At 41.3% G+C, this 230,686-nt stretch carries 202 protein-coding genes, 1 pseudogene and 1 riboswitch (2 of these 204 cut by a window edge); of the genes and pseudogenes, 108 read left to right on the top strand and 95 right to left on the bottom strand.

Translation table 11 applies throughout. The annotated features are described in order from the left end of the window. Positions 1–653, bottom strand: the 5' portion of a protein-coding gene (locus tag F0226_RS03275) for a phytanoyl-CoA dioxygenase family protein (RefSeq protein ID WP_171734275.1). 136 nt of this gene lie to the left of the window's left edge; 653 of the gene's 789 nt are visible here — the first part of the coding sequence; its start codon is at positions 651–653; the stop codon falls past the left edge of the window. A gap of 344 nt (positions 654–997) precedes the next feature. On the opposite strand from F0226_RS03275, the gene F0226_RS03270 reads away from it, so the two are divergent. After that, complete coding sequence (locus F0226_RS03270) at positions 998–2,368, top strand: thrombospondin type 3 repeat-containing protein (protein ID WP_171734274.1); 1,371 nt, start codon at positions 998–1,000, stop codon at positions 2,366–2,368. An 18-nt stretch (positions 2,369–2,386) separates the two neighbouring features. Next, complete coding sequence (locus F0226_RS03265) at positions 2,387–3,778, top strand: hypothetical protein (protein WP_171734273.1); 1,392 nt, start codon at positions 2,387–2,389, stop codon at positions 3,776–3,778. Positions 3,779–3,903: 125 nt separating this feature from the next. Here F0226_RS03265 and F0226_RS03260 read toward each other — a convergent pair whose 3' ends face one another. Continuing rightward, a complete protein-coding gene (locus F0226_RS03260; RefSeq protein ID WP_171734272.1) occupies positions 3,904–4,785 on the bottom strand; it encodes a LysR family transcriptional regulator in 882 nt (293 codons plus the stop codon). A gap of 111 nt (positions 4,786–4,896) precedes the next feature. Here F0226_RS03260 and F0226_RS03255 point away from each other — a divergent pair, with 111 nt between their 5' ends. Together F0226_RS03255 and F0226_RS03250 are read left to right on the top strand one after the other, a co-directional pair. Next, positions 4,897–5,568: a type 1 glutamine amidotransferase domain-containing protein gene (locus F0226_RS03255; RefSeq protein WP_171734271.1), complete on the top strand. Its 672-nt coding sequence runs from the start codon at positions 4,897–4,899 to the stop codon at positions 5,566–5,568. Between the two features lie 251 nt (positions 5,569–5,819). After that, on the top strand, positions 5,820–6,821 hold the full coding sequence (locus F0226_RS03250) for a metal-dependent hydrolase (RefSeq protein ID WP_171734270.1): 1,002 nt from the start codon (positions 5,820–5,822) through the stop codon (positions 6,819–6,821). A 24-nt stretch (positions 6,822–6,845) separates the two neighbouring features. On the opposite strand, the gene F0226_RS03245 is transcribed toward F0226_RS03250, so the two are convergent. Both F0226_RS03245 and F0226_RS03240 read right to left on the bottom strand, forming a co-directional pair. Continuing rightward, positions 6,846–7,451: a CIA30 family protein gene (locus F0226_RS03245; protein ID WP_171734269.1), complete on the bottom strand. Its 606-nt coding sequence runs from the start codon at positions 7,449–7,451 to the stop codon at positions 6,846–6,848. Positions 7,452–7,493: 42 nt separating this feature from the next. Beyond that, positions 7,494–7,760: a DUF3081 domain-containing protein gene (locus F0226_RS03240; protein WP_171734268.1), complete on the bottom strand. Its 267-nt coding sequence runs from the start codon at positions 7,758–7,760 to the stop codon at positions 7,494–7,496. A gap of 428 nt (positions 7,761–8,188) precedes the next feature. On the opposite strand from F0226_RS03240, the gene F0226_RS03235 reads away from it, so the two are divergent. Continuing rightward, on the top strand, positions 8,189–9,187 hold the full coding sequence (locus F0226_RS03235) for a response regulator (RefSeq protein ID WP_171734267.1): 999 nt from the start codon (positions 8,189–8,191) through the stop codon (positions 9,185–9,187). Further along, positions 9,184–10,149 carry a diguanylate cyclase gene (locus F0226_RS03230; protein ID WP_171734266.1) on the top strand — a complete coding sequence of 322 codons (966 nt, stop codon included), beginning with the start codon at positions 9,184–9,186 and terminating at the stop codon, positions 10,147–10,149. The genes F0226_RS03235 and F0226_RS03230 overlap by 4 nt, the downstream gene beginning before the upstream one ends. A 160-nt stretch (positions 10,150–10,309) precedes the next feature. Here the strand turns inward: F0226_RS03230 and F0226_RS03225 are convergent, their stop codons facing one another. After that, positions 10,310–10,990 carry a DUF1826 domain-containing protein gene (locus F0226_RS03225; RefSeq protein ID WP_171734265.1) on the bottom strand — a complete coding sequence of 227 codons (681 nt, stop codon included), beginning with the start codon at positions 10,988–10,990 and terminating at the stop codon, positions 10,310–10,312. A 413-nt stretch (positions 10,991–11,403) separates the two neighbouring features. Between F0226_RS03225 and F0226_RS03220 the strand changes: the two genes are divergently transcribed. After that, the gene (locus F0226_RS03220) at positions 11,404–13,008 is read left to right on the top strand and encodes a BCCT family transporter (RefSeq protein WP_171734264.1); all 1,605 of its coding nucleotides are present in this window, start codon (positions 11,404–11,406) and stop codon (positions 13,006–13,008) included. 277 nt (positions 13,009–13,285) lie between these two features. On the opposite strand, the gene F0226_RS03215 is transcribed toward F0226_RS03220, so the two are convergent. Then, complete coding sequence (locus tag F0226_RS03215) at positions 13,286–13,681, bottom strand: PaaI family thioesterase (RefSeq protein WP_171734263.1); 396 nt, start codon at positions 13,679–13,681, stop codon at positions 13,286–13,288. 28 nt (positions 13,682–13,709) lie between these two features. Between F0226_RS03215 and F0226_RS03210 the strand changes: the two genes are divergently transcribed. Then, positions 13,710–13,988, top strand: coding sequence for a DUF134 domain-containing protein (locus F0226_RS03210; RefSeq protein ID WP_171734262.1), 279 nt, complete (start codon positions 13,710–13,712; stop codon positions 13,986–13,988). On the opposite strand, the gene nqrM is transcribed toward F0226_RS03210, so the two are convergent. The 7 genes from nqrM to F0226_RS03175 form a co-directional block, all read right to left on the bottom strand. Beyond that, complete coding sequence (gene nqrM, locus F0226_RS03205; RefSeq protein WP_171734261.1) at positions 13,976–14,179, bottom strand: (Na+)-NQR maturation NqrM; 204 nt, start codon at positions 14,177–14,179, stop codon at positions 13,976–13,978. The two genes, F0226_RS03210 and nqrM, sit on opposite strands and share 13 nt — an antisense overlap. After that, entirely contained in the window at positions 14,176–14,625 is a 450-nt protein-coding gene (locus F0226_RS03200; protein WP_171734260.1) for a NifB/NifX family molybdenum-iron cluster-binding protein, read from the bottom strand. The genes nqrM and F0226_RS03200 overlap by 4 nt, the downstream gene beginning before the upstream one ends. A 181-nt stretch (positions 14,626–14,806) precedes the next feature. Beyond that, positions 14,807–16,249, bottom strand: coding sequence for an N-acylglucosamine 2-epimerase (locus F0226_RS03195; protein ID WP_171734259.1), 1,443 nt, complete (start codon positions 16,247–16,249; stop codon positions 14,807–14,809). 342 nt (positions 16,250–16,591) lie between these two features. Beyond that, a complete protein-coding gene (locus F0226_RS03190; RefSeq protein WP_171734258.1) occupies positions 16,592–17,515 on the bottom strand; it encodes a M14 family metallocarboxypeptidase in 924 nt (307 codons plus the stop codon). Positions 17,516–17,657: 142 nt separating this feature from the next. Further along, positions 17,658–18,854 (bottom strand): GGDEF domain-containing protein, encoded by a 1,197-nt coding sequence (locus F0226_RS03185; protein WP_171734257.1) that lies wholly within the window; start codon positions 18,852–18,854, stop codon positions 17,658–17,660. A 273-nt stretch (positions 18,855–19,127) separates the two neighbouring features. Then, complete coding sequence (gene pyrC, locus F0226_RS03180; protein WP_171734256.1) at positions 19,128–20,156, bottom strand: dihydroorotase; 1,029 nt, start codon at positions 20,154–20,156, stop codon at positions 19,128–19,130. A 241-nt stretch (positions 20,157–20,397) separates the two neighbouring features. Beyond that, positions 20,398–20,556 carry a YqaE/Pmp3 family membrane protein gene (locus tag F0226_RS03175; protein ID WP_137372038.1) on the bottom strand — a complete coding sequence of 53 codons (159 nt, stop codon included), beginning with the start codon at positions 20,554–20,556 and terminating at the stop codon, positions 20,398–20,400. Between the two features lie 216 nt (positions 20,557–20,772). Between F0226_RS03175 and F0226_RS03170 the strand changes: the two genes are divergently transcribed. Further along, a complete protein-coding gene (locus tag F0226_RS03170; protein ID WP_171734255.1) occupies positions 20,773–22,590 on the top strand; it encodes a hybrid-cluster NAD(P)-dependent oxidoreductase in 1,818 nt (605 codons plus the stop codon). A 125-nt stretch (positions 22,591–22,715) separates the two neighbouring features. Here F0226_RS03170 and nadE read toward each other — a convergent pair whose 3' ends face one another. Beyond that, a complete protein-coding gene (nadE, locus tag F0226_RS03165) occupies positions 22,716–23,546 on the bottom strand; it encodes an ammonia-dependent NAD(+) synthetase (protein WP_171734254.1) in 831 nt (276 codons plus the stop codon). A gap of 108 nt (positions 23,547–23,654) precedes the next feature. Here nadE and F0226_RS03160 point away from each other — a divergent pair, with 108 nt between their 5' ends. Then, positions 23,655–24,185: a nicotinate-nicotinamide nucleotide adenylyltransferase gene (locus F0226_RS03160; RefSeq protein ID WP_171734253.1), complete on the top strand. Its 531-nt coding sequence runs from the start codon at positions 23,655–23,657 to the stop codon at positions 24,183–24,185. A 12-nt stretch (positions 24,186–24,197) separates the two neighbouring features. Beyond that, a complete protein-coding gene (locus tag F0226_RS03155; RefSeq protein WP_171734252.1) occupies positions 24,198–24,686 on the top strand; it encodes a hypothetical protein in 489 nt (162 codons plus the stop codon). Positions 24,687–24,785: 99 nt separating this feature from the next. Here the strand turns inward: F0226_RS03155 and F0226_RS03150 are convergent, their stop codons facing one another. Beyond that, a complete protein-coding gene (locus tag F0226_RS03150) occupies positions 24,786–25,391 on the bottom strand; it encodes an AraC family transcriptional regulator (protein WP_171734251.1) in 606 nt (201 codons plus the stop codon). Between the two features lie 175 nt (positions 25,392–25,566). Here F0226_RS03150 and F0226_RS03145 point away from each other — a divergent pair, with 175 nt between their 5' ends. Continuing rightward, positions 25,567–26,673, top strand: coding sequence for a 1-acyl-sn-glycerol-3-phosphate acyltransferase (locus F0226_RS03145; RefSeq protein WP_171734250.1), 1,107 nt, complete (start codon positions 25,567–25,569; stop codon positions 26,671–26,673). Between the two features lie 81 nt (positions 26,674–26,754). Here the strand turns inward: F0226_RS03145 and F0226_RS03140 are convergent, their stop codons facing one another. After that, positions 26,755–27,357, bottom strand: coding sequence for a hypothetical protein (locus F0226_RS03140; protein WP_171734249.1), 603 nt, complete (start codon positions 27,355–27,357; stop codon positions 26,755–26,757). Positions 27,358–27,437: 80 nt separating this feature from the next. On the opposite strand from F0226_RS03140, the gene F0226_RS03135 reads away from it, so the two are divergent. Beyond that, complete coding sequence (locus F0226_RS03135; RefSeq protein ID WP_171734248.1) at positions 27,438–27,737, top strand: DUF1496 domain-containing protein; 300 nt, start codon at positions 27,438–27,440, stop codon at positions 27,735–27,737. 43 nt (positions 27,738–27,780) lie between these two features. Here F0226_RS03135 and F0226_RS03130 read toward each other — a convergent pair whose 3' ends face one another. After that, positions 27,781–28,083 (bottom strand): YfcZ/YiiS family protein, encoded by a 303-nt coding sequence (locus F0226_RS03130; protein ID WP_171734247.1) that lies wholly within the window; start codon positions 28,081–28,083, stop codon positions 27,781–27,783. A gap of 531 nt (positions 28,084–28,614) precedes the next feature. On the opposite strand from F0226_RS03130, the gene F0226_RS03125 reads away from it, so the two are divergent. Beyond that, positions 28,615–29,076, top strand: a complete 462-nt coding sequence (locus F0226_RS03125; RefSeq protein WP_171734246.1) for a TetR/AcrR family transcriptional regulator — start codon at positions 28,615–28,617, stop codon at positions 29,074–29,076. Positions 29,077–29,307: 231 nt separating this feature from the next. On the opposite strand, the gene F0226_RS03120 is transcribed toward F0226_RS03125, so the two are convergent. From F0226_RS03120 to F0226_RS03095, 6 genes are read right to left on the bottom strand one after another with little or no spacing between them, the layout of a single operon-like run. Next, entirely contained in the window at positions 29,308–30,090 is a 783-nt protein-coding gene (locus F0226_RS03120) for a heme ABC transporter ATP-binding protein (RefSeq protein ID WP_171734323.1), read from the bottom strand. Further along, entirely contained in the window at positions 30,090–31,127 is a 1,038-nt protein-coding gene (locus F0226_RS03115) for an iron ABC transporter permease (protein WP_171734245.1), read from the bottom strand. The genes F0226_RS03120 and F0226_RS03115 overlap by 1 nt, the downstream gene beginning before the upstream one ends. A 9-nt stretch (positions 31,128–31,136) precedes the next feature. Continuing rightward, complete coding sequence (locus F0226_RS03110; RefSeq protein WP_171734244.1) at positions 31,137–32,009, bottom strand: ABC transporter substrate-binding protein; 873 nt, start codon at positions 32,007–32,009, stop codon at positions 31,137–31,139. A 41-nt stretch (positions 32,010–32,050) separates the two neighbouring features. Continuing rightward, positions 32,051–32,464, bottom strand: coding sequence for a biopolymer transporter ExbD (locus F0226_RS03105; protein WP_171734243.1), 414 nt, complete (start codon positions 32,462–32,464; stop codon positions 32,051–32,053). Next, entirely contained in the window at positions 32,461–33,225 is a 765-nt protein-coding gene (locus tag F0226_RS03100; RefSeq protein WP_171734242.1) for a MotA/TolQ/ExbB proton channel family protein, read from the bottom strand. Before F0226_RS03100 ends, F0226_RS03105 begins: the two co-directional genes overlap by 4 nt. Positions 33,226–33,227: 2 nt before the next feature. Further along, complete coding sequence (locus tag F0226_RS03095; RefSeq protein WP_171734241.1) at positions 33,228–34,064, bottom strand: TonB family protein; 837 nt, start codon at positions 34,062–34,064, stop codon at positions 33,228–33,230. 162 nt (positions 34,065–34,226) lie between these two features. On the opposite strand from F0226_RS03095, the gene hutW reads away from it, so the two are divergent. From hutW to F0226_RS03075, 4 genes are all read left to right on the top strand, one after another. Next, positions 34,227–35,612, top strand: coding sequence for a heme anaerobic degradation radical SAM methyltransferase ChuW/HutW (gene hutW / locus F0226_RS03090; protein WP_171734240.1), 1,386 nt, complete (start codon positions 34,227–34,229; stop codon positions 35,610–35,612). 3 nt (positions 35,613–35,615) lie between these two features. Next, positions 35,616–36,173, top strand: coding sequence for a heme utilization cystosolic carrier protein HutX (hutX, locus tag F0226_RS03085; protein WP_171734239.1), 558 nt, complete (start codon positions 35,616–35,618; stop codon positions 36,171–36,173). Positions 36,174–36,250: 77 nt separating this feature from the next. After that, complete coding sequence (hutZ, locus tag F0226_RS03080) at positions 36,251–36,781, top strand: heme utilization protein HutZ (protein WP_171734238.1); 531 nt, start codon at positions 36,251–36,253, stop codon at positions 36,779–36,781. A gap of 200 nt (positions 36,782–36,981) precedes the next feature. After that, positions 36,982–37,518, top strand: a complete 537-nt coding sequence (locus tag F0226_RS03075; protein ID WP_171734237.1) for an ATP:cob(I)alamin adenosyltransferase — start codon at positions 36,982–36,984, stop codon at positions 37,516–37,518. 160 nt (positions 37,519–37,678) lie between these two features. Here the strand turns inward: F0226_RS03075 and F0226_RS03070 are convergent, their stop codons facing one another. Further along, positions 37,679–38,593 (bottom strand): chemotaxis protein, encoded by a 915-nt coding sequence (locus F0226_RS03070; protein WP_171734236.1) that lies wholly within the window; start codon positions 38,591–38,593, stop codon positions 37,679–37,681. 213 nt (positions 38,594–38,806) lie between these two features. On the opposite strand from F0226_RS03070, the gene ppiC reads away from it, so the two are divergent. After that, positions 38,807–39,085, top strand: a complete 279-nt coding sequence (gene ppiC / locus F0226_RS03065; RefSeq protein WP_137372271.1) for a peptidylprolyl isomerase PpiC — start codon at positions 38,807–38,809, stop codon at positions 39,083–39,085. 287 nt (positions 39,086–39,372) lie between these two features. Next, the gene (locus F0226_RS03060; RefSeq protein WP_171734235.1) at positions 39,373–40,749 is read left to right on the top strand and encodes an alpha-amylase family protein; all 1,377 of its coding nucleotides are present in this window, start codon (positions 39,373–39,375) and stop codon (positions 40,747–40,749) included. A gap of 150 nt (positions 40,750–40,899) precedes the next feature. Here the strand turns inward: F0226_RS03060 and F0226_RS03055 are convergent, their stop codons facing one another. The 5 genes from F0226_RS03055 to F0226_RS03035 form a co-directional block, all read right to left on the bottom strand. After that, positions 40,900–42,768 carry a methyl-accepting chemotaxis protein gene (locus tag F0226_RS03055; protein WP_171734234.1) on the bottom strand — a complete coding sequence of 623 codons (1,869 nt, stop codon included), beginning with the start codon at positions 42,766–42,768 and terminating at the stop codon, positions 40,900–40,902. A gap of 212 nt (positions 42,769–42,980) precedes the next feature. After that, entirely contained in the window at positions 42,981–44,852 is a 1,872-nt protein-coding gene (locus F0226_RS03050; protein ID WP_171734233.1) for a methyl-accepting chemotaxis protein, read from the bottom strand. A 396-nt stretch (positions 44,853–45,248) separates the two neighbouring features. After that, positions 45,249–46,619 (bottom strand): YjiH family protein, encoded by a 1,371-nt coding sequence (locus F0226_RS03045; protein ID WP_171734232.1) that lies wholly within the window; start codon positions 46,617–46,619, stop codon positions 45,249–45,251. 319 nt (positions 46,620–46,938) lie between these two features. Then, positions 46,939–47,604, bottom strand: a complete 666-nt coding sequence (locus F0226_RS03040) for a YoaK family protein (protein ID WP_171734231.1) — start codon at positions 47,602–47,604, stop codon at positions 46,939–46,941. Between the two features lie 198 nt (positions 47,605–47,802). Further along, entirely contained in the window at positions 47,803–48,222 is a 420-nt protein-coding gene (locus tag F0226_RS03035) for a GFA family protein (protein WP_171734322.1), read from the bottom strand. A 125-nt stretch (positions 48,223–48,347) separates the two neighbouring features. Here F0226_RS03035 and F0226_RS03030 point away from each other — a divergent pair, with 125 nt between their 5' ends. From F0226_RS03030 to F0226_RS03020, 3 genes are all read left to right on the top strand, one after another. Next, on the top strand, positions 48,348–48,995 hold the full coding sequence (locus F0226_RS03030) for a hypothetical protein (protein ID WP_171734230.1): 648 nt from the start codon (positions 48,348–48,350) through the stop codon (positions 48,993–48,995). 134 nt (positions 48,996–49,129) lie between these two features. After that, positions 49,130–49,426 (top strand): isoamylase early set domain-containing protein, encoded by a 297-nt coding sequence (locus F0226_RS03025; protein WP_171734229.1) that lies wholly within the window; start codon positions 49,130–49,132, stop codon positions 49,424–49,426. A gap of 334 nt (positions 49,427–49,760) precedes the next feature. Continuing rightward, a complete protein-coding gene (locus F0226_RS03020) occupies positions 49,761–51,038 on the top strand; it encodes a peptidoglycan DD-metalloendopeptidase family protein (RefSeq protein WP_171734228.1) in 1,278 nt (425 codons plus the stop codon). Between the two features lie 101 nt (positions 51,039–51,139). On the opposite strand, the gene F0226_RS03015 is transcribed toward F0226_RS03020, so the two are convergent. Both F0226_RS03015 and F0226_RS03010 read right to left on the bottom strand, forming a co-directional pair. Beyond that, entirely contained in the window at positions 51,140–52,975 is a 1,836-nt protein-coding gene (locus tag F0226_RS03015) for a bifunctional diguanylate cyclase/phosphodiesterase (RefSeq protein ID WP_171734227.1), read from the bottom strand. Between the two features lie 160 nt (positions 52,976–53,135). Continuing rightward, complete coding sequence (locus tag F0226_RS03010) at positions 53,136–54,053, bottom strand: LysR family transcriptional regulator (RefSeq protein WP_171734226.1); 918 nt, start codon at positions 54,051–54,053, stop codon at positions 53,136–53,138. Positions 54,054–54,160: 107 nt separating this feature from the next. On the opposite strand from F0226_RS03010, the gene F0226_RS03005 reads away from it, so the two are divergent. The 3 genes from F0226_RS03005 (at position 54,161) to F0226_RS22655 (ending at position 56,250) form a co-directional block, all read left to right on the top strand. Next, a complete protein-coding gene (locus tag F0226_RS03005) occupies positions 54,161–55,369 on the top strand; it encodes a multidrug effflux MFS transporter (protein ID WP_171734225.1) in 1,209 nt (402 codons plus the stop codon). A 178-nt stretch (positions 55,370–55,547) separates the two neighbouring features. Further along, complete coding sequence (locus F0226_RS03000; RefSeq protein WP_171734224.1) at positions 55,548–55,898, top strand: hypothetical protein; 351 nt, start codon at positions 55,548–55,550, stop codon at positions 55,896–55,898. 217 nt (positions 55,899–56,115) lie between these two features. Then, the gene (locus tag F0226_RS22655; protein ID WP_301338142.1) at positions 56,116–56,250 is read left to right on the top strand and encodes a hypothetical protein; all 135 of its coding nucleotides are present in this window, start codon (positions 56,116–56,118) and stop codon (positions 56,248–56,250) included. Positions 56,251–56,466: 216 nt separating this feature from the next. On the opposite strand, the gene F0226_RS02995 is transcribed toward F0226_RS22655, so the two are convergent. Together F0226_RS02995 and F0226_RS02990 are read right to left on the bottom strand one after the other, a co-directional pair. Beyond that, positions 56,467–57,084, bottom strand: coding sequence for a glutaredoxin (locus F0226_RS02995; RefSeq protein WP_171734223.1), 618 nt, complete (start codon positions 57,082–57,084; stop codon positions 56,467–56,469). Positions 57,085–57,146: 62 nt separating this feature from the next. Further along, positions 57,147–58,025 carry a DMT family transporter gene (locus F0226_RS02990; protein ID WP_171734222.1) on the bottom strand — a complete coding sequence of 293 codons (879 nt, stop codon included), beginning with the start codon at positions 58,023–58,025 and terminating at the stop codon, positions 57,147–57,149. Positions 58,026–58,283: 258 nt separating this feature from the next. Between F0226_RS02990 and F0226_RS02985 the strand changes: the two genes are divergently transcribed. After that, positions 58,284–59,300, top strand: a complete 1,017-nt coding sequence (locus tag F0226_RS02985) for a succinylglutamate desuccinylase/aspartoacylase family protein (RefSeq protein ID WP_171734221.1) — start codon at positions 58,284–58,286, stop codon at positions 59,298–59,300. A 170-nt stretch (positions 59,301–59,470) separates the two neighbouring features. Here the strand turns inward: F0226_RS02985 and F0226_RS02980 are convergent, their stop codons facing one another. From F0226_RS02980 to F0226_RS02955, 6 genes are all read right to left on the bottom strand, one after another. Then, positions 59,471–60,397, bottom strand: a complete 927-nt coding sequence (locus tag F0226_RS02980) for a porin (RefSeq protein WP_171734220.1) — start codon at positions 60,395–60,397, stop codon at positions 59,471–59,473. Between the two features lie 297 nt (positions 60,398–60,694). Then, entirely contained in the window at positions 60,695–61,417 is a 723-nt protein-coding gene (locus F0226_RS02975; protein WP_171734219.1) for a thioredoxin domain-containing protein, read from the bottom strand. A 211-nt stretch (positions 61,418–61,628) separates the two neighbouring features. Beyond that, positions 61,629–62,240, bottom strand: coding sequence for a protein disulfide oxidoreductase (locus F0226_RS02970; RefSeq protein ID WP_171734218.1), 612 nt, complete (start codon positions 62,238–62,240; stop codon positions 61,629–61,631). 3 nt (positions 62,241–62,243) lie between these two features. Next, positions 62,244–64,313, bottom strand: a complete 2,070-nt coding sequence (locus F0226_RS02965) for a protein-disulfide reductase DsbD domain-containing protein (protein WP_171734217.1) — start codon at positions 64,311–64,313, stop codon at positions 62,244–62,246. A 108-nt stretch (positions 64,314–64,421) separates the two neighbouring features. After that, positions 64,422–64,814 carry a hypothetical protein gene (locus F0226_RS02960; protein WP_171734216.1) on the bottom strand — a complete coding sequence of 131 codons (393 nt, stop codon included), beginning with the start codon at positions 64,812–64,814 and terminating at the stop codon, positions 64,422–64,424. A 236-nt stretch (positions 64,815–65,050) separates the two neighbouring features. Further along, complete coding sequence (locus tag F0226_RS02955) at positions 65,051–66,850, bottom strand: bifunctional diguanylate cyclase/phosphodiesterase (protein WP_171734215.1); 1,800 nt, start codon at positions 66,848–66,850, stop codon at positions 65,051–65,053. A 598-nt stretch (positions 66,851–67,448) separates the two neighbouring features. Here F0226_RS02955 and F0226_RS02950 point away from each other — a divergent pair. The 5 genes from F0226_RS02950 (at position 67,449) to F0226_RS02930 (ending at position 71,475) form a co-directional block, all read left to right on the top strand. After that, the gene (locus F0226_RS02950) at positions 67,449–68,513 is read left to right on the top strand and encodes a porin (RefSeq protein WP_171734214.1); all 1,065 of its coding nucleotides are present in this window, start codon (positions 67,449–67,451) and stop codon (positions 68,511–68,513) included. A gap of 293 nt (positions 68,514–68,806) precedes the next feature. Then, positions 68,807–69,277 (top strand): MarR family transcriptional regulator, encoded by a 471-nt coding sequence (locus F0226_RS02945; RefSeq protein WP_171734213.1) that lies wholly within the window; start codon positions 68,807–68,809, stop codon positions 69,275–69,277. Between the two features lie 150 nt (positions 69,278–69,427). Next, the gene (locus F0226_RS02940) at positions 69,428–70,060 is read left to right on the top strand and encodes a fumarylacetoacetate hydrolase family protein (protein ID WP_171734212.1); all 633 of its coding nucleotides are present in this window, start codon (positions 69,428–69,430) and stop codon (positions 70,058–70,060) included. 150 nt (positions 70,061–70,210) lie between these two features. Next, the gene (locus F0226_RS02935) at positions 70,211–70,843 is read left to right on the top strand and encodes a LysE family translocator (protein ID WP_171734211.1); all 633 of its coding nucleotides are present in this window, start codon (positions 70,211–70,213) and stop codon (positions 70,841–70,843) included. 215 nt (positions 70,844–71,058) lie between these two features. Beyond that, positions 71,059–71,475: a GNAT family N-acetyltransferase gene (locus F0226_RS02930; protein WP_171734210.1), complete on the top strand. Its 417-nt coding sequence runs from the start codon at positions 71,059–71,061 to the stop codon at positions 71,473–71,475. A gap of 71 nt (positions 71,476–71,546) precedes the next feature. On the opposite strand, the gene F0226_RS02925 is transcribed toward F0226_RS02930, so the two are convergent. After that, positions 71,547–73,289: a phospho-sugar mutase gene (locus tag F0226_RS02925; RefSeq protein WP_171734209.1), complete on the bottom strand. Its 1,743-nt coding sequence runs from the start codon at positions 73,287–73,289 to the stop codon at positions 71,547–71,549. A 701-nt stretch (positions 73,290–73,990) separates the two neighbouring features. Between F0226_RS02925 and coxB the strand changes: the two genes are divergently transcribed. The 4 genes from coxB (at position 73,991) to F0226_RS02905 (ending at position 78,452) form a co-directional block, all read left to right on the top strand. Next, entirely contained in the window at positions 73,991–75,121 is a 1,131-nt protein-coding gene (gene coxB / locus F0226_RS02920; RefSeq protein WP_171734321.1) for a cytochrome c oxidase subunit II, read from the top strand. Further along, positions 75,118–76,779: a cytochrome c oxidase subunit I gene (gene ctaD, locus F0226_RS02915; RefSeq protein WP_171734208.1), complete on the top strand. Its 1,662-nt coding sequence runs from the start codon at positions 75,118–75,120 to the stop codon at positions 76,777–76,779. Before coxB ends, ctaD begins: the two co-directional genes overlap by 4 nt. Positions 76,780–76,786: 7 nt before the next feature. Further along, on the top strand, positions 76,787–77,488 hold the full coding sequence (locus F0226_RS02910; protein WP_171734207.1) for a cytochrome c oxidase assembly protein: 702 nt from the start codon (positions 76,787–76,789) through the stop codon (positions 77,486–77,488). A gap of 79 nt (positions 77,489–77,567) precedes the next feature. After that, positions 77,568–78,452, top strand: coding sequence for a cytochrome c oxidase subunit 3 (locus tag F0226_RS02905; RefSeq protein ID WP_171734206.1), 885 nt, complete (start codon positions 77,568–77,570; stop codon positions 78,450–78,452). Positions 78,453–78,489: 37 nt separating this feature from the next. Here the strand turns inward: F0226_RS02905 and F0226_RS02900 are convergent, their stop codons facing one another. Continuing rightward, positions 78,490–78,711: a DUF2909 domain-containing protein gene (locus tag F0226_RS02900; protein ID WP_171734205.1), complete on the bottom strand. Its 222-nt coding sequence runs from the start codon at positions 78,709–78,711 to the stop codon at positions 78,490–78,492. A 30-nt stretch (positions 78,712–78,741) separates the two neighbouring features. Here F0226_RS02900 and F0226_RS02895 point away from each other — a divergent pair, with 30 nt between their 5' ends. From F0226_RS02895 to cyoE, 4 genes are all read left to right on the top strand, one after another. Next, positions 78,742–79,587 (top strand): SURF1 family protein, encoded by an 846-nt coding sequence (locus F0226_RS02895; RefSeq protein ID WP_253820740.1) that lies wholly within the window; start codon positions 78,742–78,744, stop codon positions 79,585–79,587. 78 nt (positions 79,588–79,665) lie between these two features. After that, positions 79,666–80,214 carry a hypothetical protein gene (locus F0226_RS02890; protein WP_171734203.1) on the top strand — a complete coding sequence of 183 codons (549 nt, stop codon included), beginning with the start codon at positions 79,666–79,668 and terminating at the stop codon, positions 80,212–80,214. Between the two features lie 101 nt (positions 80,215–80,315). Continuing rightward, entirely contained in the window at positions 80,316–81,419 is a 1,104-nt protein-coding gene (locus F0226_RS02885) for a COX15/CtaA family protein (protein WP_171734202.1), read from the top strand. Next, positions 81,409–82,422, top strand: a complete 1,014-nt coding sequence (gene cyoE / locus F0226_RS02880) for a heme o synthase (protein WP_253820739.1) — start codon at positions 81,409–81,411, stop codon at positions 82,420–82,422. The genes F0226_RS02885 and cyoE overlap by 11 nt, the downstream gene beginning before the upstream one ends. A gap of 93 nt (positions 82,423–82,515) precedes the next feature. Here the strand turns inward: cyoE and gbpA are convergent, their stop codons facing one another. Continuing rightward, a complete protein-coding gene (gbpA, locus tag F0226_RS02875; RefSeq protein ID WP_171734201.1) occupies positions 82,516–83,979 on the bottom strand; it encodes an N-acetylglucosamine-binding protein GbpA in 1,464 nt (487 codons plus the stop codon). A 278-nt stretch (positions 83,980–84,257) separates the two neighbouring features. Next, a riboswitch (cyclic di-GMP riboswitch) is annotated at positions 84,258–84,323 on the bottom strand. A gap of 321 nt (positions 84,324–84,644) precedes the next feature. Between gbpA and F0226_RS02870 the strand changes: the two genes are divergently transcribed. The 4 genes from F0226_RS02870 to F0226_RS02855 all read left to right on the top strand — a co-directional run bounded on the left by F0226_RS02870 (position 84,645) and on the right by F0226_RS02855 (position 88,002). Further along, entirely contained in the window at positions 84,645–84,998 is a 354-nt protein-coding gene (locus tag F0226_RS02870) for a helix-turn-helix transcriptional regulator (protein WP_171734200.1), read from the top strand. 196 nt (positions 84,999–85,194) lie between these two features. Continuing rightward, a complete protein-coding gene (aroG, locus tag F0226_RS02865; RefSeq protein WP_171734199.1) occupies positions 85,195–86,250 on the top strand; it encodes a 3-deoxy-7-phosphoheptulonate synthase AroG in 1,056 nt (351 codons plus the stop codon). A gap of 231 nt (positions 86,251–86,481) precedes the next feature. Further along, entirely contained in the window at positions 86,482–87,456 is a 975-nt protein-coding gene (locus F0226_RS02860) for a DHH family phosphoesterase (RefSeq protein ID WP_171734198.1), read from the top strand. A 138-nt stretch (positions 87,457–87,594) separates the two neighbouring features. After that, a complete protein-coding gene (locus F0226_RS02855; RefSeq protein WP_216606535.1) occupies positions 87,595–88,002 on the top strand; it encodes a hypothetical protein in 408 nt (135 codons plus the stop codon). Positions 88,003–88,150: 148 nt separating this feature from the next. Here F0226_RS02855 and F0226_RS02850 read toward each other — a convergent pair whose 3' ends face one another. The 4 genes from F0226_RS02850 to msrB all read right to left on the bottom strand — a co-directional run bounded on the left by F0226_RS02850 (position 88,151) and on the right by msrB (position 93,913). Further along, positions 88,151–89,638, bottom strand: coding sequence for a phosphomannomutase CpsG (locus tag F0226_RS02850; RefSeq protein ID WP_171734197.1), 1,488 nt, complete (start codon positions 89,636–89,638; stop codon positions 88,151–88,153). Continuing rightward, a complete protein-coding gene (locus F0226_RS02845) occupies positions 89,635–91,230 on the bottom strand; it encodes a mannose-1-phosphate guanylyltransferase/mannose-6-phosphate isomerase (protein ID WP_171734196.1) in 1,596 nt (531 codons plus the stop codon). The genes F0226_RS02850 and F0226_RS02845 overlap by 4 nt, the downstream gene beginning before the upstream one ends. A 55-nt stretch (positions 91,231–91,285) precedes the next feature. Then, entirely contained in the window at positions 91,286–92,413 is a 1,128-nt protein-coding gene (locus F0226_RS02840; protein ID WP_171734195.1) for a mechanosensitive ion channel family protein, read from the bottom strand. 357 nt (positions 92,414–92,770) lie between these two features. Beyond that, the gene (gene msrB / locus F0226_RS02835; RefSeq protein ID WP_171734194.1) at positions 92,771–93,913 is read right to left on the bottom strand and encodes a peptide-methionine (R)-S-oxide reductase MsrB; all 1,143 of its coding nucleotides are present in this window, start codon (positions 93,911–93,913) and stop codon (positions 92,771–92,773) included. 196 nt (positions 93,914–94,109) lie between these two features. Here msrB and F0226_RS02830 point away from each other — a divergent pair, with 196 nt between their 5' ends. After that, positions 94,110–94,508 (top strand): OsmC family protein, encoded by a 399-nt coding sequence (locus F0226_RS02830; protein ID WP_171734193.1) that lies wholly within the window; start codon positions 94,110–94,112, stop codon positions 94,506–94,508. Between the two features lie 175 nt (positions 94,509–94,683). On the opposite strand, the gene F0226_RS02825 is transcribed toward F0226_RS02830, so the two are convergent. From F0226_RS02825 to phnW, 4 genes are all read right to left on the bottom strand, one after another. Beyond that, positions 94,684–95,703, bottom strand: a complete 1,020-nt coding sequence (locus F0226_RS02825) for an OmpA family protein (protein WP_171734192.1) — start codon at positions 95,701–95,703, stop codon at positions 94,684–94,686. A 417-nt stretch (positions 95,704–96,120) separates the two neighbouring features. Further along, positions 96,121–96,939 (bottom strand): phosphonoacetaldehyde hydrolase, encoded by an 819-nt coding sequence (gene phnX / locus F0226_RS02820; RefSeq protein ID WP_171734191.1) that lies wholly within the window; start codon positions 96,937–96,939, stop codon positions 96,121–96,123. Positions 96,940–97,070: 131 nt separating this feature from the next. Further along, the gene (locus tag F0226_RS02815) at positions 97,071–98,564 is read right to left on the bottom strand and encodes an aspartate aminotransferase family protein (RefSeq protein ID WP_171734190.1); all 1,494 of its coding nucleotides are present in this window, start codon (positions 98,562–98,564) and stop codon (positions 97,071–97,073) included. After that, positions 98,564–99,667, bottom strand: coding sequence for a 2-aminoethylphosphonate--pyruvate transaminase (phnW, locus tag F0226_RS02810; RefSeq protein WP_171734189.1), 1,104 nt, complete (start codon positions 99,665–99,667; stop codon positions 98,564–98,566). The genes F0226_RS02815 and phnW overlap by 1 nt, the downstream gene beginning before the upstream one ends. A 303-nt stretch (positions 99,668–99,970) precedes the next feature. On the opposite strand from phnW, the gene F0226_RS02805 reads away from it, so the two are divergent. The 13 genes and pseudogenes from F0226_RS02805 (at position 99,971) to gntR (ending at position 114,844) form a co-directional block, all read left to right on the top strand. Then, positions 99,971–100,978 carry a putative 2-aminoethylphosphonate ABC transporter substrate-binding protein gene (locus tag F0226_RS02805; protein WP_171734188.1) on the top strand — a complete coding sequence of 336 codons (1,008 nt, stop codon included), beginning with the start codon at positions 99,971–99,973 and terminating at the stop codon, positions 100,976–100,978. 230 nt (positions 100,979–101,208) lie between these two features. Beyond that, positions 101,209–102,630: an FAD-dependent oxidoreductase gene (locus F0226_RS02800; protein ID WP_171734187.1), complete on the top strand. Its 1,422-nt coding sequence runs from the start codon at positions 101,209–101,211 to the stop codon at positions 102,628–102,630. A 46-nt stretch (positions 102,631–102,676) separates the two neighbouring features. Then, the gene (locus tag F0226_RS02795; protein ID WP_171734186.1) at positions 102,677–103,348 is read left to right on the top strand and encodes an HAD family hydrolase; all 672 of its coding nucleotides are present in this window, start codon (positions 102,677–102,679) and stop codon (positions 103,346–103,348) included. Between the two features lie 285 nt (positions 103,349–103,633). Beyond that, positions 103,634–104,716, top strand: a pseudogene (locus F0226_RS02790) (putative 2-aminoethylphosphonate ABC transporter ATP-binding protein); the annotation flags it as partial. Positions 104,717–104,837: 121 nt separating this feature from the next. After that, positions 104,838–106,535, top strand: a complete 1,698-nt coding sequence (locus F0226_RS02785; RefSeq protein WP_253820738.1) for a putative 2-aminoethylphosphonate ABC transporter permease subunit — start codon at positions 104,838–104,840, stop codon at positions 106,533–106,535. Between the two features lie 159 nt (positions 106,536–106,694). Further along, positions 106,695–107,399 carry a phosphonate utilization transcriptional regulator PhnR gene (gene phnR / locus F0226_RS02780; protein ID WP_171734184.1) on the top strand — a complete coding sequence of 235 codons (705 nt, stop codon included), beginning with the start codon at positions 106,695–106,697 and terminating at the stop codon, positions 107,397–107,399. 115 nt (positions 107,400–107,514) lie between these two features. Further along, positions 107,515–108,417, top strand: a complete 903-nt coding sequence (locus tag F0226_RS02775) for a multidrug transporter (RefSeq protein ID WP_171734317.1) — start codon at positions 107,515–107,517, stop codon at positions 108,415–108,417. 200 nt (positions 108,418–108,617) lie between these two features. Next, positions 108,618–109,634 (top strand): TRAP transporter substrate-binding protein, encoded by a 1,017-nt coding sequence (locus F0226_RS02770; RefSeq protein ID WP_171734183.1) that lies wholly within the window; start codon positions 108,618–108,620, stop codon positions 109,632–109,634. 65 nt (positions 109,635–109,699) lie between these two features. Next, positions 109,700–110,257 carry a TRAP transporter small permease subunit gene (locus tag F0226_RS02765; protein ID WP_171734182.1) on the top strand — a complete coding sequence of 186 codons (558 nt, stop codon included), beginning with the start codon at positions 109,700–109,702 and terminating at the stop codon, positions 110,255–110,257. Beyond that, positions 110,250–111,572, top strand: coding sequence for a TRAP transporter large permease subunit (locus F0226_RS02760; RefSeq protein ID WP_171734181.1), 1,323 nt, complete (start codon positions 110,250–110,252; stop codon positions 111,570–111,572). The genes F0226_RS02765 and F0226_RS02760 overlap by 8 nt, the downstream gene beginning before the upstream one ends. A gap of 118 nt (positions 111,573–111,690) precedes the next feature. Beyond that, complete coding sequence (locus tag F0226_RS02755) at positions 111,691–112,188, top strand: gluconokinase (RefSeq protein ID WP_171734180.1); 498 nt, start codon at positions 111,691–111,693, stop codon at positions 112,186–112,188. A gap of 3 nt (positions 112,189–112,191) precedes the next feature. Further along, complete coding sequence (gndA, locus tag F0226_RS02750; RefSeq protein WP_171734179.1) at positions 112,192–113,700, top strand: NADP-dependent phosphogluconate dehydrogenase; 1,509 nt, start codon at positions 112,192–112,194, stop codon at positions 113,698–113,700. 142 nt (positions 113,701–113,842) lie between these two features. Continuing rightward, complete coding sequence (gene gntR, locus F0226_RS02745) at positions 113,843–114,844, top strand: gluconate operon transcriptional repressor GntR (protein ID WP_171734178.1); 1,002 nt, start codon at positions 113,843–113,845, stop codon at positions 114,842–114,844. Positions 114,845–114,987: 143 nt separating this feature from the next. Here the strand turns inward: gntR and F0226_RS02740 are convergent, their stop codons facing one another. The 3 genes from F0226_RS02740 to F0226_RS02730 form a co-directional block, all read right to left on the bottom strand. Continuing rightward, positions 114,988–115,800 (bottom strand): siderophore-interacting protein, encoded by an 813-nt coding sequence (locus tag F0226_RS02740; protein WP_171734177.1) that lies wholly within the window; start codon positions 115,798–115,800, stop codon positions 114,988–114,990. Between the two features lie 386 nt (positions 115,801–116,186). Then, complete coding sequence (locus F0226_RS02735; protein WP_171734176.1) at positions 116,187–117,665, bottom strand: peptide MFS transporter; 1,479 nt, start codon at positions 117,663–117,665, stop codon at positions 116,187–116,189. A gap of 396 nt (positions 117,666–118,061) precedes the next feature. Then, positions 118,062–119,432 (bottom strand): L-serine ammonia-lyase, encoded by a 1,371-nt coding sequence (locus F0226_RS02730; RefSeq protein ID WP_171734175.1) that lies wholly within the window; start codon positions 119,430–119,432, stop codon positions 118,062–118,064. Between the two features lie 381 nt (positions 119,433–119,813). Here F0226_RS02730 and F0226_RS02725 point away from each other — a divergent pair, with 381 nt between their 5' ends. Further along, entirely contained in the window at positions 119,814–120,743 is a 930-nt protein-coding gene (locus F0226_RS02725; RefSeq protein ID WP_171734174.1) for a YdcF family protein, read from the top strand. 79 nt (positions 120,744–120,822) lie between these two features. Here F0226_RS02725 and F0226_RS02720 read toward each other — a convergent pair whose 3' ends face one another. Then, positions 120,823–121,491, bottom strand: coding sequence for a hypothetical protein (locus F0226_RS02720; protein ID WP_171734173.1), 669 nt, complete (start codon positions 121,489–121,491; stop codon positions 120,823–120,825). Between the two features lie 323 nt (positions 121,492–121,814). On the opposite strand from F0226_RS02720, the gene F0226_RS02715 reads away from it, so the two are divergent. From F0226_RS02715 to F0226_RS02685, 7 genes are all read left to right on the top strand, one after another. After that, complete coding sequence (locus tag F0226_RS02715) at positions 121,815–122,747, top strand: exopolyphosphatase (RefSeq protein ID WP_171734172.1); 933 nt, start codon at positions 121,815–121,817, stop codon at positions 122,745–122,747. Between the two features lie 144 nt (positions 122,748–122,891). Further along, entirely contained in the window at positions 122,892–123,410 is a 519-nt protein-coding gene (locus F0226_RS02710; RefSeq protein ID WP_171734171.1) for an NUDIX hydrolase, read from the top strand. Positions 123,411–123,724: 314 nt separating this feature from the next. Beyond that, on the top strand, positions 123,725–124,966 hold the full coding sequence (locus F0226_RS02705; protein WP_171734170.1) for an HDOD domain-containing protein: 1,242 nt from the start codon (positions 123,725–123,727) through the stop codon (positions 124,964–124,966). A gap of 360 nt (positions 124,967–125,326) precedes the next feature. Beyond that, a complete protein-coding gene (locus tag F0226_RS02700; protein WP_171734169.1) occupies positions 125,327–125,725 on the top strand; it encodes a GFA family protein in 399 nt (132 codons plus the stop codon). 3 nt (positions 125,726–125,728) lie between these two features. Further along, positions 125,729–126,181 carry a GNAT family N-acetyltransferase gene (locus F0226_RS02695; RefSeq protein WP_253820737.1) on the top strand — a complete coding sequence of 151 codons (453 nt, stop codon included), beginning with the start codon at positions 125,729–125,731 and terminating at the stop codon, positions 126,179–126,181. Positions 126,182–126,252: 71 nt separating this feature from the next. After that, a complete protein-coding gene (locus F0226_RS02690; RefSeq protein WP_171734168.1) occupies positions 126,253–126,768 on the top strand; it encodes a GNAT family N-acetyltransferase in 516 nt (171 codons plus the stop codon). 106 nt (positions 126,769–126,874) lie between these two features. Then, entirely contained in the window at positions 126,875–127,627 is a 753-nt protein-coding gene (locus tag F0226_RS02685) for an SDR family oxidoreductase (RefSeq protein ID WP_171734167.1), read from the top strand. 68 nt (positions 127,628–127,695) lie between these two features. Here F0226_RS02685 and F0226_RS02680 read toward each other — a convergent pair whose 3' ends face one another. Further along, on the bottom strand, positions 127,696–130,575 hold the full coding sequence (locus F0226_RS02680; protein ID WP_171734166.1) for an HD domain-containing phosphohydrolase: 2,880 nt from the start codon (positions 130,573–130,575) through the stop codon (positions 127,696–127,698). A gap of 196 nt (positions 130,576–130,771) precedes the next feature. Between F0226_RS02680 and F0226_RS02675 the strand changes: the two genes are divergently transcribed. The 4 genes from F0226_RS02675 (at position 130,772) to F0226_RS02660 (ending at position 134,327) form a co-directional block, all read left to right on the top strand. Continuing rightward, a complete protein-coding gene (locus F0226_RS02675) occupies positions 130,772–131,521 on the top strand; it encodes a phosphatase (RefSeq protein WP_171734315.1) in 750 nt (249 codons plus the stop codon). A gap of 114 nt (positions 131,522–131,635) precedes the next feature. Then, entirely contained in the window at positions 131,636–132,031 is a 396-nt protein-coding gene (locus tag F0226_RS02670; RefSeq protein ID WP_171734165.1) for a cytochrome b562, read from the top strand. Between the two features lie 312 nt (positions 132,032–132,343). Beyond that, positions 132,344–132,694: a hypothetical protein gene (locus F0226_RS02665; protein WP_171734164.1), complete on the top strand. Its 351-nt coding sequence runs from the start codon at positions 132,344–132,346 to the stop codon at positions 132,692–132,694. 214 nt (positions 132,695–132,908) lie between these two features. Then, positions 132,909–134,327 carry a PepSY domain-containing protein gene (locus F0226_RS02660; protein WP_171734163.1) on the top strand — a complete coding sequence of 473 codons (1,419 nt, stop codon included), beginning with the start codon at positions 132,909–132,911 and terminating at the stop codon, positions 134,325–134,327. Positions 134,328–134,462: 135 nt separating this feature from the next. Here F0226_RS02660 and F0226_RS02655 read toward each other — a convergent pair whose 3' ends face one another. Then, positions 134,463–135,392 (bottom strand): LysR family transcriptional regulator, encoded by a 930-nt coding sequence (locus tag F0226_RS02655; protein ID WP_171734162.1) that lies wholly within the window; start codon positions 135,390–135,392, stop codon positions 134,463–134,465. A 179-nt stretch (positions 135,393–135,571) separates the two neighbouring features. After that, on the bottom strand, positions 135,572–135,820 hold the full coding sequence (locus F0226_RS02650) for a hypothetical protein (protein ID WP_137372134.1): 249 nt from the start codon (positions 135,818–135,820) through the stop codon (positions 135,572–135,574). A gap of 376 nt (positions 135,821–136,196) precedes the next feature. On the opposite strand from F0226_RS02650, the gene F0226_RS02645 reads away from it, so the two are divergent. Further along, positions 136,197–136,964, top strand: a complete 768-nt coding sequence (locus F0226_RS02645) for a RecX family transcriptional regulator (RefSeq protein ID WP_171734314.1) — start codon at positions 136,197–136,199, stop codon at positions 136,962–136,964. Between the two features lie 98 nt (positions 136,965–137,062). On the opposite strand, the gene F0226_RS02640 is transcribed toward F0226_RS02645, so the two are convergent. Then, entirely contained in the window at positions 137,063–137,878 is an 816-nt protein-coding gene (locus tag F0226_RS02640) for a LuxR C-terminal-related transcriptional regulator (protein ID WP_171734161.1), read from the bottom strand. Between the two features lie 301 nt (positions 137,879–138,179). Between F0226_RS02640 and F0226_RS02635 the strand changes: the two genes are divergently transcribed. The 3 genes from F0226_RS02635 to F0226_RS02625 all read left to right on the top strand — a co-directional run bounded on the left by F0226_RS02635 (position 138,180) and on the right by F0226_RS02625 (position 140,660). After that, a complete protein-coding gene (locus F0226_RS02635) occupies positions 138,180–139,118 on the top strand; it encodes a DUF3187 family protein (protein ID WP_171734160.1) in 939 nt (312 codons plus the stop codon). A 127-nt stretch (positions 139,119–139,245) separates the two neighbouring features. Then, positions 139,246–140,286, top strand: a complete 1,041-nt coding sequence (locus F0226_RS02630; protein WP_171734159.1) for a porin — start codon at positions 139,246–139,248, stop codon at positions 140,284–140,286. 77 nt (positions 140,287–140,363) lie between these two features. Then, the gene (locus F0226_RS02625; RefSeq protein ID WP_171734158.1) at positions 140,364–140,660 is read left to right on the top strand and encodes a hypothetical protein; all 297 of its coding nucleotides are present in this window, start codon (positions 140,364–140,366) and stop codon (positions 140,658–140,660) included. Between the two features lie 142 nt (positions 140,661–140,802). Here the strand turns inward: F0226_RS02625 and F0226_RS02620 are convergent, their stop codons facing one another. The 3 genes from F0226_RS02620 to F0226_RS02610 all read right to left on the bottom strand — a co-directional run bounded on the left by F0226_RS02620 (position 140,803) and on the right by F0226_RS02610 (position 146,056). After that, positions 140,803–142,971, bottom strand: coding sequence for an EAL domain-containing protein (locus F0226_RS02620; RefSeq protein ID WP_171734157.1), 2,169 nt, complete (start codon positions 142,969–142,971; stop codon positions 140,803–140,805). Between the two features lies 1 nt (position 142,972). After that, entirely contained in the window at positions 142,973–144,052 is a 1,080-nt protein-coding gene (locus F0226_RS02615; protein ID WP_171734156.1) for a phosphate/phosphite/phosphonate ABC transporter substrate-binding protein, read from the bottom strand. 438 nt (positions 144,053–144,490) lie between these two features. Beyond that, positions 144,491–146,056, bottom strand: a complete 1,566-nt coding sequence (locus tag F0226_RS02610) for an arylsulfatase (protein ID WP_171734155.1) — start codon at positions 146,054–146,056, stop codon at positions 144,491–144,493. Positions 146,057–146,412: 356 nt separating this feature from the next. On the opposite strand from F0226_RS02610, the gene F0226_RS02605 reads away from it, so the two are divergent. The 10 genes from F0226_RS02605 to F0226_RS02560 all read left to right on the top strand — a co-directional run bounded on the left by F0226_RS02605 (position 146,413) and on the right by F0226_RS02560 (position 159,244). Beyond that, positions 146,413–147,960, top strand: a complete 1,548-nt coding sequence (locus F0226_RS02605; RefSeq protein WP_171734154.1) for an arylsulfatase — start codon at positions 146,413–146,415, stop codon at positions 147,958–147,960. 307 nt (positions 147,961–148,267) lie between these two features. After that, the gene (locus tag F0226_RS02600) at positions 148,268–150,640 is read left to right on the top strand and encodes a tetratricopeptide repeat protein (protein WP_253820736.1); all 2,373 of its coding nucleotides are present in this window, start codon (positions 148,268–148,270) and stop codon (positions 150,638–150,640) included. Positions 150,641–150,794: 154 nt separating this feature from the next. Continuing rightward, positions 150,795–151,817, top strand: coding sequence for a MoxR family ATPase (locus F0226_RS02595; protein ID WP_171734153.1), 1,023 nt, complete (start codon positions 150,795–150,797; stop codon positions 151,815–151,817). 6 nt (positions 151,818–151,823) lie between these two features. Further along, positions 151,824–152,900 (top strand): DUF58 domain-containing protein, encoded by a 1,077-nt coding sequence (locus F0226_RS02590; RefSeq protein ID WP_171734152.1) that lies wholly within the window; start codon positions 151,824–151,826, stop codon positions 152,898–152,900. Next, positions 152,900–153,442: a DUF4381 domain-containing protein gene (locus tag F0226_RS02585; protein ID WP_171734151.1), complete on the top strand. Its 543-nt coding sequence runs from the start codon at positions 152,900–152,902 to the stop codon at positions 153,440–153,442. Before F0226_RS02590 ends, F0226_RS02585 begins: the two co-directional genes overlap by 1 nt. Then, positions 153,435–154,733 carry a VWA domain-containing protein gene (locus F0226_RS02580; RefSeq protein ID WP_171734150.1) on the top strand — a complete coding sequence of 433 codons (1,299 nt, stop codon included), beginning with the start codon at positions 153,435–153,437 and terminating at the stop codon, positions 154,731–154,733. Before F0226_RS02585 ends, F0226_RS02580 begins: the two co-directional genes overlap by 8 nt. Further along, entirely contained in the window at positions 154,726–156,462 is a 1,737-nt protein-coding gene (locus F0226_RS02575; protein WP_171734149.1) for a VWA domain-containing protein, read from the top strand. Before F0226_RS02580 ends, F0226_RS02575 begins: the two co-directional genes overlap by 8 nt. Further along, positions 156,462–157,865: a BatD family protein gene (locus tag F0226_RS02570; protein WP_171734148.1), complete on the top strand. Its 1,404-nt coding sequence runs from the start codon at positions 156,462–156,464 to the stop codon at positions 157,863–157,865. Before F0226_RS02575 ends, F0226_RS02570 begins: the two co-directional genes overlap by 1 nt. A gap of 84 nt (positions 157,866–157,949) precedes the next feature. Beyond that, complete coding sequence (locus F0226_RS02565; protein ID WP_171734147.1) at positions 157,950–158,864, top strand: LysR family transcriptional regulator; 915 nt, start codon at positions 157,950–157,952, stop codon at positions 158,862–158,864. Between the two features lie 128 nt (positions 158,865–158,992). Next, complete coding sequence (locus F0226_RS02560) at positions 158,993–159,244, top strand: hypothetical protein (RefSeq protein ID WP_171734146.1); 252 nt, start codon at positions 158,993–158,995, stop codon at positions 159,242–159,244. 139 nt (positions 159,245–159,383) lie between these two features. Here F0226_RS02560 and F0226_RS02555 read toward each other — a convergent pair whose 3' ends face one another. After that, positions 159,384–161,177: an alkaline phosphatase family protein gene (locus F0226_RS02555; protein ID WP_171734145.1), complete on the bottom strand. Its 1,794-nt coding sequence runs from the start codon at positions 161,175–161,177 to the stop codon at positions 159,384–159,386. 143 nt (positions 161,178–161,320) lie between these two features. Continuing rightward, the gene (locus F0226_RS02550) at positions 161,321–162,085 is read right to left on the bottom strand and encodes an SUMF1/EgtB/PvdO family nonheme iron enzyme (protein WP_171734312.1); all 765 of its coding nucleotides are present in this window, start codon (positions 162,083–162,085) and stop codon (positions 161,321–161,323) included. Between the two features lie 210 nt (positions 162,086–162,295). On the opposite strand from F0226_RS02550, the gene F0226_RS02545 reads away from it, so the two are divergent. The 3 genes from F0226_RS02545 (at position 162,296) to F0226_RS02535 (ending at position 166,124) form a co-directional block, all read left to right on the top strand. Continuing rightward, entirely contained in the window at positions 162,296–163,678 is a 1,383-nt protein-coding gene (locus F0226_RS02545; RefSeq protein WP_171734144.1) for an anaerobic sulfatase maturase, read from the top strand. A 9-nt stretch (positions 163,679–163,687) separates the two neighbouring features. Further along, positions 163,688–164,761, top strand: coding sequence for a hypothetical protein (locus tag F0226_RS02540; protein ID WP_171734311.1), 1,074 nt, complete (start codon positions 163,688–163,690; stop codon positions 164,759–164,761). 202 nt (positions 164,762–164,963) lie between these two features. Further along, a complete protein-coding gene (locus F0226_RS02535; RefSeq protein WP_171734143.1) occupies positions 164,964–166,124 on the top strand; it encodes an outer membrane protein transport protein in 1,161 nt (386 codons plus the stop codon). Positions 166,125–166,252: 128 nt separating this feature from the next. Here F0226_RS02535 and F0226_RS02530 read toward each other — a convergent pair whose 3' ends face one another. The 5 genes from F0226_RS02530 to F0226_RS02510 form a co-directional block, all read right to left on the bottom strand. Further along, positions 166,253–167,794: a GGDEF domain-containing protein gene (locus F0226_RS02530; protein ID WP_171734142.1), complete on the bottom strand. Its 1,542-nt coding sequence runs from the start codon at positions 167,792–167,794 to the stop codon at positions 166,253–166,255. 17 nt (positions 167,795–167,811) lie between these two features. Next, on the bottom strand, positions 167,812–168,882 hold the full coding sequence (locus F0226_RS02525) for a BMP family ABC transporter substrate-binding protein (RefSeq protein WP_171734141.1): 1,071 nt from the start codon (positions 168,880–168,882) through the stop codon (positions 167,812–167,814). Between the two features lie 241 nt (positions 168,883–169,123). Further along, the gene (locus F0226_RS02520) at positions 169,124–170,332 is read right to left on the bottom strand and encodes an MFS transporter (RefSeq protein ID WP_171734140.1); all 1,209 of its coding nucleotides are present in this window, start codon (positions 170,330–170,332) and stop codon (positions 169,124–169,126) included. Between the two features lie 343 nt (positions 170,333–170,675). Further along, a complete protein-coding gene (locus F0226_RS02515; RefSeq protein ID WP_171734139.1) occupies positions 170,676–172,637 on the bottom strand; it encodes a TonB-dependent receptor in 1,962 nt (653 codons plus the stop codon). 16 nt (positions 172,638–172,653) lie between these two features. Further along, complete coding sequence (locus F0226_RS02510) at positions 172,654–174,342, bottom strand: alpha/beta hydrolase-fold protein (protein ID WP_171734138.1); 1,689 nt, start codon at positions 174,340–174,342, stop codon at positions 172,654–172,656. Positions 174,343–174,459: 117 nt separating this feature from the next. On the opposite strand from F0226_RS02510, the gene F0226_RS02505 reads away from it, so the two are divergent. Next, on the top strand, positions 174,460–175,461 hold the full coding sequence (locus tag F0226_RS02505) for an AraC family transcriptional regulator (protein WP_171734137.1): 1,002 nt from the start codon (positions 174,460–174,462) through the stop codon (positions 175,459–175,461). A 158-nt stretch (positions 175,462–175,619) separates the two neighbouring features. On the opposite strand, the gene F0226_RS02500 is transcribed toward F0226_RS02505, so the two are convergent. The 3 genes from F0226_RS02500 to F0226_RS02490 all read right to left on the bottom strand — a co-directional run bounded on the left by F0226_RS02500 (position 175,620) and on the right by F0226_RS02490 (position 178,867). Next, positions 175,620–177,542, bottom strand: a complete 1,923-nt coding sequence (locus tag F0226_RS02500) for a monovalent cation:proton antiporter-2 (CPA2) family protein (protein ID WP_171734136.1) — start codon at positions 177,540–177,542, stop codon at positions 175,620–175,622. 2 nt (positions 177,543–177,544) lie between these two features. After that, complete coding sequence (locus F0226_RS02495) at positions 177,545–178,159, bottom strand: NAD(P)H-dependent oxidoreductase (protein WP_171734135.1); 615 nt, start codon at positions 178,157–178,159, stop codon at positions 177,545–177,547. Positions 178,160–178,258: 99 nt separating this feature from the next. Further along, a complete protein-coding gene (locus F0226_RS02490) occupies positions 178,259–178,867 on the bottom strand; it encodes an HAD-IA family hydrolase (protein ID WP_171734134.1) in 609 nt (202 codons plus the stop codon). A gap of 100 nt (positions 178,868–178,967) precedes the next feature. Here F0226_RS02490 and F0226_RS02485 point away from each other — a divergent pair, with 100 nt between their 5' ends. After that, positions 178,968–180,047, top strand: a complete 1,080-nt coding sequence (locus F0226_RS02485) for a beta-eliminating lyase-related protein (protein WP_171734133.1) — start codon at positions 178,968–178,970, stop codon at positions 180,045–180,047. A 160-nt stretch (positions 180,048–180,207) separates the two neighbouring features. Here F0226_RS02485 and F0226_RS22650 read toward each other — a convergent pair whose 3' ends face one another. Then, entirely contained in the window at positions 180,208–180,333 is a 126-nt protein-coding gene (locus F0226_RS22650) for a hypothetical protein (protein ID WP_257217071.1), read from the bottom strand. A gap of 229 nt (positions 180,334–180,562) precedes the next feature. Between F0226_RS22650 and F0226_RS02480 the strand changes: the two genes are divergently transcribed. Then, entirely contained in the window at positions 180,563–180,997 is a 435-nt protein-coding gene (locus F0226_RS02480; protein ID WP_171734132.1) for a YccF domain-containing protein, read from the top strand. 73 nt (positions 180,998–181,070) lie between these two features. Here F0226_RS02480 and F0226_RS02475 read toward each other — a convergent pair whose 3' ends face one another. Next, positions 181,071–181,715, bottom strand: coding sequence for a DUF2057 family protein (locus F0226_RS02475; RefSeq protein ID WP_171734131.1), 645 nt, complete (start codon positions 181,713–181,715; stop codon positions 181,071–181,073). Positions 181,716–181,879: 164 nt separating this feature from the next. Here F0226_RS02475 and F0226_RS02470 point away from each other — a divergent pair, with 164 nt between their 5' ends. Together F0226_RS02470 and F0226_RS02465 are read left to right on the top strand one after the other, a co-directional pair. Beyond that, positions 181,880–182,503 carry an HD domain-containing protein gene (locus F0226_RS02470; RefSeq protein ID WP_171734130.1) on the top strand — a complete coding sequence of 208 codons (624 nt, stop codon included), beginning with the start codon at positions 181,880–181,882 and terminating at the stop codon, positions 182,501–182,503. A 154-nt stretch (positions 182,504–182,657) separates the two neighbouring features. Beyond that, complete coding sequence (locus tag F0226_RS02465) at positions 182,658–183,188, top strand: DUF1294 domain-containing protein (protein WP_171734129.1); 531 nt, start codon at positions 182,658–182,660, stop codon at positions 183,186–183,188. Between the two features lie 130 nt (positions 183,189–183,318). On the opposite strand, the gene yiaY is transcribed toward F0226_RS02465, so the two are convergent. Together yiaY and F0226_RS02455 are read right to left on the bottom strand one after the other, a co-directional pair. Continuing rightward, positions 183,319–184,467 carry an L-threonine dehydrogenase gene (gene yiaY, locus F0226_RS02460; RefSeq protein ID WP_171734128.1) on the bottom strand — a complete coding sequence of 383 codons (1,149 nt, stop codon included), beginning with the start codon at positions 184,465–184,467 and terminating at the stop codon, positions 183,319–183,321. A gap of 270 nt (positions 184,468–184,737) precedes the next feature. Further along, positions 184,738–184,881, bottom strand: coding sequence for a hypothetical protein (locus F0226_RS02455; protein WP_171734127.1), 144 nt, complete (start codon positions 184,879–184,881; stop codon positions 184,738–184,740). Between the two features lie 246 nt (positions 184,882–185,127). Here F0226_RS02455 and yjjG point away from each other — a divergent pair, with 246 nt between their 5' ends. Beyond that, positions 185,128–185,805 (top strand): pyrimidine 5'-nucleotidase, encoded by a 678-nt coding sequence (gene yjjG, locus F0226_RS02450; protein WP_171734126.1) that lies wholly within the window; start codon positions 185,128–185,130, stop codon positions 185,803–185,805. Between the two features lie 101 nt (positions 185,806–185,906). Here the strand turns inward: yjjG and F0226_RS02445 are convergent, their stop codons facing one another. After that, positions 185,907–188,069, bottom strand: coding sequence for a diguanylate cyclase (locus tag F0226_RS02445; RefSeq protein WP_171734125.1), 2,163 nt, complete (start codon positions 188,067–188,069; stop codon positions 185,907–185,909). 146 nt (positions 188,070–188,215) lie between these two features. Between F0226_RS02445 and yddG the strand changes: the two genes are divergently transcribed. Further along, positions 188,216–189,151 carry an aromatic amino acid DMT transporter YddG gene (yddG, locus tag F0226_RS02440; protein ID WP_171734124.1) on the top strand — a complete coding sequence of 312 codons (936 nt, stop codon included), beginning with the start codon at positions 188,216–188,218 and terminating at the stop codon, positions 189,149–189,151. Positions 189,152–189,278: 127 nt separating this feature from the next. On the opposite strand, the gene F0226_RS02435 is transcribed toward yddG, so the two are convergent. Continuing rightward, positions 189,279–190,175, bottom strand: a complete 897-nt coding sequence (locus F0226_RS02435) for a cation diffusion facilitator family transporter (protein WP_171734123.1) — start codon at positions 190,173–190,175, stop codon at positions 189,279–189,281. A gap of 178 nt (positions 190,176–190,353) precedes the next feature. Further along, complete coding sequence (locus F0226_RS02430) at positions 190,354–191,232, bottom strand: LysR family transcriptional regulator (protein ID WP_171734122.1); 879 nt, start codon at positions 191,230–191,232, stop codon at positions 190,354–190,356. Positions 191,233–191,393: 161 nt separating this feature from the next. Here F0226_RS02430 and F0226_RS02425 point away from each other — a divergent pair, with 161 nt between their 5' ends. The 3 genes from F0226_RS02425 to F0226_RS02415 all read left to right on the top strand — a co-directional run bounded on the left by F0226_RS02425 (position 191,394) and on the right by F0226_RS02415 (position 194,725). Beyond that, entirely contained in the window at positions 191,394–191,993 is a 600-nt protein-coding gene (locus tag F0226_RS02425; RefSeq protein WP_171734310.1) for a methyltransferase domain-containing protein, read from the top strand. Between the two features lie 223 nt (positions 191,994–192,216). Beyond that, on the top strand, positions 192,217–193,782 hold the full coding sequence (locus F0226_RS02420; RefSeq protein WP_171734121.1) for a YjjI family glycine radical enzyme: 1,566 nt from the start codon (positions 192,217–192,219) through the stop codon (positions 193,780–193,782). A gap of 52 nt (positions 193,783–193,834) precedes the next feature. After that, complete coding sequence (locus F0226_RS02415; protein WP_171734120.1) at positions 193,835–194,725, top strand: YjjW family glycine radical enzyme activase; 891 nt, start codon at positions 193,835–193,837, stop codon at positions 194,723–194,725. Positions 194,726–194,755: 30 nt separating this feature from the next. On the opposite strand, the gene F0226_RS02410 is transcribed toward F0226_RS02415, so the two are convergent. Further along, a complete protein-coding gene (locus F0226_RS02410; RefSeq protein WP_171734119.1) occupies positions 194,756–195,670 on the bottom strand; it encodes a LysR family transcriptional regulator in 915 nt (304 codons plus the stop codon). A gap of 182 nt (positions 195,671–195,852) precedes the next feature. After that, complete coding sequence (locus F0226_RS02405; protein ID WP_171734118.1) at positions 195,853–197,859, bottom strand: acetoacetate--CoA ligase; 2,007 nt, start codon at positions 197,857–197,859, stop codon at positions 195,853–195,855. Positions 197,860–198,101: 242 nt separating this feature from the next. Between F0226_RS02405 and phhA the strand changes: the two genes are divergently transcribed. Next, positions 198,102–198,896 carry a phenylalanine 4-monooxygenase gene (gene phhA / locus F0226_RS02400; RefSeq protein WP_171734117.1) on the top strand — a complete coding sequence of 265 codons (795 nt, stop codon included), beginning with the start codon at positions 198,102–198,104 and terminating at the stop codon, positions 198,894–198,896. Continuing rightward, on the top strand, positions 198,886–199,215 hold the full coding sequence (locus tag F0226_RS02395) for a 4a-hydroxytetrahydrobiopterin dehydratase (protein WP_171734116.1): 330 nt from the start codon (positions 198,886–198,888) through the stop codon (positions 199,213–199,215). The genes phhA and F0226_RS02395 overlap by 11 nt, the downstream gene beginning before the upstream one ends. 99 nt (positions 199,216–199,314) lie before the next feature. Here the strand turns inward: F0226_RS02395 and F0226_RS02390 are convergent, their stop codons facing one another. From F0226_RS02390 to yccS, 5 genes are all read right to left on the bottom strand, one after another. Continuing rightward, positions 199,315–201,732 (bottom strand): bifunctional diguanylate cyclase/phosphodiesterase, encoded by a 2,418-nt coding sequence (locus tag F0226_RS02390; protein ID WP_345776500.1) that lies wholly within the window; start codon positions 201,730–201,732, stop codon positions 199,315–199,317. A 334-nt stretch (positions 201,733–202,066) separates the two neighbouring features. Further along, on the bottom strand, positions 202,067–203,326 hold the full coding sequence (locus F0226_RS02385; RefSeq protein ID WP_171734115.1) for a hydroxymethylglutaryl-CoA reductase: 1,260 nt from the start codon (positions 203,324–203,326) through the stop codon (positions 202,067–202,069). 223 nt (positions 203,327–203,549) lie between these two features. Then, positions 203,550–203,870, bottom strand: coding sequence for a hypothetical protein (locus tag F0226_RS02380; RefSeq protein ID WP_137372183.1), 321 nt, complete (start codon positions 203,868–203,870; stop codon positions 203,550–203,552). Positions 203,871–204,141: 271 nt separating this feature from the next. Next, a complete protein-coding gene (locus F0226_RS02375; protein ID WP_171734022.1) occupies positions 204,142–204,306 on the bottom strand; it encodes a hypothetical protein in 165 nt (54 codons plus the stop codon). A gap of 270 nt (positions 204,307–204,576) precedes the next feature. After that, positions 204,577–206,715 carry a YccS family putative transporter gene (gene yccS / locus F0226_RS02370; RefSeq protein WP_171734308.1) on the bottom strand — a complete coding sequence of 713 codons (2,139 nt, stop codon included), beginning with the start codon at positions 206,713–206,715 and terminating at the stop codon, positions 204,577–204,579. A 207-nt stretch (positions 206,716–206,922) separates the two neighbouring features. Here yccS and helD point away from each other — a divergent pair, with 207 nt between their 5' ends. Together helD and F0226_RS02360 are read left to right on the top strand one after the other, a co-directional pair. Beyond that, on the top strand, positions 206,923–209,013 hold the full coding sequence (gene helD, locus F0226_RS02365; protein WP_171734307.1) for a DNA helicase IV: 2,091 nt from the start codon (positions 206,923–206,925) through the stop codon (positions 209,011–209,013). Between the two features lie 44 nt (positions 209,014–209,057). Then, positions 209,058–209,414: a VOC family protein gene (locus F0226_RS02360; protein ID WP_171734114.1), complete on the top strand. Its 357-nt coding sequence runs from the start codon at positions 209,058–209,060 to the stop codon at positions 209,412–209,414. A 248-nt stretch (positions 209,415–209,662) separates the two neighbouring features. Here the strand turns inward: F0226_RS02360 and F0226_RS02355 are convergent, their stop codons facing one another. Beyond that, positions 209,663–210,901 carry an OFA family MFS transporter gene (locus F0226_RS02355; RefSeq protein ID WP_171734113.1) on the bottom strand — a complete coding sequence of 413 codons (1,239 nt, stop codon included), beginning with the start codon at positions 210,899–210,901 and terminating at the stop codon, positions 209,663–209,665. 594 nt (positions 210,902–211,495) lie between these two features. Between F0226_RS02355 and F0226_RS02350 the strand changes: the two genes are divergently transcribed. Next, entirely contained in the window at positions 211,496–211,861 is a 366-nt protein-coding gene (locus F0226_RS02350; RefSeq protein ID WP_171734112.1) for an NADH:ubiquinone oxidoreductase, read from the top strand. 130 nt (positions 211,862–211,991) lie between these two features. Here F0226_RS02350 and F0226_RS02345 read toward each other — a convergent pair whose 3' ends face one another. Genes F0226_RS02345 through pdhA form a run of 3 tightly spaced genes read right to left on the bottom strand, consistent with a single transcriptional unit; the run spans position 211,992 to position 215,309 of the window. Further along, positions 211,992–213,197: a dihydrolipoamide acetyltransferase family protein gene (locus F0226_RS02345; RefSeq protein WP_171734111.1), complete on the bottom strand. Its 1,206-nt coding sequence runs from the start codon at positions 213,195–213,197 to the stop codon at positions 211,992–211,994. Then, positions 213,194–214,177 (bottom strand): alpha-ketoacid dehydrogenase subunit beta, encoded by a 984-nt coding sequence (locus tag F0226_RS02340; protein WP_171734110.1) that lies wholly within the window; start codon positions 214,175–214,177, stop codon positions 213,194–213,196. Before F0226_RS02340 ends, F0226_RS02345 begins: the two co-directional genes overlap by 4 nt. Next, positions 214,170–215,309 (bottom strand): pyruvate dehydrogenase (acetyl-transferring) E1 component subunit alpha, encoded by a 1,140-nt coding sequence (pdhA, locus tag F0226_RS02335; protein ID WP_171734109.1) that lies wholly within the window; start codon positions 215,307–215,309, stop codon positions 214,170–214,172. Before pdhA ends, F0226_RS02340 begins: the two co-directional genes overlap by 8 nt. A 406-nt stretch (positions 215,310–215,715) precedes the next feature. On the opposite strand from pdhA, the gene F0226_RS02330 reads away from it, so the two are divergent. Together F0226_RS02330 and F0226_RS02325 are read left to right on the top strand one after the other, a co-directional pair. After that, positions 215,716–217,509, top strand: a complete 1,794-nt coding sequence (locus F0226_RS02330) for a diguanylate cyclase (protein ID WP_171734108.1) — start codon at positions 215,716–215,718, stop codon at positions 217,507–217,509. A 76-nt stretch (positions 217,510–217,585) separates the two neighbouring features. Next, complete coding sequence (locus F0226_RS02325) at positions 217,586–217,909, top strand: DOPA 4,5-dioxygenase family protein (protein ID WP_171734107.1); 324 nt, start codon at positions 217,586–217,588, stop codon at positions 217,907–217,909. Between the two features lie 148 nt (positions 217,910–218,057). On the opposite strand, the gene F0226_RS02320 is transcribed toward F0226_RS02325, so the two are convergent. Continuing rightward, positions 218,058–219,002, bottom strand: a complete 945-nt coding sequence (locus tag F0226_RS02320) for a LysR family transcriptional regulator (RefSeq protein ID WP_171734306.1) — start codon at positions 219,000–219,002, stop codon at positions 218,058–218,060. 100 nt (positions 219,003–219,102) lie between these two features. On the opposite strand from F0226_RS02320, the gene F0226_RS02315 reads away from it, so the two are divergent. Both F0226_RS02315 and F0226_RS02310 read left to right on the top strand, forming a co-directional pair. After that, a complete protein-coding gene (locus tag F0226_RS02315) occupies positions 219,103–220,455 on the top strand; it encodes an MATE family efflux transporter (RefSeq protein ID WP_171734106.1) in 1,353 nt (450 codons plus the stop codon). Positions 220,456–220,632: 177 nt separating this feature from the next. Continuing rightward, positions 220,633–222,567 (top strand): tetratricopeptide repeat-containing diguanylate cyclase, encoded by a 1,935-nt coding sequence (locus tag F0226_RS02310; RefSeq protein WP_171734105.1) that lies wholly within the window; start codon positions 220,633–220,635, stop codon positions 222,565–222,567. A gap of 216 nt (positions 222,568–222,783) precedes the next feature. On the opposite strand, the gene F0226_RS02305 is transcribed toward F0226_RS02310, so the two are convergent. The 3 genes from F0226_RS02305 to fruB are packed head-to-tail and all read right to left on the bottom strand — an operon-like array spanning position 222,784 to position 226,720. Beyond that, entirely contained in the window at positions 222,784–224,556 is a 1,773-nt protein-coding gene (locus tag F0226_RS02305; RefSeq protein WP_171734104.1) for a PTS fructose-like transporter subunit IIB, read from the bottom strand. Between the two features lie 16 nt (positions 224,557–224,572). Continuing rightward, the gene (pfkB, locus tag F0226_RS02300) at positions 224,573–225,547 is read right to left on the bottom strand and encodes a 1-phosphofructokinase (protein WP_171734305.1); all 975 of its coding nucleotides are present in this window, start codon (positions 225,545–225,547) and stop codon (positions 224,573–224,575) included. A gap of 36 nt (positions 225,548–225,583) precedes the next feature. Then, entirely contained in the window at positions 225,584–226,720 is a 1,137-nt protein-coding gene (fruB, locus tag F0226_RS02295) for a fused PTS fructose transporter subunit IIA/HPr protein (protein ID WP_171734103.1), read from the bottom strand. A gap of 503 nt (positions 226,721–227,223) precedes the next feature. Between fruB and cra the strand changes: the two genes are divergently transcribed. Then, positions 227,224–228,225 carry a catabolite repressor/activator gene (cra, locus tag F0226_RS02290; RefSeq protein ID WP_171734102.1) on the top strand — a complete coding sequence of 334 codons (1,002 nt, stop codon included), beginning with the start codon at positions 227,224–227,226 and terminating at the stop codon, positions 228,223–228,225. A 33-nt stretch (positions 228,226–228,258) separates the two neighbouring features. Here the strand turns inward: cra and F0226_RS02285 are convergent, their stop codons facing one another. Together F0226_RS02285 and F0226_RS02280 are read right to left on the bottom strand one after the other, a co-directional pair. Beyond that, positions 228,259–228,801 carry an outer membrane beta-barrel protein gene (locus F0226_RS02285; protein ID WP_171734101.1) on the bottom strand — a complete coding sequence of 181 codons (543 nt, stop codon included), beginning with the start codon at positions 228,799–228,801 and terminating at the stop codon, positions 228,259–228,261. 132 nt (positions 228,802–228,933) lie between these two features. Then, positions 228,934–229,488 carry an outer membrane beta-barrel protein gene (locus F0226_RS02280; protein WP_171734100.1) on the bottom strand — a complete coding sequence of 185 codons (555 nt, stop codon included), beginning with the start codon at positions 229,486–229,488 and terminating at the stop codon, positions 228,934–228,936. Between the two features lie 569 nt (positions 229,489–230,057). Here F0226_RS02280 and F0226_RS02275 point away from each other — a divergent pair. Beyond that, positions 230,058–230,686, top strand: the 5' portion of a protein-coding gene (locus F0226_RS02275; protein ID WP_171734099.1) for a GMP reductase. The gene runs 415 nt beyond the window's last position; 629 of the gene's 1,044 nt are visible here — the first part of the coding sequence; it begins with the start codon at positions 230,058–230,060; its stop codon lies off the right edge, out of view.

Raw genomic sequence — 230,686 nt, 5'->3', positions numbered from 1 at the left:
AAAATATCTAGCGCTAAACGATCCAATCCATATCGACCTCGATGGATCATATCTGCTGAAAATACTAATAAGTCGCCTGCTGCTAACGGAATCTGCAGACCTCCAGAAATATCATCGCTGCTTACTTTGCCATTCACTTCTTGGCGAACATCATACTCTTCTTCATTGTCCCAGCGCTTGTGCGTTCCGGGGATGAGCTCCATGCCCGGTTCATCAAAAATAGGCACGCGCAGATGCAATACTTGGGTTTCAAGTATCACTTTCATCTGATCATCAATGTCGTAGTCATATTGGCAATCACGATGCCAAAAATCTTTTTGTTTTGGGTTTACAGGGTTGAAGAACAGCTGGGTATTCATGAATGCAGGGTTGTTTGGTATCACTGCATCAACGACTTCCATCACTTTTTTTGAGCTTATGAAGTCAAAAAGTACGCTTCTATCATCGTCGGGCAAGTATTCGCTTCCCGTAATTAAAGATGAGTTAAATGCTTCTTCTTGATAGAACTCTTCATTGTCAGCTTTCCAAGATTCATGGAATTTAAGTACGACTTTTCTCAGTGATGCAATCTGCGCTTCATCGAAATAATTTCTAATAACAAAGTAACCATGTTCATCGTAACTGTTACTTAATTGTTGGCTGTTTTTTATCACTGATTACCTGCGCTTATGCTAAACCGTTTATTACCTAGTTGCTCTGTTACTGCTTAGGATTTCACGAGTGCATAATGCCAGACAGGCAGTAGTCAACCAAGGCTCGAACTCAATAAATCTATAAATGATGGTTGTCGAATGCTTGCGCAAACAGCTTAAACATCCCCCACAATAATAAGATAGTAACCGTATAGCATTTTATGTGCCTACTTTATAAGCGAATCATTAACAAATTAATAAGTAAGACATTATTTGATTTAAATCAATTAGCATAAAGACCATGCTGGAAGTATGGTTATTGGTTGCATACGCTCAATTGGAATAGTAAGAATGGAGTGCATGTTATGGATAAAAAAGTGCTTGCACTGGTCATATCTACCTTCTTTATGTCGGCTTGTTCTGACAGTGGTGGAACATCAACCATTGCCTCTCAAGGTTCAGTTATGGAAGTGAAGGCTATTGATGGTTACTTGAAAGGTGCTGTTGTGTGGTTGGACACTACTCCAAACTTTATTTGGGATGAAGGTGAGCCAAAAGCGGATAGTGGCGATGGTGGTGTTGCTGAATTGGATGTGTCTGGGATAGATAATTACGAATCTTATTCTGTGGTCGTTAAAGCGGTGAAGGGCGTAACTATTGATCTCGATAACCCCGATAAAACCATAAGCTATGACTTTGTGATGACAGCGCCGGCGGGTGAAACCAATATTACCCCGTTATCAACCCTTGTTAAATTAGATATGGACACTACGGGAGCCTCAAAGGAAGAGGCGCTAAGCGACGTATCTGAAAAGTTGAATATTTCAGAAGAGGATATTTTAAGTGACTACACCGCAAGTGAAATCGTAGCGAATAAGGCAAAAAACCTCGTGGCATGTGGGTTGATGCCGGAGACTACCGAAAAAGCTATGTCTACATTCTCCGAAACAGGGTACTTCGACACCAACAGTGAATTGACTGAAGTATCCAGTGTTGTGAAGGAACTGAAGGCGAATGAAACCGTAATTACTGATGGCAATGACTTTATACCAGTTGAAAATGATGGTGACGGCGACACAGATAATGACGGATTTGACGATGAGAATGATATGTTCCCACTCAATAGCAGTGAGCATATAGATTCTGATGAAGATGGTGTAGGTGATAACGCAGATGCATTTAAAGATGACCCTACTGAGCAGTATGACACCGATAAAGATGGTGTAGGTGATAACGCAGATGCATTTAAAAACGACCCTACTGAGCAGTACGATACCGATGAAGATGGTGTAGGTGATAATGCAGATGCATTTAAAGATGACCCTACTGAGCAGTACGATACCGATGAAGATGGAGTCGGTGATAACACTGATGTATTTAAATACGATCCTACCGAGCAATACGATACCGATGAAGATGGTGTCGGTGATAATGCAGATGCATTTAAAGACGACCCTACAGAGCAGTACGATACCGATGAAGATGGCGTAGGCGATAATACAGATGCATTTATAGACGATCCTACTGAGCAATACGATAACGATGAGGATGGAAACGGAGACAATAAAGATCCTGACGATGACAATGATCTCGTGCTTGATGCTGATGACAACTGTCCGTACCTAAGTAATGAAAACCAGTTGGACAGCAATGGCAATGGGATTGGCGACGCATGTGACAGTGAAAGACTCGCAACCTTTGATAGTGCGATTTTCGACACTGACAAATGGCTATAACTTAAAAGGATGATAGTTATGAAATACAATAATTTATCAGTTGCGATAATACTTTCACTAGCTTGTGGCGTTAGTACGTTTGCAACAGCAAATGACCTAATTCAGTTCAACTCCGGTGGGTTCATAAAAGCATCTGAGATGAATCAAAATTTCAACACCTTATTGAGCAAAATTGAAGCAAACGAGGTTTCACAATACGTAAAAAGTTACGATGTTGACTGTACGACCGATGAAAATGCATTAAGCACGTTCATGAACAACGGGTATACCGACACGTTTATGGTAGTGAACCTATCAGGTGATTGTGAATGGAGTGGTTTCGATATTAATAGAGACTCAATGATGTTTAAAGGAGGAGCTTTAAGCCCACCAGACGGTGGTAATGTTGTCATTAGAATGCACAACATAGGTTTTATGGACACAACAATCAACGGCGGCATTCATTATGATAATGGTGGTGGATGGCTGAATAATGTTGCTGTCAGTGGTGTCGTTGTGGATGGCGGTGCAAATCTTGCCATTGAGAATATGAATGCCGGGCTAGATATGATGGTGCAAAGTAACAGCCGGCTTTGGGTAAGTAACGACACTGTATTTAACGATTTGTATGTGATGAATAATAGCTCTTTAAATTCAGGTGATTCAGTCACTTTAACCGCGCAATATGTGAAGTTATCAAATGGTGGCTTTATCGGTGGGGATAATCTTATTGTACCCGATGAGAAGTTATATGTGAGAAGAGCAAGTAGTGTGTCAGTTACAAACATTGAGGCGGGTAAATTAAAAGTTGGCGAAAATAGTACTGTTCTTGCAGAAAAAATTGATGCTAATTCTGCTTACGTGTTCGCGGGAGGCAACATAACAGCAGATGCGAGCCTAAATGTTCAAGGCGAGCTCTTTGTAAAAAGTAACGGCTCGGTTGAAGGTGGCAGTTTAGAAAGTGTGTCTGGTGAAGAGATTCCTGCAAGTTTACATGTAGGTAATATAAACGCTTCACTTGGTGGGTCTGTCCATTTCGACACCATCACATCCGGTGAGATCTTTGCTTTTGGAAATGGCGCAATTGCTGCCAACTACATTAATTCAAGCGAGGAGGTTTGGGCTGAACGCGGAGGTGTTATTGTGGCCGACATAAAATTGTCAGCTCAAACAATTAGTGCTTATGGCTTAGGATCAATTGAAGCTCAAAGTATTACCAATACTTCAGGAATTGAAAATACATCTCCAGCTGTCAATATATGGGGTTATGGGGCTATAACTGTTGCTAAAAGTACGAACGATGCGCTAAACAATGCTGTTTGTGAAAATTATGATAACGGTGATGTTCCTATATTCTTTGGATTCAATGATGACACTAGTACCTACGACTTCCCGTGGCTTTGCAATTACGACTCACCAGAAGTGCCGTAAGTAACGCAAACTTTTTAAAGCCGCATCTTGCGGCTTTTTTTTCTATTAATTATTCGAAACTGACTTTTACCACTGTCTATCTTAGCTGCCGAATTCATATACTAAGGTTTGTTCTACATTACTAGTTAACTGCGCCAATCAGAAAAGTGAGACACCAAATAGTCTATTGCTAAGCGAGCACGTAATGGCAGGAAACGTTGATTTTGATACACGATCCAACTGCTGTTTCCTTTCCCCCAAAAGTCTTGAAGTACTGGAGTCAGCAGACCTGAATCTAGCCCTTTCCTTAAGCTGCTTTTAGGCATATATGCAATGCCTAACCCTTGCTCACATGCTGCAACCACGGCATTAGAATTATTGCTTTTCCAGCGCCCATGAACTCGTGTACTGATCGTGTTCTTATTACTTTCAAAGATCCAATGATCATTGTTGGCAATAATACAGCTATGTTGTTTTAAGTGGTTAGGGTGAGTCGGTTCGCCGTAACGAGTTAGGTATTCTTGGCTTGCTACGGCAGCCATTGGGCGATCAACAAGTTTTCTCGCAACTAACCCAGAATCTTTTAAGGCGCCGTAACGAATCGCAAAATCGATACCGTCTTCAATAAAATTAACCATGCGAGAGTTGAAATCCATCTCGATGGTAAGTTCAGGGTACGATTTAGCAAACTCCATTAGGGCTGGTGCGACATGCTCTTCTGCAAAGGCACCTGCAGCACTAACGCGTAGAGTGCCACTTAACGTAACTTGCTGTGAGTTTAAGCCTTCGTTCGCTTGTTGTAGCCCTGAGACCAATTCTCTACATTGTTGGTAATACAATTGACCAGCATCGGTTAAATTGACTAACCGAGTTGAGCGAGCCAATAACACCGTTCCAAGCCTTTCTTCTAATCTCGAGACTTGCCGGCTAACGTGGCTTGTACTGCAACCCAGTTGTTTAGCTGCAGCAGAAAACCCATGACTTTCAGCCACTGCCACGAACTCAATAATTCCATCAAAATTGTTCATAGTTTCTATCTTTGCTATATGGCAATAATCTTTTGCTAATTATCGGTATTATCAGTCAAATGGTTTTGAATTAATATCTTTTTCGAACTCAACGTATTCAAGGAAGCCATAATGAAAAAGATCCTAATTCCAGTAACTAACCACGCAACTCTAGGTGACACAGACCAAGCTAACGGTACTTACTCACCAGAGATCACTCACGTTATTCATGAACTCAATGCCGCTGGGTTTGACTATGAAATTGCATCAATTGAAGGCGGAAAAGCCCCACTTTATGGAACTGATGTAGAAAGTGATGAGATAAACAGCGCGGTACTTGCGGATGATGATTTTCAGAATCGAATCAATAACAGCATTCCAGTATCGCAAATCAATATTGATGATTATGACGCAGTTTTCTACCCTGGTGGTTTTGGATTGTTATCTGATCTAGCGACGGATCTGAGCTTTGCTCAACTGTCTGCAAAACATTACGAGAACGGTGGCATTATCGCTGCTGTATGTCATGGTCCTGCCGCGTTACTTCCAATCACATTAAGTAATGGTGAAAGCTTACTTGCTTCAAAGTCGGTTACAGGCTTCACTCGTGAAGAAGAAATCGATTTTGGGACGATCGATGACATCCCATTTCTGCTGGAAGAGTCACTATCACGCAAAGCGGTTCGCTTTAGCAAAGTGCAACCTTGGCATGAGCTAGTCATCGTTGATGAAAGAGTGATTACCGGTCAAAACCCACCGAGTGCTCATGGAGTAGGTAAAGCGTTAGTTGCTTCATTGTCATAGCAATTGAGTATGGTCGTGGTATGTCAGTTTAAGCTTTTCTAGCTTTTCTAGCTTTTCTAGCTTTTCTAGCTTTGTAGCTTTGTAGCTTTGTAGCTTTCTAGTTTCCTAGCGAACTCAGTCATGCTTCAAATATTTATGAAGTATGGTTGAGATAGAATACGAAATAGAAAAATTGAGGGCGTTAATCTCGTTTAGTGGTGAAGCTCAGCTGAGCATCTATTATTAAGTCATATTCAATCAATGAGTTAATTATGGATCCATTAACACAAGGTGTTTTGGGCGCTTCTTTGTCTCTATCGGTGAGCAAAAAACAACACTTAGTCGTCGCTGGCGTTTTCGGGCTACTTGCTGGAATGGCTCCTGATCTGGATGTGTTCATCCGATCTGATCGTGATCCGTTGCTTTTTTTAGAATTTCATCGGCAGTTTACTCATTCACTCTTTTTTATTCCTCTTGGCAGCTTCATCTGTGCTCTGGTTTTGCATCGACTGATCGGAAAATCGCAGGAACTCTCGTTTAAGCAAAGTTGGTTTTATAGCGCGCTAGGTTATAGCACTCATGCGTTGCTGGATTCTTGTACCTCTTACGGTACTCAATTGTTTTGGCCTTTAACTAATGAACGTTATGCCTGGAACAGAGTGTCAGTGATTGACCCTTTGTTCACCCTTCCTATATTGATATTGCTCATCGTCACTCTGCTAAAACGAAACATTAGGTTTGCACGTATGGCTTTTCTTTGGGCTTTGATTTACCCAACACTTGGGATGGTACAAAGAGAGCGTGCTGAAGCGGCGGGGTGGCAATTGGCAAAAACACGACAACATGTACCAATTCAGTTAGAAGTTAAGCCAAGTTTCGCCAATATTTTGGTTTGGAAGGTGATTTACGAAACCGAGGGTCGCTACTATGTTGATGCTGTTAGGGTCGGTTCGTCAGTAAAACAATACCCAGGAGTTTCGATGGAAAAGCTAGATGTGAGCAGGGACTTTCCGTGGCTGGATATGAATTCGCAACAAGCTAAAGATATTGAACGTTTCAGCCAGTTTTCAAAGGGTTTTTTAGCTAAAGAACCTGAGGAAGAGTTGCGTATTATTGATGTACGATATTCCATAGTACCAAACCAAATTGATGCGCTATGGAGCATCAACCTATCACCATCAGCGACTGTTGATGCGCATGTGGAGTATGCGACACATAGAGATAATAGTTCAGAATCCAGACACACTTTCTTTGAAATGCTATTGGATTTTTGAGGAGCTGGACCTAGTTGACCCCGCCTATTTTTTAGGGGCTGATGTTAGAAACTGGATCTGAACTAAGTTCAGAGCAAAGGGAAGTGGCTGCTTATCAGCGATTAGAAAGCCAATTTGTTTAACTTCGTTAATATCCAATTTAGGCGCATCGTTGAGTAGTCGCCCTCTAAACACAGCTTGAAAGTCGCTTAGATGGAATACGAGATTAAGTCGTTCTCCCTGTACGGTGGTGAAATCGTGTTTGTAGTTTACTCGGTAGCCGTTTGTCCATGTCGTGAGCCTTAGCTGGTAAGTACGACCGTCGCCAATGCTTATTAGTTCGACGGTATCTGCCTCACTAGATTGAAGTTCGATTCGCCGGTTTACTGAACTGAATCCACCATTATTGGCAAGCGACAACTCACCCGTGAATTGGCTCAACTGACCATCATAGATGAAGCGACCTGTTGAAATTCCTCCCATCACGTTGTCGTTAGTCGCTGTCCACAGATATTGTTCGTTTGGGTGTGTAAAGTCGATCATATTTGGTCCTGAAGCAATAGCGTCCCTAATGCATAGAAAAGAGCCAGTGAGTAACAAGCATAGTAAGGTTACTTTCTTGAGCGGGTAATGCATGCGGCCTTGATTCATGTAAACACCATTCATGGGCTTGTTTTTAATGTAATGGTTGATTTAATTCAATGGGTTAGTCGTAATCATTGTCGAGCAATGGTTGATGAAATCAGAGTAATTGGCTGGCTTGCCATACTCGATTTTCAGTGAACCATGGAACATTAGCGTCACAGTAACGTCTTTGTAGCTCAGCCAGCATGTGTACCCATCATAATCGTGCCACGCATATACTTCCCCCAATAAGTATTTATTGTCTAACTGTTCTCCGGATGTGCGAATACAGTCGAACACTCTGAGAAACTCTTTGATGGTGAGTCTGGTATCCATGTATTACTCCTGCTGTGAATTTGATGGGAATGACGTATGAGCTATGACCAAAGCCAAAGCGTTAATCTATAATCAAGTATCTAACGGAACCAAGGTGCGATGTTACTCATTTACCCATTAACTTGTTTGCTCATTAACTATACTAGTTACGGTTGAGATCGAGGTTTCGATCAATGAGAGTGTTTCGGATGTTGAAGAATCTAAGCCATTTGAAAAGTGTGTTGTTTTGGTTCACGGTTTTCTTTTAAAATCAGCTGACTAGACATAAAGCGGTGTAAAAAACGTCAGTTACTTAAGGATTATGTAATAGCGGTCGGATTTTTGACGCCAATACTTAGCCTCTGGTCACAAATGAAACAACACATAACTCATTGATCTGAAAGATATGGCATGATGGCTTGTTATCAATAAATACATTTGCTCAGCCAATGAATATCCTAGTATGCGATGATTCAAAAATCGCTAGAAAGTCAATAATTAGGCATCTGGACACATCATCTCATCTTAAGGTCTTCCAAGCTGAGAATGGTCAGCTGGCTCTGGAAATGCTCGCTACTCACCCTATAGATTTACTCTTTCTTGATCTGACCATGCCAGTTTTAGATGGGTTTGGTGTATTGGCTGCATTGCCAGTGAACACTTACCCAACGAAAGTTATCGTGGTTTCTGCTGATATCCAAAGCCAAGCGCAGCGTCGCTGTATAGAGCTGGGAGCAAGCGCATTTTTAGATAAACCCTTCGCCCCAATGGAGCTGGCTGTACTGTTAGATGACTACCTGATTCCGTCATCAAAAGTAGAACCTGTTCAACGTTTACCTCTCTCGCAAGTTGATATCATCGCCAATATTAAAGAAATGAGTAATGTCGCGCTTGGTACAAGTGCTTCTTTGATTTCTGAACAAGTTGGTCAATTTATCGAGATGCCAATCCCAAACGTGGCTTCTTTGCATCAATCTGAATTGAAGATGACAGTACAAGACATTGTTGACCACTCTGAGTATCGCGCAGTTTCACAACGTTTCGTCGGACACGGTATCAATGGAGAAGCACTGGTTTGTTTACATGGTGATGGGCTTAGTCAACTTGCCCAAGTTTATGGTGGTAGTGATCACAATAGCGGCAATGACCAAAACTCGACGAGCGAGATAATTCTAGATTTAGCCAACCTCACGGTTTCATCGTTCCTCGTCTCTTTTAGTAAGCAGCTTGATATTTCCATCTCTTTGCGTCAGCCAATCATTTTGGAAAAAGAGCAACTTCAAGAATCGCTTGGGTGTAACCAATTTCTTTCTGGGTACGACAAAGACATTTTTACCATTGAATTTGTATACAAAAGTGAAGACATCGATCTCGCCTGTGATGTTATTTTTCTAATGCACAATGAATCATTGAACGCGATTGGCGACATTTTAGAGACGGTATTATGAATACGACAGATATAGGTGACTTGCATTGGGCAATGCAGATTATTGGTGGTCTTGATGCTGGACTTATTGTTATCGACCGTGAATATCAAGTGTATGCTTGGAATTCATTTATGCAGTCTTACAGCGGTATCAAAGCGAATGAGATCATAGGTAAATCTTTATTTGAGGTTGTGACGGACCTTCCTGAAGAGTGGGTAAGAAGGAAGGTGGATACCTCGTTTAAGCTCAAAAGCCGCAGTTTTTCATGTTGGGAAGACCGTCCTTATTTGTTCAAATTCAAAAACTTCAGCCCTATCTCTAACGGGCTAGAAGAGATGCATCAAAACGTCACTTTTTCGCCTCTTACCTCTGTAAATGGTGAGGTTTCACACGTTAGCATTGTTGTGAATGATGTGACTGATATTGCTAAGAATAAGATTCACCTTGTTGACTCGAACCAAAAATTGTCTGACCTTAGCCGTACCGATGGTTTAACTAAGTTATTCAATCGTCGCTATTGGGAAAACTGCCTTCAAAAAGAATTCAATAGGTGCCATGTGTCTGGCATTGTGTCATCGATTGTTATCTTTGATATTGACCACTTTAAAAAAGTTAATGATACCTACGGACACACCGTTGGTGACCAAGTTATTCGTCATGTGGCTGATGAGCTTCGTAGGGCATCAAGAGCATCTGATATATGTGGTCGTTATGGCGGAGAAGAATTTACCATCATCTTACCTGGAACTTGCGCGGGGCAAGCTCTTTATTTCACCGAAAGGCTAAGAAAGCGTATTGAAAACGCAATGGTGGAGTACCAAGGCAGTTCTGTTAGGTACACGATAAGTCTAGGTATTTGTGAAGTGTCGAGTAATCAAACAAACTACTTAACTTGGTTAGAGCATGCCGATAAAGCGCTCTACTTTTCCAAAGAGATGGGACGAAACCGTTCGACCGTCTTTGACATTACCTTAATAGAATAGTGAATTTTGTTGTCTACAGACGCAAGTTTCACTCTTATATTTGATGTGCTTTCAAGCGCCACTTCTTTGCGTCAAACTTATTGATAGGCGTTATCCAGTTAAAAGGTGTTACTTAGCTAATAGGCGTTACTTAGTTAATAGGTGTTAATCCGGTAATCGGCTAACCGAAATCGAGTGTGAGTAATAATCTTGTTGCTTCGTTTTGCATTGCTGGTGAGCGATGAACCAACCCCGAATTCTCGTTTCCAATCCAAAGCTCCCCTTTAAGAAGTGCGACATCGCCACAAGAGACTTGTTGAACCTGGGAATCTTTTGCGTACAAGCCAGAAACAGAATCTGGTTGTCCATTACTTCCATGCCCTAATTTTGAACGGTCTACTACATGATTCGGAAGCCATTGTGTTGCTATTCCATGGTAGGTGGAAACTAACCGGCAAGGGACTTTATCAACATGAAATCGAGGGCACATTGCGTTATCTAGAGTGGCTAAACGCAAACCTGCTTGCTTGAGATCGAATAGGTAGCAATACATGTCTACAAGTTCTGCCATGTTTTCTAATAGTACTTTAGGTGCCGTTCCGTCTGTCGTGTACTCAAGTTTCTCGTAGGCATTTTCAGGGGTGAGAGTTAAAGACTTGCTAACACTCTTATTCTGATCGAGAAAGTGTCTGACAGCATGAGTTAATTCTTCATCGTGATCACGTTGCCATATCGCTATATTGAGATGTTCTTGGTAGATATCACTTAAAACCGTTGGGTGATCGCCAGAGCTGAAACATGGCTTAATACTGTTCTTTGGTGAGAAGTCAGTGGGTGGCTGTTCAATTAAAGCGGCATTCATCGAGTCATTTCCTACATAGCAATCAGGTCGTTAAATCTTTTATCACTCTTTCTCTCGAACGAAAAAGATAGTTTATTGGTATGTTATAACATATCACTTGCGTATGTGCGAGGCGTGGAAAGTGATAACGAGTCATCGTTTTAATGATTGGTGTTATGCGTGGCGCGTTAGGAGGCTTTTGTTGTTTTGGTTGATAAGGATGCTTAAATCTTTCTGTCTGGTTGTTGTTAGATCTTAAGCTAGAGTGCTCACATCAAATTTGAACCTTTAATTTGTGTTACAATACGCCGCTTGGGATTGAGCACAAAGTTTTATCATATCGTTTTATATGATGCGGCTAGCCAATCAAGTAGTCACTGGATATGGAGTTGGTCCTTATATTCGTTAAATCGGGTATGTGAACATCATAATTTATGAGTTTTAAATCAAAAAAGTACAGTATTGATTCTACTGACTATCAAGTTGGTCAAGACAACGTCAGTAAATGGGGCATGGATGTCCATAACACAGTTTTCGTAGCCTCAGTTGGCTTATCTATTCTCTTCATCGTCACTCTTCTTGCTTTACCTGCAGCAGATGCAAAAGCCGCGATTGATTCAGTCAAAGGCGCCGTTTTATCAAACTTCGACTTCCTATTCATGTGGGGAGCTAACATCCTGCTAGTGTTTGCAATCATTCTAGCGTTTTCACCATTAGGTAAAATTCGTTTAGGTGGTGAAGATGCAACGGCTGATTATTCTAAAGCGTCATGGATTGCGATGTTATTTGCCGCAGGTATGGGGATTGGACTTATCTTCTGGGGTGTTGCAGAGCCAACGGCTTTCTTCACTAACTGGTTCGGAACGCCACTTAACGCAGAACCTTACACAGAAGCAGGCCGTGAGCTAGCATTAGGCGCAACAGTTTTCCACTGGGGCTTACATGCATGGGCTATTTACGGCATGACGGCACTTTGCCTTGCGTATTTTGTTTATAACAAAGGTTTGCCACTATCAATGCGCTCAGTGTTTTATCCATTATTGGGTGATCGCGTTTGGGGTAAAACCGGCGATGTTATCGATGTACTGACAGTATTAGTGACTTTATTTGGTCTTGCGACATCACTGGGTTTAGGTGGTACACAGGCAGCAAGTGGTATTAGCCATGTTTTCGGTTTAGAAAATAACATTTACCTTCAGCAAGCTATCATCGTCTTGATTATGGGCTTAGCGATTGTTTCTGTTCTGCGTGGTATGGACGGAGGCGTTAAGTTCCTTAGTAACTTAAATATGGTTATTGCGTTTGTATTCCTTGGTCTTATTGCTGTATTGAATTTCACTACAGTGCTGGATTCTTTGGTTACGGCAGTGACAGGTTACGTGAAAAACATTGTTGCATTAAGCCAAACCTCAGGACGTGAAGATACCACATGGCTGCATGGTTGGACTGTGTTCTACTGGGCTTGGTGGGTAGCGTATGCACCATTCTTCGGTATGTTTGTAGCGCGTATTTCTAAAGGTCGTACTGTCCGTGAATTCTTGCTTTGTGTCATGATTATTCCAACATTAGTAACAACCGCTTGGATGTCTATTTTCGGTGGTGTGGCTATCGAACAAGTGATGGATAAAGTGGGGCAGCTTGGTGTGGATCAAGGTATTGCGGATGTGTCACTAAGCTTGTTCTACATGTTAGATGCTTACCAATTCGGCAGTATTTTATCTGTTATCGCCGTTGCATTGATCATCGTGTTCTTTGTAACAACGCTTGATTCGGGCTCTATCGTAATTGATGGCATGACAGCAGGTGGTAAGTTAGAAGTACCAGTGAAACAAAAAGTAGTTTGGGCTGTTATTTCAGGTGCTATTGCAATGGTTATGTTGTGGATTGGTGGTACTCAATCTATCCAAGCTCTGCAGTCCATCACAATAATTGCAGCGATGCCATTTACGATTATCCTGCTGTTAGGCAGTGTGAGCTTATTGAAAGGCTTAATGACGGAAATGGATAAAACTCAAGTGTCTGCTAACGAATCACGCTAGTTACCTAAATAGGTAATCTACGCTTTACAATAAAACTCTCTGGTACATTGTACTAGGGAGTTTTTTATTAAAGAAAAAGCACTCGAAAATACATCTCAGTATCTGATCACTAGTCGATGTCTTTAGTGGGCTCGTTAAAAATGGCATATCAATCAGTTCACTGTGTAATTACAGCATGAAGGTAATGGCTAATACCACGCCAAGAATTGCATGGCAGTGCATAAAGCAGTAAAGGTTAGTACCTAAGTGATGCTTAGCTTTCTGGCTTAAATCGGCTTCATGACATGAATTGGCTTTGTGCCGATGAACACATTTTGCCTTGTTGGACTATCTGGCTTTGTAAGAAATGAATATTACGTTTGCTTTTTACCCACGTCGCTCGGATCTCGAGTGGCTCGCCAATGTATATTGGGTGATGAAATCTAGAGGCTAAGCTAACCGTCATCGCGTGGATATCATGATTGAATAAGCAGTGCAGCATTGCACAGTCGTGTAACGTGGTCACAATACCTCCCTGCATAATCCCATCGTAGCCCTCCACTTTATCTGTTGGTACAATCTTCGCGAGGATCTCTCGCTCACCTATAACGTCAAAGCTGATAGGGCTGTGAGTAAAAAAATTGTGGCAGCATACTTGGCACTGTTGATGGTTGTGGGGAGTAGGGATATTCATATTTGCCTTTACATAGTAGGAAATTGATATGGCTCGACCAAAAAAACATCGAGTGTTATGTACACGTGCTGCTTATTCTTGTTTCAAGCCAAATGGCGTCCCTCGAGATGAACTCCATCATGAAGACCTTCATTTAGATGAGTTAGAAGCGTTACGCTTAGCTGATGTCGAAGGGTTGAGTCAACTCGAAGCCGCAACGCAAATGCAGGTGTCCCGTCAAACGTTTGGTAACATCATTAAACGTGCTCGAGCTAAAGTGGCAACCTGCATTGTTCATGGTCATGCACTAGTGATTCAAGAATCCTGATAGGGCTCTTTGATTTGGTAGAGTACTCGGCCGTGTTCTGCACACATGTCTACGCAATTGCATTCTTTCTTGATATCTAATTGGGCTAACCCGCCACAACTCCCTTTGATGGGGCGTCGTGAAAAGATTATTCCTATCGACATCAACGTTATTACGCCGATAAAACTCAGGAGAGTGAATAGGAATGTCATCGGCAAACCCTTCTGATTATCCCTAGCTTATGCGGCTCCGCACTGAAAAGAGTGGAGCTGGTGGAATGAGCCGAAGTCTGTCCACTTTTACTGCCACAACGGTGTTTATTACGTGACTCTCGACCGTACTCTGTGTCTCGAACCTCTGGAAGGTTCTTTAAATCTAGTTCAGTAATTAACGCTTTTGCTGGTGAGCCAAAGACTTTGATTTCCTTATGGAACAGATGCTCTAGCATCTTTTTACCAATATTGCGGACAACAACAGCCTTTACATTATAAGTACCAATGATCGCCATCCATTGCTTCTTTTTATTACAAGGGCTCTTCGATTCGTTCCAAGGAATAATATGTCTGACTTGTTGCCGATCATCCATGATGACGATTTGTGGGGATCGAGAAAAATGATTGCCAACGTGAAGGTTCTGAGAAGGGATCGCGTACATCATGATAGCTCCTAGCAAATGCGAATTAGGTAGCTAGTGTATGATTTGTTATTGGCATATGCCAATAACAAATGTGCAACTAAAGTTTTCACTGACTAGGAAATATCGATACTTGCCTATTGCTAACTTTATGTTTAGAACAATAGGCAAGTCATCGTTTAAGCGTTAGTCGACGTTCAAGTTACTAAGGTTGAATGTTTTCAAAATGAACTTTTTGTGTTCCATCTTCTTGCACATCAATAGCAATCACGTCACCTTGAAAATAATAAGGGGCAACTGGCATTTTGCTGTGTTTCGGTCTGGCGTAGTGCAAGGTTGCCGATTTGTTTTCAACTTGTTGTGAGTACAAGTAACCAATTAAGGCATGCTCAAATTGATGGTACCCATTTCCCCAGTGGAAAGCTTTAGTTCGTTTTGGTTCAAGCCCAACTCCGCCGTATTTGTGGTCCACCCATACATCATGGAAAGTTGGCAAAGTGTATTGCAGTACTTCTTTCATCGAACCGTCCACGAGTGATACTGTCATGGCGGCTTGATCAAGCTCTGCCCATTCCCATGATGAACTCCACTGGCTGTACGGTCGGCTTTGCCAACCTGTAATATCCTGATCTTGCCATTTTTTCTGAAGTTGTTCGTTAAAGTAGCCGGAGACACTGGCAAAGCTTTTCTGATATTGTGCTTGCTCAAGAGTATGCTTCATCCCCTTGAGACCGAAAGTCGACCATTCAGAATTATTTAAGGTTTTCCCTGTTAAATACGTCATCCAGTACGCTTTGATGGTGTGCCCAAAATCATTGTGATTAGCGTTTTGCATCATGGCAGCTTTGTGGTGAATGGCTCCGTAAAAACGTTGTTCGCCAATAGAGTGGTAATGTTCAACCATGGTTTGTGTCAGCCAGTTGAGGTCATTAAACCACTTTGACTTGATTGGATCTTCTAATAACGGTGCGATCAATAGCATGTAGCCGTTAATCTGGTCTAATTGAGCGACCAGTTCTCGCTGTTTTGAACTGCCATCATCGCCGTCCGCCAGCACCCAAGCGAGACCAAGACCATCTTCCAGTCGATACTTTTCAAAGATGAAAGCTTGCTGATCGATCAGTGCTTGCTCAACTTTTTTGTCTTGTGTTAGGTAGTAATACATAGCTAAGCCAACTAGGGCATAAGCTTGATCTTGAGAAGTGCGCTGTTGCCAATCAAGCCCTGCTTTCCCTTCTTGGGTATAGCTAATAAAGCCACCATTTTTCTTGTCTTGCAGCTCATCAATTAAGTAATAGGCGCCTTGCTTTGCTAGGTTTAAGGCTTCAGTGTCTCCAGTAAGGTGATATAGCACACCATAAGCAAAGGTTTGGCGTGATTTCATTCGAGTGAAATCTTTTCCAAAATGTGGGGTTATCCAATCTCTTTTTAATTCAGGGCAGACATCTGAAACATCGAGTAATGTGCCGTCATCACAGCGGAAAGTCGGGAAGTTACCGACTGGCTCACCTTGAGCACTAGGCATTACCCAATAAGGAGCGAGCCCTTTGGTTGTGTGATCTAACCAGTCTTCACCTGAAGGAAGGGTGACACTTGCGGATACGGTTAAGCTGACCGTACTTAGAATAGCAATTGTTTGTCGTAACATGATGTGCACTTAAGTAATTGAATTTATTTGAATATAAACAATCATACTTACACATTATGGTGGGGGGATCACAGTCGTTTAAATGTCGAATCGTAAAGCTGGCTTGTTTGAAGTGAAATTGTGCAACCACTGGCAACTTCTTACCGTTGCGCAAGTTTTCAGATACCTAAGTTTGCACTTGCAAAAAGTAAGCATAAGTGAGCAATGTGGGGATATGATTCGTTTGAAATGAAACAAACTCAGGAAGAGTGGCACACTTACCAATTAACCAATTAACCAATTAACCAATTAGACCAATTAAGCCGGTGTACCACCAATGTTCTTGCGACTGAATAGATGCAGTTAAACGGTCTTAGTTAGCACATAGTCAAGCGCGCCTAGAATAGCCGCCACTTGAGCGTCGTTACATTCTTCGTCTGTGACTTTTTCGCTGTCAGGGTAAACTTCAGTGGTGGTTCCATATTTACAGTTTGTCACACCACCACATAGCCCGAGCTTTTTCATTGGGTAGTTGATTACGCCATGCTGTGTTACGTCCGATCCGATGATCTTGCCTTCTTCATCCGCAGGAGCAATGTGCGTTACCTTTGCTACTGACTCAATGATAGCGGCTTGGAATTCCGGTTGCGGGTTCTCAGTATCGCCTACAGTGTAGAAACCATCTGGAATCATACCTTCAATATATTCAATACCATCACGTGCCGCGAGAGCTGGTCTAAACTCGGTTTCATCAGAATCCGTTGTTTCGTGAAGATCGATGTGCACTAAAACTTCTTGTGGTAATGAAGCAACTAGAGCGCGTAGGTTAGCAGATTCCTCTGCGGGTGTTCCTTCATAGAAAGAACGGTTTGGATCTACCGCATTTGGGTTCCAGCGGTTAATCACTTCGTAACCCCATGGGCTCACACAAGGTGCGATGACAATATTGAAATACGGCGTGTATTTGTTCGCTTGAGTTTCAGCAAACTTAATTGCACCGTGAACACCACTGGTTTCATAACCATGAACGCCACCCGTTACCAGAACGGTTGGTTTGGTGTTGTCCCAGTTTTTACTTTTAATGGAGAATAGCGGAAAACGCTCGGTGTCATAGCTCAGGGCGCCATACTGTTCGATATCAAATTGATCGGAGAGTGCTGAGATTTTTGGCACTACTTCTTTTTGATATTCACGTTTAATGGTGGTTTGTTCGTACCACTCTTTACGTTCTCGTTCTTGCCATTTTTCACCAGGCTTACCGATTGGGTAGGTGTAGGAATTTTGCATTGCCTTGCCTCTGTAGGATCACGTTCGTAGGCAAGAGCATAATCAGCTGTTGATTGTTAAGCAACTGTTATTGATGTCGTCGATTTATGAGTGAATAAAACAGCCGTTCAACGTATCGATTTGTCGCTGAACTTACTGAGATTTATTGCATTACTTTTAAGTTAGGGCTCAATTCAGAAGGCGTTTCAGCAGTATGAACAGCATTTCGACCGTTACTTTTCGCCGAGTACAAAGCTTCATCAGCTCTTTGTATTAACGTTGCCCATTGTTCATTTTTGTTTAATTGTGAAATCCCAAAGCTGGCTGTCCATGGTTCAGTTTGATTGGGTGTAAATGTGCAGTTGGCTATGGATTTTCGTATTTTATTCGCCACAATCATCGCGTTTTCTGTATTGGTATCAGGCAATATGATCAAAAATTCATCGCCACCATAACGAAACCCAAGATCTTGTTTTCGTAGTTTGGTTCTTAGTATTTCACCAATTTTTGTTAATACGATATCACCGACTTGATGACCTAAAGAGTCGTTAATATCTTTAAAGTGGTCAATGTCTACAATGATAATGGAAAGCTCAGATTGATTTCGCTGCGCTCTGGAAAATTCTCTTGGGATAATGTCTTCCAACGCCCTGCGGTTATAAAGTTGAGTTAGACTATCTTTAATGGAAGAGGTATACACCGCAGAAACTAACCTAGCGTTGATGAGCCACGTGAATGTAAAGCCAACCACTATGATCAACACAACCATCATGAAAAAGGCCAGTTGGTGAATGTTTCCTGCATGAAGGAAATTGTTGATGTCTGCCCCTGAGACGGTAATAGCAATTCTTAAAGCCATAAAAAAAGCATTGAAGAAGAAAATGCCAGCAAGAAGCCATATCGCTAATGATAGATCTTCAGCTTTTCCTTTAAGAGTAATGTAAGCACTCATACTCGTACAAATGGCAACATGAAGGCTGATGATGATAATTCGGGTAGTCGTGGATATTTCAAATAATGAATAATAGATGAAGGAAAGAGCAACCAAAGGCAGAAGAATAAAAGCGATTTTCGAGTATATAAAAGATGTGATCCTGAACTGACATAAACTATGGACGATCAAAGTAAAACCGAAAGCGATAAGGGTATTGGCCGCAATTTTTGACAGCCAAATAGATGTAGTGCTACCAAAACTCAGTAAAGAAAACCCAATAGCGAGCATCAAAATTGCCATCGCTAGTGTGAATAAGCCTGATATGGGGGCTTGGTTTTTTTGTAGAAGGCTTAGCCCGATAAAGTAAACGATAGATAACATTGCGGTGATAACGCATAACGTCCGAATGTCTAAATTTAGTTCCATGTACACCCTCTCGATTACATCGAATGAGCGCTCAGCTCTTTATAATTCAAGCTTAGACCACAACATGCAACAAATCGAATGGCGACCGTAATCTTTTTAGTTTCATATTATTGATTGAAATACTAAGTGAATTTCATATTTAAATTAATGATTGATATCGATAAAAATATAGGTGCGGATAATAAAAAAGCTCCCCATATTAAGATGGAGAGCTTTCTATATTGCAGGCTGTAAGTGCTTAAACTAAGCCGATGTTGTGAATAATCAAAATGACTATTTCACGGTCCAAGTGATAGATTCACCAGAACGAATTGGCACAACAATGTCAGAACCAAAAGGCATTGTTTCCGCTACTTTCCATTCCTCTTTTGCTAATGTCACGGTATCCGTGTTGCGAGGGATTCCGTAGAAATCTGGTCCGTTATGGCTAGCAAATGCTTCTAGGTTTTCTAGTTTTCCTTCCTGCTCAAACACTTCTGCATAAAGCTCAACTGCCGCATGTGCAGTATAAGATCCAGCACAACCACAAGCCGCTTCTTTCATGCCTTTCGCGTGAGGCGCAGAATCTGTACCAAGGAAGAATTTCTTACTACCACTTGTTGCTACTGCGATTAGTGCTTGCTGGTGGGTATTACGCTTCAGAATAGGCAAGCAGTAAAAGTGAGGCTTAATGCCGCCTACTAGCATGTGGTTACGGTTATACAGTAAGTGGTGCGCCGTAATCGTTGCTGCAACGTTTTCATTTGCTTTTTGAACGAAGAAAGCAGCGTCTGCTGTTGTGATGTGTTCTAGAACAATCTTCAGGTTAGGGAAGTCGTTAACAATAGGCGCTAACACTGTGTCTAGAAACTCTTTCTCACGGTCAAAGATGTCGACTTCATGTGATGTTACTTCACCGTGCACAAGCAGCAACATACCAACTTCTTGCATGGTTTCTAGAACGTGGTAGATGTTCTTAGCCGACGTAACGCCAGAATCAGAATTCGTCGTAGCACCTGCTGGGTAAAGCTTAGCGGCTACAACAGCACCAGATTCTTTTGCTTTACGGATTTCATCAGAGGTTGTGTTGTCAGTTAGATAAAGTGCCATTAAAGGCTCAAACTGCTCACTTGGCTTCTCTGCCATGATGCGTTCACGGTAAGCTAAAGCCATTTCGGTATCGGTTACCGGTGGGATAGTGTTTGGCATGATTAACGCTCGACCATTATAACGGCTGATATCGCGAACGGTATCTTTCAGTACATCGCCATCGCGTAGATGAACGTGCCAGTCGTCAGGACGAGTAATCGTAATTTGTGTCATTGAAATGCTCCCACCAATTGAAGTGTTATGTAGTTGGAGCCTAAACGAAGCGAAAATTGTGAAAGCAATCGCTTCCGTTTAGGCGACAGGATGATAGAGGAAAAGAGGTTTCATTTCACCCTATTTTTATTTCAATGTGGTTTGAGACTTTATTCAATGAGGGCTTCACAAGATTAAAGGAGTGAGATTGATACAATCCCCTTACCGATTTCCATTATTCTTGTTGTTTCGGCTAGCCAGGTTATCGTGTTGCAACCCATAACGCATGGATCATACCTGGAACCCAGAAAAACAGCGTCAGTACAATATTGATCAATAAATCTTTACCTACGCCTTTGGCGAAGAATACACCTAGTGGCGGAAGAATGACGCAGAGAATGATAAGTACAAGTTTATTCATAATAATTCCTTTTTCATGATTGCTCATCGTGAGCATAAACAGCCGAAGTCGTATCTACAAGATTGCAGTCAACTGACTTGATGTAAAGTGATTTGTGAATATTCTCAATAGACAGATTCACAAAGTTCTCACATTTTCCGCATCAAAATATCGCCGAGTTTAACTATTAGTAACCTTTTGTTAGCATACATATAAATAATAAACATTGGATTCGTTATGTCGCAGTCATCACTTTCTCAAATTAACATTTTCCCGGTTAAATCTGTCGGTGGAATCTCTCTTTCAACATCGTGGGTAGAAAAGCAAGGTTTGAGCTTTGACCGTCGTTTTATGTTGGCTTTGGCTGATGGGGCGATGGTAACGGCAAGAAAATATCCAGTGATGGTTAAAGTGCAGTCGAGCTTATTGCCTGATGGCATCATTTTCACTTTTCCTGGCTTAGAGCCATTAAGAGTGAAATATCAAGAATTCAAAATGCAAGAAACACCGGCAACTGTTTGGAAAGATAACTTTACGGCCTACACCACAACTGACGATGCTGATGATTGGTTCAGCCAAGTGTTAGGGCAAAGGGTTGAGTTACTTTTCTCTGGTGAGCAATCTAATCGAGTGCGCGAAAAAATTGGTCATAATGTCAGTTTTGCAGACGGTTACCCATTATTGGTGATTAGCCAAGCTTCTTTGGATGAGCTTAATCGTCGTAGCCCTGAAGAGCACTCAATGGATCAGTTTCGTACTAATTTAGTTGTATCTGGTGATGAGCCATTTATTGAAGACAGCTGGAAGCGGATTCGTATTGGTGATGTTGAGTTTGAAGCTGTGAAGGCATGTGAACGCTGTATTTTGACCACTGTTGATGTTGAAACGGCAGAGTTTAGACCAAGTAAAGAGCCTTTGAATACCATGTCGAGCTTTAGAGCGAACGAGCGTGGTGGCGTATTTTTTGGGCAGAACTTAGTGGCTAAAAATGAGGGTATGATCCGTGTTGGTGATCAAATAGAAGTAATTGAAACTAAAGAGAAAGAGTTCTACGAAGATACATGGAAAGCCTCTTTGACTCTTACTTGTGTTGAGCGTGAAGAAGTGGCGAGAGATTTTACAACTTTTTGGCTTGAACCGGTAAAGGGTGAAGTACCAAATTATCAACCTGGCCAGCACCTACCAATTGAAATGAATGTAAATGGTAGCGTTGTTTCGCGTCGCTATACTTTATCTTCTAGCCCTTCTCGTGCTGGTAGACTGGCTATTTCAGTTAAGCGTGTTGATGATGGTCAGGTATCCAATTGGTTAAATGATCATTTTCAAGTGGGTGACTCATTGGTTGCCCAGAATCCTGATGGTGCATTCTTTCTAGAAGACAACCCAACAAGACCCTTATTACTACTGTCTGCAGGCAGTGGTATTACACCTATGTTATCAATGCTGCGTTACTTATCTGATCATAACCAGGTGAATGATGTGGTCTTCTACCATCAGTGTACTGAAGAACAAGATATTCCCTATAAGGAAGAGTTAGACCAACTTTCCGCAAAACATAGCGGCTTAAAAGTAATGTTCTCATTAAGTCAGCCTTCTCGTCAGTGGTCTGGTTTATCAGGGCGCCTAAGCGTGTCGCATGTGGCGAAGATAGAGGCTTTACATACTAGACAAGCATTTGTATGTGGGCCTGAAGGGTTCATGAAGGATGCTAAAAAATTACTGATTCAATTTGGATTAAACCCGCAGCACTATCATCAAGAAGCGTTTGGGGTAAATCAAGTTTCAGAAGAGCAAGTGAAACAGCTGCAATTAAGCGTGAATGGCTATTTGTTTGATGGTGATAATCAATCGACACTACTAGAACAAGCTGAAGCGGCTGGTGTTGCCATTGCTTCAAGTTGTCGTGCGGGCTTTTGTGGAGCATGCAAAGTGACTTTAGAGTCAGGACAGGTGCATCAACCAGATGTGCCAGCACTTCAAGAGCATGAACGTAATATGGGGCAAGTATTGGCATGCTGCTGCATTCCACAAACCGATATTGAAGTTGTCGATTAAAGCGAATGATGAGCCGATGATTGCTCTAGTCAGTCATCGATAAAATGTATCGTCAAAAAAGGGCAGGTATCTTTGGGATACCTGCCCTTTTTGACTCTATTCACTTAGAAAAGTGTCAGAATGAATTAATCGTAAATCGTCGGAATAGGCTGGCGCTTGTGCTGAGTCGCTTTGTAAATAGCAACAAGTCGCTCAGTCACGTATTCAGGCACTTCTTTGCCTTCCAAGAAGTCATCAATTTGGTCGTAAGTAAGATCTAATGCGTCTTCGTCCGCTTTTTGCGGGTCAAGTTCTTCTAAATCAGCCGTTGGTACTTTATGAACGAGTAGTTCAGGGGCACCTAGAGTTGCGGATAGCTCACGAACTTGGCGTTTATTCAAACCAAACAAAGGCGCTAAATCACAGGCACCGTCACCATGTTTTGTATAAAAGCCAGTGATGTTTTCTGCTGAGTGGTCAGTACCGATAACTAAGCCACCTACGTAGCCAGCAATTTCATACTGAGCAATCATACGCGCACGAGCTTTCACATTGCCTTTAACAAAATCAAGCTTTGCTGTATCGGTTGGTAGTAAGCCAGTACCTTCAAGGGCAACATGAGAAGCAGCATGTAAACCATCTACACCTGCTTTAATATTGACTGATACAGAATGAGATGGCTGGATAAAAGATAGGGCCAATTGCGCTTCATCTTCATCTTTCTGCTCACCGTAAGGCAAGCGAACGGCAATGAACTGATAGTCACTTGTTGAAGAGGTTTCATTTAAGCTATCAACCGCCAATTGAGCAAGTCGACCACATGTTGTGGAATCGACGCCACCACTGATACCAAGGATTAAAGACTTACAACCTGACTGCTGTAATTTCGTTTTGATGAATTCAACTCGGCGGTTGATTTCGAAGTGTGGGTCGATAGACGGAAGCACACGCATTTCATCACGGATCAACTGTTCCATTCGTTTTCCTTTCCTGCAAGCAATTTAAAATTCTAGTGTTATCATACCTAAATCACTCGATTAAAAAACCTATTTGCTAAGGCATTTATAGAGAGGAATAGGATCAACATGCTGAAAATCGCGGTATTCGGAAGTGCATTTAATCCGCCAAGTTTAGGGCATAAAAGTGTTATTGAATCACTTGCCCATTTTGACAAAATTCTACTTGTGCCAAGTATTGCCCATGCTTGGGGTAAGGAAATGTTGGACTTTGATACTCGGTGTCAATTAGTCGAAGCTTTCATTCAAGACATAGAGTTAAGTAATGTCGAATTATCGGATCTCGAAAAAAGCCTGCATACACCCGGTGAAAGTGTCACGACTTATGCGGTACTTAACAAAATTAAAGAAAAATATTCAAATGCCGATATAACATTTGTAATTGGCCCGGATAACTTTTTTAAATTTTCGTCTTTTTATAAAGCTGAAGAAATAACAAAGACTTGGGCTGTGATGGCTTGCCCTGAGAAAGTGAATATTCGAAGTACAGATATCCGAAATGCTATTTCTAATGGGACAGATATCAAAGATCTGACTACTTCATCAGTTACAAAGATGTTGCAAGACGGTAAGCTGTATAAGATAATGCAATCCCAATAACCTAGAGGTCTGATGACTATGCTAAAAAGAACAACCTCAGCGTTGCTTTTAATCGCGAGCTGTATGCACGCGAATGCAAGCTGTATGCTTTTTAGTGATCAGTCTGTGATGCTTGCTCAAGACGAGGGGCTAGGTTGTCAAGAATTCTCAGACAGTTGGGATTACATTGAACAGCAAGTCACAAGCTTAGGTGGCTTGTTGGATGAAGATTCTGAGCCGACTGAAGACTACTGGAGTGACTGGGCTCTTAAAACAAAAGATGCTCCAATCCTTACGCAAAACATCTCAACAAACTATTTTGGTTTGGGGATGTGGTTACCTGAAGATCTTGAAGAAACCAAAAATGATATGACCACTCAAGAGTGGCTATTAAACCATGGCTTACAATTAAGTGTAGGTTTTGGAGACAAGGTTAATGGTCAACCTAGGTTACGTTTTGACTATCGCTGGCATGATGAACGTGATGCTAACATGATGATGCAAGTTGAATTGCCGTTCTAAAGAACTGCCCATCAAATACGAATACTAAAAAGCCGTTTGAATTGATTTCAAACGGCTTTTTTAATGATTTTCGTTTACTTAAATCATCTCTAAGTAAGCTTATAGCTCGTGTCCGAAGACTAATGCTGAAAGCAATTCGAATTCTTCAGATTTACCAGCAAAAAGATCATCGATCACCTTTGGTTTTTTCTGACCGGATTGCATGCGTTTTTTAGCTTCACGCATCATCATTACTAAAGTTTGTTCTTGATTTAATGTCGGCTCTTCTGTGCTCCACATATTCACTTGTTCAGTCAGTGAACTTGATGCTAGCTTCGGTTTAAAATCAATCACTTCTTGCTTAAATACTGACAAAAGGTCTTTTTGGTATTCTTCAGTGATCTTGCTAGCCGATAGCTTATTAAGTACAGCCTTAGACAATGCTGAATGTTCAACATAACCTGCTTGTTGTGGGAAAGCATCACTCAAACGAACAGAGAAATCGACTTGCTCAATTTTAGTATTTGGGAAATACGTTAAAGAAGTTAAACAATCAAAAGGAATCCAGATACTTTGGTTTTTTTCGACGGCGTATTCTTGCTTACCCAATTTCACTAAAACCAATCCACTATGAACAGATACTAGGCTGTGTTTAAGTACTTTTTTTCTAGGTGTAATGACCAAGTGAGAAAAGTGAGCCGAGATATGCTCGATAGCGAAGTTCATAGATATTACCTTAGTTTTTGGGCGCTAAGATTACCGTTATTCATCAAAAATGCCAACACTGACCGATTATTTTCTTTATTTCTGGTCTGACCTTGTTCAAAGTATGGCTTATGTAGCTGCGAGAAGTGCCAACAATGCGTAGAATGAGCCAGCTTTTTATTATATGTAGTGAAAAATGACCAACACAACTGATCCATATTTCGATATTCGTCCTTACAATGATGACGAGATCCCAGCGGCAATTGACCGTTTAATTAATGACGAAGAATTTATCAACGCAATTCTGCACTATCGTTTTTCAAATCACGCAAATTGGTTTAAGGCTTTAATGAGTCCAATGCTGCGTGTGTACTTGAAAATGAAATGGAGCAAGTTCAAAAGTGTTGAAGCTATTCAAGTTGAAGTAAAGAAGTACCTACGTGATACATTGGCAAATACCACTGATGGCGTATCTTATTCTGGTCTAGAGTCTTTGGATTCAAGCCAAGCGTACTTATTTGTGTCTAACCACCGTGATATCGCGATGGATCCTGCCTTGGTTAACTATGCATTGCATCAGCAAGGCCATGACACATGTCGCATCGCTATTGGTGACAACCTGCTTAAAAAGCCTTGTGCGACAGAATTAATGAGGCTGAATAAAAGCTTCATTGTTAAGCGTTCATTGAAAGGTCCAAGAGAAATGATGAAAGCTTTGGGTCAGCTGTCGTCATACATCAAATATTCCCTTGAAACGGGCAATTCGATTTGGATTGCACAAAAAGAAGGGCGAGCTAAGGACGGCAATGACTTTACTGAACCAGCTATCCTAAAGATGTTCCATGTAGAAGGCCGTAAACAAAAAATCCCATTTTCAGAATATGCGAAATCTTTAAATATAGTGCCTGTTTCTATCTCATACGAGAACGACCCTTGTGATACAGCTAAGGCGTTAGAGCTATATGAAAAAGATATCCATGGCACTTATGAAAAAGGTGAATTTGAAGATATTGAAAGTATCATTCAGGGCATTATTGGCAAGAAAGGGCGTGTACACGTTAGCTTTGGTGATGTGGTTTCTCAAGACTTTGAAACGCCAGATGCTTTAGCTGAAGAAATCGATCGTCAGATACATAATAACTATAAGTTGTTCCCGATAAACTTGTTAGCGGCGAAAAAGGGTGATGACTCAATCACCGAGAAAGTGCAAAGTGATTTCGAAGCTAAGTTATCAGCGATTCCGCTTGGTGCTCATCAATACTTAATCGACAGTTACGCGAACCCAGTTAAAAATATTGGTTAATTGGTTAAAACATATCTAAAAAGGAGCTCATTGAGCTCTTTTTTTAATGCGAATAAACATGTGAAAAGGTGCGACCATTACTTATCGGGCAACCGCTCCACCTAAGTCTAAATTCGTCGGCCATTTGGAGATAATATTCCCACCTAAATAGATGTTTCCTTTTACTGTCATTGTGTCAGGAAATTCTTTAATCGCAGAGCCACCAAGATAAAGGTCACCATCAATGATAATGCCTTCAGGCAAATTGGTTAACGGCGTGCGAATAACACTTAAATCGCCTTTCACTCTTAATCGATTTGGTAATTTTTGAAGAGGAGTATCAGTAAGGTTTAAGTAACCACCGACTTTTACACCTTTTGGCCAACTTTGAATTTGAGTTCCGAGTAAATTGGCATAGCCTTTAATTGATGTCCCTGCGTAAACCTTATTTAACAGGCTGTTAGATGCATCCAAACTCCCCTTAACTTCTAAACCTTTTGGTAACCGCTTAATCGAAGTTTTCTCTATATTAAGGTTACCTTTCACCACTAAGTCTGCTGGGAGCTCGGTATAGGGTTTATTGCGTAGGTGCAAATTCCCGTAATTATCTAGGTGATTCAGTATCTGATAATTATCCAAAGGCTCAGCTTGAGCAGAAAATGTGATGAAGCAGTAGCTCAATAGGATTGTTAAAAGTGGGCGCATAGCATGTTTATTTTGTTGGGTGACAATTACACTATAACGATAAAAACACGAATCAGTTAAGTATAAATTTAAGGAAGTCTATGAGGTTTAATTTTCATCAAGTACGCAGAGTGACCATCGCTTTCGCTACTTTAGTCATATTCAATGGCTTTGCTTCCGAAGAGGCATTCGCTAATCGAGTAATAGCAACGCCAGGTAAAGCAGCTGTTGTTGTATCGCAGCCTAATACGAATCAGCGTTTGTGTTACTACGATGATAAGTCTTATAGCCTTGGCGCTGTTCTAGAAGTGTCTGGCGTGCTTATTGAGTGTAAAGCTGAAAAAGAATTTGAGTTGAATGGAACATTACAGTGGGTTCAGTTAAAGAAAAAAGACAAGTAGCCAGTACTTGTCTTTATGTTTATTAGAATGTAAACAGGTTCAATTATCGTGCAAGAGAACGTGTTTTTAATTCAAAAATTAATTTCTCAGCGCTCACTTCAAATTGAAATTGAGCCGTTAGTTCTTTGGTTTCTTCTGTTAGTTCAGAAAGCGTGTATTCAACTTTATTTGATACTTGTTTTGCTAGATCGAGATACTTAGCAAATTCGCTTTCAATTAGCGCTTTAGACTCGCCAAAGATAGTAACTGTTGCTACGTCATCACCTTCTTTAATCATAAAGCCGATTTCACCAGCACAACCGCATGCTTCACATACATCGTTGTTGTTTTCAGCATCGTGACTCATAAATAATCCTCTTACAAAAGTTACGGTTATTCTATCTAGCTATTTGAGCTGTATCTACAAAAATTAAATTTCTTTGAACCAAACCGCATTGGTATGCTATGTTGTTTGTTAAGAGATCGAATGAATATGCACGTTTGAAATGACGAAATTTAGTGTGATCTATGTCATGTTTCGTTGAGAATCAATGTCATATGTGTGTCAGGATGTCATTCAGTTAGTTGCGTTACGAATGATTTTATAAGAGTATCTATTGCTTAATAGTTATTTATACAATGAATCTATTGATCAGTATTTCATATTCTAAGAGGTTATTTAAAATTAACCACTGAGAGAGTTATGGTAAGCATTAATGCCAGCTGGGCAAAGTGCACAAAGATGCACTGCTGTAAATTTGGCAGTACATGATGTTTATTAGGTTTTTAGCATCGAATACTTGCGAAAAAGCCCCTGACTTACATAATACTGATAACGATTTTCATTCTGACTTCATTTGATAAGTTAGATGGATTTACAGAGAGAAGAGCCTGAAATATGCCAAAGCGTAGTAAAGAAGATACTGAGATCACTATTCAGAAGATCATGGATGCCGTTGTAGACCAATTGCTAAGACTGGGTTACGACAAAATGTCATACACGACATTAAGTCAACAAACGGGCGTTTCTCGTACAGGTATCAGCCACCACTTCCCAAAGAAAACGGATTTTACGGCAGCCCTAGATGGTCGTATTTTCAAAATGTTCATGGAACATATTGATTTTGAAAATGGTCTTGAAGAGTTTTCAGCAAGTTGGGTTAAAGCACTAGAAGATGCAGAATTCCTTGCAATTTTACGTCTGCTATTCCACCACATTGTAACGGCAGAGAGCGCTCATGAGTTTGCAGCAAACGGTATTGATCGTTTATACAAACTTACTGAAAGCCAGTTTGGTGATACAAGCGGAAAAGAATTAGAGTGGTTGATTGGTAAATCAATTATTCGTATGAGCAAGTAAACTAGTTGCTCAAACAAAAAAGCTCCTATTTAGGAGCTTTTTTTGTAAGTCTTGTTTTTGTATAAGTATCGCATTGTAAGGTTTCTGTTCAAGTTACAATCCGCTTGACCAAAGTCACTGTCATTTGGCTTGGTGTTTTTAAACTCGATAATCGTAAATTGAATATTTTCCTCAAAGCTCAAAGCTCAAACCTCAAATCACAAGCTCAACCTCAAACTTAAAGCTCAAAATTTAATGGGCGGGGTGAACTTGAGGAAAATCCATTGTCGGGTGTTTTTCAACTAAGCTCGAATAACCATATACTTCTTCAATCATCTTCGGTTTAAGCGCTTCCCAGGGGCTCCCATCACACACTAACTCTCCATCCTTAAGCACGACGAGCCTATCTGAATACTGTGCCGCTAAATTGAGGTCATGCAGTACCACAATTACTGCTGCGCCTTTAGTATCAGCCAAGTCTCTCGCAATTTTCAACGTGTTATGTTGATGGGCAAGATCGAGTGCAGAGGTTGGCTCATCTAACATCAATATACATTGATCATCAGCATGATGAAGTTGAGTGAGCACCCTTGCTAAATGAACTCTCTGTTTCTCTCCTCCAGAAAGAGAAGGGTAAAGCCGACTGCTTAAGTGAGATACGTCTGCTGTTCCCATCTTTTGCTTTGAAATTTCGTTGAGCTCTTTGTTTGAAGTGCCTAAAGGAATACCTCCAAGTTCAACGACCTCATGAACAAGAAAAGGGAAAGTCAGCGTACTATTTTGAGGAAGCATAGCGAGGTGCTTGGCTAAACGCTGTGGAGACCATTTCGTCATATTGTGACCAAAATAATCAATATCTGCGTTACTTGATAATTCTCGACATAATGCTTTTAGAAGCGTGCTTTTACCGGCTCCATTAGGGCCTAATAATGTCGTGACTTGACCTGCATGAATATCAATAGAGATATTGTCGAGAATCGTTTTACTGCCAAACTTAATACTCAGTTTTTTTGCGCTTAGAGCGGGTGCCGACATCATAGGATTCTCCCTTTTTGTTGGAATAGAAGATAAAGGAAGAAAGGTGCACCAATGATTGCGGTAACAATGCCAACCGGAAGTTCCGCAGGGGCAAGTACAACACGGGAAAACATATCAGCAATCGTGAGCAGCAAAGCGCCTAATATAGCGGATAAGGGAAGAAGAGTTCGGTGGTCGGGTCCTGCAAGCATACGGCTCAAATGTGGAATAACTAACCCAATAAAACCTATCATGCCAGAAAGGCTTACAGTGATGCCTACGCCAGCTGCGGTGAGTAGAATAAGCTGACGTTTCAATCTTTGAACCGGAATACCCAAATGTTGAGCTTCAGATTCACCAAGAAGAAGGGCATTTAAAGACATAGCATGTCGATAAAATAAGATAAACAATCCAAGCAATGTTATTGCAGCTAAAGCAATGCCTGACCACTTAGCTCCAGCGAGTGATCCCATTGACCATAATGATAGGTCACGTAGCATTTGGTCATCAGCAATGAAATTCAGAAAGCCTATTCCTGCACCCGATAAAGCACTGATTGCGACACCAGCAAGTAACATGATGGTGACCGACGTTCCAAATTTGCTGGTGCCCAATTTATAGACAAGCATAGTGGTAAGGGCTCCGCCAAGAAAAGCAAAAACTGGAACGGCTGCAAAATTCATAAAGCTTGGGTACTGCATTGAGATTTGCGAAAATAGAACGATAGCTAAAGCGGCACCTAAAGCCGCTCCGGCTGAAACGCCAATGATCCCTGGTTCTGCGAGGGGGTTTCTAAATAACCCCTGCATGACCGCACCACATAAAGCCAGAATTGCGCCAATCAGCATACAAAGAATGGTCCTCGGGAGACGAATCTCTTGAATGACTAAGTTGATGTGTGGTGCTAAATCATTACTTGGATTAAACAAGCTTAATGCACTATCAGTAATGGTGATATTCATTGGGCCGACAGTAATCGAAGATAATGCAATAAAACAAAGTGCTGAGATTAAAATTAGCATTGATGTTTTAAGGGGGATCTTTCTCAGTAACATGTTTTAACCTTAAGGATAAATCAGAGCGTTAAGGCGTTTAGCTTCAGAAAGGCTGCGCAATCCTAGGCCTCCAACTAAGGCACTGCCATCCACTGTAATAATCTGTTTGTTCATACCAGCGGGTGTGGCAGCTAGCATAGGTAAAGATTTAAGAATGGCGTCTGCTCCACCCATTTTCTTGTAGCTGCGTCCACTAACTAGAATCACATCGGGTTGCATCTCAACCATAGATTCCATCGATAAGGGTTTGAAAGACGTTAATGTTGAAGCTGGATTGATACCGCCAGCAAGTTCAATAATTGCATTAGGGGTTGTTTCTTTACCTGCTACGTTTGCCGGGCGACCTTCATGCAATAGTAAAAATAGAACCGTTTTTGCATCTTTTTGTGCAACTTGGTTGCTTTCTAATGCGTTAATTTGTTCTGCAACATTATTCTTCACGGCTTCGGCTTTATCACGGCTGCCTGTTAAGTTGGCAATTTGATCAATTCGATCAAGTAAACCGTCGACGCTTGCTTCTGTATTGACAATTTGTACGTCAACATTTGCTGACTTTAATTGAGATACCGCTGAATCGGGTCCCATTTCATCAGAACCAATGATAACGGTTGGCTGTAATGCAATTAAGCCTTCAGCAGACAGTTGGCGGTGATAACCAATCTTTGGGAGTGCATTGGATTCAGGAAAGCGGCTGGTCACATCGACTGCCACTAATTTGTCTGTTGCATCCAGTGCAATCACTAGCTCTGTTACCGCGCTACCCGCGCTTATGATTCTTTGATCCGTTAAATCATTTGCAGATACTGTGTTAACAGCTCCCAAAAGGCTGGCAGTAATAGCCAAAGTTTGAAAGGTAGACTTGAATAGCGTTACTTTTTTCATAGTTAATATCATCAAATTGAGTCACACATTTGTGTGAGGCTTTAGTTATTTTCAGTTAATAGTTGAGTGGCTGCGATACCATTCTCTTGGAGGAAAGACAGCAACTTCACAAGGTTTTGTACATCAGCTGTTTTATCTGCGGCAATGACAACAGGTTGTTTACTGTTTGATGTCGTGATTTCAATAAGCGCAAGTTTGAAGTTTTCCCAATCAATGTATTCTTTTCCATCAATTGCCCAATAAGGTTCTTGATCTAAGATATTGATAGTCAGAGATTTATTATCGACTTCTGACACGCTTGCGGTATCTGTGCTTGGTAAATCGACTTCAAGCGACTCTAATTTCACAGATGCTGTTAGCAGCAGAAACACCATTACGATAAAAATAATGTCTAGCAATGGTGTTAAATCGGGCATCAAGCTTGAAGGGGATTGTGTTTGAGATACCTTGATCATGAGTAGCTCGCACTTGATGCATTGTCTATATCGGAGGAAGCGTTAGGTTTAGTCGTATCTGATGAGTTTTGGCGATGACTTGAGTTATCGTTAGAGCCCTTGTATGAGTTAATTTCTAGAGTTTGTGGTTGTTGAATTGTCATGCCTTCAAGCCAAACGTTCACGTAGTTCAGAGTGTGCTCCAGCTTTGCGACGACCCTATCAGCCCAAAGACCAAGTAATTGCGCTCCAGCAATTGCAGGGAGTGCAATCATTAAGCCTGCTGCTGTTGTTCTCATTGCCAGCCCTAAACCATCTGCAAGATCATTTGGGGTAATGCTACCCGTTGAAGCTGCAACGCCTTTAAACATCTCAATGAGCCCAAGCACTGTACCTAATAAGCCGATCAGTGGGCTTAACACACCAATTAAACCAAGTAACCTTAAGCCCGCGTGCAGTTGATGGCGCTTTTCTTGTAACCAAATACCAGCAGCATCTTCACGCAGGCTTTTAGAAAATGAATGGTGGGCTAGTAACATTGCCACGCCTTTGTAGAGCAGAGGGCGCTTTGGGGAAAGTGCTAGAGCTAATTGTTCAAGATCTTTACTATTTGTTGGCGAAATATTGTTTAATTCTTTACGTATAGCGCTTCTACCAACTCCAATGCTGAGCACAACCTGAAAGATGCGTTCGGCGATGATCATTGCCGTTAATGCAGAGCAGATAAGAAGTGGCCATGTCATCAAGCCGAGCTGATCTTGTAAATAATTAATTTGTTGCATGATTAATCCAATCTAAAACGAACAGGTATTTGTACACGGTGAGCAATGGCCCTTCCGTTTACTGTATGAGGTGAAAATTTCCATTGTTTAACAGCGTCTAATGCTGCCTTGTCGAGCATAAGTGCTCCAGAAGAGCTGACTAATGCCTGCTTAATTTGTTTGCCGTCTTCATCTATCCATATCTCGTAAGTTGCGACACCTTGAACACCACGTCTTCTGGCTTTTCGTGGGTATTTCGGAGGCGTTGGTCGAGAGGAAAATGCTGGTTTTTGTATTAAAGTCGGCTCTTGGGTTGAGACGCCTCTATTGGCAATAACTTCGCTAGCTTCTTGCTGAGGAGTGTCATTGACTGCTTTTTCAGTTTTTTGTTTCGCAACCTTTTTCTCAACATCTTTTGTCTGAGTTACTTTCTTTTCAGCAACCGGTTTCTTGGTTGTCTTTTTAGCCACAGGTTGAGTTTTCTTAGGCTGCTTAGGTTTAGACTGTGATACAGGCTTTTTCTTCACTACTTCTTTACGTGGTGATGCCTTATCTATTTTCTTTTTTGTTATCGGTTCTGGTTTAACTACTGGTTCTAGCTCTGCAACTTCTGTGATTGGCTCAGCAACTTCAGGAATAGGGTCTGGGTAGACTTCTGCTGTTTCTGTCACAGGCTCGGAGATTGGATCTGCTTTAGAGGAAGGCTTCGCAGCAGCAGATGGCACAAAGTTAATAGACACGGTCGTCGAATTGGTACCAGCTGGCATCGCAAATAATTTGCTTTCTTGAGCAACAAATAAAATGGCTACATGGATAGCTAATGAAGCACTACCTGCAATGACATACCTAGGTATATTCACACTGAACCCTTAAAACCTTAACTGAAATCAGCCAAGATTATCACTCACAATGCAAATAAGATCAATTATCAATTGCATTATCATTTGCGTCTATTTATCATTTACTCAGATTTTAGCGAACAGTCTTCCAGACTTTGTTCGATAAGCGTTTAGAGAGATTATATGAGTCTTGATATTTATAAATTTGACGAATCTATCGTTGGTGTTTCTAGTCCAGATCCACTTAGATTTGCCTTTGCGAAAAAGCACTCGGCACACGCAGGCGGGGCAGCTACTCCTGTCATGCCCGACCAGCAGCCTTTGATTTTCAATGATTTGCTCCAGTCAGAAGGGAAAAAAACCGATAAACGCTGTTTGTACGTTCATGTTCCTTTTTGTCGTGTTCGCTGCACATTCTGTAACTTCTTCCAAAATGCAGCTAGCCGAAAGCTAGTCGATGAGTACTTCGAAGCGTTAATGAAAGAGTTAAAGATGAAAGCGCAAACGCCTTGGGCTCAATCTGGAATTTTTCATGCTGTGTATATTGGAGGCGGTACGCCAACGGATTTATCCGCGAAGCAAATTGAGCTTTTAGGCAAGGCTATTCATGACTTATTCCCGTTAGCGACAGACGCTGAAATCACTCTAGAAGGACGTATTAATCGGTTCAGTGATGAAATGTTTGACCGATCTTTAGAAGGTGGATTCAACCGTTTCTCGTTTGGAATCCAAAGCTTCAATACCCAAGTGAGACGAAGTGCAAAACGCTTGGATGACCGAGAAGTTGTGCTTGACCGTATTAGTAGTTTGAGTCAAACACAGCAAGCACCGATCATTTTGGATCTTCTTTATGGTCTTCCGCACCAAACATTGGATGTGTTCAACCAAGACTTAGAAGATTTCATGTCAACGGGCGCGCATGGTATTGACCTTTACCAACTGATTGTTGGTGGAAGTGCACCTATGCTTAATTTAGTTGAAAAAGGCAAAGTGCCGCCTCCTGCTACTACGCCAGAAAAAGCCAGTATGTATCAGGCGGGCGTGGAGTTTATGAATAAACATCACGTAAAACAGCTAAGTGTGAATCACTGGGCAAGAGATAACCGTGAGCGCAGCCTATACAACAGCTTAGCCAAAACTTACGCGGAAGTTATGCCCGTGGGTTGCGGTGCTGGTGGCAATATTGGTGGGTTCAGTTTCATGCAACATCGCTCTCTAGATAAATACATGGAGTTGATGAATAAAGGCGAACATCCTCTTGCCATGATGATGCGTCAAAGTGATTTTGAATCACTGTTTTCATCACTAAAAGCTGGCTTTGATTCCGGAATTATTCGCCGCAGTGCACTTCCTGCATTCGAAGGCAAAGATAGCTTCGATTACTTGAAGCCTCTATTCCAATTATGGGAAGAGAATGGTTTAGTTGAGCTGTCTGATGATTACCTTGTACTGACAGTCGCAGGCAGTTTCTGGTCAGTAAGCTTGGCTCAAGCCGCTATTCATATCTTGAATTCAGAGAGTTCATTACAAGAAACACCACAACATAAACATGCAGTAAACGGACATTAATACATGACAAATTTAACAGAAACTCAAATTGAAGAATCGAACACAGCTACGTCTACTCGTCACGTTACGCTTGCTCAGCGTGTTGCAGAAGTTTTAGAACAAGACCCTAAATTGCTACCTGCCGCGATTGCGACTCAACTTGAAGTAACAGAGGTTGAAGTTGTGTGCGCACTTCCTAAGGAAATGGTCGCTATTCTTGATGGTGAGCAAGCGCAAAGCGTACTTGAGGGGCTTGTTGGCTGGGGACCCGTAACCACAATTATGCACTCATTTGGTTCGATTTTTGAAGTGAAAGCCCCATTCCCTAAAGGAAAAGTGGCGCGCGGTTATTACAACTTGATGGGTAAAGAAGGCGAACTTCATGGTCATCTAAAGTTAGATAACGTAAAAAAAGTTGCTTTGGTGAGTAAGCCATTTATGGGGCGTGAAAGTCACTACTTTGGCTTTTTCAGCGAGTCTGGTGACAACATATTTAAGATCTACTTGGGTCGAAATGAAAAAAGAGAGTTGATCGAAGAGCAAGTTGAACGCTTTAAAGCGATGCAAGCTCAGTATCAATAAATTGGTTCAGCCCCAATTAATAGTTACAACAATAATAATTAAATATCATAAAGTTATATTCAAATAGGGATTAGAAAATGGAACAGCAAGTAAAACAAGAGCGCCTTCAAGGTCGACTCGGTCCAGAAATTAAAGAATTTCGTCAAGAGCGTCGCACTATTCAACTCGCAACCGTTGATGAAGAAGGTCGCCCAAATGTTAGCTATGCGCCATTTGTCCAAAATCAAGAAGGCTACTTCGTACTGATTTCTAAAATTGCTCGCCATGCACGTAATCTTGAAGCTAACCCTCAAGTTTCGTTAATGATGATTGAAGATGAAGAAAGTGCAAAACAGCTGTTTGCTCGTAAACGTTTAACATTTGATGCGGTTGCCAGTGTGGTTGAACGTGACTCTGAACTTTGGCTGCAAGTTGTGGCTCAGTTAGGCGAACGTTTTGGCGAAATTATCGATGGGCTAAGCCAGCTTGAAGATTTTGTTCTCTTCAACCTAAAAGCTGAAAATGGTTTGTTCGTGAAAGGTTTCGGTCAAGCCTACCAAGTGTCAGGTGATGATTTAGTAGACTTTGTTCACCTGCAAGAAGGTCACAAAAAAGTATCGAACGAATAATTAAGAGCTTAATAACGGGCTCGTTATCTTAGCGTTCTAGTAAATAGTTGATGATTAATTATCTATAGGTGAATGAGTTATTGTTTTAGCTATTGGATAATTAACGACAGAGTAAAACTTAAAGCCTTCAGTATTGAGGGCTTTTTGCTATATTACGCCTCAATAATCAAAAGTATTTATTGAGTAATTAAGGCTGTTGTATGAAACCTGTGAGTCGCGATTGGGATGAGTTTTGTTACCCGTTCATTTATGAAGACAGTCCTATCTGTGACTTTGAAATCTTATCTGATGAATTATGTTGCCGAGTCGGGCGAGTGCTAACCATGCTATTGGATGAAAGAGTTCGAGATGTTTTAGAGCGTTTGCAGCCAAATATTTATCATTTGAATGGTTCGGTTAGAGGAAAGCTTGCGATCACTGAACTCGAATTAGATGAGCTGAAAGCTGATTACCATAGTATTAGAGACCAATTAGAAGGCGGGTTTAAAGGCTTTGTGCTGCCTGGCGGGCATGAAGTGTCGAGTGAATTGCATTTAGCTCGTTGCCAAGCTAAAAAGGTGGTTCGTGCATTAGTGAGTATTGAGCATTCAGGTAAAAAGTCACCTGCGCCTATCTTATTCAAATATTCGAATTTAATCGTGAATACCCTTTATGCTTTGGCATCTCTTACTAACCACATACATCAAGTTGAAGAAGTAGAGTTTGTGAGTAAAAGTTACTCTATGCCTAAGAAGTAGGGTAATTATGAACAAAAAACGGTACCTAAATAGGTACCGTATAAAGTCTTTGTATAAAATTTTTAGCGTTTTAGCGTTTTAGCGTTTTAGCGTTTTAGCGTACTTAGTTTATTAGCCATCTAACTTACTTAACGTTTACCATCTTAAAAGCCAGTAATCGCTAGTGTGTAACCGAGGCGTTTTCTAAGCTTTTTGCACCTCTTAGCATCGCTTCAACTAATTCACCTGCATTAAACTTCTCTAACGCTTCATGAGCGCCGACTTGCTGTGCTCTGTCGACACATATTTCGCTTGAAAGAGATGTATGTAAAATACGGTACGACTGATTCAAAGCGGGATCATTTTGAACTTCAAAGGCAAGTTCGTAGCCATCTAATCCTGGCATTTCAATATCGCTCACGAGTAACTCGATTGGAGTGTTGTGAGCCGCTTCTTGTCTCATTAACTCAATTGCATCTAGACCGTTATTACAAATCTTATACGGGATGTTTATGCTATCTAATGCATCGCTTAGCTGTTTACGAGCAATAGAAGAGTCATCGACTAATAAGATATTCAGCGCTTTTAATCGTTCACGCTCAACATCCGTTAACATTGGGATTTGGGCGGCTTCGTATTCGGGATAGATCTTAGAAAGTAAAAGCTCAACATCGAGCATTTGCACAATGTTATCTTTATAGCGAGTGATCCCTGTAACAAAAACATTTGTCCCAACAGTTACTGGAGGCGATTCAATACTTTTCCAGTCACATTCAATGATTTTATCAATCGAACGTACCAAGAATGCAACTACCGTTCTTAAACAGTCAGTGACGATCAAAAAACAGCTGTTGTATTCTTCCGGTGTGATGGCTCTAAAACCAATCGCGGCAGACATGTCGATGACAGGTACAGTTAACTCTCTAATGGTGACGGTACCAATAACATGATGGTGTGAATAAGGGATCTGAGTCGTCTTTTGGTAAGGGACAATCTCTCTTACCTTAAGAGTCCCTATAGCAAAACTTTGTGACAATGAGAGCTTAAACATCAGCATGCCTTGTGCTTGATTAGCTTTGCTTTTCATCTTAGCCATTACCAGGCTCCTGCTTTTATATATACCTACCAATTTAATGGGATTATGGCAGACCAGCAAGAAATAGGCAGTATTTTCCTATCGATTCGTTACTTAATGCGGTGTATAGAGTTAAGATGTCATGATCTTAAGGTAAAATTGAATATATAAGATTAATTTTTATTCCAAACCTCTTAGGCTTCGCTCTGAGATGGGTTAATTTAGAGAACAATGATGGCAAGAACAGCAGCAGCACTTCACATACTCGTAAAGCATAAAGAGCAAGCCGAAGATATTATTCAGCAACTAAAGAAGGGTGCTAAGTTTCAAGCATTAGCAAAAAAGCATTCGACTTGTCCGTCTGGTAAAAAAGGTGGCGACCTTGGTGAGTTCAAGAAAGGTCAAATGGTTCCACAGTTTGATAAAGTCTGCTTTTCTGGTGAAACTTTGGTACCTCATTTGGTGAAAACCAAGTTCGGTTGGCATGTTGTGAAGGTTCTATATAGAACATAATTGGCGTATTTTTGTGCTATAGCATAAATAAGTGTGTACCTAAAGGGGCGGCTATTCGCTCCTTTTTTACATCTATAGGTTTATTTGCTTAAACTATATGGTGATGGAATTGATGAGGCATTCATCCTAAATGACATGCGATAAAGTTGGCTACGCCCTTGGTTATCCCCCTACCTTTTCCTAAAGTAGGAGGATGGCTTAGTGACAGTACTGAATATAATGAATGTTATTCCTGAAGTAGTAAATGCAGGTATGTACCTGTTTATTAAGTTTGGTTGGAGATACACATGGAAAACTCAGTTGCGTTAGATATCCCAAATAGTGATGTCATCTTGCATGCTTTCGATTGGCGCTATTCAGACATCACCAAGAATGCGCCAGTGATCCGTAAACTGGGCTATAAATCAGTATTGGTTTCACCTGCTATGAAGTCATTACGTAGTAGCAAAGGAAAAAAAGAGACGCAGTGGTGGCAACGCTACCAACCTCAAGATTACCGAGTGATAGATAATCAATTGGGCGACACGCATGATTTTATCGAAATGGTTCAGGCTTTAAGAGATCATGGTTTAAGAACTTATGTTGATGTTGTCTTTAATCACATGGCAAACGAATCGGGTATTCGTAGCGATCTTGCCTACCCAGATAAACCAGATCTTGAAGAATATAAGCGTGATGCAGAGTATTACGAGAGCATTCGCTTGTTCGGTGATTTATCTCAGCCCCTATTCAATGAAACAGATTTTGTAGAAGCTTTTGGTATCGAAGATTGGAATGATCGATGGGAAGTTCAGAATGGACGTATCACAGGTAGCCCTCAAGACCCTGGGTTACCGACATTAATTGATAATGATAATGTGGTTGCTCAGCAGAGAGCTTACTTAAAAGCATTGAAGAAAATTGGTGTAAAGGGTTTTAGAATCGATGCTGCGAAACATATGTCGTTGTCTCATTTGCGCAAAGTATGGACGGAAGATATCTGTTCAGATATTCATATTTTTGGTGAAATTATTACTGATGGTGGTGCCACAAAAGCAGAATACGAAACCTTTTTAGAACCTTATCTTAAGTACACTCGATTAGGGGCTTATGATTTCCCACTGTTTAATATTATTTTCGAAGCCTTTGGTGAAGAAGGGAGTTTTTCTTCACTGATTAACCCTTATTGTTTTGGCCAAGCACTGTCGAATACTCGTGCGATTACTTTCACTGTTACTCATGACATTCCTAATAATGATGTATTCAGTAACCTTGTGATGAGTGAGCAAAGTGAAAAACTGGCCTATAGCTATATTTTAGGGCGAGATGGTGGTGTGCCTTTAATCTACAGTGAGCTTAAAACCAGTGGTGTAAAAGACTCTAAAGGAAATCCACGTTGGTTGGACGACTGGCAATCAACAGACATGCACAACATGATTCGTTTCCATAACTACGTTCATGGTGAAAGCATGCGGGTAATTGAAGCTAATGCTGATTTGCTTGTATTTGTGCGTGGTGAGAAAGGGATTGTAGTAATCAATAAATCTAAGCGCAGTAAAACTGTTCAATTGACGTGGACGAAGCCTGTTGTTGATCTGCTTTCTGGAACGGAGTTTTCCTGTAACAAGGGCTATGTGGAAATTACAACTGAGCCGAATAGCAGCATGATGTTGGTTGACTGCTAAGTAATGATTTAACGCGAATAAAAATTTAAAGCCGCATAGAAAGTTCTATGCGGCTTTGTTGTTAATAGCTTTTGTTATTAATAACCTTTGTTATCAAGATTTGCTGTTATTTAAAGGTCTATTCTTTAAAGGTTTAGGTTATGTCGGTAATTAAACGGTGAATTTATTTAAGATCGCATCTTGCTCTCTTACATTCTCAGTTTGTATTTGCATCTCTTTATTTGCGTTGTCAGCTGCGTCGGACACCTGAACCGACAGATCTTTAATCTTAACCGTGTTGTTGTTAATTTCTTCAGCAACTAAGCTTTGTTCTTCTGCTGCAGAAGCGATTTGAATATTCATATCAGAGATTTCTTGGATTGAATCACGGATACGCTCAAGGGCTGCGTTCGCTTGTTGAGCTCTATCTACTGCATCTTTTGCTGTAGCTTTACTCTGATTCATCGCATTGGATACTGAGCTTGCTCCAGCTTGCAGCTGCTCGATCATGTTTCGAATCTCAGTCGTTGATTCTTGAGTTCTTTGTGCAAGTGTTCGTACTTCATCTGCTACAACCGCAAATCCTCGACCAGATTCCCCAGCTCGTGCTGCCTCAATGGCTGCATTTAACGCTAGAAGGTTAGTTTGGTCAGCGATGTCGTTGATTACTTTTAGAATGGTTTCAATGTTATTCGTTGCACTTTCAAGCACCTCTACTTCAGCTACAGCTTCATCAATTCGGCTTGATAAAGTGTCGATAGCATCGGTTGTATCGGTAACCACATGTGTGCCTTCTAAGGTTGCATCATCTGCGGCTTTGGCTGCAGAAGCTGCGCCTTGTGCATTTGAAGCGACATCAGAAGAGGTTGTGGCCATTTCGTGCATCGCTGTCGCTAACTGTTCCAACTCATGGAGTTGGTCACGCATAGCTTCAGAGGATTCTTGTAATCCTACAGAGGTGGACTCAGAACCTCTTAATATCTCTTCACCAATCGCTTTAGATTGAATAATTTGCTGTTGCAGTGTCCCTGTAAAGGTATTAAAGCCAGTAGCCAACTCTGAGAACTCTTTATCAGTATTCGTATCAAGACGTTGAGTTAAGTCACCTTCGCCTGAAGCTACGTTTTGAATTGCTTCATTAAGCACACCTAAAGGGCGCATGAGTGTACGAATGAGCACTAGCAACAAACCAATACTAATAATCAATGAAATTATCGTGTAGAGAATTGAGCTATCACGAAGATCACTAACCGATTGGTAAGCAACTTCTTCATTGAGGATAACCCCAACATACCAATCTTCACCGGGTACTGCTGAGAAGTCTAAGGTGTAATGTATTCCATTCAATACTACTTGCTGCGGCTTATCAGCGATGCTGACATTGGGCATATAGTCAGACAATGGCTTACCATTTTTATTTGTTTCAGGGTGCGCGATGGTCGTACCGTCGGCAGAAACAATGAATACGTAACCCGCGTTAAATAACTTCACCTGATTAACAACATCCGCTAACCCAGCTAGGCTCACATCATAAAATATAGCGCCGATGAATTGACCGTTGTCTTTCACTGGTGTTGCAATAGAAACCAATATTTCATTGGTAGCAGAATCTGCGTAAGGGGCTGTGATAATAAGTTTATTAGCGTTTTTGGCATCTTTATACCAAGGTCTTGCTCTCGGGTCCCAGCTAGCACCAGGATCCCATGAAGGGTCATTACTGATGTTTGTCCCGTCTTTTTCGAAACCTATCCCAGCAAGCAGGAAGTTGTTTTTGACAACCGGACGGGTAATGACATCTTTTATCTTATCGGGGCTGAGGTCTAATTCAAGCATGCTAGTTGAATAGCTAGCAATGGCTTTTCGACCATTTATATCGGCTGCTACTGTATTCCTTACACCATCGACAATTTCAATAACACTCGCTTCTACCTGTTGTCTCATTTCATCTTGCATCGTGAAATATTGTTTTGCTGTGAGCAAGGAAATGGTAACAAGTAACAGTGCCGATGAAGCTGCAACAATTTTATGACTAAATTTCATGGTCATCCTTAACTATTTTACTAACCGTTTATAAATTTATAGTTAGAAATGACCACTTCATCCAGCAATTGTCGCCATATCTATCAATAATTTAATTCTGATCAATTCTGTATAGACTTAGAAAGTAAGTCGCGAGAGCGCTCGCGACTTAGTATGAGTGCCAAATGTTGTACTTGGAGAACACTATTTCCTTATGAGGAACTAGGCCTTGATTACACTGTAAACTTGTTTAAAAGCGCATCTTGCTCTTGTACATTTTCAGTTTGAACTTGCATCGCTGCGTTGGCTTGCTGAGCTGAATTGGACACTTGGGTAGAAAGGTCTTTGATTTTCACTGTGTTATTGTTGATTTCTTCTGCAACCAGACTTTGTTCTTCGGCTGCGGAAGCGATTTGAATATTCATATCTGAGATTTGTTGAATAGAATCACGGATACGATCTAACGATGAATTTGCTTGTTGAGCGCGTTCAACAGCGTCAGTTGCAGTGTCTTTACTTTGATTCATTGCTGCTGATACTGAGCTTGCTCCAGCTTGTAACTGCTCAATCATGCTGCGGATTTCAGTGGTTGATTGCTGAGTACGTTGCGCTAAAGTTCTAACTTCATCAGCTACCACAGCGAAGCCCCTGCCTGACTCACCAGCTCGCGCCGCTTCAATCGCTGCGTTTAATGCTAGTAGGTTAGTTTGGTCTGCAATGTCGTTGATTACTTTTAGAATAGTCTCAATATTTGCTGTCGCCGACTCTAATACTTTGACTTCTTCCACGGCTTGGTCAATACGAGAAGATAGGTTATCAATAGCTTGTGTGGTATCACTCACTACTGTCGTACCATCAATAGTTGCTTCATCAGCATCTTTAGCCGCTGCCGCCGCACCTTGTGCATTATTAGCAACTTCAGTAGCGGTCACCGCCATTTCGTTCATTGCGGTTGCTAGCTGCTCTAACTCTTGAAGCTGCGTGTTCATCGCATTTGCAGATTCTTGAGCACCGATGACGGTCATTTCTGTACCGCGTTTAATTTCTTCACCAATTGCTTTTGATTGAATGATTTGGTTTTGTAGATTTTCAGTGAAGGTATTGAAGCCTTTCGCTAGTTCAGAAAACTCTTCATCAGTATTGGTGTCTAGACGTTTGGTTAGGTCACCTTGACCTGAAGCTACATCGTTAATGGCTTTATTGAGTGTTTCAAGCGGGCGCATTAATACACGGATTAGCATAGTCAGCGCTATTACACTTAAGACAAGAGCAATAAGGGTATAGATAATTGAGCTGTTTTTCAGGTCAGAAATCGTAGCAAAAGCGATAGATTCATCAATGATAGTACCAACATACCAATCTTCGCTTGGGATGTGAGTGAAGTTAACCAAGAAGGTTTTACCATCCATGTCAATTCTTTGCTGCTGATTATTAATGGTTGCTTGAGGTAAGTAACTTGAAAGCTTTTCACCATTATTTTTGGAATTTGGGTGGGCAATAGTGGTTCCATCTGATGTCACAAGGAATAAATAACCGGCATCAAATAGGTTCACTTTATTGACCAGTGTTGCAAGGTTAGTAAGCTCTAAATCGTAGAACATACCCGCAGTGAATTTGCCATTATCTTTAACAGGTGTACCAACGGAGATAATTACTTTGTTACTTGATGCGTCCACATAAGGGGCGGTTACGACAAGGCGGTTTTGGGATTTTGCATCAATGTACCAAGGGCGAACTCTAGGGTCATAATCAGGTCCTGCGACCCATCCATCATCATTTTCAATAACGAAACCGTTTGCTTCATAACCGAAACCTACAGCTAAGAAGCTGCCTTTAAGTTTTGGCTTTTCAAGAATGGTTTGTACGTAGTCGTGATCTTGAGGGTTAATTTCAATCACTTCAGTAGTGGATTGAGCCAGCGCTTTTTTCGCGGACATTTCAGATACAACGGTATTTTTTACCCCGGCTACCATTTCGTTCATGCTAGCGTTTACGTGGTTTTCAACAGCACTTCTTACGGTATACAGTTGCTGTATTGAAAGTAATGAAACGGTTACCAGCAGAAGCGTAGATGATGCTGCAACAACCTTATGACTAAACTTCATAGAACGGTCCTCTCAATAAGCTTAGCGAAATAAGCTTAAGTAATAATTATTGTTTTTATGATATCGGCAAGTACATGACATACTTAATGACATTTTTACACTTGCGGTTACAAAAATACAACAGAGTGGCAAAGAAAAATACAAAAACATTCATTTTTGACTACTAGAGCCTGTTTTTTAATTGAAGTTGAATATTTATAATATTTTAGTGAATAACCGTCTTTAAAATAAATGGACGTGTAATAAATGAAGGTAGGATTCTCAAGGGGTGAGTGGGAATGATAATTATGCCTAATAGATACAGTGCTTGATTGAATATCAACAATTATCTTTGGCTATTAAACGAATAAAGCCTCATATAAATGAGGCCTTGTATGATTTGTGCTCTACTTGGTTTTAGAAAATCAAGTGTGCGACACCTGCAATTACTGGAAGCGTAATCAAAGTGCGTAGAATGAAGATAACGAACAGTTCAAGAATGTTCACTGGTATCTTGCTGCCTAGTAGCAACGCACCAACTTCAGACATGTAAATTAGCTGAGTAACAGACATTGCCGCGATAACAAAGCGTGTCATTTCGTTGTCGATTGAAGCCGCTAAAATGGCAGGAATAAACATGTCAGCAAAACCAACAACAATCGTTTCTGATGCAGCAGCAGCTTCAGGCACACCAAGTAATTCTAAAAATGGAATGAACGGTTGACCTAAAATAGAGAATACTGAAGTGTATTCAGCCGTTACTAGAGCAATTGTACCCATACCCATTACAACGGGTAAGACACCAAATACCATATCTACTGCGTTGTGTACGCCTTCACCAAATACCGATTTTGCTGATTTAACTTGTGATGCTTTGTTGATAGCCAGTTCTAAACCCCAAGAGAATGTAGAGTGACCTTCTGGAGTAGCATCAGCATCTTTCTTTGGAGATGTACCATCAATGAACGTGTCTTTCTTCATGCTAAGTGGTGGTAAGCGAGGAATGATAACCGCCGCGATAATACCGGCTAAACAAATCGCAGCATAGAATGGTAAGAATAGGTGTTCTAATTCTACTTGTGCGATAACCACTAGACTAAAAGTAATAGAGACAGCAGAAAACGTTGTACCTACAACCGCAGCTTCGCGCTGTGTGTAAAATTTGTTTTCGTATTGTTTACTAGTCAGCAGGATGCCCACGCTACCATCACCTAACCATGAAGCCATACAGTCAATAGCACTACGGCCTGGAAGGTTAAAGATAGGACGCATGATCTTACTTAATAGAGTACCGAACAGTTCTAAAAGACCGAAGTTAAGCAGCAGTGGTAGTAATAAACCAGCAAAGATAAATACAGAAAATAGCGTTGGCAATAGACCTTCTAAAACCAGACCGCCGGTATTTTCTTCCCAAATAGCTTCAGGACCAATTTGAAAGAAAGTCATGACTGCAGCTGTGCCACCGATAACACGAACAGCGAGCCAAAGTGGAGAAGGATTGAATAGACCTTCAAGAAACGGATCTGACTTTATGAAAGTAGGCTTGAAAATTTTGTATAAAATGGATGCTACAGCCATAAATGCAACAATTGCGGTAATTACAGAAACTAGGTATTCACCAAATATAGCCTGAATAGATTTCGCTAGAATAGCTACAGGAATGGTTAAGTCACCGTCATAGCTGATAGGAGCCATGAAAAGAAATAGACCAATGAGAGAAGGGATTAAGAAAATCCAGAAGCTGCTTTTTGATTTTGAATTGTTAGCAGCGTTGGTGTTGTTAAGCATTATAGGGTTCTCGTATTACTACTAGTAAAATGTTGCCTTTTCCGTGGCATTCAATCACTAAATATCCGTATTTTCTTATCGACCGCAAGACTACCTATAAATTAAGCCCCTTGCAATACTATTCAATGTATTGGATTAAATATTCACAACTAATATTCTTCAATAATAGTAAATATCAAAATATTGTATCACATATGTTGCAAATGTTTACTTTGTGTTTGGGTGAAAGAATGTGGACAGTTGACTTAAGTATGGCAAAGAATTAAGCATGGGCAGACAACTTTAGTATGACTGAGGAGTGTAAGTCATACCCTAGAGCCTAGGTATGTGCAGTAAAGATAGAAAGGTAAATCCAGTATCCGAAAGCAATGCAAAATGAGAACAGCGCAGGGAAGACAAGAGACATAATATCAAAGGACTGGAACAATAAAGCCCCAACTAAACCACCAGAGAGAAAACCCGCGATAATAAAGATAAGAAGCGTAGCTTTACGGCGATCAAATGGGTTTCCTTTGAGGCTAGACCCAAGCATGATCCCAAGATCGGTAATGATCCCTGTCATGTGTGTGGTTCGGATAATTGCACCGCTGTAGGTTGTGATCATGGCATTTTGTAAGCCACAAGCAGCTGATGCTAAATACTGGCCAGTGGTTAAGCCGTTAAGAAGCGCCCAGAGTGCCAGTAATAAAAGTGCCCCTTCGATACAAAGAGCAACACCATAGCGACGCCCTAATTTTAGCGCCTGATTGTCTATGAAGAATCCACTAAACGCCGATCCGAACATAAAGCTGATAATGATCAGTAATAGATGAAGTGAGGTTTGTGTGGGTGAGGTAAGGCTACTTCCTAGCAGAGTCATTGTGCCTGAGATATGAGAAATTGCTTGATGCTGAAAGCCCATAAGTCCAATAGCATTCACACACCCAGCTAACGCAGCAAGAAGAAGGGCGCCATATTCAATCCAGCGAGGGAGTTTAGATATCATGTCACATAGCTCAATTGAGAAAAGGGCAGAATTATAACGCCAGTGAAATGACACGCTAGCGTTATAGACTTGGAATAGTTGATCTAAAGCAACAGTACAGCGGTTATCTACTATCTACTATCTACTATCTATTAAGAGGTAAATCTATTTTAAGAGGTCAATAAAGTTACGGTTCAAATTTTAAGTTTCAAAATGAACTTAGTTGTAATGCTCCATTTGGCTATCAAACTTCACCCAGCCGTGTTTTCTTTCCTCATAAATAGAAAAGCTTGGAGTGGGGAAGTCTTGCTCTTTAAATAGCCCTAGCGGAATTACAGTAACCTCTGGTGAGGCTGTGATGCCTAATTGCATGGTCGTACCGCAATTAGGGCAGAACTGGTAGGTGACTTCATTACCCGTATCACTTATTCGGGAAAATGAAGTGGTTTCACCTTGCATCACCACCTGAGTAGCTGAAAACCGGACTTGGACGCCAAATACACTACCTGTGCGTTTCTGGCATTCAAAGCAGTGACAAACTGCCGTTCGAATAGGCTCACCTGTACACACAAGGGTTACAGCGCCACACTTACAGTCACAGGTTCTAACTTTCAAGTTTTTCCCTGCATGAGTATCCATTTTAGAAGTAATTTCCATAGGCAACTCTCGTTTTAGACGGATCCGAATAAAGCCTTATTGCTTATTATATCAAAGCGATTTATGGTCTGCACAAATTGGCATGGAACGAATCAATATAAGTCACTATGAAAAATAGAATTTTACCTATCCCACTAATCTTACTTATTCCCATTGTACTGCTGGCTATCGTGATTGTGGCGGGTGTGTATAGATTTAGCCTAACGGATGAAGAAATCTTAGCGAAATTCCCTTCTACGCATGTACAAGTTGATCCTATCGTCTTATCAGTATTTCAGTTAAAAGCGACAAACCCTTGGACAGTAAAAGTACCTGAAACGAATGCTTACGCTTTTATTGACGAAGTTATTGAAGAGAAAGGTATTGCGATTGGGGGGTACGATTCTGGAGTGGAAAGAGGAACAGTAAGTGTCGCGATAGATGAGATTCAAACCTTTAAAGATGTTCAAAACCCTGTGAGTGAGCCTTTATTTGTCGCACCTATGTGGGTATCGAACCAAGGTTCTGGCGTATTTCAATACATAGCGCTTTTTAAGTTTGATAAGCAAAGAAGCCGTATGATCTTAGTTGACCAATTATTCATTGGTGATCGCACGGCCATCACGAGCATCAAGATCTTACAAGAGACGGAAGGGAGCTATTCTGGAGTGGTTGAATTTCTTCAACATTCAGCTTCGCAAGCAAAAGCCGAATCACCAAATGAACAGAATTCCATAACGTTTACATTTAATAAGCAATCAATTGTTCAGCAATAAAGTTTTATGGAATGCGATGTTTTGTTGTTTATGTGAGCTAAATTACATATTATTATTCTTAGGTGTATGTAATTTAGACATTAAACGAGGAAAACACTTGGTGTCTGAAAGGTTTTTTCAAATGGAGCTTGCGAATGATTAATAAACGTTTTTTTAAAACTAAAGATGAAGTAGAAGTAACGTTTGAGCTTGAAGCTCAAGAGGCGACTTCAGTTTCAATTGTGGCAGATTTCCTTGATTGGCAAGAAACGCCAATGAAGAAATTGGCAAAGGGGAAAGTCTATAAATTTAAGGCTCGCCTACCAAGAGATGAACAGTTTCAATTCCGCTACCTTGTTAATGGTCAGCAGTGGGTAAATGATGCGAATGCCGATAGCTATATTCAAAATGGATTCGGCGAAGACAATTGCTTAGTAACCACTGCGCAGTAGTCATATATCAGTAACCTTAATGGTTACGTTGTTTCCACCTAGAGCGTAAATTTCGGGGTGATAGAAGGCAGAAGCTTACTTAGGCTTCTGCTTTTTTTTGTTCTCGATTTAGCATTCTTACTTTTGCTCAGAGACTGATATTTCAAGTGAACATTATTCCTTCAATCAATGACTAGTTATAGCTCTGTCATTAATTTAAACAAAGTGCGCCACTATAACTCAAGCACTTAGGTTCAGTTAGGCTGATGAGCATCATATTATGACATTTCACTGATGATTTATGCGTTCAAAAAGCATATCCTGTTGCTTTACGTTGCAGAAAGATCTCTTTACCGTGTATTCAAAAATATTTTCATCTCCGTTTTCTGAGCTTTCGTCACTAAAAAAATTAGCACTGCTAGGTTTTCCCATTGCAGCCGCTATGAGTGTCGTTATCAATGCTTCTGACTCACAACTGACTAAGACAATAGATTTAAACTTGCCCGATTCAACGGTCATTGAATCTTTGTTATCCCCAATTTCTGAGATTATTGAACCCCCGACGTTTGAGTATCAAATTCGCAGTGGTGATAACCTCAGTGGCATCTTTACTCAACTTGGTTTCTCATATCAATCGATGATGAGTGTGATGGAAACCGATCTTAACTTTCTTGCGTTAGATACATTACAACCGGGTAACCAACTTCGTTTTTGGCGAGATGAAGAGTCGGGTGAGTTAGTTAAAATGGAATTAATGTTCAACCTTGTAGATAAAGTTTTGTATCGCCGTTTAGACGACGGAAGCTATGAATTTGAAGACATCTCATTGCCTGGTGAGTGGGTCCAAACTCCTTTGGTTGGTGATATTCAAGGCAGCTTTTCAATGTCGGCAAATAAACTGGGTTTAAGCAGCATTGAAATTGATCACGTTGTTTCTTTATTAAAAGAGAAGATTAACTTTAGCCGTGACTTACGTGCTGGGGATAAATTCGAAGTTTTGCAGAAAAAGCAATTTATTGATGGTGTCCCTACTGGAAAGCGTGAGATTGAAGCCATTAAGATAATGAACCGTAATCGAGTATTAAGTGCTTATTTGCACACTGACGGTCAATATTACGATGCAAACGGTGACAGCCTACAACGAGCTTTCCAACGTTATCCTGTTGGTCGTAATTGGCGCTTAAGCTCCCATTTTAACCCTAAACGTTTACACCCTGTAACGGGAAGAGTATCCCCACATAACGGAACAGATTTTGCTACACCGATTGGTACTCCGGTGCAGTCAACGGGCGATGGTAAAGTGATTATGACTCGTAGCCACCCTTATGCAGGTAACTATGTGGTTATTCAGCACGGAACAACCTACAAAACTCGTTACCTTCATTTGAGTAAGATACTGGTTCGTAAGGGGCAGCAGGTTTCTCGTGGTCAGAAAATTGGTTTGTCGGGTAAGACAGGTCGAGTGACAGGTGCTCACCTTCATTATGAATTGATCGAGCGTGGTCGCCCAGTTAACGCGATGAAAGCAAATATTCCGATGGCGAATTCAGTGCCTAAAAATGAAAAGGCAAAGTTTGTTGCGATGAGAGATGAAGCTGACGCATTGCTATTAGAAAGAGAGCAAAGCTTATAGCTAGGCTTAATGGGTATCGCTGAAACAAATTCATATTCAATTAAACCCATTACACTAAAGTACTCATACCCGTAATTCACAATCTGTGAATTACGGGTTTTTTATGCAAATTTACTTTGTTCTTGGTGAGTGAGGTGATTAATCATTACAGCGGGCTTCTCGGGTTTTGAATAGTAATAACCTTGAATTTGTAAGCATCCCATAGAGTGTAATTTCTCTAACTCTTCTTGGTGCTCTATTCCTTCCGCAATTAGAGTAATATTCAACTGTTGAGCGAGTTGAATGATTAACCATACCACTCGCTCAGAAATGGCATTGCTCAATAAATTACGAATAAAGGTAGCATCTATCTTCAGGCAATCAATAGGGTAACTTTGAATGTAGTTCAAGCTTGAATATCCAGTCCCAAAATCATCCAGAGCAATCGTAAACCCCATTTCTCGTAATGAAGTCAGCACTCGTGTTACGTCATCTGTTTGGGTTAACAGCACCGTTTCTGTCAATTCAATAACAAATTCACGGGCTTCAAAGTCATATTTATTAATCATCTTGGTTAAATGGCTTAAGTATCGTTCTGCATCATTCAGTTCATGAGCTGAGCAGTTGATACCTAATTTTATTTTGTAACCAAGCCCTTTCTCTAACTGCTTTTTAGCAATGCAGCCGAGTTCCATAATACGCTCACCTAGTTCAACAATAAGCCCAGATTGCTCGGCTACTTTGATGAATTCTACGGGTGATACCATTCCGTACTCTGGGCTTTGCCAACGGCTGAGCAGTTCAAAGTAATCCCACTCATTTTGATTTTTACAAACTATGGGTTGAACAACTACATGCATTTCTTGATTCATTAAAATTGGGCTTGCGATTTCGCGTCTAATGGCTGCCACTAGCTGTGTTTTCCTATGGTAGCTCGCGCTTAAATGCGTATCGTAGCATTGCACCTGAATCTCAGGGTGTTGTTTGCAATCTTTAAGAGCTAAGCTGGTATTAAATAGCAGCTTCTCTATGTTTTTATCAACATCTTGAGTTCTAGCGATACCAATACTGATCTTAAATTTTAATTGATGCGTATTGTCGTAGTAGCCATTTTCTATTTTGTTCAAAATATTATGGCAAATTTTTATTGGGTCTGAGTCATAAGTGATGAATGCAAATTCATCTCCTGCAGTCCGAAAGGTTAAGGCAGAGTCTTGCACGCACGAAGTGATGGTGTCAGCCGTGAATTGAATCACTTTATCACCTATGTAGTTACCGTTTGCATCGTTAATCGATTTGAAGTTGTCGATATCAATAAAAGCTAATGTGAAAGGTTCGCTATATTGTTGAGTTATGGATTCCAAAGTGTCAGATAAACAGCTGCGGTTAAGCAAACCAGTAAGATTATCATGGGAGACTTCATAGCTAAGTTGATTGACCAGTTGCTCCGAGCGATCACTAAACCACAATTCCTGCAGTGTATGGTTAATCATGTTTGCAAACATTTGGTGGTGTCGAATCAGTTTTTGTTTATCTTCATTGCTGATTGGAACCGTAAAGGTGGAGTACAGCACTCCCATAACATCGCTGTTACGTGCTTTGATTGGTATTGCAATGTAGTTCTCGGAAATGAACTCATGATTCAGTGTGTTGTTAGGTAATGATTCTAGTAGCTGTTTGGTAAAGGAACAGTGCTTGCAACCTTTGTGTGATTCTTGGCTACAAAGATTATCGGTAATGGAATGGATGTTTACCTGCTGCACAGCGTCGTCAAGGACAACGACGACGGGTAATGTATGATCTTGAAAGTGGCGCTTTTCAATTATCCCAGTGCACTGGCTACCAAACTCGCGGTGCAGTGTGAGTGCGACAGCTTCGAGTAAGTCCTGCCCATCCAATTTTAGTATATGACTGATTGTGTCTAAGTTGACTGTATCGTTCAGTGAGAGTTTAGCCATAGAATGTTGCCTATCATTCATTAGTCAAATTTAAAAGCATCAAGTTGCACACTTCTAGTTATTACTATTGACGATAAGTAACCAATATTCAATCTTAATAATGAAATTGTGTCGGTTTTTTAAAGGTAATTTTCTTGCTTATTTTACTTTCGGTATATGCTCAGCTTAGCTCTATTGGGTGAGAGTACGTTTCTAGATCTCGTTCTTTATGTAAACGTAATTTAAGATAATCTAAGAACAACTTTGTACGGGTATGTTCATAATCAAGCTTTGGATAATAGGCGTATACCATGGCTTCGTCAGCTTTAATACCAGGCAATATTGGCACCAAAGTTCCCAGTTTCAATTCTTCTTTTATCATCGTTTTATTGGTGAGAAGGATCCCCATGCCGTTTTTAGCTGCGTGAAATAATGCTTCAGGGTTGGTTGTGGCAAAATTGCCACTTAAGGTGATCCTTTTCCCTTTTGATATTGTGACTTCCCTTGTGGTTCTTTCTCCCCAAATTAATGAGTTATGAGCTTCGAGATCTTGTTCATCAGAAGGGTGACCATATTTTTCAAGGTAACTAGGCGCTGCGTAAAAGGTCGCTTTATGTTCAAACAATGGCGTTTTTTTAAAGCTTAGCGAATTGAGTTGCTCTAATTCTCTGCTGAGCACGAGATCTAGGCTCATTTCTGGCAGTTGCCCTGGAACTGTGGTGATCAGCTGAATCTTGATATCCGGATACTGTTCAAGAAAATCGTTTAGATATTGGACTAAAAACTTAGAGCCGACAGCAATGGTCGCTCCAATTTTTAACAAGCCCGCTGGTGTTTGGTTTACTGAACGCGTTTCATCGACAATCGACTGCCAACTATCTAATTGCGCTTTTGCCCGTTGATAAAAAAGAGCACCAGCTTCTGTTTGGCTTATTGAGCGAGTCGTTCTTTTGAGTAATTGGGTGCCAATGCGTTCTTCTAACCAATTGACTCGCTTGCTAACTGCTGAGCTGGTGGTGTTCAGGCTTCTTGCTGCACCATTAAAACTGCCTTCATCTACAACTCTGACATAGCTTTTTACACTGAGAATCCAATCCATATTATTTCCTATTAGGACTTAATAAAATTCCAATTTGCTTGATTATCAATTATCAGCTTTGAATGTAAACTTAATTATGAATAAAAAGTACGCAATTAAGGAATTTAATGACTTCAGCTGCATTTAAAAAAGCACCTTTACTTCTCGCTATGATGATCATTGCTACTGGGCAGGTAGGGGTGAGTATTTATCTTCCTTCTTTACCCTTGATTGCGGCTGATCTACAGATAGCACAAACCAATGTTCAATTGTTAGTTACCCTTTTTCTCGTTGGGTTTGGTGTTTCTCAGCTGTTTTATGGTCCTATGTCTGACGCTATTGGTCGTCGCCCCATTTTTATACTCGGACAGGGGATTTATTTAGTCGGTACTATCGTGTGCTTAATGTTTTCTGATAACGCAACCGCTCTTGAATTAGGACGTTTGTTGCAAGGCTTAGGAGCGGGCAGTGCTTCTGTGCTCGGGCGAAGTGTATTAAGAGATAGTTATGATGGTTTACAGCTTACAAAGGCGTTGTCTTATATCTCGATGACAGCGTCTATTATCCCCATTGCAGCACCAGTATTTGGCGGTTGGGTGGCTTTTCATTTAGGCTGGCAAGCGGTATTCGGGTTTGTATTGGCGTACCTCTTTGCGATTTTCACTTTAGGCTTCTTTATTCTTCCTGAAACCTTGCCGTATGGGAAAAGCCGCTTTAATGTTTCGAAAGTCATTAAAAATTACGGTTCATTATTGGTGAACCGACAGGTAATAAGCAGTGCTAGCTATAACTGGATGAGCTATTTAACCAGTATTGTGACGTTATCTTTATTTCCATTTCTCATGCAAGATCAACTAGGGTTAACAACGGCTGAGTATGGGTCATTAATGATTATTCCATCTACTGGTTTACTCATTGGTAGCGTAACGCTTAATGTATTGAATCGTTATCTCAGTACTCAAACCTTAATGAGTATTGCGATTACAATTATGCTCTTGTCTGGCGCGTGGTTACTGGCGTCTGAGTTCAGTATCTTCAATTTGGTGTGGGCGTTTACTTGGCTTGTTATTGCTCAGGGTATGTCTTTCCCTTTATCAATCAGTATGTTGTTAGAACCCCATAAAAAGCAGGCTGGTGCAGTATCGGCATTGTCAGGCTCAATTCAAATGTGTGTTGCCGGTTTACTTGGTGGTTACTTGGTTGAGTCTTGGGTCGTCGACCATACTAGTTTAGGCGTTTTTTATATGATGGTTGGGCTGGGTATGGGCTCAGTGCTCTTCTCATCGTGGTTACATTCAAGAAAAATTGCCTTGGCTTCTACCGAAGCGGTTCTCTAGATAAACTTTGTACTTTGTACTTTGTACTTTGTACTTTGAAGATTGAAGATTGAAGATTGAAGATTGAAGATTGAAGATTGAAGATTGTTAGGTAAGCTTATTTATTCAGTTGGTAATTGCGTTGTAATTGGAGTGATGGTTTTCTACAATGCGTTCGTTAATTTAATAGGTAGGTATCATGCAGCACAATGAATTTGAAGTACTGGTTAAAGAGATTTGCAGTAAGCAAAACCTTCCAGAAGCGTTAGAGTTATTAAAATCAAATGAAGATACTGAAGTATCAGAAGCCGCTCTATCTTTGGTCGGTCAATTTGCATTAGCTGATGTTGAAAATGAAAAACGCATTTACCATGTAACAGTACAAGACAACGATGAAGGCGAAGAGCAAGAATTCGTTGAGCATGTAATGAATGAAGGTGACGATCTGATTAAGTTCGCTGCGTGGTTCTTTGAATCTATGTTTGAAGTAAAACCAAAAGATACTTACCAAACCGCAGGTAAGACTTATAAGCAGCCGAAACGAAGCTAGTAAGCCATCTTTTGGATAAGATAGTTATTGGAAAACATAGCTATTAGGAAAGATAAAAATCAGCCATGGTGCTGATTTTTTTATGCCTGAAATTCTCCCATTTTAAGTAATCTATAAATTAATTTGCATAAAAGTGTGATTTAAGTCTTGTTTTTGTCCGTTTTGAGAGTAAGATCACTTTATAGAAAACATACATTTATATTTTGTGGAGATAATCATGGGTTACGAACTAGGCAATGCATACATTGGTCAAATTGTGGCAAAGAACATGATGCACGAAGCTCTATACGGTAAATCAAAGCCGAAAAAAGTATCGTTCATCAAGCGAATGATGAAGAAGATGGCTAAATAAATGACCATCTACATAGTGGCTATTAAGCAGAGGATAACAACCTAGCCTTTATTTGTTATCTAAGAAGTAGTGACTATCTATGAATTCAACAAAGCCCTTAACCTCAGGTTTGAGATTAAGGGCTTTGTGTTTTTGTGCAATATGAATTTAAGAAAGCTTCTTAAATTCTAAGAAGCCACTTCATTTGCTTTATTAGATATGCACTGCGAATATTTGCTAGCTGGCGTTTTGGTTAGATAGGTCAACAACATTGTTAGGGATGCGATCTAATCCGTTATCTTTCATCCATGCTGCTAAGTTATCGGCTCCACCAACGTATTTACCTTCTAACCAAATTTGAGGTACGGTCACAGGTGTTTTTTCGCCTATGATTGCTTTGACTTCAGGGATCATTCTGTATAGTGCAGCACTGTCTTTAACGACATCATAGTATTTGTATTCGACACCGGCTTCATCCAGCATGTTTTTTGCTTTTACGCAGAAAGGGCAGGTTGCTTTACCGTAAACAATATTGCCTTTAAGAGTGTCCCTTTTGGTCCATTCTTTGATAACTGATTGAACGAGTACACCTCGGTTTAATGCTTCCCCTTGGCTTACAACCTTACCTTCGACAACAAGAATCGGAGCGTGCCACGCGCCAAGTTTTAATGGTTCCCACCAATGAGACAACCAATCTTTCACTTCAAGTTCTACTTCTACGTCAGCCAGTTCATTTTCAAATGTATCTTTTAAAATATCTTTGGTGAGTGTGCACTCGCCACATGGGATATTTACTTTAAATGGACCCCAACTTCCGCCCCAGCGGTACAAAGTAATTTTGATTGGTGTTGTCATTGTCGTTACCTCAGTTCAATTCGCTTAATAATAAAGAACGGGAGAGTTCCATATTAATTTCACTATTTCGTTTTTTTTGTTTCCCAACGAGTAATAAACGCAACGGATAAAATAATAATAGCAGCCCCTAGCCACAAACGACCAGGTGGTACCCAACTGAATACCAGCCACCCCGCTAATACATTTAGAGGCAATTTTGCATGATCAAAAGGTTGAACGAACGAAGCATCAGCCACGGAGTAAGCTTTCACTATTGCCCATTGTGCTAAAGCCGTCATTGCACCGGCTGCAACCAGGATGAGCCAAATGGAATAGCCTGTCGGCAGTTGCCATTCTGGTGCGGCTAACAAAATGTTGAATGGCGTAATCAGCAGCAGTAAATACATCACCATTGTCGAAGGCCCATCTTCAGAAGATAATTTCTTCACCATTAATGAGTAACATGCCCAAAAGAATGCCGCTCCAACAGGCAGTAAGGTTGCCCAGTTAAAACTGTCTGCCCATGGTTCGAGAATGATCATCGCACCAACAAAGCCCGCTAATGTTGCTCCCCAGCGTGCAGCGCCTACTTTTTCTTTTAGAAATAACCCAGAACCAACGGTAGCAAAGAGTGGAGATGTCATTAATAACGCAATGCCTTGCCAAATAGGGACAGGGTAAGCGAGTGCCCATAACCAAAGCTGAATACCAATCACCGATAAAAACACACGCAGAATATGCATCTTCAAGTGGTTAGTTCTTAATGAGCGCATGATGCCAAGAGTGCGTAAATAAGGGAGGATGACAACGAGCGCGATTGAATATTGGATGACGGCAACGGTTGTTGATGGAAGTCCAAAATTGATGCTGGCAACTTGAGCTAGGCTATTGACGATAGCAAAAGCAAGACCTGCGGTGAGCATCCAGCTTGCGCCTTGTAAGGGGTGGTGGGGTTGACTCATAATTTACTGAACCATGCATATGGTGCGATTAATAATAGAATCCCAGAATCATACGACTAATCATGCAGTAATCCAATGTTTAAACTTTGGCTAAGTTGTTCGAATTGTTGGAACAATTGGGTTTTGTCTAGAGGTGGTGATAAATGAATCAGTACTTGTTCCGTCAATAATATCCTCTATGATGAGATGCTCAAGTGACCCTCATTATCTTGTAAAACCCTTTTCATCAGCTGCAAATCAGAAATCACGGAGTGATAAATGAGTACCGAATTTTTAGACGATGTTTTACAAGGTAGGCGCGTTATTACCTCTTTGAACGTAGACGATTTACCTTCCGGTGAGCATCAATTTTGGTTTCAAGTGACTAGTGACGGTTTAGGTCAGCCCAAAAATATGCCGGTTACTGTGTTTAAAGGGACGAAGGATGGTCCTAAACTTATGGTGACCGCTGGTATTCATGGTGATGAATTGAATGGTGTTCTTGCTGCTCAACAAATTGTTCGTGAACTTGTAGGTAAGGAGTTGTGCGGGACTGTCACAATTGTGCCAACGGTAAATCTTTCTGGTTTGCTGAATCATAGCCGAGATTTTATCTCTTCTGACCCAGGTTCGTGCCCAGCAAACCTTAATCGCCTTTTTCCGGGAAATGCAGATGGACTAGCCGCTGAGCGATTTGTTGCTTCACTTTGGGAACGCTTACTGAAACCTAATGCTACTTTTGCCGTTGATTTACATACCCAAACACGCGGTGCAGTATATCCACTCTATGTTTTTGCTGATTATCGAGTTGCTCAATGCAGTGAGATGGCAAGGTTGATGAAACCTGACTGTGTGTTAAATGATCCGGGTGACCCTGGTATTTTAGAAACGGTTTGGAACCGAAGTGGTATTCCAAGTATTACCATTGAAGTCGGGATGGGGAAATTTACCCAGCCGAAAATGATTCAACGTGCCGTTGAGGGTATTTTTAATATCTTAGCTTATTATAAGATGTTGGAATCCAACCATACTGCTCAATCCGTGACTGAAGTACCGCAAATTAATTGGGTGGAAGGTAATAAAATCGTATCAGTCAGGGCGGATGTAGGCGGTTTTATTTTGCCTCAAGTCGAACTTTTGCAGAGTGTTGAAGTTGGAGACCTACTAGCCATTCAATATGATGCTTTTGGTGACGAAAGTAAACGTTACTTAGCGCCATCTTCTGGCAAGGTGCTTAGCTATAATGTAGATGCACTCAGAGAGCCAGGTGCGCTTGTGGCTCGCTTGATTAGTTAATGGTTTTGTAAGTATTGAAAGGGATCGATTATCTGAGTTTGTATTTCGGATAACGTTTGGGAAATAAGCTTTAGATTCTAAAGAAAAAAGGCCAAGCAAGAGCTTGACCAAAGGACTGTGTTACGAGGGCAGTGTTACTAGAGTATGTATCCAGAGACTCTATTTACGAATTAGAAATCGTAACGAATACCAGCTTGAAGTTGGTCGTCTTTATTGTCTAACTGCTCAAATTTGTAGCCAGCGTAAGTACGGATGTGACCGTTGAACTTGTAAACGGCTTCGATTGCGAAGTTATTTGCTAGTTCAGTGCTCGTATCGTCATTTTCTGAGAAGTTATAAACACCAACTAGAGCGAGCTTCTTATTTGCTTTGAATTTTGCCGATAATTCGTAGCCTGTGATGTCTTCATCTGCAACAGAACCCATTGTGTACAGACCACCAACCGAGAATGCATCCATAGAGTATTGTGCAACTAGGTTGATTTGGTCGTCACTGTATTGACCGTTGTCTTGTGAAACATAACCCAAACCAAGGTCTAGCCCAATGTCTAGAGAGAACATACCTGCAATACCGTAGCTATCTGAATCTTTTTCATTAGCAGCGATGTAGTTTGCTTTCACTTTAAATTGGTCAAACTTGCCAGAGTAAAGGAAGTTGTTTTCACGCTTATCTTTGTTTCCAGAAACAATATCAGCCGCGTCAGCGCCGAAAGTTGCCATTGTATCCGTCACGTCAGTTAGCATAACTTGAGCAGAATCTTGCTTACCGTAAGAGAACTCACCAATATCAGTTCCAATACCTGCGAAGAAGTAACGGTTACTAAGGTCAGATGCGCCGTCGAACTCAGCTTCATACTTACCGAAACCGTAAAGACCGTCTGTTACTTGGGTTTTACCTTTTAGGTTAACACGTGCACGGGACTTATCTTTGAAAGAGCTATTATCAACGGTTTCATTGTTATCTGAAATGTTGAAACGAGCTTCAGCACGACCACCGATAGAAAGCGTAGTACCCTCTTTATCGTAAACTGTTGCTGCAAGAGATGAACCTGATACCAATGCTGATACGATTGCAGTTGCGATAGCTGCTTTTTTCATTTTACTTATCCTATTTAAATATCAATGAGGCTTCATGCCCGATTTGTTTTGATAGGAGTAAGATAATGTTTATAAATGAAAGATTGATTTCTAATTAGTGACGGTTAAGTGTCGGTTTGATTTCACTTTTATGAATGCAGTGAGAGTGATTTGTACTGTGAATAAAGGCGTAGGTTGTAGTGATAATTGAGTCAGCAGTGGGGAAAGCTAAGTGCTATTGGCTGCTTTGGCAGAGCGATTGAAGCTTGAATCTGAGTCGATAAAAAAGGGAGAGTAAGACTCTCCCATAGATTAAGTTTATTTAGAAAAGGCTTCTTTCACCATCTCTTTGAGTTTTTCGTAAGGCACATAACCTGGCGTTACTTGATCATTCATGATCATAGCAGGCGTTCCACCTAGACCCATCGCGGTGAAGGTTTGATAGTTTCTCGCAACAATCAATTCTTGCTCTTCAGTTGTGTTCAGTAGTGCTTCAGTTTTTGTCTTCTTCGCAATCGCATTTAGTGAACGTTTGTCGTGGCGACCATTCTTTGCAACCAATAGGTTGTGTACGTCGGCAAAACTTTCTGGTTGTTGCTTCCAAACATTAAGCGCATACAGTGCCGAATTAGTATCAGTTCCTGGGGCTTGTTGTTGCTGTAGAGGCACGTAGATATTAATGACTTTCAAGTCACTATTTTCTTGGCTTAGTTTCTCTAATGCTGATTCCAGTTTTTTGCAATACGGACAGTTATAGTCGGTGAAGTTGATGATGACAGAGCTGCCATTCGGGTTACCTGTAATGGAATGGGCTTTATTGTCGTACAACCAGTCGTGGCTTTGTGCTTTCACTTTTTCTAATTGAGCTTGTCCTTCCACATATTGTCCAAGGCTTTCATGCAAATTGCTGATCACGCTTGGATTGCTTCTTAGTAGCTCATTAATTTCTAAAAGCTGCACTTCTTGTGATCCTGTCAAAGCAGCAGATGCTGATACAGAAAATACGGCTGTGATAAGTGTACTAATAATAAGTTTTTTCACGGTAAATCCTTTAACTTTCATTGTTCTAATTCTTATTTAGAGCGCTTTATTTTTTATGAAGAACATCGATATAAAACAGTTCTAGTTAAGCGTCTCTAAATAGAGTCTGAAATTAAAAATGCGATTGTGGCACTAGACAAAGATGCTCTACGTAAGTAATGCTCTTTACAAACAGTGCCCTATATAAACAGTGTTCTATATGGATAGTTTGCTATAAAAATAACGTTCTAAACCAAAGCCCCCAAGGAGTGGTTACCCCACTAGAGGTGTGCTTTATTTCACCATCTTTAATGATCACGATGGTTGGAGTGACACTGATTTTCCAGTCTCGGTTGAAGTTCCCTTCGGTGTCATTGAGGACAGGGAAGTCATAATCTTTTGCCGAAATAAACCGGCGAACCCGTTCATCCTCTCCTGAGGAAAGTGCCACAGTAACGACTTGATGATCATTGGCAAACCAGTTGATAGTCGGACTGACAAATTTGCATGCACCACACCACGTTGCCCAGAAATAGACAATCACAGGTTCACCTGATTTGCTTTGTTCAATAACATCAATGAACTCACCTTGAACAGTCATCCCTGATATTGGTGGAGCTTTACCTGTTGGCATTTTCGCACTGTGATAAAAATCCATAGCGTAAGAAACGATGCCAACGATCAAGATCATATAGACGAGCTCTTTCGCCCATTTTTTTGCACGGCTCGGTTTCTTATTTTTGTTAGAAACCTTAGAGTGCTCGCCTTTTACATGAGTATCGTTTGACAGATCATCGTTTGATTGCGTTCCTTTAGGCAAAGAGTCTTTCGAGTGTTTATCCATCAGTTATCTCGCTGCATTTAAAGCTTGAGTTACGGTATCACTATTCAAGATGACGGGGAGAGGAATGCCACTTTCATAACTTGGTCCGTATATGATGTTAAATGGCACGCCGAATCGACCGTTACTCTGAAGGTAATCGGTGACACTTTTATTCGGTGTGGTCCAATCGCCTTTCATAAGAACAATGTCCTCCGCTTTTAAGTGGCTATACACTGGATCTTGTAAAATCACGCCAATCTTGTTGGCTTTACACGTAATACACCAATCAGCTGTGACATCGACAAAGACGGTTTTTCCCTGATTAACTAGCGCTGGAATTTGAGTCGCGTCTAATGGTTGCCAATTAAGGTCATCCACTATCGGCGTTGCCCAGTCATCAGCGGTTAAACTGCCTGCGATTAACCCCCCACCAAAAACAAGGGTGGATACCGCTATAATCGGAACTAAAACCTTACGTCCCAGTTTTACTCCAATCCAAATTAATACGCTGATCAGTAATCCAGCAGTTAAGACGATAGTCGGGAATAGCCCAATAAATGGAGCCAGTAAGCTGCTTAGCCATAAGCTGGTGGCAAGCATCATCATTCCGAACGTTAGCTTCACTTTGAACATCCAGTTACCTGGCTTAGGTAAGAACTGAACCATTTTTGGGAATGCAGCAAAGAGTAACCATGGAAAGCTCATGCCCACGCCGAGCGCAACAAATATAGCCCACAGCTCTTGGTAGCTTGCTCCTAAGGCATAAGCGACAGCAGTACCTAGAAACGGAGCACTACAAGGCGTAGCAAGCAATGTTGCGAACATACCTTGAATAAAATGACCTGAGTGCGAGTTATTTCCTTTCAAAGCCATCCAAGTATTTAGGCTTGATGGGAGTTTGAACTCAAATAAACCAAGTAGGTTGGTCGCAAAAATCGTGGTCACAAATAGCATAAACGCAATGAACCATCCGCTTTGGAATTGAATACCCCAACCAATCGCATTGCCGCCCATTTTCAGAATTGAGATGCCAAAAGCTAAGATAGCAAATGAGGTAATAATACCTGCTGCTGAAGCGATGAATGATCCACGAATATGACGAGAGGATGCCCCTTGATTGCCGATCATACTATTGAGCTTCATGCCAAGAACAGGAAGCACACATGGCATAATATTGAGTATTAATCCGCCAATGAGAGCAAAACCTAGCATCGCAAGGAAGCTGTTATTCGTTTCTTGATAAATGATAGGCTGAGAGCCGACTTTACCGGTTAATTCACTGGCAAAAGTTTCATCGGAAATAGTGATCGAAATGTTACGATCGACAAGGTTGGTTTCACCTAGCCAATTGCTTACATCAAATACTGCCGTGAGTGTATTTCCTGAAATATGCAGGGTAGGTTGTGCAAAGAACTCATCCAATACCTCATTGCCATCGATTAAAATCTGAGGGTTTTCCCAGGCTTTAGTATTGGTAAATTGAGCGACAAGTTGCTGCTTTGCTTCATTCCAATACAGACCTTCGGTTGAAACATTTTGCTCACTAGCATTTGAATCTACTTTTACAGGGGTCTTGCTCATGCCTTGGTTAAATATGAACATGGCTTCTTCATCCAACTGCAATGATGAAGGGTTGATAGGCAAGGAAATATTGTAATCAGTAAGGACACAAATATTTGTGCAAGATGGCAATCTTAATTTGGCATTAAAAGTGGCACCTTGAGTGATGTCATCTAACGTGAGAGTGATTGGAAAACTAACGTGAGATTTGTAGCCTAACGTCATTACACCAAGTTGCTCGTAATATTTAGGAACCGGCCAGTGCCAATCTACGGCTTTAATATTGGTTGACTCAGACCAATCCCATTCAGGTGCAATCCCACCTTCTCCGGGGCTACGCCAGTATGTTTTCCAATCGCCATCTAAAGCAATATCTAGAACGGCACTGACTGTATTGAGTTCAGGGTTTTGTTGACCTGTAGACATCATTCGAAGTTTCACAGGTGGATGCTCAGGTGCTGATATCCAACCTGTACTTTGTGCGAATGATATTGAAGAAAAGCTGATGAATACAGCGAATACATAAAGCTTCATACAAGCATGAAACTTAGCTTGCACGTATCGCACAAGCCTAAAAAATAAGTGATTTAGCACTAAAATTGTCTCCGAAAATAAAATAAAAGAGTGATTGGACCCGGTTATTTATTCTCGAAATATACAATAAGTAAGATGTAGGCGGTGTTTTGAAAGCTGGAAACCTCTTTGCTCTTCACGAAAACGTCGCAAAGTATCAGGAATAACACTGAATATGACTATGGTGAGCAAAAGGAAACTGGCGAGCCAGTGCAGCTTAGGCGCGGAAGAAGTCAGCATTTTCTCGCTAAGGCTACAAGGTTCTTTTGTAGGAAGCTTTTTTATTTGCTGGGAAGAAGACCCGCTAAAAACGGCTGAATAGAGCTGTGCGATCTCATGACTGTTTGCCGATGATTGATCATCACGAGTTAATGCCGCATCTGCATAAGCAGTGCTTGGTGTGATAAGTGATATTGTGGGTGGTGATTGGCTAGACAGCAGACTTGCCAGACAAGTCAGCATGACTAATCCGGTTAAAAAAATCGACCAAAGCGCATGCTTTTGTAAGCGATTTTGATTTGTTGGTAATAGGGCTATCTTGCTGAGCAAAGAGATCACAATAAATAGAAAGACCGAGCAAGAGTAGTGAATTTATTCAACTTGGGCAAGATGAAGTTTGTCAGTGAACTGTCATGTTCGCTGAACTCTGCCTGAATTGAGCGCTAGGTGTATGAAGCTCACTGTGATTTATCATGTAATCAGTTGATTATTAGCTCTGTTTTTAAATTCCTTGCTTCCAAAAGCCCTGATAAATCATCAACTTCTAAAGGTCGGGCGAAGTGATAACCTTGGTAATGTGTACAAGATTCATCGGCAAGCAAGTCTAGTTGGGCTTTATCTTCCACACCTTCTGCTATCACTATCTTTCCTAAGTTATGCCCGAGTTGAATGATCGTTCTAACTATCATGTGATCTTCATGCCTTTGCACACATTCATCAATGAATGACTTGTCAATTTTCAATACATCAATTGGGAGTTTCTTTAGATAATTTAATGAAGAGTACGCAACGCCAAAATCATCGATTGCAACGGTTACCCCTAGCTCTCTTAATTGGTTACAAGCGCTGATGATGTTTTCTGGTTGCTGCATTAATGTGGTTTCAGTAATTTCTAATTGCAATAAATGCGCAGGAAGATCGGCTAAATTGAGTGATGAAGTAACCAAAGTGTAAATATCATCATGGGCGAATTGCACTGTTGAAACATTCACAGAAACACACAGTTCATGCCCTGCATTTTGCCAAGCTTTAGCTTGTTTGGTGGCTTGTTCTATAACCCAGCGACCAATCGGAATAATCAACTTACTTCTTTCAGCTATTCCTATAAATTCAAAAGGAGAAACAACGCCTAGTTGAGGGTGGTGCCAACGAATCAAAGCTTCCGCTCCGCAGATTTCGCCTGACTTGATATCCACTTTAGGTTGGTACAGTAATTTAAACTGATCATTTTCGATGGCAGCAGCAAGTTCGGTTTCGATCTGATGTTGTCGGATGGTTTCATCTATCAATTCATGATCGTACCAACGAATCATGTCTTTACCTTGTGATTTGGCTTTCTTAACTGCGATGTCGGCATTTTTACTTAGAATTTCAGTATTGCCCATTGCGTCTTCAAGCTTTGCGATTCCCGCACAAAATTTTAATTTATAGGTGTAAGGATAGATTTGATATGTGTTTGCTGCTATCTCGCTCAATTGGTTCTCTAAGTTTTGTAGCTCCAAAACTAAATTATCTTTTTGATGATAAATGATAATAAATTCATCACCGCTTAAACGATAGGATGAAAGGTTGTCAGAAGATAGTTTGAGCAGTTGATTTGCAAAAAGTGACAGCAATTTATCACCTTTGTCATGCCCAACACTTTCATTTACTTCTTTAAAGTTATCGAGATCAATTTGGATTATCGCGGACTGCTGTGAAGCACAATTTTCCATTGCTTTTAATGCATCAAAGTATGCTTTTCTATTTCCTAATGAGGTAAGGAAATCGGTTAAGCTTTCTTTACGGAATACCAACATTTGTTCGCGAAATTTTTGCTGGTAGTAAGTCATGATTGTGGCAAACACCGTAATGACCACCACCTCTATGGCATCTTCAATAAATTCCTCAAACTCAGAAGGCGGCAGTTCATATAAATAGCTACAAATAAGCACGCCACCTGCAGCTATTGGCCACATAGAGCCAGGGAATATAATGATATAAAATAGAGGAATAAGGATAAAAGCTTCTTCAATAGCATCGAGTTCGAGTGGCTCAAAGTAACCACCAATTAGAATGATGGCCATAGAGGTGATTGCGGCTATTGCTTTTATTCGAGGGTGGGTGTGGAAAAATGCAAGTAACATACAAGCGGGGTAACTTAGGTATACCCAATTAACGAGTTGATGTTCAGAAATAAGAGTGTGCGAGACAACAGCAATCGCGGCAATAAAGCCAAGGGTGATAAGGGATTTAATTCTATCAGAGCTAATAGGGTGTGAGCCTAAAAATTGGGTCATAGGGTATCCTTATAATGTACCTTGATAACTATATTAATTTGGCTCTACTCTCAATACCTGCAAGTCAAACTTAGGAAGTACTTCAAGGATATAGTGAGAAGTTTTGTGCGCCTCTCACAAAATCCTTAGGTGTAGTATCTAAAGTTGTACTTACTAAACAGTCACTTTTTACTTCTCTGCCTAATTATACGGCATAACAAACCGTTATATGTTCTGTATCCTCATTTTTAATCGAATTTAACCCTATATTTAAGTCATTTATGAGTATTCTTGATTGTAAGAAAATATGTCATTTATTAAGTGGTGATGTTACTTACTTGTTTTATATCGCTAATGCATTTTATTTTTAGAGTCTTTTATAGATGTAATTAAGTATTACCAAGAATAATCACAACATTTATAAAAACAAAACTATAAGTCATTGTTATTAAATATTTTTTATTTTTAAATTTGTTTTTTTTATCTTTTATATCATTTAATGAAACTATCTGAGTTATCTCGATTAGGGTTATGTCACTTGTTAAGAACAGGTAACAACTTCCGTTAGGGTGAAGTTGTGAGTGATTAAATAACCTTTAAGTTACAGATGGATATGACGATGAATAAGAAACTTTTAGCGGTAGCAATTTCTAGCGCTGCTTTTGCTTCACAAGCTGTTGCGATTGAACTTTATAACGAAGACGGTACGACCTTTTCTGTAGGTGGTCACGTTTCAGTTGCTGTGGGTGATGTTAATAGCAGTGATCGTCAAGGTGACGACGATATTGGTATTGAATCAGTTTCTCCACGTATTAACTTCAATGTAACTCATGAGCTAGGCAATGGCTTTACTGCTGATGCAAAAGGTGAGTGGGCATTGAACTACTTAGATGGCGGCGAAAATGCATTCACTACTCGTCTTGGCTACCTTGGTTTAACGCATGACGATTTCGGTCGTGCTGTTGCTGGTACACAGTGGGCTCCTTATTACAGCGTTTCTGGCGTTGCAGATATGCCAATCGCTTTTGCTAATGACTTTATTTATGACGATCACGGTAACTTAGGTACTGGTCGTGGTGAAGAAATGCTGAGCTACGGCAACAGTGTAGATTTTGGTGAAGCAGGTACTCTAAACTTAGGGGTTGCTTGGCAAGGTCGTAAAGTGGATGAAGTTGATTACACAAGTACTGTAAGCTTCAAAAATGAATACGGAAACCGTGCTCAAATTGCATTGAACTACGCAATTGCTGATGTTACTGCAAACTATGCATTCAATACCGGTGATGTAAACTTTGGCAGCGTTGGTTCTAAAACAGCTGAATCTCATGTACTAAGTGCAACATACGGCTCTTACGGTAAAGAAGGTATTTACCTAGCGGGTGTTTACGCAATGAATGAGTACATGAACTCAAGCTCAGGCATCGCTCTTGAAGAAACAACAGCCGTTGAACTGCTAGCTTCTTACGCTTTCTCAAACAGCATTAATGTAAGTGTTAACTATGAAGCGGTTGAAGATGACAAAGAAAGCGCTACGGTTTACAGCACTTCAGCTCTACAAGCTGAATACAACTTTACTTCTAACTTCGTAGGTTTTGCTGGTTATGAGTTTGACCTCCAAGGTTCAGGCACATACAAAGATAAAGCAGACGATAAGTGGTTGATTGGTGCTCGTTACTACCTATAAGTAGTACGCATATAATTGATTAATTTGGTTATTATGTCTGGCTGCGATTATTGGTTTTATCGCGGACTAGAATGAATGTTACACGCCTTATTCAAAGCTCACTTAATTTAAGTGAGCTTTTTTGTTTGGTTGAATAGGGCAATCAGGCAAATGGTAATATTCATCCAATCCAATCCAATCCAATCCAATCCAATCCAATCCAATCTCTATAGCATGGTGCTTTGACATTAATGACTTGGAGCATGAGATATAATTGAGTATATTGTGCGCAACTTAATTTAAGGGACGTATTCATGACATCTTGCCATACCAATAATTTATCCTCCCTAAGCGGCAATGAACAAGATCTGATTAAGCTTGAGAATCAAGTTTGCTTTCCTTTATACAGCGCTGCTAATGCTGTTATCCGCGCCTATCGCCCGCTGTTAGATGCGTTAGACCTGACTTACTCGCAGTATTTAGTCATGATGGTGCTTTGGCAAAATAATGGTATCAATGTAAAAGAATTAGGCGCAAAACTTAATCTAGATTCTGGCACTCTCACCCCGCTGTTAAAACGATTGGAAACAAAAGGCATTGTTTTGCGTAAAAGAGGCGAACATGACGAACGAGTCCGAGAGCTTTTTTTAACAGAGCAAGGTGAAGCGCTTAAACTGCAAGCCGTCAATGTACCGAAAGCGATGCGCTGCAAGATTCAATTGGATGTTGAAGAACTTGTGGAACTCAAGCGTTTATGTGAAAAGCTAATGAAGACAATCGACTAGCTTTTGAATTTGAAGCCAAATTCCAAAGGTTTTGTTACCGCAAGATTGAGCTAAGGATCAGGTTTTTGATAATTGACTCGATTAACTCGAAGATCAGTGGAATATGATCAGTTAAAATATCTGCTCTCAAATTTAGGTCAAGGAAAGGTAATGAGCTCAGTTAACAAGGATAGTGACATGATGATTTCTAAAGTAACCGCCGCGCCCAGTAAAATATTATGCGTGGGTAGAAATTATGCAGATCATATTCAAGAGCTCAACAATGCCACACCTGAGCATATGGTGGTTTTCCATAAGCCGAGTACTAGCACAACGACGACATTGTCTTCTTTTCATGAAGAGACGTTACATTATGAAGCGGAGATTTGCTTCATAGTGGAAAATGGTACTTTCACTTCAGTAGGCTTAGGGCTAGATCTCACCAAGAGAGAGCAGCAATCTTATCTTAAAAGCAAAGGGCTTCCATGGGAGCGAGCAAAGTCATTTGATGGCTCTGCGGTGTTTAGTCGCTTTGTTCCGTTAACTGATGTTGATATTAATGATCTTAACTTAGAGTTATTCATTAATTGTGTTCGAGTCCAGAAGGGTCACGTGAACCAGATGCTCTACTCACCTCAAACCATCTTAGATGAATTAAAATCTTACCTTACTCTGTTAGATGGTGATGTGGTTATGACCGGCACGCCAAAAGGTGTAGGTGAAGTACATTATGGTGATGTGTTTTTAGGGCGACTTATGTGCGGTGACAAAACACTAATTGAAATTGAGTGGCTTGCTCGTTGATGCATATCGTTTGATTTGTTTTTATGCTGATAAATCGTTATAACCTAGTTGTATTAACGTTAAAATTTAAATTATTTGTATTATATACCTAGTTAGTTGTTATTCGTTGATATAAAATCCGCCACCGGATTTTTATAAAAACAATAACGAATGATCGATTTAACTATTTTACCCGTCTACTTAACGGCTGTTGTAGCGCTTCTTCTTCTTCCTGGCCCTGATATGTTGCTGATTGCGAGCTCAAGTATGAGTTATGGTCGCAAAGTTGGCGTGTTTGCCAGTTTAGGTAATGCTACGTCCGGTATTATTTTAACCGTACTAGCCGCTATGGGCGTGTCGGCCTTAATTGCAATGAGCCCAATAGCATTAAAAGTATTACACCTACTTGGTGGTGCTTACTTACTTAAAATGGGTTGGGATTGCCTAAAAGCAGAGCAAGACGAAGCGCCTGAACTGAACAATAATTCTGCAGTTGCTAAAACCTATTACCAGCGCGCTTTAGTGAGCAACTTACTTAACCCTAAAGCGCTTGTCTTCTTTGTGATGTTTTTACCTCAGTTTGTGTCGACTAACATCACCGCAAGTTCTGGCGAGCAAATGCTTGTACTAGGGCTATTACTGAATATCTTAGGCTTATCATTTAATTTTTTATTAGTGGCGCTTGTAGGCAGTGTCGGCAAGTCTCTACTTGAGAATGCGAAATTTAGAATGTATCAACAGAAAGTGATGGGTGGCGTATTCATTATCTTAGCTGTTTGGATGCTAAAATCATTCGTTGCTTAGATGCTTAGATGCTTAGATGCTTAGATGCTTAGATGCTTAGATGCTTAGATGCTTAGATGCTTAGATGCTTAGATGCTTAGTTGTCTAGCTAATTAGTTTCTTTTGTCAGTATGATCGAAGACAGTAATGAACAGAATTAACCAGCTTCGGCTGGTTTTTTTATCTTTAAAATGTACGATAGAGCTTAACGATAAACTTACTTTTTAGAGAGTTATATGGATATTGAAGTCGTTAGCCATCCATCAAAGCAAGATACTGATAGCGTTCTTGATGGAATAAAAGAATACAATGCCCCGCACTTCCCTGATCAAGATTTGATCCCTCTTTCTGTTTTTGTTCGAGACTCACAGAACAATGTAATCGCAGGGTTAAATGCCGAACTATTCACTACCTCGCTGATGATTAATCACCTTTGGGTATCTTCAGACCTAAGAGGAAATGATGTTGGTACAAAGCTTATCGCTAAAGTGGAGTCAGAGGCGCTTGTGAGAGGGGTTACCGATATTTACTTAGATACTTATAGTTTCCAAGCTCTCGGTTTTTATCAAAAGTTAGGTTTTAAAGTGGTCGGCGAGTTCAGTGATTACCCTATTAAAGGGGTCAACAAACACTTCTTACAAAAATCGCTTTAGTAAAAAAATGGACGTATTTCTACGTCCATTTTTGTTTTTCCGCTAGGTGTTTAACGTTTACTTCTCAGTAGTTACTGGTTTAGCTCTTGCTGATGCTGTTCAATAAGCTGCGCCATTTGTTCCTCTGCTCGTAGTAAAGCTTCAGGGTAATTTTCATTCCCCTCAAATTCAGTGACAAGTTCGTAATAAACTTTGAGCTTAGGTTCGGTACCTGATGGGCGAACAATGATTCGAGAGCCATCTTCCATGTGATAAATCAGCACATCACTGGCAGGTAGGTGGATGGCTTCGGTTTTCCCAATGCTACCTTTTCCACCAATAGTAAAGCGAAGTGAAGATTGAAGATCTTCAATGACAGATATTCTCACGCCAGCAATCTGCTTTGGTGGAGTACTTCTTAACTTCGCACCGATAGATGGTGAATTTGGGTCTAGTTGAATACTGCGTTGAGCATTCACATGTACGCCATGTTCAAAGGATATTTGAGCAAGTACATCCCATACCGTTTTGCCATTTTGTTTCAATTGCTCAACAAGTTGAGAGAACACAACCAGTGTTGAGAGCCCATCTTTGTCCCTTACTTGTGTGCCAATGGTGTAGCCAAGTGCTTCTTCATAGGCAAAAAGGAATTCATTTTCATCGTCTTCTAATTGCATTCCCACATTCGCTAACCATTTAAAGCCAGTGAGTGTTTGGAAGTAGGTTGCACCATGAGATTTTGCCACTTTAGCAAGCAAAGTAGACGATACAATGCTGTTACCGACCAGTTGTTGTTTTGTATGTGATGACTGTTTGGTATGAGGCAACGAAAGCAAGTAGTTGGCAAGCAGTACTCCAATTTGATCGCCAGTCAGCATTTTGTAGGTTGCATCGTGTTGTCTTGCGGCAACCGCAAACCTATCGGCATCAGGATCGTTTGCACAAGCAATCGCAGCATCGACACTTTCTGCTAATTCTAGAACGAGATCCATGGCCCCATCTTCTTCAGGGTTAGGGAAGTTAACCGTTGGGAATAAACCATCGGGTTCACGCTGTTCGGCAACACTGAAGACTTTGTGGAAACCATTGTCATGCAATAAATCTTCCGCCATTTGTGCTCCAACGCCGTGCATGGCGGTGTAAGCAACGGCAATGGATTTCTCTGAAGTATCATCTTCAATGAACGGGCTTTGGTTAACGCTGGTACGGTAGGTTTGATAGTAATCTTCAGTAAGCCAAACGAGTTGTTCTCTTTGCTCAGCATCACTTAATGACATCAGTGGAATTGGTCTTGTTGCGGCGATTGCAATTTCAGCAGCGATACCTGAATCATGAGGCGGGATTATTTGAGCCCCATTTTCCCAGTACACTTTAAAGCCATTATATTCAGGAGGATTATGGCTTGCGGTGACTACTACTGCCGCAGCGGCATTCAGGTGCTTTATACCAAATGCCACAACAGGCGTTGCGGCAACATCATGGGTGAGAAAAACTTTAATGCCTAAAGCAGTAAGTACCGAAGCCGTATCTATGGCAAATTGCTTTGAGTCGGTTCTGCCATCATAGCCAACCACTACTCCGCGAGAAGCAGCCTTGCTGATATTGTCGATCAGATAGTGACCCAATCCAGCGGCGGTTTCTTGAATCACTAAGCGATTCATTCGGTTTGGACCACAACCCACTTTTCCTCTTAACCCAGCCGTTCCAAATTCCAATCTTTGCCCGAAACGATCTTCAAGTTCGCTGTATTCTTTTTCATCAATAAGATATTGAAGCTCTTCACGAGTTCTAGGATCTGGGTCTCGCGCTAACCAGTTCGTCAATTTTCCCATCATAAATAAAACCTTTGCTGTTGATAGAGTAAATATAAATGATATTCATTATCAATTAAGTGAAGGCAATCGTAAAACTTAAGTTGTTAGGAAAATCAATTATCAATGAAGACGGCTATCAATCAATGTGTGTTCATTGAATGCAGTTATTAACAAACGGCATTCTAAGCGCTGCTGATATGTTGAATTTGATGATGCGGCTTCACAGCCAAACTCTGTAAAAAAGAGCTCTAAAGCCGCTAAAGCACCGCAGACCTTATTAATTGATTTTCCAAATAACCCATGCCTCATTTTTTATTTGTTTCCCTTTTTAAAAACTCTGCTCCTGAGGGCGCCAATTTGTTAGAAAGACGACTTTATCACTGAGTATTTGCAAATTAGCATCTTGAATAATTCATGTTCTGTAACTAGCCTTTTACATAAATATAACAAAAAATAGCCAGTTCGCTGATTTAACGTCTATATCCTCATCTTTTCTGTCGTATTGATGAGGCTTAATTTGCATCATTAATATGTTTAACACTTAGCTTAAGATTCTTTAATTGTGAAGAAGCGTTCGAGTGAGTGGTTGAAATAGGCATGACGCATTAGGTGATAGAAAGACAATAGGCACATGTGAACGATGGTTTCAGGGCGTAAATGTCTTGTGGGATGGATAAAGGAGATACCTTTTGAAGAGATCACGAACCACTCTTGTACTGTTAATGGAACTAGCGGTAGTTTTGTTTGGGTCATCAGCCTTGAGGGCTGAATCAGACTACAACATGACTCAGGGTGTTACGGAAATCAGCGGTAAGGTCTATGACCTTCACATGTTGATTTTCTACATTTGCTGTGCAATTGCGCTAATCGTGTTTGGCGTGATGTTTTATTCCATTATTCACCATCGAAAGTCGAAGGGTGCGGTCGCTGCCCATTTCCATGAAAGCACCAAAGTTGAAATTATCTGGACGATTATTCCCATTCTTATTCTTATCGCGATGGCGATACCCGCAACCAAAACATTGATTGCGATGGAAGATACCTCCCAATCCGACTTAACCATTAAAATCACAGGTTCCCAGTGGAAGTGGCATTACAGCTACTTTGGGGAAGATGTTGAATTTTTTAGTTTATTAGCAACGAGTGATAAACAAATTGAAGGTATTGAAGAAAAAGGCGCACATTATTTACTAGAAGTGGATAAGCCCTTAGTCCTTCCTATTAATCGAAAAGTCCGCTTCTTGATGACGTCTGATGACGTAATACATTCATGGTGGGTGCCTGCTTTTGCTGTTAAAAAAGACACTGTCCCGGGGTTTATTAATGAGGCATGGACCAAAATTGATGAGCCTGGTGTATATAGAGGGCAGTGTGCAGAGCTTTGTGGGCGAGCACATGGATTCATGCCGATTGTCGTGCAGGCCATGGAAGAAGACGATTTTGATGCATGGCTTGTTAAGCAAAAAGAAGAGGCTGCGATTGCTAAGCAACAAGCTCAAGAAGCATTAGGCTCGTCACTTTCTATGGAAGAACTATACGCCGAAGGTGAGACCATTTATAACGCGAGATGCGCGGTGTGCCATCAGGTCAATGGTGAAGGTATTACTGGTGCATTCCCTGCAATTAAAGGCAGTGCGATTGCACTAGGGGATTTATCTACACACTTAGACACTATTGTTTATGGTCGAACTGGAACGGCAATGCAGGCATTTGATGCCCAATTAAGCGAGAAAGAAATTGCTGCAGTCGTGACTTATCAAAGAAATGCATGGGGAAATGATACGGGAGATGTCGTTCAAGCTTCTGATGTAAATGCATTTAAGGCACAGAAAAATGCCAAGGAGGAGCAATGAAATCATCAGCAAACAAGCCCGTAAAGTCGGCTCCGATGAATAGCCATGAATTAAGTGGTGCAGGAGGCTTATCTCATGGTGCTGATTCTCATGATGCCGAGCCTCATGATGATCACGCCGCACCTAAAGGGTTAGCTCGCTGGCTCTATTCCACCAACCATAAAGATATAGGCACTCTCTACCTATGGTTTAGCTTCGCTATGTTTTTGACTGGCGGGGCAATGGCTATGGTGATTCGTGCTGAGTTGTTCCAGCCTGGTTTGCAGTTAGTTGAGCCTGACTTCTTTAATCAGATGACCACTGTCCACGGTTTGATCATGGTGTTTGGGGCTGTCATGCCAGCTTTCACTGGGCTTGCCAATTGGATGATTCCAATGATGATTGGCGCACCAGATATGGCGCTGCCACGAATGAATAACCTTAGTTTCTGGATTTTACCTTTTGCGTTTTTGATTCTAATTGGTTCACTGTTTACTGAGGGGGGAGGACCAAATTTCGGTTGGACGTTCTATGCACCACTTTCTACTACCTATGGTCCTGACAGCACTGCATTATTTGTGTTCTCCGTTCATATTATGGGGATCAGTTCGATAATGGGCGCAATCAACGTGATTGTGACTATTGTGAACATGCGAGCGCCTGGAATGACTTGGTTTAAGCTACCAATGTTTGTATGGACATGGTTAATCACGGCTTTCTTACTGATAGCGGTGATGCCTGTTCTCGCCGGCGCGGTGACCATGGTATTGACGGATAAATACTTCGGAACTAGCTTTTTTGATGCGGCTGGTGGGGGAGACCCTGTGATGTTCCAGCATATCTTCTGGTTCTTTGGACACCCTGAAGTGTACATCATGATACTGCCTTCCTTTGGCATTATCTCAGCCATTATTCCGGCATTCAGTGGTAAGCGATTGTTTGGTTATCATTCTATGGTTTACGCAACTTGTAGCATTGCTTTGCTGTCATTCTTAGTATGGGCGCACCATATGTTTACCACGGGAATGCCTGTCTTTGCTGAACTTTTCTTTATGTATTGCACCATGTTGATTGCGGTGCCTACCGGGGTGAAAGTATTCAATTGGGTGGCGACAATGTGGCGAGGTTCTCTGACCTTTGAAACCCCAATGCTGTTTGCGATTGCCTTTATCGTGCTATTCACTATTGGCGGCTTTTCGGGCTTGATGTTGGCGATTGTCCCAGCAGATTTTCAATACCATGACACTTACTTTGTGGTGGCTCATTTCCATTACGTGTTAGTGACAGGCGCGGTATTTTCTATCATGGCTGCGGCTTATTATTGGCTTCCGAAATGGACAGGTCATATGTATGACCAACGTTTGAGCTTGTGGCATTTTTGGACATCAGTGGTGTCGGTGAATGTTCTCTTTTTTCCTATGCACTTCCTTGGGCTAGCGGGTATGCCAAGACGTATTCCTGACTACGCTATTCAGTTTGCAGATGTGAACCAAATCGTATCAATAGGTGGTTTTGCTTTTGGTCTATCTCAACTGATCTTCTTATGGCTTGTGATTAAATGCGTAAAAGGTGGAGAGCCCGCTCCAAGTAAACCATGGGAAAGATCCGAAGGTTTAGAGTGGATAGTACCAAGCCCGGCTCCGCACCATACCTTTACTCACCCACCAAAGATTGACTGAGGTGAGTATGACAAACAACCCACGCGACACATCAGACAGTGATGCCAAGCAAGACAACCAAGGCAAGCAGGACGTTAAGCAAGGTATTAAACAGCCTGACCTGCATGCGAAAAGCATCCCCAATTCATCAAATAAGTTGGTGGGCTATTTAGTGCTGAGCGTCATTGGGATGTTTGGCTTTGGGTTTGCTTTAGTGCCTTTGTATGACGTGATGTGTGACGCCTTAGGTATCAACGGTAAGACAAATTCAGAGTCGGTGATACAGCCTCAAGGTATGCAGCCTGATTACTCGCGAAGTATCCGTGTTGAATTTATGTCTCATATAAATCCGGATATGCCTTGGGATTTTGTGCCAGAAAAAAGAACGTTAGATGTGCACCCAGGAGAAGTGATTCAAACTCAATACCTTGCTTTGAATCGTTCAAGTGAGCCTTTAGTTGGGCAAGCTGTTCCTTCTGTATCTCCAGGTGAAGGGGCTACTTACTTCAATAAAATTGAGTGTTTTTGCTTTAATCAACAAGCGTTAGCTGCATCTGAAAATACAGTGATGCCTCTGATCTTTTATATAGAGCCAGATATACCAGACTCTATCCACACGCTTACGCTTTCATACACTCTTTTTAATATAACCCATTCATTAAATGCTGAACCTGAGGTGGTAGAGGTTGCGAGTAATATGCGGTCTACCGATTCCTTAGTGGCTCATTGATAGCTAAAAAATGAGTAATCAAGTTAAAGAAGAGAACAACTAAATAGATAGAAGAACGATTTCAACAAGGAGTTGAGTGATGAGTTCTAAAAAAGATATTTATTTTGTACCCGCACAAAGTAGCTGGCCTCTGGTTGGTGCGGTTGCTTTATTCCTTGTGGCGGTTGGCGCTGGGCTAACTGTGCAGAATATGGGCGTAGAAGGCTCTGGCGGTGTCGTAGGTAAAATTGTTTTAACCGTAGGATTTTTGGTTCTGCTTTACATGTTAGCTGGGTGGTTTAGCAATGTAATTACAGAGTCATTAACGGGTTTGTATTCAGAACAAATTGCGCGTTCGTTCCGACAAGGCATGAGCTGGTTTATCTTCTCTGAAATTATGTTTTTTGGTGCATTTTTTGGGGCGCTTTTTTATGCAAGGATGTTGTCTGTCCCTTGGTTAGGTGGCGCTGATAACAATGTCATGACTCATGAAGTGTTGTGGCCAATGTTTGAGGCAATGTGGCCACTAACCAGTACTCCTAGTGGCGCTGAAACTCAAGCAATGCCTTGGCAGGGTATCCCACTTAAGAACACAATAATCCTTTTACTTTCCTCTATTACTCTGCACATGGCGCACATCAGCTTAGAAACAAACAAGCGTATGGCGTTAATTGTGTGGCTTGAAATTACCATCGTTCTAGCTGGCTTCTTTTTATTCTTTCAAGTTGAAGAGTATATGCACGCCTACCAAGAGATGGGGCTGACGCTGCAATCTGGTATCTACGGAAACACCTTCTTCTTACTGACTGGTTTTCATGGGCTTCACGTTTGTTTAGGGACGATTTTTCTTATTATTTTGCTGTTTAGGATTGCTAAAGACCACTTCACACCAAAAGATCATTTTGCATTTCAAGCGGGGAGTTGGTATTGGCATTTTGTGGATGTGGTATGGCTGTGTTTATTCGTTTTTGTTTATGTGTTGTAGCTGTTTCACCAAGGTGTTTTTTAATGATTATGTAGCACTAGTAGGGGCGAGGGTTCGGAGTAATCCACCCCATAGAAAGGGCAAGCAATAGCAGTAGAACGACGGCAGCAGACAACATGACTCGTCGCCCAAGGAAGTGACTGAGTGGCTTTTGAGGTTGCTCACCTTTAGCAATAATGAACAAAGCTTTGGCGAGATTGATGATGATAAAGAAAAGGAAAAACACTAAAGCAATTTTGAATATAAAGGAAACCGTCATAGCCACTCCTGATTCTAATAAAGGATGTTGATGAAGATAGAAAATAAGGCATGGAAGAGTAAAAAACTTTGGCTTGCTGCTGCGTTAACTGTGGTGTCTGTTTCTATATTGATCAAGTTAGGTTTTTGGCAACTCGGCAGGGGTGAACAAAAATCAACGTATGAATTAGCCCTTCTGGAACGTGAAAAGGTAAGTGCGATAGCCTTGTCTGATTTTATCGAGATGTCTGAATTAACAGAGAAACCATCTAGCCTGTTGGGTGAAGATGAGCTAACGCAGTCCAAACCATTGAAGCACTTTGAACAACTACAGGCATTGAACGGAACCAGAGTAAAGGTAGAGATTGAGGGTGGTACAGGAGATGTTTTCCTACTGGATAACCAAATACATGAAGGGCGAGTTGGGTACTTGGTTTTTATGATTGGTCAGCTTGGAGAGGTAGGAAGCGGGCAGTCAATTTTGTTGGATTTAGGTTTTGTTGAAGCGAGTCGAAATCGCATTGTGTTGCCTAATCTGAGCGACCTGTCAGTACCTAGCAACTTATCTGGTCGTTTGTATCTTAAATCCACAAACCCATTGAGTCATGAATTATCCGCTGAAAATACACTGCCAATTAGGGTTCAAAATTTAAATATTGCTGAACTAGAAGACTTATTTGAGGTGAACTTATTCCCTATGGTTTTACAACCTATTGGGCTTGAGAATTGGGATTATGAACCTGTTTGGGTACCGTTACCCATGAGCTCTTCGAAACACTTTGGTTATGCTGTGCAGTGGTTTGTAATGGCAGCAGTATTGGCGTCAATTATGTTGATGATCAGCTTTAGATTTTGGATAAAACAGCATCGAATAGACTCTGTAGAAAGTAGAAAGTAGAAAGTAGAAAGCAGGCGCTTCATATCAAATAGTTGCTTGTAGGGTAGCTCATCAAATGAAATATAGGTGGAGACAATCATGGAAAGATCACAGTTAAAAGGACGTGTTTTGTTAGTGAGCTTGATTTTGATATTTGCCTTGCCTGCCATTATCGCCAAGCTTGTTTTGTCTCAACAGTGGTATACCGCGGGCGTAACCAACTTTGGTGAGCTCATCGAGCCTAAAACGACATTAACCAATGTTGGGGTGGATATTTTACCGCTGCAAGAAGGGTGGTTACTTGCCTATGTGGTCCCCCAAAACTGTAACCGTGTTTGTGAGCAACAGGTGCATTTACTCGGGCAAAGTTATTTGGCATTAGGAAAGTATAAAGAAAGAGTTAAGCTAATTTTACTTATAGATAAAGGCAATAACGACACTCTAAAGGACATGGACTTATTCCGAGAAGTTCGCACCGATTTGACCAACAATGACCCCTTGTTGGCATCCTCTGTCGTGATTGTTGATCCATTAGGTCAGTTAGTGATGCGTTACCAAGGAGTATCTAACCAAGCTTTGCTGGTCAAACAGTCAAAAGGGATCTTGCACGATTTAAGAAAATTATTGAAGTTATCAAGAGTCGGTTAGGCTTTTGAATCGCTGAATCGCTGAATCGCTGAATCGCTGAATCGCTGAATCGTAAGAGCTTATGGTAACCGAGATATTGGGTCAAATGATAGGGAGAGGTCATGGTTAATGAGACACCTAAAAATCTAACCTTACTCGTAAAAGTGAGTTTGCTGTTAACGTTAACCGTTATTGTATTAGGCGCTTATACAAGGTTGTCTGATGCTGGGTTAGGTTGCCCCGATTGGCCAGGATGTTATGGCAGTATGATTGTTCCTTCTGACTCATCTTCTTTGTCTAAAGCTGCACAGCTATATCCTGGCAGCGCAATAGAATCGGACAAGGCTTGGTTAGAAATGATCCATAGATACTTCGCCGGCACTTTAGGCATTGTCATTTTCTGCATCACGGTTTGGTGCATGAAGATAAAAACTATTTCGCCGAAGTTACCACTGGCTATTTTATTTGTTGTTGTATTTCAAGCGGCGCTTGGCATGTGGACCGTGACATTGAAACTGATGCCATTGGTGGTTATGGCACATCTCTTAGGGGGTTTCACACTCTTTTCATTGCTCGCCATTCTGTTTTGTAAATTGAAAGGTTTACAACAACATATTGATCCACTTTATGTTGACCCTTCAGTCCGGTTTTGGGCTATCGCGAGCTTGAGTATCGTGATTCTTCAAATATTTTTAGGCGGATGGACCTCATCGAATTATGCGGCGTTAATGTGTACTAGTTTACCCATTTGCGAAGGTGATTGGATGGCGTACTTGGACTTTTCCAAGGCCTTTGACTTACTTCAATCAGGTCACGACAACTATGAATTTGGTGTGCTTGAATATCCAGCACGAATGACCATCCATGTTTCTCACAGAATTGGGGCTATCGCGACGACTTGCGTGGTTTTGGTGCTTGTATGGAAGCTCGCTCAGCAGCCTTGCAATATTCAGAATAGCTTAGCGAAAAGAGTAGGGACGTTATTATTACTTCAGGTAAGTCTAGGAATTGGCAATGTTGTTTTACAGCTTCCTATCTCTATTGCTGTGCTTCATAACCTGGTTGCTGCTTTATTACTCGTTTGCGTAGTAACCACAAACTTTTTACTTTGGCATCGACAAGATTATCAAACCCAAATAACAAACAATGTTGTACCAATTAGCGATGCAGCTCTTCACAAGTCGAGACATGCAGATTATGCAGAAGGAGTCGAGTATGACAAGTAAGACATCAACTATGAGAGCAATAAATGGAGCTTCTGATGCAGGTACTATGTCTGGGGGCGCGATATCTAGGGGGGCTGTAACCCGAAGTGCTATATCTCGAGGCGCAATAACTCGAGAAGAAAGTACCCATCAAACTCAAGAAAGCCATCATTGGAAAGCCTATTTAACGCTCACCAAACCGAAAGTCGTGGCTTTGATGCTGTTAACCGCATTAGTGGGGATGTGTCTTGCTGTACCTTCGGGGTTACCGTTAAAAGAAACCGTATTTGGGCTGATTGGTATTGGTTTGATGGCTGGAGCGGCCGCTGCGTTTAATCATCTTATTGACAGTAAAATTGATGCAAAAATGACTCGAACTCGTCGCAGACCATTACCATCTGGTGAGCTTAGCTCCTATAGCGTATTTGGCTTTGCGACTGTGATTGGTGTGGTTGGCTTTGCGATTTTATTTTTTGTGGTGAATGCACTGACAGCTTGGTTAACCTTTGCCAGTTTATTAGGATATGCGGTTGTTTATACTATGTATTTGAAGCGCGCAACCCCGCAAAATATTGTGATTGCCGGAATCGCAGGAGCTATGCCGCCGCTGCTCGGCTGGACAGCTGTCACTAATGAGCTTCATTCTCATGCATGGCTATTAGTGATGATCATCTTCATTTGGACCCCTCCGCATTTTTGGGCGCTTGCGATTCATCGACGTGATGAATATGCAAAGGTGAATATTCCAATGCTGCCAGTGACGCATGGTATCAGTTATACCAAAACGTCCATTTTCCTTTATACCCTTTTATTGAGTGTGGTGTGTTTACTGCCGGTTTTGGTAGGAATGAGTAGTTGGATTTACTTAACGGCGTCATTGGTTCTGAATGGTGGATTTATCTATCATGCTTGGTTACTTAAGTATCGAAGTGATAAGAGTACCGCGATGAAAACGTTTAAGTTTTCTATATATCATCTAATGTTGCTCTTTATTGCTTTGCTTGCAGATCATTACCTCTTGTAGTTTTCTTCTGTAAATCAATCGCTCAGGTAATAAAAAAGCGGAGACAAATCTCCGCTTTTTATGGGTTGATTATGTTTTTATAGGGTGACTATGTTAGTTCAGCTTATTCCAAGCCGATTGCCAATGTGACCCAACTCCTGGCTCATAATGAGTCGCAGAAGGTGACCATTGAACGCAGTATCCAGAGTATGGGAACTCTTTACATTGATAAACATTGCCATCACTGCTTAGTACTTTAGTACCTGCAGTGTAGGTTTCAATACCTTCTGGGAATACGAAATCATACTCACCTGTTGGTGGCGGGGTTTGTTCTTCGACTAGGTGGAAATCAAGAGTGTTTTGATCAACTAGATTACCTTGTGCATCTTTGGTCACAATAACAAGCATGTGGTGACCGGCTTCTGATTTTGATAACGTCAGCTGAACATCATCAACTTGACCATCTGCCAGTTCAGAAACGTGGGATGCCAGTGCTTCTCTATGGTGATTAAATACGGTTAGCTCAGCTTGAAGATCGCCAGTCGCCGCAAGTGTTAAGTCAATGTTTGTCGGACTATCGTCAATAATGTATTCAGCCTCAAGACCCGTAACAGCAAGATCGTAGTCAGGTTCTGGTGTCTCAATCTTGTATCCCACTTCAACACTATCAAACCCAGATCCTGCCTTTAAGTAAATAGGGTTTGTTCCGTAAACAGGCGTAAAGTCACCAGTATCATTGAGTTGACCGGATTTTATTTGCACTTGCTCTTTATTGATTTTCGTCGCGAGGGCGTGAGACCAGTTATTGGCTTTTCCTTGCTCTGCACTTTCAATCACCACTTCTGTGCTGTAAGAAGGGTTCTCTCCAGATTGATCAAATACACGCGTATAAACGCTGTCACCGATATTTAGATCCATCGTCGGGTTAACTTGACCGCCTTGCTCCCAATCAGGAATTACGGGACCGTCACCATTAAATTGCACGTCGATGACATTATAAAAAGACGCAGCGGTATCACCCACGTCCCATACAGCCAGAATGACTTGGTAGCCTTCGCGTTCAGGTACATTACACAGGTGATTTACGCGTTTAGGTGGTTGAACCATTCCGCCATCTACCACACAAAATGGAGTGAGATCGAATGAGCTACGTGCAAGAGGCAGGTTTGGGTTCCAGTTTGAGTTGGTAATGTAGTATTTCCAATCATGGGTAACGTGGTTAGCAGTGAACGTCCACTCGAAAAACTGAGAACCAGATTGAATTGGTCGTTTAACCCAGCGGTTTGCTGTTTGTTCATCTAAAGCGGCGGCAAGTGAGCTTTGTGCGCTGGCGATTTTTCCATCTTGAGGTCCAGTTTCAGGAAAGCCATCAGGTCCTTCTACACTTTGGGGTTCGTATTGAATGGCACCACAATGCGTATTTTTTTCATTGGTGTCACTGGCTGGGAATTTACACAGCGCCACTCGGCTTTCTGCCACACCTTTTTCATAGGCAGAGACGTATCCGTGTCCAAAACTCGCGCTACTCACACTAAAAAGTGAAAGGGCAATTAGGGTTTTATTTGGGAGTTTATTCATCATTTTTCCTTATAAATAGCTGACAAAAAAGATGACACTCTGGCATGGTTTGCACTTAACTGTGCTTAGAGGACGCAGTGATTTATCTGAGGCATACACCTGAAGATATGCAAACATTATTGGTTAATCATTCGTATGTGTTATGAATGAATCTAGACTGCATATCGTCATTGCTGAATATAGAGTTTAAAAATTCGGCAATGGTATAAGCATATAGTTAAAAAACAGAATGATAGAGAACCATATATACAATTAACCTTGGTATGCCTAACATCTGTAAAAGTAACATCGACAGACCGGTGGTTTTGCGTCCTACCTTTTCAGATAGTTTGCCAAAAGTGCGTTTGAGCAAGCGAAATGTAGCCAACAACATTTATAAATACGAAGTGAATGATTCAAATGTGGAATGTCAGTTCAAGTTTTTAATTTTCGGAGAAAATTAACTTGATAAATGAAAGGTCACGATTTTCATAACGTATTGATATAAATGAGTTAATGATAGAAATAAATATAAAAATGATATGTATGAACGGCGGTGCGATCATAAAACGTCACAATTATTATGCCGATAAAAACAAACCTCTGACTTCCATTAACCAAGCCCTGACATCCATTTGTATTAAAACAACGACAATTCATTCAACTGACTTATATAAGGATGAATCATGGAATTCACAGAACAAGATAGAGAAGCCCTCTACCAAACTTGGATGTCACAAAAATCGAAAATGCGTATTACACAAATGGAATTTTCTAAGCAACTCGGCATGAATCAACTTACTTTTTCTCGAATCCTTAGAGGAGAGAACCCTTTAACCATGCCATTCATTAGCCACTTTTGCCGTTTACTTCATTTAGAACCAAAACACGTTTTACCATCTTTAAAAGAGACAATGGGCCAAGCGCCAAAAATTGTTTATCTACAGAGTCGAATGAGCGTCGATGGGGTAATACAAAATGCTTATATTGAAGGGAATCAGGTGGTCGTTGAATACGCTCATACCGTGCAATCTGCTTAGAAAATAATCAGTGTAAATTAAGCTATACAAGGTGTTGTAAATATAAAACACAAAATAAATTGCCTTTATTTTTAAATAGTGATTGAAGTTAACGTTTTTACTAGATAAGTTACAGGGAACAAGAAGATTAATGCTGATAGAAGTTGTGTTTGAACACGCGAATTTAGCTCAAGGATAGAAAAGGAAGAAGTAAGCAATGTTCCAGACTGATGATGTAAGAATTAATAAAGTAAAAGAGTTATTACCTCCTGTTGCCGTTTTAGAAAAGTTTCCTGCAACAGAAACTGCTGCTTCGACTACATTTGAAAGCCGCAAAGCTATTCATAATATTTTAAAAGATAAAGACGATCGTCTACTTGTGATTGTTGGTCCTTGTTCTATTCATGACACGGAAGCAGCTATCGAATACGGTAAGCGTTTAAAAGTATTACGTGATGAACTGGGTGACCGCCTTGAAATTGTGATGCGTGTGTATTTTGAAAAGCCGCGCACTACCGTTGGTTGGAAGGGTTTGATCAATGACCCGTACATGGACGACACTTTTAAACTTAACGATGGTTTACGTTTTGGTCGTAAATTGTTGCTTGATTTGACTGATATGGGAATGCCGACAGCAAGTGAATTCCTTGATATGATCACTCCACAATATGTGGCGGATCTAATCAGTTGGGGTGCAATTGGTGCGCGTACAACTGAATCACAAGTTCACCGTGAGCTATCTTCAGGTCTTTCATGCCCTGTAGGCTTTAAAAATGGTACTGACGGCAATATTAAAATTGCGACAGATGCTATTCGTTCTGCTAGCGCTTCACACCACTTTTTATCGGTAACGAAATACGGTCACTCGGCGATTATCGAAACGGCAGGTAACCCTGATTGCCACATCATTTTACGTGGTGGTAAAGAGCCAAACTACAGCGCAGAGCACGTCGCTAAGATTAAAGATGAACTTGAAGCTTCAGGTTTACCGCAAAAAGTGATGATCGATTTCAGCCACGCAAACAGCTCTAAACAGTTTAAGCGTCAAATGAATGTATCTGATGACGTTAGTGCTCAAATTGCTGGCGGTGATAAAGCTGTCTTTGGTGTGATGATTGAGTCTCACCTAGTTGAAGGTCGTCAAGATCTGGTAGATGGTAAAGCCGCAACTTACGGTCAATCAATCACCGATGCGTGTATTGGTTGGGACGATACTGAAACGGTACTTCGTCAGCTTGCAGACGCAGTAGTTGAGCGCCGTAATAAAGCTTAACTTGCTATAGCTTATTCTAAGCAAAGTAAAAATTTAATAAAAACCTCATTGGCTTAAGTCAGTGAGGTTTTTTAGTTTTAAATGATATAAACGCGAAGATAACGGTATAGTTCTTTTCTTTGCAGTTATCATTCAATAGGTTAGCGTAAACGAAAGTACAGGTGAGTGAAAGGCTGTAAAGTTTCCTTCTTAACTCAAGCCGGATCGATAACGAAAGGAAAGATCAATCGAATGAATTATGACGTATTCAATGGCGATGCAGATGGCATTATCTCTTTAATTCAACTAAGGCTAGCGCAGCCAAAAGAAGCAAAACTGGTTACAGGGGTTAAGCGTAATGTTGAGCTTTTGACTAATGTCGATGCTTGCGAAGTGAAAACCTCAGCAGGTGATGAAGTGTTAGTCTTGGATGTTTCATTAGATAAGAATAGAGACACGCTGAATACGTTACTCGAATCAGGTGTGAAAGTGACCTACTTTGATCATCATAAATCTGGGGACATTCCTGGTCATCTTAATTTAACTTGTCATATCGATTTAGACCCAAATACTTGTACCGCATTGATAGTTAATAAGCAGCTTAAAGGTCAGTTTGTGTACTGGGCTATTGCGGGTGCGTACGGTGATAACCTTTTGTCTGTTGCTGACGAACTTGCTGAGCAATACCAGTTAAGCAAGACTCAACGAGAGCAATTAAAAGAGTTGGGCACTTTGATCAATTACAATGGATATGGAAGAGAAGTCTCCGATCTACATTTTGATCCTGCTGAACTGTATAAAAAGCTTCTGAAATATCGATCTCCATTTGATGTCATTGATGATCCAACCTCCCCATTTTATGTTTTACAAAAAGCTTACGCTGAAGATTGGTCTTTAGTAGAAAGCCTAATCCCGATAGCCCAAACTGATGTTGTTCGTGTATTTGAGCTACCTGATGTTGCAGCCTCTAGGCGGATAAGTGGGGTTTATGGCAACTATTTAGCCAATCAAAACCCTGATCGAGCCAGTGTGGTATTAACCTTAAATTCAAATCTTAGCTATACCGTTTCTTTGCGTGCTCCCTTAATTAATAAGCAAGGTGCGGTGAAGATCTGTGGTGAATTTAGAACGGGAGGAGGGCGTGAAGCGGCGGCTGGAATCAACCGATTAGAGAAACATGACATCGTCAATCTTATCCAAAAGACGCACGATTATTATTCTGGTTAGTGATTCATCAATTCATAACGGACTCTATTTGATAATTTTATTATAAAGTCTATCATTCCATAAAAACATTGACGGTGTACTGATGCAGTGATTTAATAGAACGGTGTTCAATATTGAATTAAGGTATTATCCATGAAAATGAAGACGACATTGGCAAGCCTAGCATTCGTCGCTGTGAGTGCGTTTACTACTCCTCAAGTAGAAGCGGCTCAGGGCTTTACTGCTGAACAGCTATGTAAAGCTGGTCTTGCGTTAGCCATCGATAAAAAACCACGTGGAATTAAAGTGACACCAGGCGCATCAAACCAAAGAATTCTTTTGGATGTGAAAGATGGCAGTAAAGACTGGGATTACCGTTGCGAAGTTAACCGTGGTAATAAAACCATCAAATTGAATGCGCGTGATATTAAACGCAATGATAAATACCTTGGTCAAGCGATTCGCTACAATGTTGCTGATGGCAAACGCAGCGTAAAAGTTACAATGAAAAAGCGCAAAGGTTCAGGTGTCATTGACGAAACGTTCAATTCGATGCAGCTAAAGTAATTTGAACAACGAATTGAATGATTCCATTTTACTTCGTTGATTTGGAAGCGATTCTTAGAATAAAACAAAGCCGAAGATGATTTCTACGGCTTTGTTGTTTGAGCGTTCAGGTGTTCAGATATTTAGGTCACTCAATCGGTTAATCCATTTATTTTAGTAAAGAAAGGACTTCATCGGTCTTCTTCGCAAGAAGTGCTTTGTCTCCTCTCGTTTCAACATTCAATCGAATAAGAGGCTCAGTGTTCGATTGCCTCAGGTTAAAGCGCCACTCCCCTAAATCAAGGCTTATGCCATCAGTATGGTCAATGCTCACAGATTCATGTCTATATCGTTCTAGAACTTTTTCAATAACCTGTTTAGGGTTATCAACTGTGCAATTTATTTCACCGGAAGACGGGAACGCATTGATACTAGGGGAGGTCAGCTCTGAAAGCGATTTTTGAGTTTTAGAGATAAGCTCGATGATGAGCAGCCATGGGATCATACCGGAATCGCAGTATCCGAAGTCTCTGAAATAGTGATGGGCACTCATTTCACCCCCATAAATTGCATTTTCTTCTCGCATTTTTTCTTTGATTAAAGCGTGACCTGCTTTCACTTGTAGAGACGTTCCACCGAACTTTTTAGCGACTTCGACGGTATTCCAGATGAGCCTAGCATCATGTAAGACGGTTGCATTAACTTCTTTTTTTAAGAAGGCTTCGATGAGTAAACCCACGATGTAATAGCCTTCAATATAGCGACCTTTATCGTCGAAGAAAAAGCAACGGTCAAAATCGCCATCCCAGGCTAGACCTAAGTCAGCAGAGTGTTTTATTACCGCTTGTTGGGTAACGACTTGGTTAGATTTGATGAGCGGGTTTGGTATGCCATTTGGGAAATGACCATCAGGTTCATAGTTGATTTTGATAAAAGTGACGGGTACGTTCAGCTCAACAAACTTTTCTTCTAGTGCGTTGAGCACATGACCCGCCACTCCATTACCCGGATTAACAACAATTCTTAATGGGCGAATGGTAGGAAGTTCTATATACGAAAGTAAGTGGCTAATATAGTCGCTTAAGAAGCTTATCGATTGAGGTTGTTGAGTGGCAGACGCACTATTTGTATCCATGTCCCTTAGATAACTAGGCTCAAGACTCAGGTTATTAACCAGATTTTTAATTGTATCTAACCCACTGTTTTTACTAATCGGAGAAGCGTTTTCAGCGACTAGTTTCATGCCATTATATTGAATTGGGTTATGGCTAGCAGTAACTTGTATCCCACCGAGTGCCTTTACATGACGGGTAGCGAAATACACCTCTTCAGTACCTGTTGTTCCAAGATCAATAACCTTGATACCCACCTCCATCAACCCTGATGTTAGCGCGTTTTGATACACCCAAGAGGTCTCTCTATTATCTCGGCCGATAACAACGACGTTGGATAATATTGAATCATTGACGCTCGTGGTTGCAGAACTATTTGGGTTCGAGACCGTACCTTTTTGAAGGTGTAAAGATGGATTTCTGGTTATGAGCCATTGGGCAAATGCTTTACCTATCAGGTACGCTAGCTCTTCAGATACCTGCTTACCTATGACGCCGCGAATATCATTATTCTTGAAACCGCTTAGATCGAATTTTTGCTTCATGATTGGGGTTTTGGCTTAAGGACGGGGTTAATTTTATACTGAGTATTCTGACGACCATAGTGATCTTGGTAACGGACAATGTCGTCTTCACTTAAATAGTGCCCCGTTTGTACTTCAATCATCTCTAATGGAATGATCCCAGGGTTTTCTAAGCTGTGAATATGACCAAGTGGTATATAAGTCGACTGATCTTCACCTACTAAATATGTCTCATCATTATTTGTGACTTTGGCTGTACCTGCAACAACAACCCAATGCTCGGCTCTGTGGTGATGCATCTGTAGTGAAAGTTTATGCCCCGCTTTCACTGTGATTCGTTTTACTTTGTCTCGTTTACCTAAATCAACCACATCATATTTCCCCCATGGACGGAAAACTTCTCGATGGTGTTTATGCTCTGTCCTATCTGACTGGTTGAGCTGCTCGACAATCGACTTCACACCCTGAACTTTATCTTTATCAGCGACTAAAATGGCATCTTTGGTTTCTACGATAATCAAGTTATTAACACCAACTGTCGCGACTAGTTTGTTCTCTGCATGAATGTAATTTTGCTGAGAGTCGACAGTCAGTACATCACCTTCAATAACATTGTTATTTGTGTCTTTATCGCTGACATCCCAAATGGCTGACCAAGATCCAATATCATTCCATCCTGCATTCATGGGAATCACGGCAGCATGCTGGGTTTTTTCCATCACAGCATAATCAATGGAGACGCTAGGGCTGAGTTCAAAGGCTTCGGAGTCTATACGTACAAAATCTAGATCACTGGTTCGTTTAGAAAAAGCCTGTTCACAAGCGCGAAGGATCTCTGGCTGATGTTTTCTTAACTCTTCTAAATATTGAGAGGCTTTAAACATGAACATGCCGCTGTTCCACAAGTACTCACCGCTGCTTAGGTAATTCTCAGCGGTTTTTTTATCGGGTTTCTCAACAAATTGATCGATTGCGAATGCTTGATTCGCCTGTGTTTCAGATGAGGCGGAGCGTTGGGAATCAGGAGTGCCTTGCAGAGCTTTCCCTTGCTTAATGTAGCCATAACCTGTTTCCGGGGTGCCTGGAGTGATACCAAACGTGACAAGCTTTCCGATATCGGCATAGTCCACACCGCTGCTGATTGCTCGCTGGAATGCCGCGACATCCGATATATGGTGATCTGCAGCAAGCACTAATAAGGTCGGCTCATTGTTGCTCAAATCATTTGGATTTTGGGTGGCTGATTTGGACTCTGCTGCAGTAGTTCCGATTTCTACTTTTGGCTGTGATTGATGGACTGCATAAAACGCTGCGAGCGCGATAGCTGGAGCCGTATTTCTGCCAAAAGGTTCTAATACAATATCAGAATGCTTAGCCCCAGCTGCACGTATTTGTTCCGCAGCAATAAAGCGATGCTCTTCATTACAAATGATTAAAGGGTCGTGGCATTTTAGGTTGAGAAAGTGTTTATCGAGACCGTCTAAACGAGCAATAGTTTGCTGGAGCATAGATTGCTCACCAGCGATCGTTAAAAACTGTTTAGGGTATAGCTCGCGGGATAAAGGCCACAGGCGACTCCCAGAGCCGCCTGCTAAAATGACAGGTAAAATCATAAAGTGGTATTACATGAATGAGATGATTACTTTCATTATGTTAACACGTTATGGCTTACCTCTGTGGATCTGCCTGTAAGTTTGAAAGTGAGCCAGATAGTTCTCCAGCCATGCCGATTTCTTGAGGCTCAAGCTTTAGAGTTTGAGTTGGGAAAGCAATATCCGCTTGGTGTTCATGGATAATAGCCAATACTTGCAAAAGCACATCTTGTTTCACTTCATGGTAGCGAATCCAGTTCACCGTTTTGGTAAAGGTATAGATAAAAAAGTTAAGGGAAGAAGGACCAAATTTATCAAAATTGACGATAAGGGTTTGCTTGGCATCTATGTCTGGATGTGTTTCAAGCATGGCTTTTACATCATTTACGATAAGCTGCATTTTATCTGCATCTTGGTAACGCAAGCCGATTGTTTCGTTGATTCTTCTGTTCAACATGCGTGATGGGTTCTCAACCACAATATTACTGAAAACTGAGTTAGGTACATACAATGGACGTTTATCGAAGGTACGAATGATCGTCATTCTCCAACCAATTCTCTCAACCGTACCTTCAATTTGTCTGTCCGGTGAGCGGATCCAATCGCCGACTTTGAACGGGCGGTCGAAGTAAATCATCATGCCGCCAAAGAAGTTAGATAGTAGATCTTTTGCGGCTAAACCGACAATTAAGCCACCCACACCACCGAAGGTAAGAAGACCAGATAAGCTTAAGCCGAAAGCCTGCATGATGGTTAAAGTACCGATAACCATAAAAAACAATCGGGCGACTTTGGCTATGGCTTGGACTGTCGTTTCATCTCGCTTCTTAGCAGCTAAAACGTACTCTTCGACATTGCTGATTAAACGTAAGGTGATCCATACAAAAATACTGATAACCACAATCAGTTTAACCGTGCTCAACCAATTTATCTTACTACCAAAATGGTCTTGTAATATGAACCCAAGGGAGACGGTTGCTGGCCAGCACCATATCAACGTGCTGACTGGCGTTTTTAGAGCGTCTAGTAGAAGGTCATCCCAATGAAAAGGGGTTTTTTCTGCCAGTGTGGCTAAGCGACCTTGTAAGATGCGCCATGCAATCCAAGCGATGAAACTGGCTACGGTAATAAACAAAACGCTAGTACCCCAATCATTGGGCTGAGCGGTGATGTAAGTTTGAAATTGAGTAATTAAGTCATTCATATAATGATGCCACTGGAGACGTTATTTGAAAGCTAGCAGATATCGAGCGGCTTCTCTAGCTTTATAAATCAATTGATTAGAAGGTTTAAAGATGGTTAGGGGAGAGTGAAGACAAGGTAGGCATAATTAAGTGAAATGAAAGCAACTCATTTCTAGTGAGCGACAAGGTAATAGGTTAATGAAGGTTCAGGTTGCTGTTTATATTAAGGAGGTTTGATTAATTTACACTAGTCTTGCCAATAAAAATGCCAACTGAAATTATAAATCTGGTCAGTTGGCATTTGAGTAATATTTTTTATAAGGTTACTGATGTGTCAGATCTCACCCTCTTTATTGGTGAAGACACAGGAAGGTATATTAGCCTTCGAACATTTCCACATACTCTTGGTAACCTTCTTCTGCTAGCTTATCTGCTGGAATAAAACGCATGGCAGCAGAGTTCATGCAGTATCGTAAACCGGTAGGAGCGGGTCCATCTTTAAATACATGACCAAGATGAGAGTCACCAAATCGGCTACGTACTTCAGTTCGTGGGTACAGCAACTTATAATCCGTTGTAGTCACTACATAGGCATCATTGATAGGCTTAGTGAAACTCGGCCAACCAGTGCCTGATTTATACTTGTCAGCTGATGAGAATAACGGTTCACCAGTCACGATATCAACGTAGATACCTTCTTGCTTGTTATCCCAATATTCATTGCTAAACGAACGTTCTGTCGCATCATTCTGAGTCACTTCATATTGAAGCTTGGTCAGTTTTGCCTTTATTTCAGTTTGTGTTGGCTTAGAGTAGGCTTTTAAATTTGCAGCAACCTTTTTGTCATCGATGATCTGACGAATGGTTTGCGGTTTATCCTCGCGGTCATCACCGAATATCTTATCTAAGTATTGATCGCGACCAGATGCGTAACGGTAGTAGTTATAACGAACTTTACTCTTTTTGTAATAGTCTTGATGGTACCCTTCCGCAGGCCAAAATTTGTCTAGTGCAATGAGCTCAGTTTTTAGTGGCTTCTTAAAGATATTCGCTTCTTCAATCTCTGCCATAAACTGTTCCGCAATCATCTTCTGTTCTTGATTGTGAAAGAAGATAGCAGGGCGGTAATGTGGACCTCTATCTACAAATGAGCCTTTATCATCTGTTGGGTCTATGTGACGGAAAAACTGGTCAAGGACTTGTTCATAGTTGACAGCTTTTGGATCGTAGACAACCTCAATGACTTCAATATGTCCTGACTTACCCGATGAGACCTGTCGATAAGTCGGGTTTTCTAATGAACCACCGGCATAACCTGAAGTGACTTCAATCACACCATCGAGCTTTTCTAAATCTGACTCTGTACACCAAAAGCACCCTCCGGCTAAAGTTGCTACTTCCATCTTCCCTGATGTTGCCATTTTATCCATAGTATCGGCAGTGCCAGCTTGGCTTACAAATAGAGAAATCAGCGGCAGTGCTACCGCGAGTGATACCAATATTTTAGATAACTTCTTCATAGATACCTCATCTTGTGTTCTATCATTCATTTGAATGTACGAATAGAGACAGGGTTAGGGCGTAAAAAATTACAAAAAAAGTGAAAAATTTTATGAGCGAGGAAATATTGCCTCTAATGCTCAGTGGTAGTAACGTACTAAAAATATATTTGGTTTGAATTATAACGATAGCGCATTCAGCGCACATAGGATCAGCATGCAAGCAGAAGTTAAATGGGTAGAAGGTTTTAAATTTCTTGGTCAATCTCAGTCTGGGCATTCAATCGTCATGGACGGAAGTGGTGGAGCAACGGCACCAAGTCCAATGGAGATGGTCTTAATGGCTGCTGGTGGTTGTAGCTCTGTTGATGTGGTTGATGGGCTAAAAGAGGCAGGACAACACGTAACGGCATGTAATGCAAAGCTTGACACAGAGCGTCGTGAAACGGCTCCTCGCATCTTTACTAAGGTGAACATTCACTTTGAAGTTTCAGGCGACAACCTTAACAAAGATATTGTTGCAAAAGTTTGTGCTGACTCTTTGGACAAATATTGCTCAGTATGTCTAATGTTGGGTGCAGGTATTAACATGACACATAGCTGGGAAATTATCTAAAGCGATGTTTTAGGCTATCTGGTTAATGGTTTAGCAATTACCTACAGTTGGTGTATAGGTTCGCTCAGTTTAAGACCCTGATTTAAAGAAAACAGCGCTAGACATTGAATGAACGTTAAACAAAAAAACCAACCTAATTAGGTTGGTTTTTTATTAATAGTGTTAAGAAAAAATCTTATTTCATTACTTCTTCTTTGTACTCAAAGCTTGGAATGTTAGTTTCAACACGACGGTTTTGGCTTCGACCTTCAGCAGTCGCATTTGATGCGATAGGGTTAGATTCACCTTCACCTGAAGCTGAGATACGATCTGTCGCTACGCCATTTTCTTCAAAGTAAGCCGCAACTGCGCTAGCACGTTTCTCAGAAATCATTTGGTTGTATTTTTCACTACCAGTTGAATCTGTGTGACCTACGATTTCGATATTTGACTCTGGGTGAGCAAGTAGAATCGTTAGTAGAGGCTCAAGCGTCTGTTCACCTGCAGCTGATAGCTCAGCACTATTCGTTGCGAATAGCTCTTGCGTGTAAGAACCTTTTTGAGCTTTGGTTACTATCACTGGTTTTGGCGCTTCAACAACCGGTGCTGGCTCTACTACTGGTTCAGCTGGTGCTTGTGTTACCACAGCAGCTGCGGCTGCAGGGGCTGCTGCACCAAAGTAGTAAGATAGACCTACAGACAAGAAGTTCGCATTTAAGTCTTGAACAATTTTATCATCGAAGTCGTTGAAGTATTGGTATTCTACTCGAAATGCAAAATCGTCAGATAATCGTTTTTCAGCACCGAAAGCAAGCGTCGGTACAACGTCAGTCTCGCCTGCATGAGCAATGTATGCTAGACCAGGTTTAAATAGTAGAGAGAAATTGTTCTCTAGTGGGATTGAGAACTTTGGTGCTAGAGAGATAGCAATGATTGGTTCATCGAACTGGTAGTTAACACCTGATTTCGAAAAGTTTGTTTCATAGCCACCTAAGTAATCTGAACTTAGCTCTACACCAACTTGTTCACTGAAATTAAACCCCGTGTAAATGCCAGCGCCGACAGCGTCATCTTCACAATTAGCGCTAGTCGCACATGCGCTATCAAGCCAACCTAACCCGATTTTACCACCAATGTATGTTTCAGCCATTGAAGCGTGCGAAGCGATACCAGAGGCTGCAATTAGAGCAACTGCTACTTTTGATAATTTACTCATAATCCTATCCTTTGATCAATGTAGTAATGTAAAACTATTCACAAGACTATTGATGGAAGTGTCAATAAATTGCCATATCCATTGCTCTGTGAGTTTACGTAAATGTTATATATGTTTTATTATGTTATTTCTGCTGTTTCCATTTGGTATTATAGTCAATAGGTTGGGCATAAAGCATGTCTTTTTTGTACTTTTTTTGAATTTATTTATCAGAAAGAAGTCGAAGGTGAGCATTTACCTTACTTTGAATGGTAAATTCAAAGGGGGGGATAAGCAGTTTTGGTGAGTTAAACCGTCAATTAATTATCAGTTTTAAAATGCCATTTAAGCCTTGTTAATACAAAAACGAAGGCTTAATTAGGGGGGAAGTGTTAGAGAGCGGTTGCAAGAGAGCAAGGTTTAAATGACGTGGTTTTTTTAAGGTCTTTCACCAGCAAGCAGTCGTTTTTCAATATCCGCGACGACACTTGGGAAATCATCAATGGTATCGATTAAGTAGTGCGGTGTTGATTTATTCAGTTTTATTCTCGCTTTTTCACGAGCCGCACTTAATGTTGCTTCATCAGCATTGAGAAATTCTTGATAAGTGAGCCCTGCTTCATTGCCGGAGAGTAATAGCCCCACGGTCCACATTCCCGCATTATGACCTTCGTAAATCCCTGGTGTCGAGTCATCAACTTTAATGCAAGCAGCAACGTCCGTTACTGATAAGTCAATGACATTTTTAAGTGCCATATAAGGAGCCGGGCGACCACCTTGAGGCAAGTCATCAGTAGCCACAACACAGTCTGGCTTATAGCCATAGTCAGTGGCTACAGGAATTAATACGTCCATCACCTCGCGAGGGTAACCAGAGCAAGACCCAATTTTGATGCCATGTGTTTTTAAACTATCTACTACTTCAATAGCGTTTAAAATAGGTTCGGCGTGATCGGCGACTTTCGCTTTTTGTAGAGGCATGAAAGCAGCATAGATCGCATCAATATCGTCGTTGGTCATTGAACGTCCGAATTTTTCGTTCCAACGTTTATCGACAGAGACTATTTTCCCCACGGCTTGAATATGATCCCATTTGCCTAATCCCATCGGCTCTCGAGCTTCTGATAGATCAATATCGAAATCAAAACCTTGCTTGAATGCTTCAACAAAAATACTGGTAGGAGCAAACGAGCCGAAATCGACAATCGTGCCTGCCCAGTCAAAAATCACTGCTTGTACTGGTGATGTCTTATTCATTTTCTAATCCTATCTGGTTTGTTCCGTTGTCATCATGCTCGTTTTAAAATGGAACTGACGACTTGGGTAAAAAAATTGGTGAATGAATCTTGTGTAGTAAATAAGGCGAGAGCGTAAAAGTAGGCTCTCCACTAGATGTAATTGAAATCAATACAGACTTGCTGAATGGCGTTTTCGAATATATTGAGCGCAGCCTGTAAATTCGTGCGACTGATAATGAGTGGTGGACTCAATTGAATGACATTACCTTGGGAGACTTTAAAGCTCAGACCATTGTTTAAGCATTGATATAAAGTGGCTTCCGCTTCATCAAAGGCACGGTTTTTTGTGGTTCTATCAGTGACAAGTTCGACTCCCCATAGAAGGCCTATGCCTCTAACATCTCCGATCACAGGGTACTTCTCTTTCATGCGGAGTAATTGTTCGCGCATGAACTTGCTATCAGATTGGGTTTTGTCTAATAGCTTTTCTTGTTCAATGACTTCGATTGTTGCAAGAGCAGCCGCGCAACCAAGTGGGCTTTTTTCATGAGTGTAATGGCCTAAAGAGACTTGTGCAGCAGTGTTGTATTTGTCTTTTGTAATCATGGCGGCTATTGGAATGAGCCCCCCGCCTAAACCTTTGCCAATGCATAAAATATCAGGCTCAATATCAAAAGCTTGATGCGTGAACCATTCGCCGCTTCGCCCCATACCATTAGGGATGTCATCGATGATCAATAGGACGTTGTGTTTGTCACAAATCTCTCTGATTCGTTTCCAATATGCTTTGCTGGGTACTTGCACATCAGTGTTCCGCACTGCTTCAGCAATAAACGCACCAATGCCGCCTTCTTTTTCTATGACATATTCCAAGTAATCAGCGTAGTGGACGTCACTGGCTTGGTCTTGGTTATTGTCATTGTTAGAAGCATTAGGATTAGGAAAAGCACCACGGTATGAAACGGCAGGAGGGATTCGCTCTACACCTGCCATTAAAGGTCCCATCCCTTCTCGAAAACATGCTTCGCCGCCAACAGAAATAGCATCTAAAGATGCACCATGGAATGAATCCCATAGGGATACTACTTTGAAATTATTGGTGACATGGCGTGCCAGTTTTAATGCCATCCCAATAACAGAAGTGCCCCCTGGAGCAAATAACACTCGGTTTAGATCCCCGCTACAAATTTGAGTCAGTTTTTCAGCGCATTTGACGGCGGTTTCGTTCGTGAATCGACGAGGTGAAAAAGGCAATGAAGCCATTTGTTCAGTCATTTTTTTGATGACATGTGGATGCCCATGACCCAATTGGTGCACGTTGTTTCCATGAAAATCCATATACCTTTTGCCAGACGAGTCTTGTAGATAGATACCGTCTGCTGCCTCTAAAGAGTCAAGGCAAGGCGTAGACATGGCTTGGTGAAGGAACACTTCAGAATCGCGTTTCAACAATTTTTGGGTCGCTTGATGATTTAAAGATTCGTTCCAAGCTTGTCTTGCTGGCGTTGTGTTTACATCACCCTCACTTCGAAAGTGTGTGGCAGGAATTGTTTGTTGAGGCGCTCTCGATTTTTCTTGGTTAGCAGCCACCGTTTCAATATGAATAGTGTCTTCAGCATGAACTCTTTCTAGGGAATCAGTCATTAGCAAACTTCCCAGTACATAGCTTTTTCAATCGCGCCAATCAGACGCTCAATGTCTGCAGGGTACACTTCACCAATATTGCCGATTCGAAAGCATTCAGCGTGAGAGACTTTTCCAGGGTAGATAACAAAGCCCTGGGCTTTTAATCGGTCATAAAATTCTTTGAATTGATAGTCACTATGGGTTGGAGAATAGAATGAAGTAATAATAGGTGAGTGTAATTCATCGTTTAGAAGTGGTTCAAAACCCAATGAGCGCATGCCCGTAACCAATGTGGTTTGATTAGTGTTATAACGTTGGTGCCTCGCGTCTATTCCACCTTCTTTTTCTAATTCAATCAAGGCTTGGTAGAAAGCTCGAACGGTATGAGTTGGAGAAGTAAAACGCCACTTTCCATGATTCACTTCCATGCAGTGCCATTGGTCATAAAGATCCAAACTTAATGAGCGTGCTTGCCCTTTACACTTTTCTAATTCTGATTGTTTTGCGATGACAAACCCAAACCCAGGCACGCCTTGAATGCATTTGTTGGCGGAGCTGATCATGTAGTCAATCCCTAGCTCGGCAATATCCATTGGGATGCCACCAAAGCTCGACATCGCATCTAAAATTACGGTTTTATGATGTTGTTTTGCGAGTGTAGAGATTCGTTCTATTGGGTTTAGCATACCCGTCGTCGTTTCGCAGTGCACAATCGCAACGTGGGTGATACTTGAGTCCTTAGCCAATACCTTTTCCATTTCATTTAAGTCAGGCTGAGAAGTTTCACCAGGGGAAACGACATGGCAAGGAATGCTTAAATAGTCTGCTATCTGAGCAATGCGTGCGCCATAAGCGCCATTATCCACAACAAGTAATTTACCGTTTTTGCCAATCACACTGCCGATAGTGGCTTCAACAGATGCAGTACCACTACCTTGCATTAAAACGCTTGTGTAACCATGCTGCTTGGTCGCCAGCGACACTAATTTCTGGCGAATAACTTCAACCACATCTTTATTGTATTCATCATCCCAAGTGCACCAATCTTTCAGCATGGCTTGACGCACCGTTTCAGAAGTCGACAAAGGACCCGGTGTAAGCAGCAAGTAATCATTCTTCATTTTAATTTCCATTTGGACTATACCATAAAGTGGCTATTACTTTAGCAACCGAAATTAGGTCGGGTAAAGGGTCAGTAAAGTAATTTAATAAAAGCTTCACATTGATACTTAACGGTCAGCTATTCGCTTAGTTTATATCTTGAAATTGCCATTTTTTGTTCATGTAACCGTCACAAACCTGTTTTAGGTTAATACTCAATAACTGGTACATACCAATAAGATTCGCAATCTAGTCAGAATCCGTGTGCTGATTATTTACTAATTCATTGATAGACAAACAACATTGCCTAATTGGAGAAGATAATGAAAAACCGTTTAATGAAAGGATCACTTGCTGCACTTGTATCATTACTTGCGAATAATGCGCTTGCTGCACAGGAAGTGACGGTTTACACGGCTTTTGAAACCGATATTCTTGCGAAGTACAAAACTGCATTCGAAAACGAAAACCCAGATGTGGAAATCAAATGGGTACGCGACTCAACAGGCATTATGACGGCAAAGCTGCTTGCTGAAAAAAACAACCCAAGAGCAGAAGTGGTATGGGGACTTGCTGGTTCTTCAATGGCACTGCTGAAAAACGAAGGTATTCTGACGCCTTATACACCGCAAGGTGTGGAGTCATTAAGAACAAGTTTGAACGACCCTCAATCAAGCCAAGCATGGTTTGGTAACGACGCTTTCTTTAACGCCGTTTGCTTCAATAAAATCGTTGCAAAACAACTTAACCTACCAGAGCCTAAAACTTGGGAAGATTTAACCAACCCTGTCTATAAAGGTCATATTGCTATGCCAAACCCTGCGTCTTCAGGAACGGGGTACATGCAGGTGTCAGCTTGGCTACAAAACATGGGTGAAGACCAAGGTTGGAACTACATGAATAAGCTAGATAAAAACATTGCACACTACACTCACTCTGGCTCTAAGCCTTGTGTGCAAGCTGGCATGGGAGAAGTTGCCATTGGTATTTCCATGGCTAGCCGTGGCGCAAAATTAAAGACACAAGGCGCACCTCTGGCGGTGATTACACCAAAAGGTATTGGCTGGGAATCAGAAGCGGTAGGTTTGGTGAAGCCATCAGATGCTGCAAAGAGAGTCGTAGATTGGTCTATCTCTAAATCAGCAAACGAATTGTACATCGAGATGTACCCAGTAGTAGGGCACCAAGAGGTTACCGCAACGGTGCAAAACTTCCCCAATGTAGAAAAGAACATGGCAAAAATGGACTTTGCACGCATGGGTAATGAACGTGCGCAAGTACTTAAAACATGGTCTGAAAAGTTTGATTCTAAATCTGAGCCTAAATCTTAATTTACTGAGCGGTTTAGTTCATTGGCTGTTTAGTTCATTGACTGTTTAGCTAATTAGCGGTCTAGTTAATTAGCCTTTTAGTTTATTAGCTTACGGGCTTATTAGCTTGCGAGATTACTAGTTGACGAGATTATTAGCTCTGCAGCTCATGAGAAGTTAGGAATCTGTAAAGGAAGGCTTCGGTCTTCCTTTTTTAGTTTACGCCTTTAAGTTTTAGGTAAGGTACAAAAATGACAAAGCACTACTCATATTGGTTTAAGCAAGCATTAGAGCAAGAGTTTGGTAGCATCGATGCGGGGCTAGAATCCGCATCGATGCTTCAAACAGACGTTAGATGTGATGTCGCTATTGTTGGCGGTGGCTACACTGGTTTATGGACGGCGATTTTAATCAAGCAACAGCAGCCTCAAAAACATGTGGTGGTTATCGAAAAGGGCTTGTGTGGCAGCGGTGCATCTGGAGCGAACGGAGGATGCATGCTGACTTGGTCGACTAAGTACCCAACGCTGAAGAAGCTTTATGGGAAAGAACAAGCCAAATGGTTGGTTAAGGAATCTGAAAAGGTCATTTACGAGATTGAAGCTTTCTGTAACGAACACAGAATTGATGCTCACCTTTATCGAAGTGGTACTTACTACACGGCGACCAATGAAGCTCAAAAAGGTGGAATGCAACCCGTTGTGAATGAGTTGGCCAAGCAGGGCATTAATAGCTGGAAAAAGTGTGATGACTCCTTGCCTGAAAAAGCGGGTTCAAATCGTCACATTGAAGGTTATTACTCTGAAGCGGCAGGCAGTGTGCAACCGGCTTTATTAGCGAGAGGCTTACGCCGTGTCGCGCTCGATTTGGGTGTTGAAATTCACGAAAATACAGAGATGACTTCCCTCGATTACGGATCGCCGGCACGTATCCAAACCAAGGGTGGGTCTGTATTGGCAGGTAAAGTGATTTTAGCGCTCAATGCCTGGATGCTCGATCATTTTAAAGAGTTTAAACGCAGCATTGTGGTTGTATCGTCGGATATGGTTGTGACCAAGCCTATTCCTGAAAAGCTCAAACAGTTTGGTCCCGAGAAAGGGGCGGCAGTGGTGGATTCTCGTATTTTTGTTCATTACTACCGTGACACCCAAGATGGACGACTCATGTTGGGTAAAGGTGGCAATAAATTCTCGTTTGCCAATAAAGTCGAAACCATGTTCAACCAAACGACTGATTATTTGCCGATTCTTCATCAATCCTTCCAAAAGCTGTTTCCTAAACTGGAGCAGAGTGAATTCGATTACAACTGGTCTGGCGGTTCAGATCGTTCAGTCACAGGGTTGCCATTTTTCGGTAACTTAAAAGATCAATCTAACCTCTATTATGGGCTTGGATATTCAGGTAACGGTGTCGCGCAAACCCGAATGGGCGGTAAAATTTTATCTTCCATGGTGCTAGGAATGGATAACGAGTGGACGCGTAGTGGCTTAACTAGCGGTCCTCGAGGTTATTTTCCACCAGAGCCGATTCGTTGGGTAGGGGCGATGATGGTTAGAGATGCCGTTCGCCGAAAAGAAAATGCAGAAGATGCGAATCAGCGTCCAATGTGGCTAGATAAGCAATTGGCTAAACTTGCTGGAGCCGCTGGCAAAGCCGATAAAGTAGAGTCTTAGATTCGATCAGGATTAACCTAAACGGACCAAATAAGTGAGAACAGGTATGATAACTCCACTGTATGTATTTGACCTAGATGAAACGCTACTCGATGGCGATAGTACAATGATTTGGAACGAGTTTCTTATTGAAAAAGGTATCGTAAAAGATCCTGATTTTCTTCAAGAAGACAAGCGTTTAATGGATCTCTACTCCCGAGGCTTACTCTCTATGGAGGAGTACCTTGAATTTGCGATGGCACCGCTCAGTAGCAAAAGCAAAGATGAAGTTGCTCGGCTGGTGGAAGAGTGTGTACAAAGCAAAGTGCTAGGACGAATTTTCCCCCAAGCGCTGGAATTGATTCAGACACTCAAGAAGCATGGTCACCCAATCATCATTGTCTCAGCGACGGTTGCATTTATTGTTGATTGTGTTGCTCAGAAACTCGACATACCGAATGCTATTGGCATTGAATTGGTTGAAGAATCGGGAAAGTACACAGCGAAAATTGCAGGTACTCCCAGTTATCAGCAAGGTAAAGTTGTGCGTCTGCAAGAGTGGATGGGTTCTCAGAATCAATCCTTTAATCAACTTCATTTCTATACTGACTCGATCAATGACTTGCCAATGTGTGAATTCGCGGACCGAGCGTACTTGGTTAACCCTTGCGAACGTATTGCGCCATATGCAGAACCAAACCAATGGCAAGTTTTGAATTGGGGGCGATTAGCCTGCTGATAAAATTGTGGGGTGACTGCGGCTTTAAATTACGACATTTAAAACGGCTGGAACTTGGGATAGTAACCCTAAGAGTTTGAATAAAAATAGTAATAAGAGTAAATAATGAAGCTTTCATCCCTATTTCAACAAGTGGGTGGAAGCTTTGTTGTTAATAGCCCAGTCGAGCTTTCTGCTGGGTATTTTGTTTGCAATATAACTGTCACTTACCTTCTATAAATTTGTCACTCAACTGCAATATTCAAAGTTTAAATTTGGTATATACCATTTAAAGAGTGCTGTAGCATGAGCAACCAACCTTACTTAAATATTGAAAACGTTGTAAAACAGTTTGGTCAATTTACTGCGTTAAAGCAGATCTCCTTATCGATAGAAAAAGGAGAGTTTGTGTGTTTCCTTGGTCCCTCAGGCTGTGGCAAAACGACATTACTCCGAGCGATCGCAGGCTTAGATCTTCCTACTTCAGGGGCTATTCATCAAAATGGCTCTGATACGACTTTTCTTCCTCCTGAAAAGCGAGACTTTGGGATCGTATTCCAGTCTTATGCGTTGTTCCCAAACTTAACGGTTCAAGAAAACATTGCAATTGGGCTAAAGAATCAAGGTATGTCCAACCAAGATGCATTAACAAAAGTGGAAGCGTGGTTAGAAACAATAGGGCTACCAACGTCAGCGCATAAATACCCAAACCAATTATCGGGAGGGCAGCAGCAGCGTGTCGCTCTGGCTCGTGCTTTAGCCTTATCTCCTGGCTTGCTACTACTGGATGAACCTTTATCTGCGCTTGATGCAAAAGTGCGTACTCACTTACGAGATGAAATCTGCCAGTTACAGCGTAAGTTGGGGATAACCACTATCATGGTGACTCATGATCAAGATGAAGCGCTAACCATGGCAGATCGTATTGTTGTCATGAACCATGGTGTGATAGAGCAAGTAGGCGATCCACAAGATATTTATCAAAAACCGACGAGTCGTTTTGTCGCGGAATTCGTGGGCACAATGAATTTCATACAAGCCTCGGTGGCGACGTATTCTAAAATACGAATCGCTGAGTCGATGCTGTCTTTACCGGTTTTCGATAATTTGTCTCCAAAGCAAGGGGACAGGTTTGACCTAGCTGTTCGTCCGGAACAGATTCAATTTGTTGATCACTTCAATGACTCATTACCCGTTCGAATTCTATCTTGTGAATTTTTAGGCGCGTTTTATCGGGTGGAGTGTGAATTGCAGCATGACGCACTAGCTAAAGAGATTGTCGTGGATATCTCTGTTAAAGAATTCAATAAGTTGAAACTACGCCGAGGGGATATTCGTTATATCGAGTTTGATAAAGAGGGCTTAAGAGCTTACTCGTCGAACTCCATTGGCTCTCAAACTCGTGATAGTCGAAAAAATGGCTGCAACGGAAATCAATCCATGAATCAATCAGCCTCAAAAGGCTTGAAGAAAACAGAGGCGGCTTGAGATGAGCATGGAAATGGCACCAATGCGTTCCCCCAAACTTAGAGCCAACGCTTTCATGGCGAGAATGAGTAAAGATAACGTCATTCTTTTTGCATTACTGGCTTTATTAACCTTAATGATGTCACTGTTCATTTTGATGCCGCTTTGGGCAATGCTCAAAAAAAGTGTGCAGAACAATGAAGGGGAATTTGTCGGTTTACAAAACTTCGCTACTTACTTTTCTTCACAGAGCTTATGGCAGTCGGTTGGTAATACATTCACTTTAGGTGTGTTGGTCACCGTGATTGTTGGTGTGTTGGCGTTTGGTTACGCGTATGCACTTACTCGATCTTGTATGCCTTTCAAAGGTCTCTTTCAAGTGTTGGGGTCGGCACCGATTCTTGCTCCTTCATTGCTTCCTGCAATCAGCTTGATCTTTCTTTTTGGTAATCAAGGCATCGCCAAAGAAGTATTAGGTGGACATTCGATCTATGGATTAATTGGGATCTCAATTGGATTGATTTTCTGGACCTTTCCACATGCATTGATGATCCTCACTACATCGTTAAGAACATCGGATGCTCGCTTATATGAAGCGGCAAGGTCATTGAATACTTCGCCTTTGAAAACCTTTTTTATGGTGACATTACCTGCGGCAAAATATGGCTTGATAAGCACTTTGATTGTGGTGTTTACCTTAGTGGTATGTGACTTTGGTGTGCCCAAGGTGATTGGTGGTAACTACAATGTGTTATCGACTGACATCTTCAAGCAAGTGGTTGGTCAGCAGAATTTTTCTATGGGTGCGGTGACAAGTATTTTACTACTGGCTCCTGCATTATTGGCGTTTGGTGTTGACCGTTGGGTTCAAAAGAAGCAAAAAAGTCTGTTTGATACTCGTTCCGTGGCTTACCAACCAGAGCCGAATTCCATGCGAGATGGGATCTGTTTTGTCTATTGTCTTATGATCTCAGTAGCGGTTATCACGGTTTTAGGCATGGCGATTTATGGCTCCTTGGTGACATTCTGGCCTTGGAACAAAGCGCTAACGCTGAATAACTATAATTTTTCTGAAATGAGTACCTACGGGTGGACGCCATTTTTTAATTCACTCACGTTGGGAGCTTGGACTGCCATTATTGGTACCGTGGTTATCTTTATTGGTGCTTATTGTATTGAGAAAGGGCGAGCTTTTGCGCCTATCCGTCAAGTTATGCAGATGGTCAGCGTCGTGCCTATGGCGGTTCCAGGAATGGTGTTGGGTCTTGGTTATATCTTCTATTTCAATGATATGAGTAACCCTTTGAATGTGTTGTATGGCACCATGACATTCCTAGTGATTAATACCATCGTGCACTATTACACAGTCGGTCATATGACAGCGTTAACGGCATTAAAGCAAATACCAGCAGAGATTGAAGCCACCGCAGCTTCCGTCAATCTGCCCCAGTATAAGTTGTTCTTTAAGGTCACTGTGCCCGTCTGTTTACCAGCAATTTTAGATATTGCGACTTATCTTTTTATTAATGCACTAACCACCACCTCTGCTGTAGTATTCTTATACTCGACAGATACGATTCCTGCTTCAGTTTCAGTATTAAATATGGATGATGCTGGGCAAACCGGTGCAGCTGCGGCAATGGCAGTGATGATCATGTTATCAGCGGCAACCGCAAAGCTTATGCACATGGCAACGAATAAGTTCTGTGAAAAAAGAACCCAAGCTTGGCGTAAGCGTTAGTGGTTTAGGCTCTGTAAATATCGCTGAAGAAAGCTATTGTTTAAGAAAATTTTTACTAAAGAAACCTATTACTAAAGAAGAATAGAGCTAAAGAAAAATTCAGCTTAGGCAATGCTAGTAAGCGAATGCTTCGTAAAAGAACGATAGAAAGGAAAGTAAGTGCAATACGTTAAAATTAAAGATGTCATCGTTGAACAGATTGAGTCGGGAATGTTGTCATCAAGACAAAAGCTTCCGGCTGAACGTAAGCTTGCCGAATCGTTTGATACTACTCGTGTCACATTGCGCGAAGCTTTGTCACTGCTTGAAGCGGAAGGCAAAATTTATCGAGAAGACCGCCGCGGTTGGTTTATCTCTCCATCGCCTTTGCGTTATGACCCAACACAAACGCTTAATTTCACCAACATGGCTTTGTCGCAAGATCGAAAACCAAAAACTGAACTCGTATCAGCCAAAAGTATGCTCGCGACAAAACAAGCGGTGAATTTGTTGAAACTGCCTCCTTTCTCAGACGTATATAAGGTTGATCGTGTCCGATATTTGGAAGATCGCCCAGTGGTGTTCGTCACAAATTTTATTCGACCAGAACTGTTTCCTAATTTACTCGATCACGATTTATCCAAGTCATTAACGGATATTTACCGTGAACATTTTGGTGTGGTGTATCAGAAAATTCGTTATCGCGTCAGCACTACGTCTTTACTCGGAGATACGGCTCAAGCCCTACGTGCAACGTCTGGTTCGCCAGCAATGGTGGTTGAGCGTGTTAATTACAATCAGAAAGGTGATTTGATAGATTGTGATATCGAATACTGGCGACATGATGCTATCAGTATCGAGTCGATAGCCCAGTTAGAGCGCTAAAGTTAGGAAATAGAAGCTAGTAAAAAGATAGAAAACTAGAGCCATAATTTCTGATTCATCGTTGCAGGCTTCCTTCTGGGAGGCCTTTTTTATGAGCTATTTTCAAGGAATAAAAATGGAAGTCACAGCCATCATCATTGTGGTTTTTTCTGCATTGTTACATGCAGGGTGGAATATTTTAGGAAAATCAAATCAAGGTTCAGGCTCTGCATTTTTCCTCGCTTCTGGCTCTGCCGCCGCTTTATTGTTAACGCCATATTTGTTCTGGTACTCCATGACGCTGGGCATCGAGAAAATCCCCAGTGTTTTTTGGATGTTGGTGTTTTTTAGTGGGATTTTTCAAATCGTCTATTTGATAGGTTTGGGGATGGCTTATAAACAGGCTGATATTGGTGTCATATACCCGATGGCGCGTGCATTACCGGTCCTGATGGTCGGGTTAGGGACGGTTTCGATTGGCTATGAACTTTCTATGAATCAGTGGCTGGGGTTTGTATTGATCACTGTTGGGTGTTTGTTCGTCCCGCTTAAAAGATTTATAGACTTACGACTCAAAGCTTATTTGAACCTTGGCGTGTTGTGGGCATTAATAGCCGCTATTGGTACCACGGGTTACTCGATTATTGATAAAGAAGCCCTTTTGTTATTGGACCCTTTAAGCACATCAATTATTACTAATAAGCACACGGCAATTTTCTACTTAGGCGTTCAGTTTTGGGCCATTGTCATACCGCTGAGCTTGTGGTTGTTGGTGACGAACCAAAAAGCTGAGTTCCAGAGTGCTTGGGTACTGCGTAAGCGTGCAACCGCAGCAGGCATTATGATGGCATCGACTTATGGCTTGGTGTTGTTTGCGATGACCATGACAGACAATGTCAGCTTGGTTGTGGCACTTAGGCAAGTAAGCATCATCTTCGGTGTAGTGATGGGGATCTACTTTTTGAAGGAAAAGTGGCACATGACTCGTGGTGTAGGCGTTGTTTTTATCATTGCTGGTTTAGTTATCTCACTGACTTAAATAGAAATTAATTCATACCTCCAACCAAAAATGTGACTTTATAGTCACATTTTTCTTATTGATAGCAAACGTTTTACTAATGTTAAAGATGTGATCCTTCTCATAGACAATGTCGTAAAGTTACCGGTAACATCCACCTCAACGTTACCGGTAACATATAATAACAAGCCGGACTCTGTGAAACTCATAAGGATACCCAAATGAAAGCTCTGACTAAAACGCTGATTGCTGCTTCCCTCACCAGCCTATTTGCTACTTCAGCAATGGCTGCAGACTTTAAACTTAAGATTCAGTCTTCAGATCCATCTGGTGATTTGAACTTCAAGGTTCAGCAGAAGTGGGCTGAGCGCGTAGAAACGATGTCTAACGGACGCATCGACATCGACCTTCTTCCTGTAGGTGCTGTGGTTAAGCACACAGAAACGCTAGGCGCGATCAAAATGGGCATCCTAGATGGTCATATTACAGCTACGGGTTACTTCTCTGGTAAAGATCCAGCATTTGGTCTTATCGGTAACATGGTTGGCGCATGGTCTGATACAACACAACTGCTTCAATACATGAACTATGGCGGCGGTAACGAGCTAATGACTGAGCTTTACAAGCCTTACGGTGTTCAGTTCGTTGGTGCTTCAACAACCGGCGTTGAGTCATTTATTTCTAAAAAGCCAATCGATGGTGTAGCGGATCTTAAAGGTCTTAAACTGCGTGCGCCAGAAGGTCTAGTACAGCAAGTATTTGCAGCAGCAGGCGCAACTCCAGTAAACCTACCGGGTTCTGAAGTATTTACCGGTCTAAGCAAAGGTGTCATTGATGCCGCTGACTACACCGTATTTTCTACCAACCAAAAAGCGGGCATGAACGACATTGCCACGCATCCAGTTCAACCGGGTTTCCATTCACTACCGCTTATCGATATATCTATTTCTCAGAAGAAATGGGACAAGATGCCTGCTGATCTACAAACAATGCTGCAAACATCAGTGCGTGACTTCTCTTACGACATGACAACTCAGCTGAAAATGGCTGACCAAGCTGCGCTTAAAGAAGCTCAAGCGAACCCTGAAATTACTATCCACGACTGGTCACAAGAAGAACGTAAGAAGTTCCGTGAAATCGCGAAAGGTCAATGGAAAGTATTTGCAGAGCGTTCTGATAACGCAGGAAAAGTTTACACCTCTGTGACCGTGTTCCTAGAAGAAAACGGTTTGCTGTAACTCAAACTTAGCTTATTGACGGGGGAGGGCACTGCTCTCCCGTATTCTCCCAGGAAATTTGGCTCATGACCGATAAAATCCCTCACGCACCAGCTGAAAACGACGAACAACCAAGAAATGCGCTTGATCGCCTTATTATAAAGTTCAGTAATCTCGTTAGCTGGTTGTTTATTTTTACTGTATTGATTTCATTTTATGAAGTTGTGATGCGTTATGCATTTGATGCACCAACCACATGGGTACATGAAACAGCGTCTTTCATCGGCGGTTCATTATTTATTATTGGTGGCATCTACGCTTTCGCGGCTGATAAACATGTACGTGTTGTTCTTATCTACGATTCAGTGTCTAACCAAACACGTAAGTATTTAAATCTTGTTCACCACATTGTTGGTTTAGCCTTTGCGGGCATGCTGGCTTACGCGGCTTACTTTACTGCGGAAGAATCATGGTTTGCACCGTGGGGTGAGTTCCGTCTTGAGACATCAGGCTCAGTGTTAAACGCGCCTTATCCTGCGCTGCTTAAAGGTCTGATCTTTGTCGTTTTATGTGTTCTTGTTGTCCAGTTTGTATTGCACCTAATCCAAGAGTTGATGGGTCTAAGGAAGAATGACGATGTTTGATTTATCTTCTATTGGTATTGCATGGGGCAGTTTGCTCATGCTGGTTATGATGATTGGTTTGCTACTGACTGGTATGCAGCTAGCGTTCGTAACAGGCTTTGTCGCGATTTTCTTCACCCTGTGCTGGTTTGGTCCGGATGCTTTGCCTTTAATTGCGAGCCGAACTTACAGTTTTGCTTCTGGTTATGTATTCCTCGCGGTTCCAATGTTCGTATTAATGGCGGCTTTATTAGACCGTTCAGGTATCGCACGTGACCTGTTTGATGCTATGAAATCGGTAGGACGTAAAGTTCGCGGTGGTGTTGCGGTACAAACCTTATTGGTAGCCGTGTTATTGGCTTCAATGTCGGGCGTTATCGGTGGTGAAACCGTACTGCTTGGTATTCTTGCTCTGCCTCAAATGCTTCGCTTAGGTTATGACCGTAAGCTTGCTATCGGTACAACTTGTGCCGGTGGCGCGCTAGGCACCATGCTTCCACCAAGTATTGTATTGATCATTTATGGTATGACAGCCAGCGTATCAATTGGTGATTTGTTCAAAGCGTCTTTCTTACCAGCGTTTATCCTAGCGGGTTGTTACATCGGCTACGTATTAATTCGCTGTAAGCTGAATCCTTCTTTGGCGCCAATTCCAAGTGATGAGGAAACAGAAGAAGACATCGCTAATCAGCCTAGCTACTTCAAGGCTCTGTTCTTCCCACTGCTTTCAGTAGCCACCGTTCTAGGCAGTATCTACACAGGTATCGCATCAGTAACCGAGGCTTCTGCTTTGGGTGTGGTTGGTATCATGATCAGTGCGCTTATCCGTGGTGAGCTGAACTACAACATGCTGAAAGAGAGTGCTATGGCAACAATGCGCACTTGCGGCATGATCATGTGGATTGGTATCGGTGCAAGTGCTCTGGTTGGTATCTACAACCTAATGGGCGGTATTGATTTTGTTGAAGAAACCATCCTTGCGCTAAGTGGCGGCAACGCGACAGTAACGCTGTTAATCATGATGGCTATCTTGTTGGTACTTGGTATGTTCCTTGACTGGGTAGGTGTGGCACTTTTAACAATGCCAATCTTCGTCCCAATCATCACTGGCCTTGGCTTCGACCCAGTTTGGTTTGGTGTTGTGTTCTGTCTAAACATGCAAGTGTCGTTCTTATCGCCACCGTTTGGTCCTGCGGCTTTCTACTTGAAATCGGTAGCACCAAAAGATATCAGCTTGGGTGAGATATTCACGTCACTACTGCCGTTTATTGCACTTCAAGTATTGGTGCTGGCACTGGTTATTATCTTCCCTCAGCTAGCGCTTTGGTGGCAATAACAGCAAAGGTTCCTGACCGAATTTAACACTCAGGAACCGAACCGCTGCAATACAAGTTTAACTATTAGATTCGATTGTCAGCCCCAGTTTGGATTGGGGCTTAGGGAAGGCTTGCCTTATGAAAAGCAAAAAAATACTCGTGATGGGCGTATCTGGATGCGGAAAAAGCCTGATTGGTAGCCGTATCGCAGAAGCATTAACGCTCCAGTTTTTTGATGGAGATGACTTCCATCCGCAAAGCAATGTAGAAAAGATGCGTCAAGGTATTCCACTGACAGACGACGATCGTCAAGGATGGCTAGAAACGCTTAATAAGCAATATATAGAACAACCAAGTGCGGTGATTGCTTGCTCGGCATTGAAGCCGCAGTACCGCGATACTCTTCGTAAAAATAATGAAGACTTAGTGATTGTGTACCTTCAAGGCAGTTTCGATACTATTTGGAACCGCCATCAAGCTCGTGAGAACCATTATTTCAATGGTCAAGAAATGTTGAAGAGTCAATTCGCAACCTTGGTGGAACCTGAGTCAGACGAGGCACTCATTGTCGACATCTCACAAGATGTTGAGCAAGTCGTCGAAAGTGCGCTAAATCAAATTAAACAGATAGGCTAAATCATGACTCAGGTAAAAAATGACATTGCAATGATTGGTTTGGGAGTGATGGGGAAAAGCCTAGCTCTCAACTTACTGGATAATGGGTTTAACGTCGCTGGTTTTGACCTCAACGCTGATAATATTGTACGTGCTAGTGTGGAAGCGAAACAACTCAATAAATCTTCTGGGGGCAAAGGTCAGTTTACCAATGGAACTAGCCTTGAGCATGTCTTAAAAGGATTAGCGAAACCGCGTGTCATTGCACTGTCGGTTCCTGCAGGTAAGCCCGTTGACATTGTGGTGAACAACTTGCTAGAAGCCGGTTTAGAGAGCGACGATATTGTTATCGATACTGGTAACAGCCTTTGGACCGATACCGAAACTCGCGAATTGAATTATAAAGGCAAACTTCGCTTCTTCAGTACCGCGGTTTCTGGTGGTGAGGAGGGGGCGCGCGTTGGCCCTGCGCTAATGGCGAGTGGTGACCAGTCTGCTTGGCAATATGTGAAGCCAATGTGGGAAGCGATTGCTGCAAAAGTGGATGCGAACGGTTTACCTGTTGCTCAGTTTGAAGCGGGTGAGGCGTGCGCTGCGTATGTTGGACCTTCAGGTTCCGGTCATTACGTGAAGATGGTGCACAATGGCATCGAATACGCTGACATGCAGCTTATTTGCGAAGTGTACCACTTCATGCGTGATGTGCTTGAAATGCCAGCTCAAGAGATTGGGCAGGTCTTTGAGCAATGGAATAACGGTGTTTTAAACAGTTACCTAATGGAGATCAGCGCCGATATTCTTCAACATGAAGATGATGCAACGGGTAAGCCGTTTGTAGAAGTGGTGCTAGATAAAGCTGGGCAGAAAGGTACAGGCTTGTGGACAGCGGTAAACAGCCTTCAAGAAGGTTGCCCAACTCCAACGATTGCACAGGCCGTTTATGCGCGTGCGATGAGTGGTCAAAAACCACAACGTCTGCAAGGCAGTCAGCTTCTTAAAGGTAACATTGCTGATTCAAGCCAGTTAGATAAATCTGAAATCGTCTCTGAACTTCATGATGCTCTGTATTGCGCCAAGTTGTCTGTTTATGCTCAAGGCTTTGATTTATTAAAGACAGCTTCAGACAAAGCAGGTTGGAATTTAGATTTCACGAAAATTGCTAAGATTTGGCGTGCGGGTTGTATTATTCGGGCCGCATTTTTGCAAAGTATCACAGCGGCTTATCAGAAAAATGGTGGGCTAGCGAACCTACTGTTTGATGGGGCTTTCATCAAACAAGTGGAAGAGCGGGAGCTTGCTTGGCGTATTGCAGTCGCTAACTCTGCCTTGTTTGGGGTACCGATGCCTGGGATCAGCTCTGCATTGAATTACTTCGATTCACTACGCTGTGAGGTATTGCCTGCGAATCTACTGCAAGCACAACGGGACTATTTTGGTTCTCACACCTACTCAAGAGTGGATAGTGAAGAATCGGAAAAATTTCATGTTACTTGGAGTCAATCTCCGAGAGTTGAAGTAACAGTTAAAGCATAGCGAATCTGCAAACGCCCTCTAGATGAGGGCGTTTTTAATTATGTTGCTATATCAATTTTTTACTAAATTAGACTTCAAATTCCAAGTCAGTTGGATACACTGTTACCAGTAACATTAGCCATAACAATAATAATTAAATACTATGTCAAATAAGAAAAAACGTCCTACATTACAAGATATTGCCAATTTAGTTGGTGTAACGAAAATGACCGTAAGTCGCTGTCTCCGTGACCCTTCATTAGTGTCTGAAGCCCTTCGCGACAAAATTAATTCTGCGGTAGATGAACTCGGCTACATACCTAATCGCGCGCCAGACATACTTTCGAATGCTAAAAGTAATGCGATTGGAGTGCTAGTTCCCTCTCTGACTAACCAAGTCTTTGCCGAAGTGATCCGAGGTATAGAGCAAATAACTGCCCCAGCAGGTTATCAAACCATGATTGCCCACTATGGCTATAGCCCTGAACTTGAAGAACAAAGTATTGCTTCACTGCTCTCTTATAATGTTGATGCAATCATCCTGTCTGAAAATGTGCATACGGAAAGAGCGCGTAAGATGCTGCAAACGGCTTCCATTCCAGTTGTTGAAATTATGGATTCCGTCTCACCTCGAATTGAACAAGCTATTGGCTTTGATAATTTTGATGCTGCGAGAGCCATGACCAAAACTATGTTGGATAAGGGGCGTACGAATATTGCGTATCTTGCTGCGCGTATGGATGAACGTACTCGCTTAAAAATGGCAGGTTATGAACATGCAATGGAAGAAGCCAGGCAGCAGGCGATCACCCTGCAAACGGAAGATGCATCCTCGTTTACGTTGGGGGCTAAGTTGATCGGTGAATTGTTGGAAACGCACCCTCAAGTGGATGGGATTTTCTGCACCAATGATGACTTGGCGATTGGTGCTTTTTACGAATGTGTAAGACGTGGTATTCAAGTGCCGAAGCAAATGGCGATTGCAGGGTTTCATGGGCACGATATTACAGTTGCAATGACACCACGCTTGGCAACCGTTGTTACGCCAAGAGAACAAATCGGAAAAGTTGCCGCAGAACAAGTGGTTGCTAGGCTGAAAGGTAATAATGAGTGGGTTGCGAAATTAGATTTAGGTTACCGAATCGAGGTAGGAGAGAGTATCTAGCGTGAATGCATGAGCTTTATGATACTTAAGCTTCTCATGATAACGCCTAGCTTTGTTGAGGAAACAGGCTAGGCGTTTGTATCTTTTTGTGAGCGTCTAGCGTCTTGCAAAGCCAAAGCCAAAGCCAAAGCTGGAACTAGGAGTTAGCTTGCTAGCGTTTCTGAGTCTGCACGTTTAATAGCTTTGTGCCCATCTTCAGTGACACCACGTTTCCAATAGCTACTGATATAGATATTCTCTTTTGCCACTTCTTTTTCGTTTCTGAAGTACTGTCTTAGTTCACGCATGCTTTCAAATTCACACGCTGACCATACTGAAACTTGGCCATCGAGCCATTCTTTTTGGCGAACTTTGTCTGCAAGTGATGGGGCTGAAAGAGAAGGAGCTGCAAGTGAAGAGTTAGCTTTACCTTCTATGATCCAGTCAATATTTACGCCTACAGGGGCATCAAGTTTCTGCTTATCATCTTCTGAATTAATAAGAACAACCGCGTGACCAATAGCATTTTCAGGTAATTGTTTTAGTTTTGCAGTTAATGCTGGTAATGCGGTCATATCTGCGACTAAGAAGAACCAATCAGCGTCTTGATTTAAGCCTTGAATAAGCCCAGGACCAGCCACTGAGATAGAATCTCCAGCTTGGGTATTCATCGCCCAACGAGCGGCAAACCCGCACTGTAAATCAACAGTATTGTGACGCACAAAATCCACCTCGATAGTCTTTTCTTCAAGGTTAAATTGACGAATTGTATAGGTGCGCATCGTCGGGCGGTCACCGTCATTTAGCTTAGTTAAGTCTGTGCTACCTGAAGGAGTGAAAAGAAGTTTAATATACCCGCCAGCACACTCTGCAGGAAAGCTACTCAACCCTTCACCATGAAGCGTAATGCGCTGCATGTTAGGGGTGATGGTTGTTGAACTTGTAACGCTTAAAGTGGTTGGTTTAGGTTTGCTCATATACTTATCTCAAGGTAATTTACTGCGAGTATCATAATCCTCATTTTAAATTCAGACAATCTTAATAGTTATCATTTACTCAATTTTACAAAAGTCACGTTTAGATGAAAAAGAGTGTGATTAAGCATGAATCAAGGAGTGATTTAAAAGGCTTATATACATTACAACAATGTAGTTCTACATAGATAATTTAGTGGTGGCTAAATAATATAGCCGACTTAAGGATAGATCATGGAGTTAGGTTTAAGAGAATGTTTATAGAGCTATATTTATAGAACTGTATTTGTAGATCTATATTTGTGGGATGTGCTTATGTCGGTAGATAAAAAATGCCCCAGTGAATTTTCACTAGGGCACAGATTAATGTATCTCGCCTGAAGGGCTAATTAGCTTTTAGCTTCTTCCAAGTCAACAGACTCTTCCGCGTTCTTCGCAGCTTCCAGCATTTTGCTGATAGCTTTAGAACCAGCCATTGCCACACCAACCATTACAACCGCTAGGATAGTTAGCATTTGGAAGTAATCACCGTAAACCGTTTGTACGATTTCTTGAGTGATTTTTTGACCTTTTTCTAACGCAATTGAAGTTGAGAATACCGCGCCCACAATACCTGATAGAGCTATAGCAACAGAGAACAAGCTTACTGAGAAGTTTTCAATGTGTTTAGGCGCTACAGATAGAATGAAGGCTACAACCATTGAACCAACAATGACTTCACCAAATGCTAGGAAGAAGTGAATAGCTAGGAATACTTCTGGACGAATTAGAACATCTTCACCAACAGTCGTTACCGCCATGGTTAAGATACCAAAGGCAATAGCGGTAAGGATGAAAGAGAAACCTACTTTCGTTGCAGTAGAGAAGTTGATGTTTTTCTTTTCTAGTTTAGAGAAGATACCCGCGATAATAGGACCAGCAACCATACACCACAGTGGGTTCATTGCCATTGATGCTTCAGGTGCAACTGGGATGAAACCGAATAGGTCGCCACGCATTGTGTTAATCGCAACCATAGTCATCGAAGTCATCATTTGTCCGTAGTACACGAAGAAACATGTGGTTAGGAAAGTGATGATTAAGATAGTGCCCATTTTTAGCATGTCTGACTTCTTCGATTTCATCATCAAAGAAACAAAGTAGATAATTGCAGCAGCACCAATTGCGTATACGATGTTTTGACCGATATCCATGTTAGAGAACATGAAGAATACCAAGCCAATCATTGCAGCAGAAAGACCAAGGAAAGCCGCCCAGTTTTTAGAACTAACCGATTTTTGGTCAATTTCAGCACTTGCTTCAACAAGACCTTTGCGTACAAAGATCATCATAAGAAGCGCAGCACCTGCTAGAACTGCAGAAAGAAGGAAACCACCGTGGAAACCTACAACTAGTACTAACATTGGGAATAGGTATTGACCTAGTAGAGCACCAATATTGTTTACTGAGTAGTTGATTGGGTAGCAGTTTTCGAAATCTTCCTGAGTTTTGAACGTACGCTTGTAAAGGCTAGGGTAAGAAGGGGACATCAAGCCACGTGCATAACTCGCTAAAGCGATACCGCATAATGCCATTGGTACATTAGTTGCGGCTGCGCCTAATACCAATAATACATAACCACTTGAGAACCCAAGGAACGCGATAGTCAAAGAGCGGTATGCGCCTAAAAACTTATCGGCAATGAAACCACCCGCAATCGCGAATAGAGGTCCAATAGCAGAGAAAGCACCAACAACCATCATGGTGTCAGCTTCATTGTAGTTAAGATCTTCAAGGAAGAAACGGGTTAAAATAACCATTACGCCATAGAATGACAATCCGAACATCATCTGACAGAACATCATTGATTTGTTTAATCTATTCCACATTATTTTATTCTCACATTTATGTTTAGATATAGTGTAATAACCTAATTATAATATCATTTATAGTTCGACATAAAATGAAACATTTCCCGCAATGTAGATTTTTATCACCGTATCTTTTCTTATGAGTGCATTCATTTTTCTCATGAATTAAAAATGGAAAATTAGATTTTGCTGACGGATGGTTTTGTGAAATAGGAAAAGTAATGCCTGGGTAAAACTAAGTGTCGGTGAATAAAGAAGAAATAGGAAGTGATAGAGAAATCGCCACTTAGAGAAGCTTATCTTTAGGCGGAGAACCTAGGCTAGACCGATTAAAAAGCCAGCATGTCTGCTGGCTTTTGAGTGAAAGTGGAAACTAAGTTTACTGTGGTTAATGAACGTAAAAAATACTCAAAATTACTCGCAAGGTGGAGACATATGGATGACAGCAAGCCCGCCTAATGATGTTTCTCGGTACTTACGGTTCATATCTTTACCCGTTTGATACATGGTAGCGATAACTTTATCTAATGAGATAAGGCATTTACTTGTACGCTTAAGAGCCATTCGCGATGCATTGATGGCTTTCATTGCGCCCATCGCATTTCGTTCTATGCACGGTACTTGCACTAACCCGCCAATAGGATCACAGGTCATCCCTAATGAATGTTCCATAGCGATTTCTGCAGCCATACAGATTTGTTCATTACTGCCGCCACGTAGAGCGGTAAGCCCAGCTGCAGCCATTGAAGATGAAACGCCCACTTCCCCTTGGCAACCTACTTCAGCACCTGAAATAGACGCATTGGTTTTGTAAAGGATACCAATCGCGCCAGAAACCGCGATGAAGTCTTTAAGTTGTTTAGTATCCAATTCTTTAATAAAGCGGTGGTAGTACATCAATACCGCTGGGATTACGCCTGCAGCCCCGTTTGTTGGCGATGTTACCACTTGCCCACCTGCGGCGTTTTCTTCACTGACGGCAAAAGCAAAGAGGTTGATCCAATCCATAATTTCCATTGGATCACTTTCAATCGACGCATTGGCTTCTAGTTTTTTTAATAAAGCGGGTGCGCGTCTTGTTACTTCTAACCCACCTTCTAGAATGCCTTCAGTATCAAAGCCACGCTGCATACATAGCGACATTACTTTCCAGATTTTTTCTGTTTTTTGATCAATCGCTTCCATGTCTTGGAAAGACACTTCATTTCTCAACACTAAACTGCCTAGGCTCAGCCCTTGTTTCTCGGCAGACGTTAAAAACTCTTCAGCAGAAGTAAATGGAAATTCCACAGACACTTCAGATTCTTTTTTGCCATTTTCTAGCTCGTCTGCAGTGGCAATGAAACCGCCACCAATAGAATAGTAGGTTTCCATTCCTAGTAACTTTCCTTGTGCGTCAAACGCCGAAATGGTCATGCCATTTTCATGTAAAGGAAGGTTAGAGGTGTGGAAAAGCATATCGGTATCTACATTGAATGGAATATCATTCGTACCGCTAAGCGCTAGGCGTTGATCTTCAACTGCTTTCTTCATTGCTAAATTGGCACTCGAGATTTTGATGGTATCGGGCTTATTGCCTAAAAGACCTAAAATCGTGGCGCGGTCAGTGTGGTGACCTTTACCAGTGAGTGACAGTGAACCATAAAGATCAACTTGCACACGCGTAACCTTATCAAGGTAAGGTTGAATGATCTGAGTAAAGTTAAAACCTGCAATCATTGGACCGTTAGTATGTGAACTAGATGGTCCAACGCCAATTTTGTAGATATCAAAAATAGACAGCATAGTGGTGACTTCCTGTGGAGGGTGGCTCGATGAACGAACTCTGACTGATTATAATTATTGCTTCGTAGGTACTCTCCGTAGTATTTACATTAAATACATACGATGTGTTTACGTGCATTGCTTTTTACTATGAGTTTTTAATGGAATTACATTGTTTTTTTCTATAGTTTCAGCTGCAAAAAATCGGCATAGCAGCATGAAGTGAATGTTCACAGTGAGCCCCTCTTTGTGGGCTGAACCGTAAACGCCTTAGAAGTTAGCATGTCGTAAATTGTGAGCGTAATTGCGACACACCTAAGGGAAATTAAAAATACTTTTGTTAATTATCATTGTATACATAATTCACTCCATCTAATAACAAAAACGAGACTTGAGCATAAAATGAGCACAAATCACCTGCTAATTGTTCTAGGAAAACGCCTAAACAAGAATATTTTGACTGTAGAAGGGCAAAGCCGAGTGCATGCTCTTCATCATTTTTTGCTAAGTCGAACTTCAAATCCAGATGTGTCGCGACAGTGTGTTGAAGGAGTGTTACCTGATGAAAAATGTCAGTTTGGCGAGTCATTGATAGTGGCATTTTGTGGTGGAGTCACTAACGGTCAAACCCTTTCAGAAGCTGAAGTGATGTATCAATACTTTCGTGAAGTCGAATCTCAAAGCACGACAGTCCACAACATACAAAAAGTGTTACTAGAAAAAGAGTCGACGAACACGGTCGAAAATATAAGAAACGTTGTTGCGGAGTTGAAGAAAAGCGGTTTACAGAAAGGGTCAACCCCTCTCAAAGTGACCTTTGTATCCAACGATTATCATTTACAGCGTATTTTTGAAATACAGCAATTGATGGATGAACAAGGCTTATTGAAGGTATTCAGAGATGGATGTTCAGCAATGGGTATTGAACTAGAGATCAGTCACCAACTTGAAGACCACGTGGTTGAGCCTTATCCACACCGTTCGCTGCAAGGGCAGTTGTTTTTATTGATGGATGCTTTAACAACGTATCGAGTGTATTTGGAAGGTGTCGCTGCCGGAGCATTTCATCGAGATTTAAGCATGGTGAGACATCAACCTGCAAAAATTGCATTAGAGGCGCTACAAGTAGCTTCAGCATTAGTCAATGAGAGTAAAGCCTTCCCACTCGTTAATGCTTTACTTCCAGTGATGAGAACGTGTGTGGAGAGTACCGATATCACATCAGAAATAACCAAGGTGAGGGAATATCTAGCGTTATTAGATACAAACCTCACCTTGCTTAACCGTTACCTTGATCCTGAAGTGGACCATGCAGCGCGCTGGTGGCGCTAGGGCTTTCTATTTTAGGAACATTTTCTATTTTGAAAAGTCTTCTAAATTGGTAACTAGAAAGAGGGTTAAATAGTCACAACTACTTCTTGGTTAGGCTAACCACGGTTTTAATTGAACCTAGCGTAATTAATGCGTAGCTAAGAAGTTCTGTTCCTTCCTCCGCAATATTTTTCACATCGCCCACGTAGTTTTCACCCATCACACCTTGCCAAAAACTGCCCATTCCGAATAGGCGAGAAAACACGAGTAATAACATCATACCTGTCACTAAAGTATTCATATGAGGAGAAGCTAGAATTAATCCAAGCTGTTCAATAGTTTGTTTACCATTTTTACAGGCATAATAAATTGCAGAACCCGCAACGAGCACAGCAGGGTAGACCCAAGCACCGTGAAAGATGAAATCAAACCAGTGATCAAGTTCGCGGATAAAAAGCACAGCGAAAAACGCGGCAATAAGAAGTGCTGCATGTTTGACTTCTGCACGTTTCTTAGCCAAATGAATGAAAGATGCAAAACAGCCTAAAATCAGAATTTGCTGAAGCATTTCAGTGATGGAAAGCTCACTCGGAAGGTGGTTGAAATACATGAAATCAATACGCAAAGCCAAGTTAGCAACAATAGAAACGGCTAATATTACAAGCGCGGTTTGTATCCTTTCGTAAATCACCTGCGAGGTTGATTGAGAAAGGTTGAATTCAGGAAGAGCAATGCTAAGAGGTGATGAATGTTCTGATTTGCTTTTCATAATATAGGGACCACTTTGTAAATAACGTAACAGGCGTAAATGTTACTCTTGGCATCCTTCGTTTTGTCATGGAAATGTCAGAATCGAACAGTGTTCAATTGCTATAATCTGAATCAATTGTTTTTAATATGATTCATTGATGGCGATTTTCTTTTGAAAGAAGAACCTTTACTCGTTTTTGAAGCTAAATGGTGTGTATTATGAGTAATACCTCATAGGTTGACTGAACTAAGAGCGATCACGGTCCAAAAACTTGATTCTTGGTATACTATGCGGTTATCTTTAAATGACTTCAGTGACATTAGATGACAAAGGAATGATAAATGTCAGATCAAAAATTTAGATTAGTAACCCGCAGCGACTTTGATGGTCTTGTATGTGCGGTGTTACTTAAGCAGCAAAACCTAATTGATGATATTAAATTTGTGCATCCGAAAGACATGCAAGATGGCATTATCGAGATCACATCGAATGATATTGTTACTAACCTTCCATATGTTGAAGCTTCTCACCTGACTTTCGATCACCATCTATCTGAAACTATCCGTAACACGGGTGAGCGTAAAAAACATATTATTGACCCAGATGCGCCTTCAGCAGCTCGTGTTGTGTGGGATTATTATGGTGGTCTCGACACTTTCCCTGCTGATTGGCTGGAAATGATGGAAGCGGTTGATAAGGGCGACTCTGCTCAATTTAATCAAGACGAAGTATTGGATTCTCAAGGTTGGAACTTACTGAACTTCCTTATGGATGCGAGAACCGGTCTTGGTCGTTTCCGTGAATTCCGTATTTCAAACTACGCTTTAATGATGGATTTGATTGATTATTGTAAAAATCACTCTATTGAGCAGATCCTTGCACTGCCTGATGTCTCTGAGCGTATCGATTTGTATCGAGAACACGAAGGCAAGTTTAAAGAGCAAGTAAAGCGCTGTGCAACGGTACACAACAATTTAGTGCTATTAGATCTTACAGATGAAGACACTATTTATGCTGGTAACCGCTTTATGATTTATGCGCTGTTCCCAGAATGTAATATCTCTATCCACAAAATGTGGGGCTTCCAAAAGCAGAACATTGTCTTTGCTACGGGTAAGTCCATTTTTGATAGAAACTCAAAAACGAATGTGGGTGAGTTAATGCTTAAGTATGGCGGTGGTGGTCATATTGCTGCGGGTACTTGCCAAATCGCAATAGATAAAGCTGATACGATTCAACAAGAGTTAATAGAGACCATTACTGCCGATGGCTAAAGTCTTTTTTAGATTACTATTCATTTGTTAAGTATCCAGTAACTAACCAAGCCTCACTTTGTTGTGGGGCTTTTTGTTGCGCCAAATATTATTTCTAATGTGATACCATTCCGCCAAATTATTTAGCAGCGAATACAGAGCCTCATGAGACATTTAAAAACAACCATTCATCCGGATATTGATCACTTAGACGATAAAACGGTTTATCAGCGCAATGCTGCTCGTGCCATTGTGGTTGATGGTGAAAATATTCTGATGCTTTACACACAACGTTACCACGATTACACAATTCCTGGTGGCGGCTTGGATGAAGGCGAAGATGTGATTGCAGGAATGGTTCGTGAGCTTGAAGAAGAAACAGGCGCTAAAAATATCCACGCTATTAAGCCGTTTGGTATCTTTGAAGAGTTTCGACCTTGGTATAAAAATGATGCCGATATCATGCACATGGTGTCTTACTGCTATTCATGCAAGATTGATCGTGAGTTGGGTGAAACGGCTTACGAAGATTATGAAGTTAAGAATGGTATGAAGCCAGTTTGGATTAACATTCATGAGGCGATTGCTCACAACGAGAAGACCATGGCTGAAAGCCCGAAAAAGGGCATGAGCATTGAACGCGAAACATTTCTACTGCACTTGATTGCCAAAGAGATGTTGTAGGCTAAAAACGTTTTAAAGCCCTTTAAAACGCTAGAACACATCCACTGTTACCACTTTGTCGCCATTTTTGGCGGCAAAGCTCTATCATTTCAAAAACTAACTGATAAGTATCCTTTGCTGAAGAGCGAAGAGTATGGTTAAGGTTAGACTTATCATAAAAGAGTGACCGCATTCTGAATGGCTATTTTTGTCTAAAGCTATTGATATTTTTATGATTCGATCTATCAATTAGATAATCATACAGTTGATCTAATATTTATAAATAGTCAAAGTGTTAATAGGTCATTGTGACAAAATAATGTTGAGGCAGGCTAATGGATATAAATCTTCCTTCTGAAAGTAATAGTAAACCTTTTACCTATATAGCACGCCAGCCCATACTTGATCTCAAGGGTGACCTTATTGCGTTTGAATTACTTTACAGAAATAGCACTAGCAATTTTTATCCATCATCCGTAAGCCCTGAAGAAGCCACTCAAGCCATACTTGTGGAACACTTTCTAACCAGTACAGGAAGCCTCTTAGAAGGTAAGCTTGGCTTTGTGAATTTTGATGAGAACAGTTTAATGAGCGGTTTAGTCTATGACTTCCCTCCAAATGATGTTGTCATCGAGATATTAGAAACATGTGAGCCGACAGACCTCTTATTTGAAAAGTGCCGAGAGTTGAAAGAGCGAGGTTATCTCATTGCTTTAGATGACTATGAACCCGATGAAAGGTGGGAGAGGTTTTATCCTTTCGTTGATTACATCAAGTTGGATATACAAGCTTTATCAATACCGAAATGCTTATTTCTGATCCGGTCTTTGAAGGAATTTGATATTAAATTTCTTGCTGAAAAAGTAGAAACTTACGAAGAGTTTGAAAAAACAAAGAGGTGCGGCTTTGAGTTGTTTCAAGGGTATTTTTTCACTAAACCACAAATAATTAAGAATATTAAATTATCTTCGTCGACTTCTGATTTGATTGAGCTTTCAAAAATAGTATCAGCTTCTGAATTTGAATATACACAGATAGAAAAAATCATCTCACGAAGCGCAGCGATGAGTTTTCAAGTTCTGAAGTATGCCAATAACACAGGGGTAAGAAACCCGATTAAAGATTTAAAACAGGCCCTTGCTTACTTAGGGAATGATAAAATAAAAAAATTCAGCTCTTACGCCATGATGACTCAACTTGGGGCTGATAAACCTTCAATCTTGCACTGTTCGGCATTATACCGAGCTAAGTTTATTGAAAACATAGCCTCTCTTTTTCAGAAAACAGAAGTGACCGACTTAGCTTATCTTTGTGGGTTATTATCACTCGTTGACGCGATGCTCGATATGAAAATGAACGTAATCATGAGCGAAGTTAACCTGGACAAATCACTCGTCACGGCTCTGGTAAGCAAGCAGGGATTGTTGGGGAATATTCTGTTGCTGACGGAGGCTTTAGAAGTATCTGATTGGAGCGCAATTCGAAGTTTGTGTATTACTCTTGGAATTGAGGAACATGAAGTGATCGCTATGGCAATAGAAGCAGACTTATGGGTCAGTGAACTTGAATCGACATAGTGTTGGTATGTTTTACAGTGGCTAAGCTGCTCGCTTGTCCAAGTTAATTATTGAGAATACCGAAGGAGTTAATGCTAGGTTGGGTTTATATATTTAATAGCCATCGATTATGTCAAAATGTTCCTTATATATTTGATTATGAAAGGAACTCTTTAGGCAGTTAAGATAAACAGACAAGTACAAAACATTTATTTAGCCTCATGAATACTGTTCTTTTTTTCAGGCTTCTCACTCTCTATCCCTATTTATTCTATCAATGACTCAATTGAAAGTGCATAACGTTGCTTATATTTGCAATGTGTAAATTAAGTCAGTAGCGTTATTGAATGCTTAGTATGCGCAATGCAATGGGAGGGCTCCATGATCAAACAAGTGGGAAGTACGATTATTCAACCGAAGCACAAAGCCAGTTGTCACTGTGGCTCTGTCGTTCTTGAGTTGTCTTTACCTAATGGAATTGAAAAGCCAAGACGTTGTGATTGTTCTATATGTCGACGAAAAGGTGCCATTGTAGGCTCGGTTAAACTGGATGGAATTCGAATCGTAAATGGGCATGATTTTTTAAAGTTATATCAATTCAATACTAATACTGCGAAACATTACTTTTGTTCGAATTGCGGGATTTATACTCACCACCAAAGACGCTCTAACCCATCTGAATACGGTTTTAATATTGGTTGTTTAGAGGGAGTAGACCCCTACGAAATTGGGGCTATTGATGTGATGGATGGAGTCAATCATCCAGCTGATAGGGAGTAAATTTTGGCTAATGATCTTAATCTAGTTCCACTGCATGAAGCCGAGTTTGATGATGTTTTCATTATGACAAAAGCCACCTTATTTCCTTATATTAATGACACTTTCGGTTGGGATGATAATTTCCAATATCAACGCCTCAAAAATGACTACCCGTTATCTTGGTATCACTGGATAGAATACCAAAACAAGCGAGTCGGTTTATTGTGCTTTAAGCCTACAAATCAGTCATACCATATCCACTTATTGATTGTATTTCCAGAGTGTCAGGAACAAGGGTTAGGCTCTAAAATTATGGCTCAAGTTTATGATATTGCAGAGAGAGAACAATGTAACTCAATAACATTATCAAGCTTTAAGAGTAATAAAAAAGCGATAGAATTTTATAGAAAACTGGGTTACAAAATAACGGATGACTCAGATATGGATTTCGTAACGATGACACTTAATATCGTTTGATTATTACCGGCTGGTTACTTCGGCTATGAATACAAACATTTGGTATTTTAGGAACTTAAAAAGGAAAAGAGATGAAGTTAGTCACTCCAAGCGCTGAATATCAAGACTCTTATATCAACATGGTGCGAGAAGTCTCTGAGCAAGGGGAAGCGTTTGTTCCTTTCGTTTTGAAAGAGCAATATGACGATTTTACTGCCATGGTGAATAGACTGGAATCGTATTCTAATGGTGATTCAGTTCCTGAAAATTTCGTTCCCCATAGCACTTTTTGGCTAGTGGATGAAAATGAATGCGTGGTTGGTTGTTCGAATTTAAGACATCAACTCAATGATGGATTGAGAGTGCTTGGTGGGCATATTGGCTACGGAATAAAACCTTCAGAACGCAGGAAAGGCTATGCACAAACCATACTTAGATTGACGCTAATCGAAGCGAATAAGCATGGCATTGATAAAGCGATGCTGACGGTAAATAAAAGTAATATAGGTTCGGTAAAAGCGATTCAATCCAATAACGGTATTTTAGAAATTGAAAAAGAAGTGCCAGGGCAAAGTGGGCTTGTTCAGTATTACTGGATTTACACTTAGTGACCCTATATTCAATTGACGCTTAAAGCTTGGCACTTATGGTTGATTGATCAATAGATAGACAGAGTAGAGTCTAATTTACAATTCATGTTGAAAGGATGAGTTCATGAGTAAGTCTAAAGTGGTGATAATTACAGGTGGCGGTCGTGGTATTGGCGCTGCAACCGCACAGCTTTTCGCGAGTAAAGGTTACTCCGTATGTATTAATTATAAATCTAATGCACAAGCGGCAAACGCATTAGCCGATAAGATAACCGCTGGTGGTGGAAAGTGCATGGCCGTTCAGGCCGATGTTTCTGCTGAAGAAGATGTGGTGAGAATGTTTGCAACTGTTGATAAGGAACTTGGAGCAGTATCAATACTGGTCAACAATGCTGGAATCTTGAAGAAGCAATCTCGCTTGGATGAGATGACCGCAGATAGAATCAACTCGATACTCATTAATAATGTGACGAGTTACTTTCTATGTTGTCGTGAAGCCGTTAAACGCATGTCTACCCGACATGGTGGGTTAGGTGGTGTGATTGTTAATGTGTCGTCTGGCGCCTCTCGTTCTGGTTCTCCTAATGAATACATTGATTATGCTGCTTCTAAAGGGGCTGTAGATACGCTCACCAAAGGTTTATCACTTGAGGTTGCAGCTGAAGGTATTCGTGTGAACTGTGTACGCCCGGGGTTAATCCATACCGATATGCATGCAGATGGAGGAGAGCCTGAAAGAGTCGAGAGGCTAAAAAGTATCATTCCATTGCAAAGGGGTGGGAAACCTGAAGAAGTCGCAGAGGCGATTTATTGGCTCGCTTCGGAGAAGTCCTCATTTTCTACAGGTAACTACTTAGACTTAGCTGGCGGTTTATAATATTAAGTTAGGGTAATTTACCTTGCCGTTAGGGTAAGCCATCGTGTAGTGCGAGAAAACATAGATAGCTAGAACAGTAAACGAATGTACTCTTTTACCTTCTGTATATGAGCAAACCTATCAACATCACTGTGCTGGCTTTCATCTAAGAAATGTTCAGCGTAGCGTTGGTCAATACCATGCTCTAAAAACAGCACATAGAGTTTTGGATCGATATGACCCGTGGTCGCCATGTTCGTCATAATATTCAGTGACTCATCAAGAGACTTAGCTTTCTTATATGGTCGGTCACTGGAAGTTAACGCTTCAAATACATCGGCAATAGCCATCGCTCTTGCTGGGATAGAGAGCTGCTCTTCATTCAGACCTCTTGGGTAGCCTTTCCCATCTACGCGTTCATGATGACCCCCCGCAATATCTGGAATATTCTTCAAATGCTCAGGGTAGGGCAGTTTGTTCAACATGGTGAGTGTCTGAACAATATGATCATTAATCATAAAGCGTTCTTCGTCGTTTAATGTGCCACGTCTTACTTTAAGGTTATGTAATTCACCTCGGTCGTATTTCACATCGGTAGGCTGTAACACGAAGGACTCCGTCCACACATCCATTGGGCTAAAGCCTTTCTCCCAAGGCACTTTGTGAACAACTTTATCCGCTAGAAGTGGTTCCATTTTTGGTAAATAGGTTTTGGTGTCATGGCGCTGCTTCTCAACCCAAGACACTCCTAATTGATCGTCCAAGGTTCTTTTCCATCTACGTTTGGAAATCTTGTCTAAGCGCTCTATTTTCTCGTCTTCCATAAACTCGCCACCTAAGTTGCATTGGGCGACAAAGGTAAACTCTTCATCCAGTTCTTTATGGGTTTGTTCTAATATCTCTTGTTGTTGCTCTTTATTGTCACCTTTAGCGATAGCTTGCCAATAGTCGGTTTCTGCTTGTTGTTTTAGCAGTTCAAATCGCATCCTTATCTCGTGAATACGGTCATAAATGGTTTCAAGCTTTGTGGCTTTATCCACCACGTATTCAGGCGTGGTGACTTTTCCGCAGTCATGCAACCAAGAGGCTAAGGTCAACTCTTCCCATTGTTTTTTATCTAAAGAAAAGTGAGGGAAATAACGTTTATCTTGCTCGGTGATTTCAGCGATCCATTTCGTGAGCTCAGGTACTCGTTGGCAGTGACCTCCAGTATAAGGAGATTTAGTATCGATGGCGGAAGCAATCAATTCGATAAAGGCATTAAGCATGTCTTTTTGCTGTTGAAGCTGGTCGATATTGTCTTTGGCAATTTCAGCAAAGCTGAGTAATTCTCGTAAAAAGGCGTGTTTATCTAATTGCATTTGGCTGATAGAACGCTCGTACCCAACAGCTACCATACCAACGAGTACACCTTCTCTATTCATTAAAGGAAAAAGATATAAATCAGAATTAAAAATAGAGTTTTGATGGCGTTTTAAAGCGTTGTCATCCCTATTCAAATGGATGGTTTCACCGGCTTTGAGCTTAGAAAGCAGCCAAGGTGTGTCTTTGATGAATTCATTGATGTCTGCTTTGAAAGGGATGATGGCGTGGTTCGCTTCCATTTCAAAGACATCCGCTTCATCAGATTGTACAAACAACACAATGGTTTCGGCTTTGGTGACGAGATAACTTTGATGAGCGATGGTTTTTGCGAGTACATTGAAATCTTGATTACTTGCCGTGTCACGCAGCAGTTGCAATAGGTCATGAAGCGTATGTTCCATCAACTCAATGGATTGAGTGAGGTTAGAGACTTCTTTAATCATGCTCTTTGGGTAGTGGGTTTTCTTGAAGTCGAACCGAGCTATGTTGTCAGTCAATTGCATGAGATTTTGCAGCGGCATCGAAAGGCGATGAGCGACGAACCAAACCAATATGAAGCACACGGCAAGTAAGCCTAACGCCACCGTGACTTGCTTGTCTCTCATTGAGATTAAGTCTGCCAACAGATCGTTTTGAGGTGTTGCTTCAGCCAGCATTAAAGTGACGTTATCGGTTAAAGGGACGGGTGTCATCGTCAGTGCCCATTCGTTCAAATTGTATTCAATGTTTTTTACAATTGTTTGTGTCAGGTCTTGTTCACTGAAAAGGCTGGATAAAACTGATTTTTTTAGCGCTTCTCTTTGTTTTTCTTGATCCCATTCATTGTTAATACCTAGTTGGTGCTGACCTAATAGGTTGAAATTTTGGTCAAATAAGGCGAGGCGAGTCTGTTTTGAATAGGCTAAGTTACCTATTTGGGAAGATAATGAATCTAGGGTGAAATCGGCGCCAATAACGTGACCACCATCAGCGGAACGCCTTGATAAAGTGATCCCTGCCGTTTTAAGAAAATGGAACATGTAAGGTTCTGATAAGCGTATCTTGCCGTCAACTTGAGCACTAATGAACCAAGGGCGCTCTCTAGGATCAAAAGTATTATCGTTTGTTATTTTGTGCCCAACTTGTTTATGCGTGCCATCTAGAAATACGATTTCACTTCTGCCAGTTAGATCGGCGCTGTTGATCATCATGGTTGCTTTGGATGGGGCTTGATTCGCTTCCCTGTGTTTATTGGACGTCAGTGGTCTAAAAATGGTGAATGAACCGTCATTAGCGGTATAAAACAAGGCAACCAGATTCGGGTTTTGCTTGAAGATGATATGAATGGAAGCGAGCCATGGCTTTTGTTCAAGGGATTCGCCTTGATGACGAATAAAAGAGCTAACAGCCATGAAATCAAGAGTGGTTAATACAGGGGCGACCGTTTGCTTGAATACTGATTCCAGTTTGTTGCTATGCTCCTTACTGAGCTCTTGCACGGTACCTGAAAGTAACTCTTGTGAATGACGATAGCTAATAGAAATGAGTACTGCACCAACCAAGGTGGTAAGCACAAGAAATAAGCTCGTGATATGTATACTCAGAGGATAGCGACGTTTTTTCATTCCATGATCCATGTTCGCAAACTTTTATAAGTATTGACTAACTTTGATAGGTTGCAAAAAATTGTTGGAAATTTAGTTACTTGAATATCGCGATAATTGAGCTAGTTGCTGAAAAGGAGATCTTTCCTTTGTTTACTGCAATTTGTCACTTTGGGCTGTTAAACTAGTCAGTAAATAAGAAATGAGGTCATTGATGATGCAGTTGCAAGTAGATACGCATACACATACTTACGCCAGCGGGCATGCTTACAGTACATTGATTGAGAATGCGAAAGCAGCAAGTGAAAAAGGGCTTAAGATGTTCTGTACGACGGATCACTCTGAGTCGATGCCTGGTGCTCCCCATTACTGGTTTTTTAGTAACCAGCGCGTACTGCCTCGCTTTATTCAAGGTGTGGCTATCGTTCGTGGTGTGGAATCTAACATCCTCAATACAGCCGGTGAAATTGATATCCATCCGAGTGTAGATAAAAATCTAGACTGGGTGATTGCTAGCTTTCATGAACCCGTATTTCGCCCTGCAGATCCGGCTTCTCATACACAAGCTTTGCTTAATACGATTAAGAGCGGTCGAGTTGATGCGCTAGGACACCTCGGTAATCCAAATTTTGATTTTGATTTTGATGCAGTGATTCAATGCGCGGCTGAACATAATGTTGCTATTGAAATTAATAATACGACCCTGAAGGGTAATAGTCGTGTGGGCAGTGTGGATCGTTGCCATGAAATAGCTCGAATTGCCCTGAAGCATAATGCTTTTATCACCACTGGCAGTGATGCTCACTTTTGTGATGCGATAGGTGGCTTGGAATTGGTTTCAGACTTACTAGATAAAGTCGGAATAAACCCTTCACAAGTGATCACACATTCAACGCAGCAGTTTATAGATTTCTTAAAACTGCGAGGTCGCAAAGCTATCCCTGAATTTGATATTTTGAACGATTAAATGCCCTCCCAGTGAACATTTCTTAACATTCAATTTTTGTGCTGAACGAAATTTTGTATAAACTAGCAGCCAAAATAATAATGCCTTAGGCAACCCTGTTTTATTGGAGAAGTAATGAAAACTCGCTCAGTCCTTTTATCTGGTTTTTTAGCTGCATCTATTTTGTCAGCTTCTGTATTCGCAAGTGTTGATTTGAAAAAAAACATGCAAGAAATGAAGCTTGCTTTTAAACAAGCGGCAGAAGCGCAAAGCATTGAAGAAATGAAAAAGCCAATCGTTCGTTTAGACAGTTTAGTAGCGGATTTAAAAACGGGTGTTTACCCAGTAGAAAAAGAAGCCAACTACATGGAAGGCTTTAAGAAAATTACGGCTTCATTAGACAGCATTGAACAGAAGCTAGATAACGGCGAATTTGATGAGGCGAAACAAGAATTACGCTCTATTGATGCGTTGCGTGAAGAGTACCATGAGAAGCGTAACCCAAGCATTTGGAGCAAAATCTTTGGTTAGTAGCTAATCTATTCGTTAGGAGTCTATTAGTTGGTAATCTAGTGGATAGTAACTAATAGCTAGTCACCAGTAGCTAGCGACCAATAGTTAGTGACCAATAGCTAATGACGAATGACACAATCAACGCCTGCAATCTTCAGTTTGTGGGCGTTTTTATTGGAAGTGATTTACCTACTTTTATTAACTGTGCGTTAGCTTCAACTTTTCATCTATTACTTCGTCTTTACTTTTCCCCACAGAATAATTTAGCCATAATGTAATCAATCATTTGTAGGATCTATTTTATAAGCCTGTTCATACCTCATGGCGATAATGCGTAATACCTCATTTAACCGTTCAATGTTATTAGCCACAGCGTTAAGCTGGGTGTTAGTGACTTTGATGCCTGTTATCAATGCTCATGGTAACAGCGCAGGTGTGTGGGCTTCATTATGTACGCTTAATGGCTTTGAACTGGTTCAAATAGAGGAAGGAAAACCAGAAACCCACAGCGGAAAACCTTGTCCGTTCAGCCACTTTTCTTCCTTTCATTCAGATGAACTTTTAACGACACTACTTCCTACTCGATTGAGTTTTATTGTCGAACATAACTATGCTTTTTTGGCTCTAAGCACCCGTTATGTTAGGCAAGCCCCAAGAGCCCCTCCTTTTCAAACGACTTAGCCATACCGCTTATTTGTATAGTTTATTCGGATAACTTATCCGTATGAATGTAGCACTCTGATACAGCCATCAGTTTTCAACCAAGTACATGTGTATTTATAACTTTTCGAAAGGCTTAAGCCTTCGGTGTACTTATACATAAGTAAAGTCAACGCGCTCAAATAACCTTCTGTTTATACAGAGGGTTGTTTATGTGTGTAAAAAGGAAAAAACAATGTCGAGAAATGATTCTCAACCTAAGCAAATCAACCGTTCTAAATCCCTCTACTTTCTTACATGGCGCTGGCATTTTTATGCTGGACTATTTGTTATCCCATTCATGTTGATGCTTAGCTTAACCGGGCTTGTCATGCTATTTGATGATGAGATTGAAATGGCGCGTTACCATGAAGTGTTGAACGTTGTTCCCGGTGAAAAAGTAACGCTAGTTTCTGAGCAGATGAATATTGTTCAGGAGAGTTACCCTGGCACAACGATTACTCAATACATTCCACCAAAACAGCCGACAATCGCGAGCCGTTTTTCCATCAAATTTGAAGATGGGCGCTCTCTTTTCATTACGGTGAACCCCTATACAGCCGAAGTGATAGGGGAAATAGACAGAAGCGATAGTTGGTATCAACTTGCTAATGATATTCACGGCACCTTATTGATTGGCGATTGGGGGGATTACTTAATTGAAGTTGCCGCAAGTTTATCTATTTTATTATTGGTGAGTGGTATTTACCTTTGGTTGCCTAGAGATAACGCCTCTAAAGCTGGCTTTCTAAAAATACGAGTAGGGTCTGGACCACGAGTATTGATGCGAGATTTACACGCGAATGTCGGCGGTACTTTATCTTTCGTACTTTTACTGTTTATTTTGTCTGGCTTGGCATGGGCAGGTATTTGGGGTGGAAAGTTTGTTCAAGCATGGAGTACTTTCCCAGCTCAAAAATGGGATGATGTGCCGCTATCTAGCCAAACGCACACCAGCTTGAATCATGGCTCTGAGGAAGAAATGCCATGGAACTTAGAGCAAACGCCTTTGCCTGAATCACACGATCATTCCGCGATGGGAGATGATCATAGCCATCATGTTATGTCATCAAGCTCGGTAAATATTGATTGGCTGGTGGAACAGGCTAGTGATCTAGGCTTCACAAATTTCAAGCTAAACTTCCCACGCTCTGAAACAGGAGTTTATACCTTAACAGCGAATACAATGAGTGGCGATATTACTGATCCGACTCAAGATAGAACCACGCATATTGATCAATATTCTGGTGCAATTTTAGCTGATGTTACATGGAATGATTATAACCTTATGGCGAAAACTATGGCGGCTGGTATCGCACTGCACCAAGGAGATGTAAGTATCTTCAATAAGGTGCTGAATGTTTTATTTTGCTTAGCCTTTATTCTGGTTTCTGTAACGGGAGCATTCATGTGGTGGGTGCGTCGCCCTGTAGGGAAGAGAACGATTGGTGCGCCAGCAAAGTTTGAACAAGATGGCATTTGGAAAGCGGGTTTAGTGAGCTTAATTATCATCTCATTGTTATTCCCATTAGGGGGGCTGACGATAGCATCGGCATTACTGGTCGATTGGTTGCTGATTAAACGCATTGAAAAGCTAAATTTTGTGATGAATTAACTGAGTCGCTTAAGCCCAAAACAGGAATTAATAAGGAATAGTAAAGGCTAAACCGAAAAGAAAGAGTAAATAGAAAAAATAGCAAAAAGGACGATTACTAGTCAGGTTATTGGCTAGTAATCGTCATCGGTAACTTTATTCATCTGTAGCGAGTTTATCGCTTAAATGTTCCATGGCGTAATCAATGAAGACTCGTAAACGAGCGGGCATGTACTTAGTTTGGGCAAACTGCATGGCAATCGCACCATGGTAGTTACTTTTTATTGTCCAATCAGACAGTACCTGCACGACACTGCCTTCTTCTAGCGCATCTTGAATAACAAAATCATGGAAAATACCAATGCCCAATCCATTTTTAACGCCGTTTAAACGCATCTGAGAGTGGTTCACAGCGTAACGCCCTTTGACCGCAACAGTGTGAAATTCATCGTCTTTTAAGAAATCCCAGATATGATCTCGGTCGGTCTCTGCTAGGTAAATGCAGTCATGTTGCGTTAAGTCAGTCGGGTGCGAAGGTATCTCATTACTTTCTAAATAAGCTGGGCTAGCACACAAGACTAAATTGGTTTTGCCTAACTCTTTTAGTACTAAGCTTTCATCCGGTTTATCGGTTAAACGAAAAGCCACATCAATACCTTGCCTAAAAATATCGATATCGCCATCTGCTGCTCTTAGCTTCAGCTGAATTTCTGGGTATTGATTGAGAAACGGAACAACAAAAGGTTGAAGCACTGAATTCAAGAATGCCTCTGGAGCTGCAACAGTTAACGACCCTGAAGGTTCACTGTGATCAGAATTGGATGACTCAATGGCTTGTTGGGCTGCATTCACCATGACCACACTTTGCTCATACACTCGTTGCCCTGCCTGAGTGATGATGAGTTTGCGTGTTGTTCTTTCGAATAGCTTTACAGACAAAGCATGTTCTAAACGTGTGATCAGCTTACTCAAGGCAGAAGGTGTCACACCGAGTTGCTTGGCTGCAGCCGTAAAACTACCTTCATTCACCACAAGGATAAAGGCTGCTAAATCAGGAAGTAATGAGATAAGTTTTGGGTTTATCATAAAAGCCTAATACTGGTGTCTGTGTGCCATTCAATAAAAAAGCACTATCTATTTATTGGGTAGTGCTTTACTTTTGGTGCTTTGATTAATATAGCAAAGTCATCGTTAAGCTAGGGCGAAATACGGTTGCCCAGCATGTCAGAGCCTGTCACTAGCGTTTGGCGCCAGAGCTTGGCAATTTAATGCTTGCGACTAGGACCGTTACGCACTAGGTCTTTGCCATTTTCGAAGACTTCTTTAGAAATCCAACGAGCAAGTAATACTTTATGGCTGCTATTAAAAACGGCCACGAAGTGACGACCATCTGAGTTGTTTGTCGCCATACCTACGCCTTCGACACCTTCTAGCCCTAAACCGCCAGCTTCAACGGCAATAAGGAATTTCTCTAGTTCTTCTAGGTTATCAATTACATCAAGTTCGTCGTTCATATGGGTACTCTTTTTATGTTGTCATGCTCTGAATATGTTTGCGCTTGGAATGTACCAACAGCATTGAAATCAGAACAGTTTGAATAGTGTTTTCTATGAGGCGTACTTTACAGATCATGACGCTTTATTGGAACTGTGTTCTATGATTTATTCCGTTCTTTGGGCTAGCTTATTGACACTGTCGGTTAGTGACTCATCATTAAACTTGAAATGCGACACTTTCTAAAAATGCCATGAAGGGTGGAATTCATCAATTGGACGTAGTGTCGAAACTATCTAGCTTGTAAGATGAAGGTAACGCATGCTGATTAGGATGAGAACAGAAATGAAACAAGAACAAAACCGAGTAAAAAAAGCCACTCGACTTGAAAGTGTTATGAACTCTGCCATGTGGCATTTAACCCAGCGAGACATGACAGAAAGTGAACTGCTAACTAAGTTACGTGTAAAAACTGACAATGAAGAGTGGATAACGGAAACGCTTAATAACCTACGTGGTTTCGGTTATTTAAAAACCGATCAAGATTTTGCTGAGCAGTTTACAGAGCAAGCTTTCTCTGGTGAATTCGGTTCGAAGTACATTATAGAAAAGCTTAAGAAGAAAGGCATACAAGACTCTGTTATCCATGATGCGATTGAAAAGATAAAGCTGGCTAAAAATATCGATGAACAAGCCATGTTGATAGAGAGAGTCAATAATTACTATCAAACCTTTACCATGAGTAAAGAGAAGGTCGTAACAGCACTACAAAAGCGCGGTTTTACTTACCAACAAATTAAAGAAGCTCTCGCCCAGCATGAAAATATAGAAGAGCTAAAATCGAACTTAGAAATCAAAGCAGAAAAAGCCGATATAGAAAAAGAAGTCTTAAAATACGCGCGAAAAGGGAAAGGGCTCACGGTTATTCGACAAGAGTTGATGAAGCGAAAAATTGATATCACCGACTTAAATACAGTTGTAGAGAAAGCCATTAACGAAGACACTATCGATTTTTATTCTTCGTGCTTGGAGCAACTGCAGAAGAAAAACTATGACTTAAATGATCACAAAGAGCGTTCTAAAGCTTATGCGATGCTAACTCGTAAGGGCTTCTCGTCTGAAGAAGTAAAGTTTGCTTTAGAAGAAGCCAAAGAAGAAAGTTAAATAATGGGCTTTTAGGGAATACGTTACCTTTTAATCTAAACTTAAACTTAAACTTAAACTTAAACCTAAAACTTACACCTAAAACTTAGCCTTTAACACTAGCGCCCTTTGGTTTTGCCTGAGGGCTTTGAGTTAGTATCTTCAGACATCCCTAAGCCATTTCGAAGTGCAAATTGCACCAGTTCATTATGATTATCCAGTTCTAGTAAATCGAGCATTCGGTATTTATGAGACTCAATAGTACGTGAGCTTAAATGAAGCTTATCGGCGCACTGTTGGGCTGTTAGTCCCTGTGCTATCAAGGCTAAAACTGTGCTTTGCTTTTTGGTAAGCAGTAGCAATTTATCGGCATCATTAACCAATGAAGTTTCACTTTGTTTGAGAGAGCGAAATAGTGTGGAATGCTGCCAGTAGCAAAGCCACATTTCACAGATAAGTTTTAGACGCTTTAAATTCTCGTCATCTAAACCCTCAGAGTTATCAAAGAAATTCGTAAAAGAAAGCGCTCCCCAGCGTTGACCAAAAAGCTGTAAAGGCACAATGCAATGCCATCGCCCGCCTTCTTTATATAGCTGCTGTAAAACGAAGTTCTGAGTTTTTTCTAGCTCTAGGCTGTTAAAGGTAATGTAAGGTTTAGATGTTTTGAGCAGCTTTAAGTAGTCAGTATGGTTTTTGCCTATGAAATTTTGTTTATTGATTGGTGGGATGTTTTCACGGGCAGCAGAAGCCGTTTTACCATCTTCAAGTAACACCATTGAATTAGGGAAAAGAGTCAACCTGTCGATATTGAACCAATCTAAAACATCAAAGCTAACTTCCGACCATGCAGCGTTGAATTTTTTTGGATCGCAATCTATCAATGTACTCGATTGATTCATTAAAAGTTGCTCAAAGCTTTTTTTAGTGCTGCTCATTTTTTTCTCTTATCTTCCTTTATTACGCGCAATTTCATGGTCATACACCTGTCCTGCTCTGTATATCCTACTATGTTTAACAATCTATGGCTTAAAAAATATAAGATTTGAAAATATATGTGGCATATAAATAAGAATGATTACGAACGTCAAAGCGCTGTATTAACTGGCTCTCGAAAAAATAAACCTATTCACAGTCTTTCATAGGGTAGTTTATAAATACAGTAAATATACTGCATAAAAATCTGTCTAAATTTAAGACAATATATGACTATTTCTTGAGTTTATTAGATGAACAGATATGAAGTATTTTTTAACGTTAATAGGGTTATCGGCTTGCCTGATATCTAGTGTAAATGCGTCTCCTATCTATGCCTACGCCCAATCTCCAATACATTCAAACGTCCTTTCAACCCAGTTGAGAAAGGCAGAGCCGAATAAAGTAGGTTCTGTTGAATTTAAGTCGTCTTATACCATTGCCAGTATTTGGGCTCACACCAGTGAGTACTCCCTCGATTATTATCAGAACCAAGGTCATGTTGCTGTGGAATGGCAAGTTTCGCCTATTTGGAAAACGGAATTGGATTATCGAAAAGTAACAGCAAAAGATAATGGTCTAGACAGTTTTGTTATGGGGTTCCACGATTTATTTGGGATTGGTCAGAATGGACGAGATACCGTTCCAGAAGACCAATTCAGTGTCTCTATTCCAGGAGCGGGGGTGCAGATAGATGACTTCGAAGGAGAGACTTTAACCAGCGCGATCACTTATTACAATGAGGTCTTGATTCTATCGCGCGGTCCTTCTTCTTTGTCTGCTGGAGCTTCATTATTTTGGAACAATGTAAGAGACGGAATGTTCGAAAGGAAAAGTTTTGAGCAAGGAGTGCAGCTTAATTACAGTTATATCAATGCTCAAAACAGTGTTTTTGTGACGCTCGGAGCTGTACATCGAGATTCTGATGAAGACGTTACATTAGAAAACAGAAGCCTAAGCTGGGCTGTCGGTTATGAATATCGTTTTAATAAAATGCATAGCGTAGTGGTGGAGTCACTGAATTATCATGGCTGGGCAAGTAATGATCCTGACTTTTCAGAACCTTCAAATGAGCTTGTCTTAGGCTACCGTTATCGATTTTTAGAGCGAGCAATGCTGGAAGCTTCTATGACAGAAAATATGAGGAACATGGATAACAGTACTGACATCGGCTTCACTTTAGGGCTACGTGTCTCAATTTAAACAAATTTAGTTGTCAAGATGCAGTAAATTTACGGTACTGACACAAATGTAAATGGATAACAATCACTGCCATCCAAAGAGGGATGTATAGCTTCTCTCAATATATGATTAATGAAAGGTAGTGAAAATGAAAAAGACTCTCGTAGCTATTGCAATCGCAAGCATTTCTTCATCTGCATTTGCAGTAAGCACAAGCAGCCAAAATAGCAAAAACGAAGATATGTTCGCATTTGACTCTATGCATAAAGATCAGTTCTCTGTATCTGGTTCTTTCGGTGTTGGTGGCTACTACGATACTGGTTCAAAAGCATTTTACGATGATTGGGCTACTGGTCTTACTCTTGCGGTTAACTACCGTAACAATCGTTTCGTTGGTTACTTCGAAACGGATTTCATGTTGAACTACACAACGGATAATAACGTAACTGGTGCTAATACTGCTGGTTGGGCTAACGGTATTGATTCTGGTCCTGCTACTGATGTTGATAAAGCATGGTTAGGTTTTGATACTGGTGTTGGTATTGCGTCTTTCGGTTTTGAAAACGATACAGCATTAGACAAAGTTGATGGCGCAGGCGATAACACATACGAGTACGGCGCATCTGCAAGTGATGCTTCTGATGCATTTAACGTTGTTAAATTCCAAGGTTCTACTTCTTCAATTGCTTACGGAATTTCATACTTCGAAACAGATGACGACCACACTGACGCTGACAAAGGTGTGAACGGTTATGTTGGTTTTGAGCAAGGTGTAGTGAACATCTACGCAGGTTATGAAACTCGTGACGACGCTGACTACGATATTTACACAGTGACAGGTAACGTAAAAGTAGGCGACATCAAAATCGGTGTGAACACTTGGATTGAAGAAGGTAACACTGTAGTTAAAGGTCACGAAGACTACGTTGAAGATGCAAAAAATACAGGTTACTACGTATCTGCAGGTTACTCACTTAGTGAAGATCTAACACTAGCTGCTGGTTACGCTGCAAACTCTAAAGAAGCTCAAGGCAAATCTGATGAAGATTTCTCTTACATCAACATCGCTGCAATGTACCGCATCGCTGACAATGCCGACATGGGTATTGATATTAAGCAAGAGCTAGATGCTGGCTTTGATTACGATGAAGAAACTCACGTATTCGCAGCGGCTTACTACTACTTCTAAGTTTTTCTCCCATTGCGGATAAATTTATTGCCACTTTGATTATTCGAAGTGGCTTTTTTATTAAAAGAGTTATCACAATGATCAAATCGATTACTGCTGAAGGTGTTATTTACAATAACCCTGTTATTTTTGAATGTTTGCCAAATAAAGATGGGCTATTTGAATTATCCATAAAAAAGAGAAGAGGTCGCAGTGATAGTGCTGAAGATTTTGAGGATAAGCATTATGCTGACTCACTTGAACAGGCCTGGGAGATGATGAAAACAGGTAATTACTACTTAGTACTAAGTGGCAACCTTAGTGGTGTTCATCGAAAATCTCTTCGAGGTATTAATTCATTAGATGTCTGTTTCTTGAATGAACCAGCCTATTAAATTGAAGTGCCAGATCATCATATTCGATTGAAACTAGGCATTAAATAAAATGTTAAATAGGTACCTAGTTTTCTATCTTGCTTTGCCGCTTTAGGTCGGTTTTCTGTGTATTTTAAATAACTGTTTACGATTTAGGCACTATTTAGTGACTGGAAATCTGTAGTGCAGATTTGTCTTGTTCCTCAAAATACTCTCTAGCAAACAGATCAGAAACCATAGGCTTAGCGAAGAAATAACCTTGCCCGTAATCACAGTCTTGATCTTGCAGTAATGTAGCTTGCTCTTGAGTTTCAATCCCTTCAGCAACCACGCGAATCCCTAATTGGTGAGCCATTAAAATGATGGCAGAACAAAGGGTGTGGGTGTTGGTATTTACATCAGCACCAGAAATAAAACTTCTGTCTATCTTTAGCCCATCTACGGCTAGCTGTTGTAAATACATAAGTGAGGAAAAGCCCGTTCCGAAATCATCTAACCAAACCTCTACGCCTAATTGTCTTAGTGAATCAAGTGCTTTTCTCGCACTTACTTTGTTTTCCATTAAAGTGGTTTCAGTCACTTCAATTTGAATGAGTCGAGATGGTAACTGGTACTTTTTAAGTTGTTCATCAATAAAATTAGAGACTTGCTGATCACGTAATTGGCGTGCTGATACATTCAATGCAACGTGGAAGCTCTCTAAGTTGTGTACCTGATTCCAGCGAGAGAGATTACTGATGACTTCCTCGATCACCCACTCACCTAATCGAACAATTAGCCCGTTAGTTTCTGCAATTGGAATGAACTCATCCGGTCCAATAAACCCTTTCTCAGGGTGAATCCACCTTAGTAGGGCTTCAGCGCCAATGACTTTCCCATTTTTAAGATCAATTTTAGGTTGAAACCAAACCTGAAACTGAGAAAAGTCAGACATTGCTAATTGTAAATCTTGCTCAATAATGACTCGGCGAAGTACTTTCTGTTCCATTTCTTTAGTGAAGTGGCGGAATGTATTCTTCCCACTGGCTTTTGCTGCGTACATCGCAATATCAGCTTGCTTAACTAGCTCTTCTGCTGATATTTCGTCTTCAGAAAGAAAGGCAATACCGATACTGGCACCAATAAAAACGGATTCATGAAGCTCATTAATCAGAATGGGGGTTGAGAGTTCATGCAGTAAGGCTTTGGCGATTTCTGAGGTGTCATCAATACCGTTTACATTCGGGATACAAAGCAAAAATTCATCACCACCAATACGAGCGACTTGTTGATTTATGGGCTCTAGAGCATTAAGGGCATTTAAACGTTCAATAACAGATAAAATTCGCTTGGCTACATGTCTTAAAAGGTCATCACCCGCTTGGTGACCTAAGTTATCGTTTACGTTTTTGAAGCCATCAAGGTCAATAAAGAAGATGGCAGATTGAACGTTATCTTTTCTGCTGCTTTCGATTAAGCTTTCAATATAAGTAATGAAGTTAAGTCGATTTGGCAGTTGGGTCAAAGGGTCGTTATAAGCCAAGAATTCGATACTGTCACTTCGTTGTTTCAGCTTTTCATCCATCTCGTTAAATGCAACTGCCAGCTCACCTAGTTCATCATTACGTTTGATGGTGTTATGGTTTTGATATTCACCTAAACTGATGTGTCGTGATTGAGTTACTAGCTTTTTAATTGGGTCTACAAACTTATTAATTAGGAACGTTAATAAAACCAAACTAACGCAACAGATAATCACAAATGTGGCGGTGAGGATCCTAGAATTCAGATCGTTGCTATTTTGCTTTATATCTAGAACAAGGTTTTTGTGCTCCGTAATGTCTCGTCTAACTGTCTCTAAAGATAAGACTAAAGCCACGCCACCCAATAATTTATTGTCAAGGCTTAATGGGTAGGCGAGCGTTAATGATTTTTCATCGATGTGCAGATATTCTTTTTGCTCAGTTAATATTGATTTTTTCATATCTGGGCGATTGATTGGCTTCCCATAGTCGCTATTTAGCCCGCCGGAGTGGAATATATTTCCCTTAGCATCAAAAACAATGACGTCTTCGATCCCTTTGCTGTTCGAAATAGGCTCAATGAGATACTGCACACCATCAAGATCGAAAAAATACATCGGCTCGACAAGAGAATAAGCCAAAGAATCAATAATGATGGTGGCTTGTTCTTGCGCATACAGTACATATTTTTCTGAAATGATTTCAGAGGTGGAATTTAGAATATTATTTGTGTATTTATGCTTGATATAAAGTTGTGACAGAGTAAGACATGTAATCGTTAAGATTATAAATGTCATGCTGCCTAAAATGATTCGACCCTTTAATTTCATTTTATTTACTACTTGGTGTATGACTAACTAAGGGAGTAATAAGTTCGAGTTTAGAACCAAGTTGATCAATGCTATTTCGATCTTGTTGAGTTAATGCATCAAATTTACTTGTACTTTTAAATGCCATCAACGCTTGTTTTCCCGCAATATCGTCATGGGCATTAAACAGTGTGAGCTTGATGGCTTTTTTCAAATCGGGATTCAGAGTAGAGCGGGTGAGCATAATGGCACGAGGCTGTGGCTGACTTTCGTGGAAAATCATTAACTGAGATTTAATATTATTAGGGACTTCGTCTATCCAATCTAAATTACTGAATACTGACGCCGCCACAATATTGTTGTGAACCCATGACATCATATTCGTCTCATCGCCATAGCGTGAAACTTCATCAGAGAAGAAAAAGCCAATAGAACCTTCTGGTACGCTGTCACGCGGTGAAGTGACTTTATGTAAGTCATAGCCATTTTCAAGCAATGTGATTGCCGGAATCAAAAAAGAGCTCGTTGAACGTTGGTCTTCAAATACAATGATCTGACCTAATAAGTCATCAAAATTATTGATGCCACGATCTTTTCGGGTGAAGAAGATGGAATAATACTCTTTACTCCCTCCTTTCCATTGACGAGCAACCATATCCGCCAACTGCGCTTCTTTTAGCTCATAAGCTGAAAAACTGGTTTCAGAAATTAAGTCTACTTGTCCTGTTCTGAACAATTCTTTCATTTGGTCTAAATCTTTCGCCACTTTTACTTCACCAACAGTGACCCCATGATCCTGTAAATGAGCGGCTAAGTAGTCGGCTAGTTGCTGTGAACGTTTGAAAGCTTTTTTTGGCTTCGAGCTAATAACCCCTAATACAATGCTTGATCTCTGAGGTTCAGTAACATTAGTTTTAAGAGCATTAGCTTCATTAGCATTAGTTTTATTAGCACTAGATTCAATAGCATTAACTTCAATAACACTGGCTTCATTACCATTAGGTGCATCAGCGTAAGAAAGTGGAGATATCAATAACAAGGGCATTAAAATTGCGAAAATAACCCCTGTAATACGAGTAATTACTTTAAAAATTAGAGCCATATCTTCATCCTTACAATCAGAGTAGCAAAAACATATTTTATCACGACAACTTACTGTTCGCTATTCTATAAACGATGCTGTTGAAACTAATTAATGACATCTATTCGTGTGGTAATAGGCGTACTTTACAATGTAAATCAGTATTTCATGGAAGAAGGTTGCATGCTGAGTTTCAAATCGGTCACCAGAACTATATCGACTACCAAACTTTATAATTGTAGTTAATTATGATTGATTTGAGAAATGTAATTATGCAGAGAAATGTAAGCATAGTGCAAAATGGGCTATACATAATAAATTTAGCAAAAAGATGAAGATAGACGTAAAAAACCCACCCTATCAATGAATTAATAGGGTGGATTATCTTGTATTGGTTCTTAAGTTAAGGTTCGAATGATAAAAATCTTAACTATTGAATGATATTTCGAGTTTAACTCGTTACTTCATACCATCAACTTGCTGTTGTAACTGTTCTAGTTGTTGAAGCTTCGCTTTCAAACCAAGTGATTGAGAGCTGATTGATGCTGGGTTCAACATAGTGCCTGTTTGCATTGGGTACTCTGGCAATGTCTTGAAGAATTCGCCTAGAACATCTTGAATTGGTACGAATAGCCACATGTTATCTGCCATCCAACGCATGTACATTGCAGATTCGTGCGGTGCTTTTTCGAATGGGTCAGCACGTAGGTGGATGATTTGAGGCCAGTTCGGTGTAAAGCGTACAGCGCTAACGATGTTACCCTCCATCACTGCAAAGTTGAGCTTCCAATCATTCCAGCGTACCGCGTTCAGCTCACCGTTTGCTGTGAAGTACAGCAGCGATTCACGTGGTCCTTTATCTTCTTTACCAGCTAGGTAAGGCATAAAGTTGTAGCCATCAATGTGAACTTTGAACTCTTTACCGTTAGCTTTGTAGCCTTCTGTAAGTTGCTCTTTCACATCAGGAACACCAGCTGCTGCCAATAGAGTTGGTAGCCAGTCTTGGTGGGCCATCATCTCATTCATTTTTGAACCAGGTTCAATTACACCAGGCCAACGAACAAGTTGCGGCACACGCATTCCGCCTTCCCAAGTTGTACCCTTTTCACCGTAGAATGGTGTGCCACCACCATCAGGCCAAGTTGCAGTTTCTGCACCGTTGTCTGTTGAGTAGATTACGATTGTGTTGTCTGCGATACCTAGGTCATCTAGCTTGTCTAGCAAAATACCAACTTGGTCATCATGCTCTAACATGCCATCCGCATAGATACTCACACCAGATTTACCTTGGTACTTCTCTTGTAGACGAGTCCATACGTGCATGCGAGTCGTGTTGTGCCAAATGAAGAATGGCTTGTCAGCTTTAACCGCCTTTTCCATGAAGGCTAAAGATGTTTCTAGGAACTCTTCATCCGCATGTTCCATACGCTTACGCGTCATAGGACCTGTATCTTCAATTTTACCGTCTGCGTAAGATTTGATTACACCACGAGGTCCGTAGTTCTTACGGAATTCAGGATCTTTCGGGTAGTAATACGTTTCAGGCTCTTCTTCTGCATTTAGGTGGTAAAGGTTACCAAAGAATTCATCAAAACCGTGGTTAGTCGGTAAGTGCTGATCTTGGTCACCTAGGTGGTTTTTACCAAATTGTGCGGTCATGTAGCCTTCGTCTTTCAACAAATCAGCAATGGTTGGAGCCCAATCAGGAATACCGTGCTCAGAGCCTGGCATACCAATTGTAAGCAAACCCGTTCTAAACGGTTCTTGCCCTGTGATGAATGCAGAGCGGCCAGCAGTACAAGATTGCTGACCGTAGTGGTCAGTGAAAAGTGCACCTTCATTCGCGATACGATCAATATTTGGTGTTTCGTATCCCATCATGCCTTGGTTGTAAGCACTGATGTTCCAGTAGCCTATATCATCACCAAAAATGGCAAGAATGTTTGGTTTCTCTGCGGCAATGGCAGCGGTTGAAGAGGCAAGTAAGCCAACGCCAACTGCGATCTTGTTTAAATGATTAGCCATAAGAGGACTCCATCGTCATTAAATGCTGTTGAAATAAACGCACATGCGTTCCTTGGCAAATAATGTAATCAGAAGCCCGTCACCTGTCGTCTTATAGCCACTATAACCAAATGTTATAAAGCTCTATTCCAAGAGTATATTCACCGTTAACCCTTATTTTAAAATGGGTAAAGCCGTTTGATCTTATTTCCACTTTCTTACGTAGAAGAACCTGTGTCACAAATTTTGAATTTGATGTCACAAGACACAATCTATGGAATTAAAAATATTATGTGTGTTGTTGATTAGTAATTGTCTGATTTTTGTTCTATAGGTTAACTGCAGGATGCTACATACTTAGACAAACAGGGGCTTATATGATGTCAATGAAAGGTACCAACCATCGCTTAACTCTACTCGCTGCCATTTTACTCGGGGCGTCGGGAAGCAGTATTGCAGAAGAGAAACCCAACATATTGGTAATCTGGGGCGATGATATTGGGCAGTCGAACATTAGTGCGTACACCTTTGGCTTAATGGGGTATCAAACTCCGAATATCGACAGTATTGCCAAAGAAGGGATGATGTTTACGGATTATTACGGTGAACAATCTTGTACCGCAGGGCGTTCTACTTTTATTACGGGGCAGAGCGTTCTTAGAACGGGACTGAGTAAAGTAGGTTTGCCGGGTGCTGATATTGGTTTACAAGCTGAAGATGCCACGATTGCAGAACTGCTTAAACCAATGGGTTACATGACAGGGCAATTTGGTAAAAATCACTTAGGTGATAAAGACGAGTTTCTTCCAACTGCGCACGGGTTTGACGAATTTTTTGGCAACCTTTACCACCTGAACGCTGAAGAAGAGCCTGAGAATATTGACTACCCACAAGATCCTGAGTTTCGTAAGAAATTTGGTCCGCGTGGTGTGATTAAGTCTTTCGCCGATGGAAAAATTGAAGATACGGGGCCATTAACTCGTAAGCGAATGGAAACGGTGGATGATGAAACTGTAACTGCAGCTATCGACTTCATGGAACGTGCCGTAAAAGCAGAGAAGCCATTCTTTGTTTGGTGGAATGCTACCCGAATGCATTTCCGTACTCATGTAAAACCTGAACTCCAAGGTTCAACAGGTATTAGTGAATACGCTGACGGTATGGTTGAACATGATAATCACGTAGGGGCAATTCTTAAGTCGGTTGATGATTTGGGCATCAAAGACAACACCATTGTTTTCTATTCTACCGATAATGGTCCTCATATGAACTCGTGGCCTGATGCCGGTACAACGCCATTCCGAAGTGAGAAAAATACAAACTGGGAAGGGGCGTACCGTGTTCCTGCAATGGTTCGTTGGCCGGGCAATATCAAACCGGGGCAAGTCTCTAACGAAATTATGCACCACATGGATTGGTTACCTACCTTTGTTGCCGCAGCCGGTGACGATAAAGTCAAAGAGAAGCTTTTGAAAGGGCACAGTGCTGCCGGTAAAGATTTCAAAGTTCACCTTGATGGTTATAACTTCTTGCCTTATTTGAAAGGGGAAGAAACAGAAGGTCGCCGTGATGAAATTTTCTACTTTACCGATGACGGTGATTTAGCCGCACTTCGTTACAACAAGTGGAAAGCGGTATTTATGGAGCAACGAGCGAAAGGGACATTACAAATTTGGGCTGAACCGTTTGTGACTTTAAGAGTACCTAAATTGTTTAACTTAAGAATGGACCCGTATGAAGTCGCCGATGTGACGTCTAATACTTATTACGATTGGCTAATTGACCACGCTTATATGTTTGTACCTGCTCAAGCGTATGTCGCGAAATACCTTGCCACCTTTGAAGAGTTTCCACCTCGACAAAAAGCCGCCAGCTTTGGGTTAGATCAGGTAATGGAAAAACTCCAAGAACCGCATAGTAAGTAGCAACTTTAAGGGCTCTTCGGAGCCCTTTTTATTTCCCTAAACGTATTTAAAGCCGAATTTTCCTTTGAGCTTCTCGTCTCCGAAAAGTGACGAGTTGAAAGAAAATGAGTCTGAAAGTTCAAACTAGAACACAGATCTTATAGATAAACGAATTACCACCCTCAATTGTCATCAAATTAGCCTACGCTTTAGTAGTAACTTATTGTTATTTAAATAAGTTAGTTATCAAAAAGGTGAGTGTTTTATAAAAACCACCATTCAGAATAATAAGAGAATTAAATAACAGCACGAAGCAGGTAAGCGAATAATGACAAGGACAAGTCAGAATATATTGGGTATGGATTTACTACGTAGCGTATTTTTTGTATTGCTTGCCATGCTGGCACTTCAGTTGAAAGCAGACACGGAGCCCGCCTCTGTCAATATTGATAGTTCTATAGGAAGAGATAGTTATGTAGAAAATGATAACTATGTAGAAATTGATAGCTATGTAGAAAACGACGGATATGTAGGAAGCGAGCAATGCATTGATTGCCATAAAGAAGCCTATGAACAGTGGAAAGGCTCTGATCATGAAATGGCAATGAAGCATGCGACTAAAGAAAGCGTGTTAGCCGATTTCAACAATGCGGTATTCGAATTTGAAGGAAAAACGAATCGCTTTTTTAAGCAAGGTGATGAATTCTGGGTCAATATTCAGGGGCCCGATGGAAAGTTCCATGACTACCAAATCAATTACACCTTTGGCTACGACCCACTTCAGCAATACATGGTTGAGTTTGAAGATGGACGAGTGCAGCTGATTCCATTTGCTTGGGACTCAAGAAGTACGGAATCTGGTGGGCAGCGTTGGTATCACTTATACCCAAAAATGAAAGTGACGGACGAATTCTATTGGACCAATACTGGGCAAAATTGGAACTTCATGTGCGCCGATTGTCACTCGACAAACTTAAAGAAAAATTATGACCCTGAGACAAATCGTTATAACTCTACTTGGTCTGAAATCAACGTTGGGTGTGAGGCGTGCCATGGCCCTGCAAATGAACATATGGCGTGGGCAAAGGCTCAAAATTCTAACGAGCCTAACACTAATACTCTTGTCCATTATGGTTTTGACCGTGACTTATCAAAAGCGGTGACGGAATGGGTCTATAAAGATGGCTCTTCTACTTTACAGCCAGCTTCTATCAAGAAAACAGACCAAACGACAGTGTGTGCCCAATGTCATAGCCGCCGAACACAACTGAATGAAGATCAAGCTCATGTAAATGGACACCTGTTAGACAGCTATTTACTCAGCCTAATTACTCCAGAGCTTTATCATAATGACGGGCAGATTTTCGATGAGGATTATGTCTATGGCTCATTCATGCAATCCAAAATGGCAGAAAAAGGCGTAACTTGCACCAACTGCCATAATCCCCATACCTCTAAGCTAGAAGTGCCAGAACAAGCCGTATGTAGCCAGTGTCACCTTGCTTCGGAATACACGCCAGAAAAGCACACGTTCCATACTGCAAATACTGAAGCCTCTCAATGTACCACTTGCCATATGCCAGAAACCACTTACATGGAAGTGGACCCAAGACGCGACCACAGTTGGCAAATTCCAAGACCAGATTTAAGCAAAAATATAGGCACGCCTAACGTGTGTACCAATTGCCATGAAGGCGAAACCAATGAGTGGGCAGATGAAAAGTTAGGTGAGTGGTTCCCTAATTCAAAATACCGAAACCAGCAGCATTTTGCTGTGGCTTTCTATGCGGAAGAAATCAATTACCGCGGTGCAGAAGACGCGCTGTCTTATACCGCTCAAGACTCAAAGCAAAGTGACATTATTCGCGCCTCTGCTTTGCAAAGGTTGGGCAGTTTTACTGGTCAAAATACGCTGGTGGCTTTAGGGAGGGCAGTGAAACATGACAATGAACTGATTCGTTTAGGCACCATTCAAGGTTCTGCTGCATTTTCATTCAGCGACCGCTGGCAGATACTACAGCCATTACTGAATGATCCTGTGTTAGCCATACGTGCGGAAACGGCAGGAGCACTTGCGAACAATTGGCGAGAAGCAAACCCAATGCAAAAAGAGAAACTTGCTAAGCCATTAGATGAGTACATCATGATCCAAACGTTCAATGCCGACAGAGGGTTTGGACGAACCAACTTAGGTAATTTATATCGTGCCCAAGGTCATTATGATAAAGCGATAGAAAGCTATCAGAATGCCATGGTCGTAGAACCATATTTCGCCAATAGCTATGTGAATTTAGCTGATTTGTATCGCACGCAAGGGAATGAGAAACTCGCGTTCGACACCATGAAAAAAGGCATTGCGGCTCAGCCTAGCTCCGGTGCACTCCGCTACAGCGCCGGTTTATCATTACTCAGACAGGGTAACAAAAATGGCGCTTCTGACTACTTTAACCAAGCTACCCAAGTTGAGCCTCAGAATGCTCAATACTGGTATGTGTATGGATTATCCATGGAAACGATCAATGTGGATCAAGCGGCAGGTGCGCTATTCAAAGCATTTGAATTGAGTGGTGATCCTCAGCAACTTTTTGCTCAGTGCGACATGCTTTTAAAATATAAAAAGCCAACAGCCAGTCAATGTATTCAGCGGTTAGAAGGTTTCGCTCCACCTAACATTATTCAAAATCTAAAACAGAGGTTATGACCTGAAATCATAATAAAAGCATAGAGAGTATAACCAATAGTTATCAGCCACTTTAGTAGGATTAAGAATATAAAATTGACTACCCAAAGCTCGTATATTGACTCATTCAGTACGGGCTAACTGATCGTTTAACTTAACGTAGTTTGGAGAACATATGAATCAGGCTCAACAGGCAATTACATCCCTTATTACTCAAGTTGAACAGTCAGTGATAGGGCAAAGCCATGTCGTTCGTTCTTTGGTGATTGGGTTATTAACTAATGGTCATGTGTTATTAGAAGGGTTACCGGGTACAGCAAAAACTCGCTCGGTGAAAGCCTTAGCCGACACGTTACATACATCATTTGGTCGAATTCAATTCACACCAGATCTTTTGCCATCGGATGTCACCGGTACTGAAGTTTACCAAGAGCAAACGGATGAGTTTGGTAAGTCGAAACCAAGTTTACATTTCCAGCCCGGTCCAATTTTTAACAGCATTGTATTGGCTGATGAAATTAACCGAGCACCAGCCAAGGTTCAGGCCGCGTTATTAGAAGCGATGGCAGAAGGCACCATAACTGTTGGCGATCAAACTCATCAATTGCCGGATCTGTTTATGGTGTTAGCGACTCAGAACCCCGTTGAACAAGAAGGGACGTATCCATTGCCTGAAGCTCAAATGGATCGTTTCATCATGAAGATCACGGTGGATTACCCTGAAGACGACGCTGAACTCGACATTATTCGTTTAGTGAGAAGTGAAGAAGTAAGCGCGAAACACACAGTTGTTGATTCTAAAGAAACTTCCATTTCACCTATCGATAAGATTCAGATTGAACCTGCACTTGTCCTTCAAGCGCGTAGAGAACTTCCAACCATAGAAGTATCGGAGATTGTTGAGCGTTATATTGTCGGGCTTGTTATGGCAACTCGTAAACCAGAGCGTTACCCAGAATCCAACCTAGCACGCTGGATAGAGGTTGGTTCTAGCCCAAGAGCGTCAATTGCACTTGATAAATGCGCCCGTGCATATGCATGGTTACAAGGTCGTGATTATGTAGAGCCAGATGACGTTAGAGCAATGGCACATTCAGTGTTGGGGCATAGACACACACTCAGTTATGACGCTTTAGCGGATGGTGTGAGTCATCAGCAAGTGATTGATGAATTGTTGGATCACGTTGTTATTGGGTAGGTCGCTATGAACCATTCTACATTTAGTCATTCAAGAGCGCGTCACTCTGCATTGAATCATTCTGCATCCCTTCAAGATGAACGCATTCACTGTGAATACAGAGGGCTAGTTCGGTTGCAGGCTCAAGCAGAGTCTTTTTCCCTATTACCACAATTAAAAGCGGGCTCAGCTTTATCTGGCCGACATTCCTCCGTATTTAGAGGGCGTGGACTCAACTTTGAAGAGCTACGTCATTATCAGCTTGGTGATGACATTCGCAACCTCGACTGGAAAGTTACCATGCGAACGGGTAAGCCCCATGTACGAGCTTACACTGAAGAAAAAGATCGCAATGTGATCGTCTGTGTTGACCAGCGTTCAAGCATGTACTTTTCGTCTGTCGAAGTGATGAAATCCGTTGTGGCTGCTGAACTGGCGTCACTCACGGCATGGCGAGTGCTTAAAGATAGCGACAGAGTGGGCTTTTTAATGGTATCACCGACTCAAAACTATTGGATGAAGCCAAGACGTTCACAAGCGGATCTTCTGCATCGTCTTAAAAAACTCTCAGAGTTAAACCAAAGCCTTAATGTTGATGTCAAAGACAGTGATCCCACCAGTTTTAGTCAGTTTGTGACTTTGCTAGGTCGGCTGAAATTAAAAGAAGCCACCATCATTATTTTGAGTGATTGGAGCGGTGCCACGCAAGACGATTTAATGCACCTTAAACATCTGCAAAAGCATAATGATGTGCTGGGAGTATTGATCTCTGACCAACTTGAAAGTGAATTCCCTAATCAAGCTTCCTCTTCATTTTTTGATGTTTCTCAAAGTGAATCACTATCAGCTTCAAAGAGCGAGCCAGTTAGAAAGCCTCAAGCGAAGGGAGGACCAGGCTGGGTGGTGGGTAACGGTGAATTACAGCTGAATTTAAATGATCGACAAAAGCTGGATCTTGCAAACCAAGGGTTAAGTGAGCACCAAAGGCTTAAGAAAGATAAGTTGATTCAGTTAATGGCAGCTAAGCGATTACCCTTAATTGAAGTGAATACATCTGGTCAGCATGTTGAACAATTCAAACAAGCGGTGGGAGGGCGACGTTAATGGAACATCAACCTCCTGGAACTTACATCTTACGAGAGTTAAATGATGTTGCGTTGCCTGAACATGTTAGTTGGTTTCCTCAAACCTTAGGCTGGCAAGTGCTCGCATGCGCTATCGCAATTTATGCGATTTATCGAATGGTTAAGTGGTTCCAGAGTTGGTGGGGAAATCGCTACCGTAGAGAAGCGTTAAGTTTACTTTTAGAGATAAAGCAGACTCATTTTTTTGATGACATCTCGATTGAAGAACGAGTTCAGATAGGGCAAGACTACTTTCAAATCATGAAAGCGGTATTGGTGTATTTAAAACCAGAACTCGCGAATAAGCATGGTAAAGCTTTCCTTGCGGCTTTGGATTGCTTCATTTTGAAACCGACTTTTGAAGAAGAATTAGGATACAAGTGGACGGTCTCTCTTTTACAAAAATCTAAAGCATTAACTTCAGAAGAGTTATTAGCATTAACCGCTTTATGCGAATCATGGATTAGAGAGCATTCTTTACAAAACGCTTCTATTTCCAGTGAGGTAAAGCAAAATGGCTGATGCTTCTCTTATTCTTGAATCTACATTTTCAGATGGTGGACTCGTTCTCGATACAAGTCGACTCCTTGGATCTGCTATTACCTTGTCACACCCTTTATGGCTGATAATTCTGCCATTACCCATCATCATTTATTGGTTAATTCCAGCTTATAGAACGAAGCAATCTGCGATTAAAGTGCCGTTTTTTGATGTACTAGTTAAGGCTATCGGAGAGGCTCCAACTGAAGGGGCAAGCCAACTTACTGCCAACTACTGGCAACGAATTATTCTTGTACTTTCATGGGGGTTGGTTGTATTTGCACTCACAAAACCCACTATTTTAGGTGATCCGCAAACGAGAGAAAGTCTAGGGCGAGACATCATGGTTGTGGTCGACTTATCTGGCTCGATGGCGGAAAAAGATTTTGCCTCTTTGCAAAAACCTAGTTTAGATAATTCAAACACTGAGTCTGTGAAATCCGAGATGATTTCACGCTTAGATGCCGCCAAAGAAGTATTGGCTGATTTTGCTAAGACTCGAAAAGGAGATCGCTTAGGCTTAATTCTTTTCGGGGATGCGGCATTCGTGCAAACGCCCTTTACGGCTGATCAAGAAGTATGGCTTGAGTTATTAAACCAAACTGATGTTGCCATGGCAGGGCAAAGTACCCACTTAGGTGACGCTATTGGATTGGCAATTAAAGTGTTTGAAGAAAATCGCCAAGGTTCTAGTTCCTTTGGAAATAAAACGCGAGGAAATAGAACACGTGGAGATAGAACAAATGGAAAACAGGCTGAACTTGCTTCTGAAGTTGAGAAAGTCGTTATCGTTTTGACTGATGGAAATGACACAGGCAGCTATGTAGAACCCATTGATGCTGCAAAAGTCGCTGCCGCGAAAGATGTTCGAATTCATATGATAGCAATGGGTGACCCTGCGACTGTGGGTGAACAAGCCTTAGACATGGAGATCATCGAACGAGTAGCGAAAGAGTCTGGAGGCGAGGCTTTCCAAGCAATCGATAGAACGGCGCTTGATGGAGCCTATCAAGCGATTGGTGAGCTAGAGCCACAATTGTATGAAAGTACCACCTATCGCCCTAAACAAAGTATTCATCAATACCCAATAATGCTGGTGGTGTGCCTGTATTTAACCGCTTTCAGTTTGGCGACGTTACGCCGTTACCGAGCTAAAAAAAGATCTAAAACCAATGCTGTAAATCAGACTGTCTCTGAAACACCAGAAACATCAGAAACGGCAGAAACCATTAAAACGTCAGGAACAACTAAGACAGGAGAGTCACATGTTTGATTCTCAGCTATGGCAACAAATCATTTCACAGTTCCATTTTGTTAGACCGTCGTGGCTATTGGCTATCATTCCTTTGGCTATTGTCGCGTATTTACGTTGGAAGCAAGAGTCATCAGCAGCAATGCATTTAGCGATACCAGAGCACTTACGTAAGGCTTTGACCGTAGGCGATCTTGGTTGGAAAAAACAGTTGCCTCTTAAGTTACTCACAGTATCAATGTTTCTGGCAATTATTGTGTGCGCCGGTCCTACATGGACGAAAGAGCCTTCGCCATTTGGGGAAGATAAAGCATTGCTACTTGTGATTCTGGATTCAAGCCAATCGATGCTTCAAAAGGATTTGGCACCAAGTCGATTAGAGCGATCAAAGCAAAAAATCAGAGATTTAGTCACGCTAAGACAAGGTGGAAAAACAGGGCTGGTCGTTTTTTCAGGTAGTGCGCATATTGCTATGCCGCTGACTAAAGATAATTCCGTTTTTGCACCATTCTTAGCTGCAATTCAGCCAGATATTATGCCTGTGGAAGGTAAGCAAGCTGAGACAGCGTTAGCACTCATTGACGACCAGTTAGGGAACGAGCAAGCAGGGACGGTATTGTTGATCACTGATGGAGCGAACCCTGGAACCATTGCTGCCTATGAGCAATATTTTGAAGAGAGCTCTCATCAATTACTGGTATTGGCTGCGGGTAATTCGGCAGCCGTGAGTGATAGCCCTATGGATTTGTCATCGTTGAAAACACTTGCATCGGAAACCAATGGTCGATTAGTGGAAGTGACCATTGATAACCAAGATATCCAATCATTAGATCGCAGCATTGAACGTCATATGCAGCTGAATAATGAGTCAGCGATGCCATGGAAAGACATGGGCTATTTTTTACTGTTTCCTATGGCTGTGCTGATGCTGTTTTGGTTTAGAAAAGGTTGGTTAGTCCAGTGGTGTTTAGTTGGGGCTGTGTCTATTTCAGCACTTCAACCTGCAACAGCACTGGCTGAAACCGTGAGTTTAAAAGCAGAATCAGAACCTGTTGTAGTGGAGTCGACCTTATGGGACAAGATAAGCCAAGGTTGGCTGGATTTATGGCTAACTCCGGATCAACAAGGGCAATGGTATTTTGAACGCTTTGAGTACCTAGAAGCGGCAAAACACTATGAAGATCCAATGCATAAGGGCATTGCTTACTACTATGCCTCTGAATACCAATTAGCGCATAGTGCCTTTCTTCAGGTGAAAACCGATTTAGGTCTGTTTAACACCGCGAATGCGCTTGCTAGGCAGCGTGAATATCTTGCGGCAAGAGACATATACAAAATGATGCTTGAGCAAGATTTAGATGAAAGCTTGATCCCATTAGTTGAAGGGAATTTACTGGTGATGCAAGGCATTATTGATGAAGTGAATCGTTTTAGTGAAAGCCAAGCGAATACGCCCGAAGGACCTGAAGACTCATTCGAGCTAGGTGATAAACCTCAAACCGGTGATGGAGCGGAAGAGCAAGTCGATTCAGCCATGATGAGAGAAGAGAAACTGAATGCAAATGAAATTCTGGGCAGCCAAGAGCTAGCCGACAAATGGCTACAGCGTGTAGAAGCTGACCCTAAATATTTCTTGAGAGCTAAATTTCAGCTTCAACTTCTTAGCCAAAGCCAAAGCCAAAATCAAAATTTAAAAGATACCAATGAAACCAATAAAGAAAATGAAACAAATATAGCGGGAGAGCAATAGTGAACAACTTTATTCGTGTATTTGTTTATTTTGCGCTTTCGTTCGCTTCGGTATCGTCTTACGGGGCTGACATTGGTCAATTGTTGAAAAATGGCGATGTTGAAATTAAAGCTTGGTTAAGTGACTCATCTCTCGTAGATAAAGACAACGAAGCTGATTTAAACAGTGGGAATAAGAAGAAATCGCCAGCAAATTTTGCAGTGAATGAGCAAATTATCTTATACATCGAAGTGGCGACGCCTCGTTGGTTTACTGGAGGTACACGGATTTCTTCGGTTGAAATTCCCAATGTTGTGGTTAAGCAACGTAATCAATTAGCGACTAACTTTACTGAACGCAGAGTCACCAAAGAAAAGGGCGCTCAAACTTGGTCTCATCAACGTTGGGAAATCACATTATACCCGCAAGATATAGGTCAGTACTGGGTGCCTCAAACCGCAGTTCAGGTACAAGTATCTGCGCCTGATGGCTCAAATGTCGCAGGTGGACTTTACACGCAGCCGCTCAACTTTAACGCTGTACGTCCTTCAGGGTTACTCGCAAATGAGGATGTATGGGTTTCAGCGAGTGACTTAAAAATAGAGCAACATTGGGAACAATCTAATCAGAATGAAACCTTAAAAGTGGGTGATGCGATTACACGAACCGTGACCGTTTCAGGTTCTGATACTTTGGCAATGCTAATTCCGACTTTAATCCCTATGGGTTCTGATTCGGGCTACCAACATTACACGCAACCTAATCAGCTATCAGACACTCAAGTGAGAGGTAACTATCGTTCAACTCGCACTGAAGAAAGCGTGTATGTTTTACAAGATGGAGGAGAACTTAATTTTCCAGCAGTGGATATTCTGTGGTGGAATACTGAGTCACAACAATTAGAAACCTTGAGTGTAGAAGGGCGAACTTATCAAGTTCACCACACCATTCAGTCTTTCATTCAAACATACTGGCAATGGTTCGTTGTTGGAGTCTGTGCTTTGGTTGTTCTTTTGGGGAGTCTGGTGCTGATGATTCGGTATTATCAAACGCATCCATTACCAAGCAAAGTCATGTTTTATCGTGCTTTAAAAGCGGGGGATAGCCCTAAAGCGAGAGTCTTGCTATTTCGTCATTTGAGACAGAAAACTGACCTGTTAGAAATTAAGCAATTGAAGGTTAATAATCAGGAAGCCGTTAATGACAATTGGGAAAGTGATGCCCAGGAATTCCAATCTAAATCAGTGAGCTTTGACCTGGGTTGGAGAATATGGAGAAAGATAAAAACACAAGGAAATAGAGTCGTAATATCAGAAAATAGAATGATAGAAAACCTCGCTAGCCTCTTGTTTATGAAACATAAAGCACTGCCTAACCTTGATTCATTGAGGTTGAGACTAGAAAAAGATCGAAATAAAGAGTAAAGATAAAATTCGGATTGTTTTTATTCCGAATATAAGTCTATGCTGCGAGTACATCGCGAGAGTTAAATTGAGAAAAGACAGTTAATGAAGAGTACCGAATTAAATCTAATCCCTATTTTTGTTGCCATCTATGAAGAACAAAACTTATCTCAAGCTGCAGTAAGAATGGAGATAAGCCAACCCGCTGTGAGTAAGGCGCTCAAAAGGCTACGTGAAATCTATGATGATCACCTGTTTCATCGCAATGCCTCTGGCGTCGAACCTACGACATTCTCTCGTGATATCTACCCTGCAATGTCTGCCGCGTTAAAAAATTTCACTTCTACTTTATCTGCTTCTAGAGATTTTGATCCGAAAACATCGAACCGAATTTTTTCTGTAGCAGCGGTGTCTGTTGCTGGGTATTTCTTGATTCCAGAATTGATTAAACAAATGCGAAATGAAGCGCCGAATATAGCATTAGAAGTTCACCCTTTATTTACGGAAGACCATGAAACTGACCTTCGTTTACAGCGCTATGACTTAGTCATAGATATGGCGCCCCGTGGTCGTAATTTACTGAAGTCTGAAGTGATTTATTCAGAGCATTTGAATGTGGTGTGTAGAAAAGATCACCCAAGATTAAAAGATTCAATTACTCAGGAAGAGTTCTTTAATGAAGAGCATGTTGTTGTCTCACGTTGGCATAGCCGACGCAGTTTACTGACTGCTGATGATATTTCAGAATTAGAAAAGCGTAAAATAGTGGTGCGTGCAGCAGGTGCAATAGAGATGCTGCCGATAATCGGTAAAAGTGACATGATTGGTATTTTGCCTAAGTCGACAATTCACTCTTTTGCAGATCTATTTAACGTTAGGTCTATACCTCTGCCATTTGAACAAGGTGAGCTTGATCTTTGCTCTATTTGGCACCCAAGCCGCACCGCAGAAAGTGGTCACAAATGGTTAAGACAGCAGATTCAAAAAGTCTCTAAGAACCAAGTGGTCGCAAGAACGTAATCATGACAAGTCAGTCTATTGAGAGAACTGATATTGTGAGTGCAGCTATTGTGAATACAGCTAGACTAACGGTAAGCACTAAGTAAAGTGCATACTAGGATGAACTTAACATTAAAGTAAATTGAATCATGTACTTAGTCTTATATTGCCATAATGTTGGGATGACGGAATTTTCCTTCTTTGAAACGGAAGATTTTGATGTTGAAGAAGGTTATACCGTGCGTGGTAAATGGCCGAATACTCAAGCCTTTTTAGATTACTTGCCTAAAGAGTTCCCAGACCTTTCAGGTTTCAAAGTGATCGATTTAATGAGTGAAGGACCGAAGGCTGAGTCGTATAGTCAGCAGCAACTTCAAGGTATCGCTAACGAGTTAGCCTAGGTATTTAAGCGCGCTAACTTTGTCTTAATACAATCGTTTATTTTACCTATAAAGAGCAGCGAATATCGCTGCTCTTTTTATTTATCTGAACGTTAGCCAATCAATGAAACTACGTTCATTGCTTTATTGCTTTAACTAGCTAGTCATCCATCACTTCAGAGAGAACCTGACCAATAGCGCCACTAGGCTGAGTAATGCCCAGTTTGTTTGATAGCGTAGGGGCAATATCATACGGCGTGATTTCATGCGTTATCTTATTCGATTCAATATCGAAGCCCGCAAAAATTACCGGTACATGAGTATCGTAGCGCCATGGTGAACCATGAGTAGAAGCAATGGTTAAGCCATCCATATCATTGATATAAGTTCTTGGAGCAAAAACTAAGTAGACATCACCAGAGCGCTGAGGGTGGTAGTTGTTTTTGACCAGTTGCATCACTCGCGTATCGGGCAATTGGTTGTTTTGCACATCGGTACTGGTGACAGCAAACGCAACCCCTTTTACTTTTGATACTTCATCAGCAACCACAGCTTGAACCTTGGCTAACTCGACACCTTTTTTCGAGATAACATCATGGTTAAGGTAAACATAAGGTTGAGCGTATAAACGAATGGCTTCTTTACCTAATCCAAATTCTGATTTTAAACGGCTCATCAACTTACCACTCATTAAGGTTTCTTGGTCGAAGTAATTGGCTTGGTTGTAACCTAAAGCATTCACTGTTGGTGAGGCTTCTGGCACTCCATGGTCTGCGGATAAAACAATGAGCGTATTTTTTAGACCAACTTGTGCGTCCACATCGTTCAGTAACTTAGCAATGGTTCGGTCAAGACGTATTAAATTATCTTCAGTTTCTAAGCTTGATGGACCATACATGTGAATGACATAGTCGTTTGCTGAAAAACTGACAGCAAGATAGTCAGTGAACTTCCCTTTACCGAGCTGCTCTTCTTTAAGCAGCGTACTGGCAAAATTTGCTGTTAGCTCATCACCAGCAGGGCTAAGGGTTAGCATGGTACTGTAGTACTTAAAGCTTGCAGGGCCGTAAGGATGTGGGAAGGTTCTTTTGAAGCCTGCCAAATCGACTTTATACTCAGGGTCACCTTCTTCTAAAGTATATTGATTACTGTCTAAAGAAAGCTCCCAGCGCTTGCCTGAATATTCATTCGCCAGCTTTTTGCTATTCCAATTTGTTACCCACTCAGGGTATTCCTCATAGTAATAATTACTAGTCACAAATTCAGATTGTGCTTTAGAGAACCAGAAGGCTTTACCAGAATGACCCGCCAGTGATATTGCCCCGCGGTCTTTCACTGACACTGAGAATATTTTTGAAGCGCCGTTACTCGATACAGCGAGTTCATCGCTAAACGTTGTTGAAAGGATCGGCTCTGGAGAGCGACCATCTTTGGTGGCTACTTTTTGAGTAGGATCTATTTCGGTTGCTTGATTCACACCCGCACCAGATGTCAGCATGTTGTAGTTTTCATCTTCAACGTTGTAGACAAGGCGTTCTTCATTTCTGTCATACCAGACGTTTCCAACCATGCCGTGAACACTTGGAGGAGCGCCTGTTGCCAGTGAAACGTGACCGACAATGGTTTCAGTGTTCCCGTGCTGATAATGAGCATTTGTGTAGTAAGCCCCTTCTTCCATCAGATAGCGAAAACCAGCTTGCCCAAAATTTGATTTATAACGTTCGAGAAGATCACCACGTAACCCATCCACCGTGATCTGCAAAACCAATTTAGGTTGCTGGTCATTTGCAACTGCTTGTAAGGGCGATAACAAAGCTCCGGCTAATACGGCTCCGGATAATAAAGAAACCGCTAACGTTGAATTGCCTTTTCGCTTTGTATTTGAAGGTTTAAGAACACTGTGCGATTTTAATGTGGTTAATGGATGGAAATTGGTTAAGCTCGTTTTATTCATAATCAGATCCCTTGCCGGAAGAACGTTAGGTATAGCTGAATCTTTCGGTTCACTTGTTGGTGGAAATAGCTTTAGCTGACTTGAGCTGCACACGACTTTTAGTTCTGATACTCACAGCTCATTAATGCTAAAGCTTTCACTGCTTATTTAGCATCCCTAACGAGTCGTAATCCCATGTCAGACATAATTATAGACTGACTTGCAAAGTCTCTTCGGTAATTTTCAGATTCATTCGCATCGTATGAAAAGCTTCCACCTCTCACTGACTTATGTGCGAGTCCAATTTTCGAATCATGTGCATTGCTTGGGTTGTCTGAAGGTGAGTAACGGTAGAAAGTGTCGTCGAAAGCATCAATAACAAATTCGCCGACATTACCTGTCATATCGTAAAGCCCTAGTTCATTAGGTAATTTACTGCCAACAGGTTGCGCTTGGTTATTAGCATTTTCTGAATACCAAGCCACATCCTCAATATTATTTGAACCACTATAAATATACCCCTGGCTCAAGTTTCCACCACGAGCTGCAAATTCCCATTCCGCTTCAGTAGGCAGGCGGTAGTTTTCATTAGTCAGCTCATTCAGCTTTTCAATAAAGTAATTCGCTTGCTGCCAGCTTAAGTTATTCACAGGAATGTCTGGTGAAGGGAAGTAACTGAGTGAAGACCCCATCACTGATTCAAATAGAGATTGAGTGACTTCAAATTTAGACATGTAAAAGCTATCGACAGACACAAGGTGCGCTGGTTGTTCGCTTGATTTCGCTTCCTGCGCATTTGATCCCATAGTGAATTCACCACCTTCTACCTTGACCATATCCTGTTCAATAAGGGTCGCGGTTGGGTGGGGGGCAAAGCTACTACAACCCACTAATGTTGACGCCAAAACTATCACTGCACCCATTACCATTTTGGTTTTAAGTGGTTGCGGAGAAGCCGGTTTTTTACTGTGAGAATGTACTGGATTTGATGTGAACATAGTCGCCTCAATTGCTCATAATGTATGCATCCATAATACCTGCAAACCACTTTCCAAAATGGAATAACCTCTATAACAATCCACAAGTGCAAGAGACGTTTATTATTAAGCGGTCACCATTTTTGAATAGGCAAAACCACTATGATTCTGACTCAAGGCCCTCAATTTAATGGAAAAGCGTCTAAGCGTTTACACGTGATGGCGAAGCCGATTGGAGCGGCTTGTAATATCGATTGCACCTATTGTTATTACTTAAGCAAGCAAGATTTACTTGAGTATAAGAAAGGCTGCTCACCAAGAATGGATGACGAAACGTTAGAGACGTATATCCGCCAATATATCGAAGGGCAAAACACGCCAGAAATTATATTTTCATGGCAGGGTGGTGAACCAACCATGCTTGGCTTGGAATATTTCGAAAAAATTGTATTACTCCAGAAAAAGTACCAACCCTCAGGCATCAAGATTTCAAATGATCTCCAAACCAATGGCACATTGCTCAATGACGAGTGGTGTGAATTCCTTGCGAAAAATAGTTTCCTCATTGGGCTTAGTATTGATGGTCCTGAGCTTTTGCATAACACCTATCGAACCAACAAAGCAGGTCGCGGTACTTTTAAACAAGTGATGAAGGCGGTGGAGCTGCTTCATAAACATGATGTGAAGTTTGCCACGCTGACCTGCGTGAACAATTTAACAAGTCAAAACCCGCTTGAGGTTTATCGCTTCCTACGTGATGTGGTGAAGTCACCTCAAATGCAGTTCATCCCGATTGTGGAACAAAAAACCTTTAGAACGGATGCGCCTCAAATTGTTGGTGAAGGACAAACTGGGCAGGCTAACGAACAGTTACGCCAAGGCGATAAACGTTTAATTCCAGGTCATAAAGATTCGGTGGTGGAGTCTTGGTGCGTGTCAGATGAAGCGTGGGGCAACTTTCTAATTGCAGTATTTGATGAGTGGGCTCGCCAAGATATTGGCAAAGTATTTGTGCAGTATTTTGAAGCCAGTATTGAAACTTGGATGGGTCGTCAGAACCCATTATGTACCTTAGGTGAAGTGTGTGGCAAAGGCTTAGCAATGGAACCTACAGGCGATGTGTTTGCTTGTGACCACTATGTTTACCCAGAATTCAAAATTGGCAATATCAATCAACGCAGTTTAGATGACATGGCGTTTGACAAAAAGCAGCAAGAATTTGGATTTGCTAAATCACGTAGCCTAACGAGTCAATGCCAAAAATGTGAATACCGCTTTGCTTGTCATGGTGAATGCCCGAAAAATAGATTCATCCGAACCAGAGATGGCGAACCGGGGCTTAATTATTTGTGTGCGGGTTGGAAGAAATTTTTCAGCCATGCTGATCGCTCGATTGCTTATATCTTAAGAGCGATGAAGCACCCGGTTAAACACGGCAAGTACAGTGATTCTGAGCTGCAAGTTGCGCGCGAAAAGGCGATAGCTGAAAGAGCATCACTTGCGCAGAACACAAGCTCAGCCTCTGCTTTCCCTACAAAATTTTAGGTGGATAACATAATGAAAAAACACATCACACTTAGTTTAGCTAGCCTAATTTTTATGGGCGCATTTAACGCTGTCGCTGAACCAACGATTGATTCGCAAGATCTAAATACTCATTCGCAAGACCTAAAGAGTCAAACCTCTACCTCGACTCAAAACAGCATGCCAGAGCAACAATTGGCTTACCAAGCGCAAGACATGCGAGAGTCAACCAGTGTTCGAGCTGATGCACTAAGACAGCTTGCCAGTTACCCAAGTCAAAGTAGTTTAGTCGCCGTTGCAAGAGGCTTAAAAGATCAGTCTGAAGAAGTAAGAGAGTCGGCGGTTATAGGAGCTGAACCGTACCAATTTACTAACCGTTGGAGAATGGTTTCTCCGTTACTTAAAGATTCGGCTAAACGTGTTCGCATTACCGCAACAACCAGTTTGATCCGTGATTACGGCAATATGACAGAAGAGCAACAGAAAGCTATTGAAACCCCAGTTGAAGAGTTGATTGCGTATTTAAAAACCAAGCCAGACTCAGCAACCAGTTTGCTGCTAGCTGATGTGTATCGCTGGCATAAAGAGTGGGATAAGGCTGAAACTCTGTATTTATCTTTGCTCAATCCGAAAGTAGATGGCAGCAGTACCGTTACTGACCCTCAAGTTTGGTTAAGTTATGCCGACAATTACAGAGCCCAAGAGCAAGACGAACAAGCACTAAAAGTACTTGATAATGCACTCGCTTTATTTGCAGATAATGCTGCACTTTATTATTCAAAATCTCTCACGTTAGTGAGGCTGGATGATAAAAAGCAAGCCGCAGATGCTATTCAAATAGCGGCTGAACTGGAACCTAAAAATAGTTATTACTGGTATTTGAATGGGGTACTTCAAGAAACATTCGATATCGATAAATCGACTCAATCTTTTGAGCAAGCCTATTTAATTTCAGGTGCTCCAGAGCAGCTTTACGCGGTATGTGACATTTATACACGCTATAGCCACCCTAAAACAGATGAATGCTTATCTGAATTAGAAAAAGTGGCACCTCCATACGTGATTCAGCAGCTAAAAGAGCAAAGACCAAAAACGGTAAGTTAACTTTAATCATTTAATCATTTAATCATTGATCTTAATTTATCGTCTCGATGTAGACCTAGATTTAGCTATCTATTCCATAATATGACATTACGTAAAGTGATGACTTAGCTGCTCAATATGGGGAGCCTAAGTCATCACCTTATGTCATCGACATAATTTTTGGAGCTTAGATTCATTTTATATTTGTAATGCGGAAGCAACAATGAACGCTCGATTTTCCATTTTATCCCTTTCATTAGCTGCAGCTTTTTCTGTAAATGCTAGTGGTATCTTTTTACAAGAAGCAGTGACAGCCAATGCTGGTACTGCTGGAGCTGGTGATGGGGTTTATACTCAATCGGCTGCTGCAATGTGGGTGAACCCTGCAACTATGTCCCATATGGGGAAAAGCCTGACCACATTTAATACGTTAGCTTTTGATATTGAAATGGAATATCAAGACAAAGGTAATGATAACGGTGAAGCGAGCACATTTATGCCGTCTGCAGGGGCATTCCATGCTCACCAAGTCAGCGATAAAGTGCACCTCGGATTAGCTTTAGGTGCGGTAGGTGGTTCAAGCTTAAGTTATGGAACCGATTGGGCAGGAGCCAGTCTTTTAGACAGCATTACACTGACTGCGATGCAACTTAACCCGAGTTTGAGTTATAAGCTCAATGAGCAATGGTCATTCGGGGCTGGCGCACAAATCAGCTGGGCGGCGTTAGAGCAATCAACGAATTTAGTCACGGCAAAGCAAGATACTGATTGGGCATATGGTTTCAATTTAGGCATGATGTATCGACATGATGATACATGGTCTGTTGGGGCGAGTTACCGTTCTAAACTTGAACATGATTTCAATATGAAGGTAAAAACCAGTTTGCCGACTTCTGCTTTAAACAACTTAAAAACTGACATCATTGTTCCAGAAATTATCGATATTAGCGGAAGTTACGCTTACACGGACAAGCTAAACCTATTGGCAAGTGTACAATTTCACCGTTGGAGCCAATGGGACACCACGACTCTTGATCTAGATTCAAGTACTGGGTCAGGTGCCAGTGTTGAAATTGAGAGAGATTGGGATGATGTTTGGAAATTTGCATTAGGTGCTGATTACGAGCTGAATTCAGATTGGCGTTTAAAAGCAGGTATCTCATATGAAACATCACCGCAAGATGACCCAACCAAGCAGTGGGTCGATTTACCGGTAGGTGAGCAGTACCGATATTCAGTTGGGGCATCGACCCAATGGGATCACATCACAGTCGATATGTTCTATGAATACGCTGACCTTGGTTCTGTCGATATGAACAGGCGCGGAGTAGAAGGCAGCTTTGACGGTAGAGTTCACTTCGTGGGTATGAGCTTCAGTTTTTAAATTTGATTCAAGACACTTCAATTATGCACTCTTCGAATAGTACGAAGGGTGCATTTTTATATCTGATTTCTATGTTTGCGTTTTATGTTTGAACTGAATTCGTAGCTTAGAACGGGCGAGTTTTTGGCTCATGATAGCGCTTTAAATTCATCATAAGTGCTACTGATAGAATCTAAGCCTACAGCCAGAACATCTGAATAAGCCAGTACTGCACCATTATTTTTTGCCTCATACATTGCAACATCTGCATTGTGTAAGGTGCGTTCAACAGACATACCTGAAAGCGACTGGTAGTGATCCACCCCGATACTAGTCGACACAGAAAAATAATTGTTTAGATAGCAAATAGGCGTTGTTACCGCTTCTTGAATTTCTTTGGCTAAGCTTTCCGTTTTGAGTATGTCGAACTTGCCTTCAAGAAGGATCACAAACTCATCCCCTCCTAGCCTAAAAAGCCTTTGTGTTTTGGTTGGTAACAATTCACTTAATTTGCCTGCAACTTCGATAAGTAATTGGTCACCAGCGGCGTGACCGTAAGTGTCATTGATTCTTTTGAAGCCGTTCAAATCAAGCATCATGACCGTAAGTTCTTCCAGTGCGGTTTTTTTACAGTTTTGAATGTACTGGTTAAAACAGTAGCGGTTGGAAATACGAGTCAGAGAATCGGTTAACAAAAGGTTTTCGGATTCTTGTTTAGCCAGAATAAAGTCCGTTATATCGAGAGCGGAACATTCAATTTCCCCATCAATCACTTCACTTCGGTTGACCTGGAAATAACGCTTTTCATCGTTGATCATGAGAGAGTATTCAAAACTTTCAGTTGACGACGAATGGATCAAGCTGTCGATGAATAGCTTTAATTCAGCGCTTTTGTTTTTCCGTGGAACCGGCTGAAAAATCTCTGTAAATTTGTTATTCGCACGTAAAATTCGACCCGTTTCTATTTTAATAACAAAGAGACTTACTTGAGTAATGTTATAGGTCCTAGAATGCTTTTCTTCGCTTATTTTTAACTGAGAAATGGAGCCTTTCAACTTGACTCGCATAATCTCAAGGGAATTAAAAATCGCTGTGATTTCTAGGTAGTTAGAGTCAGTTTTTGATGGGGTGTGGTAATCACCATTGGCAATTTGAAACGCAAGTTTTTGGAGTTGGCTAAATGGCGTTTTAAGTGCACCTAAAATAATACGGCTGAACACCAATGAAACAGAGACGAGCAATATCACCAAGATAGCAATACGAGGAACAATGGTTGTGATGATCCCATTTACAAATGCGTTGTTATCTTTTACTACCGTCAGTACACCAATTTGTTGGTCATGCGTGTTGGTGATGGGGTAGGTGATCACTTCGATATGCTTTGGATCTATCTGACTATTCACCACTTCAGCCATGGTCATCGCATATAGCATAGAGTCAAGCTTAACCGACACAATATAATCGAGTTGAGATATTTGTGTGGTTACCAGCTCCGCGGCGAGCAAATCAAATTGAGACAGTGCTTTTTTTGAATCTAAAAGCTGCTGTGAAACGACTCGGTCATACAGTTTGCTTTTCACTTCATGCTCAATATAGAGATCTTTAGCGATGTCAAAGCCACCAAAAATCACCACTGGAATCATGGTAAGCAGTAAATAAACGGAGATAACGTAAGAAGACAGTTTTTTCATATCATTTAGCTTCTAACTTAACTTTGGCAGCTTTGAGCAATTCGCTGAGAAATTGCGTTGTTTTTGCCTTTGAGTTCGATAATCAACTTATCTACTATCTTCTTATCTTCAGGGCTCAGCTTTGGTGTCTTTGGATTCACGGTTACGTTAATGACACCTTGCTTAATACCAAAGTGTTTTCTGTTACCGTTCCAAATTTCATTTTTTAGCTGCATAAGTGCTGCAAAGACTGCGATATCGACTTTCTTTTCTAGCGAAGCCAACGATGTATTTGGGTATTTATCAGAATAATCGTAATCAACACCAAAACTGTAGCTAGGTTGACCATTTTGGCTATGCTCTTTCACTGCGTCCATTACGCCGACACTGGAATACCCAGCAGCAGGGAAAATAATATCAATGCCTTTACTTAGCATTTCTTCACTCATGGTATGAGCTGTATCCGTATCACTCCATGAAAGCGCACCATTATTAATATATTGGGTACTTAATGTGGCTTTAGGGTTTGAATCTTTAATTCCTAATTCAAAACCGCATTGAAAGTTGTTAATCACGGGTATATCTAAGCCACCAATAAAGCCAATCTGGTTAGATGAGGTTTTCAAACCAGCAAGGTAACCTAATACGTAAGTCCCTTCCGCATGATTGAAAGTTAAGCCTAAAATGTTGGGAACATGGTAAGAAACATCAAGTGAAATGAATCTGATCGAAGGGTGTTGGCGAGCAATGTGTCCGAATGTATTAATAGAGTTCGAGTCTTGAACAATGATTGGGCTATACCCTTCAGAGGCGGCTTTATTGAGCTCCTCAACATAAAGAGCATTATTTCTTTTTATTCGTATTCTTTTTACGGTTACGCCGGTTTGTTCCTCAAACCTTGAGATGCCATTGTTGATTAACTGCGAATAAGACCCTTTATAGAGTTCGGCAGGAAACAACACTAAAGGTTTGAATACTTGAGTGGTGGCTAAGGCTGTAGGGCATGTAAACAAAGCGGTTATCACGATGGTGGATAACAGCTTTTTAGGAGGGCATTTACATAACTGTTCTACAGTTTTTTTTAGTTTTAAAATACCATCTGCGTTCATTTTATGAGCATCTATTCTTTATAGTAATTATTAATAATACTGATTGCCCATACAAATTAAGCAGAGGGCATCTATGCCACTAGTTTATTAACACTTGCCCATTCTAACAACGATCTCTGTCGCATAATAACAATTTTACGGGCATTTATATTGCAAAAAAACGTGATGTGGATTCTAGGGTAAAGCTTTCAATTAAGAAAGCTTTATAACGAGGAAAGTGGTACTTGTTTTATCCTATCTTTTAATCTGTTTGTATGGATTGGACAAGCCTGTGTTTCATCTCCGACTTATTACTTAGCCAAAACATACTAACAGTGGAGATACCAATAATTACCGCGATAACAATGAAGCCATTTTCAATGTTGTTAGTGTGTGCGAGAAAAGCGATAAGAACATAGCTCAAACTTTGTACCGAAGTAGCAAACATACCAAGCCCACCATCCACGCGGCCTCTTTGTGATATTTCTATGGTGTGATGCATCCAATTGGTTCTAGCAATGCGAATTAAGGCATTAAAGAAACCGAAACCAAGAGTCAGTATTACGATATAAATGGGCTGCATGAAGAACGCCATTAGTAAGAGTACCGCCGTTAAAGCAAGCATTGAATATTGCATAATTCTTGGGTGAGAGGATAAATTCAAAATCTTCGCAACAAAAACCCCGGTTAATAACGACCCTAATCCGAAAGCCATGTTGTACCAAGCGACCCAATCCCCTGAAACGTTTTGTCCAGCAAACCATATAGGCACTAATTTTCCTAAAAAGGTAAGAGTAGGGTACGCCAAACAAGACAATACAATGAAGGCGTAAAAAGTGAGGTTCTGACTAAAAATAGATTTACTTTCTTTGAGTTGCTCAGTGAAAGTGACGTGCTTCGGGGTTCTTAACTGTTGACGATAAGGGGTAAAGTAATAACTGATGGCTGCAATGCTTGATGCCATCGCCGCAAACAAAGAAAATTCAAACATTCCCCACATTTCAAGCAATACAATGCCCAGCGCACCTGCCCCAAGCGTGGTTCCTTGCATTACAATTTCTTGATAACTCGAAATTTTAGCGTATTCATTTTTGTCGTAGTTTTCTTGTGTGAAGGCATTATTGGTATGCCAGGCAACGTTACTTGATACCCAAAATATGAGCTGTGATAAGGCGAGTAGCCAAACATTTCCTAGGTTCAATGCATAAGCCAACATGATGAGGGCAGCAGTAGATGCTTGGATTACTTGAGCTGAAATGAGAATGAGTCTACGTGATTGTCTGTCAATGATCGTCGCAAAAAAAGGGGTGACAACAAACGAGATGCTTGTACAAACTAGCGCGGTAAGTGCGACAAACGTTCCCATGTTTGGTTCTTTTAGCATTAACCATGGCAATGCCAGCATGAATAACCCTGAGCTTATTCCATCAAAAAATCGCCCTGTTAAATATGGTAGTGTTTTATTCTTCATTATTTTGTCCTATTGAGTGTAGCAACTGACTAATCTTCCCTGATGCTTACTCTAATACTTAAAGTTAACTTTAAGTAAAGGCATTTTTTCTTGAGGTTTAGACAAAGGGAATGAGTTTGGTAAGGGTAATAATGGGAGCGAAAGGGTTTAAAAGTTTTATTCGTTCGATTGATAGCTGCCGTAGATTGTATTGACCCTGAGCTGAATATTTCTAACAAAGCGAATTACTTTCATTGTTGAAAGGTGGGGCGAAGCTAATCCAAAAATGACCCAAAACAAAAAGGACCAAACGCTCACACGCTCAGCCCTTTATATTTCGGTCAATTATCTCTGCTTGAGTTCGTTAAATTTCGAAATCAAACTTAATATAATAGGTTCTGCCTACTTCAGTATCTTCGTAATCCTGCTCAGATTTATCTAAGCGTTCATCCGTTAAGTTAGTAATACCAGCTTTAACTGTAAAAGTGCTGTTGATGTCATATGAACCGCCAAGGGAAACTATTGAGTATCCGTCTAGGTTTTCGCCACCTGAATCTTTTTGTTCACCTGTGTAGTTTACTCCAGTGAAAAACGACAGATCTTTACTTGCAGCCCAGTGGATATTTAAATTAGCTAACCATTCGGGCGTGTATGAAATATCTGAATCATCCTCAGTGTCTTTAGCATCGGTATAGGTTGCATTGGAAACGAGAGACCAGTTGTCAAATAAGTCGATCTCACCTTCTAGTTCAATCCCTTTTGTTTCTACACGGTCAACGTTTTCATATTGAATGATTGTTGATGAACCATTGAAGAATGGGTCAAGATCTCGGTCTATTAAGTTTTTAACGTCATTGAAGAAGAGTGTTGCTTGAATATATCCACGATTTGCATAGTACATACTTGATAATTCATAGGTTTTCGACGTTTGAGCTTCTAAATCTGGGTTACCGATTAAGGTACAGCGACCGCCGCAACTGACTAGCGAGAAGTCTTCAGAAGACTGGAAAATTGTGGGTGCTTTAAAACCTTCACCATAACCGCCTTTAAAAGTGAAATTATCGATACCGTTATAGACAAGGTATGCCCTAGGACTAAAGTCATTACCAAATTGGTTATTATGAGTAATACGCCCACTTAAGGTTGCGGTGAGATCATCGGTGACGGATATTTCATCCTGAACATAAATGGCGTTCTGAGTTACTGAGCGGCTGCTTGTGTAATCCCTCTCATTTTCGATACTGGTGTAAGACATCTGTCCACCCGCCGAAATCACTTGGCTATCAAGCTCGGTTAAAACCAATCGACCATCGACGGTATGGTTATTTTGAGTCATCTCCGCTTCATCAACCATTGGGTGGAAGTTGTTTTCACTCACTTCTGAATTTTCATAGAAGTAAGAGAGATCGGACTCTCCCCACTCCCAGCCACGTTTATAACCAAGGGTTGTGGTTAATTTTTCACTGTCGTAGTCACTTTCGAATACCGAGTTTAAGTGACTGTAATAGCTGTACTCTTTTCTATCATCGTCAGCGAATAGCAGGTCAAAATAAACCTCATCATCATAAGTAGGCAGCCAAGTTAAGCTGGCTCGAAGTGTTTTTCGATCTTGCTGCGCTTGAGGGCTGAAATTGTCTCCGGCATTACTTGGAAACCAGGCTTCTTTATCACTGATATCTAATGACATGGTGTAAAGGAGTACGTCAGGAATGATAGAACCGGTGACAAAAACATTACCACTTTTCAGCTCACCGCTGGCATCAGATACTAGAGTGTTGCCGCTGTTATTTTCAGGAATGCTATAAGTCAGGCTACCTGCAACATAGGTATCATTTTCAGGTTTTTTAAGAATAACGTTAACAACACCACCAATCGCCTCACTACCATAAAGGGAAGACATGGGGCCGCGTACAACTTCGATTTGCTCGACAGAACTTAATGGAATACTGGATAAATCATATCCTGCACCACGGATCACGGTTTCACTAGAGCTGACTCGACGTCCATTCACTAAGAACAGGGTGTAATTACCATTTGAAGAGTTCTGGTTATGCAGACCTCGAATAATAATTTTAGATTCACTTCCTGTGCTTTTTGAAATGTGAACACCGGCGACACTTTCTAATGCTGTTGTTATGTCTGTTGCTGGCAGCTTATTTATTTCTTCGTTGGTGATCACCGAAATTGAAGCGGGTGCATCTTTAATGGAGGTTTCATTTTGTGATGCAGTCACAACCATTACATCCATAGTATTGGCGAACACAGAAAGTGGGAGAGCAGTTGAAAGGCTTAGTGCCACTGCAAGGCTTAATTTATATGGTTTCATAACATTCCTTTAAGAATTATCCTTTATTTGTATTTGTATTTGTATTTGAATTTGAATTTGAATTTGAATTCGCGAATAGCGAAGTTAAACCTTCAGCTAGCATCACTTGCCAGTTGAAGTAGTCATGACCACTCGAAGCTTCCTGTAAATGTACCGAGTACCCTTTTGATTTGAGGGTTTGGTAAAGTTGGTGGTTCGTTGTAAGAATGCTGTTTGGATGAGGTTCAACTTCAAACACACCAGCCGTTAGGTATATATCGATGTCTTTTTTAGGTTGAGAACGAACAAGTTCAGCGACCCAATTATCATGTTCTTTATAAAGAGCCAGTTCAGATTGAGGAGCCCACCAAAAAGAGCCGGATTGACTGATCACTTTGCCAAAGCGTTCTGGGTGCTGAAATGAAATATACATAGACGCTAACCCACCAAAACTTGAACCGGATAAGATGGTGTTCTCAGCTTTAGGGCAAATTCCCCAGCGTTGGCATAACCATGGCATCAATTCATTTGCCATAAACGCGGCATAAGCTTTGTTCGGGGTCAGTTCTTTTGCCCGAAGGCTCGGTGCTGGTGTGTTAACAAAAATGGCTCTCATTGGTGGGACCTTCTTTAGTGCTATTAGGTTGTCCAAAATGAGCGGTGTAGGCACTTTTTCTAGATAAGCGTCTCCATCAAACAGAATTAACAGTGGTGCATCTTTAGCGGTTTGATAGGTTTCATTCGGTTGATAGAAGGTGATTTTCCGCGAAAGTTCTTCGTTATCACTTTGATAGAGATGATCGAATATTTCCCCTTCAGGCTTACCCATTGATTTTGTGATGGAATCACTCGGGGCATTGGCAAGCGTTACTGTTGACGCTAATCCAAATAAATTGTCTGCAGCACCATATATTGGCTGTTGGTTAAGTGGATCGGGTTGGGCGGTCGCGAGTACTGCTCTTCTTTGCTCTCTACCTTTCGTTTCAATAATTTGAGGGACATTAGGTGCGATTCGATATGAAAGACGAGTGTCGGCTGGTACTTCAAAAGAACGGAACCAAATATGGCTGTTACCTAATTGACTTAGGTGCGCATGCCCGCCATAAGGTGAGCCAAGAACCCTGACATTTTCGGCTGGTCCCTTGTATAAAAAGGTGACGATCGCCGTGTTATTTTCCGTATATTCAACGAGCGGTGTGCCACCATTGGTATTCACGTCATGCCAGAATTTGGTTTCAGCGTCGGCTAGGTTTTGTTGAATTTGATGTGCCGTTTCCTGAATCTTCGGACTAATTAAACGTTCTTCAGGTGATACGTATTGAGTATCTTTAAGCGAAATGGTTTTGAGTAGAACGTTGACAATTACGCCAGCGGCATTAGATGAATTCGTTTCACCAGACGTATTAAGATCGGTAGAAGTCTTTTGGGCGACAAACTGAATTTCGTAATCGTCTGGTTTATTAATCAGCCAAAAGATCTCAGCCTCTTTAGTCGGTGAGTTGATTAGGGTTTTAATTACTTCCCCATTCGAATCCACTACACCTGCCCAATTGAGAACCTGAGTGCTTTTAATTCCCCCTCGGTAATAGCTTGGCTTGCCTACATGCACCTTGATGGTTTCATTACTCTTAACCTGGTAGTGCTGTCCTTTATTTAACTCTAAGGTATTCGCACTGACACCAGTCATAACCGCTCCCCAAAGCATTCCTAATAAGATTAATCTCATTAATTATTGTCCGTAATGATATTTATTATCATTTATGGTACTTTGAATTTCTCATCAGCAGTAGCGGATTTGGTTATGATTCCCAACCAATTTGTTATGTAAAATCGGCAGGTTAAAATGGCAAATAGACTCCCATCTTCATTTAATAAGAGTGCATTGATTCGTTGGGTAGAGCATCAAGATCGACATACATTGATGTCGGATACGCCTATGTCGAAAGAAGAGCTACTGGAAGGTGAACTCATTAATTACAAAGTGAATAACAGCTTTTCACTGCATGGTGGAACCTCTGATGAGCTGACTGATTTCCAAGTTATTTCGACCGCTAAGAAGGCATTAATTTTTGTTATTTTGCTGGAGGGAAAACTCGATTTTAGTTATGACGATACTCGGTTTGTATTTGATGCAACGGATGAACCTGTAGGGGTCGTCGTTAACTTAACGAAGCCTGCCACTTTTAGGCGTGTGATCCAAAAGGGGAATCATGTCACTAAACTGAATATTGTTTTGCCTGTTGAATGGGTAGAAGAACGAACTCAGACTGACACTAATGTTGGGTTCTTTATTTCTCAGCATATAGCCAATTTCAAACTGAACTTAACCGGGTCTGTATTGAAACTGACATCAGAGATTATCCTTAATAGTAACCCGAAAGAAAATACTGGAAAAATCAACTTAGAGTCGATGACTCAAAAGCTCATATCAGAAATTTTTTCGCAGATTAGTGATTGTGAAGATTTGAAATGTATTGAATCAGAAGAGCTGAATCGCGTCGATTTACGTGCCAGAAGTAACAAAAATGGGTATGTCATGGATTCTCTGGTGACTTTTATTGAAGCGAATCTGGAACGTGAATTACCGGCAAAAGAGTTAGCGCAATATGCTGCGATGAGTGAATCCAATTTGCAGCGTAAATTCAAAGCGGCGCTTGGGTGCAGTGTTCGTAGTTATATACGACGCAGAAGGTTAGATATTGCTCGTCAGCATTTAGAGCGAGGCGTTGCTACCGTCACGGAAGCTGCCTACAACGCAGGGTACAGACATCCATCTAACTTCACTATCGCGTTCAAAAAGGCGTTTGGTTATCCGCCGATGGCATCCATAAATCGAGAAATATAGCTCTTTGAGCTGGTGGAATTAAGACACTCTAAGATGCCGTTAAAGTATTCTAAAATGAGACAAATAAAAAAGGCTGAACTTTCTAGGTTCAGCCTTTTAGCCTAAGTCTTTTAGGTCCAGCAGTTTGGTTTATAGAGAACTAATCATTAATTAAAAGATTATTCTTCTTCAACAAAGTTGTCGGCGTAGCCTTTTGGTGGCGGTGTCCAACCACGCTCAGAGCGAGAGTGTTTGTCGGAACGATCCTTTTGCATATCCGCTTTCATACTTTCTTCAAGTTGAATGAAAATATCACGGTAGTTATTGTCGTAACGCTCATCTTCTGCAGCTGCAGCCCAAGCTTTGTAAAGTTTCTCTGATTTACGACTTTCCACTTTCTTGTATGTTGATTTTTGTTGTTCAACAAAGAATGGGTGATGCCCTAAAGCTCTTAGTGCCTCTGCGCCTACTTCAAGTGCCGAGTGGTAAGTTTCAGACTCAATAAAGTCAGCACCAGCTGATCTCAATCGGTAGCTATGACCACGGTCGAAACCACGAGCGAGGATCTTCACGTGAGGGTTGGTGTGCTTAACGTATTTGACCAACTCAACACTAGAGTCTTGATTATCTATGGCTACAACAAATAGTGCCGCTTCTTCGATCCCTGCGGTGTGGAGTAAATCTGGGCGAGTAGCATCACCAAAGTAGGATTTGATATTAATTTGTCTTAATAGATCAACTTGGTTTGCTTGGTGATCAAGTACCACAGTATTTACACCATTTGATACTAATAAACGGTTAACTATCTGACCAAAACGACCAATACCAGCGATAATCACTGTGCCTTTTTCTTCAATTTTATCTTCTTCACGATCGTTTGAGTCTTGCTGGTAGCGCGGCAAAATAACTTTGTCGAATAAGATAAATAGACCAGGGGTAAGGAACATTGAAAGTGCAACAACCAGTGATAATGTCTGAGCGATATCATTTGGTAGTACATGGTTTTGTACGGAGAAGCTTAATAGTACAAAACCGAATTCACCGGCTTGCGCGAGGCTCAGAGTGAATAACCAACGATCGCTATTCTTAATCTTAAAGATCAGCGCTAATGTGAATAACACCAATGCTTTAAGTGCCATTACACCAATAGTTAGCCCAATGATTAAGGCAAAGTCATCAAATAGAATACCAAAATCAATACCTGCACCTACGGTAATGAAGAACAAACCGAGTAACAAACCTTTGAAAGGGTCTATGTTTGATTCGAGTTCATGGCGGAATTCACTGTTGGCAAGTACTACGCCAGCTAAGAACGTGCCTAATGCAGGTGATAAACCCACAAGGCTCATTAATGCTGCGATACCAATTACCAGCATTAGTGCAGTCGCAGTAAAGATTTCACGAAGACCTGAGCTGGCAACAAAACGGAATAAAGGGCGGCTAAGGAAATGCCCACCGACCACCACAATGGCAATAGAGGCTGTGATTACCAGACCATAAGCCCAACCAGGCAAACCCACAACAAGACTGAGTTCATCATGATGTTCAGCGGCACTTGCTGTCGCACTTTGTGCCAGTTCGACAAGCTCAGGTAATGCTAACAGCGGAATGAAAGCTAGCATTGGAATAACGGCAATATCTTGGAACAACAGTACCGAGAAGGCATTTTGTCCGCCTTCTGTTTTACTTAAGCCTTTTTCATTAAAAGTTTGTAAAACGATAGCGGTCGAAGATAGAGCGAAAATCAAACCAATAGTCAGGGCGATAGTCCAAGGCTGCTCGAAATAGAGCGCAATACCCATCATAATCGCAATGGTGCCACCTACTTGTAAGCCACCTAATCCCATTAGCCTGTGTCTCATTGACCACAGCATTTTAGGTTCAAGTTCAAGACCCACCAAAAACAGCATCATCACTACGCCAAACTCGGCAAAGTGCTGAATAGTCGTGGTTTCTTCGCCCACTAAACCAATAATTGGTCCGATCACAACACCGGCAATCAGATAACCTAATACCGAACCTAACCCAAGCCGTTTTGCTATGGGTACGGCAATTACCGCAGCGGCTAGATAGATAAAAGCTTGTAAAAAATATCCAGTCATTGCTAATCCTTAACCATGATTTGTTCAAGATAGTGGTTGAGCTTCGCCGCTTTACCTGCTTCTTTATAGTCCACTTGATCTTCAACCAAAGCAGTGAGCAGCGCTTGATAGTTATCAGCGTGTCCACTAATGCGGTTTTCTTCTAGAGCGGTACGTGCGCCAAACAGCGCAAAAGGAGCAAGATAGTTCATGCCACATAGAGATGCGGTTTGCTCAATCGGATGTAGCAGTTCACGAATAGTAAAGTGGTTATAGCCGTCTGTTTGGTACGCGTCTTCTTTTCCGCCCGCTGTGATGCTACAAAAAATCGTTTTTCCTTCAAGAGAGTGACCATCAGTGCCGTAGGCGAAACCATATTCTAAGACGAGATCTTGCCATTCTTTCAAAATTGCAGGAGTGGAATACCAGTAAAGAGGGAATTGAAAAATGATGACATCATGATCAAGTAAGCGCTGTTGTTCTTTATCAATGTTGATATTGAATGTTGGATATTCAGCATAAAGATCAACAGCTGTTACGCCGTCAACTGAACTTGCTTGATCAAATAAAGGTTTATTTGCTTCCGAACGATGTTGCGAAGGGTGGGCAAATAGCACCAGAACTCTTTTTTTTGTCATAAGTCCTCTGTTAGCTTTCGCGCATTAATATGCAGGGTTAATGTAAATGCTCATAAATATATCGACACAATAAAGTATCAATACTTTGAGAACAATCTGTTAACCGCCTTTTTGAATGTAAATTAAGAGATCATCGAGCTGATTAACCGCAAGCGACGCTAAACTGCTAAATGGTTTTTCTTCACCATGAGTAATTAAGCAACTGGGCATATTGGCATTGTTTGCTGCTTCTAAGTCGTATAAATAGTCGCCCACATATAAAATTTGATTAGGTTGCAGTTGCCAAAGCTCTGCAAGTGCCAACAAGGCTTCAGGGTCTGGTTTTGGAGCGTATTGTTCACGAGAAATCACTTCTTTAACCATGATATTACAGTGATTGAGTTTGCACTGAGAGGCTTCAGCACAATTGCGTGTCACGATGCCTGTATGAAACTGATTACTTTCAAGGAAATTGAGTAGGGTATGGCAACCGGATAGTGGTGAAGAAGTTTCCGCATCACTGAGCTCATGATCTAGGATCAGCTTGTGTGCATATTCTCTATCTGAAGCATCAATAAAATTATCTGCGTGAGTCAAAATATCCTGGTTTTTAGGGCAATTTAATTGCTCTCTTAGATCTTGAAAGTTTATCTTTGAACTGACAAGAGTATTGTCTAAATCAAACACGACCGCTTTAATACTTTTTATATTAAGTGGAATTGGCACCACATCATCTCCTTAAGGTAACGTATTGATTTAAGTGTAGTCTGCATTTATATAGACTGTATGAGTCTTCATATTATTTTTTAAAAGTAAGAAAGGGAAAACTATGAGTAAGGATTTGCGTTTACAGTGCACAACCACAATTTCAGGGCACCATGAACCTAGCCCAGCAGAAATGTTTGCCCAGATGGCTGCATGGTGTGAAGAAAATGATATTACTCATGATACTTATGGTGAAGGACCTTTTTTACAAGGCTTTGAACAAAAAGTGGCGGATCTTCTCGGCTTTGAAGCGGGTGTGTTTGTGATTACCGGTACGATGAATCAGCCAACCGTATTAGAGTTAGTCTGCAAGGAAAAGAATAACCCTTTGGTGGCGATGCATGAGTCTAGTCATATTTATCGCCATGAGCGCCAGGGTTACCAGTTGCAAAATCGTTTTTCAGTGTTGCCTATTGGCAACGCGTTTAGAACGTGGAATGTTGATGATTTAAAAGCGTGGCCAGATACCTTATCTGCGGCACTGTATGAGCTTCCTATGCGAGAGATTGGCGGTCAGCTTCCAACTTGGCAAGAGCTTGAAGACATCAAACAGTACTGCAAAGAAGAATCTATTCACCTGCATTTAGATGGCGCTCGTTTATGGGAGACTGCTGCCTTTTTCCAGAAAGACTACAAAGAAATAGCTGAAGGTTTCAATAGTGCTTATGTGTCTCTATATAAAGGGCTAAATGGCATGGGCGGCTCTTTACTTCTTGGTGATAAAGCATTGATCAGTAAAGCCTCTGTATGGATGAAAAGGCAAGGTGGCAATGTGTATCACAGAACGCCTTATGTTGTTTCTGCTGCTATGCAGTTTGAGCAAAGAATCGCGATGATGCCGCAGTTATTCGAGCGTACGAAGCAAATTTATCAAATCCTACTAGATTACCCTCAATTGAAGGTAAACCCTGAACAGCCGCAATCCAACATGCTGCATTTATACTTACCGGTAAGTTATGAAAAAGCATTGGAAATCAGAGATAATTTTGCCGCTGAAAAGAGTATTTGGATAGGGCATCCAAGTATTACTGAATTGCCCAATCAGTCCAAAATAGAATGGTATGTGGGGGATAGACTATTGAATCTACCCGATCATGAATTCATCACATTCTTAGATGGCTTGGTTGTGGCTTTAGAAGCCTGATCCATTTGAAACGATTCTAGAGATATTAGAAGGTAAACAGGAGAGCATTAGGCTCTCCTTTTTTTGATCATTATTCTATCTGTTGGTGTTCAATCTATGGTGTTCAATCTATGGAGTTCAGCATGGGCTATTGGTAATCGAACAGCTGAAAGCCTAGAAATTACATGTATTGATTAATATAAACATCGACCAAAAACATAAATACAGGCACTGTGCTTAGTACACCAAAAAAGACAATTGGAACCCAGTTTTTCACTGGTTTTTTAGGCTGATTATTATCACTCATCAAATTAACCTCTTACGTGCCATTCAAAGCCGAACATAGAAAATTGAGCCACCGAATGTATACATGATTTATGAACAGCAGCATTGTGGCTTGGATACTACCAAATAAAGTGTAAGCGCTATATCCCTTTTTATATAAACGAATAAGCCTTCATAATTATTTTGAAGTGAACCAATGAAATAGGCTATTGTCGTAGAAGTTAATCGATTAATTTCTTTGGAGAAACAGGGTGAAAACACTCGGTAATATTATTTGGTTCTTATTTGGTGGCGTATTCATGGGTCTAGCTTGGTGGTTCTTTGGGATCTTAGCTTTCCTAACCATCGTCGGTATTCCATGGGGGCGTGCTTGTTTTGTAATGGGTAATTTTTCTTTCTTCCCATTTGGGCAAGAGGCGATTTCTCGCGATGAACTAACGAACGAAACTGATATTGGCACCAGTGCTTTTGGCATGCTTGGTAATATTATTTGGTTCTTGTTTGCCGGTATTTGGCTAGCGATTGGTCATATTGCTTCAGCAGTGGCTTGCTTCATTACCATAATCGGTATTCCATTTGCCATTCAGCATTTGAAGCTTGCGGTTATTTCACTCGCGCCGATTGGTAAAACAGTCGTTGATAAGCGCGAAGCAGAAGCTGCACGTGTAAGAAACTACAAAGGCTAACTAGGTTCAGAATAAACAGAGCCCTGCATGATGCAGGGCTCTTTAGTTTCTAATCAATAGACTGGATTGTTCGTTACTGATTAATGAAGTCTTTGAATCTTTGCTTCGTTTCAGCGTCAGCTTTGCTATACCAAAAGTGCAGCATTTCTTCAGTTGTATTGGCTGCAGCTGCACCTGAATCAATTTTAGCGGGTAATGTCACAGGTTGAACGACAGCAACTGAAGCAGTTGTTAATGCAGCAACTCCGCCTTTCTTATTGTAATCAGCCGCTTCTAAAGGGAATTTACGACCAATCTGCATGCCGCCTTTTACTAGCTTATCTTGACGAAGATCGATTGTGTTTTGGTTTCCATCCAGTAAGTTCCAATCAAGATTCTTCATGCCTACTTTTGCTTGGTCGATATTACGATAATCAGGCAAATCGAAAGTCAGTGTCGTGCCACTAGCCTCAAAAGTCGCAATAATAGTATCGCTATCAACAAACTCTCGCTCATTCCCTTGATCAAATGCCTGTTGATATTGGAAAACGATTTGGTTTTGACCATCAGGCACAGTCAAAGTCTTATGAGAAGAAAAAAGACCACCAGAGAGATCTGGGCTGGCTTCGTTTACCGCTAAAATATCGACACTGGAAGGGACTTCAATTTCTACGTCAGCGAATACCGCTGGAGCCGCTACGATGGCTGAAAGTAACGCGATGCTTTGTATTGTCTTCATAATCATACAATTGTTGTGGTCAGAGAAATTACAATCTCACGCGTAGGTCTCTATTTCAAGTGATGAAAGTGGGATTTAAAAATACTTGCCAAATCTTAACGAAACATTCATGTTCTAAGTCAAAATTGACTCAAAAATAGGGTAATGACTTGGATAACAAGCGCATGGAAAACTTTGAAAATCAGTTCAAAGTATTTATAGAACAGACAATGAAAACTGATGCTGCTCATGATATTAACCATGTGCTACGTGTTGTTAGAACCGCAAAGCAGTTATGCAAAGCTGAACAGGCAAGATTCGAAATTGTAATCCCTGCCGCTTATCTCCATGATTGTTTTACTTACCCCAAAGATCACCCTGAAAGGAAAAGCAGCGCTTTTATCGCAGCAGATAAGGCCATTGAGTTTCTTGGTGAAATTGATTATCCACCAGAGTATTTTGAGTCGATCCACCACGCCATTATTACTCATAGCTTTAGTGCGAACGTTACGCCCCAGACATTAGAAGCTGAAATTGTACAAGATGCAGATAGGTTAGATGCCCTTGGTGCTATTGGTATCGCGCGTTGTATTCAGGTGAGTGCTACTTTTGGCACTACCTTTTACTCTGATGATGACCCGTTTTGTGATTTGAGAAAGCCTGATGACAAAACTTATACGGTTGACCATTTTTATTCAAAGTTATTTAAGTTAGCCGATACCATGAAAACATCGTCGGGTAGACATGAAGCAAAGAAAAGAACCGAGTTCATGCGTTGCTACTTAGAACAATTAAGCATGGAAATCTAATTGTATTAAGGAAGTGTGAAGTCAGTGGTGTTTTATTTGGGTGAACATTTAAATATGCAACTAGAATTACTCGATAAATCAAAAGCCATCAGAAATAAGATGAGCTGCATAGCAATGTTGACTAGGTAAACTCGGCAAAAGGGATAAAAAGGGAATGGAACACCAACATGTTCAAGTGAGCCATGACATCGTCATTGAGGCTGAACTTAAAGAGCGGAATCAAGTGACTCAGGGCCTTCCTGGAACCGCGAGTATAGATCCAGCCAAGCAAGATATAGCTTTGCCACCTAGACCTTTAGTGGTGAACTATTCAATGGCTATCCCTGTGTGGTTCTTTAGCATCTTGTTTGCAAGTATCTGGCTTGTTTACTACCCAGCAATCATGGTGTCGTTTTACCTACTGGTTAGTGCAGTGACCTTTTTTGTTTATGCTTTCGATGCTTCTGCTAAGAATAATAATACTTGGCGAATCGATGACAGTTTATTTCATGTTTTATCATTAATTGGTGGGTGGTCTGGTGCTCTACTAGGGCAATGTATATTCAACCATAAATATTCCAATAAGACATTTGCTGCAATTTTTTGGTGCACTGCCGCGGCAAACTTTTTGTTTTTCGTATGGACGCTGACCGACTCAGGTAGTGTGCAACTAGAACTTATTTTAGGTTCATTACTAAATAGTTAGCCTAGACGTTAGGCTTTTCTAGAAGAATAGAAGAATAGAAGAATAGAAGAATAGAAGAATAGAAGAAAGCCCCGAATTAATCGGGGCTTTTTGTTTTATTCACTTTAAGTTACTAGAACTTAAGGTTTAATTACATTGCTGCTTCAAAGATTGCAGAAATCTCTTCATGTGTTGCTTGTTTAGGGTTAGTGAAACCACAAGCATCTTTCAGTGCGTTATCAGAAAGTGTTGGAATATCTTCTAACTTAGCACCTAGTTCTGCGATACCTGCTGGGATACCAACATCGTTCGCTAGGGCTACAATTGCGTCGATTGCTGCTTCAGCGCCTTTCTCTGGTGTCATGCCTTCAATATCAACACCCATTGCTTTTGCAACATCAGCAAGACGCTCTGGGCAAACGTGTGCGTTGTAGCGTTGTACGTGTGGAAGAAGAATTGCGTTACATACACCGTGAGGCAGGTCGTAGAAGCCACCTAGTTGGTGAGCCATTGCGTGAACATAACCTAGAGATGCATTGTTGAACGCCATACCAGCCATGAATTGTGCGTAAGCCATTTGCTCACGAGCTTCAATGTCATCACCGTTGCTTACTGCAGTTCTTAGGTGTGCTTGAACAAGTTCAATCGCTTTGATTGCTACCGCATCAGTAATTGGTGTTGCAGCAATAGAAACGTAAGCTTCAACAGCATGCGTTAATGCATCCATACCTGTTGCAGCTGTTAGAGATGCAGGCTTAGCAAGCATTAGCTCAGGATCGTTTACAGAAACAAGCGGCGTTGTGTGCTTGTCTACAATCGCCATCTTAATGTGACGATCTTCATCCGTGATGATACAGAAGCGAGTCATTTCAGATGCAGTACCAGCCGTCGTGTTGATAGCGATTAATGGCATCATTGGTTTTTCAGAAACGTCTACGCCTTCGTAGTCAGAGATGTTGCCGCCATTTGAAGCGACAAGCGCGATACCTTTTGCACAGTCGTGCGGAGAACCACCACCTAAAGAAATTACGAAATCACAGTCATTGTCTGTTAAAAGCTGTAGGCCATCGCGAACATTGCTCATTGTTGGGTTTGGTTGAGTGCCATCGAAAATAACAGCTTCTACACCACGGTCGCTCAGTAAGTCTTGTACTTGTTTAACGACACCGATTTGGTTAAGGATTTTATCCGTCACGATAAGACCCTTTTTGAAGCCTTGAGATTGGATGTTGTCTGCTGCGTCTTTCAGGCAACCAGCGCCCATTAAGTTTACTGTAGGGATGTAAAATGCACTCGCCATGGGAATACTCCAAGTTAATTATGATTTTTTTGTTGAGTTCATATTGGCGAATTCAGTGTTTTGAATTCTTGATCTGAAGCAATTTTAAAAGATAACTAACACTTTATGGGTACAGGTTGTGATTGCACGCAAATAGCAATCGTTTTTATGAAGGTAAGTGATGTTTGTATAAATAAGGCAGGTTGGTTTTATTTGATTATAAATGGAGCAACTTAGAGATAATGCCCCATTTAGAGTATAGGTGATTGTTTATTTTATTCTTTTAGTGAGTTACTTATCAGCAGTCTCAAGTGTCTCTTCACTGTCTGCTTGAACCTCATTAGATGAAAGTTCTGAGTTTTCTTCAGGCTCTTCATCGTAGTATTTAACTAAAAAAGGAGTCAGCATGACGGATGATGGTAAGAAGTGCTTCATAAAACCTCCACAGTAAGTATAGAAAGTTGAGTGAGAATACTTGGTTTATAGGTATGGTAATGACCTAAGATAAAGATGGCTTTGCGGAGAATCATGGATTTCTCGGCTAGTAAAATTATGTTTGATAATTACTAACAAGATCACAGCCTCAGTGATTAAGTTGGAGTAAAGATGATGCATATTCGATTTCGTTTTACGAATCTCGAAAATGCGTTTAAAGTTGCGCCAAAAAATTAGGAATGATTTATGAAATACGATTGGATATTTTTTGACGCTGATGAAACCTTGTTTCATTTTGACTCGTTTAAAGGTTTAGCGCTGATGTTTTCACGCTTTGGGGTTGAGTTTGGCAAATCAGAATTTGCTGAATACCAAAAAGTTAATTTGCCTTTGTGGGTTGACTACCAAGACGGTCGTATTACTGCAGAAGAATTGAAGCACACCCGATTTGTGCCGTGGGCTGAAAAGCTTGAAACCACCACTGCAAAACTAAACAGTGCGTTTTTAGAGGCGATGGCAGATATTTGTACGCTGTTACCTGGAGCAAAAGAGCTGATGGATGCGCTACACGGCAAAGTGAATATGGGCATCATCACAAATGGTTTCACCGAGCTTCAGGCCATTCGTTTAGAGCGAACAGGAATGACCGACTACTTTAAGCATGTAGTAATTTCGGAAGAGGTAGGGATCGCTAAGCCTGACTTTGGTATTTTTGACCACACGCATAAAATGATTGGCTCACCAGATAAAACCAGAATGTTAATGGTGGGAGACAATCCGCATTCTGACATTTTGGGCGGTATTGATTTTGGTATCGAAACTTGCTGGTTGAATGTAAACCAAAAAGAAACACCAGAAGGGGTAACGCCTCACTACCAAGTTTCTTCTTTGACTGAGCTTCAGCACTTATTAGTGAAAAGCTAAGATAAAAGGGCGACTTCCTTGAGATAAGCTAGATATAAATAAAAAGAAGAGCGCTCATTGCTCTTCTTTTTATTTACTGGTCAAGTGCTATTAAACAGGCACTACATAAAAGAAATTGTCGGTAAAATGGTTAACTTCGATGAATCAGGTGTGACTTTTTCGATGAGAACACCATTTCTACCCTGATCTTTTACGCTATATAAAGCTTCGTCTGCACGCTGAATTAATTCAGAATCGAGCAATGTATTCTTAAAATCATTTTCAAACATAGCTCCGCCAATCGAAAGGGTTGTTCGGTCACTGCATTTTGATGAATTATGCTCAATGTTGAGTTCGTGTAACTTAAGTTGTAGTTGGTTTATCTTCTTTTCTATTTCTTCAAGTTTCAAGCATTCCGTTAGAACCAAGAATTCATCACCGCCGTATCTAAAGACTTTGCATGTTTCGCTCGAAAAAGTGGTTCGAAGCAAGTGAGCCAAGGCTAGTAGCACTTCATCCCCTCTGATATGACCGTAACTATCATTAAATTGTTTGTAATAGTCGATATCAATCAGCAATACTGCAAGTTGGTTAGATGCTCTTTCAGACTCTTGTAAATTCTTGATAGAGGACGCAAGAGAAACCCGGTTATATAAGCCCGTGAGTGGGTCTAAATTCACTAGGTTATTCAGCTCTTTTTTCTGCTCTTCCAGTTGTTTTTTATGCTGCTTATTTTGTAAATCCACCGCGATGTAAGAACACAAATGTTTAATTAAAGACACATGATAATCTTGATAAGCGTGGCGAATATGGCTTTGTATCGTCAATATGCCTAGAGTTTTGTCATCAAGCACGAGTGGGATCATCATGATAGAAGGGTAGTCTTCTTCAGTTGTTCCTACAAAAGCATTATCGGTTGGTTTTGCATTAAGTAGATTTTGTAAAACGGCTGGTGAGAAATGCCCATGAACAAAAGATGCTTTATTATTGATGCAGTAAGTGCTCAAGGTTGATTCATCATCACAGTCTATTGTGAAAGGCTCAAGCAATTGCCCTAAGTCTATGAATTGGTCGTAATGTATTTGGTTTTTTTCTTCGTTATAAAGACCAAGTGCCAAACAATCTACATCCATAATTTTGCCTAAGTCTTTGTTTAAGCGGAAAACCATTTCTGTGAGATTATTATGCGATCCTAGGTATTCTCCAAATGAAGAGATGAGCTTAAGGTTCTTGGCAAGTGACTGGGCGTCTTCTAACTGTGGTCGCTCTGAATGCAGTTGGTATAACTGAGAAATAGAGTCGTTGATATTATCAGTGTGTATCGCAAGTGCTTTAGATTGCAGTTCAAGAGCATGTTCATAAATGTCACAACGCTGAGTTAAGTCATCGGTTCTATGACCGACTTCTTTTAATATTTCAGCAAAGTCGCGCATTAAGTTTGCGCTGCCGTATTCGTAGGTGAGTGAGATTGCTTTTGATAAGTGCGAATGAATGGCATCGAATCGTTGATGTTTAGATGCGCAACGACAGTATTCATGAAGAGCATCTAAGAGATAAATTTTGTCATTTAACTCTTCGGCACAAAGGATCGCAACTTTGAATTGTTCTAGTGACTCATCAATACGCCCTAAGATTTCAAGATGTGCTCCATAAGCATTGCCATAAAAGAAACTACCCAGTAAGTTTGGGTTAAGGTTCAATTGCTTTCGATATAATGCAAACTGCTTTTCAGCGACATCAAACTTGCCTAACTTGGTATTACTGTACGCTAAGTTGGTAAGAATAGGTTTTATAGCAATGTCTTCATCTTGCTTGCTGGTTTCCCAAGCTAATTCGCAATAGGAATGTGCTTTAGGGTAATCATGAGTTTCTAAAAAAATGTACCCAAGGTTTCCGTAAATCCGAGCAGCGAGCTTGATGTTATCAAGGTAACTGCATTCTGTTGCTTTTGTTAGCGCCACAATGGCTTCAGCGTAGTTACCGGTGCGAACCAGCGCAATGCCAACGCCATAATCAATATAATATTTAAGAGCGATAGATTGGGATGCTGAAGATTTGTGTTTAGCCTCTGCTAATTGTACAAGTGACTCTTGAAGTCGACCTTGTTTAAGCATTAAAAAGCCATGAACAAAAAACTTAACGGCACTTGGAATTGTTTCGTCTAAACGAATTGCTGCGTCTTCAATCTCTTGCCTAATGCTCATAATATCATTCGGGCTAGGAGCCTCGATCACATTATTTAATCGAACATCCAAGTAATGAGTAAAGCTCTTTGCATAATTCATGGAAACAGATACCTAAAGTTAAGTCTTTATATTGTACGAAGTATTGTTAAGTCTTTAAAGTAAAATGTATCTATTTGTAATCAGGTCGGTATCATCACCTGAATTCATAACGTAATACAGTAGTTTCGCTTAGTAAAAGGAAGTTTATGTTACACACTCATCGGTATAGCTTGTATGGCTGCACGGCGATTTTACTTTGGAGTTGCTTGATGGCGCTTTCGCGCAGTGTCTCTGAGCAGTTAGGTCCTATTGGTGGTGCTGCCTCGTTATATACGGTTAGTTCTATTCTACTTGTCATGGTTATGGGTATTCCTAAACTATCTAAATTTTCAAAGTCATACTTATTGATTGGTGGCGCGTTATTCGTTTGTTACGAAATTTTCTTATCATTGGCATTAGGTATGGCAAATAGCCGGCATCAAGCCATTGAAATGGCAGTGATCAATTATTTATGGCCAGCGATGACAGTGCTCGTTGCTGTTGTACTTAGTAAGAAGAAAACCAATCTATTAGTTTACCCAAGTATATTACTTGCCTTTTTTGGTGTGGCATGGAGCATTAGTGGTGATCAAGGCTTATCTGTTAGTCAGATTACTGCGAATATTGCGACTAACCCAGCGACGTACTCTATGGCATTTTTCGGTGCGATAATTTGGGCAATTTATTGCAACTACACACAAAAAGTAGCCAATGGTGAAAATGCGATCACTCTGTTCTTTATTGCGACGGCTGTGACCTTATGGATTCAATACGCAATAAGTAATGAAACAGGTATGACTTTCACAGTAGGAGCAAGCATAGATTTGTTCTTAGCGGGTCTTGTGATGGGAGCGGGCTACGCTCTTTGGAATATGGCGATTCTGGGTGGGAACATGGTGCTATTGGCTACGATGTCTTATTTCACTCCTATCTTTTCGACCTTGTTTTCATCTCTTATTTTAGGGCTTACATTGAGTGCTACTTTTTGGCAGGGGGTATTCATGGTGACAATAGGCTCAATTGCTTGCTGGTGGGTGACCAGAGAGAAAGTGAAGTCGCATGAGCTTGTTGAACAGGTAGAGCAAATAAAAGGTGAGAGCTAAGCAACCTTCTATTATATGAGCTCCTATTTATACGAGTTCCAATCTATTGGTAACTGCATACTTTATTGGAAACTGAATAATAGAAGGCTGAGTTGGTCTAAATTGAACAATTATGGAAGCCAGCGTACTAGCTTGCGATGTTCAAGTTTAGCTGTAATTCATAAGGGAGCTTAGATAGGCGGCGCTTTAACTTACGACGAGTGCGTTCTAAGTCATCGACAGCAATGGTGTGGGAGTCATCTGAATGCACATCCACATTGATACGAAGTTCTTGCCCCACTTTGGTTACGCCAGTGAGTTCTAAATCTTGTTCGGCTTCTTTATCTACCGCATTCACGTTTTGGTCAACTTTGTCACAAATGTCTTGTGTCGCAGACATCATTAACAATTCACGCATGGCTTCTTTCAGCATATCGAACGGAACTTTGATGAAGTAAAAAGACATCAGCAGCATCATCATTGGATCGGCATAAACCGCATACCCAGCAAGTGGTGACCAAGTTATCCCCCAAGCCACAACAAAACCAGCCGTGACCGCCACACTTAGTAATGTATCCATCTGCCATTGTTTAGATTCAGCTTCAATGAGACCTGAAGTGAAGTGGCGACTTTTACGTGCGATATACCACCATGCATAGCTACAGCCTATTACGTTTACTACACCGAATAAGGTTGCAATTGAAGCATCTACTTCACGACCACCCGTAAATAATGCTTCTACAGCTGAATAAAGCGAGTAACCGACAACCAGTAAAATCACAATAGCTTTAATTGCGATAACTATAGGTTCGATGATTGCTTTCCCGAAAGGAAACTCAGAGTCTGAAGGGCGATTAATGTAGCGAGAGGCAGCTAGTGACAATAAAGTTAACAGTAAACTGATTAATGAATACACACCATCAAAAACGATGACCAGAGAGCCAACCATTAAACCTAGTATTAAACCCCCGCCAGCAAAGCCAGAAGCTAAAAGGGCTGAGAAGATTAATACTCGGTTTTCGTTTTGGCTTTTCCTGTCACACATGCTGTTTTCCTGATGCTCTTGATAACTTCATTGTTCTCAGAACAGCGTGATTTTACAAACTTTATCTGTGTGTTAGATAGGTTGAAGAATTGATATTTATTCTTAATTTAATAATTTCAATATGTTAGCGATTGTCTTGCCTGTCAATATATTTGACTGTGACTGATTTGTGTCCAATCTAGAAGTCAAATAAGTAATCGCTGAGTTTATCGGCAAGCCAGCTCATTCCCGGATGTTCTGTCATACCTGCTGCAATAAACATGCAGTAATCTTCTTGATCAAGACCGTAGGTATGTTTGATCACTGCCAGTTTTTGTTGGCGAAGAAGGTGGCGAATTAAAGGCTCTGGCAATACGCCCCATGCATCATCACGAAGAATGGTATCTAGCATGTAATCAAAGCTAGAGAAACCAATGTAGCGGCGCGAAAAGGGTTCAAGCTCAGGATTATCTTTCTCGTTCAGATACACCATAGTGGCTTGCATAGCATTTCGCAGATCTTCGTCTGATACTCGGCGCATCGCACTGAGAGGGTGTTCTTTATTACACACCGACATCATGCGAATTTTGCCCAGTGGGTTGTAGATCATCTTAGGATCATCGACTCGTTCATAGTCGACACCAAACGCAAAGTCGACTTGCTGAGTTTCCACGAGGTTGGCGAGATCACCACTTGAAGCCAGTACAAAATTAAAGGAAGTGGAAGGGTAACGGCTGTTTAGTGTGTGAGACAAATCTTGCCACATTTCATCTGGGAGGGAATCATCTCTGGCTATCCAAATTTCCGCATTAAATTCGGCAGAAGCTTGTGAACAGGTTTGCTTGATACGAGCTTCAATGGCAAGCATGCCCTCACAATCTTTATAGATGGCTTTACCCGCCTCGGATAATTCTACGTGGTTACCACTTCGAATAAACAACTCAACGTCTAAGTCTTTTTCAAGTGCTTTGATCGACATGCTTAACTTGGTGCGGTTACATTCTAGCTGGCGAGCAGCTTCTGAAACTGAGCCTAAATCGGCAATAGAACAGAATGCTTGAATTTGAGAGAGGTTCATTTCACTTCCGAGTGGGATTGAGTTCGTGAGACATAATACGAATATTGTGCTGACTATCTTAGAATTAGTCCATCATTGAGTGATAAGTCTATGACGAATTGATGGATTTAGTTTACTCTGATGAAGTTCCGAATCTACAAGAAGTAACGATGGAGGCCATGATGGCGAATGAATGGGACGAATACGCACTGAATTGGGAAAAAGACCAAACAACAGGCGTGTTCGCACAATCAGTTTTTGAACAACTCACGCAGTTGGTTGATTTAGATGGAACTCGTGTTCTTGATTTTGGTTGTGGTACTGGGTTGCTCAGCCAAAAGGTATCCCCTTTAGCAAAAGAGATCATCGCGATGGATATCTCTGAAGCAATGATTGAAGAATTGGATAAAAAAGAGCTAGAGAACGTAGAACCAGTTGTTGATTATCTTTCTCGCGGCTTAGCGGCTCAACATCCTGCTTTTAGACGTCAATTCGACGTAGTTGTCGCGTCTTCTGTATGTGGCTTTGTACCAAACTTGCAAGATACCGTAAGTTTGATTTACACATTACTTGAAGAAGACGGTTCATTTATTCATTGGGATTGGTGTGTTGAAAGTGATGAAGAAGAGTTTGGCTTAACGGTAGATCGCTCTGAAAGCGTATTACTTGCTGCTGGTTTTTCTTCTGTTGAAGTGTCTATACCGTTTTCAATTGAAACCCCTAAAGGTACTTTCTCTGTATTAATGGGTGTAGGCAAGAAATCGTCAATACCAAGCTTGTAATGGCGTAAGTAATCGCTTAGATGTGGGTTCTATAAGTTCACCATATATTATTCAATAAGCTTTGCTGAATCACTGTCTATTGAATAAATCATCAAGCGTCATACATAAAGGGTATGTTTCCATAATGGAAATGTACCCTTTGTTATATTTCACTAGTGGAAACCAAATCCAGCGTCTAAAATAACCCTATAAATTATCTCTTTTTAGGTAAAAGGGTTTCTGCATGAGCCAACAACCTTCTGATTCACCGCGTTCAAGCCTTACTAAACAGCAACAACGATTCCGCGATATTATTTCTGATATGAGCTTATCCCCTAAACAGAAATCGAACTATTTAGCGTTAGAAGCTGAAGCCAGCCTGCCTTATGTACAGGTGAGTGATGAAGTTAAATTAGCGTTAGATGAAGGCGTGTTGTGTGACATGTTTGAAGGTCATGCCCCATTTAAGCCGCGCTATGTCTTACCAGATTATTCCAAATACTTGTTTCAAGGCTCAGAGTATTTAGAACTTAGTGCGGCGACCAATTTTGATGAAGCATTGAACATGCTAACCATCATCTATCATCATGTGCCATCAGTAACGTCTATTCCTGTTTACTTAGGTCAGCTCGATGACGTCTTGATGCCGTTCGTTGGTGATTTAACCGATGAACAAATTTATCAAAAATTGAAACTGTTTTGGATAATGCTGGATAGAACGCTGCCGGATGCCTTTATGCATGTGAACATTGGCCCTGCCGATAACATTGTTTGCCGAACTATCCTGCGTGTCGATGCCGAACTGAAGCAAATTGCTCCAAACCTAACTTTCATGTACGACCCTGCGATCACTCCTGATGATTTACTGCGCCAAGCGACCTCAAATATCTGTGAGTGCAGTAAACCTCATATTGCTAATTACCCTGCTCATGCCAAGGCATACGGTGAGAAGAAATTCGGCATTGTGAGTTGCTACAATTCTCTTCCTCTTGCTGGTGGCTCTAATACTTTAGTTCGTATGAACTTAAAAGAGGTTGCTCTCAAGTCAGTGGATAGCGTTGATTTCCTGAATCAGGTCTTACCTTCATATAGCCGTACAATGGTTGAGCTAATGGATGCGCGCTGCACTTTTTTACACGAAGACTCTCATTTCTTTGAAGGGTTTTTAGCTAAAGAAGGGCTTGTTGAAGAAAGCCGCTTCGCGCCTATGTTTGGCATTTATGGCATGGCGGAAGCTGTGAATATTTTGCTGGAAAAAGAAGGAAAAGTGGGCGCTTATGGCTTGAATGATGAGTCTAACCAGTTAGGTCATCGTATCTCGCAAAAACTTGCTGAAATTGTTGAAATGTCAGACGTTAAGTATGGCTTAAATGGAAAAGCCTTACTGCACGCTCAAGGTGGTATCAGCTTAGATAAAGAAGTGACGCCTGGTGTGCGAATCCCTTATGGAACAGAACCCGACCCTATTTCTTATGTACGAGCAACAGCAGGGCATCATCAGTTTTATACCTCTGGCATCAGTGACATCTTAACTATTGATGAGACCGTTAAATCAAACCCTGAAGCGATGTTTAACTTGTGTAAAGGCGCGATTCAAGCTGGCTATCGCGAATTTACCGCGAATGTTGCCTCTAATGATTTAGTCCGTGTGACGGGCTATATGGTGAAGTTGTCTGATATGGCAAAATTTGATGATGAAGGCTCTCGAACTAATACAACTTTCTTAGGTGCAGAAGCGGCTAAAAATACCGGCATCCTAGAAAGAAAACCTCGTGTCGCCAGTTTAGAAGTGTCACCTGTATACGAATAAATAAAAGGTATTTCCAGTGAATACATTTAACCAATTTCTGATCTAACAACTCATGGCTAGGGTTTATAATAATAAGACAGAAAAACAAGCGAAGGTCAGCCGTGTGCTGACCTTTTCTTGTGTTGACGGGCCTGGCAACAGGCTGGTCCTTTTTCTCCAAGGATGTAACTTTGATTGCATCACATGCCACAATCCTCATACCATCAATCACTGTAATTCCTGTGGTGATTGCGTTACACAATGTCCAAGCAATGCTCTGGAAATCAATTCGTCAGGTAAGGTGACTTGGGACTCGGTCGCGTGTACTCATTGCGATCAGTGCATTGATATTTGCACTCATAAATCCAGCCCTAAAATTACTGAAATGACAGTGTCAGATGTGATGGCTGAAATACAAAAAAACCAGTTCTTTTTAAGTGGCATTACCATTTCTGGTGGAGAAGCCACTCTACAGCTGCCCTTTATTATCGAGCTATTTAAACAGATCAAAGAAGATCCACAGCTTGCCCATCTGACTTGTTTTATTGATAGTAATGGCTCATTGCCTATATCTGGATGGGAGAGAGTCTTGCCTTACTTAGATGGTGCGATGATTGACCTAAAATCTTGGCAAGAAGAGACCCATCAATGGCTGGTTGGTCGTGGTAATCACCGTGTTTTTGAGACTATTCGCTTTCTTAATGAGAGAGGAAAGCTGCATGAAGTTCGGCTGCTACATATCCCAAACAAGAGCGATTTAGACTTAGAAGTGGAGCAAGTCGGACAATATCTGAAAGCTTTATCTAGCTCGGTTCAAATTCGCTTGAATGCGTTTCAGCACCATGGTGTGGTAGGGCAAGCTTTGCAGTGGTCAAAATGCAGTCGAGAGCAAATGGAAAGCTTTCACAACAAGCTGCATTTAATCGTACAAAGACCTATGCTCACCCCTGATGTGTATACGTAATACTGAGGTTTACATGTAATTGCTGCGTGATTAAGTGGACGCTAAAAATTGCTCACACAGCCACTTAATTGCAGGATCGTTCATATTAGGTTTGTTCCATACAAGGCTGTACGCGACTTTGCCATAATCGAATGGTAAAGGTTTACTGATGAGCCCTTTGGCTTGCAGAGCGCTGTTTGACCAGGCTTTTGAACAGGTGAATAAGAAAGGGGTGTGGTGGCAAAGCACCGCAGCCTCTCCAAAATCCGCTACATTAATCGCAATATCTCTCGGTTTGTACTGCTGAACTAAATTTTGCTCAAAATATGGCTGCGTCAGCTCGTTTTCTAAAATTCCAATATGTTTATGATGCAGATATTCATCGATGGTCAAAGGCTTATCAGCGAGTGGGTGAGCGTTGTTCATCAAGCAAATCATTTCATCTTCACAAATAGTCTTCCAAATAAGATCTTTGTTCTCGGTCGGAGGCTGTGAAATATCATGAGGCAACAGAATGCAATTCACTTTTCCACTTAATAGAGCGTCAAATCCCAGTTGCTGTTTTGAATAGATGTTAAGCGTAGCACTCGGGGCGAGTTCTGTTGTGATACGGCTAATCGTTGAAGCAAACACTTCAAAAGTACTTTCGCGCATGGAAAGAGAAAAACTGCCTTTGTATTCTGCAGGGCAAAAATTCTGCTGGTGCAAAAGCCCATTCATGCTAGAAAGAATCGCGTGGATGGTCGGGGCAATTTTGATGGCAAAAGGGGTTGGAATGAGCTTGGTACCGTCACGGTAAAATAAGTCATCGCTTAAAATATCACGAAGCTGAGAAAGCGTTTTACTCACACTTGATGGGCTAACACAAAGTTGCTCGGCAGTTTGAGTAACGCTATGAGTATTCAGCATAATATGTAAAGCGGTTAAGTGCTTTAAACTGACACGAGAAAGGTGTAGGTAATCCATTGAAGGCTCAAAGGTCATTATTTTTTATTGAGCGCATTATACGTGTGCCCAAACAAAATTGGGCACATAATTCGCTGCTTATATCTCAGTACTAAGTAATCAGTGACCTGTAACCAGTAACTATCAACCAAGAGCCAAAACTAGCAACGCACGAAAAACAAAAATGCAATTATGAGTCGTACTTAAGTTTCACTTGTCGCGGTGGCTTGTTCGAAGACTTGCTGTACCTCATCTAGCGTAAGCGGGTTAGCAATTGCACCAATGTTTTTGACTGTCTGACCATGGATGATTTGTTTCACGGCTAGTTCGACAAGTTTGCCCGATTTGGTTTTCGGTATATCAGACAGCGGGAGAATAAGCCTTGGTACATGCCTTGGAGAACATCGGCTTCGAAGCAGGTTTTTTATTGTCTTGATAAGCTCGTCGGTGAGTGTATGTTTTTCAGTGGTTTTCACAAACAGCACAATCACTTCATCTGTGCCTTGCTGTAATCCTACCGCGATTGAATCGACGATTTCTTCCATCGTATTCACTTGCTGATAAATTTCTCCTGTGCCGATTCTCACCCCTCCAGGGTTTAAAGTCGTATCGCTGCGACCAAAAAAGATCATGCCTTGATTTTCGGTTGGAAAAACATCATCACCGTGATGCCAGATCCCATCAAACTTATCCCAATAACTGGCATGATACTTTTCTCCATTATCTCCCCAAAAGCCGATGGGCTGATTTGGAAAGCTGTTCAAGCATGCCAGTTCGCCTCTTTGATTTGTGTGTGGAGTGCCATGCTCATCGATAGCTTGAATATCTAAACCAAGTGCACTGCTTTGACATTCACCTCGAAAAACAGGGCTGATGGGATTACCTAAGACAAAGCAGCCACAGATATCTGTCCCACCTGAAATTGAAGCCAAATGCAGATCGCGTTTGATATTCTGATAAACAAAATCAAACTGCTCTGGGTACAGAACTGATCCCGTAGAACAAAGGGTTTTTAGATGATGGAGGTTGTGCTCAGATGTGGGAGAGTAATGCGATTTTTGGAGAGCTTCTAGGTATTTCGCGGATGTACCGAATAGGGTGATTTGGTGTTGTTCGGCTAATTCCCATAAAACACTGGGTGATGGATATATAGGGCTACCATCATAAATGACAAGAGTTGCACCACTTGCTAGGGCTGAAACGTGCCAATTCCACATCATCCAACCACAGGTTGTGTAATAAAACACGCGATCTTGCGGTTTGATATCGCTATGAAGCTGGTGTTCTTTTAGGTGGTTGAGCGTGGTGCCACCAACGGAGTGGACAATGCATTTTGGTTTTCCAGTGGTGCCTGACGAGTAAAGAACAAATAATGGGTCATTAAAGTTAACGCGTTGAAATTCAATGGTTGTGGCTTCAAAAGAATTGAGCACCTCTTGCCATAATAGAGGCGTATTCGCAGCTGGCATTTTTCCTGAACTTGTATTCGGACTGGCTTGATATTGAATTTCTACGCAACGAATTAAACTGGGTAATTGAGAAGCGATTTGATGGTTTTTACTCACCATGGAATGATATTTCCCATTGAATGTATAACCATCGCAATAAAATAGAATTTTTGGTTTAACTTGGCTAAAGCGCTCTACCACGCTTTCTACACCGAAATCGGGTGATGTTGAAGTCCAGATTGCACCAAGGCTGGTGGTAGCCAGCATCGCAATTAACGTTTCAGATAGATGAGGTAAATAGCCCGCAACAGTGTCACCTTGCTTAACACCTTGAGCCTGTAGCCATTGCTGTACAGAAGAAACGCGTTCGTAAAGTTGTTGCCAAGTCAGTGAACGGTTTTCACCACTTTCATTAGCGAAAATGACAGCTAATTCATTTGGATATTGATGAGCATATCCAAGTAAATTCTCTGCGTAGTTGAGCTTTGCATGTGGGAACCATTGTGTGTCTCTAGCGTCTACAAAATCCTGCCATTTTGCTTGTCCTGCCGCTTTAATGTCTTGCCCTTTGTTGCCTTTTACATGGCAAAAATCCCACACCTCTTCCCAAAAAATCGAGTCATTTTTCACTGACCAATCATGAAGTTGCGTGAAATTAGTGACAGATTCATGATGCTGGAAAATTCGGTCAATAAATCGCTGGATGTTCGAGCTTTTAATGCGCTCAGTTGTTGGTGTCCAGATAGGTTGTTGGATCGGCATAGTTCCCTCATTTTTTACGAATTCCATGAAGTTATTTTTGTGGCACACGAGTCGCTTGTCAAAAAATAGGCGATAAAACATTCAATTGATTAGTAAGGTAAAAAACCTTAAATGTAAATTATTTGTTACATTGGTTGGTGTGCTGATTTGACTAAGGATATTGGCAGTAGGGCATCAAGTGGGTAGGCTTAATGTGAATGAATTGTTAAATTAATGGCAATTTTTACAAAGGAGAAGGGGTGATGACTCAATATCATTCCAAGCCTGTTGATGAAGCTGGTATCGTCGATTGGAGCAAGGAAGAAGATCGAATTTGGCATGATTTAGTCGTTCGCCAATTAGACAAGGTTAATGATAAAGCCTGCCAAGCCTATTTGGATGGTTTAGACACGTTAAATCTTTCAATAGATAGGGTGCCGCAGTTACCTGAAATTAATGCTGTATTGCAAAGAGAAACAGGGTGGAGCGTTGAACCTGTTCCTGCTTTGATTAATTTCGACCGATTTTTTGATTTATTAGCGAATAAAAAATTCCCTGTTGCGACTTTTTTACGAAGCCGAGAGGAATTTGATTACTTACAAGAACCAGATTTCTTTCATGAGGTGTTTGGTCACTGCGCTATGCTTACCCACCCAGATTTTGCCTCGTTTACTCACAAGTATGGGCAGATCGGGCAGAAAGCTACGGGCAAAGAAAGGGCTTATTTAGCACGGCTATATTGGTTTACTGTTGAATTTGGTTTAGTGAAAGAAAAAGGTCAAACCAAGATTTACGGTGGTGGAATACTCTCTTCACCTGGCGAAACCACTTATTCGCTAGGTAACCCTAAAAAACGGCATCAACCATTTAATGTTGAAAACGTATTAAGAACGCCTTACCGAATCGATATTATGCAACCCACTTATTTCGAGTTAGGCGATATCACTGAGCTCTACCAATTGAGCCAAATGGATTTAATGGCACAAGTTCATAATGCTATGGAGTTGGGCTTATTTACCCCACTTTTTGAGAAAAAGGAAGTTACACATGCTGGATGAATTACGTTGTGAAGCCTGCAGTACAGATGCTCAAGCTTTATCTGCCGAAGATCGTAGGTTGTTGTTCACGGAATTGACGGGATGGGACATGCTAGATAGAGAGGGTATTCCTCAGCTAGAAAAAGTGTATAAGTTTAAGAACTTCAAACTAGCATGGGCTTTCTCAAATAAAGTCGCAGAGCTTGCCGAAGATGAATTTCATCACCCTTCTATACTGTTGGAATGGGGGCAGGTCACCATTACATGGTGGAGCCATTCGATTAAAGGTTTACATCGTAATGATTTTATCTGTGCTTCAAAATGCGATGCACTGAATTAAGTTATTTAATAGGCTGCGGTTTAACGGTTTAACGGTTTAACGGTTTAACGGTTTAGTTAAGATAATAGTAAAAAGACACATAGCCTAGAGGTCTTCCCTTTAGGCTATTTTTTTAGTTTTATTATCTTCGAAGTCGTTCTTCTTATTGGTTGATAACCCCTTACCGAGATCAATACTATTTTCAAAGCTGTGAGTTTCAAGTAAATCAGTGAGTGCACAAACGCTAACCGGTTTAGATTTTAAGTAACCTTGGATATAGTCACATTGATAGTTAGTCAGCGTTGCCAGCTGAGATTCTGTTTCTACGCCTTCAGCCACGACGGGTAATGAAATGGTGTGAGCCATGTTTATGATCGCTTTACATAACTTAGCTGATTTGCAATCTGGGCTGTCAATATTATCGATGAAACTTTTGTCCATTTTTAAAATATCTATCGGATAATCACACAGTACTGCAAGTGAGGAGTACCCTGAACCAAAATCATCAAGGTAAATCGAAACACCCAGCGCCTTAATTTTTTTCAGTGCGCTTACTGTGCATTCAGAGTTGCTAAGCAGTAGTGACTCGGTTATCTCAACTCCCAATAACCGTGGGGGGAAGCTGGCGTGTTCTAGTACAGCCTCTAGTGTATGTAATATATGGTTTGACTCGAATTGCTTTGCAGAAACATTAATATTAATCCTAGGAACATGCTTAACCAACGGGTTAAGCCACAATTGCTCGAGTGTACGACAGGCTCTTTTTACCACCCAATCGCCAATTTTTATAATCAATCCGGTTTCTTCGGCGATTGGAATAAAGTCTGCGGGGGAAATTGGACCATAGTCTTTATGGGTCCAGCGCAGCAAAGCTTCAACACCGCTAATGGACTGTGTTTTTTGGCAGTAGATGGGTTGATACGCAAGGAACAGTTGCTGTAAAGCCACGGCTTGCGTCAGTTCTTGCTCTAAAGTGAATCTTTGCTTGGCTTGAATAAACATCGTATCGTCAAAAAAAACGATTCGGTCATTGGCGGAACGTTTAGCCTTATACATGGCAGTATCGGCCTCGCGTAAAATTTGCGCCACAGTCTGGCAATGCTTATTGACCATAGAAATACCAATACTGGCACCGACATGGCAAGTGCGCCCTTGGATATTATAGGGCTGAGCAAGTAATTCATTATAGCGTTTCGCAATCATACCCAGAGATTCAGGGTCAACATTGTTGTATAAACAAACAACAAACTCATCCCCTCCAAATCGATAACACTTATCTCCGAGCCGAGTGCTTTCCGTCAACCTAGTAGCAACCTGCTGTAAGACATTGTCACCCACCAAATGCCCCATAGAGTCGTTGATGACTTTAAAGCGGTCTAAATCGATGAACAACACTGCAAACCCGTTCTCCGGGTGAGTTTTTAAACTAGCGACCTTATGTGTTAGGTGTAAATTCAGAGCTTGTCGGTTATATAAATTGGTTAGATCATCACGGATGGCTTGCTGTTCTATCGAGCGGGTTTTATCTTCTACAAGCTTATTTGAAATGGCTAACCGGTTAGCGTAAAAGCGCGCTCCCCAAGCAACAGAGTAAGTTAGCAAAGCGATGAGGAAGACACAAAATCCCCCATAAAGAAAAGTGCTATGGCTATTATCCAGCTGTGAAACCTCTATTCGCCAAGTGGTATCTAGGGAAGGTAGATACAACTCTTTTGAGCGAGACACTTCCTGTTCAAGCCCTGTGACTTTTATAAGCCTGCTATTTATATGAGATTCAAAAATAGGAGTTGGAGAATAATCATCAGCCTGGAAAACATTAATGTTGAATGATTGGGCGTTAACTTCGTCTTTCCAGGTTTTACCTAAAAATTCATAGAAAAGAATGTGTGAAACAACAAAGCCTTTTAATTGCTTTGATTCGGAAATAACGGGAAGAAATAAGCGACTGCCAATGAAGCCATCTTGTATGAAAGGAGAAGCAACAATTTGGTCTTTTTGAACGGCATTACGCATAGCTTCAAGGTGTTCACAATTCCCCGCTATTGGGAGACCTAAATAATCGCTTCCTTCAAATTTTGGAGAAACATAAAGGGCTGGGAAGAAGGAACGTTCCATTTTCTTAATGCATTCGATAAACGCAGGGTCGTTAGATTTTCGTGTTAGTACTTTATACCCCAGCAGACCTTGGCTTGCTGCATCTTCCTCTAAGAGACTAATGTTTTCAGCCGTGACAATTGGAGCCCAAATAACGGACTGGATAGCAGAATCAATACCTGTCCTTTGATCAAGAAAATACTGGAACTGTTCTTGATTAGGGTTGTTGGCGTGAAGGAGAAATGCACGAGTGGAGTACATGAGTTCGGAGAGATCTTCGAAAGATGCATTTAACGCTTTAATCTTATTATTGAACTGTATATCGAGTTGGTCATGTAAGCGTCGAGATTCATAGAAACCAATGGTGAGAAAACTTGCGATTGCCGTAAGAATACCAATAGACCAAATTAAACGGTTCATCTTTCGATTAATGAGACGAAGCACATCCATAACTCCATTTTATAGAACTGAAGTCATAATAGTGATAAGAAAGTTAATTGCAAATGATAATTGTTACTGAAAGTGGCTGTTGGATGATTAATCGGCGGAATTAAGTTTTGGTTATTGAAAGTCTGTAATTTTGAAGTGTTTAGCCATGATTTTATTAGGGTTTAATAGCCGGAATATACGGTCTTTTTACCTACCTAATATAATGCCTACCCACGACTATGGACACCCATTGATAGAGCTTTGTCTTAGGGTGGATAGGCTTACTTAGCTACTTAGCTACTTAGCTACTTAGTTACTTAGTTACTTAGTTATTTGGTTACTCAGGTAACTAGCGCGCGAGTTTATGGTGAGCTCTTGAGAAATGCCCCGCACAGAAAGCGCCGACAATAGAAAGTTCCCCAGCTAAACACAATGCCGCGCATACTTCAGCTAAGGCTTGTGATTTACCGTTACCATGTAATCCCATTAAGTCTAAGCAGGCTTTTTGACTAGGCAGAGCAGTACCGCCACCGACGGTTCCTAGCATTAGATTAGGTAAAGTCACACTCGCGTATAAACCACCTTCATTGTTCAGTTCCATACGAGTCATTCCAATGGCTGACTCAGCAACACAAGCGGCATCTTGACCACAAGCGATATATAGAGCAGCTAAGGCATTGGCATAGTGTGCATTAATGCCAATAGTGCCACTTAATGCTCCGCCTACCGTGGTCATTTGACCAAATTGAACCATCTTTTTAGGCGTTGTATGCAAATGTTTTTGAACCAGCTCGGCTGAAATATTCACCTCAGCGGTCACTTTTTTACCGCGAACGCTGCGTAAAGTTTGTGTATTAGCTTTCTTATCACCAGACAAATTACCATCTAAAAACGCATGGTCAGGTGCAACAGGGGTGTTTTCAATAATGAACTCAAATACGGCATTAGTCGCAATCGTCACCATATTTTGACCTGAGGCATCACCTGTCAAAAACTCAAAAACCAAATAAACGTGGTTGCCTTCAATATTGATATTAATGTCTGTGAGTTTGCCATGCGAAGTGGTTGCTTCTGCAATGTCTTTGAACGTTTGATATTGAGTAACAGCCCAAGCTACGAATTGACCTGCTTCCACTAGCCCTTTAAATGCGAAACCTGGTGTTCGAGTTACCCCTTCGTTAAGCAGCATTGCGCTTGCTCCACCACATGCGGTTAAAAGCTTTGAACCGCGGTTGTACGAAGCAACTAAGGCTGCTTCAGTAGTAGCCAGTGGCACTAGGTAATCCCCTTCAGCAAATAAACCATTCACTCTTAGCGGCCCCGCAACACCAACAGGTACTTTGACGGTACCAATAAAGTGCTCAATGTTCTTCTCATAAGCCTGATATTGCTTTTGAGTATGGCTATCGAGAAGTTGTGCTTGTGCTTGGGCATTGCTTAAAGCATCCCAACGACGTTCGAGGTTCTTTTCTGTTAGGTATGGGCTTGGTGTCAGTTTGTTTGTTGGTTTCTCAAAGTGAGGTTCAAGCTTTTTTGCTAACTCTTCTGCAGAGATATCGCCTCCTAAGATGGAGACATAGTCGCGGCGATGAAGATTGAGTTTTGGCATAGTGGTACAAGGTCAATAATTTTCGCTGATTTTACCGAGTAAAATCTCAGAAACAAGGCTTGGATATAATGAGTTACAGTTTGTTGAAGATAAGCTGCTATTTAAGCTTAATATCGGCAATTTTAAAGATGATCATTTATAGAACCTATGCATTGTAGGGTTCGTATTTTATGAATATAGGATATGGGTGAATAAAGTGGTGAATGGATGTTATAGGTGCATTCTAAATATGAATGTCGAGTAAGCTGCCGATCATTTCATTGTTTCGCTCAACGACACTTGCTCCAATTCTGTTGTAGTTAGAACTCTGGGTAAGTTTCATCATAGCATCCGCGTGCGAAGGAATGGGTTCCGATGGTTTGGCTTCAGTTACTTGGTTGGGTTGCGGTGCTTCAACTTGATTAAAAGCTAAGTCATTTTGTTGCGGGTTATTGAGTTGGGCTTCACGTTGAGATGCTTGGTTTATTTCAACCGCGGCTTCTTCAGCCATCTGTGAAGATTGCTGAATCATTTGATAGCCAGATTGAATACCTGAAATCGACATATATACCCTAGAAAATAGATGTGCCTAGTAATTTTAGTTTGGTGAATAAATGTACGCAAGAAAGATCGTATATCTATTGCTTATATTTGTTGGTGAGACCCATATTTTCGCTTATGAGCCCATGCTTTTCATGAGGTAGCTTGAGTAAATATGGTTTTCTGAGGTGAGAGCCACTGCTATGGCTTCATTGCGTATCGTATTTTTATAATCTTGCTTAATGCTTAATGCTTAATGCTTAATGCTTAGTGGATGTCTATGTTTGAGTCTTAGCTTAATTAAATAGAGTCGCAATGACATTGCGTTCTTCATCTGTGAGTAGGTCTTTCTTTGGCTCATCAATTGAGCCATGAATCTCACCTTGTAGCATTCTTAGTTGTTGCGGTGTGAGTAGCTGTATTTGCTGTTTAAAGTTTTCAAATTGTTGTGTATTCATCATAAGCCTTACGTTTTAATTCTCGTGAGAAGTACCAAGTTGAGTCAGTGAAAATTTGGTGAATAAACTTTCGCCTTGTTTTGTATACAACTATAGATTTAGGTGGTTGTTTTTTGTCCGAGAATTGTCAAGCTAGGTTAAGAGTAGGTCAATCCGGATAGGGAGCTTAGATGGCTACTTTTGCATACAAGAAGAGTTGCAGCTTCACTTAGTTGTATTGGTATTAGTTATATTGGCAATAGTACATAAGTGAAGCTGATGTAAATGAGTGGATTACTTGACTCGAACAGCAAACTTGGTCGCGAGGGAGTGTAATTCAGGCAGCATTCGATAAATGAGATGCAGCTGCTGGAGTACCATGCGAACGTCACTTTCGTCTTCTTCCCGCCACTCATTGAGTCGTTTGTCTAACCCTGGATCGAATGTATTACTTACTTCGCATTCTTCACAATGTTCATTAAGTTGCTTGTGTAATGCATTGAGGTGAAGGTGAATAACACGGTGAGCATCAAGCACAAGTTTATGAGTCGCTTCATCGTCAATACGAGTTCTGTGTGCGCCAAGCGCTGAAATATAACTGAGCAAGGCATGGTTAAGCGTTAAAAAACGAAAGCTCTCATCAGCAGCCATTCGGTACTTTCCTGGTTCGACCAACATACTACTGATGGCAGACGTTAAATTAGCATCGCAGTTATGAGCGCCCCTGCGAGCAATCCTATAGTTCAGATTATCTTTTTTACCGACACGATACTGACCAATGATCTGCCCCAGATACTCTTTATTAGAATCCAATGCGTCAGCCATTACTTTGTGCAAGCGCCTCGATTGCCAGTCTGGTAATACAAACATTACAGCTAAAACTGCAAGTGCGCAGCCAACCAATGTATCAGCAAGCCTTGGTAGTACAACGGCGTAGCCTTCTCCTAGCTGGTTGAAGCAGAACAAGACGAGTAAGGTGATAAATCCTGTCGCAAATCCGTAGTTATTGATGCGGAAAGAAAAGAACATCACACCACTGATAACAATGAAAACAAGTTGGCTTTCTTGTGAGGGGAAGAAGGTCAGTAATGGGACTCCAATTAGCAATCCAGCTAAGGTCCCAATGACACGAGCCGTAAGCTTTTGTCGCGTCGCACTGTAGTTCGGTTGGCAAACAAATAAGGTGGTTAATAAAATCCAGTAGCCACGTTCAATCTCAAAACCTTGAATGATCCCATAGCCTAAGGTCAGTGCTAATGACATTCTGATGGCATGCCTGAAAAGCATTGAATCTTTGTTAAGATTCGCTTTTATTTTATGCCACATGGCTTTCAATGTGTGGGGATTGGTGTCGTCTAAAGTCCCTTCTTCTAATTTCTCCGCATCAGGGTTGTTGATGTTCGATAGCTGCTTTTCAACGGTCGCCAAATTATTAAATAAATAGCCAAGTTGGCTTAATAGTATCTTCCATTCTGGGTTGTTTTGCTCTTTAAGATGAGCCAGTGAGGATTGCAGTTCATCAAGCGCTAAGATTGACTTGTCACCGTGCTGGTATTCGTTGCCAACTTTTAAAGACGCCGCCACTTCACGACAAGCTCGAGCTTGAGTTTCTAACAGGTATTTGAACCGAAAAAGCACATCAGAGCGTTCAAAGTGCTTGGCCAATTCTTGGTATAGGTAATGGCTAGAACTGACTCTTTCATGGATGTCTTGGGCAATAAAATAGGTATTGAGAAAACGGTCACTGGGTCCGTCGACATGGCCTCGTTTAGATCGGTTCAGCAGTGTTGCTTTGCAGGTATTCAGTGCATTAACCGTACTGGCGTTGTGTCTGGCTTCAATAATTCGATGGGGCTGAGGTGTTAAATTGGCGACAGGATAAAATAGCTCCGCCTTGGACTGCATGTAAGTGCCAATTTGGTCGAAGACTGTCGCTAAATTTTGCTGCACAGGCTGCATCGGCCATATTATTTGCCAAACCATCGACATGAAATAGTACCAAGCTGCACCTGAAAGTAGCAGTAACGGCTGGAACCATAAATTGGTACTCTCGTGGGCGCCTAACATTGCGTAAATTGCCACGAGTAGAGACCCGAACGCGATACTTGCATATTTGGGGCCTATCGCCCCAAGCATGATGAAAGAGAAGGTAGAAACAAATAACCCTAATGCGAAAAATAAGGGGGTATTGAAGAGTAGCTCAATTGAAAATGCGGCAATCGCGAAACAAATAAAAGTGAGGGTAAGTGCTTTTAAGCGCCCGGTGAAACTGTCGTCACTTTCCGCTAAGGCTGCTGCAATCACACCTAAGATTAACGGAGTAATCAGTGTGTTTTGTTCAAAATACCATGCAGGGATCACCACACCTAAAAGAGTAATGAGAATAAGAACGCTGTAATTAATGGTTTTGTTTGCCCAATAGAGGCGCAGCATAGCGGGTAATTTCACGGCAATTCATTGATATAGGGAAAACACAATCCTAGCAGAAATCAACCGTTAGGATTTGATACATGTACAGTTTTGTTATCAGATGGTCATGATTTCATCGATAAGGAGTCGAGTATTATTATTTCCAAGAGCATCATGATATAAAACACTCATTCAGAATTTTAAGAGCACTTCCCAATGCAGTACGCTTCAATACAACTTCGCGCGAATAAGACTGCCCAGTTTTTCATCCAAAATGAATATCACCAAGTGGAGCTCGACGGACAACGTCTATTACTGTCATCTATTGGCAGTGAAGAGCGTATTCCTTTTACCGTTTGGAATGGAAAAGTAGCATTACGTCGTGGGTTATTTTGGGGATCGTTGCAGTTTTTTGCTCATGAAATCGATGGAAAGCAGCAGAGCTGGTTGGTTCAAGGGTTACCTTGGGATATGTGCCGGAAATTCGCTCGAACCGCCATTTCATCGTACCAACATTGGCATGATACACAGTGTGAGCAATTGATCACGAATCTACCTGAATGGGAAGCGGCATTGACTCATTTAGAGCAGCTACCTGCCTTTCTTTCTCATTCTAAAGTGAACAGTTGGGTCGATTTAGTCACCACTCAGCTAGATACCATGACGATGACATTAGAAGAAGCCAGTCAGCGTATGCCTAAGCGGGTTTCTCGCCTGCTACCTTGGCTTACTGATACTGAAAATATGCAATTAGATCGAAATCAGAAGTGGCTAGATACGGAAAGAGCTAATTGGGAAGTCTTATTTGCTCAGTGCGAATCTTCTCCTCTGAATTTATCGCAGCAATATGCAGTTTTAATGAATGACGATCATAACCTTATTCTTGCCGGAGCTGGCTCGGGAAAAACCAGTGTGCTGACTGCGCGAGTCGCCTATTTATTGCAAAGTCATCAAGCTCAGGCTGAAGAAATGCTGCTATTAGCATTTGGCCGAGAAGCGGCTGAAGAAATGAAGCAAAGGTTAGACAGCAAAATAGGTATGTCAGCAGAACAAGTTCAAGTGAATACGTTCCATCAGCTTGGATTGAAAATACTGAATCATGTCGAAAGTGCACCAGTCGTTATTTCTCCTTTAGCTTTAGATAATAATCAGCGTCAAGCTTGGTGTATTGATTGGCTTAAAAAGCATTGGATGACGCCAACAAACTTTAAGCGCTGGCAAAAACACTTATCTAAGTGGCCGATTGCTTACCTGACAGGTGATGATGAACTCGGTAGTCATGCGTCTAATCCTAAACTGATCAACTGGTTAGAAAATCAACTTGATCAATTGAATGCTTCAGGTTTGACTAAAAAACAGATCCAACAAGAGTTGATTGATCACGCAGATTACACTCGCCTTAATAGTGAGCTAAATCTTTGCTGGCCATGCATTACCGCTTGGCAAAAAATGCTTAAAGAGCAAAATCACATCGACTTCCCCACAATGATAAGCCGTGCGACACAGTATGTAACGAAAGGGCGCTTTGTCCCTAATTGGAAGTTTATTATGATCGATGAATATCAAGATATTTCGCCCGATCGACTTGCGCTTGTTGAAGCGCTATATAAACAAACAAAGTGTGCTCAAACAAAAAAAGCTCATCAAGCATCTATTTTTGCAGTGGGAGATGATTGGCAGTCTATTTATCAGTTTGCAGGTGCTGATGTTGATTTAACGACTGGCTTTAAAGATCGGTTTGAAAGCTCTACCGTTCACCACTTAGATACTACCTACCGATTTAATAATCAATTAGGCGAAGTGGCGAATCGATTTATTCAGCAAAACCCTGCTCAGATTTCTAAAGAACTTAATAGCTTTAAACAACAAAAACAGAAATCTGTTTATACCATTCCGAGTAAAGATGTTGAAAAAACACTCGATAATTTACATACGCAGGCAAAAAATAAAGCACAAAAATCGGTACTGCTACTAGGACGCAATCACTACCATAAACCTGAGTTATTAGAAGATTGGAAAAAAATCTATACAGGGCTTAACCTTACTTTTATGACTTGTCATGGCAGTAAAGGTAAAGAAGCGGATTTTGTGATTATATTGGCAGTCGATGAAGGGCAATTTCCGACGAAGAAAAAACAACTTCACATAGACGGTGCGTTAACGGAGTCATCTGATACCTTCCCATATGCAGAGGAAAGAAGGTTATTTTATGTTGCGATGACTCGTGCAAAAGAGAAGGTTTGGATTGCACATAATGGCGATGGTTCTGGTTTTGTACAAGAGCTACATGGGGAAGATTACCCGATCATTCGTAAGAAGTAGTGCTTTCATAAATGGAAAGAATATAAGTTTGAGAAGGATGACAAATGACATTTGAACATGGTTCGATCAATTACATAGAATTCGCTGCTCGAAATATCCTTCAATCAAAAGTTTTTTTTGAAACGGTTTTTGATTGGACGTTTGAAGACTATGGTGATGAGTATTCGGCTTTCACTGCAAAAGGCTTAATGGGTGGTTTCTATAAGGCTGATTTGGAGTGCAATCAAAGTGCTGGAGGGGCGTTAATGGTCTTCTATAGTTCAGATTTAGAATCGACTGAGCAAGCGGTTCTAAACGCTGGTGGCATCATCAATAAAGATATTTTCCCATTCCCTGGTGGGCGACGCTTTCATTTCAAAGAACCCAGCGGTAATGAAATGGCAGTGTGGAGTGATAAGTAGCGCTGTTTTAAAGCCTTGGCTTCAATTTTTCAGCTTCAAACTTTAACAGAAACCTTAGCCTTATTTCCTTTCCATTTATTAAACATAAAAAAGAGCCGACCATTGAGGTCGGCTCTTTTTTTAATTAGTTATGTCTAGTGGTTCGTTATAAACAATAACTGCTCATTAACAAGTGCGGGTCATCAAACAACAACTCACTAGTACATCAATCGTAGCTTATAGCGCCAGTAGCCTATAACTTAAATCGCTTATGCGTGAGCTGCTTTAAGTTCTGCAGCTTTCGTTTCAGTGATTGGTTTAGTCACCAATGCTAGAACAATACAAACGCCCATCATTACTGCTGAAACTGTGTACGCTAAGCCGTAACCGCCGCCATTTGTCATAGAGAAACCAACAACAGCTGCACCGATAGCACCACCAATACCCCATGACGTGTATAGAACGCCGTAGTTTGTACCGTAGTTTTTCAGACCGTAGAACTCAGCAGTTAGTGATGGGAATACTGCTAAAAGAGTACCGTAACCAACAGCAGCAATTGCAGTACCGATGATTAACGTGATTTCTGTGTTGAATGTTGCGAACAACACCATGTTTGCGCCTTGCAGGATAAATGCAAGAAGCAGAGTACGTACGCCACCAATCTTATCTGAAAGGATACCTGCACCAACACGACCACCAGAATTGAAGATAGCTAAGATTGACGCTAGGTAAACTGCGTTTGGTAGGTTTGCTTGAACACTTGCGATGTTCGTGATGTTACCAATCACCATTAGACCAACAGAAGCGGCAAATGCGTACATAACCCATAGAGAGTAAAACTGAGGCGTTTTAAGCATTGCTTTCCAGCTAATGTCTGTTGATTTCTTAACAGCAACTGGAGCTTGACCTGCCTTTACTTTTGGTTCTGCTGGAACGTATTCAGAAGGCGGGTTGTTGATAGTACATGCTAGAGGTACTGCAATAACCAGAACACCAACACCAAGAATCATAAATGCAGTGTTGATACCCATTTCAGTGATTAGCATAGAAGTTAGTGGTGCTAGGTAAATAGCCGCTAAACCAAAACCTGCAGCGATAAGACCGTTTACCATGCCTTTCTTAGAAGGGTGGAACCACTTCATTGCAGAAGGGGATAAACAAGCATAGCCAAAACCGATACCCGCACCAGTAATCATACCAAACGTGATGTTGAGCATTAGAGGTGAAGTAGCAAAGCCAGATGCGATCATGCCTAGACCTGTTAAAACAGTACCTAAGATAAGGATCTTACGTGGTCCCATACGGTCTTGTAGGATGCCTGCAACAAGAAGACAAATAGAGAAAGTGATAGTTGCGATAGCATAAGGAGAAGAAGCCTCAGCAGCACTCCAACCGAAATCGGTTACTAACGCTTTGTTAAATACACTCCAAGCATACAGGATGCCAAGACAAAGGTTGATACAGAAACCTGCTAGCAGGATGCGCATTGCTTTATCAATCTTGCTCATTTTTATTCTCAGTTTTGTCTTTGTTGAATGTTCAACATTCAAATAAAGACGGGTTATTGTGGTGGTTTTATCAAAATTAGTTTGCGTTTTTCAACGAATACCGCAAAAGAGCGCGGATTATAACCAATATAAATGTGATTGGAATCTCTTTTTCCTATTTAATCTAAATAAAATTTTAAATGTTAAATTAATGTTTGGATGAGGTTTTTTTTATGTTTTACGTAGGTTTTTCTTGTTCATGTTTTCAGCGGATATCCTTATTTTTCCTGCTCTGGGTATCATTATTAAAAATTTAAACCTTACTCGTTATATGGAGATCACAGTGTCAAAATTTATTTTAAATTATTTCCAGAGTTAAATTTTTGTAACAAAGTGAATCAAGATGAGGTGGGAAGCTCTAGGCGCTTGTCGTATCAGTACCTTTGGAAATTCAACTTGTTAACTGAATGTTAAGGTTGGTTTGCCTCGTAATCTTTGTATACATTTTGTACGTTTGATGGGCTTGTTTTGTCTTCAAAAATAAGGAAAATAGCGTGCAATATGAGATTGCAAATTTGAAAGGATGCATTTCTAGTTGATTACGAGGCGAAAATTATGAAATTGTTTTTAATTCTATTGATGTCTATTTCTGGCGGTGTAGCAGCGGCTGATCACATTCATTCGTTTCTATTTGGTTTTTATGTAGCGTCGTTAGCCGTAGGTAGTTGCTATTGGTTAGCATTTCGCAGCACGCGCTTCCCTCAATTAGCGCTAGTATTATTGCTATGTGGATTCTTTGCTAAAATTGCAGTAACAGTAGTGGGCGTGTCTTGGGGTATTTCAAATGACGCCATCTCATCACCATTTATTTTCTCTCTCTCATATTTATTCTTTTCTATCGTCGCAACCTATATGTGGTTTGCATATAGAGAAAAGCTTACTGGTATAAAAAAAGCTTTTCAAAAAAAGGCAGCTGCATAATTTCCTAAGCTGCGCATATATGAGTTGAGTGATACAGATTTAATATAAATTTAAACCCAAGAGTGTTTATCGCTCTTGGGTTTTTTAATGTAGGTAAGTTTATCCAGTTGCACTCCAATGCCTCGCGAATTCAGTCACCGCAACTTTGTTGAAGATGTTTCACAAGGCATTTAACGAAACGTGCCGCTTCTCCACCTGTGCATGCTCTGTGATCAAAGGTGACGGATAAAGGCATCGCTTTCACTTCAATGGGCGTTCCATCCTCCATAATGACTTTTTTGATAATGCGTCCAGCACCGACTATTGCTACTTGAGGCGGAGAAACCACTGGTGTGGCATAAATACCGGCGATAGCACCAAAGTTCGATAAAGTAATCGTGGCATTTTGAAGTTGTTCTCTGCCAATTCGTCTATTTCGGATTCCTTTCACCGTTCCATCTAGCCATGTTCGAATATCTTGCGCATTGTAGCCATTGGCTTGGCGTAAAACCGGAACATACAATCCATGAGAACTGTCAACAGCTATGCCTATGTTTACGGTGGTGTGAACACAGCGAGTCATAGTTGTGGCATCGAACCAAGCATTCATCGCTTTTTCTTGTTGGCTGGCATAACTGACGGCTTGGATTAGGCGTATCGAAATATCTTCATCTTCTTTCCAATGGTTTAATAATGCTTCTTCTGTAATGGTTACGGAAGCGACATTATGATGAGATTCCGCCATCGACTTAACCATTGCTCTCCGAGCACCTTTTAATACTTCCGTGCCTGGCTGTTGTTTATCTGCTGCTTTGTATATGTCTACATCAAGTATTAGTCCGCTATCCCCACTACCTTTTACTGAATCAATGCTTATACCCAAGCGCTTGGCCAGTAATCTTGCTGAAGGAAGAGCAGCTGTTTGGTGACTTGTGTCTAAAGAGTTGTCTTGTTCTGTATTAGCGGCCCCAACCCAGAAACTATCAATGTCGACCTGATGGTTTTGGTGAGAAACTTTACCAACCACGGTTGCCGCATCTTTTGACTGTTCAGCACAAGATTCATATTCATTTATGCTTTCAGCTTCTAACTGACCAATAGCATGATTGCTGACATCTGTGGTGACTTCTTCTATTTCGAGTAAAACACTGCCGACATTAATGACATCTCCTTCAAGTCCAAAGCGTTTAATGATTGTTCCGCTGTAAGGAGCGGGGACATCAACAATGGCTTTCGCAGTTTCAAGGGTCACAACAATCTGATCCACTTTAACTACATCGCCAGCTTTAATGTGCCATTCAACGATTTCTGATTCGGCAAGACCTTCTCCAAGATCTGGTAGCGTAAAAGATTTCATTTCCACCCCTCCACTAATTCATGAACTGCCAGTTCGATATCTTGTTGTTGAATCATGAAAAACTGTTCATTTCGGTAATAAGGCATGACGGTATCCATCCCTGTTAATCGTTTCGGTGGTGCTTTTAGCAAACACATGGCGTGCTCTGCTGTGCGAGCTAAAATTTCCGCTCCAACTCCGCAGGTTTTTGCAGCTTCATGAACCACTAATAAGCGCCCCGTTTTCTCGAGTGATTTGAATATGGTCGCCATGTCGATAGGTTTTATGCTGGCTAAATCGATGACTTCTACTTCAATACCTTGTGATGAAAGGTTGCTTGCGGCCTCTAATGACTCAACGACGCATGCTCCCCATGTCACTAGGGTAAGATCTCTTCCTTTACGAAGGGTAAAGCAGGAATCAAGGGGGAGTGCTTCTCCATTATCGACAACGTTTGATTTCACAGTGCGATAAATACGTTTGGGTTCAAAAAACATGATGGGGTCGTTACTACGAATGGAAGCGAGTAATAGCCCGTAAGCACGTTGAGGTGAGGATGGAATGACAACTTTAAGACCTGGAGTATGAGCAAAAATGGCTTCGACACTTTCTGAATGGTGTTCAGGAGCGTGAATACCGCCTCCAAAAGGCGCTCGGAACACCGCAGGGCAGGTTAAGCGCCCTCGGGTTCTATTTCTGATTCGAGCTGCATGACACATTATGTGTTCAATCGCGGGGAATACAAATCCTTGGAATTGAAACTCGGCCACAGGTCTTAATCCTTGGGCTGCCATACCAACCGCCACACCACTGATTAAGGCTTCAGCAAGTGGCGTGTCAATCACGCGCTTTAAACCAAAACGATCTTTTAGCCCGAGGGTCGCTCTAAATACCCCTCCGTTGTCACCTACATCTTCTCCTAATACTACGACATTCGAGTCTTGGTTCATTTCATAGTGTAAAGCGAGGTTGATTGCTTCAATGATTGTGATTTCAGCCATTATCATCTCCTTGACCTTGACCTTGACCTTGACCTTGACCTTGCATTCGCATCGCTTTATTGATTAATTCATCGCGTTGTTTGTTAAGGTCGGGGTCAGCCGATTCATACAAATAATCAAAGGCACTCTCAGGAGCCGACTGCGTGAGCTGCATATAGTGGGAGACAGCAACTTCAACTTTTTCTTTGCATTGATCTAGCCAGTCTTTATCTTGTTCCTCAGACCAAATTTTTTGCTTGATCATGTATGCTTTCATGCGGGCTACAGGGTCAAATTGCCAAGCTTCTTCGAGTTCTGCACTACTACGGTACCGAGTCGCATCATCTGCTGTGGTGTGGTCACTCAATCGATAACTGATGGCTTCAATTAGGGTAGGACCTTTACCTTTTTTGGCTTTATCTAATGCGTTACTGATTGCATCATATATTGCGACTATGTCATTACCATCGACCGTCACTCCTTCAATTCCGGCACCTTTGGCTTTTTCAGAGAGTAAACCGGCAGCGCATTGTAGGGATCTAGGTACGGAGATCGCCCATTGGTTATTATTGACGACGAAAACCAAAGGTAAATTCCAAACACCAGCGCAATTAATGGATTCGAGAAAGTCTCCTTTCGATGTCGCTCCATCACCACAAGTGACAACTGCGGCATTGTGAAGCCCTTCAATTTTTAAGGCTGACGCAATACCAACCGCATGGGTGCATTGAGTTGCGATGGGTACACAGAATGGAAAGTCTCGGCAATAACCAGAGTTGGGTAAGTCTTGCTGATCGGGCAATCTGAAATCACTGCCTCTTTCATCTCCGCCCCAGTATTGGAGATTCTTTTCCATAGAAATACCGCGAGCCCACATTGCTGGCATGTCTCGGTAGTAGGGGACAAATACATCTTGGGGTTCCATCGCTCGACCAATCGCAATGCCAATCGCTTCTGCCCCTAAGTGAGACGGGTAAGTTCCTAGTTTCCCTGTACGTTGCAACGCAACGGCTTTGTTATCGTAGGTTCGAGTTAAAAGCATGTCACAGTAATACTGGATTAATGTTGAAGGTTTAGCCCAATGAGGCAGTGGGCTAATGAGATTTCCATGGTGATCAATAAATCGATACATAGGCAATGCCTGAACACTCATCTCACACTCCTTTTGACAAGGATCTTCTTACAAGATCGTTATCACCGAAAGGTTGATAGCTATAATGAGAGAGTCTTTTCACTATGATCAAGTTATAGATTTGAGACAGCATTAATGAAGCAGTAAAGGTTCTATTCAAAATGCTGTACTAGAGACATGCAATGTATTGTTGATTATTGCTGCACAAAACAAGCTCTTCAGTGAATGATCTCGATATAGCCGATACACTAAGTGTAATCAAACTTATGTATTTTGCTCAGGCTATACGAACTTTGTCATTAATCCATCTAGGTTATGGTAATGTTGAGTTTCATAATATTGGTGATTGCCTGCTGATTTTCTAATTATTCATGGGAATGATTAAGTCTTTCAAATACAGGTTCTTCACCTCGGTTGTGGAGTGACCATGAGTAGACTGCGAGAGCCTTTCCTAATCCCCCTTTTCTTTGCGATTGTTTTCTTTATTGGCCATCGCGGATTGTCGATCATTGAAAATGAGCATCGTTTATCTGTTGGAGAATCCCTTAATACGGTCATTCATACGATTGAAGAAGCATTATCTTTATGGACAAATAACCATCGTGCCAAAGCAGAAACCATCGCTCGCCGTGCTGACTTGATTGAATTAACCGAACAAATTTTAGACGCTAAAGATATACATCAATTTGAGTACGTGCAGGGGGAAATTCGAGACTTACTCAACCCTGAAATTATTGCGTTTGGTTATCAGGGCTTTTTTATTATTAGCCCAGACGCGATTAATATGAGTTCAATGAGAGATTCCAATATAGGTCAAGCCAACTTAATTGCTCACCAACGAAGGGATTTATTTGAAAAGGCGCTTGCGGGGGAAACCCTTATTGTCCCGCCGATTTTTTCAGATGTACCACTACAGTATCGTGACAGCCGTTTCAAAGTCTTACCACCAACTATGTTTGCCGTTTCTCCTATTCGTAACCATGCAAATTCGATCATCGCTGTGCTGGCGATTCGTATTGATTCAGTAAACAGTTTTAGCCGTTTAATGCGCTTAGGGAGAATAGGAAACAGCGGAGAAACCTACGTATTTGATCATCAAGGGATCATGCTTACCGAGAGTCGCTTTGAAGACCAACTATTAGCTTTGAATTTGATCGATTACAAAGAGGGCTCAAGCTTGAACATACGATTGCTTGACCCAGGTGCAGACCTAACGAAAGGAGCGAATGCTGCTCTACCTTCTTCTCAACAACCTTTTACCTATTTAGTTCAAAGTGCCTTAAATCAAGTGGATGGCGACAATGTAAATGGGTATCGGGATTATCGAGGGGTAATGGTGATAGGGAGCTGGAAATGGTATGAAGAGCTTGGTGTTGGCATTGCTACTGAAATTGACGTCTCGGAAGCGATGAAGTCATTCGTTATTTCTCGAAACGCAATCTTTGGGATTTTATTCCTAACATCAGCATTAGCTGTAACGCTGACGTCGATTTTATTAAGAAATCGTTCTAAAGCGGTTGAGTTACTGGAACAAAATAAGCGGTCTTTAGAAGGGAAAGTCGCCGAGCGTACGGAAAGTTTATTGAAAGTTAACTCTGACTTACAAAGCCAAATTGTAGAAAGAGTAAGAACCGAAGAAAAGTTAAAGCTTGTTCAGATGGACTTAGAAAGTACGAACCAAAAGCTGACAAGGCTAGCGTCGACAGATGGTTTAACGGGAATTTCAAACCGCAGAACATTTGATATTAAGTTAAGTGATGAGTGGCAATTCGCTTTGAAGATGAATACACCAATCTCATTATTGCTGATGGATGTAGATGATTTTAAAAGGTACAACGACACCTTTGGCCACCAAGCGGGAGATTTATGCCTAAAGCATATCGCTGAAATTCTAAAGCAGAGTGATGAACAAGCGCTTTCTAATGATATTGTTGCGCGCTATGGCGGTGAAGAGTTTGTGATTGTGCTCGGTAATATACAGCATGAAGCGGCTATGGTTATCGCAGAAACCATTCGTTCAAATCTACTCTCCGCTGCGCTTCCGTATAGCAACTCAGGCGTTGCAGGGGCGCAAGTCGTGACGCTGAGCATTGGTGTCGCAACAATGACACCTAGGTTCGGTCAAAGTTTTGAATCCTTGGTTAAGCAAGCCGATGAAGCTCTCTATCGAGCGAAAGCGTTAGGTAAGAATCAAGTGGTTGGTGGTGAGTACACTGCTTAATGATCGTTAATGGATTATCAATAGATTCGAATTGTCGTTACACTAGCGTCAATAATGATTAGAAAGGTAAAACTCAATGTTTCATGGTCACGTTTATTTCGGTTTGCGTAATGCTCAGTTAGCAGAAGATTTTCGTCAAAAACTGATTCAGGAAAGAAAAGATGCGATTGAAGTGTTTCCGCTGGTTCAGCGCTTAGTCGGTCCCCATAAAATGCCGATGTTTGAAATTCATTTCAAAAATAACGATAACCATTTAATTGAATGGTTAGAAGCAGAGCGTGGTGATATGTCCGTTCTTATTCACCCTGTGACTGGTGGTGAAGAGTTACTTGATCATACTGAGCGAGCAATTTGGCTTGGTCGTGAATTGGGCGTGTTTGAAGAAACGCTATCAAGTTAATTCATCGAGTCAGCTTTTGGTGGCTGTTCTAAATTTGGTGTGATTGCCTTAAATAAAGCGCTGTTTTTCAGTGCTTTTTTATTGCCATAACGTAAATTGTTTGACCCTTATTCTTCTCGCCTTCTCGTCTTTCACATATGGTTAGATTTTAATTAACGCTCAGCCATTGGTATTGTTTTGCCAACCTTCTCAATACTTCTATTTCTTTTTCAGTTTCGTGTTTGAGCCACTCAATTAAGTCATCAATCACTGGTGTATGAGTCTGCTGGTGCCCGTAGTAAGTCCAAGCGCTTCGCTGAATTTTCGCATTTTTAGGGCAGTACAAAAACTCTCTTTCAAGCTCTTGCAAAACTAAAAGCAAATCTGTCACGGTGACTCCTTGACCAGATAAGCACGCACTTAACGCCAAATCTAAAGAGTGGAAACTGGTATTTCTTACCACGTGTTGCGGTGGGTATTCGACGGCGGATAGCCACATTTTCCAATCATGATGATCCAGTGTGGGGTGAAGCCTTGGCATTGTTAAAATAGAACTCAAATCTGTGCCACTTTCCGTTAAAATTTTTGCACAAACCGGTGCCATAAATTCATCGCGTAAGAAGAAAATATTGGGCTTATTGTCGTAATGCTTTTTTAAACGGGTATGGAAAATGAGCAAGTCATAGTCAGCACTGTTAAGGGCTTCGTCTTCTTCAATCACAGGAATGATGGCGATTTCGTAATCTGGGTAACGCTCATTCAGATCGTGGACCTTATTAATCATCACACGAGTAGCAAAGCTTAACGCCGCTTTAATGACTATGCGCTTTTGCTTTGGCTCTTGCCATGAAGCAATCACAGATTCAATTGAGGTGTAATTTTCCCTTAGCGCTAAGTAAAGCTCTTGCCCTTGCAGGGTTAGGGTGATCGTTCTGTGATGTCGCGCGACTAGTGATGCGCTGAGGTCATCTTCAAGCTGCTTTACCTGGCGGCTAATCGCACTTTGAGTGACGTTCAGTTCATTTGCGGCAAGGGTAAAACTCATCAGCCTCGCCACAGATTCAAAAGCTCTCAGTCCATTATGCGAATAAGGGAGGTTTGGATATGGGGTCATCATTATTTCTCATGAGTTTTTGGAATGCCAGATTGGCAGATATATCAATTGAATGCTAGTAGGATAAAGCTTACTTTGTGCGAAATACCTAGAGGTTCCTATGAAAAAAATTCTCGCACTTGCATTCCCACTCATTATTTCACAACTCATTTCTATGGCATTGGTATTAACTGATGTGTGGATGATGTCGCGAATCAGTGTGTCTGCATTGGCTGCAGGTGGGTTAGGCGCCTCGATCTATTTCTTCATCTTCATTATTGCGGGCAGCACGGTAGGGTGCGCGGCGAATTTAATTGCAATTGCCTATGGGCAAAGAGTCAGCCGCCCTGAGCACGGTAATAAGCAAATTAGATTGGCGGTGAAAGGCGCGGTGATGCTGTCATTTGTACTCAGTGCTTTATTGATGGCAAGCTTTTGGTTTGCTCCATGGGTTCTTGAAGTCGCGAAACAGCCGACTGAAGTGGTAACACTGGCGATGGAGTACGTGCATGCTCTGAAGTGGGTGATGTTTCCATCGTTAATTTTGTTGGTGCTGCGTGGCTTAACCAGTGCGTTCGGGCAAGTGCGCTCTATTCTAGTGATGTCTGTGGTGACGGTTGTACTTAATGTTCCTGTGAGCTACTTGCTTACATTCAAACTCGATATGGGATTAACGGGGTTAGGTTTAGGAACGGCGATTGCCGCTTCTATAGTCATGGTTTGCTACACCATTTGGGTATTTAAAAGAGATGAATTTAAATCATTTTCTCCTTGGTTAAACATCGAAGAGTATTCGTTCAAATTAATGAATCCGCTTTTGCTTATGGGTTTACCGATCGCAATGGCAGCCATACTCGAACATGGGTTGATTTATGGTGGAACATTAATGGCAGGGACGATCAGTATTGCTTCTTTGGCCTTGCATCAAATCCTACTGCAATGTCTAAGCTTCACTTGGAACTTCAACTTTGGCTTCTCACAAGCCGCTGCGATATTAGTTGGGCGTGACTACGGAGCGAAAAACTATGAAGGCATTAAACGAACGTCTATACAAAGCTTTATTTTAGTGACGCTACTTAGCGTAGTGTTGTCTGCAATTTTCATTATTTGGCCAGAGTTTATTGCGGGCTTGTTTAACCTAGATGAAGGCTCTGCTGGTATGTCTTCCTTGTTAACCTCTGTAATCTGGGTGGTTGCGCTGTGCTTCATTGTCGATGCGTGGCAACTATTGGCGATTAACCTATTAAGAGGGATGAAAATTGTCTCTATGCCGACGGTAATGACAGCAATTGGTTACTGGTTGTTTGGCATTCCTGCTGCTTGGTATCTTATGCCTGAATATCAATTAGCTGGAATTTGGGGCGGAATTGGTGTTGGTTTAGGCGTGACCGGAATTTTATTATTGGTTAATTTAATGTTCGTTATTCGCCGTACTGACCGTGATGAAAATCCGGCAGGGCTATGCCAAGCGTAAAGAAATACATCGAATTTAATATCAGTGCTTTTTATCAATTTCCCTCTAGTTTCTAGAATGCTCTACAGTATCAGCTAACGTTACAGTATGATTGTAAGAATAATTAGAGGGGGTTGATTCGGTGATTGCCTTATCGAGTCTCCTCATGAGTGTGTTTTCTTGAAAGGTTATCTCTGCATGAGAAAAAGTATTTTACTTTCATTTTTGGTGATTGGGATTTGTATTTGGGCTGTGGTAACCGTTGATATATTAGTATTTCAATCGGACACGAGCAGTATTAAGCACAAAGCCGCTTCACATCCTGAAATTGAGTTAACCAAATCCGATCTCGGTCGACAGCTATTGTCTGTCTTTGAGCGTACGAAAACCGACCCCCAAGAATCTTCTTCTCAACTAGAAGCATTAAAGTTAACGAGTTCATCTAAACTGACGCCTACTGAAAAAGCGTATTGGCTCAAAATACAAATAAACCTATCTAAAAATCAAAAAGATAATAGAACCGAAGAAGCCTTAACACTGCGGTTAAAAAACTTAGCTGACAAAGAGGGTATGACTTGGCTAACCGTCTCTCTTTTGATTGATGAAGCAGTGAGCCATGCCAGGCATAGCCGTATTCCACAAGCTGAAATCTTAATCACTCAGGCGATAACCTTAGCCGAAGATAACCATATATTGTATCCGCTTCCACGTGCTTATAATGCGGCTGGTTTTATCAGTAACTCTTTGAATGAGCTATTAAAATCTCAACGGTATTTCTCTCAAGGGATAAAAGTAGCAACAGAGATAGAGGATGATTTTTATAACAGCACTATCCATAACAACTTAGGTTTACTTTATCTTCATATTGAAAGGTGGCAGAAGGCCCTTGAATATATGAAAAAAGCTCGTCATTTGTTGAACGAAAGTGGCGTAATTAATGACCCGCTAATGCACACCATTTACCTCAATGAAGCGTTCATTTACAACCGGCTCGGTGATGTTGAAAACTCTATTGCAGCGTATTCTGAATCTCAACTGTATTTCGATAAAGAAAAAGCTTCAGCCCGAGATAACCTAATTCAATTGAAAGGTAAATCTGAAGTGTTGCTGTTATTGGAGCAATATGAAGAGTCTCAAAAGACCGCTGAACAGTGTCTTAATTTCCCTGCCAGTAAAGAATATCCATTGGAGTTTGGTCAGTGTTATTTGTTATTGGCGAAAAGTTTGAATCAACTCAAAGAGCACCAACTCGCTTTGAATATGGTTGATGAAGCCATTGCTGTCTTTACTGAAATTGACCATGAAAGGTGGGTGACAAGTTCATACAAACAAAAAGCAGAAGTGTATAGCAGCTTAGGGGATTCAGAATCTGCATTGGAGATGTATCGAATTTTTTATAAGCAAGACAAACAGCAGTTATTAGGCAAGGTATATAACCTTGAAAATGCTTTTGCTACGCGTCGAATTGAGCAAGAGCGTGATTTGTTAGATGTTGAGAAAAAACTAACAGAAGCCAAGTTAGCGAAAGAAAGACTCCGTTTCCAGGTTGCATGCATCTGGGGGATCATTGCCATTGTCATTATTACATTAACGATCCAAAAAACGGTGTTGATACATAGAAAGAACAAGGAATTGGAGGACTTAACGTTTATCGATCCATTAACGGGTTTGAATAATCGTCGCTATTATTATCACCAAGTAAAAGCGGGTAAAGTGCTGTCTAAATCCCTGTTTTATCGAATTGCATTATTGGATTTAGATTACTTTAAACAAGTGAACGATCAACATGGTCATGATGTTGGGGATGAAGTATTAAAAGAGTCTGCAACTCGAGTTCGTAGTTTATTGGCTAAAAATGAGTTGTTTATTCGCTGGGGGGGCGAAGAATTCTTAGTTGTGCTGATAGATGACGATTCAGTAGAAAAGCGTATTCAAGTTATTTTAGAAGCGTTCAACCAAACAAAGTTTGAAACCAGCGCCGGAAAGTTGGATATCACCACTTCTATTGGAGTGAGCCATCCAGCATTACCAATTGAACTCGATTTAAACGATGAGTACTTTAGGAAAGCTGACCAAAACTTATATGAAGCGAAACGTTCGGGTCGTAATCAAGCCGTGTATTCAGAAAGTTGAGTATCAGTTTAGGCTACATGGTCGTAACGTTTTATGAGCTTTATAGATTAAATACATTCATTAAATACTGAACGAACCAAAATAAGAAAGCCCCTTTTGGAGTTATCCAATAAGGGGCTTTGAGGTTTTTAGTTGATGATTAGAGTTAGATAGCTAGGGTTTAGATAGCTAGGTTTAGATAACAAAGCCTAGCTAAACGAGGCGTGATTACAAATGTTAAGCAGTGACTGCTTTTTTGTCTTTGCTATCACCCATCTTTTTCAGTGCTGCGTAGCCGAAGCCTGTTACTGCTGTACCTGCTGCAATTGCCACTAGGTACATCAGAACTGGAGAGATAGCACCTGGAATCAGCAGTACAAACAAACCGCCATGTGGAGCCATAAGTTGCGCGCCAAACATCATTGATAGGGCACCCGTTAATGCACCACCCGCCATACAAGCTGGGATAACACGCATTGGATCTTTCGCTGCGAATGGGATGGCGCCTTCAGAGATGAAACATAGACCAAGGACAAATGATGCTTTACCTGCTTCACGCTCGCCTGCTTCAAATTTGTCTTTCACCAGGAAAGTCGCAAGACCCATACCTAGGGCTGGAACCATACCCGCAGCCATGATAGCCGCCATTGGCGCATAAGTTTGCGAAGCCAGCAGACCAACACCGAATGTGTAAGCGGCTTTGTTTACTGGGCCACCAAGGTCGAAACACATCATCGCGCCTAGAATCACACCCAAAAGAATCGCGTTAGACGTTCCCATGTTGTTTAGGAAGTCAGTCATTGCGCTCATTACGCTAGAAACAGGACCACCCACGATGTACACCATTACAAGACCAGTGAATAAACTCGCGATAAACGGAATGATCAGGATTGGCTTGAGGGCTTCCATGGATTGTGGAAGTTGAACCTTGTCGGCAATGAATTTCGCTGCGTAACCTGCAATGAAACCCGCCGCGATACCTCCTAGGAAACCTGCGCCAGTTGAGCTAGCCAGCATACCGCCGATTAGACCAGGAGCCAGACCAGGGCGGTCAGCAATTGAAAATGCAATGAAACCAGCAAGAACAGGGATCATCAGTGCGAACGCAGAACCACCACCGATAGTCATCAGTGCAGCTGCTAGTGTGCCTTCTTCTTTAAACGCCTCGATACCGAAAACGAAAGACAATGCGATGATCAGGCCGCCTGCTACTACCACAGGAAGCATGTGAGAAACACCTGTCATTAGGTGTTTGTACACGCCTTTCTTCTCGTCTGCAGGTGCTGAATTTGAAGAAGCTGTGTGTTGGTATGGCTTAGCTTCTGCGAATGCTTTTTCCATCTCTTGCTTTGTTTTCTTTAAAGCAGGACTTGTCGTTGTTTTGTATAGCGCTTTGCCGTTAAAACGATCTAGAGGAACGTCGATGTCTGCTGCAATGATAACAAGGTCAGCGTCTGCGATTTCTTGGTCTGTCAGTTGGTTCTTCGCACCTACAGAGCCGCGAGTTTCCACTTTGATTTGGTGACCTAAGCGTTTGCCTTCTGCTTCAAGTGCTTCAGCCGCCATAAAGGTATGTGCAACGCCAGTCGGACAAGCGGTAATCGCTACGATCTTCTTGCTGCCTACAGTTGTTGATGTACCGGTTAAAGTACCAGTTACCGCCGTATTTTCAGAGACTGTTTTCACAACTTGAGAAGCGTCTAATACTGTTGCTTCTGCTGACGCTTTTTCTAGAAATGCTTTTGCATCTACTGTGCATTCGGAGATTGCTGCTTGATACACTTTCTTGCCGACAAAGCGCGCATTATCAACGTCTGTGTTGGCTGCGATAACCACAACATCAGCCATCGCGACCATGCTGTCTGTTAGTGGTGAACTAGGGAGTACGCTTGACTGACATTCAATCGACGCATTCCATTCAAGAGATTTAGCCGCTTGTTCGAGCAACCCTGCTGCAATGATGCTGTTCGCTACGCCACTTGGGCAAGCTGTAATAATGGCAATATTCATAATAAACCTTTTGTCCTTATTTGCGTGTAGCACTATGAGCTTTCAAAGCACTAAGCGGATGTAATTGGATTTGTTCTTGTAGAGAGTCCAGCTCTTGATGGCTAGTGAGTCCAACACCCACCTGCGTGACAGCGAGAGCTGAAAGCGCAGTGGCGAATGTCAGTAATTCAGATTTTGGCATGAGCTGCATATGGCCCCAGCAAAGCCCTGCGACTAGGGTATCTCCTGCGCCAACCGTGCTAACTACTTTCATGCGGGGTGGCCTAGCATGCAGCCATTCATTTTGGTTCAGCCACATCACTCCGTCGGCGCCCAGTGATACAACGATATTATCGACGCCTGTTTCAGCCAGTTGTTCGGCAACAGGTTGGCAATCTTCTTTTGTTTTTAATGTTTTTTGCACAAGGTGTGAAAGCTCTTCTTCATTAGGCTTAATCAACCAAGGTTGAGCTTTGATGCCGGCTTCTAACGTATCTCGGCTGCTATCGAACAGCACTTTCTTACCGAGATCTCGTAAGCTTTTTACCCAAGATGCGCACATTGCAGGTGTGATACCTTGTGGCAAGCTGCCAGCAATAACAAAGAAGTCATGGCTTTCAGCAAGTTCGAATAACGTTTTCTCAAAAGAGGCGATTGCTTCTGAATCAACAGGAACGCCTGGGAAATTAATGTCACTTACCGCGCCAGATTCCTCGACTAATTTAACGTTGATTCTTGTTGCGCCCTCGACACGGATGAACTTGTCTGTGGCCCCGATTGATTCGAAAAGTTTGCAAAATGGTTCTTGGTTATTCAACCCAAGAAACCCTGTTACCGTGACATCTGCACCTAGTTCAGACAGCACTTTAGCAACATTCACGCCTTTACCTGCGGCGTGCAAAGAACCTCGGTCAACTAAGCTTACTGAGCCGACATTTAATGTGTTTAAACTGCCAGTAAGGTCGAGCGCTGGGTTTAAAGTGACGGTAACCACTTTCGATTGCTTTGCCATTGTGGAAGTTTGCTTTATAGATGACATAACAGCTCCTTAACCTTCGCCCAAACCAGATGCGATAGCTTTACCAATCGCTTCTATTGCTTGTGGTGCATCAACCCCGTCAGCGGTGAACTGAAGCTGGTGGCCGTGTTTAACACCAAGTGCGATAACTTTCATTAAGCTTTTGGCGTTTACTTCTTTTCCATCGCCATCTAGGTTTGAAACTCGGATAGTTGATTCAAACTTCTTGGCTTCTGCAACCAACATTGCACCCGGGCGAGCATGTAAACCGTGAGCATTTTTAATTTTAAATACTGCCGTGTTATCAGATGATTCATTCGTTGAAGTCGCGGGCTCTTCTCCCTTCAAAATAGCCATGACTTGCTCAGTATTGCCGCTTAATAGAGAGTCTTGTTTACCAGAGAAAACCAGCGAACTTAGATTATTGATAATATTTTGATGAGCGCTATTACAAGCTGCAAAAGCGACTAAAGCTTTTACTGGCGTTCCTTCAAACTCACAGTCGTTAGCAGTTGAAACGAAAGAAACGGCAGTGCGATTGACTCCTTGGCTACTGCCTAATAACCAAAGCCCTTTGCCAAGGTGAGTGGGTGCCTTTGTTACTAGGTCAGCCACGAAAGAGTTGTCTGTGCAGCCAGTATTTTTCAGTAAACCGCCCGCAACAGCAGACATTTGAATCATGTCACTTGCTGGGAAAAGTAATTGAATGAGTGATGGATCTAAATCCGCTTCAAGCTGAACTTCACCATTAAGCAGAGCGATCACTTCTTTTGCTGAAACGGCTTGTTTTAGCTTCTCTTCAACACCATCAGCCGACAGCACTTTGGTTAACTGTTTCAAAATACCAAGGTGCTCATCAGATTTAGCCGCAATACCAATTGCTACGTATACTCGGTTGCCATCAGCCCAATCGATACCTTCAGGGAAGTGGTGAACCGCTACGCCAGTTTCTTTAACGAGTTCTCTGGTGTCGGTTGTGCCGTGAGGAATGGCAATACCATTCCCAAGGAATGTTGAATTCTGAGCTTCTCGGTTAAGCATGCCTTCAACATAGCCAGCATCGACTAAACCTTTATTTGTCAGATCTTGAGCAATGACTTTAATTGCGTCTAATTTGTTTTCAGCGGCTTGAGCCATTGAAATATCAGTAATATTTAATTTAAGCATGTTGCCTCTTTCGCTTAGCGCCTGAGAATGTATGTTTGTCACGATTCATCATTTGTTCTTGGTTACTATTCGCTAGGAACCAGCAGTCATTTTTTGTTAATCATTATCTCTAGAGCTGTTCTTGAGATCTGAGACTACTCATAAGTAACTAGGCTGAACGTTTAGCTGAATCGTTTCAGCAAATTAAGTAAAAAAATTCAGCAAAACAATCTATCCAGTTAAAATTGTATTTGCTGCTAAATCGCGTTTCTCAAAGTCGTGACCATCAAGCTAATGGCTATCAATATTCTATTACTTTGTTCTTTCTGCTTAGCTGAATCTTTACTTCTTAGAGCTTAGAGCTTAGAACATTAGAACTATACAAAATGATGATGTTTGTCACTTTTTGGATTTTGCTGAATCCTTTCAGCTTTTATACTGAATCGTTTCAGCATATAATTCAACTCAACCAAGGATCATATCTTTTGTTCTATGATCTCACGCACAAAATACTGGTCACTCATATGACATTAGATGAAATATCAAAACTGGCAGGTGTCTCTAAAACGACGGCAAGCTATGTAATAAATGGTAAAGCTCAGAAATACCGAATCAGCGAAAAGACACAGCAAAAAGTGATGGCGGTGGTGGATGAGTATAACTACCGACCTGACCACGCAGCTTCTTCTTTACGTGCTGGTAATAGCCGATCATTCGGGCTGATCATTCCTGATTTAGAAAACAGCAGCTATGCAAGACTGGCAAAACTGATTGAACAGAACTCAAGAGAAGTGGGCTACCAGATCCTCATTGGTTGCTCTGATGATGATCCAGAAACGGAACGCAAAGTAGCGGAAGCCTTAGTCAGCAGAAGAATTGATGCTTTGTTTGTAGCAAGTGCAATGCCCGATGCTAATCAGTTTTATTTGAAGATGCAGAAATCAGGCACACCAGTTATTGCGATTGACCGACCGTTAGATGATGAGCACTTTGCATGCGTAATCAGTGAAGATTTCGGAGCCGCGTATGAAGTGACCCATTCCTTACTTGAAGAACGCATTGAAAGTGTAGGGCTAATAGGTGCTCTGCCTGATCTGAATATTTCTCGTGAACGTCAACTTGGCTTTGAGGCGGCTATCACAGCTTATAACAAAAAAAATGTTGCTGATAATAAGCGTGAGTCTTGTGTTGGCTATGGTGAGCACTTTGATCGCGCATCAGGAAAGTCAGTATTGGAAGGTTGGATTGCTCAAGATACAGTGCCTGATGCCATAGTCACAACCTCATATACTTTGCTTGAAGGTGTATTAGATGTATTGCTAGAGAAGCCAGAATGGGTAGATAAAATCAAACTCGCGACGTTTGGTGATAACCGTTTACTAGACTTCTTGCCATTCAAAGTACATTCGCTACCGCAACAGTTTGAAGTGATTGCAGACAGCGCTTTTGCGTTGGCGATTAATGCTTCAGCAAAGCGCTATCAAGCGGGTATTGAATTAGTGCCGAGAAAAATAACTCGTAGATAAGTCATTCCAATACTCGGTCATGTCGCCTCTAGCTTATTTAAATTGGTAATTCACACCAAGAGTAAACGCAGAAGCATTTGAATCACTGTTGAGTAACTGGAAGTTGTAATTAGCATTGAACTTTAGGTTTCTCATCGGGGCCAACATATCTACACCGAGTGATCCATATGGGTAAACCCCTTTGTCTTCAGTGTCCACGTAGGCTTGGTTCGCTTGGTCCCACGATCGCTCTGTAATGGTTAGGTGTGACGCACCGCCTTTTACGTAAATAGAGAATCGCTTATTTAGATAGTGTTGAAGTTTTACACCTGCGCCAACTCCCTTATAACTCGTGCTGAACTCACTGCTATTTGGAGCTTTAGATGGATCTGACAGCGTGCTTGAGTCTGTATAGCTCAGATCTAGGGCAATAAAAGGGGTGAAGTAGTAGTTATACCCAACTTTATAGTGAAGCGCCAAAGTGGAGGAGTCGCTACTTTTATTCGAAGAGACACAAAGGTCAGTATAAATGTCATTTTGAGATGATGCGGCGTGAAGGTGAGCACTGGCTAGAAGCGCCGCCCTGTAATAACACATTGCAGATAATTTTTATTTAGATCGATCATTTAAAGCTCCCATGACATAGGGTTATAGTTTCAACAAGAGTGAAACTATAACATATGGTATGAAGTTCTATAAATGGTGTTGTGCAACTTTTGAAAACTTAAATTAGAAACTTAAATACGCACCAGCGAATAAAGATGCGGCACTTTCATTGTTTGGTAGCCACTGATAAGACACACCGGCATCCAAAAGAAGAGGGGAGCCTTTTGGAGCAAACTTTATTCCGGCACTCGCATAAGGTTCAATACTGCTTTCTTTGGTTGTTTCTACGGCACTGTTTGCAACACTCCAACGTGATACTTCAGAATCGATATAACTTGCTCCGCCTACACCGTATAGATCAAACCAGCCAATTCCTTGCTCTAGCTTTAACCCCAATCCGTAAGAGTTATATTTTGAAGCAAAGCTAGTGCTGTTTGCGGAGACGCTGCTGTCTAATGTGGCGGTATGACGATAATTCAAATCTAAAGCAACAAAAGGGGTGAGGTAATGGTTATAACCAGCTTGTGCAAAATAAGCCGTTTCAGAATCAGAGCCATCTGAAATCATCGTCGCTCCGACATTGGTATAGAACGAACCTGGTTGAGATTGGGCGATGGCGCTGCCACTAGAGGCAATTAACGCTGAGGTGAGTGCGATTAAACCCAGTGATCTGTTCATATTTACCTTCCTAGTAATGTAATTTTCCGATTTCTAAGTGGCAAATTAATGCCTTTAGTATTTATTAAAGCAAAATCTGCTCCAACATATTGAGTTAAAGATAAAAAAATTGATGATAGAAAGTGATTATTTTGAGGTGAAAATGATTATTTTTAATAAAAATGAGATTGGATTGATTCAAACTGAGTAAATTTTGACCTGAAATGAAGTGACGTAACTCACGCTTTAAATAATAAAAGTGTCAAAGGCATAATCTTAGATCGAGAGGTTGTTTGTTCTTTGCGCAAAGGTTTGCGTCATGGGTTAGGTTAAGTGGTTAATTTGTTTAGAGAAGTAGGGGATAAGAACTTTTTAGAGGGTTCGCTGGTATGCAGCTTTTCCGAATGGTATCACAAAAAAAATTGCAATATCAGGCTTGTAGAGAAGAAATCACAGCCTATAATGCTGAAAACCGGAGCGTCTGCCAACGCTCCGGTTTTTTTGTGTCCGAAGAAAAGTAAATCCGTCTGCCAACGAATTTACAACGCATTTGCGAGTGACACATATATTTATGAATCAAGGAAAACACTATGCGTATCGAACAAGAACTTAAGTTAGGTTTCAAAGATGTATTATTTCGCCCGAAGCGTTCTACTCTTAAAAGCCGTTCCCAAGTAAATTTAACCCGCGATTTTACATTCAAGCATAGTGGTCGTCAATGGTCAGGTACGCCTGTTATTGCTGCAAATATGGACTCAGTTGCTACTTTTGAAATGGCGGCAGCTCTTGCGGAACACGGTGTGATGACGGCTATCCATAAGCACTACACAGTAGAGCAATGGGGCGAGTTTGTTAAAAGTGCGGATAAGAAAACACTCAACAATGTGTTTGTGTCTACGGGTACGTCTGACGCTGACTTTGAGAAAATCAAACAGATCATGTCATTCAGCGAAGAATTGGTGTTTATCTGTATCGACATCGCGAATGGTTATTCAGAGCACTTAGTGGAATATGTAGAAAAAGTGCGTGCTGAATTCCCAGACAAAGTTATCTCGGCTGGTAACGTTGTAACCGGTGATATGGTTGAAGAGCTAATTCTTGCAGGTGCTGACATCGTTAAAGTGGGCATTGGACCTGGTTCTGTATGTACTACCCGTGTTAAAACAGGTGTTGGTTACCCTCAACTTTCTGCCATCATTGAGTGTGCAGATGCTGCTCA

This window comes from Vibrio sp. 99-70-13A1 (assembly GCF_013114625.1).
GTDB lineage: Bacteria > Pseudomonadota > Gammaproteobacteria > Enterobacterales > Vibrionaceae > Vibrio.
The sequence above is the reverse complement of the archived record's forward strand: the minus strand, read 5'-3'. Positions and strand labels throughout refer to the sequence as shown.

Excerpts from the sequence above, each read along its gene's own strand:
- F0226_RS02685 (WP_171734167.1), top strand. The coding sequence starts at position 126,875 with ATGAGTAAGTCTAAAGTGGTGATAATTACAGGTGGCGGTCGTGGTATT.
- F0226_RS02740 (WP_171734177.1), bottom strand. The coding sequence starts at position 115,800 with ATGAGCAAACCTAAACCAACCACTTTAAGCGTTACAAGTTCAACAACC.
- F0226_RS03225 (WP_171734265.1), bottom strand. The coding sequence starts at position 10,990 with ATGAATGCCGCTTTAATTGAACAGCCACCCACTGACTTCTCACCAAAG.
- F0226_RS02560 (WP_171734146.1), top strand. The coding sequence starts at position 158,993 with ATGTACTTAGTCTTATATTGCCATAATGTTGGGATGACGGAATTTTCC.
- F0226_RS02585 (WP_171734151.1), top strand. The coding sequence starts at position 152,900 with ATGGAACATCAACCTCCTGGAACTTACATCTTACGAGAGTTAAATGAT.
- F0226_RS03160 (WP_171734253.1), top strand. The coding sequence starts at position 23,655 with ATGCTGAAAATCGCGGTATTCGGAAGTGCATTTAATCCGCCAAGTTTA.
- msrB (WP_171734194.1), bottom strand. The coding sequence starts at position 93,913 with ATGAAGAAGTTATCTAAAATATTGGTATCACTCGCGGTAGCACTGCCG.
- F0226_RS02900 (WP_171734205.1), bottom strand. The coding sequence starts at position 78,711 with ATGACGGTTTCCTTTATATTCAAAATTGCTTTAGTGTTTTTCCTTTTC.
- F0226_RS02325 (WP_171734107.1), top strand. The coding sequence starts at position 217,586 with ATGTTTCATGGTCACGTTTATTTCGGTTTGCGTAATGCTCAGTTAGCA.
- F0226_RS02895 (WP_253820740.1), top strand. The coding sequence starts at position 78,742 with ATGAAGATAGAAAATAAGGCATGGAAGAGTAAAAAACTTTGGCTTGCT.
- F0226_RS02705 (WP_171734170.1), top strand. The coding sequence starts at position 123,725 with ATGGATATAAATCTTCCTTCTGAAAGTAATAGTAAACCTTTTACCTAT.
- F0226_RS02840 (WP_171734195.1), bottom strand. The coding sequence starts at position 92,413 with ATGAATGACTTAATTACTCAATTTCAAACTTACATCACCGCTCAGCCC.
- F0226_RS02845 (WP_171734196.1), bottom strand. The coding sequence starts at position 91,230 with ATGATTTTACCTGTCATTTTAGCAGGCGGCTCTGGGAGTCGCCTGTGG.
- F0226_RS02985 (WP_171734221.1), top strand. The coding sequence starts at position 58,284 with ATGAGTACCGAATTTTTAGACGATGTTTTACAAGGTAGGCGCGTTATT.
- F0226_RS22650 (WP_257217071.1), bottom strand. The coding sequence starts at position 180,333 with ATGAGTGATAATAATCAGCCTAAAAAACCAGTGAAAAACTGGGTTCCA.
- F0226_RS02670 (WP_171734165.1), top strand. The coding sequence starts at position 131,636 with ATGAAAACTCGCTCAGTCCTTTTATCTGGTTTTTTAGCTGCATCTATT.
- F0226_RS02710 (WP_171734171.1), top strand. The coding sequence starts at position 122,892 with ATGAGACATTTAAAAACAACCATTCATCCGGATATTGATCACTTAGAC.
- F0226_RS02930 (WP_171734210.1), top strand. The coding sequence starts at position 71,059 with ATGGATATTGAAGTCGTTAGCCATCCATCAAAGCAAGATACTGATAGC.
- F0226_RS02890 (WP_171734203.1), top strand. The coding sequence starts at position 79,666 with ATGGAAAGATCACAGTTAAAAGGACGTGTTTTGTTAGTGAGCTTGATT.
- F0226_RS02905 (WP_171734206.1), top strand. The coding sequence starts at position 77,568 with ATGAGTTCTAAAAAAGATATTTATTTTGTACCCGCACAAAGTAGCTGG.
- gntR (WP_171734178.1), top strand. The coding sequence starts at position 113,843 with ATGTCAAATAAGAAAAAACGTCCTACATTACAAGATATTGCCAATTTA.
- F0226_RS02590 (WP_171734152.1), top strand. The coding sequence starts at position 151,824 with ATGAACCATTCTACATTTAGTCATTCAAGAGCGCGTCACTCTGCATTG.
- F0226_RS02830 (WP_171734193.1), top strand. The coding sequence starts at position 94,110 with ATGCAAGCAGAAGTTAAATGGGTAGAAGGTTTTAAATTTCTTGGTCAA.
- F0226_RS02595 (WP_171734153.1), top strand. The coding sequence starts at position 150,795 with ATGAATCAGGCTCAACAGGCAATTACATCCCTTATTACTCAAGTTGAA.
- yddG (WP_171734124.1), top strand. The coding sequence starts at position 188,216 with ATGTTACACACTCATCGGTATAGCTTGTATGGCTGCACGGCGATTTTA.
- F0226_RS02870 (WP_171734200.1), top strand. The coding sequence starts at position 84,645 with ATGGAATTCACAGAACAAGATAGAGAAGCCCTCTACCAAACTTGGATG.
- F0226_RS03030 (WP_171734230.1), top strand. The coding sequence starts at position 48,348 with ATGAAAAATAGAATTTTACCTATCCCACTAATCTTACTTATTCCCATT.
- F0226_RS03170 (WP_171734255.1), top strand. The coding sequence starts at position 20,773 with ATGTCGCAGTCATCACTTTCTCAAATTAACATTTTCCCGGTTAAATCT.
- F0226_RS03255 (WP_171734271.1), top strand. The coding sequence starts at position 4,897 with ATGAAAAAGATCCTAATTCCAGTAACTAACCACGCAACTCTAGGTGAC.
- F0226_RS03120 (WP_171734323.1), bottom strand. The coding sequence starts at position 30,090 with ATGTCGGCACCCGCTCTAAGCGCAAAAAAACTGAGTATTAAGTTTGGC.
- phnW (WP_171734189.1), bottom strand. The coding sequence starts at position 99,667 with ATGAAGAATGATTACTTGCTGCTTACACCGGGTCCTTTGTCGACTTCT.
- F0226_RS02535 (WP_171734143.1), top strand. The coding sequence starts at position 164,964 with ATGAACGCTCGATTTTCCATTTTATCCCTTTCATTAGCTGCAGCTTTT.
- F0226_RS02310 (WP_171734105.1), top strand. The coding sequence starts at position 220,633 with ATGAGAAAAAGTATTTTACTTTCATTTTTGGTGATTGGGATTTGTATT.
- gndA (WP_171734179.1), top strand. The coding sequence starts at position 112,192 with ATGACTCAGGTAAAAAATGACATTGCAATGATTGGTTTGGGAGTGATG.
- F0226_RS03015 (WP_171734227.1), bottom strand. The coding sequence starts at position 52,975 with ATGGCTAAACTCTCACTGAACGATACAGTCAACTTAGACACAATCAGT.
- hutW (WP_171734240.1), top strand. The coding sequence starts at position 34,227 with ATGAGTCTTGATATTTATAAATTTGACGAATCTATCGTTGGTGTTTCT.
- F0226_RS02965 (WP_171734217.1), bottom strand. The coding sequence starts at position 64,313 with ATGAAGCTTTATGTATTCGCTGTATTCATCAGCTTTTCTTCAATATCA.
- F0226_RS02625 (WP_171734158.1), top strand. The coding sequence starts at position 140,364 with ATGATCAAATCGATTACTGCTGAAGGTGTTATTTACAATAACCCTGTT.
- F0226_RS03050 (WP_171734233.1), bottom strand. The coding sequence starts at position 44,852 with ATGAAGTTTAGTCATAAGGTTGTTGCAGCATCATCTACGCTTCTGCTG.
- F0226_RS02445 (WP_171734125.1), bottom strand. The coding sequence starts at position 188,069 with ATGAATTATGCAAAGAGCTTTACTCATTACTTGGATGTTCGATTAAAT.
- F0226_RS02465 (WP_171734129.1), top strand. The coding sequence starts at position 182,658 with ATGGAACACCAACATGTTCAAGTGAGCCATGACATCGTCATTGAGGCT.
- F0226_RS02355 (WP_171734113.1), bottom strand. The coding sequence starts at position 210,901 with ATGAGCAAGATTGATAAAGCAATGCGCATCCTGCTAGCAGGTTTCTGT.
- F0226_RS03125 (WP_171734246.1), top strand. The coding sequence starts at position 28,615 with ATGCCAAAGCGTAGTAAAGAAGATACTGAGATCACTATTCAGAAGATC.
- F0226_RS02545 (WP_171734144.1), top strand. The coding sequence starts at position 162,296 with ATGATTCTGACTCAAGGCCCTCAATTTAATGGAAAAGCGTCTAAGCGT.
- F0226_RS02375 (WP_171734022.1), bottom strand. The coding sequence starts at position 204,306 with ATGATGAATACACAACAATTTGAAAACTTTAAACAGCAAATACAGCTA.
- F0226_RS02455 (WP_171734127.1), bottom strand. The coding sequence starts at position 184,881 with ATGAAGCACTTCTTACCATCATCCGTCATGCTGACTCCTTTTTTAGTT.
- phhA (WP_171734117.1), top strand. The coding sequence starts at position 198,102 with ATGACTCAATATCATTCCAAGCCTGTTGATGAAGCTGGTATCGTCGAT.
- F0226_RS03250 (WP_171734270.1), top strand. The coding sequence starts at position 5,820 with ATGGATCCATTAACACAAGGTGTTTTGGGCGCTTCTTTGTCTCTATCG.
- F0226_RS03185 (WP_171734257.1), bottom strand. The coding sequence starts at position 18,854 with ATGGAACTAAATTTAGACATTCGGACGTTATGCGTTATCACCGCAATG.
- F0226_RS02520 (WP_171734140.1), bottom strand. The coding sequence starts at position 170,332 with ATGAAGAATAAAACACTACCATATTTAACAGGGCGATTTTTTGATGGA.
- F0226_RS02345 (WP_171734111.1), bottom strand. The coding sequence starts at position 213,197 with ATGAAATCTTTTACGCTACCAGATCTTGGAGAAGGTCTTGCCGAATCA.
- yiaY (WP_171734128.1), bottom strand. The coding sequence starts at position 184,467 with ATGGCGAGTGCATTTTACATCCCTACAGTAAACTTAATGGGCGCTGGT.
- F0226_RS03025 (WP_171734229.1), top strand. The coding sequence starts at position 49,130 with ATGATTAATAAACGTTTTTTTAAAACTAAAGATGAAGTAGAAGTAACG.
- F0226_RS02940 (WP_171734212.1), top strand. The coding sequence starts at position 69,428 with ATGAGCTCAGTTAACAAGGATAGTGACATGATGATTTCTAAAGTAACC.
- F0226_RS02935 (WP_171734211.1), top strand. The coding sequence starts at position 70,211 with ATGATCGATTTAACTATTTTACCCGTCTACTTAACGGCTGTTGTAGCG.
- F0226_RS02550 (WP_171734312.1), bottom strand. The coding sequence starts at position 162,085 with ATGGTAATGGGTGCAGTGATAGTTTTGGCGTCAACATTAGTGGGTTGT.
- F0226_RS02425 (WP_171734310.1), top strand. The coding sequence starts at position 191,394 with ATGGCGAATGAATGGGACGAATACGCACTGAATTGGGAAAAAGACCAA.
- yccS (WP_171734308.1), bottom strand. The coding sequence starts at position 206,715 with ATGCTGCGCCTCTATTGGGCAAACAAAACCATTAATTACAGCGTTCTT.
- F0226_RS02665 (WP_171734164.1), top strand. The coding sequence starts at position 132,344 with ATGCGTAATACCTCATTTAACCGTTCAATGTTATTAGCCACAGCGTTA.
- F0226_RS03140 (WP_171734249.1), bottom strand. The coding sequence starts at position 27,357 with ATGCGCCCACTTTTAACAATCCTATTGAGCTACTGCTTCATCACATTT.
- F0226_RS03210 (WP_171734262.1), top strand. The coding sequence starts at position 13,710 with ATGGCTCGACCAAAAAAACATCGAGTGTTATGTACACGTGCTGCTTAT.
- F0226_RS02500 (WP_171734136.1), bottom strand. The coding sequence starts at position 177,542 with ATGACTGGATATTTTTTACAAGCTTTTATCTATCTAGCCGCTGCGGTA.
- F0226_RS03245 (WP_171734269.1), bottom strand. The coding sequence starts at position 7,451 with ATGAATCAAGGCCGCATGCATTACCCGCTCAAGAAAGTAACCTTACTA.
- F0226_RS02700 (WP_171734169.1), top strand. The coding sequence starts at position 125,327 with ATGATCAAACAAGTGGGAAGTACGATTATTCAACCGAAGCACAAAGCC.
- F0226_RS02800 (WP_171734187.1), top strand. The coding sequence starts at position 101,209 with ATGACAAAGCACTACTCATATTGGTTTAAGCAAGCATTAGAGCAAGAG.
- F0226_RS03005 (WP_171734225.1), top strand. The coding sequence starts at position 54,161 with ATGACTTCAGCTGCATTTAAAAAAGCACCTTTACTTCTCGCTATGATG.
- F0226_RS02910 (WP_171734207.1), top strand. The coding sequence starts at position 76,787 with ATGACAAACAACCCACGCGACACATCAGACAGTGATGCCAAGCAAGAC.
- F0226_RS02715 (WP_171734172.1), top strand. The coding sequence starts at position 121,815 with ATGTCAGATCAAAAATTTAGATTAGTAACCCGCAGCGACTTTGATGGT.
- F0226_RS02600 (WP_253820736.1), top strand. The coding sequence starts at position 148,268 with ATGACAAGGACAAGTCAGAATATATTGGGTATGGATTTACTACGTAGC.
- F0226_RS02925 (WP_171734209.1), bottom strand. The coding sequence starts at position 73,289 with ATGATGGGAAAATTGACGAACTGGTTAGCGCGAGACCCAGATCCTAGA.
- F0226_RS02430 (WP_171734122.1), bottom strand. The coding sequence starts at position 191,232 with ATGAACCTCTCTCAAATTCAAGCATTCTGTTCTATTGCCGATTTAGGC.
- F0226_RS03175 (WP_137372038.1), bottom strand. The coding sequence starts at position 20,556 with ATGAATAAACTTGTACTTATCATTCTCTGCGTCATTCTTCCGCCACTA.
- F0226_RS02350 (WP_171734112.1), top strand. The coding sequence starts at position 211,496 with ATGAAATTGTTTTTAATTCTATTGATGTCTATTTCTGGCGGTGTAGCA.
- F0226_RS02285 (WP_171734101.1), bottom strand. The coding sequence starts at position 228,801 with ATGTGTTATTACAGGGCGGCGCTTCTAGCCAGTGCTCACCTTCACGCC.
- F0226_RS03035 (WP_171734322.1), bottom strand. The coding sequence starts at position 48,222 with ATGGATACTCATGCAGGGAAAAACTTGAAAGTTAGAACCTGTGACTGT.
- F0226_RS02645 (WP_171734314.1), top strand. The coding sequence starts at position 136,197 with ATGAACTCTGCCATGTGGCATTTAACCCAGCGAGACATGACAGAAAGT.
- F0226_RS02555 (WP_171734145.1), bottom strand. The coding sequence starts at position 161,177 with ATGAATAAAACGAGCTTAACCAATTTCCATCCATTAACCACATTAAAA.
- fruB (WP_171734103.1), bottom strand. The coding sequence starts at position 226,720 with ATGCTTAAATTAAATATTACTGATATTTCAATGGCTCAAGCCGCTGAA.
- F0226_RS02770 (WP_171734183.1), top strand. The coding sequence starts at position 108,618 with ATGAAAGCTCTGACTAAAACGCTGATTGCTGCTTCCCTCACCAGCCTA.
- F0226_RS02960 (WP_171734216.1), bottom strand. The coding sequence starts at position 64,814 with ATGCTGACTTGTCTGGCAAGTCTGCTGTCTAGCCAATCACCACCCACA.
- F0226_RS02435 (WP_171734123.1), bottom strand. The coding sequence starts at position 190,175 with ATGTGTGACAGGAAAAGCCAAAACGAAAACCGAGTATTAATCTTCTCA.
- coxB (WP_171734321.1), top strand. The coding sequence starts at position 73,991 with ATGGAACTAGCGGTAGTTTTGTTTGGGTCATCAGCCTTGAGGGCTGAA.
- F0226_RS02530 (WP_171734142.1), bottom strand. The coding sequence starts at position 167,794 with ATGAAAAAACTGTCTTCTTACGTTATCTCCGTTTATTTACTGCTTACC.
- hutX (WP_171734239.1), top strand. The coding sequence starts at position 35,616 with ATGACAAATTTAACAGAAACTCAAATTGAAGAATCGAACACAGCTACG.
- nadE (WP_171734254.1), bottom strand. The coding sequence starts at position 23,546 with ATGGAACAGTTGATCCGTGATGAAATGCGTGTGCTTCCGTCTATCGAC.
- F0226_RS03200 (WP_171734260.1), bottom strand. The coding sequence starts at position 14,625 with ATGATGTACGCGATCCCTTCTCAGAACCTTCACGTTGGCAATCATTTT.
- F0226_RS03115 (WP_171734245.1), bottom strand. The coding sequence starts at position 31,127 with ATGTTACTGAGAAAGATCCCCCTTAAAACATCAATGCTAATTTTAATC.
- F0226_RS02725 (WP_171734174.1), top strand. The coding sequence starts at position 119,814 with ATGAGCACAAATCACCTGCTAATTGTTCTAGGAAAACGCCTAAACAAG.
- F0226_RS02765 (WP_171734182.1), top strand. The coding sequence starts at position 109,700 with ATGACCGATAAAATCCCTCACGCACCAGCTGAAAACGACGAACAACCA.
- F0226_RS02360 (WP_171734114.1), top strand. The coding sequence starts at position 209,058 with ATGACATTTGAACATGGTTCGATCAATTACATAGAATTCGCTGCTCGA.
- F0226_RS02650 (WP_137372134.1), bottom strand. The coding sequence starts at position 135,820 with ATGAACGACGAACTTGATGTAATTGATAACCTAGAAGAACTAGAGAAA.
- F0226_RS03100 (WP_171734242.1), bottom strand. The coding sequence starts at position 33,225 with ATGCAACAAATTAATTATTTACAAGATCAGCTCGGCTTGATGACATGG.
- F0226_RS02410 (WP_171734119.1), bottom strand. The coding sequence starts at position 195,670 with ATGGATTACCTACACCTTTCTCGTGTCAGTTTAAAGCACTTAACCGCT.
- nqrM (WP_171734261.1), bottom strand. The coding sequence starts at position 14,179 with ATGACATTCCTATTCACTCTCCTGAGTTTTATCGGCGTAATAACGTTG.
- F0226_RS02980 (WP_171734220.1), bottom strand. The coding sequence starts at position 60,397 with ATGAAAAAAGCAGCTATCGCAACTGCAATCGTATCAGCATTGGTATCA.
- F0226_RS02515 (WP_171734139.1), bottom strand. The coding sequence starts at position 172,637 with ATGAAACCATATAAATTAAGCCTTGCAGTGGCACTAAGCCTTTCAACT.
- F0226_RS02995 (WP_171734223.1), bottom strand. The coding sequence starts at position 57,084 with ATGACAACACCAATCAAAATTACTTTGTACCGCTGGGGCGGAAGTTGG.
- F0226_RS02475 (WP_171734131.1), bottom strand. The coding sequence starts at position 181,715 with ATGAAGACAATACAAAGCATCGCGTTACTTTCAGCCATCGTAGCGGCT.
- F0226_RS02495 (WP_171734135.1), bottom strand. The coding sequence starts at position 178,159 with ATGACAAAAAAAAGAGTTCTGGTGCTATTTGCCCACCCTTCGCAACAT.
- ppiC (WP_137372271.1), top strand. The coding sequence starts at position 38,807 with ATGGCAAGAACAGCAGCAGCACTTCACATACTCGTAAAGCATAAAGAG.
- F0226_RS02680 (WP_171734166.1), bottom strand. The coding sequence starts at position 130,575 with ATGAAAAAACGTCGCTATCCTCTGAGTATACATATCACGAGCTTATTT.
- F0226_RS02785 (WP_253820738.1), top strand. The coding sequence starts at position 104,838 with ATGCGTTCCCCCAAACTTAGAGCCAACGCTTTCATGGCGAGAATGAGT.
- F0226_RS02850 (WP_171734197.1), bottom strand. The coding sequence starts at position 89,638 with ATGAAGCAAAAATTCGATCTAAGCGGTTTCAAGAATAATGATATTCGC.
- F0226_RS02795 (WP_171734186.1), top strand. The coding sequence starts at position 102,677 with ATGATAACTCCACTGTATGTATTTGACCTAGATGAAACGCTACTCGAT.
- F0226_RS02305 (WP_171734104.1), bottom strand. The coding sequence starts at position 224,556 with ATGAATATTGCCATTATTACAGCTTGCCCAAGTGGCGTAGCGAACAGC.
- F0226_RS03260 (WP_171734272.1), bottom strand. The coding sequence starts at position 4,785 with ATGAACAATTTTGATGGAATTATTGAGTTCGTGGCAGTGGCTGAAAGT.
- F0226_RS02620 (WP_171734157.1), bottom strand. The coding sequence starts at position 142,971 with ATGAAATTAAAGGGTCGAATCATTTTAGGCAGCATGACATTTATAATC.
- F0226_RS02510 (WP_171734138.1), bottom strand. The coding sequence starts at position 174,342 with ATGAGATTAATCTTATTAGGAATGCTTTGGGGAGCGGTTATGACTGGT.
- cra (WP_171734102.1), top strand. The coding sequence starts at position 227,224 with ATGACATTAGATGAAATATCAAAACTGGCAGGTGTCTCTAAAACGACG.
- F0226_RS02860 (WP_171734198.1), top strand. The coding sequence starts at position 86,482 with ATGAATTATGACGTATTCAATGGCGATGCAGATGGCATTATCTCTTTA.
- F0226_RS02760 (WP_171734181.1), top strand. The coding sequence starts at position 110,250 with ATGTTTGATTTATCTTCTATTGGTATTGCATGGGGCAGTTTGCTCATG.
- F0226_RS02970 (WP_171734218.1), bottom strand. The coding sequence starts at position 62,240 with ATGGATAAACACTCGAAAGACTCTTTGCCTAAAGGAACGCAATCAAAC.
- ctaD (WP_171734208.1), top strand. The coding sequence starts at position 75,118 with ATGAAATCATCAGCAAACAAGCCCGTAAAGTCGGCTCCGATGAATAGC.
- aroG (WP_171734199.1), top strand. The coding sequence starts at position 85,195 with ATGTTCCAGACTGATGATGTAAGAATTAATAAAGTAAAAGAGTTATTA.
- phnX (WP_171734191.1), bottom strand. The coding sequence starts at position 96,939 with ATGAATAAGACATCACCAGTACAAGCAGTGATTTTTGACTGGGCAGGC.
- F0226_RS03040 (WP_171734231.1), bottom strand. The coding sequence starts at position 47,604 with ATGATATCTAAACTCCCTCGCTGGATTGAATATGGCGCCCTTCTTCTT.
- F0226_RS02330 (WP_171734108.1), top strand. The coding sequence starts at position 215,716 with ATGAGTAGACTGCGAGAGCCTTTCCTAATCCCCCTTTTCTTTGCGATT.
- gbpA (WP_171734201.1), bottom strand. The coding sequence starts at position 83,979 with ATGAATAAACTCCCAAATAAAACCCTAATTGCCCTTTCACTTTTTAGT.
- F0226_RS02405 (WP_171734118.1), bottom strand. The coding sequence starts at position 197,859 with ATGCCGATCCAACAACCTATCTGGACACCAACAACTGAGCGCATTAAA.
- F0226_RS02635 (WP_171734160.1), top strand. The coding sequence starts at position 138,180 with ATGAAGTATTTTTTAACGTTAATAGGGTTATCGGCTTGCCTGATATCT.
- F0226_RS03215 (WP_171734263.1), bottom strand. The coding sequence starts at position 13,681 with ATGAATATCCCTACTCCCCACAACCATCAACAGTGCCAAGTATGCTGC.
- F0226_RS03145 (WP_171734250.1), top strand. The coding sequence starts at position 25,567 with ATGACCAACACAACTGATCCATATTTCGATATTCGTCCTTACAATGAT.
- cyoE (WP_253820739.1), top strand. The coding sequence starts at position 81,409 with ATGACAAGTAAGACATCAACTATGAGAGCAATAAATGGAGCTTCTGAT.
- F0226_RS02805 (WP_171734188.1), top strand. The coding sequence starts at position 99,971 with ATGAAAAACCGTTTAATGAAAGGATCACTTGCTGCACTTGTATCATTA.
- F0226_RS03000 (WP_171734224.1), top strand. The coding sequence starts at position 55,548 with ATGCAGCACAATGAATTTGAAGTACTGGTTAAAGAGATTTGCAGTAAG.
- F0226_RS03010 (WP_171734226.1), bottom strand. The coding sequence starts at position 54,053 with ATGGATTGGATTCTCAGTGTAAAAAGCTATGTCAGAGTTGTAGATGAA.
- pyrC (WP_171734256.1), bottom strand. The coding sequence starts at position 20,156 with ATGACACAAATTACGATTACTCGTCCTGACGACTGGCACGTTCATCTA.
- F0226_RS03110 (WP_171734244.1), bottom strand. The coding sequence starts at position 32,009 with ATGAAAAAAGTAACGCTATTCAAGTCTACCTTTCAAACTTTGGCTATT.
- pfkB (WP_171734305.1), bottom strand. The coding sequence starts at position 225,547 with ATGGCAAAGCAATCGAAAGTGGTTACCGTCACTTTAAACCCAGCGCTC.
- F0226_RS02885 (WP_171734202.1), top strand. The coding sequence starts at position 80,316 with ATGGTTAATGAGACACCTAAAAATCTAACCTTACTCGTAAAAGTGAGT.
- F0226_RS02660 (WP_171734163.1), top strand. The coding sequence starts at position 132,909 with ATGTCGAGAAATGATTCTCAACCTAAGCAAATCAACCGTTCTAAATCC.
- F0226_RS02505 (WP_171734137.1), top strand. The coding sequence starts at position 174,460 with ATGGCAAATAGACTCCCATCTTCATTTAATAAGAGTGCATTGATTCGT.
- F0226_RS02730 (WP_171734175.1), bottom strand. The coding sequence starts at position 119,432 with ATGCTGTCTATTTTTGATATCTACAAAATTGGCGTTGGACCATCTAGT.
- F0226_RS03230 (WP_171734266.1), top strand. The coding sequence starts at position 9,184 with ATGAATACGACAGATATAGGTGACTTGCATTGGGCAATGCAGATTATT.
- F0226_RS03150 (WP_171734251.1), bottom strand. The coding sequence starts at position 25,391 with ATGAACTTCGCTATCGAGCATATCTCGGCTCACTTTTCTCACTTGGTC.
- F0226_RS02610 (WP_171734155.1), bottom strand. The coding sequence starts at position 146,056 with ATGGCTAATCATTTAAACAAGATCGCAGTTGGCGTTGGCTTACTTGCC.
- F0226_RS03055 (WP_171734234.1), bottom strand. The coding sequence starts at position 42,768 with ATGAAATTTAGTCATAAAATTGTTGCAGCTTCATCGGCACTGTTACTT.
- F0226_RS02315 (WP_171734106.1), top strand. The coding sequence starts at position 219,103 with ATGAAAAAAATTCTCGCACTTGCATTCCCACTCATTATTTCACAACTC.
- F0226_RS02420 (WP_171734121.1), top strand. The coding sequence starts at position 192,217 with ATGAGCCAACAACCTTCTGATTCACCGCGTTCAAGCCTTACTAAACAG.
- F0226_RS02605 (WP_171734154.1), top strand. The coding sequence starts at position 146,413 with ATGATGTCAATGAAAGGTACCAACCATCGCTTAACTCTACTCGCTGCC.
- F0226_RS02735 (WP_171734176.1), bottom strand. The coding sequence starts at position 117,665 with ATGTGGAATAGATTAAACAAATCAATGATGTTCTGTCAGATGATGTTC.
- F0226_RS02640 (WP_171734161.1), bottom strand. The coding sequence starts at position 137,878 with ATGAGCAGCACTAAAAAAAGCTTTGAGCAACTTTTAATGAATCAATCG.
- F0226_RS02415 (WP_171734120.1), top strand. The coding sequence starts at position 193,835 with ATGGCTAGGGTTTATAATAATAAGACAGAAAAACAAGCGAAGGTCAGC.
- F0226_RS02580 (WP_171734150.1), top strand. The coding sequence starts at position 153,435 with ATGGCTGATGCTTCTCTTATTCTTGAATCTACATTTTCAGATGGTGGA.
- F0226_RS02755 (WP_171734180.1), top strand. The coding sequence starts at position 111,691 with ATGAAAAGCAAAAAAATACTCGTGATGGGCGTATCTGGATGCGGAAAA.
- F0226_RS02615 (WP_171734156.1), bottom strand. The coding sequence starts at position 144,052 with ATGGCTCTAATTTTTAAAGTAATTACTCGTATTACAGGGGTTATTTTC.
- F0226_RS02485 (WP_171734133.1), top strand. The coding sequence starts at position 178,968 with ATGAGTAAGGATTTGCGTTTACAGTGCACAACCACAATTTCAGGGCAC.
- F0226_RS02385 (WP_171734115.1), bottom strand. The coding sequence starts at position 203,326 with ATGCCAAAACTCAATCTTCATCGCCGCGACTATGTCTCCATCTTAGGA.
- F0226_RS03235 (WP_171734267.1), top strand. The coding sequence starts at position 8,189 with ATGAATATCCTAGTATGCGATGATTCAAAAATCGCTAGAAAGTCAATA.
- F0226_RS02675 (WP_171734315.1), top strand. The coding sequence starts at position 130,772 with ATGCAGTTGCAAGTAGATACGCATACACATACTTACGCCAGCGGGCAT.
- F0226_RS03070 (WP_171734236.1), bottom strand. The coding sequence starts at position 38,593 with ATGGCTAAGATGAAAAGCAAAGCTAATCAAGCACAAGGCATGCTGATG.
- F0226_RS02630 (WP_171734159.1), top strand. The coding sequence starts at position 139,246 with ATGAAAAAGACTCTCGTAGCTATTGCAATCGCAAGCATTTCTTCATCT.
- F0226_RS02990 (WP_171734222.1), bottom strand. The coding sequence starts at position 58,025 with ATGAGTCAACCCCACCACCCCTTACAAGGCGCAAGCTGGATGCTCACC.
- F0226_RS03265 (WP_171734273.1), top strand. The coding sequence starts at position 2,387 with ATGAAATACAATAATTTATCAGTTGCGATAATACTTTCACTAGCTTGT.
- F0226_RS03220 (WP_171734264.1), top strand. The coding sequence starts at position 11,404 with ATGAGTTTTAAATCAAAAAAGTACAGTATTGATTCTACTGACTATCAA.
- F0226_RS02565 (WP_171734147.1), top strand. The coding sequence starts at position 157,950 with ATGAAGAGTACCGAATTAAATCTAATCCCTATTTTTGTTGCCATCTAT.
- F0226_RS02340 (WP_171734110.1), bottom strand. The coding sequence starts at position 214,177 with ATGGCTGAAATCACAATCATTGAAGCAATCAACCTCGCTTTACACTAT.
- F0226_RS02825 (WP_171734192.1), bottom strand. The coding sequence starts at position 95,703 with ATGAGTAAATTATCAAAAGTAGCAGTTGCTCTAATTGCAGCCTCTGGT.
- F0226_RS02945 (WP_171734213.1), top strand. The coding sequence starts at position 68,807 with ATGACATCTTGCCATACCAATAATTTATCCTCCCTAAGCGGCAATGAA.
- F0226_RS03190 (WP_171734258.1), bottom strand. The coding sequence starts at position 17,515 with ATGCAAAATTCCTACACCTACCCAATCGGTAAGCCTGGTGAAAAATGG.
- pdhA (WP_171734109.1), bottom strand. The coding sequence starts at position 215,309 with ATGAGTGTTCAGGCATTGCCTATGTATCGATTTATTGATCACCATGGA.
- hutZ (WP_171734238.1), top strand. The coding sequence starts at position 36,251 with ATGGAACAGCAAGTAAAACAAGAGCGCCTTCAAGGTCGACTCGGTCCA.
- F0226_RS02690 (WP_171734168.1), top strand. The coding sequence starts at position 126,253 with ATGAAGTTAGTCACTCCAAGCGCTGAATATCAAGACTCTTATATCAAC.
- yjjG (WP_171734126.1), top strand. The coding sequence starts at position 185,128 with ATGAAATACGATTGGATATTTTTTGACGCTGATGAAACCTTGTTTCAT.
- F0226_RS02395 (WP_171734116.1), top strand. The coding sequence starts at position 198,886 with ATGCTGGATGAATTACGTTGTGAAGCCTGCAGTACAGATGCTCAAGCT.
- F0226_RS02470 (WP_171734130.1), top strand. The coding sequence starts at position 181,880 with ATGGAAAACTTTGAAAATCAGTTCAAAGTATTTATAGAACAGACAATG.
- F0226_RS03105 (WP_171734243.1), bottom strand. The coding sequence starts at position 32,464 with ATGATCAAGGTATCTCAAACACAATCCCCTTCAAGCTTGATGCCCGAT.
- F0226_RS03075 (WP_171734237.1), top strand. The coding sequence starts at position 36,982 with ATGAAACCTGTGAGTCGCGATTGGGATGAGTTTTGTTACCCGTTCATT.
- F0226_RS02575 (WP_171734149.1), top strand. The coding sequence starts at position 154,726 with ATGTTTGATTCTCAGCTATGGCAACAAATCATTTCACAGTTCCATTTT.
- F0226_RS02775 (WP_171734317.1), top strand. The coding sequence starts at position 107,515 with ATGGAAGTCACAGCCATCATCATTGTGGTTTTTTCTGCATTGTTACAT.
- F0226_RS03270 (WP_171734274.1), top strand. The coding sequence starts at position 998 with ATGGATAAAAAAGTGCTTGCACTGGTCATATCTACCTTCTTTATGTCG.
- F0226_RS03195 (WP_171734259.1), bottom strand. The coding sequence starts at position 16,249 with ATGTTACGACAAACAATTGCTATTCTAAGTACGGTCAGCTTAACCGTA.
- F0226_RS02955 (WP_171734215.1), bottom strand. The coding sequence starts at position 66,850 with ATGACCCAATTTTTAGGCTCACACCCTATTAGCTCTGATAGAATTAAA.
- F0226_RS02815 (WP_171734190.1), bottom strand. The coding sequence starts at position 98,564 with ATGACTGATTCCCTAGAAAGAGTTCATGCTGAAGACACTATTCATATT.
- F0226_RS03240 (WP_171734268.1), bottom strand. The coding sequence starts at position 7,760 with ATGGATACCAGACTCACCATCAAAGAGTTTCTCAGAGTGTTCGACTGT.
- F0226_RS02380 (WP_137372183.1), bottom strand. The coding sequence starts at position 203,870 with ATGTCGATTTCAGGTATTCAATCTGGCTATCAAATGATTCAGCAATCT.
- F0226_RS02950 (WP_171734214.1), top strand. The coding sequence starts at position 67,449 with ATGAATAAGAAACTTTTAGCGGTAGCAATTTCTAGCGCTGCTTTTGCT.
- F0226_RS02655 (WP_171734162.1), bottom strand. The coding sequence starts at position 135,392 with ATGATAAACCCAAAACTTATCTCATTACTTCCTGATTTAGCAGCCTTT.
- F0226_RS03135 (WP_171734248.1), top strand. The coding sequence starts at position 27,438 with ATGAGGTTTAATTTTCATCAAGTACGCAGAGTGACCATCGCTTTCGCT.
- F0226_RS02720 (WP_171734173.1), bottom strand. The coding sequence starts at position 121,491 with ATGAAAAGCAAATCAGAACATTCATCACCTCTTAGCATTGCTCTTCCT.
- F0226_RS02320 (WP_171734306.1), bottom strand. The coding sequence starts at position 219,002 with ATGACCCCATATCCAAACCTCCCTTATTCGCATAATGGACTGAGAGCT.
- F0226_RS02280 (WP_171734100.1), bottom strand. The coding sequence starts at position 229,488 with ATGAACAGATCACTGGGTTTAATCGCACTCACCTCAGCGTTAATTGCC.
- F0226_RS03130 (WP_171734247.1), bottom strand. The coding sequence starts at position 28,083 with ATGAGTCACGATGCTGAAAACAACAACGATGTATGTGAAGCATGCGGT.
- F0226_RS22655 (WP_301338142.1), top strand. The coding sequence starts at position 56,116 with ATGGGTTACGAACTAGGCAATGCATACATTGGTCAAATTGTGGCAAAG.
- F0226_RS03060 (WP_171734235.1), top strand. The coding sequence starts at position 39,373 with ATGGAAAACTCAGTTGCGTTAGATATCCCAAATAGTGATGTCATCTTG.
- F0226_RS03045 (WP_171734232.1), bottom strand. The coding sequence starts at position 46,619 with ATGCTTAACAACACCAACGCTGCTAACAATTCAAAATCAAAAAGCAGC.
- F0226_RS03155 (WP_171734252.1), top strand. The coding sequence starts at position 24,198 with ATGACTATGCTAAAAAGAACAACCTCAGCGTTGCTTTTAATCGCGAGC.
- F0226_RS02855 (WP_216606535.1), top strand. The coding sequence starts at position 87,595 with ATGAAGACGACATTGGCAAGCCTAGCATTCGTCGCTGTGAGTGCGTTT.
- F0226_RS02525 (WP_171734141.1), bottom strand. The coding sequence starts at position 168,882 with ATGAACGCAGATGGTATTTTAAAACTAAAAAAAACTGTAGAACAGTTA.